This is a genomic window from Streptomyces sp. NPDC001410 (assembly GCF_042895235.1).
Lineage (GTDB): Bacteria > Actinomycetota > Actinomycetes > Streptomycetales > Streptomycetaceae > Streptomyces.
Genome location: NZ_JBIAWE010000016.1, coordinates 1 through 198,614, shown reverse-complemented (window position 1 = coordinate 198,614; position 198,614 = coordinate 1). Strand labels below are relative to the sequence as shown.

The following is a 198,614-nucleotide window of genomic DNA, read 5'->3' as shown; positions in this document are numbered from 1 at the left end:
GCAGCTCCGACAAGGGTTCCCACGACGGCAGCGACGACGGCTCCGACAAGGGTTCCCACGACGGCAGCGACGACGGCTCCGACAAGGGTTCCCACGACGGCAGCGACGACGGCTCCGACAAGGGTTCCCACGACGGCAGCTCCGACAACGGCTCCGACAAGGGTTCCCACGACGGCAGCGACGACGGCTCCGACAAGGGTTCCCACGACGGCTCCCACGACGGCAGCTCCGACAGCTCCGACAACGGCTCCCACGACAGAAGTCAGGAAGTCAGCACCTCCGACGGAGTCAGGAAACAAGACGACGCGTCCAGCGACGGCGACAACCGTGGTTCTGGGGACAGCTCCCGCAGCGCTGACAAGGGCGAGTCCCACCATGGCAGCACCGACGACGGTACTGACCAGGGCAGTGATCGGAGCTCCGACGAGAGCCCCGATCGCGTTGGCGATGGTGGTTCCGACAAGAGCCAGGACGACCGCTCTGATGAGGGTGGTGCGAGCAAGGACGACGGCGGCGATGACAATGGGGAATGCGACGACGGATCTGGCGATGACTAGAGACTGAATAGTTCTTGAGTTGGGCCGTTCCGTGGTCGCGGGACGGCCCTTGCTGGTGTGACCACCGGCCACTTTTTCTACCTGCTCAACAACGGAATCGCCGTCAACTTCGTGCACGGCATCAGTGCCAGCCGGTTCATCCACCTGGTCCAGGCTGAAATCCTGGCCGGTGTAGCGGCGGTGGCCCGCGGTCCCCTCACGCCCGTTCTGCACGAGGTCAGTCCCACCGACCGGGCCACCATCGCCGCCATCTCGCTTGACTACTTGAACCGCTGAGCCTGACTCTGTCCGGGGTCTTGGAGTTTCCCGGTGCGTCGGCGTGATCAGCGGGCATGCTCGGGGCTGTTTCGAAAACCGATGCAGTTGTCGAGGTGTTCGTTGTCGCTCCGCTCCCGTTCCGGTGAGCAAGTCCCGTCTCTGACCGCGCAGATCGCGCAGGCGAGCAATCAGGGCGGTACGACGGCGATATGGGTGAGAGACCGGCTTGACAGGCTGTGGCACGACGAGGACTTCGCGGGCTGGTACCCGCGTGACGGACGCCCCGGCCTCTCGCCCGCCCAACTGGCCACTGTCTGTGTGCTGCAGTTTCTGCTTGGTCTGTCGGACCGGCAGGCGGCGGAGGCCGTCCGCCTGCCGCATCGACTTCAAATACGCGTTGGCCCTGGAGCTGGACGATCCAGGGTGCCACCCGACGGAGGGTGCACAGCCCGCGAGGGCTTCCGGTTTCGAGCACGAGCGCAGATCAATTGGGTACGGTTACCTACTCCTCACCGGGTAACCGAACCCATCCGCCGCGCTGCCCCGTCGGCATACCGTCCCCGTATGCCCGAGGAGACCGCACCGGCCAACGCCACCACCGCCCCGACCGAGCCCGGGTCCCGCTCGTCGGTCCTCAGGGGCCTCGGATGCGGCTGCGTCACGCTCATCGCCCTACCTGCTCTGGCCGTACTCGTTCTGGTTGCCGCTCTCGCCTGGGACTCACTGGGGTCGACGGATTCCCCCCACGTTGCACCAGATGAAATGGCGAGCCGCGCTTTCCAGCGCTCCCAGGAGCCGTACGACGTCCTGGGGTTCAAGCGCACCGTAGAGCCGGGAGTTGAGGACATCGGCGTCAGCACGGAGAACACTTTCAGCTCCGGCTACTGCTACGACGAGGGCCTGCTGGGGCTGGAGGACAAGACCGTCGACGGCGCCTACCGGATGAGCCACAGCTGGGCGCTGGACCACGTGCCGGCGAGCCAGGCCGTTTCCGGCCTGCGCCGACTGCACCAGCATTTGAAGGACAACGGCTGGGAGGTCACCTCTTATCGTGAGGGCGGGAAGGGCAAGGACTGGGAGCTGTACCTCCAGCGGGACGACGGGGACGAGCTGATGTCCTTCACCTGGTACCCGGACCGGGAGTACTTCACCGGCAACGCCACCGTGCCCTGCGCCTACGACCCTGGGTGGGAGGAAGGCGACACCGGCCCGGCCGGGGACAACCAGAGGCCACCTGCCTTTGGGCCCTCACGGCGGGACTAGCGGGCTCGTTAGGCTGCCGCTCCATCGACCTTCCTACCCAGGAAGTGATCGAACTCGCCCGCCTGCACGCCGAGTACGAAGGCGCTCCACTTGCGGCGGTCGGTCGTGACGACAGTGTCCGCGGAGCGGAGGTAGACGGGGGCGTTGTCACTGTTGCCCCGGCTGGTGGGGGCTGGCTCCTTCTTGAGTGCGGTGAGGAGGGCGCCGAAGGCTGCGGGGGTGGTGGTGAGGATTGTTTTGTTGGGGTCGGCAGATTCGGTGAGGTGGATGGTGCCGGGGGTGGCGGCTATGTGGATGCAGGAGTTGCCTTCCGGGCAGTAAGAGGACTTCTGCCAGGTGAGCGGGGTCATTGAGGGTTCCATCACAGGTCCTTGAGCATGTCGTGGATGAAGTGCTGCGACTCCTCGGGGGTCAGGGCCGCCGCCTCCATGCGGTCGAGCAGGACGCGGTACTTGTCGAGCTGGGCCTCGGCGTCGAGGAACACGGGGCCGTGGGACTGATCGAGGTTGACCGTGTCGAGTGCCGGTACCGGGCCCTCGGCGTAGTAGATCGACTGCCCCGAGCCGGGGAAGACCAAGGAGTCGAACGGCAGGACGTGGATCGCGATGTTGTCGCGGTCGTTCAAGTCGAGCAGATGTCTGAGCTGGTCTCGGGTTACCCGCGGGCCGCCGAAGCGCATACGCAGGGCAGCCTCATGGATGATCACCTGGTGGGGGGTCGGTGGGTCCCGGAAGAGTACGGCCTGCCGCTTCACCCGGAACGACACCCTGTGCTCGACGTCCGGCGGTGGGAGCTGGGGTACTGCCTGACGGAAGATCTCGCGCGCGTACTCGGCCGTCTGGAACAGGCCTGGGACGTGTACGACAACGGCGGTGCGCAAGCGGGTGGCGTGGTGCTCCAGCTCAGCCAGGTCCACTAGTGCGGCGGGCAGGATCTCGCGGTACTCCTCCCACCAGCCGCGTGACCGCTCGCCTGCCATGTCACACAGTGCCTGGATGAGGTCGGTGCCGGAGCAGTCGTAGTGGCAGGCCAGCGTGCGCACCCGCTCAGGACTCACACCCGCACGGGCTGCCTCGACGTTGCTGATCTGATTCTGCTGAACGCCGAGCAGTTGACTTGCCTGGGTGGACGTCAGCCCGGCTCGCTCGCGCAGTTTGCGCAGCTCGGCTCCCAAACGGAGTTGCCGCCCCGTCGGGTTGCTTCTCACGGGTGTCCCACCCTCCTTGTCACCCATATGGATGGCAAATCAGCTCTTTCACGAGAACCGTCTAAGAACTTTTATATTCGGCGCTACTTTATTGCTCGGGCCCCGCTCAGAAGTGCCCCGCTCGACGGAGCGGCGACGGTCACTGGGCAACCGAACATCGCACCTCAACCCCCATCACCGAACGGAGACTTCCATGCCCACCGTATCCCCGCCCTGGACCTACACCCTCCAACTCCCGCACGATCCACGCGCACCGGGGATCGCCCGAGCAACCCTCCGTACCGTCCTCGCCGCACACGACCTCTCTGCCCTCACCCCGACCGCGGAACTCCTGGCCGCCGAACTCCTCACCAACGCACACCTGCACACCACCGGCCCCTACGCCCTCCGCCTCCTCGGCAGCGAGCAGGGTCGGCTGCGTATCGCCGTGTGGGACACCGACCCCGGGGTACCGCCAGGCTTCACCGAGGACAAAGGCGAGGCCGCCTCCACCGCCGTAGCCCCGGACGACGCCGAATCTGGACGCGGCCTGCACCTCGTGCGTGCCTGCGCCGATTCGTGGGGAGCCTCGGTGCTGCGGCAGCTGGGCGCGTCGAAGGGCGGGAAGCTGCTGTGGGCGGAGTGCAGGGGAGATGACCGGGCGTGACGAGTGAGGAGGCGGGAGCGGAAGCCCCACAGCGACGGTGGATGTGACGTCCAGCGGGACGCGGGGGGACGGAGGCGGCGAGCCGTGTCCGTGTCACCGGCCATCGGTCTCACCTGCGTCCCCGCCAGGGGAACCTGGCCCCTGCACATCCGCCCGGCTGGCTGGTTCCGGCGCCACGTGCCCAGGGGCGCGGGGAACTGCGCGCGACCAGCCCCCACGCACCCGCAGGTCTCCTACAACCCCTGCGCGTAAGAGAAGAACCTCTCCGGGTCGTACTGCTTCTTCACCTTGCCGAGGCGGGTCGACGCGTCGCCGTAGTACGCCTTGCGCCAGTTCGTCAGTGTCGGGTCGGTGTAGTTCTGGTACGCCGCGCCGGAGGCGTACGGCTTCATCGCGTTGTGGGCCGACGTGAGCCACGACTGGGCCGAGCTGCCGGAGGCACCCGCGCCCCAGGAGGCTATGTACTGGGCCAGCATGCGGGAGCGGCGGTGGACGAAGGCCGTCGCCGTGGGGCTGACCCGGTTGACCGCGCCGCCGAGGGCCGTGAAGGCGATGCTGCCCCCGCCGCCGCGGACGGAACCGATCTGCTTCAGCAGGGTCTGGATGCCCGCCGAGGACAGGGAGCGGTCGAAGAAGTCGGAGCGGGCCGCGTAGGTCTCCCGGCCCAGGCGGCCCTGGGGCGAGCGGCCGGGGGTGGAGCCCGGGAGGTGGCACTGGGCGTCCGTGGAGAAGGAGGAACAGCCGGCGTAGATCTCCATCGCCTCCTCGTAGCCACGGCGGCGCAGGGAGACGGTCCGGGCGTTTGCCCCTGCCTTGTGTGCGAGGCGGTCCACCGCGTTCTGGAGTTCGCCGTAGGTGCCGAGGGAGAAGCAGGCCACGGAGATCGTCGGCGTGCCGCCCGGGGTGTTCGACAGGTGGAGGGAGGACCAGATCTCGTCCGGCTGGCTCGGCCCCCACTCCTGCCAGGCCTTGATCACCGCTGCTGCCTTGGACCAGGACCACGTCATGTACGCGGTCACCGCCTGGGGCGCCGCGTGGGTCTTGAACTGCAGCTCGGTGACGACACCGAAGTTGCCGTTGCCCGCGCCGCGCAGCGCCCAGAAGAGGTCGGAGTGGGAGGTGGCGTTCGCGGTGACCTGGGTGCCGTCCGCCGTGATCACCGTCGCCTGGGTGAGGCTGTCGCAGGTCAGGCCGTAGGCGCGGGAGGCGACCCCGTGGCCGCCGCCGAGGACAAGGCCGGAGACGCCGACCGTGGGGCAGGAGCCCGCGGGTATGGTCACGCCCTTCGCGCCCAGCGCCCGGTAGACGTCGATCAGCTTGGAGCCGGCGCCGACCACCGCCGTCCCGCCGCTCACCCGGACGCGGTTCAGCTTGGACACGTCGAGGATCAGCCGGTTGTCGCCCGAGGAGTAGCCGGCGTAGGAGTGGCCGCCGTTGCGTATCGACACGCGTATCCCGTGGGACTGGGCGTACGACAGGGTCGTGCGGATGTCGTCGGCGTGGGCGACATAGGCGACCGCGGCCGGCTTCAGGCCGTCGAAGCGCGTGTTGTACAGCTGGTGGGCCGTCTTCCAGGTCGCGTCCCCGGGGCGCACCAGGGGTCCGTCGAGGTCACGGGCGAGGGCCGCCCAGTTCGCCGCGGCCGCCTGACTGGTGGTCTTCAGCGCCGTACCGGAGGATGTGAGCGTGTGCGCCGAGGATCTGGCGGAGGTGCCTGAGCCAGTACTGCACCCGGCCAGCGCGGTCGCCGCCAGAGCGGCCGCGCCGCCCGAGATGAACGTACGCCGTTCCATGTGTTCGTCGCCTTTCCTCGGCTCTCCTGGAACGAGACGACGCCATGCGCACAGGGGTTCCAGCAGACAGCGGAACGAGTCTCGAATCTCCGTCCGGTTAACCTCGTAGTCGGAACCTATGCGTGCCCTCCCCGTAAGCATTCCGTGACCTCACCGCACCGACGGCAGGGGTTCACCCGCCGTTCACTTATGGCCATCGGCCGCTTCACCTGATCTGCCTAATTTCGGCCTTACCCGGTGCGAGGGCGGTTCAGGAATGCGCTCGCGCACGAAGTACTTCGCACGCCGCCGACTGCCTGCGGCGGCTCCTGGAAGGAACTCCCGAAAGTGATGCTTCAGCGCAAGAACCGGCTGCGCGCCCTGTCTCTCGGTGCTCTCGCCGTCTCCGGCGCCCTGGCCCTCACGGCGTGCGGCTCCGACGACAACGGCAACAACGACGCCACGGGCAAGCCGTCGACCTCGGCCGGCGCGGGCGCCATCAAGTGCGACGACGCCAAGGGCCAGCTCCTCGCCGACGGCTCCTCCGCGCAGAAGAACGCGATCGACGCCTGGGTGAAGAACTTCTCGCAGGCCTGTGGCGTGCAGATCAACTACAAGGGTGGCGGCTCCGGTGCCGGTGTCACCGCGTTCACCCAGGGCCAGGTTGCCTTCGCCGGTTCCGACTCGGCGCTGAAGCCCGAAGAGGTCACCGCCTCCAAGAAGATCTGCTCCGGCGGCCAGGGCATCGACCTGCCGATGGTCGGCGGCCCGATCGCCCTCGGCTACAACGTCCCGGGTGTCGACAACCTGGTCCTGGACGCCCCGACGCTCGCCAAGATCTTCGACAGCAAGATCACCAACTGGAACGACAAGGCGATCGCCAAGCTCAACCCGGGCGTCAAGCTGCCCAACCTCAAGATCCAGGCGTTCCACCGCTCGGACGAGTCCGGCACCACGGACAACTTCACCAAGTACCTGATCGCCACCACCCCGGACAACTGGAAGTACTCCGGCGGCAAGGCCTGGCAGGCGAAGGGCGGCCAGTCCGCTCCGCAGTCCGCCGGTGTGGCCCAGCAGGTCAAGCAGACCTCCGGCGCCATCGGCTACTTCGAGCTGTCCTACGTCAAGGACGGCATCAAGGCCGTGTCCATCAACACGGGTGCCAGCAAGCCGGTCGCCCCCAGCACCGAGAGCGCCACCGCCGACATCGCCGCCGCGAAGGTCGTCGGCACCGGCAAGGACCTCTCGCTCCAGCTGGACTACAAGACCAAGGCCGAGGGCGCCTACCCGATCACCCTGGTCACCTACGAGATCGTCTGTGACAAGGGCAACAAGGCGGACACCCTGCCCGCCACCAAGGCGTTCCTGCGCTACATCGCCAGCGAGGACGGCCAGAAGATCCTCTCCACGATCGACTACGCCCCCGTCCCCGACGAGATCATCGCCAAGGTCCGCACGACCGTCGACGGCCTGAGCTGACCTGATCCGAGAGTGCGGCCCGGTTCTCACCGACCCGGGCCGCACCGTCCGGTGCACCGCCGCCCGGAGCCGCGCCCCGTACCGTTGGGGTAGCGGCTCCATGGAGCCGCCGCCCACCGCGCGGCTCCGCAGACCGGAGAACCCGATGGACATATCGACCCAGACAACAGACGCATCTCCCCCCGCTCCCCAGCCGAAAGCGGCCCAGCACAAGAGCAAGTCCCGCGCCGCGACCCGTGCCGGTGACCGCATCTTCCTGGGCCTGTCGCGCGGCTCGGGCATTTTGCTGCTGGCGATCATGGCCGCGATCGCGGTCTTCCTCGCCTACCGTGCCTCCCTCGCGATCAGCAAGGACCACGGCAACTTCCTGACCACCTTCGAGTGGAACACCAACCTCATCCCGCCGACCTTCGGCATCGCGGTGCTGGCCTTCGGCACGATCGTCTCCTCGATCATCGCCATGGCCCTCGCGGTCCCGGTCGCGGTTGCCATCGCGCTGTTCATCACGCACTACGCGCCGCGCCGGATGGCCGGCCCCGTCGCGTACGTGATCGACCTGCTCGCCGCCGTGCCGTCCATCGTGTACGGCCTGTGGGGTGCGCTGATCCTCGTACCGCACATGAACGGCCTCTACGGCTGGCTCAACGACTTCTTCGGCTGGACCGGCCTCTTCTCCTGGGACCAGGGCGCCCCGCGCTCGATGCTCACGGTCGGCATCCTGCTCGCGATCATGATCCTGCCGATCATCACCAACGTGAGCCGTGAGGTCTTCCGCCAGGTCCCGAGGATGCACGAGGAGGCGGCCCTGGCCCTCGGCGCCACGCGCTGGGAGGTCATCCGCATGGCCGTGCTGCCCTTCGGCCGCTCCGGTGTGATCTCCGCGTCGATGCTCGGCCTCGGCCGCGCGCTCGGCGAGACGATGGCCGTGGCCACCGTGCTCTCCCCCTCCTTCGACATCCAGGCCAGCCTGCTCAACCCGGGCGGCGGCACCTTCGCCCAGAACATCGCCAGCAAGTTCAGCGAGGCGAACGAGTTCGGCCGGGACGCGCTCATCGCGTCCGGTCTCGTCCTGTTCGTCATCACGCTGCTGGTCAACGGCGCGGCCCGGCTGATCATCGCCCGGCGCGCGGAGTACTCGGGGGCCAACGCATGAGCACCGCAGCCGTCACCGACAAGCGTCCCAGCACGCTGCGCGCCGCCAGCCTGCCCAAGTGGTCCCCGTGGGCGATCGCCGCGGGCTCCATCGCCCTGGGCATCGGCATCTCGCTGGCCGCCGGTCTCGACAGCAAGATCCAGTGGGGTCTGATCGCCGCGGTCCTGTTCGTCCTCGGCACGTACGTGATCGCCGCGAGCGTCGAGGGCCGCCGGCAGGCCAAGGACCGCATCGCGACCAGCCTGGTCTGGGTCGCCTTCGTGGTCGCCGTGGTGCCTCTGGTCTCCCTGATCTGGGTGACCGTCGCGCGCGGTGTGAAGGTCCTGAACGTCTACTTCCTGACCCACTCGATGGGCGTCGTCGCCGACACCGAGCCCGGCGGCGGCATCTACCACGCCATCATCGGCAGCCTGGAGCAGGTCGGCCTCGCCCTCCTGATCGGCGCCCCGATCGGCGTTATGACCGCCATCTACCTCGTGGAGTACGGGCGAGGCAGGCTCGCCAAGTCGGTCACCTTCTTCGTCGACGTCATGACGGGTATCCCGTCGATCGTCGCGGGTCTGTTCATCCTCAGCCTGATGCTCATCTTCAAGATGCAGCCGTTCGGCTTCGCCGGTTCGCTGGCCCTGGCCATCCTGATGATGCCGGTCGTCGTCCGGTCCACCGAGGAGATGCTCAAGCTCGTTCCGAACGAGCTGCGCGAGGCGTCCCTGGCGCTCGGCGTGCCGAAGTGGCGCACCATCCTGAAGGTGGTCCTGCCGACCTCCATCGGCGGCATCACCACCGGCATCATGCTGGCGGTCGCCCGTATCGCCGGTGAGACCGCGCCGGTGCTGCTGCTGGTGTTCGGCAACCCGTTCATCAACAACAACCCCTTCGAGGGTGCGCAGGCTTCGCTGCCGCTGTACATCTACCAGCAGTTCGCGAACAGCGCGGGTTCCGGAGCGGCGTACGACAGGGCTTGGGCGGCATCGCTCACGCTGATCGCCTTCGTGATGATCCTCAACCTGGTGGCCCGGGCGATCGCCCGCTGGAAGGCCCCGAAGACCGGTCGCTGACGCGGCCATACAGCGACCGAGCCTGAAATTCTGGAAGTGAAGTAGACATGGCCAAGCGAATCGACGTAAGCGGACTCACCGCCTACTACGGCTCCCACAAGGCGATCGAAGACATCTCGATGACCGTCGAGCCCCGCTCGGTGACGGCGTTCATCGGCCCCTCCGGCTGCGGCAAGTCGACGTTCCTGCGCACGCTGAACCGTATGCACGAGGTCACGCCCGGTGGCCGCGTCGAGGGCAAGGTACTGCTCGACGACGAGGACCTGTACGGCGCCGGCGTCGACCCGGTGTCGGTGCGCCGCGAGGTCGGCATGGTCTTCCAGCGCCCGAACCCGTTCCCGACGATGTCGATCTTCGAGAACGTGGCGGCGGGGCTGCGGCTGAACGGCAGCTACAAGAAGTCCGAGCTGAACGAGATCGTCGAGAAGTCCCTCAAGGGCGCGAACCTCTGGAACGAGGTGAAGGACCGCCTGAGCAAGCCGGGCTCCGGTCTGTCCGGTGGTCAGCAGCAGCGGCTCTGCATCGCCCGTGCGATCGCGGTCGAGCCGAAGGTGCTGCTCATGGACGAGCCGTGCTCGGCGCTGGACCCGATCTCGACGCTCGCGATCGAGGACCTGATCGGTGAGCTGAAGGAACGATTCACGATCGTCATCGTGACGCACAACATGCAGCAGGCTGCGCGTGTGTCCGACCGTACGGCGTTCTTCAACCTCGCCGCGGTCGGTCAGCCGGGCCGGCTGATCGAGATCGACGACACCGAGCGGATCTTCTCGAACCCCTCGGTCCAGGCTACGGAGGACTACATCTCGGGCCGCTTCGGCTGAGCCTCCCCAGTCCCCTCGCGGTGCTGCATGGCGGTGCCACCGCGAGGATGCAAGAGGGCCCGCCCCTGGCTCCCGGGGGCGGGCCCACTGCGTTCGGCTTCGGCCGTTGGTCCGGGGGCTCCGCCCCCAACCCCGCCGGGGCTTCGCCCCTGGCCCCCGGTTTCCCGCCCGCCCGTCTCGGTCGGCTGAGATGCGAGGCAGAGGGGGTGGGGGGCTCGGTTGGCCGAAAGCCGCTGTCGGGGGCTTCGCCCCTGGCCCCCGGTTTCCCGCCCGCCCGTCTCGGTTGGCCGAGAAGCGGGGAAAGCGAACACCCACCCCCTCTGTCCGGCTTTTCAGCGGACCGAGACGGGTGGGTGTGGTGGGCGGGTCTGTGGGTTACAGGATCGTCAGGTTCAGGAGGCCGAAGGACAGGGCCGCTACCAGGGCCGCTGCCGGCATCGTGATGAACCAGCCCATGACGATGTTCTTGGCCACGCCCCAGCGGACGGCGTTCACCCGCTTCGTCGCGCCGACGCCCATGATCGCGGACGTGATCACGTGGGTGGTCGAGATCGGCGCCTTGAAGAGGAACGCGGTGGTGAACATGATCGACGCGCCGGTGGTCTCCGCCGCGAAGCCCTGCGGGGGGTCGAGTTCGATGATCTTGCGGCCCAGCGTGCGCATGATCCGCCAGCCGCCGGCGTACGTACCGAGGGACAGCATGACGGCGCAGACGATCTTCACCCAGACCGGGATCGGGTCGCCGTACGTCTCATGGCCGGAAATCACCAGTGCCATCACCACGACACCCATCGTCTTCTGGGCGTCCTGGAGACCGTGACCGAGGGCCATACCGGCCGCCGAGACGGTCTGGGCTATCCGGAAGCCCCGCTTGGCCTTGTGCGGGTTGGACCTGCGGAACAGCCACAGGATCGCCGTCATGACCAGGTAGCCGACGAGCAGACCGACGATCGGCGACAGGAACATCGGGATGACGACCTTGTCCAGGACGCCGTTCCAGAGCACCTCCGTGCCGCCCGCCAGCGCCGCCCCCACCAGACCGCCGAAGAGGGCGTGGGAGGAAGAGGAGGGCAGGCCGAAGTACCAGGTGACGAGGTTCCAGACGATCGCGCCGAGCAGGGCCGCGAAGAGGATTCCCATACCGCGCGAGCCGTGGGGCGTCTCGATCAGGCCCTCGCTGACCGTCTTGGCGACCCCGGAGCCCAGGAAGGCACCCCAGAGGTTCATCACCGCAGCCATGGCGAGAGCCGCCCGCGGGGTCAGCGCCCGCGTCGACACCGACGTCGCGATCGCGTTCGCGGAGTCGTGGAAACCGTTCGTGTACGTGAAGAAGAGCGCGACCGCGATGGTCACGATGAGAGCGAGGGTGTCCATCGACGCCTCAGGACTCCTTGACGGCGATGGTCTCCACCGTGTTCGCCACGTGCTCGAACGCGTCCGCGGCCTCTTCCAGGACGTCCACGATCTGCTTGAGCTTGAGCACCTCGATCGCGTCGTACTTGCCGTTGAAGAGGTGGGCCAGCAGCTTGCGGTGGATCTGGTCCGCCTGGTTCTCCAGACGGTTCACCTCGATCCAGTACTCGGTGAGGTTGTCCATCGTGCGCAGGTTGGGCATCGCTTCGGCCGTCAGTTCGGCAGCGCGCGCCAGCACCTCGATCTGCTGCTCGACGCCCTTCGGCAGCTCTTCGACGTTGTAGAGGACGACGAGGTCGACTGCCTCCTCCATGAAGTCCATGATGTCGTCCAGGGACCCGGCGAGGGAGTAGATGTCCTCGCGGTCGAACGGCGTGATGAACGAGGAGTTCAGCTGGTGGAAGATCGCGTGCGTGGCGTCGTCACCTGCGTGTTCCGCGGCCCGCATACGCTCTGCGATCTCGGCCCGGGCAGACGCGTCCGCCCCGAGCAGTTCCATCAGGAGTTTCGAGCCGGTGACGATGTTGTCCGCGGATGCGGCGAACATGTCGTAGAAGCTCGTCTCCCTGGGGGTCAGACGAAAGCGCACGTGTGGTCCTCGGGGTGCTTCGGTTTCGGTCAGGCTGATGCTAGGCGCAACATCCGGCCACGGCTATCGGGTCGTCCTCCAGTGTCACCCATCGGGCATGGTGATCAGCACGGGGGCGTACCAAGGGCCCTTTACCCAGCAAAATTCGTTACCATATACCCACCAGGGGTATATTTCCTCAGTTCGTCCCGAGATGGAGGCCTGTGATGACGACGACCGAGGCCGGCGCCACGCACGGTTACCACAAGCAGAAGGACGAGCACCTCAAGCGGCTGCGCCGGATCGAGGGGCAGATCCGCGGTCTGCAGCGCATGGTCGACGAGGACACCTACTGCATCGACATACTCACCCAGGTGTCCGCCTCCACCAAGGCCCTGCAGTCCTTCGCCCTCCAGCTGCTGGAGGAGCACCTGCGGCACTGTGTCGCGGACGCGGCAGTCAAGGGCGGCGACGAGATCGACGCGAAGGTGGACGAGGCCACGAAGGCGATCGGCCGGCTCCTGCGCACCTGATCGGAGCCGGCGGGGCGTGATCAGGGCCGGCAGGGCCTGATCAGACCTCGGCGGATTCCCGTTCCTCGGCCACCCGCAGCACCTCGTCGATGCTCTCCAGGCTCAGCCGGTCCTCGGCGGCCGAGGCGGCGATGATCAGCTCTCCGCACAGCTCGATCTCGGCGAGGGCCACGTGGTCCTGAACTGCCGTACCGCCGACCGGAGCCACGTGCATCACCTCTTCTCAACCGTCACCGACTTCCTAGAGTAGGGAGCGGTCTACACACCGCGCATGGCACGGACGGGCTAGTTCGCGGGTGGCGATCCGGACTAGTGCGCCGACTGGTTTTCGGCCCCGCTGTAGGCGATCCGGCCCGCGTAGATGTCCTTCGGGCTGGGCAGGCGCACGTCCACGGGGGCGCCGAAGTCGTACAGCAGGGTCGTCGAGGCGACCGCCACGGCGGTCTTCTCGCGGCCGTTGACGAAGCTGAAGTGCTGACGCAGCTTGCGGATGCGGCCCTCGTCGTCCAGATAGGCGTCGAACGGAACCTCGGCCGTGGCGAACCCTTTCGCTGCCGCTGCCAGGGACGCCCGGTCGGCGGCCGAGGCACGCCTCGACGCGTGGGACAGATCGGCCGTCCCGCGGTAGTGCCGCACCTGTGTGCCGCCGACCTTCGTCCGCCCCATGTACGCCGCCGTACGCGTCCCGCGCAGCACCTCCGCGGCGGCGTACGGGTCCGTCGCGCCGCCCGTGACGAGGTTGCCGTCGGACAGGCTCGCGGTCTCCACCCGCACCCACTTGTCGGCGGGCACCCCCGCACCCCGGTTCTTCATGAACAGGGCGCCGGGGGCGAGGAGTTCGGTGATGGGCCGGTGCTCGGAGGTGCCCGCGGGGTCCTCCGGCAGGATCACGGTCAGCTGTCCGAGCCGGCGCCGGTAGTCGTAGACGCCCTTGCCGCGGATGGTGACCCGGGTGCCGCCGGTCGCCATCTCCATGGACGTGGTGGCCTTGGAGCTGCCCGCGCCGCGCAGGGTGTCGGCGGCGCGCTGCAGGGCGGTCACGGGGTCGCCGCCCGCGCCGTTCACGCCCTGGGCCGCGGCACCGCTGCTGGAACACCCCGTGGCACCCACGCCGAGCCCGACCATCATCCCCACCGCGACGACCGTCCTGCCCGCGCGCCTCTGCTGCCGCCGATCCATCGCCTGCCTACCCCCAGCCGGTACGTCCGTCACGGGCCCCCTGTCGTTCCGGTTAACGACGAGTAGGGGGTGCCGTCACGCACTGCCGAAGGCTGGGAAAGGGCATACAAACGCTTTAACCGGGGTGTCGGTAACGTTGTCGGCGTGGCGCAGGAGGACGGGCCGGAGCGACTCCGGCAGGGGCAGGAGCACCTCACGACGACGACCGAGCAGGGGCGCTTCTGTGTCGCCCGCTGCACCTGCGGCTGGCGCGGCCCGGCCCGCCGGGCGCGCAGCCAGGCCAGAACGGACGCGGCGGGCCACTCGGCGGCCCTGTGAGGGCCCCGGCCGCCCCCGCCGCTACCTGTGCTCGAACTCCCGCACGAGGGTGTCCACGAGGTCGCGGTCGCGGGGCTGGGTCAGCCGGCCCCGGGCCGCGGTGGGGGAGAGCCACAGGATGCGGTCCACCTCGTTGTTCGGGGTGAACCGGCCGGAGACCGCCTCGGCCGCCCAGTAACGCACCTGCTTGGGGCGGCCGTTGGCCAGGTAGTGCAGGGCCGGCAGCTCGTTGCCGGGCTCGGCGGTGTAGCCCGTCTCCTCGGCGACCTCGCGCAGGGCACCCGCGAGCGGGTCCTCACCCCGTTTGAGCTTGCCCTTGGGGTGGGACCAGTCGTCGTACTTCGGCCGGTGGACCAGACAGACCTCCAGCTCGTCGTCCACCGGCGAGCGGCGCCACAGCACGCAGCCCGCCGCCAGGACCAGGGTGTCGTTCACACCGCCTCCTCGGGAGGGTTCAGGGTGCGTTGACCGTCTGCTTCTGCCACGCCTGCTGGAAGGCGAACCGGGCCGCCTCCACCTCGTGCCGCTGGTCGGCGTGGAGCACGCCGAGCGCGTACGCCGTCGCCGGTGCGATGCGGGGCGTGCGAGCCGCCTGGGCGGCCGCGGCCGCTGCCTCCGAAGCGTCGCGGTGCCGGTTCAGGGCCTGGCTCGCCGCCAGCAGGCGTACGTCCACGGGGGTGCTGCCTCCGCACAGCACCTCCAGGGCGTAGCGGTGCAGGCGCAGCAGCAGACGGACCTGGTGCCAGGGGCCGTCCTGGGGGTGCGGGGACGGGTCCGGGGACAGGCCGTGGACCAGGGCCTCCGCGTTGTACGGGTGGCCTGCAGTGAGCAGGGGAAGGGCGGTGATGGCGTCCGTGAGGCGTTCCTCGGCGGCGGCCGCGAGGGGGCGCAGGTCGGTGGTGGGGGCGGCCGGGGTGAGGGGGACCTCGCTCGCGAGCACGGCGACCTTGTCGGCGACGGCGTGGAAGCGGCTCGATCCCAGGGCCTGGAGAGCCGTGGAATGGGCTCGGGTCCGGGCGAGGGTGAGCTGGCGTTCGAGTAGGGCGCCTGCTTTTGCTGCGCCTACCGTGAGGTTGCCGCGCTCCGGGGTGGCCGTCGGGTGGGCAGGGCCACTGGCGTTGGAAGGTGTCCCTGCGCCCACCCTCCCCCGAGCTCTCGACTCCGCTCGAGCAGGGGGGTCCCCCATCGCCTCAGCGGCACGACTGCCCGCAGCTACGGCGGCTGACGCGCCGGCTGCGTCGGCCGAGGGAGCGGCCGCGCCCGCAGCCCCGCTACGGCGGCCCGCCGCGTCGCTCACCGCCTGTCCCGGGAACACCGCCGCCCCCGACAACCGGTGCAACGCCAGCAACAGCCGTTCCAGGCGGGACTCGTAGGCGTGTTCAAGGCCCAACGTGCCGGACAGCCAGGCCAGTTCCGGGCGCATCTCCTCCGACCAGTCCGTGTCGAGCAGAGGGCGGAACGTGTGCAGGCTGCCGCTGATGCGGCGGGCCGAGCGGCGCAGCGCCCGGGCCGCATCGACGGCCTCCTCCGTTTTGTTCGCCGCGCCGCCGTTCGCCGTACCGCCGCCGTTCTCCCGGTGCAGGCGCAGCGCGCGGAGGAACTCCGTGGCCTGGGCGCGCAGGTAGCCCGCCAGGGCGTCCCCCGTCACCTCCGTGGCCGTGGGGTCCGTCGGGTCAAGGTGTTGCTGTGCCACGCCGGCGCCTCCGGGCGTCTATGAGCATCTCCTGAACGTTGCGCAGGGGCTGTCCGTCCGCGTCCGTCGCGTGCCGGGTCCACTCGCCGTCGGGGCCGAGGTGCCAGGAGGCCGTGGTGTCGGACATGCCGGTGTCGAGCAGCCGGTTCAGGGCTGCCCGGTGGCCGGGGTCGGTGACCCGGACCAGGGCCTCTATCCGGCGGTCGAGGTTGCGGTGCATCATGTCGGCGCTGCCGATCCACACCTCGGGCTCGCCGCCGTTGCCGAAGGCGAACACCCGGGAGTGTTCGAGGAACCGGCCGAGGATCGAGCGGACCCGGATGTTCTCCGACAGACCCGCGACGCCCGGACGGACGGCGCAGATGCCTCGCACCCAGATGTCGACCGGCACGCCCGCCTGGGACGCCCGGTAGCAGGCGTCGATGAGCGCCTCGTCGACTATCGAGTTGACCTTGATGCGGACGAAGGCCGGGCGGCCCGCACGGTGGTGCTGGATCTCCTTGTTTATCCGCGAGATCAGGCCGTCCCGCAGGGACTTGGGAGCGACCAGGAGCCGGCGGTAGGTCTCGCGGCGGGAGTAGCCGGACAGCCGGTTGAAGAGGTCGGACAGGTCGGCGCCGACCTGCGGGTCGGCGGTGAGCAGGCCGAGGTCCTCGTACAGGCGTGCCGTCTTCGGGTGGTAGTTGCCCGTGCCGACATGGCTGTAGCGCCGCAGCGTCTCGCCCTCCTGGCGGACCACCAGGGACAGCTTGCAGTGGGTCTTCAGGCCGACCAGGCCGTACACGACGTGGCAGCCGGCCTCCTCAAGACGCTTCGCCCACTTGATGTTGGCGTGCTCGTCGAAACGGGCCTTGATCTCGACCAGGACCAGGACCTGCTTGCCGGCCTCGGCGGCGTCGATGAGCGCGTTGACGATCGGGGAGTCACCGGAGGTCCGGTACAGGGTCTGCTTGATCGCGAGGACGTCCGGGTCCTCGGCCGCCTGCTCGACGAAGGCCTGCACGGACGTCGAGAAGGAGTCGTACGGGTGGTGCAGCAGGACGTCCCGGCTGCGCAGGGCCGCGAAGATGTCGGGCGCGGACGCCGACTCGACCTCGGCGAGGTCGCGGTGGGTGCCCGCGATGAACTTCGGGTACTTCAGCTCGGGACGGTCGATGCCGGCGATGCGGAAGAGACCGGTGAGGTCCAGGGGACCCGGCAGCGGGTACACCTCGGCCTCGCCGATCTTCAGCTCGCGCACCAGCAGGTCGAGCACCTCGCGGTCGATGGACTCCTCGACCTCCAGGCGCACCGGCGGCCCGAAGCGGCGCCGCATGAGCTCCTTCTCCAGGGCCTGGAGCAGGTTCTCGGCGTCGTCCTCCTCGACCTCCAGGTCCTCGTTCCTGGTCAGCCGGAAGGCGTGGTGCTCCACCACCTCCATGCCCGGGAACAGCTCCTCCAGATGCGCGGCGATGACGTCCTCCAGCGGGACGTACCGGCCGGGCGCGGCCTCCAGGAAGCGGGACAGCAGCGGCGGCACCTTCACCCGGGCGAAGTGCTTGTGGCCGCTGACCGGGTTGCGTACGACGACGGCCAGGTTCAGGGAGAGGCCGGAGATGTACGGGAACGGGTGCGCGGGGTCCACGGCCAGCGGGGTGAGGACCGGGAAGATCTGGTGCCTGAAGAGCGTGAAGAGGCGCGCCTGCTCCTTCTCGGTCAGCTCGTTCCAGCGGACCAGGTGGATGCCCTCCTCCGCGAGCGCGGGGGCGACGTCCTCGTGGTAGCAGGCGGCGTGCCGGGCCATCAGCTCGCGGGAGCGGGCCCAGATCATCTCCAGGACCTCGCGCGGCTGCAGGCCGGAGGCCGAACGGGTGGCGACGCCCGTCGCGATCCGGCGCTTCAGACCGGCCACCCGGACCATGAAGAACTCGTCCAGGTTGCTGGCGAAGATCGCCAGGAAGTTGGCGCGCTCCAGCAGGGGCGTGTTCGGGTCCTCGGCCAGCTCCAGTACGCGCTCGTTGAACGCGAGCCAGCTGCGCTCCCGGTCGAGGAAACGCCCCTGCGGCAGCGGTGCCCCCTCACCCTGCGCCTCCTCGTACGCGTCGAGGTCCGCATCGATGTCGGGCTCGAGGTCGGAAACGTTCGCCGACACGGTGTGCGGCCGGTGCGCGGCGATGGAGCCCACGGAGGGCTGGACGTGCTGGACCTCTGCCTGGGTGTCTTGCTGACTCATGAACCCATTCTTCCGCGCCAAGGGCGAGACAGGCGCGTCGGAACGTGCGGGAGGGAGCCTTACGGTCCCGTTTCCCGCGAGCCCCTCGGGGGGCGGCGAAGGCTCTGGCACGGCGGGGTTCATTGGCTGAGCGTCGCAAGACCGTCTGAATCGATGGTTACGGAGACATGACGTGCGGGATATCGGGGGGCGGCCCGAAGGGGTCCGCGGTGCTCGTGTGACGATCCGGTACGCCCGGAAGTGACGTTCCCGTACCCGCGAAAGTGACGTTCTCGTACCCGCGAAAACGACGGTCCCGTACGTCACTCCCCCCGTGGAAGGGACGTACGGGACCGAAGGGGCGTACGGAGCCTCGGCTCGCCTCGGTGTCAGGCCGCCCGGCGGCGCAGTACCGCGTACGCGGCGGCGGTGGTCAGCGCCGCCACGGCCAGGACGATGCCGGTCTCCACCCACTGGAGTGCCCAGAAGTGGGACGCGGGGTGGTAGACGGCGAAATAGCCGTCGGCGTTCCGTCCCCAGTTCACGCGCCAGACGTCGTAGGCCAGGTCCGGCTCGCTGGGCGAGGTGCGGGTGACCGCCGGCCACAGGTCGGCGCGGTAGCGGGTGAGCAGGAAGTTGAGCAGCCACATCGCGGCGAAGGCGGCGCCGAGCCCGGCCAGGGTGCGGCGCAGCAGCAGCGCGGCGAGCGCGCCGACGGCGAGGGCGCACAGGCCGTACGCCACCGTGAGCGGGCCGCGGGCCACGATGATGTCGCTCTGGTACCAGTTGGTGATGGGGATCAGGTCCTCGTTGGCCGACCAGCTCCAGCGGAACACGAGGACCAGGGCCAGTCCCCCGGCGGCGACGGCCACGGCCGACAGGGCCAGCTTGGCGGTCAGCCAGCGCACCGGGGTGACGCCCTGCGTCCAGGCCAGCCGCGCCGTACCCGATTCCAGTTCGCGGCCGACGAGCGCGCCGCCCGCGAAGACGGCGACGGCGAGGAAGGTGTAGCAGATGAGGGTGCCGACCCAGCCGACCGTGTTGCCGTAGTCGAAGCTGTCGAAGGCGTCGATGCACACGTCCGCGTGGGCGCAGGCCTGTACCGCCCTGCGGGTGGCGGGCGCGGTGACCTCGTTCAGGTACACCAGCCAGCCGATCAGCCCGGTGACGACGGCGGCCCAGAGCAGCAGGGCGGTTCGGTGCAGCCGCAGCACGGTGCGGGGCAGGCCCTGGACGGCGGCGCTCATGCGGTGGCTCCCTTGGGGAGACGGAGGGCGCCGGTGAGGCGGCGGAGCACGAGGAACGCGGCCACCGTGAACAGTCCGGCCAGGGCCAGGACCAGGGCGCTGGTGGTCAGCTGGAGCGGCCAGTAGTGCGCGTCGGGGTGGTAGGTCTGGTAGAAGCCGACGGCACCCCGCTTCTCGAACAGCCGCTGGCAGCCCGCCCAAGTGTCCGCGTAGCAGCGGGGCTCGGGGATGTGGCCGCCGGTGCGCGTGACCAGGCCCTGGTCGACGCTCAGGCTGGGGGAGGAGTCTCCGAAGGTGTGCCCGAATCTCGTCACGTGGGTGACGGTCGGCCACAGGTGCGGCATGAGCCACTGCGCGAGGCCCCACAGGCCCCCGGTGGCGACGACGGCGGTGGCCAGCGCGGGCAGGGCGCGGCGCAGGGCCAGGCCCGCGAGGGCGCCCGCGGTCAAGGCGGCCAGGGCCAGGGCGACGGTGGTGGGGCCGTTGGTCTGGAAGGTCCACATGTCCCACTGGCTCTTGGCGGTGTCGACGCGGCCGCGAGCAGCCACCCACGCCCGGTGGTGCAGGAACACCAGCAGGCTCGTTCCCGCGGTGACCGCGGCGGCCGGCAGGGCCAGCCTGGTCGCCAGCCAGCGGGCCGGGGTGACGCCCTGTGCCCAGGCCAGCTGTGCCGTGCCGGATTCCATCTCGCGGCCGGTGAGGGCGGCGCCCGCCCAGGCGGCGATCAGGAGCGGCAGCGCGGCGAGGGGGAGCGTGAGGTAGTTGTACGTGTCCTTGTAGCGCAGGATCGCGTCCTGGTCGTAGGCGCACTTCTCGGACCAGTGGCAGGCCTTGTACTGCCGCCAGCCGTCCGCCGCCGCGTCGGTGAGCGGTCCCCCGAGCCACAGCAGCAGGGCGGCGCCGAGGAGAACCAGGCCCGCCCAGACGAGCAGCTCCGGCCGGTGCAGGCGCAGGACCCAGCGGGTGAGGTGCGGGCGGCGGACGGCTGCCGGCGTCGTCACGGCGGTCACGCGGCACTCTCCTGGGCCACGGCCGGAGCGGCGCCCAGCGCCGGGGCCTCGGGGTTGCGCAGGTGGGCGAGGACCAGTTCCTCCAGCGAGGGCGCCGAGGTGCGCAGGTCGCCGGGGAGCGGTCCGGCCGGGCGGACCAGCGCGGTCAGCTGACGGCCGGTGACCCGGGACTCGACCACGGTGTGCCTGCTCAGATCGGTGGACTCGGCGGCCCCGCTGACCCTCAGGTGGGCGGCGAGCAGGTCGTCGATCTCGCCGGCGAGGCGGATCCGGCCGCCGCCGGCCAGCAGCAGGTGGTCGCAGGAGTCCTCCAGCTCGGCCACCACGTGCGAGGACATGACAATGGTGGTGCCGTACTGCGCGGCGTCGGCCATCAGGGTGCCCATCAGCTCGTGCCGGGCCAGCGGGTCGAGGTCGGCCATCGGCTCGTCCAGCAGCAGTAGTTCGGGCCGCTTGCCGAGCGCGAGGGCGAGGGCGACGCGGGTGCGCTGTCCGCCGGACAGGGACCGTATGCGGGACCTCGGGTTCAGGTCGCCGCCGGTCACGACCTGCTCGGCGGTGGCCGCGTCCCAGCGCTCGGGGTTGAGGTCGGCGCCCATCCGCAGCGTCTCGGCGACGGTGAGCTGCGGGTACAGCGGCTTGTCCTGGGCGACGAAGCCGACCCGGGCGCGGGCCTCGGCGGGCGTCCTGCCGAGCACCGACAGCCGGCCCTCGGTGGGCGGGAGCAGCCCGGCGGCGAGCGCGAGCAGCGTCGACTTGCCGGCGCCGTTGGGCCCGACGAGGGCGCACACCCGCCCGGCGGGCAGCCGGAACGCGAAGTCCCGCAGTGCCCAGCGTCCCCGACGCCCGAAGCGCTTGCCGAGGCCGGTGGCCTCGAGAGCCGTGTCGCTCATGAACGTTCTCCCTGGAAGTGCTTGTCGAGTACGGCGGTGAAGAGGGCCGCCACGTCGTCCCGGTCCAGCCCCGCCTCGACGGCCCGCGCCGCCCACTCCTCCAGCTCCGCCCGCAGGGGGGAGTCGGCCGGGGCGCCGCCCAGGGACCGTCGGACGAAGGTGCCGAGCCCGCGCCGCGCCTCGACCAGGCCCTCCCGCTCCAGTTCGCGGTAGGCCTTGAGGACGGTGTTGGGGTTGATGGCGGTGGCCTCGACGACCTCGCGGGCCGTCGGCAGCCGGTCGCCGGGCTGCAGCAGGCCCAGGCGGAGGGCCTGTTTGGTCTGCTGGACGATCTGGACGTAGGTGGCGACACCGCTGTGCCGGTCGATACGGAATTCGACCACGCGCTGAACCACCCTTTCACTAATTGAGTAGTGAAAGGGTGGTGCAAGAGAGGGGCAGCCGTCAAGGCGGCCGCCCCTCGCATGGGGTCATGTCACGTTTCGGTGCGGTACATCAGGTCGGTCTCGTGCGTGCCGAACCCCAGCCGCTCGTACACCGACACCGCCGCCGTGTTGTCCGCGTCGACATACAGCATCGCCGTCGGCAGTCCCTGGGCGGCCAGGTGGCGCAGGCCGATCGTGGTCAGGGCCTTGCCGAGGCCGCCGCCCTGCTCGCCCGGGCGGACCCCGAGCACGTACACCTCGCCGAGCCCCTCCTCGGCGTGCACCTTGGTCCAGTGGAAGCCGGCCAGCTCCCCGGCCCGCTCGGCGAGGAAGAACCCGGCCGGGTCGAACCACGGTTCGGCCTTGCGGTCGTCCAGGTCACGCTGGGTGAGTGAGCCCTGCTCCGGGTGGTGTGCGAAGGCGGCCGCGTTGACGGCGAGCCAGGCCGCGTCGTCCTTGCCGGGCTCGAAGGTGCGCACGGTCACGCCCTGCGGCAGTACCGGCTCGGGCAGCTCCAGATCGGTCAACGACCGCCGCATCTGGCGCAGTTCGCGGAACAGGGTCAGCCCCAGCACCTGGGCGAGGTGCCGGGCGGCGGAGTGCCCGCCGTGCGCCCACACCCGCAGCCGCTTGCCCGAGGCGGCGAGCAGCGCCGAGCCCAGCGCCCGCCCGTGCCCGTGCCCGCGGTGCGCGGGGTGGACGACCAGCTCGGCGGCCGGCGCCTCCACCGGGTCGGTGTCCTCCAGTTGGGCGTAGCCGACGAGTTCGTCCCCGACGGTCAGCAGCAGATGCGACACGCCGGGGCGAGCGCCCCCGCGCAGCTGCAACCGGCCCTGCTCGGACACCGACTGCTGCCCGTCGACGCGGGCGGCTTCGGCGAGCAGCCCGAGCACGGCCTCGGCCCGGTCCGGGTCGAGCGCGGAGAAGGTCTCGATGGAGCGGGAGGGGAAGGGCCGTACGGCGTCGTCGCTGCTCATGCGTACGAGGGTACGGGGCGGGCGGGTCGAAGTGCCGACACCGCAGCACTTAAAGGAATCACCAAAGGGAAACCAGGAAGTAACCTCGAACCCCCTGTCGCGCTACGCGCGTTGACCCTAGGCTGCGCCGGAAACGGCCACTCGCCACAGCCGACCCACAGGGGGGTCCCATGCCAGCCGCGCCCCGGCGCACCAGACGTCGTACCTACGCCTTCCTCGGCGCGACCGCAGCTCTCGCCACGGCCGCCGCCCTGGCCGCCGCGCTGCCCGCGCAGGCCCACGCGGACAAGGGCCACCACCCGCTGCCGAGCCGCTACCAGGACGTCCAGCTCCTGTCCTTCAACGACCTGCACGGCAACCTCGAACCCCCGTCGGGCTCCTCCGGCCGGGTCAGCGAACTCCAGCCGGACGGCACGACGAAGACGATCGACGCGGGGGGCGTCGAATACCTCGCCACGCACCTGCGCAAGGCCCGCGCGGGCCACCCGTACTCCATCACCGCGGCCGGCGGCGACATGGTCGGCGCCTCCCCGCTGCTGTCCGGTCTCTTCCACGACGAGCCCACCATCGAGGCGCTCAACAAGCTGGACCTGGACGTCACCTCGGTCGGCAACCACGAGTTCGACGAGGGCGCACGGGAACTGGCCCGCCTGCAGAACGGTGGCTGCCACCCCACGGACGGCTGCTACAACGACGAGGAGTTCGAGGGCGCGGACTTCCCGTACCTGGCCGCGAACGTCCAGGACGAGAAGACCGGCAAGCCGATCCTGAAGCCGTACTGGGTCTGGAAGAAGCGGGACGTACGGATCGGCTTCATCGGCGTCACGCTGGAGGGCACCCCGGGCATCGTCTCCGCCGACGGCGTCAAGGGACTGGCCTTCAAGGACGAGGTCGAGACGATCAACAAGTACGCCAAGGTGCTGCAGCGCCAGGGCGTCCAGTCGATCGTGGCCCTCATCCACGAGGGCGGCTTCCCGGCCTCCGGCGCGTACAACTACAACTGTGACTCCCCGGGTGCGGGCTCCGGCATCTCGGGCCCGATCGTCGACATCGCGAAGAACGTGACCCCGGCGGTCGACGCCCTGGTCACCGGCCACACCCACCAGGCCTACGTCTGCACGGTCCCCGACCCGTCGGGCAAGCCCCGCATGGTCACCTCGGCGGCCTCCTTCGGCCGTCTGTACACCGACACCACGCTGACGTACGACCGCTTCACCGGCGACATCGCGCGTACGGCCGTGAAGTCCGCGAACCACGTGGTCACCCGGGACGTCCCGAAGGCCCCGGACATGACGGACCTGATCTCCCGCTGGAACACCCTGGCGGCCCCCATCGGCAACCGTGCCATCGGCTACATCTCGGCCGACATCAACAACACCGGTACCGAGTCCCCGATGGGCGACCTGATCGCCGACGCGCAGCTCGCCCACGGCCGGGAACTGGACCCGAAGACCAGCCTCGCCCTGATGAACCCGGGCGGCGTGCGCGCGGGTCTGACCTACCAGGCCAAGGGCGCCGAGGGCGACGGGGTCGTCACCTACGCCGAGGGCTTCACGGTCCAGCCCTTCGCCAACACCGTGAACCTCCAGGACTTCACCGGCGCCCAGCTGATCCAGGTGCTCAAGGAGCAGGTGAGCGGGGTCAACGCGGCGGCCCCGAAGATCCTGCAGCCGTCGGCGGGTCTGACGTACACGCTGGACATGACGAAGACCGGCGCCGACCGCGTGGTCACCGACTCCATCCGGCTGAACGGCGCGCCGATCGACCCGGCGGCCACCTACCGCGTCGCCACCAACAGCTTCCTGGCGGGCGGCGGCGACGGCTTCCCGACCCTCGGCCAGGGCACCGGCGACCTGGTCGGCGGGGACGACCTGGCCGCACTGGAGAAGTACCTGACGGCACACTCGTCGGCCGCCTCACCGCTCGCGCCTTCGGCGGCGGACCGGATCACCGTCGTGCAGTAGAGCCTGTGTGAATAGCGCTGCGGTTCCGAAATAGCCCTGAGAATTCCTCTCAGGGCTATTTCATTGAGGCTCATCGGAATTGGCCTTTTCCTGCTTTCGGGTCCCGCGATGTTTTCCGTGTCGAAACCGAACGGCACCGAAAGCAAGCGTCGGCCGGTCAGGGCTGTTGCAGCGCCTTGGGAACCTGGGACTCCCAGCGCCAGTGCAGCAGCGCGGCGAGCAGCGCGAACGTGCCCAGCGGAAGCCACAGCAACAGCAGGAACGTGGGCGGGTGGTCCGAGGTGAACAGGAGCACCACCCACAGCAGGAAGCCGCAGCCCAGGGCGATGAGGCCACCGGTGACCGCCCGCTCCCACGCCTTGCGGTGTCCGGCCCGGCGCCGTATCCGGGCCTCCACCTCCGGCCGCCGGTCCCACCCCATGCCGCGGTGCCTTGCGGCGGCCTCCCGCAGGCGGGCGACCTCGGTCGACGGGTCGTCCAGCTGCCGGCCGTCCATGTGCGGCAGGACGAACCGGCGGCCGTCGGTGTCGTACAGGTACGTGATCCACTTGTCCGCGTACGCGTTGGCGTTCGGTAGCCGCTCGGCCCGGATGTCGTAGATGTCGTGCCAGGCACGGCTGCGTTCGGTCACGGCCCACCGGGCGGTGATCCCGCGGGCCCCGACGAGCGTGCGGGCGCGCCGCATGTAGAGCGCCATGTGCGCGAGCAGCACGATGTAGAGCGCAGCGAGTGACGCCGGAACCCAGCGGGGCAGGTGGTGGCTCTGCATCGCGTGGTAGACACCGTTCAGACCCAGCAGCCCTATGCCGAGGGTCATGCGGAGCGGTGCCTTTCTCTGTTTGCGGTACTCGCGCTCGATCCCGCCGCCGTACGTGTCCACGCCCCGCCCGCCTCCGTGTGCTGCCTCAGGTCCTCTTCCGCCGGTCGAACCAGATCGTGGCCGCCGTCGGCACCAGCCCCGCCCAGAAGATGATCTGCGGAAAGGCCCGGTCCGTCCATGGCACCTGGGTGAGAAGCAGGGCACAGAGCATCGCCCAGGCGGCCTGGCCCAGGACGATGCGGGGCCAGCGGCGGCGGTTGATCAGGGAACGGAGGTTGTAGCGGACTCCCATGCGCAGCCGGCGGTAGCGCAGCAGGGCACCCACGGCCCAGATGGCAGTCATGGGGACGAGGTCCCACAGCCGTTGGCCCAGGGGAAGAGGCAGGGCGCGCTGGGTGTGGCCGTCGGTGGTGAACAGGTCGAGTCCGGCGGCGGCGAGGCCGACGCACAGCACGGCGAGCCAGCGCACTCCGCGCAGCAGCCGGTACGAGGCGTCGTCCAGGCCCTGTTGCATCGTCGCCGAGTCCGGGGCGACGGCGAGGGCGTCGGCGTAGAGCGTGGCGGCCTCGGCGGCCTTGACGCCGGGTGTGTCGGCGTTCTTCTTGGTCTGCCGGGCCAGGGCCTGCGGGTGGTTCGGGTCGAGACGGAGGATGGCCTGGTCCATCTGGTCGGCGACGGTCCGGTTGCCGCCCATGTCGGCGATCAGCCACGCCACCTCGTAGCCGAACACCTCCTCGGGCGCCAGGCGGATGGCCTGCTGGGCCAGTTCGGCCGACTCCTGGAGGAAGCGGTCCATGGCCTCCCGGGTGACCTGTCCGCCGTTGGCCTGCCCGAACTTGATGGCCCTGATGCGGAACAGCCAGTTGGCGAGCATCGCGTATCCCACCCAGTACTCCGGGTCGAGACGGATGACCTCACGCAGGACGCCCTCGGTCTCCGGAAAGCGGCCGCCCACGGCCTGCAGGGCGTAGGCGCGCTGGATGAGCGCCGGTATGTCCTCGGGGGCGAGCGCGAGCGCCCGTTCGGTTGCCTCCAGCGCCTGGTCCGCCTCGTTCTCCAGGCGGAGATGGCACCGGGCGAGCCTGACCCAGGCCCGGACGTCCTCCGGATCCTCCGCGAGCCGCTGCCCGAGCACCGTCTTGGCCTCGTCGTACCGCCGCAGTTCGTAGAGCGCGTCGGCCCGCTCCAGGGCCGGATGCACGGTCGTCACAGCTTGCGCCTCTTCTTCAGATAGGCGATCAGGTCGTCGTACACGCCGCCCTCGTTGGCGAACATCGCCACGTTCCGGGCGGAGGCGAACCACGGGTCGGCCGACGGGCTGACCTCCTTGGCCGCGCCGAGCAGATCCTTCATGCCGATCATGCGGACGGTGCCGGTGCGGGCCGAGTCGAGCAGCGCGCGCTCGGCGGCCGCCTCGCACAGATGGGCCAGGTCGGCGCCGGACAGGCCGTCGGTGACCTTGGCCAGCTTGGCCAGGTCGACGTTCTCGATGGGGCGTTCGCGCAGGTGGTAGCGGAGGATCGCCTCGCGGGCCGGGGCGTCCGGCGGCAGCACGAGCAGGGTGCGGTCCAGCCGGCCGGGGCGGCGCAGCGCGTTGTCCACGTCCCAGGGGACGTTGGTGGCCGCGAGCACGAACACACCCTCGTTGGCGGCGGAGTCGATGCCGTCCAGCTCGGTGAGCAGCTGGTTGACGGTGTTGCGCATCCCGCTGTGCCCGGTACGGCTGCGCTTGGCGCCGAGCGCGTCCAGCTCGTCCAGGAAGACCACGCAGGGGGCCTGCCGGCGGGCCGTCTGGAAGATCTCGTGCATGTTGCGCTCGGAGTTGCCCATCCACATGTCGAGCACGTCGTTGACCGACACGGACAGGAAACCGGCGCCGAGTTCACCGGCGATCGCCCGCGCGATGAACGTCTTCCCGCAGCCGGGCGGACCGTACAGCAGCAGCCCGCCGCGCAGGCTCTTTCCGTACAGCTTGCGCAGCTCGGGGTTGCGCAGCGGTGCGAGGAAGGCGGCCTCCAGCCGGTCCTTGACCTCCTGCATCCCGCCGACGTCGGCGAGCCGTACCCCACCGGGCCGCTCGACGTCCCACGCCTCGGCGTCCCCGGGGTCGTCGTCGCCGTCGGCCCGGGCCGGGGCCTCGGTGAAGCGGGGCGGTACGGCATCCCCGACCTGCTGCTCGGCGGCCCGCCAGTCGAACCCGCCCTGGGCCCCGGAGGCAGGGGCGTCCGGGGCAGGTGCGGCAGGCGGTGCCGCCGCGGGTGCCGGCCCCGGCTCGGCGGGCGGGGCCGGCTGCTGCGGTACTCCCATGGCGCGGGCCATGAGCTGCCGCGCGTGTGCGTCCCCCGGCGCGTGCTGCAACGCGAACGCCACCTCGGCGATGGCGGCGTCCGGCCGGCCGTCGTTCAGCAGCAGCTCGGCGAGGTGCAGTCGCAGGGGTACGTCGGTGGGCGTGGCGGCAACTGCCGTACGCAGGCTCTGAATCAGCGGGGAGTCTTCCGGCATGGGCCATACCCTACGGACCCTCACGGCCCCGCCTTCGGTCAGGAGGCGGCCGGTGACCAGTCACGGGTCGGTGGCCGTCGCGTACTTCTCAAGATCCGCAAGGGTCTTCACGATGACGATCCGGCCGCCGCGCCCGCCGTACGTCCCCTTCTGCCCCAGGGCGTCGACGGAGGCGAACCCGTCGGCGGTGGCGGTGGCCCAGGCGGGCACGGCTGTGGCGGCGGTGGCGGCGGAGGCCTTCGGCTGGGTACCGGCACCGAAGAGGCCGTAGGCCAGGGACCCGGCCGCGATCAGCGCGAGAGGCAGCCCGACGGCGAGGGCCTTGCGGCGCCGGCGGTGGCGGGGGGTGCGGGGGCTCATGGGCGACTCCAGTCCCGATGGTCGTGTGGGGTGAACTGGAGTTGCCGCGGGGGCGGGAAAGGTTGCCGACCTGGGCTGAACGGTGGGTTGGCCGGTGTGCACACGTTCGGGTGATCGCTGGCAGGTGTGCCGCTTCGGGGGCTGTGCCTCGGCCATCGTGGGTCTTGCGGCCGAGGGGGCGGCCGGGTCACGAACTCCTGATGGCAAAGGTGCAAGGCGGTTATGGTCGTAGACACGGCGCGTCGAAGGAGGACATCGGTCATGGCTGCTCACGCTGCGGAATCCGAGTCGGTCGTCCCTCCCATGCCCGAGCGGACGCCGAAGGCGCTGCGCGAGGCCATCGCCCAGCACACGCCTGAGCTGCTCCCTGACTTCGACAGGCACTGGAAGAGGGCGAGTGCCGACGCATACAACGTAGGCCCTGTGCCCGCGTTCGTGGCCTTCTGGTGGGGCGAGTACGCCATGGCCCGGGATCCCGAGCTGGACGCACACGTGCACGATCTCGAACTCCGGGCCGCAGAGTCCACCGACAACGCCGAAGCGATCGCCCTCCTCGAAGAGGCGGCGAAGATTCGCCACCGGGTGCAAGGACTGGAGCCCGGCGAGTGACCGACGGGTTTACGGGGCCGCCTTGGCAGATGGACTGGCGGCTCGATGCTCTTGCTGCCCTCGAAGCTCTACCTGCGCATGCACAGCAAATGGTTTACGCTGCGCGCGCCGAACTGGTCACAGCGAAGGATCCGTATTTCCGAGGCATCGAGACTGATGCCTGCCTTCCCGACGGAATGCAGGTCATGCCTGTCCGATCCAGTAAGCCGAAGGGCGCTCGTGCCCTCTTCTTCGACAACGAAAACGGCTGGCTGAAGTACACCTTCGTACCCCGCACCGAAGATCCGCAGATTGTGGTGGAAGAGATCTTCTGGCTCGGAACCGAACCCCCTACGGAACCTCCGGCGGAGCAGTAGCCGCCCCCAGCAGCCGTACCGTCGCCACCGTGCCGCCGCCGTCCGCGTGGGCGAGGGTGACCTCGCCGCCCGCCTGCTGGACCGTGCGGGCCACGATGGACAGGCCCAGGCCCGAGCCCGGCAACGCTCGTGCCGAAGGGGAGCGCCAGAACCGGTCGAAGACGTGCGGGAGTTCGTCGGCGGGGATGCCGGGGCCGTGGTCCCGTACCGTCAGCACGCCGTCGGTCAGCTGCACCTCGATCGTGCCGCCCTCGGGGCTGAACTTCACCGCGTTGTCGAGGATGTTGACGATCGCCCGCTCCAGGGCGGAGGGCTCCGCGCGTACGAACCAGGGCTTCAGGTCCGCCGTGATCGTCAGCTCCGGTCCGCGCAGCCGGGCCCGGTGCAGGGCGGCCTCGACCGTGTCCTGGAAGGCGACGACCTGGACACGTTCGCCGCGCTGGCCCTCCGAGCGGGACAGCTCCTGAAGGTCGCCGATCAGGGAGGCCAGCTCCGTCATCTGCGCCTTCACCGAGGCGAGGAGCGCCTTGCGGTCCTCCGGGGGGATCGGGCGGCCCGTCTCCTCGCTTCGGGTGAGCAGCTCGATGTTGGTGCGGAGGGAAGTGAGGGGGGTACGGAGTTCATGGCCGGCGTCCGCGATGAGCTGCTGCTGCAGGTCGCGGGAGCCGGCCAGGGCTGTGGTCATCGAGTTGAAGGAGCGGGAGAGCCGGGCGACCTCGTCCTCGCTGTCGTCCGCCACGGGGATGCGGACACTCAGGTCCTCGGTCCGTGCGACGTGCTCGACGGCCTCGGTGAGCTTGTCGACCGGCCGCAGTCCCGCACGGGCCACCGCGAGGCCCGCCGCACCGGCCCCGACGACGCCGATACCGGAGACGATGAGGAGGATCAGCGCGAGGTCGTTGAGCGTCTTCTGGGTGTTCTTCAGCGGTATCGCGACCTGGAGAGCCGCGTCCGGAACCAGCTGCGGCGGAGTGCCCGGAGTACCGGTGACGGTCAGGGGCTGGGTCAGCACGCGTACGGCGTTGCCCTCGGAGTCGGTGCCGTTGCGCCTGAGGAACTTCATGTGCAGTACGCCGTCGCGGGCGGCCGCGTCGGCGATGACGGCGATGTCGGAGTCGGTGGTCTTCACCCGGCCCTCGGAGTTCGCGAACACACAGGCGGTGCCGTCCCGCTTCATGAGCTGGTAGTAGCTGCTGTGGATGTGGAAGCCGCCGAGGTCGGACCCGCTCGGCTTCTGCGGGCACGACTCCAGCGTGGACATCGCGTCACCGTACCGCTGGGGCGAGGAGGCCTTCTGCAGATCGTTGTCGAGCTGGTCGTACAGCTTCCGCTCCACGATGAACCAGCAGGTGACCGAGACCGCGGCCACCGCGAACGCCACCGCCGACGCCACCAGCATCGCCAGTCGCGCCCGGATCGGCAGGGTCCGGTAGCTGCGGACCAGCCTGTTCATTCCGCGCCGCCCTGGCGAAGGACGTATCCCACGCCCCGGACCGTGTGCACGAGCCGCGGCTCGCCGCCGGCCTCCGTCTTGCGGCGCAGGTACATGACATAGACGTCCAGGGAGTTGGACGACGGCTCGAAGTCGAAGCCCCACACCGCCTTGAGGATCTGCTCACGGGTGAGGACCTGGCGCGGGTGGGCCATGAACATCTCCAGCAGGGTGAACTCCGTGCGGGTCAGTTCTACCGGGCGGCCACCCCGGGTGACCTCGCGCGTCGCGAGGTCCATGCGCAGGTCGGCGAAGGTCAGCGCCTCGTCCTCCAGGGCCTCGGCGGACACGGCCGACGCATAGGTGCTGCGGCGGAGCAGGGCGCGGATACGGGCGAAGAGTTCGTCCAGCTCGAAGGGCTTGACCAGGTAGTCGTCGGCCCCGGCGTCCAGGCCCGTCACCCGGTCGCCGACCGTGTCGCGGGCCGTGAGCATGAGGATCGGGGTCGTGTCGCCGGCGCCCCGGATGCGGCGGGCGGCGGTCAGGCCGTCCATGCGGGGCATCTGGATGTCCAGGACGACCAGGTCGGGCTTGTAGGCCTGGGCCTTGTCCAGCGCGTCCGCGCCGTCGACGGCGACCTGCGTGTCGTACCCCTCGAACGCGAGGCTTCGCTGGAGCGCCTCGCGGACGGCGGGCTCGTCGTCGACGATCAGGATGCGCTGGGGGTCACGGTCGCCTTCGGCGGGGCTCATCGCTCGCGTTCCTCGGGGTGCGGTGGGTCGTGGACGGGTGTCTCTCAGCCTCGCACGAGTCGAGGCCGCCGGGCACGTGTGCCGGGCTCAGGCGCCCAGCGTGGTCAGCTCGCGGAACGCGGAGAGACGGTGCAGCGGCACCTTGCGGCGGTGCGGGCGGCCGGCGGGGGTGCGCAGGCCCATCAACTGGGGGACCGGCGGCACCTCCGGGGCGCGCGGGACCGGCGCGTGCAGTGCGTGCGCGACCGAGAGGGCCAGGGTGAGGTCGGCCGGACCGGTGCCGGAGGCCTGGTGCGAAACGTGCTTGATCATGACGTACTCCCTCGTGCCTCGCGGGGGGTCAGCTGGTGGAGCCCGCCCGCAGCTTGGCCAGGTCGGACTTGACGGTGTTGACGGGGATCGCGAAGCCCAGGCCGATGCTGCCCGCGTCCGACGAGGACGAGGACTGCGAACTCGACGAGTACATCGCGGAGTTGATGCCGATGATGTTGCCGTTCGCGTCGATCAGCGCGCCGCCGGAGTTGCCGGGGTTGAGCGAGGCGTCCGTCTGGATCGCCTTGTAGGTGGTCGTGGACGAGCCGGTGTCGCCGTTGAACTCGCGGCCGCCGAACTGGAACGGCCACTGTCCGTCGCCGCCCTGGTTCTGGCCCTGGTTCTCGTCCGTGGAGACGGTCACGTCGCGGTCGAGCGCGGAGACGATGCCGCTGGTGACGGTGCCGGTCAGGCCCTCGGGGGAGCCGATCGCCACGACCGAGTCGCCGACCTGGACGTTCGAGGAGTTGCCGAGCGCGGCGGCCTTCAGACCGGAGGCGCCCTTCAGCTTGATCAGCGCGAGGTCCTTGGAGCTGTCGGTGCCGACGATCTCGGCGGTGTAGCTCTTGCCGTCGCTGGTGCGCACCTTGACGGAGGTGGCGCCGGAGACGACGTGGTTGTTGGTGACGATCTCGCCGTCACCGGTGATGATCACGCCGGAGCCGGTGGACGAGCCGCTGCCGAGCGTCGCCTGGATCTCGACCACGCTCGGGCTGACCGCGGCGGCGATCGCTGCGACGTCGCCCTTCTTGCTGGAGGGGACCACCGTGGTGGTCGTACCGGTGGAGTCGACCGTGTCCTTGCCGGTCAGCTCCTGGAAGGCGTAGGCCGTGCCGCCGCCGACCGCGGCCGCGACGATGGCCACCGCCGCGAGCAGCCCTATCGGGCCGCGGGTGCGCCCCCGCCTGGGCGCGGGGCCCGGCTCGGGGGCCGGCATCGTGGCCGTCGGGGGCTCGTACGGCGGCGGGGGCGGCCACTCGGGGTTCACGGGAGCGGAGTAGCTGTGCGGCTGAGGGCTGTATGCGCCCTGGCTCTCGGTCATGAAAGGAGGATGTCCCGGAACCATGAGAGCTTCCTGAGTGCTCCCTGAGAAGCCCGGCAGAACCTCGTTTGCCCGATATAAAGAGGCTTCCCGCGCCTCGGGCCGGGCTCTCACGAACCTTTCATGAAGCGCTCGGCCTCGTGCAGGGCTCGGCCTCGTGCAGGGCTCAGACGCAGCCGCAGCTCGTGCGGACCACGAGCCGGGACGGGAAGATCCTCAGCCGCTCGCGCCGCGAGCCCGCCACCCTGAGCCCGTCGTCCAGGACGAGGTCCACCGCGGCCCGGGCCATCGCCGAGCGGTCCGAGGCGATCGTCGTCAGCGGCGGGTCGGCGAGTGCCGCCTCCTTGATGTCGTCGAACCCGGCCACCGCCAGCTCGCCCGGCACGTCGAGGCGCAGCTCGCGCGCGGCCCGCAGTACGCCGATCGCCTGGTCGTCGGTGGAGCAGAAGACGGCAGGCGGCCGGTTCGGACCGGACAGGAGGTCCAGGGCCACGCGGTAGGCGTCGTAGCGGTTGTACGGTGCCTCGAACAGGCGGCCCTCGGTGGAGATGCCCGCCTCGGCCATGGCCCGCTTCCAGCCCTCGACGTGGTCGGAGACCGGGTCGCCCACGGCCGGCGTCTCGGCCGTACCGCCCATACAGGCGACGTACTCGTAGCCGTGCTCCAGCAGGTGGCGTACGGCGAGCTGGGCGCCGCCCAGGTCGTCGGTGACGACGGCGACGTCGTCGATGGCCTCCGGGCGCTCGTGCAGCAGCACCACCCGGGCGTCCCAGGCCTCGATCTCGGCGGCCGCGAGGTCGTTCAGCGCGTGGCTGACCAGGATCAGGCCCGACACCCGCATACCGAGGAACGCGCGCAGGTAGTGCACCTCGCGTTCGCCGATGTAATCGGTGTTGCCGACGAGCACCATCTTTCCGCGCTCGGACGCGGCCTGCTCGACCGCGTGGGCCATCTCGCCGAAGAAGGGCTGGCGGGCGTCCGGGATGATCAGGCCTATGAGGTCGGTGCGCCGGGACGCCATCGCCTGGGCGACCCGGTCGGGCCGGTACCCCAGCTCCTTGATCGCAGCGAGGACACGCTCGCGCGTGGCCGGGGCGACCGGCCGGGGTCCGTTGTTGATGACATAACTGACAACGGCGGTGGAGGTCCCAGCCAGCCGTGCCACATCATCCCGAGTCACCTTGGCCACGCGCGGAGTCTACGCGGATGGACCCGCTCTGGGCAGGGCGTATCGCATGCCGACTGTGCGGTAGCAATGCCCCGCACAAGCGGGTCCCATGCCTCCGCTATGCGTCCGCGTGGACCTCGGAGTCGTCCAGGACGGCCGATGCGCCCGTATCTTCCGCCTTTGCCGGGTCCGCCTTGGCCTTGGAGCCGTCACCGGACCGGTCGCCTTTTTCGGGCGTAACGAATCGATAACCGACGTTCCGGACGGTCCCGATCAGCGACTCGTGCTCGGGGCCGAGCTTGGCGCGCAGCCGCCGTACGTGCACGTCGACGGTCCGGGTGCCACCGAAGTAGTCGTAGCCCCACACCTCCTGCAGCAGCTGGGCGCGGGTGAAGACGCGGCCCGGGTGCTGGGCGAGGTACTTGAGGAGTTCGAACTCCTTGAAGGTGAGGTCCAGGACCCGGCCCTTGAGCTTGGCCGAGTAGGTCGCCTCGTCCACGGACAGGTCGCCGTTGCGGATCTCCATCGGGGAGTCGTCGTTGACGATCTGCTGCCGGCCCATCGCGAGCCGGAGCCGGGCCTCGACCTCGGCCGGGCCCGCGGTGTCGAGCAGGACGTCGTCGATGCCCCAGTCGGCGGTGACGGCGGCCAGGCCGCCCTCGGTGACGACGAGGAGAAGGGGGCAGCCGGGGCCGGTCGAGCGCAGCAGCTGACAGAGGCTGCGCACCTGCGGCAGGTCGCGGCGGCCGTCGATGAGGATGACGTCGGCGCCCGGGGTGTCGACCAGGGCGGGGCCTTCGGCCGGGGCGACCCGCACGCTGTGCAGGAGCAGGCCGAGCGCGGGCAGCACCTCCGTCGACGGCTGGAGGGCGTTGGTCAGGAGCAGCAGAGAACTCATACGTCTGGTTCCTCCTCGGTCCCTGCGAGGACGTGTGCGGTGCGGCACTGCTCTGCGATCCCGAAGGCCCCGTACACCCGCGGTCACCGGAGGTTTCCCGCTTCGTATACAACGCTTCCGAAAGCACAAAAGGACCCGGGGGCTACGCTGCCCGAGTCCTCTGCCCAGCAGAATAGCCCACATGAGCAACCGTCCGGCAGGTCATGCGGCACGTTCCACCGTTCGTCCGAATCCCGAGACAGGCAGACGGGGCCCTAACAGGACGTTTCTGTGCACGGCCGACGGAGTTCCGGTCGATTCCGTATACAACCCGGCAGCGGTCGTATACGAAGCGGCGCCGGACACCTCACGTCCACCCTCCCGCGACCTGGTGTTCGTGATCGCCCACGGCTTCACCGGGGACGTGGACCGGCCGCATGTACGAAGGGCGGCGGGCGTCCTCGCCCGTTACGGCGCCGTCGTCACCTTCTCCTTCCGGGGCCACGGGGCCTCGGGCGGCCGGTCCACGGTCGGCGACAAGGAGGTGCTGGACCTGGCCGCCGCGGTGGAGTGGGCGCGCGGCTTCGGGCACGCGCGCGTGGTGACCGTCGGCTTCTCCATGGGCGGCTCGGTGGTGCTGCGGCACGCGGCCCTGTACCCGGGCACGGTCGACGCGGTGGTCTCGGTCAGCGCCCCCGCGCGCTGGTACTACCGGGGCACGGCCCCCATGCGCCGACTGCACTGGCTGGTCACCCGCCCCGAGGGCCGCCTGGTCGGCCGCTACGGCCTGCGCACCCGTATCCACCACCGCGAGTGGAACCCGGTGCCGCTCTCCCCGGTGCAGGCGGTCCCGAGGATCGCCCCCACCCCGCTGCTCATCGTGCACGGCGACCGCGACGGCTACTTCCCCCTCGACCACCCCCGGATGCTCGCCGAGGCGGCCGGTGACCACGCCGAACTCTGGCTGGAGCCCGGCATGGGCCATGCCGAGCACGCGGCGGACGAGGCCCTGCTGGCCCGGATCGGCGACTGGGGCGACGGGCACGCGCGTTCCAGCGCCGCCGGGGTGCCTTAGCCTGACACCGTCCGTACCTAGTCTCTTGTCACTTCTCTTGTCGTCGATTGAGGAACCAGATGCCCAAGGTCACGGTCCGCTACTGGGCCGCTGCCAAGGCCGCGGCCCAGGTCGCCGAGGAGCCGTACGACGCGGCCACCCTCGCCGACGCGCTCGCCGCGGTGCGTGAGCGACACCCCGGTGAACTCACGCGCGTCCTGCAGCGATGCTCCTTCATCGTCGACGGTCACCCCGTGGGGACCCGCGCGCATGAGACGGTACGGCTGGCCGAGGGCGGCACGGTCGAGGTGCTCCCGCCGTTCGCAGGAGGATGAGGCGTTGAGCGACCAGCCGTATCAGGGCGGGCCGTACGAGGGGTACGAGGGGTACGAGGGTTACGACCCGTACGGACAGCACCAGCACCAGCACCAGCCCCAGCAACAACAGCATCAGCACCAGGCTGCGCCACAGGCCTGGCCCGGGCAGCAGCCCCAGGCCGGGTACGACCAGTACGCCGACGCGTACCCGCACACGGGGTACGACCCGCAGCACACCCAGCAGTGGCAGGGCCAGACCTGGGAGACGCAGACGCACGGGCATGTGCACGCGGCGGAGACGGCGTACCTGCCGGCGCAGGAGCCGTTCGCCCCGCAGGCACCGGCCCCCGAGCCGCAGCAGTACCCGCAGCCGCAGCCCGCGCAGCAGCAGTACCGGCAGCCGCAGCCCGCGCCCGCGCCTGCACCCGAGGGCGATTCCGAGGCAGATCCCGCCTACGGCCCCGCCACCCTCTCCGGCAACTCCCGCATCACCGACGCACAGCGGGCCCGCCTGGAAGGCCGCTCCCCGATCATCGAGCCCGGCATGCAGCCGGCCCTGCTCACCGCCGGGCTGGGCCTGCTCCTCGCCGCGGCGGCCCCCGTCGCCTCGTACGCCCTCGTCGTACCGCTGGTGCTGCTCCAGGCCGTGACGGCGGCGGGCTGGTTCCGGCTGAACGGCATGTGGCCCGCCCGCCAGGGCATCGCGCTGGCCTTCCTGGGCGCGCTCACCGCGGACGTGGCGGTCCTGGCCGCGGGCCGCGACAACGCGCCGGCCGCGATCCTCGGCCCGCTCGGCGTCTGGGTCCTGCTGTCCCTGGTCCTCCAGCTGCGCTCGCACGCCTCGCCGGACGAGCGGATGTACGGCCTGATGGCGACGGTCGCCTCCTCGGCCCTCGCGGTCCTGGCGACGGGTTACCTGGCCGCCGACCCGCACGCGGTCTCGGTGGGCGCGGCGGCGGTGGCCGTGGCGATCCTGGCCCGCGCGCTGCCGCTGCCGACCCCGGCGTCGGTCGTGGTCTCGGTGCTGGCCGCCGCCGGCGCGGGCATCGCCGTGGGCGGCATGACCGGCCTCGGCGCGAAGGGCTCAGTCCTGGGAGCGGCCGCTGCGGTCTGCGCCCTGATCGGCCACCGGGTCGCCAGCTACGACTACCCGTCCCGTTTCGTCCACTTCACGGCGGGCGTGGCCCTTCCCCTGTCGGCTGCGGCGCCGGTGGTGTGGGTACTGGGGCGTGCCCTGGGCTAGGCGCGGTTGGGTCTGGGGAGCGTCCCCGGCTGCGGGTACGTGGAACTGCGCGACCAGCCACAACGCACCTGTACCCGGCGTCGAACCCGGACTCCCACGGCGCAACCCCGCCCCCGCCCCCGCCCCCGCCCACGGCGCCCTGTCACAAGTGATCCACAATCCAGACCCGCCGAGCCCCGCAGGGTTACCGTGGCGTAGCTGGACACCGTCGTCGACCCGGGGGAACCACCACATGCGCGCCCTGCGAATAATCCTGATCCTCGTCGTGATCCTGGGCGGGCTCTTCGTGATCGCCGATCGCGTCGCCGTGCACTTCGCCGAGGGCGAGGCCGCGGACAAGCTGAGGGCGACCGAGAACCTGGCGTCGACCCCGGACGTGGACATCAAGGGCTTTCCCTTCCTCACCCAGGTCGCGGGCGGCTCCCTGGACGACGTCGAGGTCGGCATCAAGGACTACGAGGCGGCCACCGGCACCGACGGCAAGACCATCCGCATCGACGACCTCCAGGCCGACATGAAGGGCGTGGACTTCTCCGGCGACTACAGCTCCGCCACCGCGGCGTCCGCCACCGGTACCGCGACGATCTCGTACGACGAGCTGCTGAAGACCGCCAAGTCCGAGCCCACCGAGGTCGCCCCGGGGATCACCGCCCGGGTCGTCGGCCTCTCCGACGGCGGCAACGGCAAGATCAAGGTCATGGTGGAGGGGACCGTCGCGTCGGTCGGGCTCAAGCAGACGGTGCCCGTCCTCAGCTCGGTGACCGTCGAGAACGACAGGGTCCGGGTGCACGCGGACAGCCTGCCCAAGCTGGGCGCCGCCGCGATCGCCGAGAACCGCATCCGCCAGATCACCGACTTCCAGCAGGCCATCGACCAGCTCCCCGGCGGCATCAAGCTGGACAAGGTGCAGGCGGCCAAGGACGGCGTGGAGATCAGCGTGAAGGGTTCGAACGTCCGGCTTGCGGGGTAGTACGACAGCCGACTGAACGGCGAGTGTCCGATAGGCGAGACGCTCCCGTCCGTACCGCAGAAGCACTGACTGGCGCAAGCGCCCGGAGGCCGTCCCGCGACGCCCCGGGCGCTTTCTTGTCCCAATATTCGGACGATCTCGTCTCACACTCCGACACGCCGGTGACACGCCCGCCCGGACGTCCCTACGATCGGGGCCATGAAGCGACAGGCGGATCTCACGAAGCGGCGGGCAGTCGACCTGTGCCGCGTTGCCGCCATGCTCTGTCGCCCCTTCTGAGCGAAAGTCCCCGACTTCCGCATCTCACCCCCCGCCCTGATGGAAGGGCACCCGTGCGCCTCCGGACGAACCGGAGCCGTACCCGTACGCACTCGCACGCCTCGCCGTAACTGCCCCGGAGGAGAGAAGAGCATGAGCCGCAGCGACGTCCTCGTCGACGCCGACTGGGTCCAGGACAACCTGGACAACCCCAGCATCGCGATCGTGGAGGTGGACGAGGACACGTCCGCCTACGAGAAGAACCACATCAAGAACGCGATCCGCATCGACTGGACCAAGGACCTGCAGGACCCGGTCCGCCGCGACTTCGTCGACCAGGAGGGCTTCGAGAAGCTCCTGTCGAAGAAGGGCATCGCCAACGACACGCTGGTGATCCTCTACGGCGGCAACAACAACTGGTTCGCGTCGTACGCCTACTGGTACTTCAAGCTCTACGGCCACGAGAACGTCAAGCTCCTCGACGGCGGCCGCAAGAAGTGGGAGCTGGACGCCCGCGAGCTGGTCGACGGCGCCGACGTGCCCGAGCGCGCCGCGACCGACTACAAGGCCAAGGCCCAGGACACCTCGATCCGCGCCTTCCGCGACGAGGTCGTGGCGGCCATCGGCTCGCAGAACCTCGTCGACGTCCGCTCGCCCGACGAGTTCTCCGGCAAGCTGCTCGCCCCGGCCCACCTCCCGCAGGAGCAGTCGCAGCGTCCGGGCCACGTCCCGACCGCCCGCAACATCCCGTGGTCGAAGAACGCCAACGACGACGGCACCTTCAAGTCGGACGACGCGCTCAAGGAGCTGTACGCCGACGAGAAGGTGGACCTCGCCAAGGACACGATCGCCTACTGCCGCATCGGTGAGCGCTCGGCCCTGACCTGGTTCGTGCTGCACGAGCTGCTGGGCGTCCAGAACGTCAAGAACTACGACGGCTCCTGGACCGAGTACGGCTCCCTCGTCGGCGTGCCGATCGAGCTCGGCGCCAACAAGTAACCCTTCCCGACCCGACCTTCTGGTCAGACCCCTCTGGAGAAAGACATGTGTGGAGCGAAGGCCGGCGGCCCCGACGCCTCGACGATCAAGCCCGGTGAGACCACGATCCAGGGTCAGGTGACCCGCGACGGCGAGCCGGTGACCGGCTACGTCCGTCTGCTGGACTCGACCGGCGAGTTCACCGCGGAGGTCCCCACCTCCGCCACGGGACAGTTCCGCTTCTACGCGGCCGAGGGCACCTGGACCCTCCGCGCCCTCGTCCCCGGCGCCACCGCCGACCGCACGGTCGTGGCCCAGAAGGGCGGCCTCGCGGAGGTCGCGATCGCGGTCTGAGCAACCTCAGAACCGGCCGAAGGGCCGCACCCCCCGGGTTGGACGCCTGGGGTGCGGCCCTTCGGCCTGCCCGGACCTACCCTGGAGTTGTGCTCTCAAGGCGACGTCATGTGTACCTCGCCATGATGGGGACCTGCATCGGTCTCTTCGTCCTGGCCTGGGCAGTCGTGCGTCTCTGGTCGATCCCCGCGGCGGTCGGCATGTGCGTGGTCGCCATGATCATCCCGCCGGTCGCCGCGATGATCGCGAACCGGCGTGGGCCCGACGACCGCTGGTGGGACGACCCCTCGGGGGACCCGCAGTCCGACGAGTGGTGGGACGAGCTGGACGGGAAGAAGCGGCCCAGGTCGTGAGACGGGCTGCTCAGTAAACGAGCGCCTGCGTCTCGTCCCCCAGGGCCTCCTGTACGAAGACCTGCGCGCCCGCGATGCGTACGCCCTCCAGGACGTCCTTCTCGGTGATCTCGCGCCGGGCGGCGCACTGCGTGCACAGCGTGATGCGGCCGGCCGCGAGGATCGAGTCGATCAGGTCCGGCAGCGGCGCGGCGTGCGGCAGTTCGAACTCGGCGGCCCGCCCCGGCAGTGCGAACCAGGACGACTCCCCGGTCAGCCACAGCGAGACCTCGACCCCGCTGGCCACGGCCACCGCCGCCACCGTGAACGCCTGTGAGCAGCGCTCGGGTGCGTCGGCCCCGGCGGTCACCTTGATCACGAGCTTCTTCGCCATGGCCGAATCGTAATCCTTTCCCTTACAACTCCATGCACATGCCATGAGTCTCCTGTGCGCGCGGATGACGGAATCCACGCTTCCCGTGATCAGGGAGACGTCTTGGAAGTAACAGAAGAGAGGTCCGACGCGCCGGACGCGCCGGACGCATCGGTTGTGCCGGATGCGCCCGCCCCGTCCCGGCCCCGCCGGCGCGGCCGTACGCCCCGGCTGATCGGCGCCGCCGCCCTGCTCGGCCTGGTCGCCGGCGCCTGTGCCGGGTACCTCGTCCAGGCCGACCGCGAGCCCACGAAGCTGCCGTCGCTCTCCCAGCCGGTGATCGAGCAGGCCAAGGGCGAGGTCGAACCGCTCTCGGCCGCGCAGGACCGCAAGGTCAGGACCGACGGCGACCTGCGCAAGCTGCTGCTGGCGAAGCCGCGCGGCGCGCGGGAGCTGGACTGGGTGCCCAAGGACGGCTGGATGGACCTGGCCGCGTACGCCGACGAGTACACCGACCCGGGCGACAAGTTCAGCTCGCTCGTGACGGACCAGTTCCGCCGGGCGGCCGTCGTCGGCTGGAAGGTCGGCACCGCGTACACCGTGCAGATCCGGCTGGTCCAGTACCGGCAGGAGGACTCCATGGCAGCCTCCGACGCCACCCACAACCTCCAGGACGGCGCGGAGTCCGCGCGCCCGACCGACAGCTGGAGCATCCGCGGAACCGGGGACGGCAGGGCGTACGTGGACAATCGCGCACCGTTCTACAGCGCCGAGGCGCACGCCTGGCGCGGGGACATCGCGATGGAGATCTGGATCTACGGCACCAAGCCGATCGCCAAGAAGACGATCACGGGCCTGGCCGAGCGGCAGATGGAGCGGCTGTGACCGAGAACCAGAACGAGCCCCGCCGCCGGGGCCGCCGTGTCGCCGCCGTCGTCGGTTCCGTGCTGCTGGCCGGGGCCGTCGTCGCCGGGGTGGGCTACACCGTCGTGACCGTGCAGGGCGCCGACCGCGACGCGGGCGCTCCCGGGTGGAAGTTCCCGAAGGCCAAGGCCGACAAGGACCGGGCCAAGTCGCGCATGGGGCTCGCCGGCATGCTCGTGCCGTACGGGACCGACACCTGGAGCCGCGGCCCCGACATCGGACAGTTCGGTTCCGACGCTCAGCTCGACGGAGCCCAGGCCACAGCCCTGCGGAAGGAGTCGGTGAGCGGCTTTCCCCGCTCGCTGCGCAGGCGACTGGAGCAGCAGATCGACCGGCAGCACATCACGGGCATGGCGATGCGCAGCTACTTCAGCGCGAAGTCGGAGGCCTACCTGTGGAACGAGAACATCTACTCGGTGAACGTGGTGCTGTCCCGGATGGAGGACCGGGATGCGGTCCGCAGGACGGCCACGTCCATGAACCAGGTGCTCCAGGGTCTCAGCGGCCTGCGCGCGGGCCCGGAGATCAAGGGCCACGAGGACGCCAAGTGCTTCCGCTCGCCCAAGGGCTCCGATGAGGACCTCGGCATGATGCTCTGCTCCGGCTATGTCGGCGACATCCTGGTCACCGCCACCGCGGACGGCCCGAAGTCGCTCGACGCCGACGGAGTCGCGAAGCTCATGACCACTCAACTCGACCGCATCGCCGAACCGGGGAAGGCCGTATGAGCGAGCAGGAGACGGCACCGGAGACGGCACCCGAGACGGCACTTGAGACGGCGCCGGAGATGACGACCGCGACCGTCCCGCAGCAGCCCGTGGCACCGGCCCTTTCCGAAGCCGAAGCCGAAGCCGAAGCCGAAGCTGAAGCAGGAGCCGAGGCCGAGACCCAGGCCCCGGCCCCCGGCAAGGACCGCCGCGCCCTGCGGGCCGTCCTGCGCTGGACCGCGGCCGTCGTGGTCTTCGCGGTGGCCGGGGCGGGGACGGCGTACGGGATCACCCGGATGGACCGGACGGACGTCCCCGGGCTGGCCACCGCCTCGGATGGCCGCTGGGACTACCCGGAGCTGACCAGGCCGCCGCTGCCCTCCGGCAGCCCCGGGCCGTTCGCCGACGCGAACCCGGCCGGCGCCCACTACGCCGACCTGCGCGCCCTGCTCCTGCCCGCGCCCGCGGGCGCGAAGGAGGACAAGGCGCTGCGCGGCGCGGACGGCTGGCTGGCGACGAAGGACTACCTGGCGGAGTACGCCGTCAAGGAGGAGCGGGACGAGCTGCGGCAGAAGCTCGTCGACAACGGCCTGCGGCACATCGCGGCCCGCGGCTGGACCACCCCGGACGGCACCCGGACCCGCATCTACCTGCTGCAGTTCGGCACGGCGAACGTCGTGGACAACCAGTTCGCGAGCGACAACGTCGCCTACAGCACCCCGGCCTACCAGGTACGCGGCTCCGGCGAGGCCGTCTACGACGAGGGCTTTCCCGAGCGGGCCGCCGTCTCCGGGGTCGAGCGCACCGCCTACGTCGAGTCGAAGCCGTACGGCGCCGAGCAGGTCCGGCAGGCCTACGTCGCCGCGGGGGACGTCTTCGCGGTGATCCTGCAGTCCCGGAAGGGGACCGCACCCGCCGTCCCCTTCCAGCAGACCGTCGTCCTGCAGAGCCAGCTGCTCGGCTGATCCCGGGGGGACGCCCGAGGGCATACCTGACCGGGAGCCCCGGGCCCCGGCCGCGTAAGCTGGGGCCCGGCTCTGTCGTACGCCCACCCTCGCTCAAGGAGCACCCGTGGAGATCTTCTTCGAAACCCTGCTGGTCCTGGTCTGCGTCGGCGTCCTCGCCTTCGCCGGGCTGACCGTGAAGAAGCTGTACCAGGGCCAGCGCTGACCCCCACCTAGGAACTGCCGCTCATGATCGAGATCCCGTCCGACCTCCACAAGGACCTGGTCCCCCTCGCCTTCCTGCTCGGTAACTGGGCCGGCGCGGGCGTCCACGACTTCCCCGGCTCGGAGAAGTGCAACTTCGGGCAGGAGGTCACCTTCACCCACGACGGCCGGGACTTCCTGGAGTACCACTCCCACACCTGGGTGCTGGACAACGACGGGAACAAGGTCCGTGCGCTGGAGTCGGAGTCCGGCTTCTGGCGGATCGACGCGGGCCGCAAGGTCGAGGTCACGATGACCCGCGACGACGGCGTCATCGAGATCTGGTACGGCGAGCTGGCTGACAAGAAGCCGCAGATCGACCTGGTCACGGACGCCGTGGCGCGCACGGCCGTCTCCCGGCCCTACAGCGGCGGCAAGCGCCTGTACGGCTACGTGAAGAGCGACCTCATGTGGGTCGGCGAGAAGCAGACCCCCGAGGTCGAGCTGCGCCCCTACATGTCGGCCCACCTGAAGAAGGTCGTCACCCCGGAGGAGGTCGAGCGCTGGGCCAAGGCCCTCCCGGACGACCTGCCCGACGACGGCATCGCCTTCTTCAAGTAGGCCTTCCGCCGGGTGGCTCTAGACTTTCCAGTGTGGTGAGCACCGACTGGAAGAGCGACCTCAGGCAGCGCGGCTACCGGCTGACGCCGCAGCGGCAACTCGTGCTCGAAGCCGTGGACACCCTTGAGCACGCGACCCCCGACGCCATCCTCGGTGAAGTGAGGAAGACCGCGTCGGGGGTCAACATTTCCACCGTGTACCGCACGCTGGAGCTGCTGGAGGAGCTGGGCCTGGTCAGCCACGCCCACCTCGGCCACGGTGCGCCCACCTACCACCTCGCCGACCGCCACCACCATCTGCACCTGGTGTGCCGCGACTGCGAGAACGTGATCGAGGCCGACGTGGACGTGGCCGCGGAGTTCACGGCCAAGCTGCGGGGGCAGTTCGGCTTCGACACCGACATGAAGCACTTCGCGATCTTCGGCCGCTGCCAGGACTGTTCGCTCAAGGGTTCAAGTACCAAGTCGTAGGCTTACCCGTATGAAGAGCCCTCTGCTGTCCCTGCCCGGCGCCGTCCCCGCCGAGGGTGTGGACGAAGGCGTCGCCGCCCACTACGGCGACCTGTTCCGCGAGCAGCGCGCCCTCGCCGACGGCACCGGATTCGTCGACCTCTCCCACCGCGGGGTGGTCACCGTGTCCGGCGAGGACCGCCTCAGCTGGCTGCATCTGCTGCTCACCCAGCACGTCAGCGAACTGCCCGCGGGCGAGGCCACCGAGGCACTGATCCTCTCCGCGCACGGCCACATCGAGCACGCGCTGTACCTGGTGGACGACGGGACGACGGTCTGGGCCCATGTGGAGCCCGGCACCCAGGAGGCGCTGCTCGCGTACCTGGAGTCGATGAAGTTCTTCTACCGGGTCGAGGTCGCCGACCGCACCGCCGACTTCGCGGTCGTCAGCCTGCCGGCCGGCTCGATCGCCGAGGTGCCCAAGGGCGTCGTCGTACGCGAGACGCCGTACGGCCGTGATCTCTTCCTGCCCCGTGCCGACCTGGAGTCCTTCGCTGCCGAGTCCGGCCCCGCGGCGGGCCTGCTCGCCCACGAGGCGCTGCGTGTCGAGCACCACCGGCCCCGCGTCGGCTTCGAGACCGACCACCGCACGATCCCGCACGAGCTGGGCTGGATCGGCACCGCGGTCCACCTCCAGAAGGGCTGCTACCGCGGCCAGGAGACGGTGGCCCGGGTGCAGAACCTGGGAAAGCCGCCGCGCCGCCTGGTCTTCCTGCACCTGGACGGCAGCGAGGTCCACCTGCCGGTCCACGGCACCGAGATCCGCCTCGCGGACGAGGGCCCCGACGGCCGCAAGATCGGCTTCGTGACGACGTCGGTGCGCCATCACGAACTGGGCCCGATCGCCCTGGCCCTGGTGAAGCGCAACGTCCCGACCGACGCGAGGCTCCTGGCCGGAGACACGGCCGCCGCGCAGGAGGTCGTGGTCGAGCCGTAGCTCAGCGAGGCAGCGCCGTCGGCTTTCGCGGCGCTAGATCTCCAGCAGCACCGTGAACGGCCCGTCATTCGTCAGCGACACCCGCATCTGGGCCCCGAACCGGCCCGTGGCCACCGTCGCGCCCAGGGCGCGCAGCTGGGCGACGACCTCGTCGACCAGGGGCTCGGCGACATCGCCGGGGGCCGCCGCGTTCCAGGTGGGGCGGCGGCCCTTGCGGGCGTCGCCGTAGAGGGTGAACTGGCTGATGACGAGCAGCGGGGCGTCGATGTCCGAGCAGGACTTCTCGTCGTCCAGCATGCGGATCGACCAGAGCTTGCGGGCCAGTTGGGCCGCCTTCTCCTTGGTGTCCTCGTGGGTCACCCCCACCAGGACGCACAGGCCCTCGCCCTCGATCGCGCCCACCGTCTCGCCGTCCACGACGACACTCGCGCCGTCCACTCTCTGCACCACCGCACGCATGCCGACCATCATGCCGGGTGCCCCCGGCCGTGGTCACAGGCGGTCCATTATTGCTCCTTAAGCCCCCATCTGGGGCCGTTCGGGGGCACTCGGTCACATAGCTGCCACTTGGGGTGGCACGATGCTTCCACACGCCGGTCGAGGGGACGGTCACACGCACATGAGCACACCGATTTCCGGGCGGCTGGAGACGTTCCGGCCGCCCGCGCAGCGCGGCGACGGCCCGTCCGGCCCGTCGCTGCCCGCGGAGCCGCCCGAGCACGACCTGGCCCGGCTGAGTCTGCCCGAACTGCGCGTCCTGCGCCGTGACGCGCAGCGCGACGAGGCGGACCTCAGCTATGTGCGGCGGCTGCTGCAGGGCCGGATCGACATCCTGCGCGCGGAACTGGCCCGGCGCGGCCGGGCGTCCGTGCCGGCGCCCGCCGACGCCTCCGTGGTGGAGCGGCTCCCGGAGATCCTCACCGACGCCCCGGCCCGGCAGCGCTCCTCGGCCCGTCATGTCACGCTCGGCACCCCGCACAACGAGGAGTACCGGCTGCTGGCCGCGGAGATGCTCGGCGAGGTCGAGCTGTCGGACCTCAAGGCCCGCACCGACCTGGAACTGACCACCGCCATGGGCCGCCTGGTCCGCTACGAGCAGGAGGTCTCCCGGCGCCGCCAGCGGCTGCAGCGCATCACCGACGACTGCAGCGGGGAGATCGCCCGCCGTTACCGGGTGGGCGAGGCACAGGTGGACGATCTGCTGATGTGAGGGATGGCGGGCTGAAATTGGGGCGACACGCCGTCCGGAGGGTGCCTACGGTGGCTCCATGACCGACGTACGCACCGTCTCCGAGGCCGACTTCGAGGGCTGGCTGCGCGCCCTGAACACCGGGTTCCTCCGAGAACCGGGGCCGAACGAGGACCAGATCGAGGCCCACCGGCGGCAGTGCGTGTCCTCCCGCGTGCTCGGTGCGTTCGACGGCGACCGCTGCGTGGCGACCTTCCGTTCCTTCGCCCAGGAACTCACCGCGGTGGGTGGTGCGCTCGTCCCCGCGAACGCCATCTCCAACGTCACGGTCACCCCCACCCACCGCCGCCGCGGCCTGCTGACCCGCATGATGAGCCGGGACCTCGCGGCGGCGAAGGAGCGCGGTGACGTCATCGCCACCCTGATCGCGGCGGAGTACCCGATCTACGGCCGCTACGGTTTCGGTCCGGCGACCTGGACGACCCAGTGGACCGTCGAGGTGCCCCGGGCGGGTCTCGACCCGCGCTGGTCCGGCCCCGAGGACGGCGGCCGGATCGACCTGGTGGACGGCGAGGACCTCCGCAAGCTCGGCCCGGAGCTGCACGAGCGGGTCCGCCGTGCCCAGCCCGGTGCGGTGAGCCGGGACGAGCTGTGGTGGCAGAAGATCACCGGCACCGTGCTCTTCATCAAGGACTGGACCGAGCCGTTCTTCGCCGTGTACCGCTCCGCCTCCGGTGAGGTCGAGGGCCTGGTGTCGTACCGGTCGGACGACAACTGGCACGACAAGCAGCCGCACAACACCGCCGACGTCAGCTGGCTGCTCGCCACGACCCCCGCGGCCGAGCGCGCCCTGTGGCGGTACCTGTGCTCGATCGACTGGATCACCAAGGTCAAGAGCGGCTGGCGCGGCCCGGACGACCTGCTGCCGTTCTTCCTGCCCGACCCGCGCGCCGCCCGGGTCACCGACCACGCGGACTGGCTGTGGGTGCGGATCCTGGACGTCGTACGGGCCCTGGAGGCGCGGACGTACGAGGGGACGGGCTCGCTGGTGCTGGAGGTCGTGGACGCGGGCGGACTGGCCGGGGGCCGGTTCCGTCTTGAAGCCTCGCCGGAGGGTGCGTCCTGCACTCCGGCGGGCGGCGCCGCCGTCGATCTCACGCTGCCGGTGGGCGAGTTGGCCGCGGTCTGGCTAGGGGACGAGTCCCTGGTGCGGCTCGCGGCGCTCGGCCGGGTCCGGGAAGAACGAGAGGGCGCCGCCCGGAAGGCCGACGCCCTGTTTCGCACGTCCGGGCGACCGTGGTGCCCGGACATCTTCTGAGGCTCCCCTCGTCCGGCCGGCGCTGACTGTGCATCCGTAGCTGGCTGTTCAGTTGTGGCTGTGCCATGACCGTGTTCAGTTGTGGCTGTGCCGGCTGTTCAGTTGTGACTGTGCGCTCCGGTGGCCGCCCCCTGCCCGGGCTCCCGGCTCCCCTCCGGAAGGGAGCCCGATCGGCCAACCACTGGGGAAGCTCGACCATGTTGTTCAAGTTGGCGACCAACTTCACTGTACTTATCTCCGCTTGGATGCGGCTCATAACCACCTTTCCGTGAACTGCCGGAAGATGGCGAGAAGTTGTAGTGTTTGTTCGTGGACCCGGAACACGCCTCCGCCAGTGAACGGAAGAGGCCACAGCGGTCACGCACGTCACATCGCGAGGTGGCCGACGAACTGCGCGCCCGGATCCGTTCCGGTGTGCTGCGACCGGGTCAGCGCATGCCCACCCAGGCCAAGCTGGCCGACGAGTTCGGCGTGGAGCGCGGTGCCGTACGGGAGGCCCTGCGGATCCTGCAGTCGGAGCGCCTGCTCACCAACGTGTCCAAGGGCAGCCCCGCCACCGTGGCCGCGCCCGAGGAGCACGCCCGCCCCGTGACCGTCCCGGCGGTGCCGCAGCCCACCATGGTGGGCCTCGCCCCGCGCATCGCGGCCGCCTTCGCCGCCCCGCACGTCGAGATAGACGCCCTCTGTCTGACCTCGGTCTCGCTCACGCTGGCTCTGGGTGTCGCGCTGCGCCAGATCCACGCCGGGCAGTTGAAACCGGCCAAGATCGACGTCCGGGTGCTGCTGCCCAGCCGGGACATCGATCTCGCCTTCCCCGCCCCGGTGGACGCCTCCGACGGCGGCCTGCTGCACCGGCGCTGGCTGGCCCAGCGCAACGCCCAGGGCCAGGTGCTGCGGCACAACCTGGAGGCGCTGCGCACCACGCACCGCATCGATGTGCGCGTCTCCTTCCGTGCGCTGCCGTTCACGCCGCCGGTCAAGCTGTATCTGCTCAACGGGTCCGAGGCGCTGTTCGCGTACTACACGCTCAGCCGCCGCGAGCGGGAGATCGATCACGAGCAGCTGCAGCTGTACGACGCCGAGGGCACGCGGTCGCTGCTGTTCGCCTTCGAACAGGGCGGCGACCTGCGTGACACCACGTTCGTGGAGCAGTCCCACCTGTGGTTCAACGCACTGTGGGAGACGATCAGTTCGGAGCTGGTGCTGACGTAGCGAAGGCCCGGGATCAGAGGGCGGGGCCCGCGAGGAGCACCGCGAGCAGCACGGCCCCGGCGGAGCTGACCGCCGGGCTCTTGGCCTTGATGCCGACGGAGAGCAGGAGCAGGCCGACGATGCCGGCGGCGCCGTACTTCCACTGGACGAGCTGCTCGAAGCCGACGACGAAGACGGCGCAGAGGAGTGCGAGGACGGGCATGGTGGTTCCCCCTTTCGGCCTGCCAACTTGACCAAGTTGGCAACCAACTCTAATTAGGTTGTCCCCACTTGGTCGCTACTCGCAAACAACTTCGGAACAACTCCCTTTAGATGGATCAGGGTTGTAGCGTTTGGTTGTGACCCAGGAGAACGTGGCAGTGAACGGCAGCAGAAGGCTCACGCCCCAGGAGATCGCCGACATCCTGCGGGAACGCATCCGCACCGGCGCCCTGAAGGCGGGCGAGCGCCTGCCCACCCAGGCCGAGCTGGCCGAGGAGTTCGGGGTGGAGCGCGGTGCCGTACGCCAGGCCATCCGGGCACTCGCGGACGCCGGCCTGCTCAGCAACGTCAGCAAGGGCAGCCCCCCGCGCATCGCCGAGATGGCCCCCGCCCACGACGAGCCCCAGCCGACGATGGTGGGCCTCGCCCCCCGGCTGACCGAGGCGTTCTCCGCGCCGCACGTGCGCATCGACGCGGCCTGCCTGACCGCGCAGTCCCTGATCCCCGCCCTGGGCGAGCCGCTGCGCCTGATCCACGAGGGCCGGCTGCGCCCCGACCGGATCGACGTCCGCATCCTGCTGCCGTCCCGGGCCATCAACCTCGCCTTCCCGGTCTCGGTCGACGCCCGCCCCGACGACGACACCGTGCACCAGCGCTGGCTGGCGATGCGCAACGCCCAGGGGCAGGTCCTGCAGTACAACCTCCAGGCCCTGCGCTCCACCCACGACATCGACGTACACGTCACCTTCCGGGCCCTGCCGTTCACCCCGCCGGCCAAGCTGTACCTGCTCAACGGGTCCGAGGCGCTGTACGCGTACTACATGATCACGCGCCGCGAGGAGCCGACCGACGGCGGAACGCTGGAGATGTACGACACCGTCGGCTCCGAGTCCCTCCTCTTCTCCTTCGAGAAGCGGGCCGGTCAGCGGGACGCGGCGTTCGTCGAGCAATCCCAGAAGTGGTTCGACGCCCTCTGGGAAACCATCACGACGGACCTGACACTCTCCTAGTGACTTCTGATGCGACTCCTGATGCGAACGAGATCGAGAAGCTACGAGAACTGATCACAGCTGCGCGGGTCGTCCTCTGGGACTTCGACGGGCCGATCTGCCGCCTGTTCGCCAGGCACAAGGCGGCGCGCGTGGCTGCCGAGCTGGTGGAGTGGCTCGAGCTGCAGGGCCTGCGCGGGCTGCTCACCGACACCGAGCGGGACACGCTGGACCCGCAGGTCGTGCTGCGTGCCGTGGACCGCCGGCACCCGGGCAGCGACCTCGTCGCCGAAGTGGAGGAACGGCTCACCCAGGAGGAGCTGCGGGCCGCCGCCTCCGCCCTGCCGACCGCCTACGCCGACCCCCTGATCCGCACCTGGACGGCCGTCGGATCCCGCCTGGCCATCACCACCAACAACTCCCCCCGGGTGGTCCGCGCCTACCTGGAGCAGCGCGGCCTCGACGCCTGCTTCGCCCCCCATGTCTACGGCCGCACCCAGGACCTGCACCTGCTCAAGCCGGACCCGCACTGCCTCAACCGCGCCCTGAACGGGACGGGCGCCCCGCCCGCCAAGGCCCTGATGATCGGCGACACCCCCTCCGACCTGCTGGCGGCCCGTGAGGCGGGGGTTCCGTTCCTGGGTTACGCGCGTAACGAAGGGAAGGAGAAACTCCTGAGGGCGGCGGGGGCCGAGCGCGTCGTGCGGTCGCTGGAGCCGTTGCTGCAGTTGCTCCGGAGCGTGCGGTCCGTGCGCTAGCATGCCGAACCATCTGTGGGGAGTTAGCGTTTCCCCGACCCGTTCGTCCCCCTCCAGCACAGCGCGACCGAACCCCGGAGCGGCCCGTGGGCGCACCACCCGTCCCCCGCGACATGACCGGGAGGCGCGCCGACCGAGTTCTGCCCCGCGCCGTGTGCCAGGAGTTTCTGGCGCGGGCCACCGCGACCGGACTGGCGAGCGGAGGTTTCCACCACCAGAACTACGTGCTGCAGCTGGACGAGCCGATGGCCCGGCTGATCGGCCGTCAGCCGGGCACCATCGTGACCGTGCGGGTACGGCGCGCGGGCGCCCTGCCCGTGGTGATCCGGACCTGGCAGAACGAGGCGGCGGTCCTGAGGGCCGTCAGGGGTGTCCTGCCCGGCGTGCCCGAGTGCCTGGCCGAGGGAGACGGCTTCGCCGTCCACAGCCATGTGGACGGAAGTCCGCTCTCCAGCGTCTGCGGCGACGGGAAGCCCGTCGACGGCCTGCTGGTCAGGGCCCTGGCGGGCCTGCTCGCCGAGACGGCCCAGGTGCGCAGCTGCGCCGCGCTGCCGCCCCTGCCCGCCCTGTGGCCCCGGAACTTCACCGACAGCCAGGGCTTTCTGCGGACCCTGGCCCACATGGCCGACCTGCAGATCCGGCAGCCCAACCGGGCCTGCTTCGGCGGCCTGTTCGCCGCCCTGGGCATCCCCGAGGACGCCTTGGTCCGGCTGGCCGAACGGGTCCCGGTCATGACCCGCCGACCCTACAGCCTGCTCCACGCCGACCTGCACCGCGACAACGTGATCATGCCCCGCGACGGCACCTCGCCCCTGGTCCGTGTCGACTGGGAGCTGGCGAGTTACGGCGACCCGCTGCACGACCTCGCCACCCACCTGGTCCGGATGCGCTACCCGGACCACCAGCGGGACGAGGTCGTCGAGGCGTGGGCGCGCGCCATGCGCGAGGTCCGCCCCGCGGCCGTCAACGGCGTGACCAGGGACCTGCGTCACTACATCGCCTTCGAGCAGGCCCAGTCGGTGTACCCGGACGTGATGCGGGCCGCGACGTCCCTGGACGAGTCCTTCGACCAGAAGAGCCTGGACGAGGCGACGGCCCGGGTCCGGCGCGCCCTGGAGGCGGCGGCCGCGCCGCTGCGCCTCGCCCATGTGCCCGGGGAGCGGGAGATCGAGCGGATCCTGTTCCGCTGGCGGGCGTCCGTGCGGCCCGGCGTGCGGACGGGGACCGGTGGCGGGGCGCTGGGCGTGCCCGCGGTCCGGGCGATCGACTGGACGCCGGACCGGCGCGTCCCCGAGCACCCCGACTTCCCCCACTGGGCCGTCGCCGACGCCCTGTTGCTGGAGGGCGCGGCCCCGGCCGACCGGGTCTTCAAGGGCACCGCGCACCTCAACACGGTGCTCCGGGTGCCCGGCACCCCGTTCCCCGTCGTGGTCCGCCGCAAGGCCGTGAACGTGACCCGGCGCGAACGCAGCTTCCTCAGCGAGCACGCCGTGCTCAGGGCGATCGAGCGGTCCGGGGCGGCGGTGGCCGCGCCCCGGGTGCTGGCGCTGGGCGAGAGCCACTCGATGGACCGCTCCGGCATCCGGACGTACTCCGGGGACCGCTTCGCCATCCACACCTACGAGGGCCCGGGCGACATCGGCCGGGGGCCCGTCCACCCGGTGGGCGGCCTGCGCCCGCACGAGGCGGACGATCTCGTCGACCAGCTGGCCGCGCTCACCGCGGTCGACTACACCGAGATCGACCCGGTCGCGGGCCGGGGCGGCTTCTACGGCTGGCTCAGCGAGCAGCTCGTGGCGCTGGTCGCCGGCCTGCCCAAGGGGTCCCAGCAGCTGGCCCGTTTCCTCGGCCTGCCCGACGCGCCGAGGCTGCGCGAGATCCTCGCCCGGCACCAGGTCACCTCCCGCGCCCCGGCCCTGCTGCACGGCGACCTCAATCCCTGGAACCTGGTGCGCCGTGACGACCGCCCGGCCCTGACCGTCATCGACTGGGAGATGGCCCTGGTCGGCGACCCGCTGTACGAGCTGGTCCGGCACATGCACCTCACCCCCACCCGGCCGGAGATCCGGGACCGCATGTTCCGCCGCTGGGAGACCCGCCTGCCCGCGCGGTACACCCACGACTGGCGCCAGGACTGGCGGGTGTACCGGTGGGTCGAGATCGTCCGCTCGGCCTACGTCGACCTCGACCGCCTGGTCACCGGCGCGAGCCTGGACGCCCCCAACGTCCGCCGCGCGGTGGAGTCGTACGCGATGACCCTGGCGGCGGCCACCGCCTCCCTGGGCCTGTCGTCCCGGTACCGGACCAGCCCCTACTTCACCGGCGCCCTGGCCTGGCCGACCCTCCCGGACGGTGCTGCGTAGGCTCGGTCCCATGGAAGAGATGGGCCTGCGTGAGCGCAAGAAGCGGCGGATGTACCAGAACGTGTCGGACACCGCCGTGGCGCTGTTCCTGGAGCGCGGCTTCGACGCCGTGTCGGTCGCGGAGGTGGCCGCCGCGGCCGGGATCTCCAAGCCGACTCTCTTCCGGTACTTCCCGGCCAAGGAGGACTTGGTCCTGCACCGGATCGCGGACCACGAGACGGAGGCCGCGCGGGTGGTCGCCGGGACGGCCGACCCGCTGGACGCGCTGCGCCGCAGCTTCCTGGACGGGCTGGAGCGCTCCGATCCGGTCACGGGCCTGAACGACCATCCCGCGGTGCTCGCCTTCCACCGGCTGCTGTACGGGACGCCCGCCCTGGTGGCGCGGGTGTACGGCTATCAGGAGCGGTCGGAGGCGGCGCTCGCCGAGGCGCTCGGGGGCGGTCTGGACGCCCGGCTCGCCGCCGGGCAGATCATCGCCGTCCAGCGGATCCTCGCGCTGGAGAACTGGCGGCGGATCGCGGCGGGGGAGGGCGTGGAGCAGGTGCGGCCGGACGCGGTACGGGCTGCCGAGCGGGCCTTCGAGCGGCTGGCGGCGGGGCTGCCCGGGCTGACCGCCCAACCCAGTGAGACTCGGTCACATATTTAACCCGGTTACATTTTCTGGGTACGGTGGAGCCATGACGTCACTCCACCCCGCCCCCGAGGACATCGAGGCCGCCCTCCACCCCGCCCCCGAGGACATCGAGGCCGCCCTCCACCGCGAACGCGCCTACCACGACACCTGCCGCGCCGCCCTCGCCGCCATGGTCGACGGCGCCGCCGAACAGGTCGTCATCGGCGAGGACGTCTCCGCCTCCGGCGCCGACGCCGAGGTCCTCGGCTACCAGCTGCGCAGCCAGGCCAAGGCGCTGCGCGAACTGCCCCGGGGCCCGCTCTTCTTCGGCCGGCTGGACTTCGCCGCGACCGACCCCGAGCACGGCGGGCAGAACTACCACGTGGGCCGGCTGCGGATCACCGAGCACCCGGCCGCCCCACCCCTCGTCGTCGACTGGCGGGCCCCCGTCTCCCGCGCCTTCTACCAGGCCGGCGCGCGCGATCCGCAGGGCGTCGAGGTCCGCCGCCGGTTCGGCTGGGCGCCGGGCAGCCAGGGCGAGGCCGCCGACCTCACCGGGTTCGAGGACGAGTACCTCGGCCGGGGCGAGACGCAGGTCAGCGACATCGTGGCGCGGGAGATCGAGCGGCCCCGGGTCGGCCCGATGCGGGACATCGTCGCCACCATCCAGCCCGAGCAGGACGACCTGGTGCGCGGCGACCTCACCGCCTCCGTGTGCGTCCAGGGCGCTCCGGGCACCGGCAAGACCGCCGTCGGCCTGCACCGCGCCGCCTACCTGCTCTACACCCACGCCAAGCGCGTCCAGCGCTCCGGCCTGCTGATCCTCGGCCCCAACCGCACCTTCCTCGCCTACATCGCCGAGGTGCTGCCCGCCCTCGGCGAGAGCGGGGTGCGCCAGGCCACCCTCCAGGACGAGATCGCCCGCCACCCGGCCACCGGCACCGACCCCACCCCCACGGCCGCGCTCAAGCACGACCCCCGTATGGCCGAGGTGCTGCGCCGGGCGCTGTACGCGCGGGTGTCGGCCGAGGGGGTGACCGACCTGGCCGTACGGGACGGCTCCTACTGGCTGCGGGTCACCGCCGGGCAGCTGGTCGGCGTAGTCCACGAGGTGCGCGCGGAGGAGCCGCCGTACGCGATCGGGCGCGAGCGGGTCCGCGCCCGGGTGGTACGCCTGCTGCTGGAGCAGGTGGAGCGGCGCTCGGGGCCGCCGCCGAACGCCTGGCTGCGCCAGGTCGAGCGGATGCGGCCGCTCACCGCCCGGCTCGACGCGGTGTGGCCGAAGGTCCGGCCCGAGGAGGTCCTCGCCGGGCTGCTGACCGACGGCGAGGCGCTGGCGGCGGCCGCCGCCGGGCTGCTGGACCCCGACGAGCAGGCGGCACTGCTGTGGCCGCGCCCGCCGCGCTCGTACAAGTCCGCCCGCTGGTCGGCCGCCGACCTGGTTCTCCTGGACGAGCTGGCGGGGCTGATCGAGCACCCCGAGGGGTACGGCCACATCGTCGTGGACGAGGCGCAGGACCTCTCGCCGATGGAGTGCCGGGCGATCGCCCGCCGGGCCGCCTTCGGCTCGCTGACCGTCCTCGGCGACCTGGCCCAGGGCACCACCCCGTGGGCGGCCCGCGACTGGGACGTCCAGCTGCGTCACCTCGGCAAGCCGGACGCCGTCGTGGTGCCGCTGACCACCGGGTTCCGGGTGCCCGCCGCCGTCGTCGAGCTGGCCAACCGGCTGCTGGACCGGCTGGACGTGGCCGTGCCCGCCGCACGGTCGCTGCGCGCGGACGGCGAGTTGACCCTCCGGCCGACCGACGACGTGCCCGGCACGACCGTGACGGCCGTACGCGAGGCCCTTGCCCACGCGGGATCTGTCGGTGTCGTCGCGGCGGACACGGACGTGACCGGCCTGTGCGCCGCGCTCACCGAGGCCGGCATCGACGCGGCCGGACCCGACGAACTCGGCGCCCGGGTGACCGTGGTGCCCGCGAGCCTGGTCAAGGGCCTGGAGTACGACCACGTCGTCGCCGTCGAACCGGCCGCCGTCACCGAGGCGGAGGAGCGCGGCGCACACCGGCTGTACGTCGTGCTCACGCGGGCGGTGTCCCGGCTCGACGTCGTACACGCGCGGCCGCTGCCGTTCTAGCGCCCCGCCTGTTGGCGCACTAGCCGCCCAGTGCGGGCACCAACTGCTCCTCCTCGTAAGCCAGATGCGCCTCCAGCGCGGCCGTCAGCCGGTCCACCTCGGCGCGGGCCGCGGCCGGGTCGGGATGCTCGCCGGAGACCGCGCGGCGCAACTGCTCCACGAGGTCCGCGATGTGCACGTGCTCCTGCTCCAGCCGCTCCAGGGTGGGCGCGAGGTGCGGATGGCGGTCGGCGAGGAACGGGAACAGGGCCGTGTCCTCGCCGGTGTGGTGGTTGTGCAGCCCCGCGCACAGGGTGAGGCAGTTGACGCGGAGCTGGGCGCCGAGCAGGGTGCCTTCGCCCGCGGCCATCTCCTTCCGGATCAGGTCGAGTTCACGCCGGAACATGTCGTGGACGAGCCGCATCGCCTCGCCGGGCGAGTCCGCGGCGATGTTCGGCGGTCCGCCCTGTGCGATCTCGTACAGCGCGACGACGGGTATCACCCGGTCACCCGCCTTCTCCTGGTACGCCTGCCAGCCCGGCTCGGCCTCCACCGCCCGCGCGAAGGCCCGGTCGCGCTCCTCGCCGGTGAGCACCTCGGCACGGGCCCGATAGGTGAACACCCCGCTCTCGACGGTCGCTTCGGGGTGGGCGAGCAGGTTGCGGTACCAGCCGGGGTGCCGGGGCGAGCCCCCGGCCGAGGCGATGACGAGAATCCGCTCGCCGCCGTCGGCGAGGTAGCCGACCGGGGTGGTGTGTGGGGTGCCGGTGCGGGCACCGGTGGTGGTGAGCAGGATGAGCCGGGCGCCTTCGAAGTAGCCGCTCATGCGGCCGTGGTGGGCGCGGAACTCATCGATGATGTTCTGGTTGAAAGGGTTGGGCACTCGGATTTCCTTCTCTGCGGCTGATGAACTGGTCTCAGTGCGCAGAGAAAGCGGCGGGCTCCTGGCCCGCGCGGACCTCACTCAGAGGCCGGGCACCCAACTCGCTCACGGCACAAGGCCGACCCGGCAGTCATGTCAGGGACGCTACCGTCCCTGACATGACTGACGCCACCGAGTTCCAGGACATCCCCACCACGACCCTGGCCGATCTGCTCGGCCGTGACCAGGTCATGGACATCGGCATACGGTCGCTGTGGGCCCCGGTGCCGCGGATCGCCGGACCGGCGTTCACCGTGAGCTGCCCGCCCGGCGACAACCTGATGCTGCACGCCGCGATTCACCGCGCCGAGCCCGGCTCGGTGATCGTCGTGGAGTCCGGGGACCTGGACTGGGCGCTGGCCGGCGGAAACGTCTGCGCGGTGGCCCGGCGGCGCGGGGTCGCGGCCTTCGTCGCCGACGGTCTGATCCGCGACCTCGCCGAGGTGCGCGAGCTGGGCTTCCCGGTCTTCGCCCGGGGCGTGATCCCGATCCCGGGTGCCAAGCAGGCCGTGCGGCCGCTGAACGAGCCCGTGCGCTGCGGGGGCGTACGGATCGAGGCCGGGGACGTGGTCGTGGCCGACGAGGAGGGCGTGGTCGCCGTACCGGCCGCCCGCCGGGCGGAGATCCTTCAGGCCGCGCGGGCCAAGCTGGCCAAGGAGGCGGCGGAGAGCCTGGACGACTGGGAGAAGGCGCACCGCGCCCGGATCGACGCCCTTCTCGCAGAGCGGGGCTTCGAGGGCTGATCCTGTCGGTGATGCTGCTCTTCCTCGACGTCGACGGTCCGCTCATCCCGTTCGGGGCGGCGGGCCGCGCCTACCCGGTGTACGAGAGCGGCCGGTCCCTGCCGCCGGACGCCGCCGGGCATCCGCTGCTGAGCCGTGTCGACCCCGCGCTCGGCGGCCGGCTCGCGGGGCTGGGCTGCGAGCTGGTGTGGGCCACGACCTGGATGGACGACGCCAACACCTGCCTGGCCCCCTGGCTGGGCCTGCCCCCGCTGCCGGTCGTGGAGTGGCCCGACGAGGACGAGCCACCGGACCTGCTGCACTGGAAGACCCGCCCCCTGGTCGCCTGGGCGGCCGGCCGCCCCTTCGTCTGGATCGACGACGAACTCACCGAGGCCGACCGCTCCTGGGTCGCCGTCCATCACCCCGGTCCGGCCCTCCTCCACCGCGTCGACCACCGCTACGGCCTGACGGAGGCCGACTTCGAGGCGGTACGGAAGTGGCTCGGCAGCAGCTGAAGGTCCATCAGTGGTTCTGGCTCGGCTCGGCAGTGCCGCCTGAGAGCGTTTCAGGTTTCGTGAGCAGGACCTCGCGGGCCTGCTCCGCGGCACGGATCATGGTTTCGCCGATGAAGTCGACGAAGCGGGCGATGTTCTCCAGGCGGGTGGCGGCCGGGGTGTCGGGGCCGAGGATGGCGACGCCCTGCCGTGCGGTCTCGGCGAGTTGGGCGTTGGAGCGGGCGGCGGCGAGCGTCCCCTGGTACCAGAGTTCGTTGTCGACGACGTAGCGGTCCCGGCGGCGTTCGTCGCGTACCCGGCGCAGGAGGTCCTGGCCTTCGAGGAACGTGACCGCTTTGGAGATGGAAGCCGGGCTCACCTGGAGGCGCTGGGCGAGTTCGGCCGCGGTGAGGCTGCCTGCGTCGCTGGTGTAGAGGCAGGTCAGGACCCGGGACATCATCTTGGGCAGGCCTTGCTGCATGAGGAGGGTGGTGAATGCCTCCTCGTACTCGCGTACCGCTTCGGGATCGCGTCCGTGGGTCTGCGGGGGCGTCGTCGAGTCCCGGGGCGCGGCCTGCCTGCGGCGGTGGGCGCGGCGTTCGGTGGCGCGGTGGGCGAGGTCGGCGCGGTAGGCGGTGGGGCCGCCGTTGCGCATCACCTCGCGCGTGACGGTCGAGGTGGGGCGGTCGAGGCGGCGGGCGATCTCCGCGTAGGCGAGGCCGTCGGCCAGTCCCAGCGCGATCTGCTGGCGTTCCGACTGAGTGAGTCTGCCTCCCGGCATCGCGGTCTCCTTCGCGGACTTTCCTTGTTCCTTGCGTCTCCAGCATAGCGTTCACTCCAAATCCATTGCAACGGAGGCGGTGAGAGTTGTTGCGTTAGATTCAAAGTCGTTGCAACGATTTCTCGGCTTTGACCTGCAGAGATGGCGGGCGTGCGCAATGAAAGTGTTGCTAGATCTATGAATGCAACGTAGCTTTTCCGTTGTCGGAAACAATGAGTCGAAGGAGAGCACGATGCAGAAGTTCATCACCGCCGCCCCGGTCCTGGCCGTCCTCGACATCCCCGCGGGACGCATCCAGCTCATCGCCGCCGACCGGGCCGACACCACGGTCGAGGTCCTCCCGGAGAACGCCGCCAAGAGCCGCGACGTGAAGGCGGCGGAGGAGATCGAGGTCTCCTACGACGACGGCGTCCTGCGGATCGAGGCCCCCAACGCCAAGAACCGGATCCTCGGACACTCCGGATCCGTCGAGGTCACCGTCCAGCTGCCGGCCGGCTCCCGTGTCGAGGCGAAGGCGGCCCTCGCCGAACTCCGGGGCGTCGGACGGCTCGGCGACGTCGCCTTCGAGGGCGCCCAGGCCACGGTCAAGCTCGACGAGACCGACGGTGCGCGCCTCACCCTGCAGGCGGGCGACATCTCGGTCGGTCGCCTGGGCGGCCCCGCGGAGATCAGCACCCAGAAGGGCGACCTGCGCATCATCGAGGCCGTGCGCGGCACGGTCACCCTGCGCACCGAGCACGGCGGGATCGAGGTCGGCGCCGCCCGCGGGGTCTCCGCCTCCCTGGACGCCGGCACCTCTTACGGCCGGATCCACAACGCGCTCAAGAACACCGACGGCGCCGCCGCCGGCCTGAACATCCACGCGACCACCAACTACGGCGACATCACCGCCCGCAGCCTGTAGAACGCCAGCCACTAATGAGTGTCCCGGGCTCCAACTCCGCTGTTAGCGTGAGCCCGTGCCGGAAACAGACAGGGTGCGCCGTCGCTGAGAGCGACGGCGCACAACCCCAGTTCTCGCCGTCGCTCCTGACCCCTTGGCCAGGAGCGCCTTCGTGGCGCTCGGATCTCCCTGTTCCGGAGCGCACTTCATGTTCCCCTTGTCTGTTCGTCAGCGTCGGCGTGTCCTCATGGCCGACCTCGTCTCCACGGCCGTGTTCCCCCTCGCCATCACCGGGGCGACGGCCGCTGTCCCCGATGTGACGGCCCAACTGCCGGGTGGCGCAGCCCTGGGTCCGTGGCTCGTCCTCGCCTACAACGGGCTCTTCGCCGCGGCCCTGTTGCTGGCGGGAGCAGCGGCGGATCGCAGCGCCCGCACCCGCTTCTTCGCCGTCGGCAACCTCGTCGTCGCGGCCACCGGGCTCCTCTCCGCCCTCGCTCCCGACCTGCCGTCCCTGGTGGCACTGCGCGCGGTCGGCGGCGTCGGGGCGGCGATGTGTGCCGCCGGCGGATCGTCGATGGTCCTGGCCGTGTACCCGCCCGAGGAACGGCGTCGGGTGTACGGCTGTGCGGGCGCCGTGCTGGGCAGCAGCCTGGCGTTGGGGCCGGTCGTCGCCCAGGCCCTCATGGCCGTCGGAGGCTGGCGGCTCGTCTTCGTCGTGCCGGGCGCTGTCGCCGCCGTCGCGGCCCTGGCCACGCTCGGACTGCCGGGCCTGCGCGACCCCGAGCCGAACGAGAGCTTCGACCGGGCCGGTGCCGTCCTGTTCGGGGTGACCGTCGCCGCCGCGGTGACCGCGCTCGGGCTGGGCTTCGGGTCCGGCGTCCCGTGGTGGGGGCCGGCCCTGCTCGTCCTCGTCGCGGCGGCCTGCGCCACCGGACTCGTCCGCGTGGAACGGCGCGCCTGCGATCCCGCGATACCCGTGGACCTGCTGCGGATCCCCGCCTATCGCGCGTACGCCGTGGCGACGGGCGCCTTCATGGGGATGCTCGTGGTGGGACTGACCGTGCTCCCCCGGCTCGGCTCCGCCCAGGGCATGGGCCGGGGCGAGGCAGCGGTCATGCTCAGTCTGCTGACCGTGCCGTCGACGGTCCTTCCGCTGCTCGCCGCGCGGCTCGCGCGCCGACTGGCCCGGTCGCTGGTGACCACCGCCCTGTTCGCCTGCACGGTCACCGCGGTCGTCCTCCAGGCGACCGACCGTCCCGCGGTTCTTCTCGTCGCGGCCGCAGTGGTCGGTCTGTGCCTCGGGCTGACCGAGGGCGTCCCGGACGGGCAGGCACTCAGGTACGTGCCTGCCCGGCGCGGAGGGGCCGGCGCCGCGCTGTTCAGCACGACGCGGATGAGCCTGGAGACCCTCACCCTGGCGGCAGCCAATGGGGTGATGGCGGCTCTCGGCCCCGCGTCCGGCATGGCGGTCGCCGGAGCCGTGTGCCTGACCGCCGCCCTCGTCGTCCGCAAGTCCGTCCCCTCGCGAGGCGACGGTGCCTCGGTCAGCGCAGAGTCAGCGGGGTCTCGGACTCGACGCGGGTCAGCTTCTCCGGGTTGCGCACGTAGTAGAGGCCGGTGATACGGGCGTCCTCCACGCGGATCGCCATGACACCGTCGATCTCGCCGTCCAGCCGGAGGACGAGTGCCGGGCTGCCGTTGACCACCGTGAGCTCAGTGGTGATCGTGGCCGTGTGCTTGCCGGCGCCGCCGACGATGAAGCGGGCCACCTTGTCCGCGCCGACGATCGGTCGCACCGCGGCCTGCTTGATGCCGCCGCCGTCGCTCATCAGGACGACCTCGGGGGCGAGCACGTCGAGGAAACCTTGCAGGTCCCCGGTGTCGAGCGCGCGGCGGAACGACTCCAGAGCCGCCCGGGTCCGGCTCGCGGAGACCACCTCGCGCGGGCGGCGGGCGTCGACGTGCCGGCGGGCGCGGTGCGCGATCTGGCGGACGGCTGCGGGGCTCTTGTCGACGGCGGCCGCGATCTCGTCGTAGCCGACGTCGAAGACCTCGCGCAGCACGAACACGGCGCGTTCCGTCGGCGACAGGGTCTCCAGGACGAGCATCAGCGCCATCGACACGCTCTCGGCCAGCTCGACGTCCTGGGCCACGTCGGGCGCGGTGAGCAGCGGCTCGGGCAACCAGGGGCCGACGTACGCCTCCTTGCGGCGCGACATGGTGCGCAGCCGGTTGAGCGACAGCCGGGTCGTGATCCGGACCAGGTAGGCGCGCTGGTCGCGCACCTGCTCCAGGTCGACCCCGACCCAGCGCAGCCAGGTCTCCTGGAGGACGTCCTCCGCGTCGGCCGCCGATCCGAGCATCTCGTAGGCGACGGTGAAGAGCAGGTTGCGGTGGGCGGCGAAAGCCTCGGTCGCCGGGTCCGTGGTGTGGTCGCTCATGTCTCGATCCCCCTCCTTCGCGGCCGGCCCTGGCCGCCGGCGGCTTCCAAGCGTGCACGACGACAAGGTCGCCCCGTCGGCTGTCGATCCGGACCGGCCGCGGAACGCCGGGCTAGGCCGTCTGTTCGGCGACGGCCGGAGCCTCGCCGCGCCTGGCCTGCAGCAGCTGCCGGCGCTCGGCATCCTTGCTCCACCACGTGCGCACCCCGGGCTTGCGCGCCTCGTACGCCAGCTGCCACACGGTGCTCCAGCACACGAGCTGCTTGAGCCTCGCGCCCGCGCGCCCGCTGACTTGGAGCCGTATCGCGGTGTCGTTCCGGCGGGAGAACTGGAAGACGCCGGCGCGACGCCCCAGGCTGATGCACTGGCCGGCGAAGCCCACGTCGACGGACCTGGGCTGCTCGCCCGCGATCCGGCTGAGCACGGTCTCGGCGGCCTGCGGGCCCAGCTGGACCGCGGACTGGCAGCCCATCCGGAACGGCAGGTCCGACGGCGCCGCCGAGTCCCCGGCCGCGACGATGCGTACGTCGTCCACGCTCGTCAGGGTCTCGTCGGTGCGCAGTCGGCCCAGCGCGTCGGTGCTCAGCCCGCTGCGCGCGGCCAGGTCCGGCACGCCGAATCCGGCGGTCCAGATGGTCACCTCGCTCGGCACCGCGCGGCCGTCGGCGAGTCGTACGGCGTCGCGTGTCACGACCGTCACCTCGCTGTCGGGGCCTTCGAGCACGGTCACACCGAGTGCGGCCAGCCCCTTGGCGACCACGCGCCGGCCCCGCGGGTGCAGGTAGGGGCCGAGCGCTCCGCCGCAGACCAGGGTCACCCGGCGGCCCCGCTCCGCCAGTTCGGCGGCTGTCTCGATGCCGCCCGGACCGGCTCCGACCACGGTCACCGAAGCCGCCTCGGACGCGGCGTCGAGGACCGGCCGCAGCCGCTGCACCTCCTCCAGGCTCGCGATGGGGTAGGCGAACTCGGCCGCTCCGGGCACGCGCGGATCGGCGCTGCCGCTGCCCACGGCGTAGACCAGGTAGTCGTAGCCGACCGTGCCGCCGGTCGCCAGCGTCACGCGGCGCCCGACCGCGTCGATCCCTGTCACGGTGTCGACCACCAGCCGGACGCCCTCGGCCAGGACCTTGCTGTAGTCGACGACCGCGTCGTGGGACCCGCCCACCCGCTGGTGCAGGCGGATCCGCTCGACGAAGGACGGGCGCGGGTTGACCAGGGTGACGGTCACGTCGGCGCGCTGCGTCAGGCGGTTGGCCGCCATGACTCCGGCGTAACCGCCGCCGATCACGAGCACTTCGGTGTTCTCGGGCATGGCCTCTTCCTCACGTTCCGGGAGTTCGACCTCAAGACACCGCGGGTCGGATCGCCGTGACAGGGTGTGATCCAGTTCACTTCACGGGAGGGGTGCGGCCCTCCCGTGCTGTCCCGTCTCGCTGAAGGTGAACCATTCTGAGGCACTGACCAGCAGTGGTTCATCTTGAGCGAGACGCGGTGCGGTCCGGCGTCTCAGTCATTCTGAGGTCTGTGAGCGCTGCGATGTCTCGCGCTCGGCGACGAACTCATCAAGCAGCTCGAACAGAACCTTGATCGCGCGCTGTTCATCCTCAGGTGGAAGGTTCCAGATGTTGTCCCATCCCTTCGGGAGGGCGATGTGGAGGACCTGGCCGGGCCAGGCATGGTTGCAGTCGCGTCCGCGCCGGGCGACGAGCCAGTCGTGCCAGCCGGTGAGCCCGTGCCCACCGTGTCGGAGAGCATGCTGGTCATAGCCGGTCAGGAACGCGGTCAGCAGGTGAAAGGACGTCTTGCCGACGAACATGCCGGGACGTTGGCCCACGCTGGCGAAGTATTCGCGTTCAGTCATCTCCGAGAGTGGCTTCATGCGTCCGCACTCTCATCGTCGCCGGCACTGTCGTCCGGGGCTGGACGAAGCCTGCGGCGGGCCGCGTCCAGACGTTCGGCATAGTCCGCGGCAAAGATCCCCGGTAGCGACTTGTCGAGCGTTCCCGCAATGCGGTGAAGGGGCGCCCAGACCGCCGCATCGTCGACGAGACGACTGAGGTCTGTCATCTGCACCTGCTCCAGCCAGTCCGACAGAACCAGCGCCTCATCCGGGGTGAGTCGGATGATGATCTCCGGATTCTCCACCGCTCGAACATAGTCCGTCGCCCATGCGTTGTCAGAGGTGCCTGACAGAGTGCCGCCGTGGACATTGATTCCTTCTGGGAGCTCATCGAGGAGTGCCGACGACAGGCGCGTGGCCCGGACGAACGGCTCGCTTGGCTCCGTGGCGAACTGTTGCGAAGGTCGCTGGCTGAGGTTGTGCAGTTCCAGGTGCGCTTGGACGAGGTGACACACGAAGCGTTCACGTGGGATCTGTGGGCAGCAGCGGACCGGGTATTGGGTGGTTGGTGTTCGGACGACGGGTTCTGCTACTTCGGCCTGTGGATGGTGGGACTCGGCCGGGAGGCATTCTCCCGGGCAGTGGTCGATCCTGATGCACTGGCCGATGCTCTGGAAGTCCAGCGCCTGGTGGGCCGCCCGCGGGAAATGTGGAACGACGACTGGCCCGGGTGGGAGTCTCTCGACTATGTCGCGATGGAGGCATACGGGATCCTGACCAGCGACGACGATGATTGTGGCGACGAGTTTTATGAGGCCGTCGAGGCCGCTGAACAGCATGGTGAACTCGCTAGGCCCGGGCCGCTCGGTGACCGGTGGGATGTGCGACGCGAGGACGAGGCAGCACGCAAGTTGCCGAGACTCAGCGCGATGTTTCCCCTGCGGTCGCTCACTTGAGAACGCCGGGGCGCGGTCCCTTGTGGAGCCGCCTCGATCGCATGCGCGATGACGCGGAGCTGGTGGATGAACCAGGGCGGGCAAGCCGGGGGTGCGCTTGCCGAGCCGTCGGTCACGTTCCCTAGCCGGCTTCTGGTGCGGCGTAGGAGAACTTGTACCCGGTGAAGTCGGCGGCGTGGACGTATCCGATGCGCTGGTAGAGGGCGTTGCTGGTGGGGTTGGCCGGGTCCGCGAACAGGACGACGTCCGTGGCGCCCGCGGTCAGCGCGGCCCGGCTCACCTCGACCGTCACGGCGCCTGCGTAGCCGCGACCCCGGAGGTGGGCCGGGGTGTAGACGGGGTCCACCCGGATCATGCCGCCGACGATCGAGGTCACGGCCGCCATGGAGACGGTGGTGCCGTCCGGGATCTCCCAAAACGTGAAGTGTCTGTCGCCGAAGCGCGAGTCGGCCCAGGAGCCGGAGTCGATCAGGTCGATAGAGGGCTGCTCCCCGACTTCGACGCAGAACTCACGGCACCAGCGCACGACTTGCTCACGGTCCTTATAGCCCGTGATGCGACCCTGGCCCTCTGGGCGCGGCTGCGGTGGGGTGAGCGCGCCGAGACGGTAAAGATGCGTCCGCCAGAAAGGTACCGGCGCGGCGCCAGTGTGCTGCTGCCATGACTCGGCGAAAGCACTGGCGGTGTCGTGGTCCGCGATGACGTTGGAGGGGGAGCGGCCGACGCCGGCCAGGTGCGCAGCGAGCGTGTCGGTCTGCTCGATAGAGAGGGGGGTGAGGCCCAGGCGGCCGCGCGGAGTGAGATAGAAGATCGCGCGGACCTTGCCTTCTGACTCCAGTCGGCCGAAGACGGTGGCTTCGGCGTCGTGTTCGGCCGCGCTGCCTATGCGCAGTTTCTCGATGTCCGTCAGCGGCGTGTTGTGCAGGGCAGGCCGCGAGCGCAGGAAGTCTCCGGCTCGGGCGAGGAAGTCGTCGACGTCGTTGGTGAGTTGCCAGTCATCCGGGCGCATGCTTCATGATCCCGGATGGAGTCGACTCGGCGGGAACACTTGCCCAGAGAAGTGAGGCCCCTCTCCGTGTGGCGCTTCACCGTGCGTGAGACGGGGTGCCCCGTAGGAGTCTGCGCATGATGAGCGGAGGCCACCACTCTGGGGTGCCTGGTGCGGCGGAAGCGATCCGCATCAGTTGACGATCCTGTTCGTCCATCCGTTCATTGATTCTCTCCGCGACCAGCGTGGCTTCGCGTCTGAACCATGGGATGGCGGTCGTCCTCAGTTGTCGTTCCGGTGACAACCGCCGCTCGAACTCTCGGTGAAAGAGCTGAACATCGCGGGGACTGCCGAGAGCTCGGTGGCGCCAGACCGGAGATGTGTAGAGCCCCAGGACTTCGACGAGGTCTGGCAGGAGAGCGGCCTCGCGCTTTGCGTAACTTCGATGAGCGATGGGCTCGTCGGGAGCGATGAGGTCGAGAAGGCGTTCGGTCCTGTTGACGGCATATCCGTGCTTGGCCAGCTCACGCCAGAAGTCGACGCATTCCTGGTAGGCAGCGAGAACCCTTCGGGCTGTCCGCCGCCGAAAGAGCCGATGGAGTCTCCGCTGCGCGTGGATGATCTCAGGGGCCCGGTTGAGGCTGAACTGACCGTCGATGGGGCCGGCGAAGTTGGCCATGTAGTGCCCGTGATGGGTGCCCGTCCATCGGCGGTGTTTGACACAGAGGTGATGGTGTCCACTGATCACCCAGATTTCGACCTTCCAGTCGTCCCGTCCGGTGCGGGCCGCAACGCACGGATGGCAGGCCCAGCTGCGGGCGAGACCTTCGTACTGCTCGTGGGGCCAGGGGCCTGGAGCGGCCAGCTCAGGCAATTTCCGCATCAGCAGAGGAGGGGCCTGCCCGCTGCGCGTAGCCAGGAGTTCCACGTCGTGCAGGGGCGATTCTGCTGTGTAGAAGCGGCGGAGTACGCGTTCGGGCGGAATCCTGTTGAGCAGGGCGAGCCGTGCAATGTAGGACCGCAGGGTCTCGTTCGGGAAGGGGACGGTGGTGAGGGGGAGCGGCCAGACTGGTCCGTAGAGATCCGCGGAGGGGGTCATGCCGATGTCCGGTAGGCGCTCTCACTGGCGTGGTCGACGTGAATGGTGTGTAGCTGGCGGCGGGTGATCCGCTCACTGCCGTCGAGGATTGCCGAGATGGCGGCGGCCCGGATCAGGTGAGAGAGGCTGCCGATCATGCCGCCGGTGCGTTGGTGGAGGTAGGCGTGCAGCTTGGCCAGGGTTCCTGGAGTGTGGTGATGCAGGCGGAGGGTGTCCTCCATGGTCGCCACCAGCCCTTCCCATTCGGCTCCGGGCGGGAAGGGGCCGGTGTGCAGGAGTGTGCAGCGGCCAGCGATCTGGCCGCCCCGGATTCCGGTGAATAGCCCGGAATGCTCGACGTCGATGCCCGCATAGACAAATGTGGCGGGCAGGTGCTCGGTGAAGTACTTCAGGTGGTCGGACAACTCCTCACCCGCGATGGTGGCGAGGTTCATCAGGTGGATCTCGTCGACCAGGACGAGATCGGTGCGGGCCTCGGTGAGTACTTGACAGACGGAGCTGGTGATGTCGGCGGTGTTGTGCCTGGGGGAAATGGTCGGGAGCTTGAGGAATCGGGCGAACTCCAGCGCGAGCTTGCGGGCCGAACCCTTGGGCGGGGCCGTCACATAGACCACCGGGATGCGCCGGCTGTCTCCGTAACGCTGCCGGATGCGAAGCTCGTGTAGTCGGCCGAGTTGCCGCAGCGCGGTGGTCTTCCCGGTGGTGCGCTCCCCGGAGATGATCAGGCCGCGTCGGGCGCCGTGCTCGCGCCGGTTCAGCAAGGTCAAAAGGCGTCCTTGGTGGGCGACTTCTTTGACGGTGGCCGTGCGCACGACCTGGAGTTCGGAGTGGTAATCGATGCGAGCCTCGTCGTAGTCGGCACGCGCTTCGTCGTCCATAGCCTCCCACTGCTTGGGCGGGGCGAGATCGAAGATTGCGGGGTCCTTCTCGACGAAGCGGCGCCAGCCGCTCAGGGAAGTGGGCGGTTCGATCCGTTCGTCGTCGCCCGCCGGCGGTTCGGGTTCGCCGGGGGTCTTCACCACCATCGTTTTGCCTCCTCACGGGCGTCGAAGATGCCCAGCGGCACCACCTTGGCCACCTCCTCGTTCTCCTCGGCTGCTTCGGGATCCGGGTCTGGTTCGGGCGGGAGTGCCCGGTTGGTCGACGGCGGTTCGGGACGGGGCCAGGTAGGGGTGCTGGTGGCACGGGTGCGGGCGGCGACCTTGCGGTCGCGCCGATCGACCGCCCGGCGCCTTCCCTTGCTCTGAACTGTGGACTGCTCGGCTCCGCCTTCGGGACCGCCGGCGGCGCGGTCCAGCAGATTAGCGGCGGCCTGTGCGATTTCCTCCTCGTGCGGTCGGCGTCGTTCGCGTTCGGTCAGTACCTGGTGGGCTCGGTCGAAGACCAGCTCGCCCATCGGGACTGGAGAAGTGCGCAGGTGGCGCCAGGTCGCGGTGATCCACCCTTGGCTGCGGTGGTTGCGTACCCAGACGCAGGAGATGTCGTAGGGGTCGTAGTGGACTTCCCATCTCTTGCCGTCCGGCCCTGCCCCCGAGGGCTGTCTCCGATAGGGGCTGAGTTCGTGGGCGTCGTAGGTGCGGTTGTTGATCCGCACCCCGCTGAGGCCGATGACGCGCCATTCGCGCGGCATGAGCTGGATGTACTCCTCCTGGCTGAGCGCGACTGGGACGTATCCGGCCGCCGACACCAGTGCGGCGTACTTCTCGTTCGGACTGAGCGGACGGCGCGGCATCAGAGGGTCGCGCAGTCCGTCATGGGGCCTGGTCTGCCAGATGGCGACGGCCCATTCCTGCAAGAGTTCTTGGAGTTCGTGGATGGACCAGGCTGCCTGCGCGGCCGGGTCTTTGCCGCGCATTTCCGCGCTGCGGCCGGTGTAGCCGGCCACGTACTGGGCGAACATCGTCGCCACCGAGCCCAGCGTCCGCTCGACGTGTGGTTTGTCGGTCGGGGTGTCCGGGTGCGCGGGCTGGAACGAAATCCCCAGGTGGCGGCAGGCGTTGCGGAAGTTGTCCGAGATGTATGCCTTGCCGTGGTCGCTGACCACCGTCTCCGGGACGATCACTGGTTTCGCGGCGGCCTGGGCCAGCCGCTCGTCCAGCGGCAGAAGCGAAGCGTAGGGCAGCACCGAGCGCGACATGCGCAGGGCGTCCGACCAGCCCGGCCGCATCGGTTCAGGTGTCATCGCGCGCTAGCAGGAGCGCAGCGTCCACTGCCTTCGTCGACGGCCGCAGCAACACCGCCGCCAGCGTCCTGGTCGCCAGGTCGACCAGCCCGGTCAGCTCGCAGCGGTCCACCGTCCCGTCATCGTGAACGACCATCACGTCCAGCGGCGTGGAGTCGATCTCCATCACCTCACCCGGCCGGGCCGCGGTCAACTGCCCGAACATCCGCTTCGGTTGCTTGCCCGCCGACCGGCGCGTGCGAGCCGATCCCAACAAGTACCGCCCCGTGGAAACCGCCTCCAGCAGCCGGTAGAACGTCGCCCTGGAGGGCATCGGGACCTCACCGGCGCCGTGCTCGTCCGCCAGGAGGCGCTCGACCTGGCGCCGCAGCACCTGCGCGGACACCGTCGCCTCGTTGGTGCGGCTGTTCACGACCTGCTCGATCGCGGCCACCACCCGCGGATCGGCCCGGCCCGTGCCTGTGGCCGGCTTGCGCTGCCGCCCGTCCACCAAACCCGCCACCCCCTCACGCTCGAAGCGGGACCGCATCCGGCGCATTGTGCTCAGCCCCACTTGCTCACCGGCCTGGCGCAGTTCGGCGAGCTTTGCCAGCTCCCTCTGACGCACCGAGTGCACCTCCGGGTCGTACTCGGTCCTCACGGGGGTGTGCGGATCACCGTCCGGGCGGCCCGTCATCAGCTCGGTCAGATGCCGTTGCCACCAGCGGGCCCGCTCCGCCACTTCCTCCGGCAGCCCGTCCAGCACCCCCTCCTCCGGCAGCGGTGGACGGGCCGGGCCGGTGCTGAGTACGGCGAAGCCCTCCGAGGCCAGCAGGTGTCCAAGCAGCACGACGCTCGCCGCCTGCGCGTCGTCGACCAGGCGGACCGATGTGCCGTGCAGGGCGGCGACGGTGTGCTCACGCCTGTCGTAGCGGACCCGGTCACCCAGCGACAGCAGCCTCGGGCGCGTCGGCATCCCAGCCCACCTCCCTCACGACAGGGGGCGCCAGTCGCACCAGTGACGCCGCTGACAAGCGCTCTGTCCGCAGTTCCGCCGCCAACTCGTGTCGCCAGAGCAGGTGGTAGAGCACAGGCAGCACCGTGAGCGGGTCCCCGACCGCCCGAGCCCCCGCCAGCAGCCCCAGCGGCTCACTGAACACCGCCAGCAGAGCGTCGGCCACCGGCTCCCGCCGAACCCTGGGATGCCGGTAGCCCGACAGCCACCGCAGATTCGCCACCAACACCGGATCGAGCACTCCGACCCGTTCATAGCCCCAGCCGACCCGGGCGCAGGCCACGGCCGTGGCCGCGAACTTCGCCGCGTCCTCCGGCTCGATCCGCTCGTCCGGGCGCACGTCCAGCACGACGGCAGTACCGTCCCGGCGGCGTACGAAGTAGTCCGGCGTGTGCCGGGTCCGCCGGCCCCGGCCGCCGAACCGCCAGGACAGTCGGAATGGCTGCGAGACCACCGCCACCACATCCGGGTCGGCATCCAGCCGCATCAGATGCCCGAGTTCCACCCACGACTCGTAACCCACAAGGTCAGCGCAGGTCGCGGCCCAGTACCAGCCCGCGAAGTTGCGCTGCCCCCGGTACGACGGGAACGCACGTACCTGCCCGGCTGTCTCGAACCGGGCCCGCCACATCACCTCAAGCGGCCCACCATGCGACTCGCCCTGGGCGTCGACGTGCTCCAGCCAGAAGTCCTCCGCCTCCACCAGGCACCCCCACTCGGCGCTGACCAGGTGGGACGACCGTAGGCAGCAGGACGCAGCGGTGGGTCAGAAAGAGCGAGACAGATCAGCAGATGGCCAAGGTTGACTGAGACGCGCGACCAGATGGTTCAGATAGACCGAGACTGGCTCACCTTCAGCGAGAAGCGTCACGTGCGGCGACCGGGTGAAGTCCGGGCGTGGCGTGGCGCACTATTGCAAGCAGGTGCTTGCAATAGTTAGCGCGACTGGTGCAAGGTGGGGGTATGGCATCGCTCAACGTCGGCAATCTCGGTGAGTACCTGCGCGAGCAGCGGCGCAACGCCCAGCTCTCGCTGCGGCAGCTCGCCGACGCCGCCGGGGTGTCCAATCCGTACCTGAGCCAGATCGAGCGCGGGCTGCGCAAGCCCAGCGCGGAGGTGCTCCAGCAGGTCGCCAAGGCGCTGCGCATCTCCGCCGAGACGCTGTACGTCCGCGCCGGCATCCTCGACGCCGAACGGGACCGGGACGACGTGGAGACCCGCGCCGTCATCCTCGCCGATCCCTCGCTCAACGAGCGGCAGAAGCAGGTGCTGCTCCAGATCTACGAGTCCTTCCGCAAGGAGAACGGATTCGGGGTCGGCGAATCGGTGGAGGACCTCGGTGAAGGGGCGGCGGATGAAGTGCCCAGCGACACCGATGACCCGAGCGACACCGCCGTACGCGGCACCCGCACGGCCGGCGGCAGTGATGCCGGTCCGCGGCGGACGGCCGGATAGAGCCGGACCAGGGCGTCCGGCCGCCACACCGCGGACCACACCAACCCTCAGCCGAACGCGAATCCGGGAGGACCATCACCATGGCCATCACCGACGACCTGCGCAAGACCCTCAGCGACCCGACCCCGCTCTACTTCGCCGCCGGCACCGCCGACCTCGCCCTCCAGCAGGCCAAGAAGGTGCCCGGCCTGGTCGAGCAGCTGCGTGCCGAGGCCCCGGCCCGGATCGACGCCGTGCGCAACACCGACCCGAAGGCCGTGCAGGAGAAGGCCGCCGCCCGGGCCAAGGAGGCGCAGGCGACCCTGCAGACCAAGGTCAACGAGTTCATCGGCACCCTCGACGGCGACCTCAAGAAGTTCGGAGAGAGTGCCCAGGACCTCGCCCTGCGCGGTGTCGGCGTCGCCGCCGAGTACGCCGTCAAGGCCCGCGAGACCTACGAGCGGGTCGCCGAGCACGGCGAGCAGGCCGTGAAGAGCTGGCGTGGCGAGGCCGCCGAGGAGATCGAGGAGCTGGCCATCGCCGTCGAGGGCAAGCCCGAGCCGGCCGTGGCCGAGGAGGAGCCGAAGCCGGCCGAGGCCAAGACCGAGCCCGCTGCGGCGAAGAAGCCCGCGGCCCGGAAGACCCCGGCCCCCCGCAAGGCCGCCCCCGCGAAGAAGACGACCCCGCCGGCGAAGTGAGCGTGACCGACGAGGCGTGAACGGGCCGGGCACCATTGGGGTGTCCGGCCCGTTCTATGGGTACGGTGGCGAGGTACGGATCGGGAGACGGCGGGCGGTGGACGGCATGCTGATGTTGGGCTTCGCGGGGTTCATGGGGATCTTGAAGATCATCCTGATGGCCCTCGCCGCGTTCGGGCTCGTCGACGCCGCGCTCCGGCGCGAGGACGCCTTCCGCGCGGCCGACAAGCAGAACAAGGTCTTCTGGCTGATCATCCTCGGCATCGCGCTCGTGGTCAGCTACCTGTTCTCGATCCTCGGTATTCTGCCGATCGTCGGCCTGGTGGCCAGCATCGTCTACATCGTCGACGTACGCCCCGCGCTCAAGCAGGTCTCCGGCGGCAGCGGCCCGGGCCGCCGCCGCGGCGGAAGCAGCAGCGACGGCCCGTACGGGCCGTACAACGGCGGCCGCTGAGCCCCCCGGCGGGCGGCTTACGGCGTGCGGTCCAGCAGGACCACTGCCACGTCGTCCGTCAGCTCCCCGCCGTTGAGGTCGCGGACCTCGCTCACCGCCGCCCGCAGCAGCCCTTCGCCCTGTCGGCCCTCGGAGAGCTGGCGGCGGATCATCTCCACCATCCCGTCCTGGCCCAGGCGTTCTCCGCCCCTGCCCACCCGGCCCTCGATCAGACCGTCGGTGTAGAGCATCAGGCTCCACTCGGCACCCAGCTCCACCTGCAGTCGCGGCCAGCGGGCGCTGGGGAGCAGGCCGAGGGCGGGGCCGTTCTTGTCGTACGGCAGCAGCTTCGCGGTGTGGCCGGGGCGGGCGAGCAGTGGGGACGGATGTCCGGCCAGGCACAGGCCCGCCGAGCGGCCGTCCGGGGCGATGTCCACCGTGCACACCGTCGCGAAGATCTCCTCGTCCGCGCGCTCGTGCTCCAGCACCTGCTGGAGGGTGCCCAGCAGCTCGTCGCCGGACAGCCCGGCCAGCGTCAGCGCCCGCCAGGCGATGCGCAGCTCCACGCCGAGCGCGGCCTCGTCCGGGCCGTGGCCGCAGACGTCGCCGATCATGGCGTGCACGGTGCCGTCCGGGGTGCGGACGGCGTCGTAGAAGTCGCCGCCGAGCAGGGCCCGGGAGCGGCCGGGGCGGTAGCGTGCGGCGAACCGCAGCGAGGAGCCGTCCAGCAGTGGCGTGGGCAGCAGCCCGCGCTCCAGCCGGCGGTTCTCCTGAGCGCGCAGGCGTCCCTCCGCCAGGCGGCGTTCTGCCGTGTCGGAACGCTTCCGCTCCACCGCGTAACGGATGGCGCGGCTGAGCAGGCGGCCGTCCAGTTCATCCCGGAACAGGTAGTCCTGGGCGCCGACGCGTACGGCCTCGGCGGCGCGCTCGGCGTCGCCGGAGGCGGTCAGCGCGAGCACGGCGTGCCGGGGTGCCAGCTCCAGCACGTGCTTGAGCACGGCCAGCTCGTCGGCGTCCTCGTTGTGGGCCCGGCCGGGCGCCGGAAGTGCGAGGTCCAGCAGGATGCAGTGGACGTCGTCGGTGAGCAGCCGCCCGGCCTCGGTGAGGTTGCGGGCGGTACGGACGCGGATCGGCTTGCCGGAGGCGTCCAGCAGTTCGGGCACGATCGGCGAGCCTGCCGGATCGTCCTCGATCAGCAGCAGCGTGAGAGGGGCGCCGGTGGCGCCGCCGGCCGTGGCGCTGCGCTGAGCCTCTTCCTTGAGGGGACCGCCATGGGCGGCGGCCTGCGCCTGACCACTCTCCGCGGCCGGGATCGCTCTCTGCCGCGGTACGGGTACGGGCATCTTCTTTGTTTCCTTCCCTCCCCCCGAGGGCAGGCGGGGCGAGGGACCTCGACCCACCGTCGGGTGACCATAGCGGTACTGCCCGCCCCGATGGAATGGTGTGAGCCGCGCCGCTCGGGCGCAGTCCGCTGTCATATGCCGCGATCCGTATCGCAGTTGGACAGGACGGTCGGCGAGCTGGGATGACGAAGCTCACGTATCGCCCGGGTTTGGGCGGGCGTTGGGCGTGTGGTGGGTCACACGGGAGGTCGCACGCGGGGGGTGCGGGGCGGGTGGGGGCCGTCACATGACCTGGCTCACGCGTCCGGTCGTACGACTCCCAGGATCGGCATCGAACCCGCGCCCGCGACCGTCACCGTGCGTCCGGGCCGCGGGGCGTGGATGATCGCGCCGTCGCCGACGTACATCGCGACATGGCTGGCGTCGTCGAAGTAGATGATGAGGTCGCCGGGGCGCATGTCCTTGACGTCCACATGCTTGAGCTGTTTCCACTGCTCCTGCGAGGTGCGCGGGATGGGGTCACCGGCGTTCAGCCAGGCCTGGGAGGTCAGGCCCGAGCAGTCGTAGGACTTGGGGCCCTCGGCGCCCCACACGTACGGCTTGCCCAGCTGGGCGGTGGCGAACTTGACCGCTTTCTTGCCCTGCGCGGAGGCCTTGCCGTTGATCTCGTCGAGGATGCCGGTGTCCAGCCACTTGGTCTGGGCCTGGGAGGCGGCCTGCTGCTCCAGCTCGGCGAGTCGTTCCTGCTCCTTCTTCTCCAGCCGGGACTCCAGCTGCTCCGCCTCGGAGATCTGCTGCTTGATCTTCTTCTTGGCGGCCGCCTTGGCCTTGCGGTTGGCCTCCAGCTTCTGCCACTGGGCGGAGGCGTCGTCGGCGTAGCTCCGCAAGTCCTTCTGGGTGCGGGTCATTTCCGCGATCAGTTTGTTGGTCGCCCGCTGGCCGTTCAGCACCGTGCCGGCCCCGTCGATGAACTCCTGTGGGTCGTCGCTGAGCAGGAACTGGGCGGTGGGCGGCAGTCCGCCGGTGCGGTACTGGGCGCGGGCCGCCGCGCCGGCCTGGTTCTTGAGCCGCTCCAGCTTCTGCTGTCCCTCGACGATCTTCTTCGCCAGCTCGACGATGCGGGCGGACTGCTCCTTCGTCCGCTCCTCGGCCGCGTTGTAGGCGTCGGTGGCGACGGCGGCGTCGTGGTAGAGCTTGTCGAGCTTCTCGCGGACCTTCTCAAGGTCCTTGCTCGGCGGGGGAGTCGGTGACGCGCTCGGGGACGCGCTCGTGCTCGGTGTGGGGGTCGGGGCGGCGAATGCCGTGCCGGGTACCGCCAGTACGGTCACCGCGCAGACCACCGTCACGGCGGCCGTGAGCAGACCGCGCTTGCCCGTGCCCATGTGCTCCCCCAAACTGATTTACCGTCAGTAACTTACGGTCGCCCGACGGATCGTGCCACGGCGACGCGCAAAACGACAGAGGTCGCGGGAAGTCGGATTTTCGCCCCGCCCATCCGCGCACTTCCCCCTGTCCACGCCGATTACGACGATCGGCGCGCCGATGTGACGCATGACGCACGGAGATCGTTCCCGAGGGTGCTCAGCGCCCGCGCGGCGCCAACGCTCCCCAGGCCACCGTCACTTCCCCCTGGCGCCAGCGCGCCGGTGAGTCGGTTATGGGCCAATCGGTGCGCAGGTCCCGGACTGTACGGATCCAGCGCTGGCGGGCGCCGTAGGAGGCGTAGGGGGCGGCGGTCGCCCAGGCGCGGTCGAAGTCGCGCAGGAAGGCGTGCACGGGCTCGCCGGGCACATTGCGGTGGATCAGGGCCTTCGGCAGCCGCTCGGCGAGGTCCGAGGGGCGCTCCAGGGAGCCGAGCCGGGTCGCGAAGGTCACCGTCCGCGGGCCCTCGGGGCCGAGCGCCACCCACACGTGCCGGCGCCCGATCTCGTCACAGGTCCCCTCGACCAGCAGTCCGCCCCGCGAGCCCCCGCCCGCCGGTGCGAGCCGCGCGCACAGCCGCTCCCACACGGCGGCGACCTGGCCCTCGTCGTACTGGCGCAGCACGTTGGCGGCCCGCACGAGCACCGGCCGTCCGGACACCGGGACCTCGAAGCCGCCGTGCCGGAAGGCCAGGCCCTCCCGCTCGTACGGCTTCGCCGCCGCGACCCGCTCCGGCTCTATCTCGACGCCGACCACGCGCGCGCGGGGTGCGGCGGTCCGCAGCCGGCCGAGCAGCTCGACCGCGGTCCACGGCGCCGCCCCGTACCCGAGGTCGACCGCCACCGGATCCGGGGCACGCCGCAGCTCGGCGCCGTGCGTGGCCGCTATCCAGCGGTCCATGCGCCGCAACCGGTTGGGGTTGGTCGTCCCGCGCGTCACCGTTCCCACGATGGGGGTCCCCCCGCTCGAGCGGAGCCGAGAGTGGGGGAGGGTCGTCGCGCGGGCTGTCATGCATACGAGGGTAGGCGGACCCCGGGAGGTCGGATGCCGACGCGACACTTGTCGAACGGTTGAGCGAGTGACAGTAATGATTCAGTAAAGGCTGCCGCAGGGGAATTCGAGCCGCCCCCGCCGCTGTTGCACCCCCTTGGAGGGCGAGGTCGGTCCTCCGGCAGGCATGCCCGCAGCAAGGAGGAAGCCCACGTGAGCCAGTACGTCAGCAGGCTCGGGCGTCGCTCCCCGGCGGCCCCCTCGCGGCTCAGGCTCCACCGCAGGCCCCGCCGCGTCGCCATGCTCTCCGTGCACACCTCACCGCTCCACCAGCCCGGCACCGGCGACGCCGGCGGCATGAACGTCTACATCGTGGAGCTGGCCCAGCGCCTCGCCGCGATCAACATCGAGGTCGAGATCTTCACCCGGGCCACGGCCGGCGACCTCGAGCCCACGGTCCAGCTCGCGCCCGGCGTCCTCGTCCGGCACGTCGACGCCGGCCCCTACGAGGGCCTGGCCAAGGAGGACCTGCCCGCCCAGCTGTGCGCATTCACGCACGGTGTGATGCAGGCCTGGGCCGGCCACCGCCCCGGCTACTACGACCTCGTCCACTCCCACTACTGGCTCTCCGGCCACGTCGGCTGGCTCGCCGCCCAGCGCTGGGGCGTCCCCCTGGTGCACGCCATGCACACCATGGCCAAGGTCAAGAACGCCAACCTGGCCGACGGCGACACCCCCGAGCCCGCCGCCCGGGTCATCGGCGAGACCCAGATCGTCGCCGCCGCCGACCGGCTCATCGCCAACACCGCCGAGGAGGCCGACGAGCTGGTGCGGCACTACGCCGCCGACCCGGCGAAGGTCGCCGTCGTGCACCCCGGCGTCAACCTCGACCGTTTCCGCCCCGCCGACGGCCGGGCCGCCGCCCGCGCCCGCCTCGGCCTGCCCCAGGACGCGCTGGTCCCGCTCTTCGCGGGCCGCATACAGCCGCTGAAGGCCCCCGACGTGCTGCTCCGGGCGGTCGCCGTCCTGCTGGAGGAGCGCCCGGAGCTGCGCTCCCGGCTCGTCGTACCCGTCGTGGGCGGCCCCAGCGGCAGTGGTCTGGCCAAGCCCGAGGGGCTGCAGAAGCTCGCCGCCCGGCTTGGCATCGCCGACGTCGTACGGTTCCGCCCGCCGGTCGGCCAGGAGCAACTCGCGGACTGGTTCCGGGCCGCCTCCGTCCTCGTCATGCCGTCCTACAGCGAGTCCTTCGGCCTGGTCGCGATAGAGGCACAGGCCGCCGGCACCCCGGTGCTCGCGGCCGCGGTCGGCGGCCTCCCGGTGGCCGTGCGCGACGGCGTCACCGGTTTCCTGGTCACGGGTCATCATCCGGCCGAGTACGCGCGCGTGCTGGGCCGTTTCGCCGACGAGCCGTCCCTGTCCGCCGAGATGGGCGCGGCGGCCGCCCGGCACGCGCAGTCCTTCGGCTGGGACACCGCCGCGGCCGCAACCGCCGACGTCTACATGGCCGCGACCCAGTCCCACCGCCGTCGCGTACGCTCCCAGCATGGGTGATGTGGAGAAGGCAGCGCAGGTCATCGAGGGGGTCCTGAAGGACGCCGAACTGGAGTGGGAGAGCCCGGAGCCCGGCACCTACGTCGTCAAGCTCCCCGGCACCCGCAAGCTCTCCACCACCGTCTCCCTCCTGGTGGGCCGCCACACCCTCTCCCTCAACGCCTTCGTCGTCCGCCACCCCGACGAGAACGAGGCGGGCGTCCACCGCTGGCTGCTGGAGCGCAACCTCAAGCTGTACGGCGTGAGTTACGCCGTCGACCGGCTCGGCGACGTCTACGTCACCGCCCGCCTGCCCCTGACCGCCGTCACCGCCGAGGAGATCGACCGCCTCCTCGGCCAGGTCCTGGAGGCGGCGGACGGCGCCTTCAACACCCTGCTGGAGCTGGGCTTCGCCTCCGCGATCCGCCGGGAGTACGCGTGGCGGGTGTCCCGCGGCGAGCCGACGCGGAACCTGGACGCGTTCAAGCATCTGATCGAGCGCCAGGCCGACTGACCGCCCCCAGGTAGAAGCTCACCCGATCTCGGTCGAGGCTCTCCCGTTACGCCCCCTTCCCCGCGCCGGGGCTCCGTGGCATGCTCACCGCCAACGCATTCCTGAACGTCGTTCATATCCATGAATATGAAGGGGTGGCCGGACATGAACCACGGGCACGTCAGCAGACGGACACTCCTCGCCGGCGCCACCGCCGTGGCCCTGGCCGCGGCAACCGGCACGGCGACCGCCGCACCGACACAGGTCCCCGCCCTCTGGCGGGAGTTCAGCCGCACCCCGTTCACTCACCCCCAGATCCCGTACGTCGGCCGGGCGGGCCACCGCGCCGGATCGCGCCGCTTCCCCCGCCCCCGCACCTTCGCCGAGGTCACCGACTACGGCGCCGTACCCGACGGCACCACGGACTGCGCCCCCGCGATCAACCGTGCCCTCGCCGCCGCCGGAAGGGCCGGCGGGGGCACGGTCACCATCCCGCCCGGCACCTTCCGCATCGACGACGTGATCCGCGTCGCCGACCCGAACGTGGTCCTGCGCGGCGCCGGCAGCGCCCGTACGACCCTGTATGCCACGAAGAACCTCACCGAACTGATCGGCGTCTACGGCTCCCGCTACGGCGGCGACAAGTCGTCCTGGTCCTGGGCGGGAGGCTTGATCTGGTTGGCCCCGAGGGCCCGTTGGGACTCCCTGGTGGCGGCGATCCGGGCCCGGGCCTGGCCCTTCGAGGGCTGGACCGACAACAGGCGGGACGAGTGGACGACCCTCACGACGGTCGAACCGGCCCTCCGGGGCTCATGGACGGTGACCGTGGCCGACACGGACCACCTGGCGCCGGGGCAGCTGGTCCTGCTCCGTCTGGCCGACGACCCTGCCCACACCCTCCTGCAGCACATGGCGGGCGGCGGCCCGGGCCCTGCCGCCTACACCTGGGACGACAAGACCAAGCTGACCTCCTACGTTCCCTACGAATGGCCCGTCCGCATCACCCGCGTGCACGGCCGCCGCATCACCCTCGAACGCCCGCTCCCGCTCGATCTGCGCCCGGAGTGGGACCCCCGACTGACCACGCACGTCCAGGAGTTGACCGGCTCGGGTGTGGCGGGCCTGACCCTGGAGGCGATGCAGACCCCGCAGTCCCCGCACCTCCTCGACAAGGGATACAACGGGGTCGTCCTCCAGTGCGCCTACGACTGCTTCGTGGACGACGTCACGGTCCGGCACGTGGACAACGGCTTCGGCCTGGTCGCGGCCTCGGCCTGCACCCTGCGCCGTACCCGGGTCGCGGGCCGCGGCTCCCACCACCCCTACTTCTGCCGCGAGGGCTCCCACGACAACCTGATCGAGGACTTCACGATCGAGCAGCGGACCGTGCCCGCGCCCGCCGGCACCCAGCTCCACGGCATCAACGTCGAGGGCCTGTCCTCCCACAACGTCTGGTCGCGCGGGGACATGCGGATGGGCACCTTCGACTCGCACCGCGGCCTGCCCTTCGCCGACGTGCGCACCGACATCACCGTGAACAACAACGGCCGTCACGGCGGCGACGCCAGCGCCGGCCCGCTCTTCGGCGCCCGCTTCGCCCACTGGAACATCCGGGTCACCAACGGCCGCGCGGGCCTGATGAAGATCGACGGCCTGGCACCGTACTCGGCGACGGTCGGCCTCGGCACCGTCACGGAGTTCGACCAGATCGACGTCCCCGACTTCACCGGCGACCTGCACTCCCGCCTGGAGCTGTACGGCACCACGGACGCGGTGCGCCCGCGCAACCTGTACGAGGCTCAGCGGGAACTGAGCCGGTAACGCCCCGGGGTGACCCCCACCAGCTTCTTGAAGTGCCGGGTGAGATGGGCCTGATCACAGAACCCGGTCGCCGCCGCCACCTCGCCCGGCGCCAGCCCGTCCAGCAGCAGCCGGCGGGCGCGGCCGACGCGGCGGGACATCAGGTACTGGTGTGGGGGGATGCCGTAAGCGGTGCTGAACGCCCGTACGAGGTGGGCGGGATGGGCGTGCAGCAGCCGCGCGGCCCCGGCGAGGGCGAGCCCCTCGACGACGTGCTCGTCGAGCAGCTCCCGCAGTGAACGGGCGAGGGCGGGGTCGGGACGGGCGGCGCCGCTCTCCCGCCGCCGCAGATGGTCCCGCAACCGCTCGCCGACGAGCGCCAGCCTGCTCTCCGCCTCCAGCTCGTCACCGGGCCGCCCGAGCGCGCCGTGCAACTGCCCGACCCGCAGCCGCAGCCCGGGATCCCTCAGATCGGGCCCGTCGACGGCCGCACCGATCAGCTCGTCCCCGAGATGGCGCCCGTCCAGGTAGAGAACCCGCTTGCGGAAGCCGTGCGGGGTGGCCGGGGAACCGTTGTGCGGAACGTGCGGCGGCAGCAGCGAGACGGTGTCGTGCGGGGTCCCGTGCTCATGCCGGTCGAGGTCGTACCGCACGGCTCCGTCGTCCACGATGAGCAGCGTCCAGGCGTCGTGGACGTGCATCGGGTAGGCGTACTCGGTGAAGTGGGCGTGGAAGACCTCCACGACACCCGGGATGCGGGGGCGCCAGGCGGAGACCTCGGACTGGGCTGCGGCGACCACGCAAAAAACGTACAAGACGGTGCCGTACGACGGTCGGCAGTCTCACCCCATGAACACCGAGAACACCGAGAACACCGAACAGCGTCCCGACGCCCCCGCCGAGCCGGTCCGCTTCGAGACGAAGATCGCCGTGCTGCTCCGCGCGGACCTGGAGCCCTGGCAGCGCCTGAACGTCACCGCGTTCCTGGTCAGCGGCCTGGGCAGCCAGGTCCCCGAGGTGATCGGGGACCCGTACGAGGACGCGGACGGCGCGTCGTACCTGCCGATGTTCCGCCAGCCGGTGCTGGTCTTCGAGGGCACCAAGGAGACCCTGCGGGAGGCGCACACCCGGGCCCTCGCGCGCGCCCTGCCGTGCGCGGTGTTCACGGCCGACCTCTTCACGACGGGCAACGACCGCGACAACCGCGCGGCGGTACGGGCCGTGCGGACCGCGGATCTGGACCTGGTCGGCCTGGCGGTGTACGGACCGCGGAACGGGGTGGACAAGGTGCTGAAGGGGGCGCGGATGCACCTGTGAGGGCGAGGGCCGCGCCCCCTTCACGACTTGGACGCCGGCCGGGAGGGGTGTGTGGAGTGCCGGGGCCTGCTCCTGGACGAGATCTGGCCGACGAGTTCCCAGAAGCACACCAGAGCGGTGACCGGCGGAATTCCGAAGATGACCAATGAGAGCAGCGCGTGCGACGAGTGACTGACACACAGCGCCATGGCCATCGCGGAGGAGGCCACCACGACGCACCAGGACCGCCGCGCACTGCGCCGTTGAGCGGTGGCCCGAATCACCGAAAGAGCTGCCACGAACCACGGCCCGTACACCGTCAGCGGCCAGCATTGCGCCAGTCCCGTCGGCAGCATCGACGAGGCGATCCCGCGCAGTTGGTCGTAGGAATAGCAGACGGACCAGGCCAGCATGGCCACCGCGCACAGCGAGACCGTCGCGATCAGGAACGAGATGTGGGTGACGCGCCGACCGCCGTCGAGGAAATGGGATTCGTGGCGGGGGCGCCGACGGCTGCTCCGGCGCGGGGACGGGATGTTCAGCGGGGTGCTGGGAACGGTGGGCATGCTGGCCGTCGTGGACAGCATCTGGGCCAGCTCCTCGACCGGGTCCCAGTCGGTCGCTGCGATGTCCGGCTCCGGGACGCTCCAGGCGTCGCCGTAGAGACCGGCTTGGTCGTGAATCCTGTCCATCGGTAATCCTCCGGCCCCCGCCTCAGGCTCCGTACAGATCCGCCATCGCCCGCAGATATTCGGTTTCCATTCTGTTGATATTGTTCAGGAAATCATCGAGCAGGTCCGAGCACGACTTGAGGCCCCCGTCGCCGTCCCAGCGGAGCATGGTCGTCGGATGATCTTCACTTGCGTACCAGTTGAATCGCGTCACGGTCACCTAACGACAGTCACTGGAGGTGAGGTTGTGAGGCGTTCGGGGGATGCGGGTCCCCCGAAAGGGGAGTTTTTGAGCGCCTGCCAATATATGGTTGTTGGAAAAGTGAATACCCAGGCAATTACATTCCCTGAGTACTGGAATTAAAATGGTCGGTCCCGGCCGGGGGCTTGCCAGGGGGAGTGAAGGTGGCCTACGCGCGCGCCCCCTCCGGCAGAGCTGCCGGAGGGGGCGCGGCTGTTCGTCAGGCGCTGGTCGTTCAGCCGAACATGCCGGGCTCGTAGTCGCCCGCGGGCTGCTGGACGACGACGTTCAGACGGTTGTAGGCGTTGATCAGGGCGATGAGGGAGACCAGGGCGGCCAGCTGGTCCTCGTCGTAGTGCTTGGCGGCGTCGGCCCAGGCCTCGTCCGTGACGCCACCGGCCGCGTCGGCGATCCGGGTGCCCTGCTCGACCAGCTCCAGGGCGGCGCGCTCGGCGTCGGTGAAGACCTTGGCCTCCCGCCAGGCCGCGACCAGGTGGAGGCGCTGTGCGGTCTCCCCGGCGTGCGCGGCGTCCTTGGTGTGCATGTCGGTGCAGAAGCCGCAGCCGTTGATCTGGCTGGCGCGGATCTTCACCAGCTCCTGGGTGGCGGCCGGCAGGGTCGAGTCCGAGATCGCCTTGCCCGCCGAGTTGATGTACCGCATGAACTTGCCGGCGACCGGGTTGGCGAAGAGGTTCAGGCGAGCTTCCATCGTGGGCTCCTGTGTCGTTGCTGTTGGCTACACCTGCTTGACGGATCGACTCGACGAGATGTGACAGGGCTGAATGTGACCTGCATCACTCGATCGCCAGGGGTCAGGCGGTAGGGGTCAGACCGCCTGCTCGGACACCTGCGGCCGCTGCTGCCGCCCGGGCGCCGCAGCGTCCCCCTCCGTGTCCCCCTCCATGTCCCCTTCCGCGTTCTCCTCCTCGGGAAGCCGTCGCATGAGCACGCCGTACCCCACCCCCGCCACCGTCCCGACGGCCGCGCACATGGCCCACAGCCACTCCGCGCCGAACCGGTCGATGACGGCGCCGGACATGAGCGGCGCGATCAGGGCGGCGACGGACCACGAGAGCGTGTACATGCCCTGGTAGCGCCCGCGTCCGTGCGCGGGCGACAGCCGGACGACGAGCCCGGTCTGGGTCGGCGCGCTGACGATCTCGGCGAGCGTCCACACGCACACGGTGAGCGCGAAGACCCCGACCGACCCGGCGAAGGCGGTGAGCCCGAAGCCGTACCCGGCGAGGACCGAGGAGACGATCAGCAGCGTGCGCGGATCCCGGTGCTCGATGAAGCGGGTGACCGGGATCTGCAGGGCGACGATCAGCACGCCGTTGACGGCGATGGCCAGGCCGTAGTCGGCGGGCGAGAACCCGGCCCGCCCCATGGCCACAGGCAGTCCGACCGAGCCCTGCTGGAAGACGAGGGCGACGAGGAAGGACAGCCCGACGACGGCCATGTACCGCCCGTCGCGCAGCACCGTCATGAGGCTGACGTCGGCGTCGGCCTGCCTGGCCGTGGCGGTGGGCCGGGACTCGGGCACCTTCAGGAACACGACGAGCGCGCACGCCAGGGTCATCCCGGCCTCGATCAGGAACCCGGCGAGATAGCTGAACTCGGCGATGAACCCCGCGCCCATGGAGGAGACGGCGAAGCCGAGGTTGATGGCCCAGTAGTTGAGCGAGAAGGCCCGTACCCGGTCCTCGGGCCGCACGATGTCGGCCATCATCGCCTGCACCGCGGGCCGGGAGGCGTTGGAGGCCATGCCGACGAGGAAGGCGACGGCGGCGATGGCGACGGGGTCCCGCATGAACCCGAGCAGCGCGACGGACCCGGCGGTGGCGGTCTGCGCGATCAGCAGCGTGGGCCGTCTGCCGATCCGGTCGGCCATCACCCCGCCGCCCAGCGAGGAGACGACCCCGCCGAGCCCGTGCAACGAGGCCACGAGACCGGCGTACGAGGCCGAGTACCCGCGGTCGAGGGTCAGGTAGAGCGCCATGAAGGTGGCGACGAAGGCGCCCAGCCGGTTGACGAGGGTGCTGGTCCACAGCCACCAGAACTCGCGGGGGAGCCCGGAGACGGTCTCCCGGGCGGCTCGTCTCAGACGGGCGACGGACATGAAGAAACCCCCACGATGCACGCTGATGTAAGTACCTACAACCAAAAGCGCAACTTACATCCGGCGGCTGAATCCCGGCCACTCAATTAACGGATGCCGTCAACTGTCCGGCTGCTGGGCGCGGGCCCTGGCAGGGCTAATGCGTGGATTACGCTCTGAGGCATGGCCGACGCACCGTACAAGCTGATCCTCCTCCGCCACGGCGAGAGCGAGTGGAACGCGAAGAACCTGTTCACCGGCTGGGTGGACGTCAACCTCAACGAGAAGGGCGAGAAGGAGGCGGTCCGCGGCGGTGAGCTGCTCAAGGACGCCGGCCTGCTCCCCGACGTGGTCCACACGTCCCTCCAGAAGCGCGCGATCCGCACCGCGCAGCTGGCCCTCGAGGCCGCCGACCGCCACTGGATCCCGGTCCACCGCACCTGGCGCCTGAACGAGCGCCACTACGGCGCCCTGCAGGGCAAGGACAAGGCGGCCACGCTCGCCGAGTTCGGCGAGGAGCAGTTCATGCTCTGGCGCCGCTCGTACGACACCCCGCCGCCCGCGCTCTCGGACGACTCCGAGTTCTCCCAGGCGAACGACGCGCGCTACGCCTCCATCCCGCCGGAGCTGCGCCCGAAGACGGAGTGCCTGAAGGACGTCGTCGTCCGCATGCTCCCGTACTGGTACGACGGCATCGTCCCCGATCTGCTCGACGGCCACACCGTCCTGGTCGCGGCCCACGGCAACAGCCTCCGCGCCCTGGTCAAGCACCTGGACGGCATCTCGGACGCGGACATCGCGGGCCTGAACATCCCGACCGGCATCCCCCTCTTCTACGAGCTGGACGCCGACTTCAACCCGGTGACCCCGGGCGGCAGGTACCTCGACCCCGAGGCGGCCGCGGCGGCGATCGAGGCGGTCAAGAACCAGGGCAAGAAGAAGTAGCCTTTGTGATCATGCCCCCGACCTGCGCATATGGCGCGAGTCGGGGGCGTTTTCACGGCCTGGGCCCACTGTGGGCCCTCAGCGCCCCGGATCTTGCGGCCGGAGCGCGCGGCCGAGAGCCTTCCGGGCGCGGTCCCGACTACTGGGCATGAGGTGCGCGTACACCTTCAGAGTCAGGCCCGGGTCGGAGTGCCCCAGGTACTCGCTGACGGCTTTGATGCTCTCGCCGGCATCCAGGAGAACGGACGCGTAGAAGTGCCGGAGCGCGTGCATGCCGTGCTCGCGAGCGGCCTCGTGCTCGCGGCTTTTGGCCTTCGGGATGACGCCCACCTTCGCAAGGGCGGGCTTCCAGTGGTCCTCGTTCAGCGACGTACGCCAGACGTGCCCGCCGCGCGGCCCGCTGAAGATCAGGCGCTTGGTCACGGGCTGGCCGTTCGCGCGCATCCACGGCAACGTGACCTCGACCGGCGGGAAGCGCTTGATGTGCTCCTGGAGAGCTTCTGCCACGGGATCGGGCAGAGGCACGTCACGGAGCTTTCCGCCCTTCGGGGGCGCGAACACGGGCTTGCTCAGGCTGAGCTTGAGTTGCTGCACCACGTGCAGGGTGCCGCTGTCGAAGTCCAGCTCATCGACGCACAGTCCGAGGATCTCGCCCTGTCGTAGGCCGCACCCGGCGCCTACGTCGACCATGGTCCGGAAGCGCTCAACCATGACGGTACGGACGGCGAAGACGCGTTCCGGCTGCCAGGGGACGACACGGCGCATGCCCATCTCGGGGAGCGTCACCGTCCGCGAATTGCAGGGGTTCCGGCGAAGGTAGCCGTCCTCCACGGCTGCGGAGAGGACGGCACGGACGTTGGAAAAGATCACGCGAGCGTACGCGCCGGACATGCCGGAGGCTTCGAGCTGGGTCACGAACTCGCGGATGTGGCTCGGCTGGAACGACCCGAGCGGACGCGACCCGATGCGGGGGAAGGCGTGCAGGCTGAGCTGAGACTGCATCGACGCCCGTGTGTTCGGGTCGCCGCTCTGGCTCGCCAGCCACCCTTCCGCGAACTCCTGGAAGGACGTCCGGGATGCGTTCGGGTCGATGTAGTCGCCCCGTGCGACGTCCGCAGCCATCTTGGCCAGCCACTGCTCAGCGAGGCGCTTCTGTCCGTCGGCGAAAGACTTGCTCTTGCGCTTGCCGTCGGGCGCGAAGTAGCGAGCCCTGTAGCGCAGGCCGGTGCCGTGGCGCTCGGTCTTGACGCGGACGGTCTTGCCGTTGGCGTCGGTCTCGGTCCTGAACCAACGGTCTTGAATGCTTCCTGCCATGAGAGGCGGAGTCCTTTCCCAGCATGGAGCAGGGGCGGCCGTTCAACGGCCACCCCTGACGGTGTGCGAGGCTGCGTCAGGCCGCGACGCGGTCGACGTTCTTGAGCTGAGTGACGTAGGCCCCCACTTCGGCGGGGTCGTAGCGAACGTGCTTACCGACGCGGAAGCCGGGAGGACCGGTGCGCTTCCTGCGCCACTGGTAGACGGTTTCGAGGGGGACGCCGAAGATCTCGGCGATGTCGTCGGGAGTGAGGTACCGGTCGGGGAGACCGCTGCGGAGGGTGGCGCGGGGGTCGGACTGAGCGGAACGGGTTCGGCTCATGGGGTCCTCAAAGGTTGAGTCGCGTTGGCTTCGGGGGTTTCTCGGACTCCGCGTGTGTCCGAGGTGTGGATTTCTGCGTCACCTGCGTCATCTGCGTCATTCGCGGCGCTGACCTGCGGTTTCTCGGTGACGCAGCAAGGTGGGGGTGCGTCACCGGTGACGCATGCCTCCGTCATCAGGTGACGCAGGTGACGCAGGTGACGCAGGTGACGCAGGTGACGCAGGATGACGCAGGAATCGGCTGTCTGCGTCACCCGTCTTTGGGCAGGTCACCGGCCGTTTTTGGGGTCCGGGTGACGCAGGTGACGCAGCGTCTCTCTGCTTCGGACAAAGAGGGGGGTGTCTGTTGTGGTGCGCGGCTCAGAGAGTGAAGAAGGAGCCGCTGCGCGGCGCGACCCTCGCAGGGCGGCGCCGCCGCCGAACAGCAAGAGGAGCACGCGGGGGCGGGTGCTCCTCTTGCTTGTCCGAGCGGTCGTGGTGCCGCTCGGTCAGAAGGCCGCTTCCTGCTCCGGCGAAGGCGGCGCGGCGGCCGGCCGCGCGATCTCGATGTAGCGGGATGTCTTGGTGCGTCCCCAGTCGATGAGGACGCCCCGGGCGGCGAGGGTGGGCTGAAGGCGCTTGAGGCGGTCTGAGAGCACCTTGCCTGTGGTCGGCCACCCTTTAGGCAGGGGACGGAAGTCCTCGCCCGTGTAGAGGCCCGTGAGGCAGTGCAGCCATTCGGCAGACGTCATCCGCTGCTCCGTGCCCGGCTCGACGCCGGCGGCGTGCTTGAGCACCGTCTGTGCCAACAGGTCGCCCTCGATGACGTCGTCGTTGAGGTCGTCCAGGCTGGCCCGGTAGGCGGCGAGCGCTCCCAGACCGGTGGCCGCGTCGAGCTGCGCGCACAGGTGCGCGAAGTCGGCCATGCGCAGGTCGGTCGGGATGTCCGCCTCCGCTGCCCGCACCTGCACTGTGAGGTCCAGGAGAGAGCCGAGGATGACGGGCAGCACCTGGGCGAAGTCCGACCACAGTTCTGCCTCGGTGCGCCGAACCCGGGGGCGTTCCAGCCGGAGCGGCAGGAGCCGTTCTGCGAGGTCGGGCCGGATCACGCCTACGTCGATGCCGGTCAGGAGCAGGGGGCGGCGGTAGCCGATGCGGAAGACGTCCCCGTCGGTGAACAGGGCGCGCTTGACGTTCTCGGCGCCGGTGACGATGCAGCACATCGCGTCGGACAGCTCCGGGGTCATGTGGGAGAGGTTGTCCAGGGCGGTGACCCAGCCGGCCGCCACCGCCGTGATCAGGTTTTCCTCATCCTTCGGCGCCCGGCGCAGGTCCCCGGTCATGCCCTCGATGATCCGCACGAGCATGCGCCCACCGGTGGACTTGCCGGCGCCCTGCGGGCCGGTGAGGAACGGGGCCGGGACGGGCACGGTCGGCCCCAGGCATCCGATGAGCCACGCGATGGCCAGGCACTCGGTCTCGGCGGTGGCGAAGTTGCACAGCCGCATCAGCAGATCGATGCCCTTGCCGTCGGTGTCCTTGACCGGCAGGGGCAGTTCCCCCGTGAGCTGGGTGCGACGCCAGCAGACTTCCTGCGGGTCCGGGGTGCGGATGTCCCATCCGGTGGGGTGGATGCGGACGGACTGCCCGTCGCTGCGTCCCAGGTCCAGCCACGTCGCCCCGTCGTACCCGGGGGCGACGCGGATGTGGACGGGCTGTACGTCCTCGGTCAGCGCCAACGCTTCGATCAGGTCGAGTGCTTCCTTCATGGCGGTGCCGTTGAACACGCCGATGCCGTCCTTGAACAGGCCGACCATGAGTTCCTGCCGGTGGCTTCCGGTGGTGCCCTGGGAGCGGATCGGGCGCGCCACGGGATGGCCGTTGCGCTGCGCGTACACGGTGCCGTCGGCGGTGCGGAAGTACCGGAAGTGCGCTTGCGCGTAGTCGGTGATGATCTCGCGGGCGGGGGTCTTTTCGTCGTCGGACATGGTCACAGTCCCAACGTGGTGCGGGCGTTGGTCCACGCGTCCGTGCAGTGCCGCGGGCTCTCGCCCTTGGCCTGCGCGGCGGTGAACAGCCGTGCGACATGGGCGTCGGTGAGGCAGCCGCACCGGCCGTGCGTCGACAGCACCGCGAGGAACGTGCGGTACACGGTCGCGTGGATGGCGCTACGGGCCTCGCTGATGCGCTGCACGGCCATAGAGATGCCACGGTCCAAATAGGCGGGCGTGCGGTGGCGGCAGTCCCCCTGCCCGCCCCTGAGGGGCGCTGTGGGCGTCTGTGGCGCCATGCGAGCCGTGGTGGGCTCCTTTACTGCCAGCGCGCGCACAGCGTCCGGGAGAGCGACTGTGGAGCCGGTGCCGGGACCGAGCCAACGGGCGTAAGCCATCGTGGACTTGATGTCGACGCCGGGGCGGACGGCGTTCACGGACCGCATGGCGCCCTGGTAGATCCAGTGCTCCCCCCGCGTTGTCGGCACAGTGCGTGTGGTCGGCAGGGTGGCGCGCGCCCAGGCGACGGCCGCCGCGTCGTCCAGGTCGACGACGGTCACGCCGGCGCCACCGGGGTGGTAGGCGACGGCGGCGGCCCGACGCCACGCCGTCCCCCATGCCGAGGAGGTGAGGACGTCCGGATCGGTGGTGGCGGCAGCCCACGCGTGGCAGACGCCGGGGCACCGGCAGGGGCCGGGGTTCTTCATGTTCGGCCGTCCCCCGCACGCGTTGCCGGTACAGGCGGGACAGTTGCCGAACGGCACCTTCCCCGCCCGCAGGGGCAGGGGCGGGATGCCGTGTGCGGCGAGCATGAGCGCGGTGTCGAGCAGGGTCGGGGCGGCGGTCACGCGGCGACCTCCAGCGTCGGGGCGTGGGCGGCGAGGAACGCGCGGCCGATCCACTCGGTGTAGGCGGGCGGGAGTGCCTCGCGCAGCCGAAGGTGGTCGGTGGACCAGTCGATGCCCTTGGCGTCGCGGATCTCGGCGACGGTGGCCTTTCCCCCGCCAGCGCCGTACGCGGCGACGTACGGGCCGTCACGCCACTCGCCGTGGCGCCACCCGCGCACGTAGCCCCGGTGCCGAGGGTGCGAGGGCTGCACCGTCGTCCAGCCGCCCAGCTCGAAGTAGCGGTGCATGAGCACGGCGAGGCCGAACTGTTCCCCGCACAGTCGGATGTCCTTGCGGACCTCGGAGCCGGGAACGTTCTCGATCACGTACGGCCGTCCGGTGGCCTCCAGGGCGGCGCGGGTGGGGACGATGAGCCGGGGGTAGGTGCGGCCGATCCTCGCGTTGCGGGCGGCGTTCGTGCCCTTGGTCGGGGCGCCCTCACCCTGGCACGGGGGTGAGGCGTGGATGAAGTCGAACTCATGGCCGTGCTCGCGGATGAACTCGACCGCGTCGCCCTGATGGAACGCGTCCCCGCAGTAGTCCGGTTGGGCTTCCTTGTCCACGCCGGTGATGTGGCAGTTCCTGAACGCGCGCCGGTAGCCCTCGGTGGAGCCCCCGATGCACGAGTAGGCGTCCAGCACCCGAACGGGCTCGATCCGGGAGAGTAAGGCGAGGGCTCGCCCGATGGTGGTGAGTTGCGTCATGCTGGATGACCTCCAACAGGTCTGTTGAGGACGGTTGGACAAGGGCGACCCCGGTTCTTGGCGGAATGGGGGGTCGCCCTTGGCGTAGCTACTGGTAGAAGCGGTTGCGCTTGATCACGGCCTTGCGGATGTTGACCGTCGTGCCGCCCTTGCTGTGGTCGCGTCCGCTGAAGACCTGGACGGCGATCCAGCCGCCGAAGACGACGGCGGCCAGGGTGATGAGCTGGGTGATGAGCGCGGTCAGGGCTGTGATGAACGAGGTGAGCAGGAGCAGCCCGCCGCACACCGCGAGGAACCCGACGCCCCCGAGGGCGACGTTCACCGCTGCGCGGGACACGGGCGGCTTGGCCGCGACGGGTTCGGGCTGCATGGGGTTGATGGCGTAGCCGGTGATGACGCGGCCGTCGGGCAGGACGATGCTCGCGACCGCCGGGACGCTGCCCGGCTGCACGGCGACGATGGGCGTCGGCATGACGGCGGCCGCGGTGACGGGTGCGGGCTGGTGGACGTCGACGGCCCGGCCGGCGGGCGCGTTGCGGGTCTGTTCGGGGTGCATGCGGAATCCCTTCGAGTGATGGTTTGGGGAGGCGGAGACACACCCTTCGGTGTGCCGCGTACAGGGGGTTTCAGGGGCGCTGACCTGCGCACCTCCCTGCCTCCCCGAAGGGGTGTTTTCGCTGATCAAAGCAAGGGAGGCGGCCCGGGGAGGGGTTTGGGGAGATCTCCCCGCCTCCCCGGGCCGGGTGGGTGTGCCTCCCCGCGATCAGGCGGTGGAAGCGGAACCCTCGTCGTCGCGGTTGGCGAGCGCCCGAAGGACGTCGTCGCGGCGGACGACCATGCGGCCGTTGGACTTCTTCGGCTCCTCGCCGTGGGCCTCCAGCACCCGCTTGAGGTCACCAGGCGTCCAGTCGCCGTAGGCGTCCTCGTTCAGCACGGACAGCCGCTTGAGCACGTCCTGGGTGAACAGGCGCGGGCTGTCGCCGAGGGCGGCGGCGATGTCGGCGAGCGGGTCCCGCTCCTCCTCGTCGCGCTCGATGGCATGCAGGGTGGTGATCCCGTTGCGCATGGCCTTGGCGCGGTCGGCGATGACGACGGCCTCGTCGTCGTCGATGAAGTGGGTGCGCACGGTGATGGACGTCTGCCCGGCGGGGATGGCGATGCCGCCGGAGGAGACGACGAGGGTGCCCTTGTCCAGGTCCTGCCGGAGCAGGTGGGGTGCGGCGCCGCCGTTGACGGCCTTGTCTCCCAGTGCCATGCGGGCCTGAGATTCGGTGCCGACGACGAGGGAGGCGCGGGTGTGTGCGCCCTCGCGCACGAGCTTGGGCAGGTTCTGGTCGGTGGGGTCCTGCGTGCCCTGATAGAGCAGCACGTCCACCGCACGACCCTGGTTGTTGATCTTGCGGACGGCCATGAAGTACCGGGAGAGCTGGCTGCTGCCGCCGTACGGCCGCTTGTCCTCGTCCTTGACCGGGCACATGAACGCCACCTGCGCTTCGTCCACGATGCCGATCAGCGGCGGGAACTCGGTACCGGGCGGCGCCTGGAGACGGCGGTTCATCTCCTCGACCATGGCCTCGGCCATCTCGGTGGCCTGGATGACGTGGTCATCGGTGGGCCCCTGGATGAGGATGTCGGCGAGACCGTCGAACATGGCCCAGTCGCCGACGCCCTTGAGGTCCGCGATCCAGAACTGCACGGACTTGTCCAGGGCCAGCCACAGCGCGAGCGAGCGCAGGGCTGCGGTCTTTCCCTGGTTGGACAGGCCGGTGATGAGCAGGTGCCGTTGATACAGGCTCAGCGCCGCCGCATCGCCGCGCAGGTCCTGGCCCCAGGGGGCTTTGCCGGTCTTGTAGTTGGCGGTCAGGGACTCGTCGGTGACCAGCGGGGACGGGCCGATCGGTTCGTCCAGGGCGCCGGAGTCGGCGACCCACAGCCGGACCGTGCGGGCCGCCTGCGGGATGGTGATGAACAGCTCGTGCTCGTGCCGTCCCAGGTTCTCGGCGAGCTTGCGCCGCTTGCCCTGTACCTCGTTCGTCGACACCCCCGAGGGGAGGGTGACGTCGACTTCCACGCCGCATCCGGCGATGACGATCGGGGACAGCATCGAGGCGCCGGCATCGCCCATCTCCCGGATGGCCTTGCGCAGGGCCGGAATCCCGAGGTCGCGCAGGGCCTTGACCACGATCGACGGGGTGATCGGCTCACCCTCGCTGTTACGGACGTTGGCCGGGAGCGCCCACTGGGGGGCTGCTTGCTGGTGGGCGCCGACCGACCACAGCGCGAGCAGGGCCAGGAACGGGCCGATCGTCAGGGCCGGTCCCCACACCACGCGCACGATGGTGATCATCAGGTTGATGAACTTGATGACCGCCATCAGCGGGGTGACGACGTCGGTCGCGTCCTTGGTGGCTACGGCCATGGCGATGCCGAGCAGGACCAGTCCGCCGATGCCCATACCGGTGGTGATGGCCGCGCCTTTGGCTGCGTCGACGGGTGAGTGCAGGAGGTCCATGCGGCGGCGGTGGCGGGCCTCGCGGTAGCGCTGCCCGCGCTCCTCCCACTCGGCCGCAGCCTCGAAGTTCCCCACGGCTTCCGCAGTGCGCATGTAGCGCTCGTAGCGGGCGGCGGTGCGGCCGTCGCACGCCCGGCGGGCCACGATCCGGGCCCCACCTGCCACGTAGAGGGAGTGCCGGGCGACCGTGCGGGCGGTCGTCTTCGTCTTGTCGTGGGTGACGGCGGTCTTGATGGCGCGGCCGGAGCGCACCCACAGCGGCACGGGCGGCGCGGTGGGCGGGTCGGGGACCACGGTCAGCGTGGTCACGGCGGATGCTTCGGCCGGGGGGTCGGTGTCCTTGTGCAGGTGAACGACGTTGCCGCTCATGGCGGTAAGGCTCCTGACTGCCCCTGGCAGGGGCGGGAAGTTGAGGGGCGGCCACCCCGCCCGGCACCAGTGCGGGCGGGGCTTACGCGGGCTCAGCGGCCGTGCCGGGCGCGGTTCTCGGCGTGGCTGAGCTGGGACGGCTCGGTGCGCGGGCCGTCGAGCCAGCAGAACGGGCGGATGCCGTCGGCGGCCTTGAACACCCGCAGGGCGGCGCCGGCCGGGGCGTCCGGCAGGGCGTAGACGCGTCCGCCGTCGAGGGAGGCCAGCAGCCGGGCGGCGTGGTGCTCGCAGCCGTTGGCCCCGGCGTTATGGGCGTCGAGCACGGTCACGGCCACGGGGCCGGTGCAGGGGGTCGGGTCGTCCGGGTGGGCGGCAGGACAGCGGTTGTCCATGCTCACCACCAGCCGGAGGACTTCTTCGCGGCCCGCTCGGCGGCGGCCTCGCGCACGACGCGCAGCCGCTCGCTTCGCAGGGCGGCGAGTTCCGTGATGAGCCGGGTCTCGGCCGACTGCCACGCGGTGTCCAGCCTCTGTTCCGCGCGGGCGGGGCTGTTGCCCCGGACGATGCGGTAGGAGCCGGAGGCCAGCGCGGACAGCACCGCGCGCCGCTCCCTGCCGTCCAGCGGCCACGTCTCGCGGTTCCTGACCGCCTCCAGCTTGCGGTTGGTCCGTTCTATGTCCTTGTCCAGGCGGCGGGTGTCGGGCTTGCCCATGTCAGTCCTTCTGTCAGGCGGCCGTGCGGGTGGGATCGCAGGGCTCGCAGGTACCGAGGGAAGTGCGGATAGCCGGACATCAGGCGGCCCGCTCGGCGAGCAGCGCGTCGCGGAGCTTGCGCGCGTTGACCGGGGAGACGTGCAGGGCGCGGCGGATGCCCTCACCGGTGATGTTCGCGTCCGGCCAGTCGGCCGTAGCGGTGCGCGCTTCGGTCAGGAGCTGTTCCGGTGTGCGTCGCACACGGGGTGTCTTCGCGGCCGCCGGCACCCGGTACGTCGCCCGGGGCGATCGGGCCGACTCGGCCGCCACCGCCCGCTGTGCCGTCGACGGGGTCGGGGTCGACTCGATCGGGGCTGTGATGGCCGGGAGGGGCTTGAGCGGGGGACTCGACTTTCCCGCGTCGGCCGGGATGGGATCGGGCACTGGGAGCCGGGTCAGGGTGACCGTGGCGGGGGCCGATTCGTGCAGGTCAGCCGTAGACCGAATCATCTTGGTCTGAGTTGATTCCTCCGCATTCGTGGCTGCGGTGTCGATCGGGGTGGGGCGGTGGTGCAGGACCTTGGCCACCAGGTCCGATCCGAAGTAGATCGAGCCGACCGGAAGCGACGTGGCGAGCAGCACCAGGGCCCAGTTGGCGGGGTCCCAGTCGGCGAGGCGGCCCCAGTCGACCGCGCGGCCGTGCAGTTCGGGGACCAGCCCGTGCACGTAGTTCAGCACCAGCGAGGCGAGGGTGTAGGTGCCCAGCACCCGCAGGGCGAACGTGCGGTCGTGGCTGGCCAGTACCAGCGTGGCGACCAGTGCCAGCGCCATTAGGCCGTCGACCACGAACGGGTACAGGGTGGCGGCGGTGGTGTCGGCGCCGATGGCGTTGGCGATGTCGCGCAGCGCGTTCCACGAGACCCGGAACGCCATGCCGACCACGGCGACCAGTGCGGCCACGAGCAGGATGCGGCCCTTGCGGTTCATCGGCCGGCCTCCCCGTCGTACTCGTCCCAGTCGCCGGGCTCCCAGATGAACCGCTCACCCATCCATTCGTGGTCGTCGCCGTAGTCCGGCACGATCGTGAGCGGGACGGACGGCGGCGCAGGGAAGAGGCGGACGAGAAGGCGCCGCAGGGCGCGGCGAATGCGTGTCATGCGGCACCGCCCGGCAGGCTCGCGGCGGCGGTGCGGTTGGCCAGCGTCGCCCGCTCGGCGAGCACCCGGGCCAGCGCGCGGCGCGTGCGGCGGGTGTCCAGTTCGGTCGGCGTGCGGTCCAGGGTGAGGATCTGTGCGTCGAGGAGGTCGACCTCCGCCAGGATCAGCGGCATCTCGTCCTCGATCGCGTCCAGCTCCGCGTCCGTCGGCTCCATGAAGTCGGCGAACGCGGTAACAGCGTTCTGAACAGTGACGATGTGGCTCATTGGGTCGTGTTCCTCTCACAGGTGGAACGGCCCGAACAGCGGCTCCCGGGTGGCACCCCGGGAGCCGCGCGCCGTTGGAGTCGGGTGATCCGGCTCCCCGCGTCTCGCCCGTACAGCCGCTGCACGCAGCAGGGCCGGACGGGCGAGGGAGGCAACCGGCCGCAGCTGTAGGCGCTGCGAGGCCAGGAAGAGACGGACCGGGGAACTGCACGGGCGCCGCCGGCCGGTCCACCGCGGCGGCGCCCTCGTATGTCGTCGGTACACACCGACCTCCCGCAGAGCGCAGGGATACGGCTTCACCAGCGCACCGTTGCCACGGAGCACCGGTCCCGAGCCGGGAACATCGGGTGCGTCATCGTCACTGCTCTGACGCCAGCAGGGCAGCGTGCATCAGGTGGCACCCGAGCGGTTGACATCCCGAAAGGAAGGGATGATCCGCGCGAGCGTTCTCCAGAGCTGACACACAGGGCAGGACACGCTCACCTGCCACTAAGTGGCTGCCAACGGCCATCACACCGGCCGTTGCGGGGGCGGGGACACACCCCACCAAATCAACACCCTGTTGAGTTCTCAACCAACTGACGCTTCCTCCGTACTCACCCCTGCGGGGCTTTCCTTTGGGCGCTCACGACCGTCTGGCACCTCTGGTATTGCTGGTACCAACCAGTTGCCTGACATGATGCTGCACCCGCCGGTGTGAGCTGTCAAGCAGTTTGGTCCTACTCGTACCAACCAGTGGGCCTAGTGGGGCATCATGGGGCTATGGCGACGCGCTCCGAACCCCTGTACGTGCAGTTGGCGACCAGCCTGCGGGCGAAGATTCAAAGCGGGGAGTACCCGCCAGGCAGCAAGTTGCCGAGCGAGCGGAAGCTCATGGAGGTCTATGACGCTTCCCGCAACACTGTGCGCCTTGGGCTACAGCGGCTCGTGGCGGAGGGGCTCGTCTTTGCCAGCCAAGGGCGGGCTTATATGGTCCATCGGCAGGACGTCTTGGTCTACAACTCGTCCCGCTCGGAAGACCACAACAGGCGTTTGGCCGCAGGCGTGGACGCGTGGGTGCAGGACATCCAAGAGCAAGGGCGAACGCCCAGCCAGGAAATTTCAGTCAGCATCGAGAATGCCGGTCCGAGCATTGCGCAAAGCCTTGAAATGGAGCCGGGTGAACTCGTTCTGGTGCGACGGCGGCTGCGCTTCGTGGATGACCAGCCATGGTCGACCGAAGACTCTTACTACCCTCACGAGCTTGTCAAAAACACGCCAATCGCCGAACCGGCGGATATCCCCGAAGGGGTCATCGCCTACATGGCCTCGCTTGGGCATAAGCAGACTCGCTACGTTGACGACGTCACAGCGGTGATGCCCAACCCTAAGCAGGCTGCCGAACTCGCCGTCGAGGCAGGGATTCCACTACTGGTCAGGACTCGCGTCGGCTACACGGAAACAGGGCCGGTTCGGGTGACCATCACAGCAATGCCGACCGATCGCAATGTCCTCCGCTATGAGTTGGGAACAGGGGAAAACGATGGATGACCGCGTCACCATTCGGCCTGCCGATCGAAATGAAGCTGACGCTATCGCTTCCATGTGGGCAGAGGCTGGTAGGTGGCTGAAGTCAAAAATGATTGATCAGTGGCAATACCCCGCTAACCAGGAGAAGCTTTCTCGCGACATTGAGCAAGGGCATGCGTATGTGATGACCAATGGGTCCGAATACTTGGGGACAATCACGGTGGATGGGTTCGCCGACCCCGAATTCTGGCTCCCGGGTGATTTGCCCGACAGTGCTTTGTATGCGCACCGAATTATCGTCCGGCCGAACGTAAGTGGTAGCTCATTGGGTGTCTCAATGCTCGATTGGGCGTCCCAGAAAGCCGCGAAGTTGGGTAAGTCGTGGCTTCGGGTTGACGCCTGGAAGACGAACTCTGATCTTGGACGGTACTACGAGTCGCAGGGCTTTACCCACGTCAGGACCGTGGATCTCCCCCATCGACGCTCCGGCGCCCTGTATCAGCGGCCGGCAGGGGTGACCGTAGGTGCCGGGCCTCGGTACTTGGGGCTGGAAGCCTGGAAGGTGGATGAGAACGGCAACCCGGAGTGGGGTTGGACAACGGGCCTGTAGCGGCAGACATCCCCGATGAACTGGTTGAGTTGGAGCTAGCCGCAGTGGAAGAGCGCGCCCGCCGACGGGTCTGGCCGACGGCCGGGCACGGCGCTGGCTCGTTCCCTGCCGCTACTGATGGCGGCAGATCGAGCGCGTGACTTGACCGTCTATGGGCCGTCACTGCACCGGCAGCGAGGGCGCGTTGAGCCGTGTCCGGCGATTCCGTGGTCTTCGATGTGATCAAGGGCGTATCTCGCTACGCTCAGGCCATGGAGCCACCAAGCCATCTCGCACATGAAATAGCTCGTGAGGCTCTCCGCCTCGAAGCCCTCCTGGCAGGGAAGACCATCAGGCTCACTCCAGCAGCCATGGAAGACCTTCGAGCTTCGCTCAGGGACATCCGGGAGCAGCTCTCTCATTACAATCGCCAGTTGGCTACCAGATATTTCGATCCGGATCTAAATCCGATTTACGTGCAGGTTGTGGTCCGGCCATATCAGGCTGAGCGCATCGTCCCCCTGGGGAACGGTGGATTCTTGGCCTTCGCGGAAGCTGTCGAGGACAGGCTTGACCTGCCTCGATCGGGTGGCGACGAGGCAGGTTCCACTAGTAACGAGATTCCGGTTTCCGTCTATATTGCCTCGGACGATGAGGGTGAGATTTCCAGGATTATTCAAAGCGTCCAGGAACTCGCCAACGCCTTGGGGTATGAGGAGGTCGGGGAGCCAGAGGTGCGGCGTGGCTCCATTTTTAGGAGGTCGCGCGCCGCTGCCCAAGTAGGCATGGATGAACTAAAGAGTCGCCTCTCTAAAGTAGAGCGCGGCCTTGAGCTGGCACACCTCGAACTGCGACAGGCTGAAGTTAACACCAAAGAGAGTGAAGCCGTATCCAACCTTCTAACCGCGCTGGAGGGAACCGAGCGTGCCTGTGTGCAGATAGGCTCAGTATTTCTCGTCAAGTACGTCGCGAACGGCCGTCAGGTGGTTCTGGTGCGCAATCTCACGCAACTTGAGATGCACGCCCTGACGACTTACCCCGAAATCTTGACCCGTCCAGAAGCGGCATTGCAAGCACTCGCCACCGCTATGTCTTCCTTGCCGGATATGGAAGGAAATGGCGATGGTGACACGCTCACACGCGGCACTATCTGAGCCTTATGGGCATGCGGAAGCTCCCTACTCAGAGCCCCAATCTGCTGATCGTGAGCCTTGAGTGATCCAGAGCGGACGGTGCATGCGCCTACGGATCAGAAGGTTGCGGTTCGAATCCTGCCGAGTGCACAAAGACAGTCCCGGAGAGATCCGGGGCTGCTCGCGTTTCCAGCGGGCGAGGGGGAAGGCGGTGCCAGCAAGCCGGGTGGGAGGCTGCTCCTCTTCGTGAGGATCCGGGGCGACACCCGCCGGGCCCTCTCTGGGCCCTCCGAGGGCGACAAGCAATGCTCAACAACGACCAACCATGACCGCCCGATCGCAGGTCAGCGAGAGTTTGTGTCCCGCTGACCTGGCCAAAAACGCAGGCCCGCCAGACCCAGGGCAAGAAGAAGTAAGCTCCACTGATCAAGCCCCCCACCTGCAGGTTCTCTGCGGGTGGGGGGCTTGTTGCTGTGCTGGGGCCGTCTCTGGGCCTTGGGGGCGGGCGGCTTCAGCTGGTGAAGGTGAAGTACTTCCAGGAGCCGTGCGTGGTCGAGTTCACGGTGTCGCCCGAGGAGTCGTTGACGTAGGACGACCGCACGCGCATCGAGTAGCCGGTCTGGTGCGTGCCGCCCAGTTCCACCACCGACTTGCCCGTGGAGTCGAGCTTGAAGTACTGGGACCCCGCCGACCGCCAGGCGCCGTCGTAGTAGATCTGGAACTGCAGCCTCTGCGAGCGGCCGGGGTAGGCCGTCATCGTGGTCGTGAGGAGCGGATTGGTCGTCTTCCGGAAGTAGTACTTGGTGTGCCCGTTGACCGTGCCCGTCTTGTAGTAGCGGCTCAGGCTCAGCGACACCCTGACCTTCGCGCCGACCCAGCTCTCGGCCGTCTTCGGGGCGGTCCGCGCGTCGCCGGAGAAGGACGCGCTCACCGTGGTGTCGCGCTTCAGGGGCAAGGTGACCGACAGGTTGCCCTCGCTGTTGACCGTGCCGGTCTTGACCAGGTACTTGCCCTTGCCGTCGCCCGCGGTGTCCGCGTAGAGCGAGAGCGTCCGGTTCTTGTACGTCGTGCCGAGGTGGGCGGTGAACGTCACGTTACTGGCGTAGGCGTAGACGTTGCCGTTCTTGTTCACTGTCAGGGTCGCAGAGCTCCGGGAGACCTCGACCGCGTCGGAGGCGGAGGCAGTCGTGCGATCGGCGTCGCCGGCATAGGAGACCTTGTACGTGACCTTGCCGCCCGCGGGCGGGGTGTCGGTGAAGGAGAAGGTCCCGTCCGCCTTCACTGTCGCGGCCGGGAGCGCCTTGCCGTTCGGGGACTCCAGGTCCGTTCGGGTGACCGCGACGGTGGTCCCCGCGGGCAGCCCGAGCGTGTTCGTGACCTTGCCGGAGACGGTCAGCGACTTGGCACGGTCGGCCGTCGCCGGGGCGTTCACCGTGATGGTGGTGACGGCCTTGCTGGGGTCGGTGACGACGCGCAGGCGGTACCTGTTGAGGAGGTCGTGTGTGACCGCGAAGAGCCGGCTGCTGTCGGGCGCGAAAGCGAGGTCGCCGTGGTCGAGCAGGGTCTCTTGGGCGACTCCGTTCTGGTAGTCGGTGAAGTTGGCGGTCCGCCTCGGGGCACTGCTACCCGGCTTGTAGATGGACACATGGGGGAGGCCGAAGGAGGCGTAAGTGTCGGTGCCCACCGCGACGAGGCCGTCCGGCGCGACATCAACCGACCGTTGTTCCCAGTAGCTGCTCGGATACCTGATGGTCTCTGACAGGTCTGAGGTCCGAAAGACCTGCTGGAAGGCGCCTGCTGTGGTGGCCACCACGAGCTCTGTGCCGTCCGGGGTGAGCGCCAGGTCCTCCGCGGTGTTGCCGATGGCCGCGTCCTGCCCGCCGAGGAACGCGGTCCGGCTGGCCGTGCCGGACGACACGTCATAGATGCCGAGGGTGAAGTAGTACTGGCGCGAGCCGGCCGCCAGGGTGTTGGGAGCGCCGGGTGCCGCGTCCAGCAGGGGAGCGTCGTTCCACGTTCCGTCGGCCTCCTGGGCGAGCGACACCTGCGTCTGCCCGCCGGACAGGTCGAGAGAGCCGATGTTGCCGTGACCGACGCTGCCATAGCCGAACCAAAGTTTGCCGCCCGCGAGCGCCAGGTGCTGCGGATCTGTGCCGTCACCCGTCGCGTACCGCCCAGTCTCGGTGACCGTCGCCGTGTCGATGGCCACGATCTCATCGGTTCCCGGCACGGCGACGTAGACCGTTGCCGAGTCGGCGGAAAGCTCCAGGCCGTCAGCCTGCGGCAGCGAGGTGATCGTCCCGATGACGGTGCCGTTGTAGTTGGTGGCAACGACCTTGCCTCCCGACGGGTCACTGATGAAGACCCGCTGGTGAACGCCGTCCACGATGATGTCGCCGCTGGACGTGATGGGCAGCGTGGCGCTGCTGTCGGCGACAGCAGGGCCCGCGGCCGACCCGATCAGGGCGCCAGAACTGAGAGCGACCGCCAGCGCCGTCACGGCCGAAATGCTGCGCACACGCACAGTGATGCAACCCCCACTAGGAAGACAAGACTGCCCACAAGACACCTGGAGCCCCTTCAGGGTTGTACGGCACAACTGCGCGAGTCTCCGCAGGTCCCACTGGATGCCGCCCAGGAGCCGAGCACCTTCTATGGCAGGCGCGCACTCGGTACGGCTCGGTCCAACGGTGGTGAGTGTCCAACTGCGTGACAACGCTGGCGAACAGCCCCAGACAAGCGCGGACGGCGGCTGCCATCGCAGCAGGCCAGCGGCACACTCGCCCCTACTTGAGCCCCCTCCAGGCGGCCTGTTTGACGCGTGCATCCTGGGAGCACGACGAATCCCGGCGGCCCGTACGTCAAGGTGCACTTCCGGCTTGAGACAGAGGACGACTGGCCTCCGGCCTCGGTGGAGAGCCTGTGGGCCATCGACCAAGGTGATGGCACCGTGCGGGCCACTTCCGTCGGCTGACGCCGGTCATGTGGGCCATGGCTGGGCCGTCCCTGGGCCGTCTCCGCGCCGTGAGCTGCCTGGCCGGGCCGTCGGGCGAGTCGGGTGCCAGGACCGACGGAGTGCGATCAGGTCTGCTGCCTCACCTCTGCCTGTGCGCCCACATCGCGGAGCGCCGCGACAGCGATCTCGGCGGCCTCCTCTGGAATGCCGTCGAGGATCACAACCGGGGCTTGATCCACCAGAACCTTGCTACGCCAGAGGCTCAGTCCTGCCAGTCGGCGTACGACCTGGGCCACGTCGAGTGGACAGGCACCCAGGTGGACGAGCACCACGTCGTTGGGCACGTCGGCACAGACCAACGTGAAGTATTCGACCGCCATCCCTGGTTCCCTCCCGTTCTGATCAGGAGCGTAGGTGCCTGAGCCATCTCAGACACCGGGCATTGCGCTGCCGAAGACGGCGACCACGGCCCTGCGGGCAAGTAGGACGGGCGGGAAGGCAGAACCGGCCGGATTCGAACCGGCGTCCTCGCGATTTTGGAGACCGCGCGCGACGACCTCTGCGCTACGGCCCCGCCCCGTCCGTCATCCTATGGACTCCCGCTGCTGCCAAAGGGCCCGTGCCCCTGCCGTGCCCGATCGGACAACTCGCGCCACGACGGTTTTCAAGGTTGCGTGTGGCACTCGGCTCTGCGACGCAACCCCCACGCCCTGAACCGGCCGCTCGCGAAGACGCCGACTCCGATGGACAGCACGATCAACAAAGTCGACGGCACGACGTCGAGGGTCACGTGGTGGCCCCCGGCTGCCAACGACCCCAGAAAACCGATCGCCGTGAGGGTCGCGGCGGCCACGGCAAGGCAGACTGCCGTCTCGGCCCACCACATCGCCCGCGTCGGTTGAGTCGTCATGGCGATGTTGTACATCGCGCATCTGGCTGCTGTACAGCAGGGAAGTACACCAACCCCCACGCCCAGGACCGACCGCTGCCAACCTCAAGCAACCAGCGCCGTACGCCCGGCCGGCCGTCTGCCCGCTGAAAAGCGGGCCTCGACCCCGGTGGGCTCAGCCAGTGCAGCCAGGAACGCTGTTCGGTGGGGCGCAGTTGTTCGGCTTGTTGCGTTTGACCGCGGTGTTGTTCAGCGTGACCGTGCCGGAGTTTTTGAAGATGCCGCCCCCGTCGCCGGCTCTGTTCTCGGTGACGGTGCTGTCGTCCAGGGTCGTGGTGCCGATGGCGTGGAAGATGCCGCCGCCCTGGGCGGTGCCGCCCTTCGGAGCCTCGGCGGTGTTCTTGCTGATCGAGGAGGACTGCTCGGCCTTCACCGTGCCGCCGAGGAGGTTGCTGATGCCCCCGCCCCGCGCGGTGCCGCCGCTTGCGCTGGCCGTGTTGCCGAGCACTTGGCTGTCGCGCAGGGTGAGCTTGCCGACAGGACCGACGCTGATCGCGCCGCCCGTGACGGTGCCCCCGTTCGGTGCGGTGGCGTGATTGCGGACGACGAGAGATCTGGTCATCGTGAGGTCGCCTCCGTTCCCGACCGCGCCTCCATTGACGGTGCCGCCCGGGGCGCTGGCGGTGTTGTCGCGGATGACGCTGTCCGTCATGGTGACCGTGGAGGCGTTGTTCAGCGCGCCGCGCGCGACACCGCCCCGGGCGCTGGAGCGGTTGTCGCTGATGACGCTGTGCTCGATCGTCACCGGGGCGAAGATGCCCAGGGCGCCGAGCGCGAAGCTGCCGGTGTTCGGTGTGACGGTGACGGTGTTGTGGTGCACGTGGCTGTACCTGAGCGTCAGCGGGCCGTCGTTGGCGATCCCGCCGCCCGCGGCACCGTTCACTTCGGTGCCGGTGTACTCGGCGATGTTGCCGCTGACGTCGGTGTCGTACAGGGTCGCCGTGCCGTCGTTGTCGATGCCACCGCCCTCGGCGAAGACACTGGACGTTGCGATGTTGTCGATGACCTGGCTGTGATTCACCGTCAGGGTGCCCTGGTTGTTGATGCCGCCACCGCAGACCTGCCCAGGAGGGAAGGGAGGGACGGGGGCTCCGGGGCAGTCTGTCGCCCTGCCGCCCTTGATGGTGGTCTTGTTGAGCGTCAGAGTGCCCGTGCCGGCCACGAAGAGGATGCGGAAGGCCGGGGCAGATTTGGCGCGTGTGATTCTCGCACCGTTGCCGTCGATGGTGATCTCGCTGGTGATGGCGGGCAGGCCATTGGCGGGATTGGTCGCGTCCGGAGACGTCAGCTTGTAGGTGCATTTGCGGGCCAGCCGGAGGGTGTCGGCGCCCGGTGAGCCGTTGGCCGTGTTGATCGCCTCGACCAGATCCCGGACCGAGCACCGTACGTCCACGGTGGCGGCATGAGCGAACGGGACCGGAAGGACCATCACGGCACAGGCCGCCAGGCCGGCCGTGGCCAGGAGCCGGCCTGGACGCGATCGTCGGACACCGTGTTCCGGCCCCTGCGCTCGGAATCGGAAGCACTGCCAGGACATGAGGGTTCCTCCTTCCGCACCAGGAGGCACCCCGACGGGTGCGCTTCGACCAGCGGCCCGGTCCGTCCTGGCGCAGGTCGTCGACGTGGGATGCCGGAATCAGCCGACCACGTTCTCCCGCCGCGGGCGGCCTGACTTCGCCCGCTTGTCACCCGTCGGCTCGGCACTTTCCCCAAGTCGGGCCAACATCCCGTGCGCTCTGGCCCTGACGGGTCCTGAGATGGGACCTACGGTCCGGTTTCGCCTCATCAGGTCTCGAAACCCCAGGTCAGGGGCATGAAGCGGGTGTTCCCGTGTGGATCTGTGCTGACGGCCACAGTAAACGGGACACACGTAGGCCCATACTGAACCATGACGAAGCCTGCTGCGCCGAAGCGCCATCTGCCTACGAGTCCCTTCAAGGCCCCGGTTCCACCGGCTCCCAAGCACTTCGCCGTGGGAGATCAGGTCACCCACGACATGTACGGCCTCGGCCGAGTGGTCGGCATCGAGGACGGAATCGCGGCGCTCGTGGATTTCGGCTCGGCGCAAATGCGGATCTTGAGCCCGTACGCCAAGATGACCAAGCTGTAGGACCGAAGGAAAGAGAGTCCTCCCATCGATACGACGTCGCTGTTCTCCGCCCTGGAAGGGCAACCCCGCCGCTCCACCGCGGCATCGCCGCCTCCGGCGACCAACCCCTTCCAGGCCCCCGACTTCGGGGAAGACGAGACCTTGCCGCTGGAGGACGCACAGGAGCCCGCCTCGGGCGTTCGTGCGGCGCGACCCAAGGCGGCTTAGCAAGAACCAAGATCAAGGCCCGGGCCGTGACCCGGGCCTTCTTGCTGCCGAGTGAGTTGTTCGTCCTTCCGTGTGGTCCCGGGCCGGCCGGCCGCTACCCGACGATGACGATCACGACGGATCCGTTGCCGAAGCGGTTGTCGAAGTGGTGGTGGCCGAAGCAGAACCCGGGGTGGTTGAAGCAGAAGCCGCGGTGATCGAAGCGGAATCCGTGGTCGAAGCGGAATCCACCGCGGTCGAAGCAGCGCCCGTTGTCGTGGCCGAAGCACGAGTCGGTGGTCACTTGGGTGTGCACAGCGGGGGCTGCCGCTGAGGCCGTGCCCGCCGTGCCGATCGCGGCGCCGCCGGCCAGCAGAACGCCGGCCGCGGACACCGCGAGCAGACGCCCCGCGTCGTGTGCTCGCATGATGGATGCACTCTTCCTTCCGGAACGAGCCGACCAGGGACGTACCCCCAGATTGCGGCCCTACTTCCCATACGTCCGAGGCGCCTTTTCGGATTGCCGCCCGGCCCGTACGACGTGTCGTGCACTAGCTCCGCGCAACCGGGGAACCCGGCAGGCACGGGACCCGCTCACCGCACGCCGTGCCGGGGGTGATGACCATGCAGTCCGGGCAGTCCCAGCAGTCGGCCTCGCGGGTCGGCGCGGCGCTCGCCGCAGCCGCGCGGGGGGCCGGGGATCCGCGGCGGGTTCCCGACGCGCTCTGCACGGCCTGCGTACGGCTGCTGCCCGTCACCGGCGCCTCCGTGTCGCTGTCCGGCGGGCGCGGGATCCGGGTGACCTGGTGCGCCAGCGACCGCGTCGCCGCACGGCTCGCCGAGCTGCAGTACACCGTGGGGGAGGGGCCCTGCCAGACCGCCCTCGATCAAGGCGTTCCGGTCTTCGCGGCCGACCTCGCCGGGCGGCGCGACACCTGCCGCTGGCCGATCTTCGCGCACGAGGCCGTCGGGCTCGGCGTGGCCGCCGTGTTCTCCGTGCCGCTCGGCGTCACCGGCACCGCCATCGGCACCCTCGACCTGTACTGCGACCGGCCCGGCGGACTGGCCGAGCCGGATCTGCGGACCGCGCTGCGGGTGCGGGACGCCCTGACGGACGCCCTGACGGATCTGCGGCCCAGGGGAGAGGAGAGGGGAGAGGAGGGGGAGGCGGCGTCCTGGGTGTGCGCCTCGCAGGCCGATCACACCGAGGTGCAGCAGGCCGTCGGCATGGTGATGGTCCAGCTCGACCTGGACCCCGAGCAGGCCCTGGACCGGATACGCGCCCGCGCCTTCGCCGAGGGCCGTACGGTCAGCCAGGCCGCCCGGAGGGTCCTGGCCCGCAGACTCAGCTTCCAGTAGCCGGTGCCCGGTGGACGAAGTGAGGGGCCCCGGAGTCACCGGGGCCCCTCACAGGTCGTACGCCGTCAGCCGCACTGGCAGGGAGCGCCCGACTGGCAGCCGCAGCCGCAGCCGGAACCGCAGCCGCACGCGGCCACGAGCGGCAGGCTCCTCATCTCGGCGGGCTGGTCGGTCTCGCGCTCCTGGGTGGGGTCGGGCGTGGTGCTGGGGGATTCGGCCATGGGTCCCTCCTCGACACTGGGGCCAGATGCCCTCGCCCATTCCATGCCCGTTTCTCCGGGCGCATCAACGGCGCACAGAGGCGTCCGCGCGCCCTGCCCGATGGCCTTCGAGCCCCCGGGGCAGCGCCGGTGTCAGGCTTCGTCGACCCCGGTGACGGGCTGGATGTCGGGCTGCAGCTCGTCCGCGTGCTCACCCGTGACCAGGAAGACGACGCGCTTGGCGACGGCCACCGCGTGGTCGGCGTACCGCTCGTAGTAGCGGCCCAGCAGGGTCACGTCGACGGCCGTCTCGATGCCGTGCTTCCAGCGCTCGTCGATCAGGTGCTGGAAGAGGGTGCGGTGCAGCTGGTCCATCTCGTCGTCGTCCTGCTCCAGCTGGAGGGCGAGGTCGACGTCCTTCGTCACGATCACCTCGGCCGCCTTGGCCATCAGGCGCTGCGCGAGCTGGCCCATCTCCAGGATGGTGGCGTGCAGGTCGTGCGGGACGGCGCGCTCGGGGAAGCGCAGCCGGGCCAGCTTCGCCACGTGCTGGGCGAGGTCGCCGGAGCGCTCCAGGTCGGCGGACATGCGCAGCGACGTGACGACGATCCGCAGGTCGGTCGCCACCGGCTGCTGGCGGGCGAGCAGGGCTATCGCCCGCGCCTCCAGGTCGTGCTGGAGCTCGTCCACCTTCTTGTCGGCCTCGATGACGCTCTCGGCCAGCTTCAGGTCGGCGTCGAGGATCGCCGTCGTGGCGCGCCCGATGGCCGACCCGACCAGCCGGGCCATCTCCACCAGACCGTCGCCGATCGAGTCAAGTTCCTCGTGGTACGCGTCCCGCATCAGGGTTCCCTCTCGTATGTTCTCTTTCGGGGCTTCCGGGGGCCGTGACACCAGGCGCCCCGTGGCGAAACCGGCGGTGCGAACCCCACGCTCCCACGTTCTGCCTCGCACGCGTCCGTTTCTGCCACCCCAAATGAACCACTACTGGCTCCAAGGTGAACTCTGGGCGACGAGTGTCCGAGGTCGCACCTCGACGGCTGTGGGTATGTCGTACCCCATGCCTAACCTGGATGCATGGACGTGAACGCGGCGGTCGCCGCAGCGGCAGCGATCGCCGGGGTGCTCACCGGCGTCATCGCCATGCTGGCGTTCCGCTGGAGCGAACGCGACCAGAAGCGACCGACCAGGACTTCTTTGCACACCGATCCCGTACTCCCGCCCGGCGTGGACACCGTGCTGTCCGTGCTCCGCTCCTCGGCCGTCGTCCTCGACGAGGCCGACGCCGTCGTCAAGGCAAGCTCCGCCGCGTACGCCCTCGGGCTGGTCCGCGGCGGCAAGCTCGCCGTCGAGCCCATGCTCCAGATGGCCCGGGACACCCGCCGGGACGGGGAGATACGCCAGGTCGAGCTGGACCTGCCCCGGCGTGGCACCGGACGGGGCGAGGCCCTCGCCGTCTCCGCGCGCGTGGCCCCGCTCGGCTCCCGCCTGGTCCTGCTGCTGGTCGAGGACCTCACCGAGGCCCGCCGGATCGAGGCCGTACGACGCGACTTCGTGGCCAACGTGAGCCACGAGCTGAAGACGCCCGTCGGCGCGCTCTCCCTGCTCTCCGAGGCCGTCATGGACGCCTCGGACGACCCCGAGGCCGTACAGCGCTTCGCGGGCCGCATGCAGATCGAGGCGACCCGGCTGACCAACCTGGTCCAGGAGCTGATCGACCTCTCGCGGGTCCAGAACGACGATCCACTGGAGGACGCCGAGCCCGTCCGCGTGGACGACCTCGTCGCCGAAGCCATCGACCGCTGCCGCCACCAGGCGGGCACCAAGCAGATCACGATGGCCGCCGGCGGCACCGCCGACCTGCACGTCTGGGGCAACCGCGGCCAGCTCGCCGCCGCCCTCGGCAACCTCGTCGAGAACGCCGTCAACTACTCCCCGGCCCGCACCCGCGTCGGCATAGCCGCCCGCCGGGTCAACGCCCCGGGCGGCGACATGATCGAACTCGCCGTCACGGACCAGGGCATCGGCATCTCCGACAAGGACAAGGAGCGCATCTTCGAGCGCTTCTACCGCGTCGACCCGGCCCGCTCCCGGCAGACCGGAGGCACCGGCCTGGGTCTCGCGATCGTGAAGCACGTGGTCGCCTCGCACGGCGGGGAGGTCACGGTCTGGAGCGCCGAGAACCAGGGCTCCACCTTCACCCTCAGGCTGCCGGAGGCGGGTGCCGCCCGCGACCGTGCACAGCAGCACCCCGACCTCGACGAAGAGGCCGGCGGCACCGCCGACTCAACCCCGTACGAACCGCTTCCCGCCCCGGAGGTCCTTCCGTGACCCGAGTGCTCGTCGTCGAGGACGAGGAGTCCTTCTCCGACGCCCTGTCGTACATGCTCCGCAAGGAGGGCTTCGAGGTGGCCGTGGCGGCCACCGGCCCCGACGGACTCGACGAGTTCGAGCGCAACGGCGCCGACCTCGTTCTCCTCGACCTGATGCTGCCGGGTCTGCCCGGCACGGAGGTCTGCCGCCAGCTGCGCGGCCGCTCCAACGTCCCCGTGATCATGGTCACCGCCAAGGACAGCGAGATCGACAAGGTCGTGGGTCTCGAAATAGGAGCCGACGACTACGTCACCAAGCCGTTCTCCTCGCGCGAGCTGGTGGCCCGCATCCGCGCCGTGCTGCGCCGCCGCGGCGAGCCGGAGGAGGTCACCCCGGCCGCCCTGGAGGCGGGCCCGGTCCGCATGGACGTCGACCGCCACGTGGTGACGGTGTCGGGCTCGAAGGTCGACCTCCCGCTGAAGGAGTTCGACCTCCTGGAGATGCTCCTGCGCAACGCCGGCCGCGTCCTGACCCGCATGCAGCTGATCGACCGGGTCTGGGGTGCCGACTACGTCGGCGACACCAAGACTCTCGACGTCCACGTCAAGCGCCTCCGCGCCAAGATCGAGCCGGACCCGGGGGCGCCGCGGTACCTGGTGACGGTCCGCGGCCTGGGCTACAAGTTCGAGCCGTAAGCCGTAAGCCGGCGCGCACATACGAAGGGCGGCACCCCACTGCGGGGTGCCGCCCTTCGTATGTGCCGGCGTATGTGCCGGCTGTTGCTCAGTGGCTCGTGGCCGACTGCGACGCCGAGTCGCTCGGGGTCGCGCCCGTGGTCGCGGTCTCGGTGGCGGTGTCCGTGGCGGTCGCCGACGGGCTGGTCTTGCCGCCCTTGCCCGGCTTGCCGCTGCCGGACGCGGTCGAGCCCGGCGCGGCGGTGGCGGTCGCCGAGGCGGTCGGGATCTCGCTCGGGCCCCAGCCGCTGAAGTAGCTGGCGGCGGGGACCACGAACGCGCGCAGGCTCACCGGACCGGTCTTGCTGAAGGTGAAGGTCACCTTCTGCGCGTTGCCGTCCTGGACCGCCTCACGGCCGCTGGCGATCACGGCGGACGCGTTGTCCTTGCCGCCGATGACGAGCGAGCCGTGCGCCGGGACGGTCAGGCTCTGGCCCTTGGCGGCGGACAGCTTGACCGGCTCGCCGCTGCCCTCGACGGAGATCGACTGCAGGGTCTGGTTCGTGTTGCCCCTGTTGAAGAGGGTCGCGGAGACGACGGCCGGACCGGTCGCCTTCAGGTCGGGCTGCGTGATGACCGTGGCGTTCTGGATCATGATGTCGCCGACGCTGGTCGCCGCGTTGTCCGGCTTGATCTGCAGGGTCTGCGAGTTGTTTCCGGCGCCACAGGCGGCGAGCGAGGCGATCGAGAAGGCGATGGCGGATGCGGCGAGGGCGCCGCGTCGAAGGCTGCTGCTCACGGCGGCGGCAACTCCTTGAACGCAGGGGCGGCTCCCCTTATAAAGCCGCCCTAAGTGTCTGTCAGCGGCCTTAGGTTACCGAGCCGTTCCCGCGCGGCCGCACCCGACCCTCCCCCAAGCACCAGGCTTCCCTCCGGGTGGGGGTACCTCGCCGCCCACAAGTGACTCACGAGTCACTTTGCCGAGGCGCTCGTCCGCCATTCACATAACCCACCCGCAAGACCGCAGTCCACATCCCCGCAACACGGTCCCCAAATTTTCCGTGAAGGAATGCATGGCCACCTCGGATATTGATCATCCGGTGCCCATCCGGCCTCCCGTGATCAATTCCGGATTCGTCTCGTACCCGGCTCCTGCGGCCGAACGGAGTAGCGGAAGTCGTACGCTTGGAAGTGGACAAATCGGGATGTTCAACCTCTTGGGCGAGACTCCGCGAGGTTGTGACGTACGTGTTTCGCCTCGCCCGGAGAACTGCCCCGACCTGCGAATACCTGTTGCATCTCGGCCCGGCGAGTGCTCGCGAAGCACGTTCCTGTTGCTGTTGTCAAGCCCCGAGATATGCCCTGACCTGCGAAAACGCCATTCAGAACACGCCGTATCCGTGTTACCCTTGATAGCCACGGAAGGGGTACCTGTCACATGACGTTCAAGGTTGGCGACACCGTGGTCTATCCCCATCACGGGGCCGCGCTGATCGAGGCCATCGAAACTCGCCAGATCAAAGGCGTGGACAAGACCTACTTGGTGCTGAAGGTCGCCCAGGGTGACCTGACGGTGCGTGTGCCAGCGGACAATGCTGAGTTCGTGGGCGTGCGTGATGTGGTCGGTCAGGACGGGCTGGACCGGGTCTTCGAGGTGCTGCGTGCGCCGTATGCCGAGGAGCCCACGAACTGGTCTCGTCGCTACAAGGCAAACCTGGAGAAGCTCGCCTCCGGCGATGTCATCAAGGTCGCGGAAGTCGTGCGTGACCTGTGGCGTCGTGAGCGCGAGCGCGGTCTCTCCGCCGGTGAGAAGCGCATGCTCGCCAAGGCTCGCCAGATCCTGGTGAGCGAACTCGCCCTCGCGGAGAACACGAACGAGGACAAGGCCGAGGCCCTGCTCGACGAGGTGCTCGCCTCCTGACGTGCCACCGGCGGCTTCCGCTGCCCGCAGCCCGTTCAGCACAGTGAAATGCCGCGGTGCCCGATGACACTGATCCTGTCGCCGGGCGCTGCGGCATGTTCGTCCCCGGAATGTTCCGGCCGCCGTGAGACCGCCGGACCACCTGTCGTTCATCTCGGGGGAAGTCCCCCGATACTTGGTGTGCCGGGCCCGGGCAGATGGCTCGACCAGGGTCACGGAAGGGTCCGGTCAAGGCTTCGCGCCCGGCACTCCTCCAGGCCATACCCACCTAGGTCGAGCACACAAACCTGACAGGAACCGATGTCTGACGATTCGCGCCCCGCACCCGCGCAGATCCCCGTCGCCGCCGTGATTCCCGCGGCCGGCCGGGGCGTACGGCTCGGCCCGGGCGCCCCCAAGGCGCTCCGCGCGCTGAACGGCACGCCGATGCTGATCCACGCGGTCCACGCCCTCGCCGCGTCCCGCCATGTCTCCCTGGTGATCGTCGTCGCCCCGCCCGACGGCGCCGCCGAGGTCAAGTCCCTGCTCGACGTGCACGCGCTGCCCGAGCGCACCGACTTCCTCGTCGTCCCCGGAGGGGACAGCCGCCAGGAGTCGGTCCGGCTCGGCCTCGACGCCCTGCCGCCCGAGTACGGCGTCGTCCTCGTCCACGACGCGGCCCGCCCGCTCGTCCCTGTCGACACCGTCGACGCGGTCATCGAGGCCGTGCGCGACGGCGCCCCCGCCGTGGTCCCGGCGCTGCCGCTCGCCGACACCGTCAAGGAGGTCGAGCCCGCGGCCGTCGCCGGTGACCCCGAGCCGGTCGTGGCCACGCCCGAGCGGGCCCGGCTGCGGGCCGTGCAGACGCCCCAGGGCTTCGACCGGGAGACCCTGGTCCGCGCCCACGAGACCGTCACCGAGGACGTCACCGACGACGCGAGCATGGTCGAGCAGCTCGGCCTCAGGGTCGTCACCGTCCCCGGTCACGAGGAGGCCTTCAAGGTCACCCGCCCCCTCGACCTCGTCCTCGCCGAGGCGGTCCTGGCCCGCAGGAGGCTGAACGATGGCTTCTGAAGCATCTGATCTGCGGCCGCAGGGCGGGCTGCCCGTGCTCCCCCAGGTCGGCATCGGCACCGACATCCACGCCTTCGAGGAAGGCCGCGAGCTGTGGTGCGCCGGCCTGAAGTGGGAGGGCGAGGGTCCCGGTCTGGCCGGGCACTCCGACGCCGACGTCGTCGCCCACGCCGCCTGCAACGCGCTCTTCTCCGCCGCCGGGCTCGGCGACCTCGGCCAGCACTTCGGCACCGGCCGGCCCGAGTGGTCCGGCGCCTCCGGCATCACCCTGCTGACCGAGGCCGCCCGGATCGTCCGCGAGGCCGGGTTCGCTATCGGCAACATCGCCGTCCAGGTCGTCGGCCCCCGCCCGAAGATCGGCAAGCGCCGCGACGAGGCCCAGAAGATCCTCTCCGAGGCGGCGGGCGCACCGGTGTCGGTGTCCGGCGCGACGACGGACGGCCTCGGCTTCCCCGGCCGCGAGGAGGGGCTGATGGCGGTGGCCACGGCGCTCGTGGTGCGGGTGGACTGACGGCGTGCGAGGGTGCCTGCAGAGCGACCAGTGACCCGCCCCCAGGTCCCGGAGGTACCCCCATGCCCGCCGCCCTCTCCGACCAGCTCAAGTCCCTGCTCGACGGCCCCGTCTTCATCATCGTCGGCACGGTCCAGCCCGACGGCAGCCCCCAGATGTCCCCGGTGTGGGTGAAGCGGGACGGCGACCAGATCCTGTTCTCCACGACCGTCGACCGCCGCAAGAAGAAGAACCTCGACCGCGACCCCCGGGTGAGCGTCGTCGTCCAGGACCCCAAGATGCCCTACGTCTACGGCGAGATCCGGGGCACCGCGGAGATGACCACACAGGGCGGCCCGGAACTGATCGACGAACTGTCGATGAAGTACACCGGCAAGAATTACGCGGAGTTCAATCCGGCTTCGGCCGAGGACGCGGAGCGGGTGGTCGTGCGGATCACTCCGCGGAAGGTCGTCGGGTTGATGTGAGGCAACCGGCACGAGGCATCACTTCCGGCCCACTACCCTGGAGTGGTGACTATTCGCCTGTACGACACCAGCGCCCGGCAGATCCGTGACTTCACCCCGCTCAAGCCGGGTTGTGTCTCGATCTACCTGTGTGGCGCCACCGTGCAGGCGGCACCGCACATCGGGCACGTCCGCTCGTACCTCAACTTCGACATCATGCGCCGCTGGTTCCAGTACCGCGGCTACGACGTGACGTTCATCAGGAACGTCACGGACATCGACGACAAGATCATCGCCAAGGGCGCCGACCAGGACCGCCCCTGGTGGTCGATCGGGTACGAGAACGAGCGCGCCTTCAACGACGGCTACGACGCCCTCGGCTGCCTCCCCCCGACCTACGAGCCGCGTGCCACCGGGCACGTGACCGAGATGGTCGAGATGATGCGCACCCTCATCGAGCGCGGCCACGCCTACGAGGCCGACGGCAGCGTCTACTTCGACGTCCGCTCCTGGCCCTCCTACCTGGAGCTGTCCAAGCAAGACCTGGACGAGATGCGGCAGCCCGCCGAGGAGGGCATCACCGGCAAGCGCGACCCGCGCGACTTCGCCATGTGGAAGGCGTCCAAGCCGGGCGAGCCCGACTGGGAGACGCCGTGGGGCCGTGGGCGCCCCGGCTGGCACCTGGAGTGCTCCGCCATGGCCCACAAGTACCTCGGCTCCGCCTTCGACATCCACGGCGGCGGCCTCGACCTGATCTTCCCGCACCACGAGAACGAGATCGCCCAGGCCAAGGCCTACGGCGACGACTTCGCCACCTACTGGGTGCACAACGCCTGGGTCACCATGAGCGGCGAGAAGATGTCGAAGTCGCTCGGCAACTCGGTCCTCGTGAGCGAGATGGTCAAGCACTGGCGCCCGATCGTCCTGCGCTACTACCTCGGCACCCCGCACTACCGCTCGATGATCGAGTACAGCGAGGAGGCGCTGCGCGAGGCCGAGTCGGCGTTCGCGCGGATCGAGGGCTTCGTGCAGCGGGTCATCGAGCTGGCCGGGAAGACGGTCGAGCCGGCCGCCGAGGTCCCGCCCGCCTTCGCCGAGGCGATGGACGACGACCTGGGCGTCCCGCAGGCCCTGGCGATCGTGCACACCACCGTCCGGCAGGGCAACAGCGCGCTGGCCGCCGACGACAAGGAAGCGGCCGTGGCCCGGCTGGCCGAGGTGCGGGCCATGCTCGGCGTCCTCGGCCTCGACCCGCTGGACGCGCAGTGGGCCGGCGAGGGCACCGACCGGGGCCAGGACCTGCACGGCGTGGTCGACAGCCTCGTCCGGCTCGTCCTCGACCAGCGCGAGTCCGCCCGCGCCCGCAAGGACTGGGCCACCGCCGACGCCATCCGCGACCAGCTGGGCCAGGCCGGTCTGGTCATCGAGGACAGCCCGCAGGGCCCGCGCTGGAGCCTCGGCCCGCGCTAGCCCCCGCTTGATCGATTGTGCCGCCCGGCCCTCCGGGCGGCACACTGCATAAGACGTACGTACGAAGCTCACGAAGACAGGTAGGTCATGGCCGCGAACAACCGCCGCATGTCCGGCAAGAAGGGCGCGCAGGTCGGCAGTGGCGGCCAGCGGCGCCGGGGCCTGGAGGGCAAGGGTCCGACCCCGCCCGCCGAGATGCGCAAGGGGCACAAGAAGAACCGCATCGCCAACGCCAAGGCCAAGCAGGCCGTGCGCCGCCCGGTGCCCAGGGGCCGGGGCGGCAAGTCGTCCTCCGAGCTGGTCGTCGGCCGCAACCCGGTCGTCGAGGCGCTGCGCGAGGGCGTGCCCGCGAACACCCTCTACGTCCAGCAGTTCATCGACAACGACGAGCGCGTCCGTGAGGCCCTCCAGCTCGCCGCCGAGCGCGGTGGCATCAACCTCATGGAGGCCCCGCGCCCCGAGCTGGACCGCATGACGAACGGCCTGAACCACCAGGGTCTGGTCCTGCAGGTCCCGCCGTACGAGTACGCGCACCCGGAGGACCTCACCGCGGCCGCCTACGACGAGGGCGAGGACCCGCTGATCGTGGCGCTCGACGGCGTCACCGACCCGCGCAACCTCGGCGCGGTCGTCCGCTCCGTCTCCGCCTTCGGCGGCCACGGCGTCGTCGTCCCCGAGCGTCGCTCGGCCGGCATGACCGCCGGCGCCTGGAAGACCTCCGCCGGTACGGCCGCCCGCACGCCGGTCGCCCGCGCCACCAACCTGACCCGCGCCCTGGAGGCCTACAAGAAGGCCGGCATCACGGTCGTCGGCCTGGCCGCCGACGGCGAGGTCGAACTCGGTGCGCTTCAGGCCCTCGACGGCCCGGTCGTGATCGTGGTCGGCAGCGAGGGCAAGGGCCTGTCCCGCCTGGTCGGCGAGACCTGCGACTTCCGTGTGCGGATTCCGATGCCGGGTGGTGCGGAGTCGCTCAACGCGGGTGTGGCGGCGGGAATCGTCCTGTACGAGACGGCTCGCCGACGCGGCTGAACAAGCGTCCGCCGTCTCACCCGTGCGGGGTAATTCAGGCGTCCATATGGCGTTCCGGGCCGCTTTGACGCGGTCCGGACACATCCGCCCGATCAAAGCAGTGTCCTAACTCCACGTCACTCGGTTAGATGAGTGTGGACACCAGAACACCCCGCACACCCACGGGGGACCGCTCGTCGGGATTCGACGACGCTCCCGCGCTGAGCATGGTGAAGGTGCCGAGCGATCCGGCGCAGGTCATCGTCAATCACGCCAGCTTCCGCGTGCAGCTGGGCGCGTCGGCGAGACGCAGCCAATCCTCGTGGATCGCCGGGCACCTGAGCGCCACCCAGAACAACGCCCGTATGCCGGTCGTGGGCACGGCGGGCCGGGCCGGCGCCGCGGCCGGCCGCCGCCGCCCCGTCGTGTGGAGCGGCAGGTCCGCCCCCGACGACACCGGCGCCCACCGGCTGCTCCAGGCCGTGCGGGGCAGCAGCGTCCGCCACGCCGACGAACCCGTCGAGGCCGGCGCCACCCAGGTCATCCCGCGCGTCGGGACCGGCTACGACGGCGGCTACGACGGCGGCTACGCCCGCGGCTACGACGGGTTCGACCAGACCGTCGAGACCCCCGTCGTCGGCCACCAGCGCACCGCCCCCGAGGACGGCACCCGGCTCCTGCCCCATATGCGCACGGTCGGCAGTGCCTACGACGAACCCGCCTACGACGAACCCGCCTACGACGACGAGTTCGACCACTACGAGGAGAGCGCCGGGGCGGGTGACCGCCCCGCCAAGCGCCACGGCGACGACTCGGCCCGGCACGCCTACTACCCCGGCCGCCGGATGAACCTCGGCGTGGTCCTGCTCCCCCTGCGCATCTTCCTCGGCTTCATCTCCATCTACGCCGGCATGGGCAAGCTGTGCGACCCCGTCTACTTCGACGGCGGCAAGCGCGGCTCCATGGTCAAGTGGCTCAACACCCTGCACCCCTGGGAAGTCGCCGAGCCCCTGCGCCAGTTCGCCCTGCACCACCCGGTCGGCTCCGGCCTGGTCATCGCCTTCCTCCAGGTGGTCGTGGGCGTCCTGACCATCCTCGGCTGCTGGCAGCGCGTCGCCGCCGTGGTCGGCGCCCTGCTCTCCGCCGCCCTGATCGTCACCGTCAGCTGGAAGACGGTCCCCGCCTACGACACCCCCGACATCATCTACCTCGCCGCCTGGTCCCCGCTGATCATCGCCGGCGCCCCCGTCTACTCCGTCGACGGCCGCCTCGCCGGCAGCGCCTGGCGCCGGCTCGGCCCCCGCTCCGACATCTGGGAGCTGCGCCGCTACGTCCTGCGCCGCGGCTCGCTCATCACGGCCGTCACCGTCGGTCTCACCCTGCTCGCCGGCTCCATGCTGGGCGGCGCCGTACGCGACTCCAGCCGCGTGGTCGTCCCCGGCCCCGGCGACGCCCCGCGCAACAACCTGCCGGGCTCCGCGCTGCCCGAGGAGCCCAGTCAGCGGCAGCGGACGAGCCCGTCGGCCTCCGCCTCACCCACGGGCGGCGCCACGGCCGGTGCGAGCCCCTCCGGGGCGGCCACGACCCCGGGCGCCAGCCACAGCGCCGGCGCGACCACCACGACGCCCACCCAGACCCAGGGCACCACGGGCCAGGTCCCGCCCCGCCAGTCCTCCCCGACGGGCGGCGCCCCCAGCACCACGGCGGGCCCGACCACCACGGGCGGCACCTCAACGGGCGGCAGCACCTCCACAGGCGGCACCGGCACCTCGGGCGGCACCACGTCCTCCGGCCAGCCGGGCTTGGTGGGCGGCATCCTGGGCTAGCCGTACGAGACAACAAAGGGCCCCGTACCGCGAAGGTACGGGGCCCCTTTGCGTTCCCGCGTATCTGTCAGCGACCTAGCGCAGCCAATTCCTTGGCCGCCTCAGTCAGGTCCTTAGCCGTATCGATAGCCCGCCAGTAAGCCCCCTGCGGAATGGGGAACCCAAAAAGCTTCCGCTCCCGGGCCAGCCGAGGAAACGTCGTCCGCTCGTGATCCCCCCGCTCGGGCAGCAGCTCCACGAACTCGGGCGAGAACACGTACACACCCGCGTTGATCTCGAACGGCGACGGCGGTGCCTCGATGAAGTCGGTGATGTGCCCGAACCCGTCGGTCTTCACCGCACCCCAGGGAATCCGGGGCCGGGCCAGCGCCAGCGTGGCGACGGCGTCCCGCTCGGTGTGGAAGTCGGCCATGTCCCGCAGGCAGAAGCGGGTCCAGATGTCGCCGTTGGTGGCGTACCAGGGCCGGTCGGGGTGGGGGAGGTGCGTTGCGGCGTACTTGAGGCCGCCGCCACGGCCGAGGGGCTCCGTCTCGACGACGGTGGTGACGGAGACGGGCAGGTCGGCCGTGTCCAGCCACTTCTGTAGGACCTCGGCGAGGTGGCCGCAGGAGACCACCACGTCCGTCACGCCCTCCTCGGCGAGCCAGGCCAGTTGGTGGCCGATGATCGGAGTGCCCGTACCGGGGATCTCGACCATCGGCTTGGGCCGGTCGTCGGTGTAGGGACGCAGCCGTGAGCCCTGGCCACCGGCCAGGACGACGGCTTGAGTGGGGCGCAACGCGGCGCTCGGATGGGTCATGCCCCGAACTGTACGTGGCGCCCCGGCCGGAATTCCGACCGCAACCTGCTCCTTAAGGAGCCGTTACCGAGTTCCGAACCGGCACTCAGCTGTGCGCGGCCAGGACCCCGGTGGCGAAGGCGGTGTCGCAGACCGGGCGGGCGTAGGACTGGGCGCGCGAGGCGCCGTAGATGCGCACCGCCGCCCTGCCCAGGGCGCGGGCGATGGAGGTGCAGTGCTTCGCCAGCGCCGGGTGCCCGTTGACCGCCTGCTGGAGGTGGGTGAGAACCACGCCCGGGTTCTTGTCCTGCAGCTCGGTCATCAGCTGGTCGCGGAGCACGTCCTGCGGGGCGTGGGAGACCGCCTTCGGGGCGACCTCCGCCGAGGAGACGTCCGAGGCGGTGAGCACCGAGCTGGAGGGGCTTCCCGTCCAGTTGACGCGGGTGACCGCGAGGGTTCCGGAGAGCACCAGGACGACGGGCAGGACGAGGGCGAGAGTGCGGCCGATCCGGTGGGCAGGGCCGCCCCGATGGCCGCGTCGCGTCTGAGGGTTGGTGGAGTGCTTCACGCGTGTGAGGGTAGCGCCCGGTAATGATTTGGCGACATTTGGTCACCCTTATGGGGGATGAAGTGGCGCAATTTTCTGGGTAGAGCGTTGACGCACGGTGCCCGAAATGATTGCTGTGCTGGGGTATTTCGCGGCAATGAGCAGGGCCCCGCGGGGGTCCGCGGGGCCCTGCTCGTCAACCTGCGTGAAAACGCCCTGCTCAGGCCGTCAGTCGGAGAGACGCTCGCCCGTCGAGGTCGAGAACACGTGGGTCTCGCCCGGACGCGGCACGACGTGCAGGGTGGCGCCCTTCTCCGGCACCTGGCGGCCGCCCACGCGGACGACCAGGTCCTTGACCTCACCGCCGACCTCGGCGGTGCCGTAGACGTAGCCGTCGGCGCCCAGCTCCTCGACGACGTTCACGGAGACGGCGAGACCGGCCGGGGCGTCCTCGGTGTCCTTGGACAGGGAGGCGGCGGCACCGCCGCCCAGCTCGACCACCTCGAAGTGCTCGGGCCGGACACCGACGGTCACCGTGCGGTCACCCTTGTCGGCGGCGGCCTTCAGGGCGTCCCGGTTGACGGGGACGACGCTGTTGCCGAACTTCACGCCGCCGTCGGTGATCGGGACCTCGACCAGGTTCATGGCGGGGGAGCCGATGAAGCCGGCGACGAAGAGGTTCGCGGGCTTGTCGTACATGTTGCGCGGCGAGTCGACCTGCTGGAGGAGGCCGTCCTTGAGCACGGCCACCCGGTCGCCCATCGTCATGGCCTCGACCTGGTCGTGGGTGACGTAGACGGTGGTGATGCCGAGGCGGCGCTGCAGGGACGCGATCTGCGTACGGGTCGAGACGCGGAGCTTGGCGTCCAGGTTGGACAGCGGCTCGTCCATGAGGAAGACCTGCGGCTCACGGACGATGGCGCGGCCCATGGCAACACGCTGGCGCTGACCGCCGGACAGGGCCTTCGGCTTGCGGTCCAGGTACTCGGTGAGGTCGAGGATCTTCGCGGCCTCCTCGACCTTCTGCCGGATCTCCGCCTTGTTGACGCCGGCGATCTTGAGCGCGAAGCCCATGTTGTCGGCGACCGTCATGTGCGGGTAGAGCGCGTAGTTCTGGAACACCATGGCGATGTCCCGGTCCTTGGGCGGCAGGTGCGTGACGTCGCGGTCACCGATGCGGATGGCGCCGCCGTTGACGTCCTCCAGGCCCGCGAGCATCCGCAGGGAGGTGGACTTTCCGCAACCGGACGGGCCGACCAGGACGAGGAACTCGCCGTCCTCGATCGCGATGTCGAGCTGGTCGACGGCGGGCTTGGTGGAACCCGGGTAGATCCGGGTCGCCTTGTCGAACGTGACAGTGGCCATGGTGAATGGGCCCCCTTCTACCGGCAGGAACGTGCCGGACGATCCGTTGTAGGAAGGTGGTTGGTGTAGTCCACGCGAGTGAACTGGCTCAGGACGGTACCTGGCGTTCACTCGTCTGTCAGTACCCGGGCGACTGTGAACTTCGCGGAAATTTTCGACAAGGGCCACCCCGGACCTGGGTACACTGCACGGGCGCGCAGGCGCACGCCTCCTTAGCTCAGCTGGTCAGAGCGCCGCTCTTGTAAAGCGAAGGTCGTCGGTTCGAATCCGACAGGGGGCTCGGCAGGGCGAAGGCCACCCGCACTTCACGGTGCGGGTGGCCTTCGTCGTCTGTGCAGGTCAGGCCGTCTGGAGCAGGTTTCGCAGGACCTTTCGCAGCTCCGCCTCCGGATCCGGGACTGCGCCCGTCGCCCGCCACGCCACGAATCCGTCCGGCCGGACCAGGACGGCGCCGTCGGCGCTGGTGCCGTGGGCCTGGGCCCAGTCGGTGCCCTCGGCGTCGTACGTCAGGTCCGCGTCGGCGCCCGGGCCGATCCGGTACGCGTCGAGCCGTACTCCGTCCGTGTCGGCGATACGGCGGGCCGCCGCGTGCCAGCCCGCGTCGTCCGGGGCGTCGGAGAGCAGGACCAGGGAGCGTTCGTACAGGTCGAGGGTGGACAGCCGGGTGCCTGCGCGGCGCAGCCAGAGGTGGGGGGCGCGGGTGCCGGGTCGGCCGGTCAGGTCCAGGGCGTCGGGGACGACCGGCCGCTCGGGGTCGGTGCCGAGGGCGGCGCCGTGCGGGTAGTGGTAGCCGAGGACGACGTTGAGGATGCCGCCGCGCTTGGCGCCGCCGACACCGGGGGCGGGGGCGAAGCCGGGGTGGCTGTGCTCGACCGAGCGGGCGGAGGCGCGGGCGCTGGTGGCGAGGGCGACCGGGCGGCGCTCGGTGTCGTACGAGTCGAGCAGGCCGGGGCCGGCCCAGCCGGCCAGGACGGCGGCCAGCTTCCACGCCAGGTTGTGGGCGTCCTGGATGCCGGTGTTGGAGCCGAAGGCGCCGGTCGGGGACATCTCGTGGGCAGAGTCGCCGGCGAGGAAGACCCGGCCGAAGGAGTACTGGTCGGCGACCCGTTCGGCGGCACGCCAGGACGCCTTTCCGGTGATTTCCACGTCGAGGTCGGGCACGCCCACCGCCCCCCGGATGTGGCGCCGCAGGCGTTCCTCGGTGAACTCCTCCAGCGTTTCGCCGTACTCGGGGTGCCAGGGGGCGTGGAAGACCCAGTGTTCCTTGTTGTCGACGGGCAGGAGGGCGCCGTCGGCGTCCGGGTGGGTGAGGTAGCAGCAGATGAAGCGGCGGTCGCCGACCACCTCGGCCAGACTCGCGGAGCGGAAGGTGACGCTGACGTTCGCGAAGAGGTCGCCGGGGCCCGTCTGGCCGATGCCCAGCGCGGTGCGGATCGGGCTGCGCTGGCCGTCGGCGGCGATCAGGTAGTCGGCGTGGACGGTGTAGCGCTCCTCGGTGGCGCGGTCGCGGATCACCGCCGTCACCCCGTAGGCGTCCTGCTCGAAGGACTCCATCTGGTGGTGGTAGCGCAGGTCGCCGCCGAGTTCCCGGGCGCTGTCCACGAGGACGGGTTCGAGGTCGTTCTGGCTGCACAGGCACCAGCTGGTGGGGCTGAGCTTCGCGAGTCCGCCGCCCGGGTCGATGTGCTTGAACAGCCATTCGCCGGCGTCCCCGACGAGGGTCGGCGTCTGCAGGATGCCGTGGTTGTCGGCGAGGAGTGAGGCCGCCGCCGTGATGTCCGGCTCGATGCCGGCCACCCGGAACAGTTCCATCGTCCGCACGTTGTTGCCGCGTCCGCGCGGGTGGATCGAGGTCCCGGAGTGTCGCTCGACGAGCATGTGCCGCACACCGAGACGGCCCAGGAACACGGACATGGACAGGCCCACCAGAGAGCCGCCCACGATGAGGACGGGGACCCGGTGGTCGGCTTTTTGATGCATCGAAGCCTCCAGAGGCAGGGGTGGGCGTGTGGGGCGCCCTGTGAGTTCTCATGCCCGGTGGCGCCCGCTCCGCGTGCCCAATCACCCACGTGGTTCATACGAGTCGCGGGGTGGTGGGGACCGGCACAGGATCAAGGAACGCTGCCGTCGCGTCACTCGCGGCCGGCGATGCCTCTGCCCCGCGAAGGAGATGTGTGCAGGATGACCACGACGTCTGAACGTCTTTCAGAAAAGCTGACACGCGAGGCCTCGAAGCGTGTCTCCCAGTCCGTGTTCGACGGTTCCCGGCTCCGGGTCGTCCTCCTGGTCGACGTCTACGACGGCGCACAGCAGCAGTTCCTCGAGGCGTACGAGAAGCTGTGCAAGCAGGTTGCGTCGGTGCCCGGGCATGTCAGCGACCAGCTGTGCCAGTCCATCGAGAATCCCTCCCAATGGCTCATCACGAGTGAGTGGGAGAGTGCCCCGCCGTTCCTCACCTGGGTGAACAGCGAGGAGCACGTGCGGATGGTGCAGCCGCTGCACAGCTGTGTCCGGGACACCCGGTCGCTGCGCTTCCACATCGTGCGGGAGACCGGCGGCGCCGAGCAGACGCAGTCGGCGGAGCGCCGGCTGCAGGCTCACCCGCGCATCGGCGACGGCGTGATCCGGCACGCGCTGACCTTCACGGTCAAGCCGGGCAGCGAGAAGAAGGTCGCGAAGATCCTCGCCGGCTACGCCTCGCCCGAGGCCCAGGTGGACGAAAAGACGCGGCTGTGCCGGACCTCGCTGTTCATGCACGGCAACCGGGTGGTGCGGGCCATCGAGGTGCGCGGTGACCTGCTCGCGGCGCTGCGGCACGTGGCCCAGCAGCCGGAGGTGCGGGCCGTCGAGGAGGCGATCAACCCGTACCTGGAGCAGGACCGGGACCTGGGCGACCCGGAGTCGGCCCGGATGTTCTTCACCCGGGCGGCGCTGCCGGCCGTGCACCACGTGAACACGGAGGACCGGTCGGAGGGCAGGCGACAGGCCCTGTACTACCCGGCCCGGCCCGGCTGCGGACTGCGGCTGGCCGAGCTGATCGCACAGGCCGACTCGGCGGCCGCGGACGATGCGGCGAGCCCTCTGCTGCGCAGCACGGTCTTCCAGCGGGACGACGTGGTCGTGCGCCTGGTCGACATGCGCGGCGACCAGGAGGCCGAGGTGGTGCCGCGGGAGTCCCGGGTGGCCGCCGAGGTGCGGGAGCTGCTCGACGCCGAGGTCGCCCGTATGGACCTGATCACCGACCGCCGCTCGCCGGGCGCCTGATCCGGCGGCCGGGTCCCCCCACCGCCAAGCGCCGACGCAGCGCACATCCAACGGAGGAAACGTTGTCCATCAAACCCCGTCCGAAAATCGTGGACCTCAGTGAGGTCGAGCCCAACGTCCGGCGAGGTGGCGATCTGCGCGCCATGCTCACCCCTGCCACGGTCGGCTCCACCAGCGGCTTCATGGGCGTGGCCATCGTGCAGCCCGGTGACCGCATCGGGGAGCACTACCACCCGTACTCCGAGGAGTTCGTCTACGTCGTCTGCGGGCAGCTGGAGGTGGACCTGGACGGTGAGCCGCACGCGCTGAGGCCCGAGCAGGGTCTGATGATCCCGGCCCACATGCGGCACCGTTTCCGCAACACCGGCAAGGTGGAGGCGCGGATCGTCTTCCACCTCGGTCCGCTGGCCCCGAGGCCGCAGCTGGGCCATGTCGACACCGAGGAGACGGAGGTCATCGGGGCTGCCGCGGTGATCACCGAGGCGGGTGCCGCGCACGCGGCCGACCGGGGTCGGGTTCGGTCATGACCCGGCGCGTGGCGGTCACTGGCATAGGCATCGTTGCTCCGGGCGGCATCGGCGTACCGGCATTCTGGGATCTGCTTGCCGACGGCCGGACCGCGACGCGGGGCATAACCTTCTTCGACCCCTCGGGGCTCAGGTCGCGGATCGCGGCGGAGTGCGACTTCGACCCGGCGGCGCACGGCCTGGACGCGGACCAGGCCGCCCGGGCGGACCGGTACATCCAGTTCGCCCTGGTCGCCGGGGAGGAGGCGGTCCGGGACTCGGGTCTCGACATGGCCCGGGAGGATCCCTGGCGGGTCGCGGTCTCGGTGGGCACCGCGGTCGGCGGCACCACCCGCCTGGAGCACGACTACGTCCTGGTCAGCAACCGCGGGCAGCGCTGGGACGTCGACGACCGCGAGGCGGAGCCGCATCTGCACCGGGCGTTCTCGCCCAGTACGGTGGCCTCCGCGGTGGCGGAACGTTTCGGCGCCCAGGGTCCGGTGCAGACCGTCTCCACCGGCTGCACCTCCGGCCTGGACGCGGTCGGGTACGCCTTCCACACCGTCGAGGAGGGCCGGGCCGACATCTGCATAGCTGGCGCGTCGGACTCGCCGATCTCCCCGATCACCATGGCGTGCTTCGACGCGATCAAGGCCACGTCCCCGAACAACGACGACCCGGCACACGCCTCCCGGCCCTTCGACAACAACCGTGACGGGTTCGTCATGGGCGAGGGCGGTGCGGTGCTCGTCCTGGAGGAGCTGGAACACGCACGGGCCCGTGGCGCGCACGTGTACTGCGAGCTGGGCGGCTACGCCACCTTCGGCAACGCCTACCACATGACCGGACTGACCAGCGAGGGCCTGGAGATGGCCCGGGCGATAGACACCGCGCTCGACCACGCCCGGCTCGACCCCACGGCGATCGACTACGTCAACGCGCACGGCTCCGGCACCCGGCAGAACGACCGCCACGAGACGGCGGCCGTGAAGCGGGCGCTCGGCCACCACGCCTACGACACCCCCATGAGCTCCATCAAGTCGATGGTGGGGCACTCCCTCGGGGCGATCGGGGCGATCGAGGTGGTCGCGTGTGTGCTGGCCCTGGCCAAGCAGGTCGTACCCCCTACCGCGAACTACGAGACCCCCGACCCCGAGTGCGACCTGGACTACGTCCCGCGCGTCGCCCGCGAACGGAAGCTGACCAGCGTCCTGTCCGTGGGCAGCGGGTTCGGAGGTTTCCAGTCCGCGGTGGTCCTGACCCGGACGAGGGACCGGACTAGGGAGAGGACAAGATGAGCGAACCGCATGACCGGCGCGCGGCCGTCACCGGCATCGGGGTGGTCGCGCCCAACGGCACCAGCACCGACACCTTCTGGAAGGCCACCCAGGGAGGTCTCAGCGTCCTCGACCGCATCACCCGCGAGGGCTGTGAGCACCTTCCGCTGAGGGTGGCCGGCGAGGTCCGCGCCTTCGATCCGGCGGTGACGATCGAGGAGCGGTTCCTCGTCCAGACCGACCGGTTCACGCACTTCGCCATGGCCGCGGCCGACTTCGCGCTGGACGACGCCCGGCTCGGGCAGGCCGACACCTCCGGGGAGCCGTACTCCATCGGTGTGGTCACCGCCGCCGGGTCCGGCGGCGGTGCGTTCGGCCAGCGCGAGCTGCAGCAGCTGTGGGGCAAGGGCAGCCGGTTCGTCGGCCCGTACCAGTCCATCGCCTGGTTCTACGCCGCGAGCACGGGACAGATCTCCATCCGCCGCAAGTTCAAGGGCCCCTGCTCGGTCGTCGCCTCCGACGAGGCCGGCGGTCTGGACGCCCTCGCGCACGCGGCGCGGGCGGTGCGGCGTGGCACCGATGTGATCGTGGCCGGCTCCACCGAGGCGCCGCTGGCGCCGTACTCGATGGTCTGCCAGCTCGGTTACGAGGAGCTGAGCCGTGAGGAGGACCCGACCCGCGCCTACCGCCCTTTCACGGACGCCGCCTGCGGCTTCGTGCCGGCGGAGGGCGGCGCCATGCTCGTGGTCGAGGCGGAGCGGTCCGCCCGCGAGCGCGGTGCGGACATCCGGGCCTTCGTCGCCGGGCATGCGGCCACCTTCACCGGTGCCTCCCGCTGGGCCGACTCCCAAGGCGGCCTGGCCCACGCCATCCAGCAGGCCCTGGACGAGGCCGGCTGCGCGCCCGAGGAGGTCGACGTCGTGTTCGCCGACGCCCTCGGGGTGCCGGAGGCGGACCGGGCCGAGGCTCTCGCGCTCGCCGACGCCCTCGGCGCGCACGGCACCCGGGTGCCGGTCACGGCGCCGAAGACCGGCATCGGCCGGGGCTACTGCGCGGCGCCCGTGCTGGACACCGCGGCGGCCGTGCTCGCGATGGAGCACGGGCTGATCCCGCCGACACCGAACGTCTTCGACGTCTGCCACGACCTCGACCTCGTGACCGGCCGCGCCCGCGTCGCCGAGCTGCGTACGGCGCTGGTGCTCAGCCGGGGACTCATGGGGTCGAACTCGGCGCTCGTGCTCCGGCACGGCGCCGTGAACGCCTAGCAGTACAGGAGGGAATCGCATGACCGCACAGATCACCGTGGAAGAACTGGCCGCGCTGATGAAGAAGGCCGCCGGGGTCACCGTGCCCCCGGACCTGCTGCTGGAGCAGGGCGAGTCGGGCTTCGACGCCCTCGGCGTCGACTCGCTCGGCCTGCTCGGCATCGTCGGCGAGCTGGAGAACACGCACGGCACCCCGATGCCGCCCGACGCGGAGCGCTGCAAGACGCCCCGGCAGTTCCTCGACCTGGTCAACAGCACTTTGATGGCAGGAGCCTGACATGGCAGGACACACACAGAACGAGATCACCATCGCCGCGCCGCTGGACCTGGTCTGGGACATGACCAACGACCTGGAGCGCTGGCCCCAGCTGTTCAGCGAGTACGCGTCCGTCGACGTCCTCTCCCGGGAGGGGAAGAAGACGACGTTCCGACTGACCATGCACCCGGACGACAACGGCGTCGTCTGGAGCTGGGTCTCCGAGCGCGAGCCCGACCGCGACACCCTCACCGTGCAGGCCCGCCGCGTCGAGACCGGCCCCTTCGCCCACATGGACATCCACTGGCGGTACGAGGAGGTCCCGGCCGGCACCCGGATGGTCTGGACGCAGGACTTCGCGATGAAGCCCGACGCCCCGGTCGACGACGAATGGATGACCGACAACATCAACCGGAACTCCAAGGTCCAGATGGCCCTCATCCGGGACAAGATCGAGAAGGCCGCCGCCGGACACCGGCCCGCACCGGCCCTGGCCGACTGAACCGGAAGAAGGAGCAGGCCCCATGCACCAGGCCCTGATCGTCGCCCGGATGGCCCCGGGCTCCGCACCCGGCATCGCGAAGGTGTTCGAGGAGTCCGACCGCGGAGAGCTGCCCCACCTCGTCGGTGTGGTGCGGCGCAGTCTCTTCCAGTTCGGCGACGTGTACATGCACCTCATCGAGTCCGAGCGCGAGCCGGGACCGGCCATCGCCAAGGTGACGAACCACCCCGAGTTCCGTGACATCAGCGAGCGCCTGCAGGCGTACGTCAGCGCGTACGACCCGGAGACCTGGAGGTCCCCCAAGGACGCGATGGCACACCGCTTCTACGTCTGGGAGCGCGACTGAGCCGTACGGCCCGTCCGGACGGCCACCGGCCGCCGGGCCCGCAGCGTCGCGGGCCCGGCGGCCGGTGCTCTGTACTTCTTCGTGTCACCCGGGCACGTGGCAGTCGAACGCGTGCAGATACGGGTTGACCGGCCGGATGTCCTCCACCTTGAGGCCCGCCGAGGTCAGCCTGCTCACCATGGAGTCGGTGGTGTGCTTGGCCCCGCCGACGTTGAGGAGCAGCAGCAGGTCCATGCCGGTGCTGAAGCGCATCGAGGGGGTGTCGTCCACCAGGTTCTCGATGACGACGACCCGGGTGCCGGGGCCGCCCGCCTCGACGACGTTGCGCAGCGTCCGGGCCGTGCTCTCGTCGTCCCACTCCAGGATGTTCTTGATGATGTAGACGTCGGCCTGGACCGGGATCGCCTCCCGGACGTCGCCGGGCACGATCCGCGCGCGGTGTGCGAGATCGCCGCCCTCGCGCAGCCGCGGCAGGGCGTTGTCCACCACCCGGGGCAGGTCGAGCAGACTGCCCCGCATCTCCGGGTACTTGTCCAGCAGGCACGCCACCACGTGCCCCTGGCCGCCGCCGACGTCCGCGACGGACCTGCTGCCGGACAGGTCCAGCAGGGCAGCCACCTCCCGTGCCGACTGCTCGCTGGAACGGGTCATTGCGCGGTTGAAGACGTCCGCGGACTCGGGGGCGTCCTCGTTGAGGTAGGTGAAGAACTCCTTGCCGTAGAGGTCCTCCACGACGTTCCTGCCGGTGCGCACCGCCTCGTCCAGCTTGGGCCAGGCGTCCCAGGTCCACGGCTCGGTGCACCACAGGGCGATGGCGCGCAGGCTGTTCGGGTCGTCCTCGCGCAGCAGCCGGGAGGTCTCGGTGTGCACGAAGGTGCCGTCCGGCTGTTCGGCGAAGACGCCGTAGCAGGACAGGGCGCGCAGCAGCCGGCGCAGCGGCTTCGGTTCGGTCTTCACCGCAGCCGCGAGGTCCTCGACGGCCATCGGCGCGTTGTCGAGGGCGTCGGCGACGCCCAGCCGGGCCGCCGCCCGGACGGCGGCGGCACAGGCCGCGCCGAACACGAGTTCGCGCAGCCGCATGGGTGGCGGTGGGGCTGTTTCAGCGGACGTCATGTGCCGCCCTCTCTTTCTTCGGCGTTCGTCGGTTCAGCAGGGGCGGTGCGAGTGCGGTCAGCACAGGCCCGCGGGCTTGGAGGCCCGGCAGGAGTTGTGCTGGAAGGCGTTGCTCTTGCCGGTCTCGGTGTTGACCAGGTCCGCCGGGGAGTTGTTCGCGAGCATGTTGTCGCTGACCCGGTTCTTGTCGCCGGTGGCGCCCACGAAGCTCTTGAACAGCACGATGCCGCCCGACAGCGGGGACGTGCCCGAGTGGTCGGTGACCAGGTTCCCGGTGACCGTGACCTGCTCGGTGCCGGTCAGGACGATGCCGGAGCCCTGGAGGGCGGGCAGCCGTTCGGTCTTCGGGCAGGACTTGTTGTTCTTGACGACGCGGTTGGCGGCCACTTCCAGGGCGCCGGCCTTGGGCTTGTTCTCGTCCCCGACGACGAGCACCCCGGCGCAGTTGCCGGTGACGTAGTTCTCCGCAACGGCGAGGTTGCGCAGCCTGCGCACGGTGACGCCGATCCGGTTGCCCTCCAGGCGGTTGCGCGCGACCAGCGTCTGCCCGGCGTCGTAGGCGCCCGCCTCCTCGTTGATGGTGTTGGCGAGGAACAGGCCCGCGTCGCCGTTGTCGTGCGCGTAGTTGTGCAGGAGCTGCCCGTGCACGGACCGCTCCTGGGCGATGCCCCACACGCCGTTCTTGTAGGCGTGCACCCGGCGGACGGTCATGGTGTCCGTCGCCATGCCGAACACACCGGTCTTGCTGAAGCCGGTCACGGCCAGGTCCTCGACGGTGACACCCTCGATGTTCTCGGTCTTGGTGCCCAGCACGCAGATGCCGGTGCCGTGCTCGGCGCAGCTGTTGGCCGCCTTGTCCGAGGTCTTCTTGTTGACGGGCTTGATCACCGTCCCGGGGCCCACGCCTCGCAGGGTCAGCCCGGGCGTCATGATCTTGACACTCTCGTGGTAGGTGCCGCCGAGCACGAGCACGGTGTCTCCGGACCGCGCGGCGTCCACCGCCTTCTGGATGGACTCACCCGGGCGGACCAGCAGGGTCTGGTGTGCGGCCGCGGCGGGAGCCGCGCCCGGTCCCGCGCCCACGAGGGCCGCGGTACAGGCGAGATATGCGACGTGACATCTCTTCATATCGCGTACCGTATGACCGTTTAATCCGGTAGTGCCCGGATAGTCCATCCGGCGGCGTGTCAGCCGCCGCGCAGCTCCTGCCCGATCGCCGGCTGCACGCCTCCTCAGCTCATCCGGTCATACTGACGTGCGTGAACCGGGTCATCCGATTTCGGCGTGGGCTCCGGGCGGTCGCGGCCTATGTCCGCAGGGCCCCGGGCGTCACGGCCTACGTCCGCAGCGCCCCGGGCACCTATGTCTGGCTGCTGATCCTGTTCGTCACCACCGTCGCCCTGCACCACATGTCGCCGGAGTTCGAGGAGGACTTCCTGCGGCAGCGGTCGACCAACATCCACGAGCTGTCGCAGAACCCGGTACGGGTGCTGATCACCAGCGCGATGTGGATCGACAGCGGGCACTGGCTGCCGTACGCCGTCCTGTACACCGTCTTCCACGCCCAGGCCGAACGCTGGCTCGGCACCCTGCGCTGGCTCGCGGTGTGCGTGGCCGCGCACGTGCTCGCCACGCTGATCAGCGAGCTGGCCCTGCTGAAGGCGATCCACGACGGCATGGCCCCGCACTCCGCGGTCAACACCCTGGACATCGGCGTGAGTTACGCCCTGGCGGGCGTGGCGGCGGTGCTCACCTACCGGATCGCGGCGCCCTGGCGGTACCTGTACCTGGTGGTCCTGTTCGCGATCTACACGGTCCCGCTCGCCACCAGCCGCACCTTCACCGACTTCGGGCACTTCCTGTCCGTACTGATCGGCCTGGCGTGCTATCCGCTGGCCAGAGGCCGCGGCAGAGCATGGGACCCGAAGGAGACCCTGGCCGCGCTGCGGCGCATCACGACCGCCTCGTCGAGCGGCGGACCGACCGGCTGACGCGGTGGAGCCGCCCCTCACCCCGGCGCCGCGGACGCCGGGTTGCCCTGGTGGGTGAACGCGGCCCAGTGGTGCAGACGGTGGAGGTCGGGGCGGGTGGCCTCGCGGCGCAGGAGGCCGTCGAGGGTGTGCGGGACCTTGCGGTGCGGGTTGAGCATCCACAGCTGGGCGGCGCGCAGGGCGTCGGGCGGGGCCAGCCCGCCGACGGTGAGGTGATGGTGGAAGACGGCCATCATCACGGCGGTGGCACTGTCGTGCACGGCCCAGCGGGACCCCACGACGTCGGCGGCGCCACCCGTGACCAGCGCGGTGGCGAGGGTCAGCGCCTCGTCGTGGTGGCGCGTGCTCAGGTCGGTCTCGCAGGCGCTGAGTACGACCAGCGGGCCCGCGGTGTCCGGCCGGCGGCCGTACGCGCCGTCGAGGATGCCGGCCACGGTGAGCCGGCCGGCGTCCTCGCCCGCGCCGGGCGGACCGGCCAGCCACAGCGCGGAGTCGGTGGGGCGCGGCGCGGCGACGGCGTGGCAGGACAGGTGCACCACGGACGCCGGTGATGCGCCGCCGGGCAGCGCCGCGAGCAGCTCCTCCGGCGTGCCCGCGGCGTCCGGCAACTCGTCCGTGGTGACGAACTCGCCGTAGCGGAGCGCGTCGGGGTAGCAGCCGGCCCGCAGCGCGGCCGTCTCCACCTCGGCCCACGGCAGGGTCAGCTCCGGGTCGGCGACGAGCACCTGCTGGCCGGCGGTGGGAGGCATGCGGCGACGGGCGGCTGCGGCCAGGAAGTGGGCGCCGGAGGAGGCGTAGCTGAGAACGGCCGCCTCGCACGCGTACCGGTGGCCGCGCTCGCCGTCGTCCGGGAAGCGTGCAGCGTGCCACGGCACGATACCGAGTTCGCCGCAGGGCACCAGTACGATCCGCGCCGGCCGGACCGCCGGCTCCACGCCTACGGCCACGAGCACCGGGCCCATCACCGCCTTCCAGGCCCAGTCGCACAGGTCGCCCAGCGCGGCCTGCCAGTGCCCCTCCCAGGCGGCCCGCCACGAAGAGTGCAGGTCCGGGTCGGCGAGCGCCCGGGAGCGGCCCGCCGCGGCGTCGAGGTAGCGCTCCAGCGGCGGGCTGCCCGGGGCCTCCATCTCCGGCAGGGGAAGGATGAGGGGAGCGGCGCCCGGGCGCAGGATCAGCGCGTGGCCGAGCCGTGGGTCGTTGGACAGGGGAGCACCGGGCACCAGGTAGACCAGCGCGTCCGTGCCCGTGGCGGCGAGCCCGTCCGTCAACTGGGCCACGTCCGCCGCGCCCACCAACTGCCGGGCGGCCGACCCCTCCCCGGCACCGGGGTGGATGCCCAGCGCGGACAGTGCCCTGCGTCGCAGCGCGCCCGGGATCGGCGGGCCGTCGGCCGACGAGGGCGGTGCGTCGCCGGTCCGGGTCCGCAGCGGGTCCGTGGGGACCTGGGCGCGCCACTGCCGGGCCAGCGCGTGCCGGCCGGCGTCGTCGAGCAGCTCGGGGATGCTCCGGGCGGCGGAGGCGGCCTGCAGCACCAGGGCACGCCCCATCTCCAGATCGGCCACCGCGTCGGCCGGCCGGCCGAGCCGGAAGTCGACGAACGCCAGCCGCCGCGTCAGCTGGGCCCCGTTGAGGGCCGCCGACAGGCCGTGGTCGGCGCCGAGTTGGAGCAGGACGCCGGCGGCCAGTTCGGCCAGCGCCTCACGGGTGATCCGTACGAACGCCAGCAAGTCCTCGGCGACCTGCGGGCCGCGTCGGGCGGTGCGAATGATGTGGGCCTCGGCCAGAATCCTCAGGAGGTCCACGCGCCGATGTGTGCCACGCCCTTCGGCGAGCAGTGCGCGGACGCGGGTCAGCTCGGTGATGGCTTCGTCCAGCAGCGCCGGGTCCTTCTCACCACGCACAACGGCGAGTTGCAGCCGTAGGCCGAGCTGGGCGCGCAGGTCGTACTCCTGCCCGTGATAGGCCTCCGGTCCGTCGAGCCGCCGGCGGATCTCGGCGACGTCGCGTTCCAGGGCCGCTCGCTCCTCGGCGGGGTCTGCCGCCTCGGCCGCTCCGGGCGCCTCGCGCTCGGTGTCCGGCTGTGCGTCCGCGCGCAGCTTGTCGAGCCGGTCCAACCGCTTCGCCACCTGGTCGCGCCACTCGCTGTCCGCCGGCAGGGCGGCGTGCCGGCCTCGGAGCTCCTCGCTCAGGCGCGGCAGCGCCTCGTGGTCTCCGGTGCGTTCCGCGCGCCGCAGCTCGCCGTCGGCGAGGGAGAGCGTGAAGTCGAGGGCCAGCGGTGCGTCGGGTGGCAGAGAGCCCTCGCGTTCCAGGGCGGCGCCCAGCCAGCGCATGGCGGCCAGGGAGACGTCGGCGTCGTGGAGGATGTCGCCGTGCGAGGCGGCTGCCTCCACGATCTCGGCCAGCTCCACCCGCAGGGCCGTGGCCCACCACGAGTCCGCGGGGCTCGCGTCGAGCGCCTCCTTGAGCAGGGTGGCGGCGTCCTCCAGGTAGCCGGGATCGCCGGTTCGTTGAGCCAGGAAATGGTCGTTCATGGCCGCGGAGCGCCGCTCGCGAATGCCGAGGTGGGAGACGAAGTCCTGTAGATGGCTGTCGAGATAGTCGAAGAAGCCGGGCTCCACGGGGAAGCTAATCGGCCACTCGTCGAGGCGGTCGCCGCCGTCGTCCGGTTCCGGCACGGGCCGCTCCACCGTGCCGAAGTCGACCGAACCGGGCTCCCTGAACTCCACTATGACGAGCAGGTAGGCGTGGAGCCTGGCGACCCGGGCCCGCTCGGGTGCGTCCGGCGGCAACGCGCGCAGCGCACGCAGCACCAGGTCGGCGGCGCGGCGGATGCCGTCGGTGCCGGCTGCCCTGCCGGCGCCGGCCTTGCGCAGCAGCGCCGCGGCTTCCGGGTCCACCAGGTCCTCGCCGAAACCGGTTCGCCCGTCGTCCTTGGGATGCAACTTGGTGTTCAGCCAGACCAGGACGCGGGTGAACTGCGGCGTGCTGCGTGAGCCGGCCAGGGCCACCAGGCCGCGGACGGCGTCGAGCAGCGCGTCCTCGGGGGCGATGGCCTCATCGGGGGCGTCGGTGTCCTGGGCGCTGTCGGGCGCGGCGGCCGCACCCGTGGCGGCTGCTTCGATGGCCGCCCCTGCCCTCTCCGCCGCTGCCGTCTCCGCTGTCGCCCCGGGGGAAGCCCCGCCGGGGGTGAGCATCAGCTCGAGGTCCCGCTTGACGCACGCGGTCTGCTTCTGGAGCTCCGGGTCGAGCGGGGCCGCGGCGATGCGGTCGACCACCTCCAGGGCCTCCGTGATGTCCCGGCGCAACGACTCGGTCAGCACCCGTTCGTCGGCGGCGGAGAGCAGCGCCTCCTGAAGGGCGGTGCGGGTGCCGTCGGCGCGGGGCAGGGCAAAGGGCACGAGGAGGAAGATCAGCATCATGCGGGCCTGCACCACGAGCAGGCTGTCCAGCGGCCCCCTGCGGTCCGCCCACCGCAGGCGCCGTAGCGCCTCCGTTCGCTCGCTGGAACCGGACGACGCGGTTTCTTCCCTGCTCAGGCAACACGCGCCGAGCACGAGGCCCAGGTGGATGATGACGAAAGGTAGGAATTCCTCCTCGTTCCGTTCGGTCAGCGCGACCTCCGCGCTGACGAGCCGCTCGCCCACCGGCGTCAACGTCTCGGCGGGCGGCCAGTGCTCCGCGAGGTCCAGCAGCCGTCGGGCCTCCCGGACGGCGTCCTCCGCCTCCCTCCGCAATTCCGCCAACCCGGTGCCGTCGTCGTCCGGTCGAACCTCGCTGCCCATCGGCTCCCCCGCCGTGCGCGTGCCTCGCCCCGTAGGACCCACTTCCTCTCAGTCTCCAGGAACGGTTAACGTCCGCGCATGACAAGCACGCCAAGCGGTGTCGTCAACGGCGGCATCTCCTTCTGGTACGCGGACGACGGTCTTCCGGCGGTGCGGGAGCCGCTTCCCGGGGACGCGTCCGCCGACGTCGTCATCGTCGGCGGCGGCTACACGGGGCTGTGGACCGCGTACTACCTCAAGAAGGCCGCCCCCTTCCTCCGGATCACCGTTCTGGAGCAGAAGTTCTGCGGCTACGGCGCCTCCGGCCGCAACGGCGGCTGGCTGTACAACGGCATCGCGGGCCGCGACCGGTACGCGAAGCTGCACGGTCACGAGGCCGCCGTACGGCTGCAGAAGGCGATGAACGACACCGTGGCCGAGGTCGTCGCGGTCGCCGAGGCCGAGTGCATCGACGCCGACGTGCACCGCGGCGGGGTGCTGGAAGTGGCGACCACGCCCGCCCAGCTGGCCCGGCTGAAGGCATTCCACGAGCACGAACTGTCGTACGGCGAGAAGGACCGCGAGCTGTACGGCGCCCGGCAGACCGCCGAGCGGATCAGGGTGGCCGGCGCGGTCGGCTCGACCTGGACCCCGCACGGGGCCCGGCTGCACCCCGTGAAGCTGGTGAAGGGCCTCGCGGCGGCCGTCGAGGCGCTCGGCGTCACCATCCACGAGTCGACCCCGGTCACCGAGATCCGCCCCAAGCACGCCGTGACCCCCTACGGCACGGTCCGCGCCCCCTACATCCTGCGCTGCACGGAGGGCTTCACCGCCTCCCTGAAGGGCCAGCGGCGCACCTGGCTGCCGATGAACTCCTCGATGATCGCCACCGAGCCGCTCACCGACGAGCAGTGGTCGGCCGTCGGCTGGGACGGCCGGGAGACGCTGGGCGACATGGCGCACGCCTACATGTACGCGCAGCGCACGGCCGACGGGCGGATCGCGCTCGGCGGGCGCGGGGTGCCGTACCGCTTCGGTTCGCGCACCGACAACGACGGCCGCACCCAGCCGGAGACGATCGAGGCCCTGCGGGAGATCCTGACCCGCTTCTTCCCCGCCCTCGCGGGCGTGCGCGTCGAGTACGCGTGGTCCGGTGTCCTCGGTGTCCCGCGCGACTGGTGCGCCACGGTCACCCTCGACCGGGCCACCGGCCTCGGCTGGGCGGGCGGCTACGTCGGCTCGGGCGTCGCCACCACCAACCTCGCCGCCCGCACCCTGCGCGACCTCGTCCAGCAGGACTCCGGCCAGGCCGGCCGCACCGAGCTGACCGACCTGCCCTGGGTGAACCACAAGGTCCGCAAGTGGGAGCCGGAACCCTTCCGCTGGCTCGGCGTCCAGGGCATGTACGCCACCTACCGCGCGGCCGACCGGCGTGAACTCCTCCACCCGGGCACGCAGTCCTCCCGCCTGGCACAGGTTGCGGACCGGGTGGCGGGGCGCCACTGAGGTATCCGGGGCTGACCCGCGCCGCACGGACCACGGGTGAGGGGGAGGGCGGCCGTCGGCCACCCTCCCCCTCGACGGTTGCGGCGCGAGGCGCGGCGGGTCAGGCCGCCGGCTCCGCCACCCGCGCCCCGGCCCGTGCGCCGTGCCCGGGTGCCTTGGCCGTGACCAGCAGGCCCGCGACCAGGCCGGCGAGGAGCATGATGCCGGCGGCCCACCAGATGGCGACCGTGTAGCCGTGCACCACGCCCTCCGGGACCACGGTGGCCTTGTCGGCCGGGCTGTGCAGATGGGCTGCGAGGTAGGCGGTGGTGCTGGTGGTGGCGATGGTGTTGAGCAGGGCCGTACCGATCGAGCCGCCCACCTGCTGGGCGGTGTTGACGGTGGCCGAGGTGACGCCGGAGTCGCGCTCGGGGACGCCGGCGGTGGCGGTGGCGAACACCGGCATGAAGGTCAGGCCCATGCCGAGGCCCATCAGGAGCAGCGAGGGCAGGATCTCGGTGGTGTAGGAGGAGGCGACGGTCATCCGGGTCAGCAGGAGCAGGCCGGAGGCGGCGATGAGCGTGCCGGGCACCATGAGCACGCGCGGGGCCACCCGGTGCAGCAGGCGGGCCGATATCTGGGTCGAGCCGGTGATCACCGCCGCGGTCAGCGGGAGGAAGGCCAGGCCCGCCTTCATCGGCGAGTAGCCGAGGATGACCTGCAGGTAGTAGGTCATGAACAGGAACAGCCCGAACATGCCGATCACCGCGAGCATCATGGTCAGGAAGCAGCCCGCGCGGTTGCGGTCCTTGACGATGCGCAGCGGGAGCAGCGGGCTCGGGGCGCGGTTCTGCCACCAGACGAACGCGATGAGCAGGACGACACCGCCCGCGAACAGGCCGAGCACCAGCGGGTCGGTCCAGCCGCGCGGCTCGGCCTCGCTGAAGCCGTAGACGATCGCGACGAGTCCGCCGCAGCCGAGCAGGACGCCGGGTACGTCGAGGCGGGCGTCGGTGCGGCCGGGGCGGTCGTGCAGCAGGGCGAAGGCGCCGAGGACCGCGGCGATGGCGATGGGCACGTTGACGTACAGGCACCAGCGCCAGTTCAGGTACTCGGTGAGCAGACCGCCGACGATGAACCCGATCGCCGAGCCGCTGCCGGCCAGGGCGCCGTAGATGCCGAAGGCCTTGCTGCGTTCGCGCGGGTCGGTGAACGTCGTGGTCAGCAGGCTCAGCGCGGAGGGCGCGAGGACGGCGGCGAAGACACCTTGCAGGGCGCGGGCGCCGAAGAGCATGCCGGGGCCGGTGGCCGCTCCGCCCAGCGCGGAGGCGGCCGCGAAGCCGACGAGCCCGATGACGAAGGTCCGCTTGCGGCCGACGAGGTCCGCGATCCGGCCGCCGAGCAGCAGGAGTCCGCCGAAGGCCAGGGTGTAGGCGGTGATCACCCACTGCCGGTTGCCGTCGGTCATCCCCAGGTCGTGCTGTGCCGAGGGCAGTGCGATGTTCACGATCGTCGCGTCCAGCACCACCATCAGCTGGGCGAGAGCGATGACGACCAGGCCCCACCAGCGGTGGGGACCGGCTCCTTCGGCTCCGGCCGGCGCCGACGGGGCGTCACCCGTTCGGCCGATACCCATCTCGTCAGAAGACCACGAATCAGGGCGTATCGCATCCGCGTGCAGGGCCTTGCCGTGCTTGGGCCTCATGGCTCCAGCACCACCTTTCCGATCGTGCCGCGGTTCTCCAGCGCCCGGTGTGCCGCGGCCGCCTCGCAGAGGGGGAAACGGGTGACGGCCGGGCGCAGGCGGCCCTGGCCGGCCTCGGTGAGGGCGCGCAGTTCGAGGGCGCGCAGACCGCCGGCCTTCTGCAGCATCGCCGGGCCGAGGACCGACTCGGAGAGCCCGTCGACGAAGTGGCCCCGGGCGCCCTCCCCGATGCCCTCCGCCGACCAGCCGAAGACGAGATGCCGGCCGCTGGGCCCGAGCAGCGCCACGGCCTCCCGGGCGACCGCGCCGCCGACGCCGTCGTAGACGATCGAAGCGGGCCGGCCGGCGAGATGGGCGCGGACCCTGGCCGGCCAGGCGGTGTCGTTGTAGTCGACGGCGAGGTCGGCGCCGTCGGCCCGCACGTGGGCGGTCTTCTCCGGCCCGCCCGCGAGGCCGATCACCGTCGCTCCGGCGTTCTTGGCGTACTGCACGAGCAGGGTGCCGATGCCGCCGGCGGCCGCCGGTACGACGACCACGTCGTCCGGGCCCGGCTCGGCGAACTGCGCGATCCCCAGCGCCGTACGCCCCGTACCGATCATGGCGACGGCCTCGGCGAAGCCCAGTCCTTCCGGGATCTCGTGCAGGCGTTCGGCGGCGGTGACGGCGAGTTCGGCGTACCCTCCGGGCGCGAAGCCCAGGTGGGCGACCACCCGCCGGCCGAGCCACGTCTTCTCCACACCGTCGCCGACGGCGTCCACGACCCCCGCGACCTCACGGCCGGGGACGGTCGGCAGCGCGAGCGGTTCGGGCAGCGGACCCTGCTGACCCTCGCGCAGGGCCGTGTCGAGGAGGTGCACCCCGGCCGCCGCGACGGCGATCCGCACCTCGCCGGGCCCCGGGACCGGGTCCGCGGCCTCTTCATAGGTCAGGTTCTCGGCCGGTCCGAAGGCGTACAGGCGCACGGCGTGCATGGGACCCCCCAGTGATCGTGTCTCCGTCTCCGGAGGCCACTTTTCAACCTCAAGCATGCTTGAGGTCAAGGACGGTCCGGCCGAGGATCAGCGACACCGCGGTGACCGCGCTGTTGAAGGACACCTCCGACAGCACGCCCGGCGCCGCCACCTGGTCGCCGGCCAGGTAGACGCCGTCGCCGCGGTCCACCGAGGGCCGGTCCCGCCAGCTGGTCCCCGGCAGGTCCACGGCCCCCGTACGGCCCTCCGCCACGGACTCCCGGCGCCAGGTGACCCGCTCCCGCCAGCCCTCGAAGGCCAGGTCGAGCAGCTCCTCGGCGCGGGCGAGACCGCCGGCGCGCGGCTCGCCGGGCCCGATCGGGATCTGCCCCTGGATCAGCTGCTCGCCGGCCGGGGCGAGGGTCCGGTCCTGCGCGGTGAACCGCTCGATCCAGCCGGGCGCGTCCAGGTCGGAGACGGCGAAGGCGTCCCCGCGCCGGGTGCGCAGGGCGAGGTCGAGCAGGACGGTACGGCCGCCGGGCCAGGTCAGCGAGTCGTCGCCGAGCAGCCGCCGGGCGGCGGACAGGGAGGTGGCGACGACCACGGGGGTGTCGGTCGGCAGGGTGTCGACGCGGGACAGCGTCTCGATCCGCACGCCGAGGTTCCAGGCCCGCGCGGCCATCCGGTCGATGAGGCTCGCCCAGCCGCCGCGTGGATAGTGCGCCTCGGGTGGCAGCTTGGTGGCCCGGCGCAGCCGCTCCTGCACGAAGGCGGCGGACAGGGCGCCCGGGTCGTGGTGGAAGAGGGCGACGGCGGAGTAGTTCGCCGCCGCCCGGGCGCCCTCCTCACCGGCTATGCCGGTCGCCCAGCTGAGGAAGTCGCTGTCGACGGGGGCCTGGCGGACGCTGGGGCGCAGCAGCTTGAGCAGCGCGAAGGGCGGGGTGCGGCGCAGGACGCCGTGGTGACGCAGCCGCAGCCGGGCCGCCTCCAGGGGCGGGAGCGGGGCGAGCGGCCCGATCAGGTCCCGCTGTTTGAGCCAGGTCCAGTGCGGGCCGCCGTTGTAGAGGGCGTGCGGGCCCTCGTTCGTCCGGTACGGCGCCTCGGCGGTGCGAGCCCGGCCGCCCAGGGTGTGGTGGGCCTCGTACACGGTGACCTCGGCGCCTGCCTCGGCGGCCGTGATGGCGGCGGTGAGCCCCGCGAAGCCGCCGCCGACGACGGTGATGCGATGCATGGGGTGCGCTCTCCCTCGGGTCGGTTCACCTTCCGCATATACGACCGAACAGGACCCGGAAATGTGACATCGGCCCGGCGCGGATCCGAAGTCCGCAGCTCAGGCGGGTTGTCAGTGGCGGGGTGCAGCATGGGGCCATGGCGAGGAGAGCGACGGGCACGAACAGGGCGGGGGTCAAGGGCGCACGGCGGCCGGAGCTGCGGCTGCCGCCCCTGGAACCCTGGACGGACGGGGAGTTGGCGCCGGACGGTGACTACGACGGGCTGGAGTTCCGAGAGGCGGACCTGGCCGGGCAGGACGGCGCGGGCGCCCGCTTCCTGGACTGCGCGCTGACGGGCTGCGCGGTGGACGAGACGGCACTGGGCCGGGCCCGTTTCCTGGACTCGGTCCTCACCGGCCTGCGGGGCGTCGGCACCCACCTCGCCGAGTCCACGCTCCGCGACGTCGAGCTGATCGACCCCCGCCTCGGCGGCACTCAGCTCCACGGCGCCGTCCTGGAGCGGGTCGTGATCCGCGGCGGCAAGATCGACTACCTCAACCTGCGCGAGGCCCGCCTCAAGGACGTGGTCTTCGACTCCTGCGTCCTGGTCGAGCCGGACTTCGCGGGCGCCCGCCTGGAGCGGGTCGAGTTCCTCGACTGCGCCCTGAAGGAGGCCGACTTCAGCGGTGCGACCCTGAAGGACGTGGACCTGCGCGGGGCCGCTCCGCTGGAGATCGTCCGGGGCCTGGACCGGCTGAAGGGGGCGGTGATCAGCACCGGGCAGCTGCTCGATCTGGCGCCGGTGCTGGCGGGGGAGCTGGGGATCCGGGTGGAGGACTGAGCGCTCAGGGCAGGCGAGGGAAACGCGACTGGAGGGTCCAGATCGCCGGGTTCTCCGCCAGGTCCTCGTGAAGGTCGGTCAGGTCGGCGAGGAGGTCGTGCAGGAAGTCTCGTGCCTCGCGGCGCAGTTCGGTGTGGGAGAAGGTGAGCGGGGGCTCCTCGGCCGGCATCCAGTCGGCCTCGACGTCCACCCAGCCGAAGCGGCGCTCGAACAGCATGCGGTCGGTGGACTCGGTGAAGTCCAGCTCCGCGTGCTGCGGCCGGGAGGCGCGGGAGCCCATGGGATCCCGGTCCAGCTGCTCCACGATGTCGCACAGCGCCCACGCGAAGTCCAGCACCGGCACCCATCCCCAGGCTGTGGACAGCTCCCGGTCCGACTTGGTGTCCGCGAGATAGACGTCCCCGCAGAACAGGTCGTGCCGCAGCGCGTGGACGTCCGCGCGGCGGTAGTCGGTCTGCGGCGGGTCCGGGAAGCGGTTGGAGAGGGCGTAGCCGATGTCGAGCACGGAAGAGATGGTGTCACGCCCACCGCCCCACCCCTGCTCCCGTCTGCTCCGCCAGCCTAAGATCACTGACATGTCCAGATCCGCGCGCCTTGTCCCGGCGGTCGCCACCCTGCTCGCTCTCGCCCTCACCGGCACCGCGTGCGACGGCGGGGTCCACGGCACCCCAGGGGGCTCCGGCCTGCGCGATCCGTACTTCCCGAAGGCGGGCAACGGCGGCTACGACGTCACCCACTACGCCCTCACCCTCGACTACACCCCCGGCACCCGCCACCTCACCGGCAAGGCCGTCATCACCGCCCGCGCCACGAAGGACCTGTCCGCCTTCGACCTCGATCTCGCCGGACTGGACGTCGACTCGGTCACCGTCGAGGGCAGGCGCGCCCGCTGGAACCGCGCCGGCCAGGAACTCACCGTCCGGCCCCACGACGACCTCGACAAGGGCGAGACGTTCAGCACGACCGTCCGCTACGCGGGCAGACCGAAGACCCTCACCGACGCCGACGGCTCCGAGGAGGGCTGGCTGCGCACCGCGGACGGCGCCCTCGCGCTCGGCGAGCCCGTCGGCGCCATGGCCTGGTTCCCCGGCAACAACCACCCCTCGGACAAGGCGACGTACGACATCACGGTCACCGTCCCGAAGGGCCTCCAGGCCGTCTCCAACGGAGAGTTGACCAGCCAGCGCACCAAGGGCGGCCGGACCACCTTCGCCTGGCACTCCGCCCAGCCCATGGCCAGCTATCTCGCCACGGTCGCCATCGGGCACTACGACATCACCCGCACCACGGGCCCGCACGGCCTGCCCGTCCTCACCGCGGTCGACCCCACCCAGGCCGAGGACAGCGCGAAGGTGCTCGCGAAGATCCCCGAGATCATCGACTGGGAGGAGACCAACTTCGGGCCGTACCCGTTCTCCTCCACCGGCGCGATCGTCGACCGCCCGAAAGACGTCGGCTACGCCCTGGAGACCCAGACCCGGCCCGTCTTCCCCGCCGACCAGTTCGACACCAGCACGCTCGTGCACGAACTCGCCCACCAGTGGTACGGCGACTCGGTCACCCCGAAGAGCTGGCGGGACATGTGGCTCAACGAGGGCTTCGCGACCTACGCGGAGTGGCTGTACGAGGAGGACTTCGGCGACAAGAGCGCCCAGGAGACCTTCGACGAGCTGTACAAGGACGACGACGAGGCCCTGTGGGCCTTCCCGCCGGCCAAGCCCTCAAGCGCCGCGCACATCTCCGACAGACCGGTCTACGACCGCGGCGCGATGGTCCTGCAGAAGATCCGCCAGAAGGTCGGCGACGACACCTTCTACGACATCATCCAGGGCTGGGCCGCCACCCACCGCTACGGCACCGCCGACACGGCCGACTTCACCGCGTACGTGGAGAAGAAGGCCCCGGACAAGGACTTCCGCGAGATCTGGAAGGACTGGCTGTACGGCGACGGAAAGCCGGACCACCCATGACAGGCGGCCCGGCCTTCACTCACCTGCGAGCTAGTTGACGTTCACGGCCTTCCAGGCCGCCGCCACCGCGTTGTACTCCGCGCTGCCCGAGCCGTACAGGTCCGCCGCGGCCTGCAGGGTGCCGGTGCGGGCGCCCGCGTAGTTGGTCGTCGACGTGAAGTACGTGGTCAGGGCCTTGTACCAGATCTGGTCGGCCTTGGCCCGGCCGATGCCGGTGACCGTGGAGCCGTCGTAGGTCGGGGAGTTGTAGGAGACCCCGTTGATCGTCTTCGCGCCGCTGCCCTCGCTCAGCAGGTAGAAGAAGTGGTTGGCGACGCCCGACGAGTAGTGCACGTTGAGGCGGCCGACGGTCTTCGACCAGTAGTCGGCGGAGCTGCCGTCCTTGCTGGGCTTGTCCATGTAGCGCAGCGGGGTGCCGTTGCCGTTGATGTCGATCTTCTCGCCGATGAGGTAGTCACCGGGGTCGGAGGCGTTGTTCGCGAAGAACTCCACCGAGGTGCCGAAGATGTCCGAGGTGGCCTCGTTCAGACCGCCGGACTCGCTCCGGTAGTTGAGCTTCGCCGTGGCCGCGGTCAGGCCGTGGCTCATCTCGTGACCGGCCACGTCGAGCGAGGTCAACGGGTCGTTGTTGTTCGCGCCGTCGCCGTACGTCATGCAGAAGCAGCTGTCGTCCCAGAAGGCGTTGACGTAGGCGTTGCCGTAGTGGACCCGCGAGTAGGCGGCCTTGCCGTCGCCCGCGATGCCGTTGCGGTTGAACGCGGACTTGTAGAAGTCCCAGGTGACGGCGGCGCCGTAGGCGGCGTCGGCGGCGGCGGTCTGGCGGTTGCTGTTCGTGCCGTCGCCCCAGACGTCGTCGGCGTCGTGGAAGAGGGTGCCGGTGCCGGACGTGCCGCCGTTCAGGTCGTACGTCTTGTGGCCACCGCGGCCGCCGTCGATCAGGTCGAAGCCGCCGGAGGCCGACGGGGTGGTGCCGAGCGTGACGGTGCCGCTGTACCGGCTGTTGCCCGTGCCGGTGTCGATGCCCTCGTAGGAGTAGAGCTTCTTGCCGCTCTGCGCGTCGGTGATGACGTGCAGCTCGCTCGGGGTGCCGTCGTGCTGGAGGCCCTTGACGACGGACTCGTAGGCGAGGACCGGCTTGGCACCGGCCGCCCAGACGACCTTGCGGGAGGTCGACGTGGTGGCCTTGGCGGTGTCGGCGGCCTTGAGAGCGGTCTTCTTCGCGCTCGCGGGGGAGACGGCCGCGGTGGTGGTCGGCACGGATATCCGGGCCTTGACCGCCTTGTTGACACCCTTCAGCGAACCGTTCTTCGCGACGTGGGTGACCAGGTCGCCGCCGAGGACGGGAAGCCCGGCGTACGTCCGCTCGTAACGGGTGTGGACGGTACCGTCCACGTCCTTCATCACGTCCCGGACGACCAGCTTCTCCTTGGCGCCGAGGCCGAGTTCCCGGGCCGCTGCACCGGCGTGCTGCTGGGCCGACTCGATGGCGGCGGCGCGGGCCGTGGCGCCGAGCGGGAGGGCGGTGGCGCCGGGGGTGTGCGTGGGGGCGGCGGTGGCGGCGCCGTTCTGCAGCGCGAGGACGACCATCGCGGCCGAGCCGACCAGGGCGGCGGCGCGCACGGCGGTCTTGCGGGGAGCGTGGGGCTGCTGTCTCACTCGATCTCCTTCAGGCCGGTCTCCGTGGGGTGGAGACGCAGGCAGGACACAGGGGATGCACAGAACTGCGGCGGCGAGGAGAGAGTGACATCAAGAACGGCCTGTTTGACAGGTCGCCGACAAGACTTTACGTGTTTGTATCCGGAAGATGCGGTCTGACATCCGATATGCGGACATGGGGGGCGAGGAAACAACTCCCCTTAGATCCAGCGCGTTTGACGCCCGCGGTGTCACACCTCGCGCGCGTCAGCCTTCCCACTCGTCCAGCAGCCGCGCGAGGTCCGGCGGCCACACCGGCTCGGCCTCCTCGGCCAGTTCCCGCCTGTTCCACCAGCGCCAGGTGAGGATGCCGTCAGCGGTGTGGGCGGCGGTCAGGTCGGGGCCGGTCGGTTCGCGGTGGGGGCCGTGGACGACATAGATGTGCTCGTGCTGGTGGACGGGGATGCCCGAATGCGTGAAGTCGTGCTCCCAGGTGCACAGGAGAGGGCCGGGCGGCAGGTCGGTCCAGCCGGTCTCCTCGGCCAGCTCCCGCAGGGCGCCTTCGACGGGCCCCTCGCCCGGCTCCAGGCCACCGCCGGGCAGGGTCCAGTGGACGCCGACCTCGACGTTGTCGTAGCGGAAGAGGAGCACCGCGCCCTCGGGGTCCACGACGGCAACGCGGGCCGCCCGCCGAGGCGTCCGCAGGACCTTGCGCAGCACGGCGCACGGGCGGCCGTGGGCGCGGTCGGGGCGGTGGTCGATGATCTCGTAGCCGAGGGCGGTCCAGAACGCCAGCCCGCCCGCGTTGTTGTCCAGGACGGCGAGCCGGACGGCCCGGCGCCCGGCGGCGCGGAAGCGCTCCTCGACCAGCGTGGCGACCCGCCGGCCGTACCCCTTCCCCTGCTCGGCCGCGTCCACCATCAGCAGCCCGATCCACGGGTCCGGGTCGGCCGGGTCGGGGTGCCGCGCGAGTGTGATCACGATGCCGACCACACGCCCCGCGCTGCGGGCGAGCAGCACCTCGGCGTCCGGATGTGCCAACTCGTCGGCCAGCGCGGCTGCCACCTGATCGGGCCGTACGTCGTCCGGGTCGGGGAAGTCGCCGCTGAGCGCGTGGAACTCGTGGTTGGAGGCGTACAGGGCGGTCAGCTCGGTGAGCAGCTCAGCCGGGAGGGAGCCGTCGGTCGACGAGAGCTGTTCGAGGAGCATGACGGGACCCTATCCACTGACCGGCCGCTTTTCTGGGGCGCCGCGGTGCTGGATAGATTTCCGCAGGAGCCACACCATGTTCGGGGAGACGGAAGACGATGACGACCCAGCCACCGCCGTACGGCAACCAGCCTTCTTACGGCCAGCAGCCACCGCCACCACTCCCGCCGGCCACCGCCCAGCCCGGCTTCGGCCCGCCGCCCCAGTACACCTACGCCCCGACCGCACCCCCACCGCAGGCCAGTGGCCCGGAGTTCATGGCGGTCGACCGCCACAACTCGATCGTGGTCGACACCCAGGGTGTGGCCTTCGAGGACCACGGCATGTCCGTCGACTTCCCCTGGCAGGAGATCCGCAGCGTCCACTACAAGGCGAATCCGTCCGGCAAGGCCCTGATGGTGGCGGTGGTCCTCCCCGACGGCCGGTTCTACGAGTGCGTCGTCGAGGCGAAGCCGAGGGCACGGCTGGGGGAGTGGTTCGCCCAACTGTCCGCCGTGCTGGGGTATTACCGGCCGGCGGGCTCGTAGGGCTGCTACACGGCACCGAATGCGGGGACCCCCGGCCGAAGCCGGGGGTCCCCGCACAGCGCGGCGTCCGTCAGACGTTCACGCCGAAGTCCTGGGCGATGCCCACCAGGCCCGAGGCGTAGCCCTGGCCGACGGCGCGGAACTTCCACTCCGCGCCGTTGCGGTACAGCTCGCCGAAGACCATGGCCGTCTCGGTGGCGGCGTCCTCGGAGAGGTCGTAGCGGGCGATCTCGGCGCCGCCGGCCTGGTTGATGATGCGGATGTAGGCGTTGCGGACCTGGCCGAAGTTCTGGCCGCGGTTCTCGGCGTCGTAGATGGAGACCGGGAAGACGATCTTGTCGACGTCGGCCGGGAGGGCCGCGAGGTTGACGTTGATCGCCTCGTCGTCGCCCGCGCCCTCGCCGGTGCGGTTGTCACCCGTGTGGACGATGGAGTTGTCCGGGGTCTGCTTGTTGTTGAAGAACACGAAGTGGGCGTCGGAGTAGACCTTGCCCTGCGTGTTCACCGCGATGGCGGAGGCGTCCAGGTCGAAGTCCGTGCCGGTGGTGGTGCGGACGTCCCAGCCGAGGCCCACGGTGACGGCGGTCAGGCCCGGAGCCTCCTTGGTGAGCGAGACGTTGCCACCCTTGGACAGGCTTACAGCCATGATTGGGAGTCCCTTCCCTTTTAGGTTTCTGTGCCGACGAAGCTACCGTCACCGGGGAGAACGTCGAGGGGGGTCCCGATGGTTCCGGATCCCTTTACCTTTTTTACCAATGCCGAAAACCGGATGACGCGAGGCGGGCCGGACCGGGAACATGGGATGCATGTCCGGGCCTTACCTCATCCGTGGCTCCGTCTCGCTTCCCGAGGCCGAGCTGACGTGGCGTTTCTCCAGATCCTCCGGGCCCGGCGGGCAGCATGTGAACACCAGCGACTCACAGGTGGAGCTGCGCTTCGACCTCGCGGCCACGGAGGCGCTTCCCGAGGTGTGGAAGGAGCGGGCGCTGCAGCGGCTGGCCGGGCGACTGGTCGACGGGGTCGTGGTCGTACGCTCCTCCGAGCACCGCTCCCAGTGGCGCAACCGCGAGACCGCCGCCGTGCGCCTCGCCGCCCTCCTCGCCGAGGCGACGGCCCCACCGCCCAAGCCGCGCCGGCCGACCCGGATACCGCGGGGCATCAACGAGCGGCGGCTGCGGGAGAAGAAGCAGCGCTCGGACACCAAGCGGGGCCGCTCGGGCCGGGACTGGGGCTAGCCGCCCGGCAGTCGCCCCACATCGCCGTCATCGAGATCGTGACCGACCCGGCGCGGCCGGTCACGCTCGTCGTCGAGCCCTTCTAGGCCAGGTTGAGCACGCCGACCGTCTGGTCTCCGCTCGTCTCGCCGTTCTTGCGGAAGCCGAGGCGGAGGTAGAACTCCTCAGGGCCGTCCGGGCCGGGATGCCAGGTGACGTACATCTCCTTGGCGCCCCGGCGGCGGAGTTCCGCGGCGACGGAGTCGACGGCGAAGCGGCCGTACCCCTTGCCCTGTTCCTCGGCGGCGATGTTCAGCCGCCACAGGCCGGAGCGGATCGCGCTGCCGTCGTCGTGCCAGTCGATGTCGAGGAAGGCCATCAGGAAGCCGACCGGGCGGTCGCCGTCCACGATCAGCCGGGGCCAGGCGAGGCCGGCCCGGTGGACATACGCCTCGGCGAGGGAGTGGGCGACCGGTTCGACCGCGTGTTCCTGGTCGGGGCGGATGCGAATGGCGAGAGCGGCTTCGACATTCCGGGGCGTTATCTCTTCCAGATGAGCAGTCATCCGCGCACATTAAGCAGATCGCCGACGGCACAGCCATGGAATTCCCGGGCGCCCGATTACCCCAACTGCCGGTAGCGGCCCCGGAAATACATCAGCGGGCCGCCCTCGGCGCTCGGCACTCGGGCGGTCAGCACCCGGCCGATGACGAGGGTGTGGTCCCCGGCCACCACCCGCTGCTCGGTGCGGCACTCCAGGGTGGCCAGCGCGCCGCCCACCAGCGGGGCGCCGGAGACCTCCCCGCGGAGATAGGGGAGGTCCTCGAAGAGCAGACGGTCGCTGATCCGGCCCTTCATGGCGAAGCGGCCGGCGATGTGACGCTGGCTCTCGGCGAGGACCGAGACCGCCCACAGCGGCTGCTCGTCGAGCAGGTCGTCCATGCGGGCGCCCGTGCGCAGGCTGACCAGCACCAGCGGCGGGTCCAGAGAGACGGACATGAACGCCGTGGCGGTCATGCCGACGTCCTCGCCGCCCGGCGCGGTCGGGTCGTCCGGATCCAGCGGCGGCTCCTGCGCGGTCACCAGGACCACGCCCGCGGCCAGCCGGGACATAGCCGCCCGGAACTCGTCGTTGCTCACCCCCTCAGCATGCCCGGGTGGGGGTCCCCCCTGCTCGAGCGAAGCCGAGAGCTTGGGGGAAGCTGTGGCGGTGAGTGAGGGAGTGTTCAGCACGCCGGAGACGCTAATCTCCGCTCCGTGCGCGCCGCATCGGGCCCTGGACCGAACCGGGTCCTAGGACCCGGGGACCAGTAAACACACACAGGGAAAACGCAGAAACTCCACCCAATTGTTCACGTTCCTCTGTGACTTGAGTCACAAGGGGCAGGAATTGTTGACCCTGTGTACCGAGTGGGCAGCGCGCTGTGATTCAGTGGCGGGAAGCTAAGAGCACGACAAGAACCACCGGGGTAAGGAAGCGCCGAAGACAACCCTTGATTCGCTGCGAGGTCTCGGGGGGAGGGCGAGCATGGAGACCGAGTCGGAGCCGTATGTCCGTCTTGCGTCCCTGCGGCAGCTGCACCAGGTCATGGCCGACATGAACACGGCACGCAGCCTGGCGGACACACTGCAGACCGTCTCCGACGGCGCGGTGAACGCCCTCGGGTACGAGATGGCGTGTGTCAACCTCGTACGCCCCGACGGCGACCTCGTCGTCGCCGCCTTCTCCGGCAACCCCGCCGCCGAGGCCCTGATCACCGGCCGGGTCGGCTCCCGCGACTCCTGGCTGCGCCGGCTGAACATGGGCGAGCAGTGGGGCGACCTGATCTTCATCCCGCACACCGAGGGCTGGGTGCTGGACGACGACGACGTCCCGCAGTGGTACACCGACGGGCCCGCGCCCCGCTTCGAGGACGAGTGGCACCCCTCCGACCGGCTCTTCGCACCGATGTACACGCCCGGCGTGCAGGGCGGCTCCTCCGGTGAGCTGCTCGGCGTCATATCCGTCGACCGGCCGCGCAACGGCCGCCACCCCGGCGCCTGGGGCCGCGAGGCCCTCCAGATGTACGCCTTCCAGGCCGCCATCGCGATCAGCAACGCGCGTCTACGTGCCAATATGCAGCGCGCCCTGGTCCGCCTGGAGCGCGAGCAGCAGGCCCTCAGGGCCAGCGAGGAAAGCTTCAGGCAGGCCTTCGAGTACGCCCCCTCCGGCATGGCGATCGCCGAGATGGGCGGCGACCAGCACGGCCGGATCCTGCGCACCAACGACGCCCTGTGCCGCCTGCTGGGCCGCCCCGCCTCCGCGATGCGCCGCTACTCCTTCTCCGACCTCGTCCACCCCGAGGACATCGGGACCCTGCTCAGGACCTCCGCCGAGGGCGGCCGCGCGGAACTGCGCCTCGGCCGCCGCGACGGCTCGTACGTGTGGGTGTCGCTGCGCAACTCGGTCGTCGCGGACGCCGCCGATGGCCCCCGCTTCCTGCTCACCCACGTCGAGGACATCGAGGAGCGCAAGCGCCGCGAGCTGCAGCTCGCCCACCGCGCCTCCCACGACTCCCTCACCGGGCTGCCGAACTCCGCCGAGCTGCGCTCCCGGCTGTCGGCACGCCTCTGTCAGCGCCCGACCCACGCCGGCGCCCTGGAGTCCCTCGACGCGGCCTACGGCCACCCCGCCTTCGACGCCCCCGCCGGGCACGGCTTCGACTTCGCGTCGGGCGCGGAGGCGTACGACGGGTTCGACCACCACGTCCACACCGTCGCCCCCGAGGACGACCACGACGACGGCACCAAGGGCCTCGCGGTCCTCTTCTGCGACCTGGACGGCTTCAAGTCGATCAACGACCGCTTCGGGCACAACGCGGGCGACGCGGTCCTGATCGAGGTCGCCCGCAGGCTCTCCCGGGGCGTCCGCGACGGCGACACCGTGGCGCGCCTCGGCGGCGACGAGTTCGTGATCCTCGCCGACGGCCTCGGCAAGGCCGACGCCCAGGACCTCGCCGTACGCCTGCGCAACGAGATCATCCAGCCCATCCGCGCCGAGGGACGGGCCGTCCGGGTGGGCGCCAGTTTCGGCATCGGCTGGGCACACTGCGGCATGACTGCGGACGAAGTGTTGAAGTCAGCCGACGAACGGATGTACGTAGAGAAACGATCTCGTCCCAAACAGCACCGGCGCGCCGGATGATCCGCAGGTCAGTGAGTTGATGCGGTCCGAGTCACCCGTTTGGGTCAGCCAGAGCGGGTAGGCTCGCCATTCCAGACCTGTACCGCATCCACCCGCACCTGCTGAGGAGACCAAGGGATGACGCCCGGCGAAAACAGCCCGAGCACGCCCGAGGACGACGACCCGTTCGGCTATCTGTACGCCGACGGTCAGGCCAGAGGGGCCCAGCCGCCGTCCGGCGGGTACGGCTACCCGAACTCGGTCAGCAGGGTGCGTTCGGTCGGCGAGCGCACGTACGGCGGGCAGCAGGCGCAGCCCGGCGTCTCGCAGCAGCAGGGCACGTACGGTCAGCCGAACGCCCACTACCAGGCCCCGGAGACGCTCCCCGGCGGCGCCCCGACGAGCAGCCGGCCCGCGCCGACCCCGGCCCGCGGCGGCCCGAACACCAAGGGCCTGCTGATCGGCGCGATCGCCGTGGTCGCCGCCGTGGTGATCGGCATCAGCATCGCGATGCTCAACGACAACGGGGACGACAACAAGTCCGGCAACCAGGCGGGCGCCTCCCCGACTCAGTCCCAGACCGGCAAGCCGAGCCCGTCGAGCAGCAGCTCGGCGGCTCCGGGGGAGCTGCCCAAGTCCGACGCGAACGCCCTCCAGCTGGCCGGCGGGGCGACCAAGCTGTCGGACGTCAAGGGCGCGCAGGCGGCGGGCGGCGTCTATGTGGGCGGCCTGAACACGGTCGGGTCCTCGGTGACCTGGACGTTCAACAACATCCCCGAGGACGGCGCCTACACCCTCTTCGCGCACTTCAGCGTGCCGGGCCAAGACCAGGAGATGACGGTCACCGTCAACGGCAAGCCGTTCGGCTCGAAGCTGCCCTTGAAGAACTACGCGCATGCCAAGGACGGGGACTTGGTCAACGGCTGGACCACGACCTACGTGTGGCCCACCCTCAACAAGGGCCCCAACACGATCTCCATCTCCTGCCAGCCCGGCGACAAGTGCAACGCCCTTCTGGACCAGCTGTGGATCAAGAAGGGCCAGGTCAAACGTTGAGGCAGCCCTAGGCCGCGCTGACCGCCCCGGTCACCGCCACCCGCCCCACCAGCTCCTCGTACGCCGCCAGGTCGAACTCCCCCGCCGCCGGGGCCCGTACAGTCGCCGCCGACAGCGCGACCGCCCGGGCCAGTCGCTCCGGCCACGGCAGGTGTTCCACCAGGCCCGACAGCAGGCCCGCGACCGCCGAGTCGCCCGCGCCGGTCGGGTTGCCGTGGACGCGGGCGGGTGGGGTGGTGCGCCAGTGGCCCTCGGGGATCACGGCGAGCAGGCCCTCTGCGTCCAGCGAGGTCACCACCACCTGGGCACCAGGCTGGCACGCCGCTGAAGGGACGCCGGTACGGCCGTTGCCACGCCAGGCGCCCCTCGTCATACATCGGCCATCGGCGCCTACGACTTCGCAGCGCGGGCCCGCGCCTCGTGCACAGCCTTGCGCAGCGGCACCGCCTCGGCACACTCCTCACCCAGGCTGATCCGACACCCTGCGGTGCACTTCCTCACGTGGGTGGCCCAGGCAAGCCACTCCTGCTCGTCCACGAGGTGCAGTACCGGAATGTCGTCGTCAATCATGATTCGCCCCATCGCTCAGGGCGACGAACACGTACGCACGCACCGGGTGCTCTACTGCCTCCCACCGCCCCCAGTCGGGCGGCTCGGAGCGACTCCCATTCCTGGGCCCGGTGGGCCTCCGACCGCCCCAACACGCCTCCTCCGGCAGCAGGGGCAGCCCTTGCCCACTCCACCGCAGCCGCTCGGCCTGCCTCGCCCAGCGCATCCAACGGGCCGCGTTGGGGTTGGGGCGCCAGTACCGGGGCGCCTCCGGGGCAGAACTCGACGGTGGTACGCAGCCGTTGGCTGCTGTTGTGGGCCTGCCTCGCGTACGCGACTGGGGCGGCCTTGTCCGTAAGACACCCAGGATTCCGAGCACCCAGGCGATAGGGTTACGCATGTTGATAGCTCCTTGGCTGGCTGTTGACACTCCGCCCCGCAACGGCCCGGCAGCCGTTGTGGGGCACTTTTGTTCACTTGCAGTCGTTCCCAGCGCCGAATTCCTTCTCGGCCCACACGGTTTTCCCGGCACCCTCCGGCCGCACGCCCCACTTGTCGGACAGGGACTCGACCAACAGAAGTCCCCTTCCCCCGCCTCCCAGCCCATTGGGCTCGCCCAGCACAGGCATCCCATTGCGCTGGGTGTCCCGCACTTCAATTCGGTAGACGTTGCCGGCCTTTTCGATGGACATTCCGATCTGCCGACCGGAAGTACCCGGCACTCGTCCGTGAGTTACGGCGTTCGTCATTAACTCACTGACAACAAGCGCGAGATCACTTGCGAATCCGGTCTCACGGCCGATACCACAGGAGCTGAGGAAGGCGAGGCTGTCCGCACGGGCACGGGCTACTGATCGTGGGGTGGTGGGATACTGACAGCGAGCAAACGGTTCGGGCATGACAGATAACCCCCTGGGGCATGGCAGCTGACAGTGAGCGATCGACTACGAACAGGGCGACATTTGTAAGCTTGCACGCGGACCGGCAAGTTGCAAGCTTACAAACGACGTTCACTGCATCGAGTGCACGCCCAGGCGATCGAAGTCGACGCCGTGCACCGCTTGACACCCCAGGTCAGCAGAGAGGGAGAGGCGTCTGTGAGCGCCCGCCGCATCGATCAACCGACAGCCCGTCAGGTTCGGCTCGGGTCCATCCTCCGCAAGCTGCGAGAGGACGGCAGGCGCGGCACGCAGGACGCTGCAGCGCGCTCGTTGGGGTGGGTGCCTGCCAAGTTGAACCGCATCGAGACCGGGCGCGTCGGAGTCTCCGAGCGTGACCTGAATCAGCTCTTCAGTCTCTACGGTGTTACGGACGAGGGGCTACGGACGTACGTTCTTGACCTGCGCGCCCGGGGCAACGTGCGCGGGTGGGACAGTGACATTCGCAGCGTGGTGAGTGCCGTCTACGCCGACTACATCGGCTACGAGAGCGACGCGGTCGAGGCGTACAACGCCGAAACGAACCTGATTCCGGGCCTGTTGCAAACACACGCCTATGCGGGTGCGGTGCTCGACATGCACTTGCCTGACATCTCGGAAGAAGAAAGGTGTGAGCGGCTCGCCATTCGCGACAAACGGCAAGAGGTTTTCAAGCGACCGAACCCCCTGATTTTCTGGGGCGTCGTATCCGAATCAGCCTTTGAGCATGTTGTCGGCGGCCCGGACGTCATGGTCGAGCAACTCGAACATCTGTTGAACCTGTCCAAGGAATACCCGCATACGGTTAACCTCTACGTACTGCCGAAACAATCCCCATGGCACGCCGTCATGTGCGGATCATTCATGATTCTCAGCTTTCAGCGGAGCTGGGAACCAGATATTGTCTACCTCGACGGATTGACGTCAAATCGGTTCCTGGAAGAGGAATGGGAGGTTGCTACGTACAGTAGGCTGTTCCGGCGCCTTACAATGGAAGGATCCTATCGAGGGCCGAAATCCCTGGCGATAATTCAATATTACCTCAATGAACACCGCAAAGGCAGGTAATGTGTCTGCTCATGTAATTGACGATGCATCCACTCTGGGTGTGGAATGGAAGAAGTCATCCGTGTCCACCGGCGACGGCAACTGTGTGGAGTTCGCTGCCATCGGAGATGGTGTCGCCATCCGACACAGCAAAGCCCCCGGCGGTCCGGCTCTCCTTTACACGCGCTCGGAAATAGCCGCCATGATCGAAGGCGTCAAGGCCGGCGAGTTCGACTATCTCGCAGAGTGCTAGCGCAGGTTCTGGAGCCGTCAGGGCGCCCCTTCCAATAATGCAGCGATATGTAGACAGGGGCGGGCAATAATGCCACACCAGGGTGCCGCGAAGCCGCGCTCTCATCCAGCTTGTCCCTTGCTGCTTCTCGCCAATCCGTCGCCCCCTGGGTCGGTGTCGCGATCCAGTAAATTGCCGCGCCGCTCGCCCGGATCTGACCAGCTCAGGCTCCGGATGGGAAGTTTTCATCCCAGGTCGGATGAAAAGAGCCGCTGGGCCGTCGGGGTGTCAGCCCCGGCGGCCCAGCGGCTGGCGCCTGTAGTGACCAGTGGTCACCGGTGTTGGTCAGCCGACGCGTCCAACTTCGACGCACATTGCGGCTACCCAACCCGTCTTGCCGCGCCACTTCACCTTGTACCAGTCATTGTCGGACGGCCCTCCTGACCAACACTTGTAGGAGCCCCCGTTGTTCTGGCGGTTGCACGAGATTGTGAGGCAGGGAACTCTGGCGTTGGGATCAGTGATCGTCTGCTGAATGCTGGACGAGGTGCTGGGGCTGTTGTGGATGTTGAAGTAGTGGCCATCCATCATCCATACGCCCGCGACATCTGCTGACGCTGGTGAACTCATCGAGACGATGAGTCCCATCGTGGCTATGCCGAGAGCGGTTAGCTGCCCGATGGTCGACGACTTGCGCACGTGTTTCCCCCACGGAGAAGTGGATCTTTGGTCGCCGTCGAGTGTACGTTCTAAAAACTGCGGCGTGGCGATGTTCATTGGCCATAGTCCGTAGGATTCAGGCCCCGGTTACCTCGCCTGTCGCTGCCACTCGCGTCAGCAGTGCCTCGTACGCCCCCCAGTCGAACTCTCCCGCCGCAGCCGCCCGTACGGTCGCCGCCGACAGGGCGACCGCGCGGGCCAGCCGCTCCGGCCAGGAGAGCCGCTCCACCAGCCCCGACAGCAGGCCCGCGACCGCTGAGTCGCCCGCGCCGGTCGGGTTGCCGTGGAGGTGGGCCGGAGGGGCGGCGCGCCAGCGGCCTTCGGGGGTTGCCGCGAGCAGGCCTTCCGGGCCGAGGGAGGCGACCACCGCGTGGGCGCCGCGGCGGCGGGCGTCCTGGGTGGCGCGCAGCGGCTCGTGGGAGCCGGTGAGTTCGGCCAGTTCCTCGGTGTTGGGCTTGATGATGTCGGGGCGGGCCGCGACCCCACGGCGCAGGGGCTCGCCGCTGGTGTCCAGGAGTACGGGGACGCCGGCGGCGCGGGCGGCGCGGATCAGGCCCGCGTACGCGCCCACCGGTACCCCCGGTGGCAGGCTGCCGGAGAGGGCCACCGCAGAGGCGGGGACCAGCAACTCCTCGTAGCGGTCCAGGAAGACGCCCCACTCGGTGGGGGATATCTGCGGGCCAGGCTCGTTCAACTGGGTCGTGTCGCCGTACAGTTCGTCGACGATGGCGATCGTGCGGCGGGTCGGACCGGCGACCGGGACGAAGGCGTCCGTCACGCCTGGCGTGGCCGTCAAGTGCTCGCGCAGCACCTGGCCGGTGGCGCCGCCCGCGAAACCGGTGGCCGTCACCTCGTGTCCGAGGGCCGCCAGCACCCGCGCCACGTTCACACCCTTGCCGCCCGGCCGCTCGATGACGTCCGAGACGCGGTGCGAGGCGTGCGGCCGCAGGGACCGTACGCGATAGGTGATGTCGAGAGCGGTGTTCAGTGTGACCGTGAGGATCACCCGGGCCGACCTCCCTCGAAGTCCGCGTGCCATCGGTTCCGGGGCCCCGATCATGCCAAAGAGACGGCGGCCGGCCCAGTGCGAGGATCGGCCGCCGACTGGCGAAGCGGGGAACGGATCAGGGCAGTTGGGGCGCCACCACCCATTCACCCCTGCGCATCACGCCCTTCAGGTCGAATTTGGCGTCCAGCAGCACCAGGTCGGCGTCCTTGCCGGGCTCCAGGGAACCGATGCGCTCGGAGAGGCCCAGGAGACGGGCCGGGTTGGCCGAAAGAGCGGCGACCGCGTCCTCCACCGAAAGCTTGTCGACCGTCACCGCCCGCTTGAACGCGCGGTCCAGGGTGAGCGTGGAGCCCGCGATCGAGCCGCCCTCCACCAGACGGGCCACACCCTCGCTGACCTCGACCTCCAGCGGGCCGAGCATGTAGCGGCCGTCGCCGATGCCGGCCGCGTCCATCGCGTCGGTGATGAACGCGACCCGGGAGGCCCCCGCGTGATGGAACGCCAGCTCCAGCGCGGCGGGGTGGAGATGGGTGCCGTCGTTGATCAGCTCGACCGTCACCCGCTCGTCCTCCAGCAGGGCGGCGATCGGGCCGGGGGAGCGGTGGCCGAGCGTCGGCATGGCGTTGAAGAGGTGGGTGGCGACCGTGGCGCCCGCGTCGATGGCCTCGACCGTCTGCTCGTAGGTGGCGTCCGTGTGCCCGATCGCCGCGATCACGCCGTGCTCCGCGAGCAGCCGTACGGAGTCGATGCCGCCCGGCAGCTCGGTGGCGAGGGTGACCATCTTCGCCTTGCCGCGCCCCGCGTCGATCAGCTTGCGCACCTCGGAGGGGTCCGGGTCGCGCAGCAGCTCCTCGGAGTGCGCGCCCTTGCGGCACGGCGAGATGAACGGCCCCTCGAAGTGGATACCCGCGATGTCGCCCTGCTCGGCCAGCTCGCTCAGCAGCCCCGCCTGCTGCACCAGCAGATCCATCTCGTCGGTGACGGTGGAGGCGACCAGGGTGGTGGTGCCGTGCAGGCGGTGCGTGCGGATGGCTTTCAGCACGTCGTCCACCGTGCCCGAGAAGGAGGCTCCGCCGCCGCCGTGGTTGTGGATGTCGACGAAGCCGGGGACTACCCAGTGGTCGGTTACGTCGATCACCTGAGCGTTCGCCGGGGCCGTACCGGTGATGTGCCGGCCATCGACTGCCACCTGCCCGCTCTCCACGGTTCCGGTGGGGAGGACCACCTTCGCGCCGGTGAGCACCTGCGGGCCGGTGGGGGCTGATCGCGCCCACGCGGCGGAGCCGCATGTCGAGGCGTCCCGCGCCCCTGGGTCGGCTGCCATCAGTGGGTTACCTCCGTAGGGTCGGTGTGGTTGAGGAGATCCCGGGCGAGAAGTCCCGCGCCCAGGCAGCCGGCCGTGTCGCCGAGGGCGGCGGGGACGATGGACGGGAGTTTCTGGAAGGTGACCCGTCGCCGGACGGCGTCCCGCAGCGGTTGGAACAACACTTCCCCCGCCTCGGCCAGGCCGCCACCGATGATCAGCGTGCGCGGGTCCAGCAGGGTGAGCGCGGTGACCAGCCCGTCGGCCAGCGCGTCCACCGCCTCCTGCCAGACCCGGACAGCGTTCGGGTCACCGGACGCGACGGCCTTCGCGCAGTCGGCCGCGTCCGCTTCCGGGTCCCCGCAGGCCGCCGCCCACGCCTCGCTGACAGCGGAGGCGGAGGCGTACCGCTCCAGGCAGCCGCGCTGCCCGCAGGGGCACGGGGTCCCGCCGGGCCGTACGACGACATGGCCGATCTCGCCGGCGAAGCCGTGCGCTCCCGCCTCCACCCGCCCGTCGACGCCGATGGCGCCGGCGATGCCGGTGCCCAGCGGCACGAACAGGAACCGGTCGGCACCCTTGCCCGCGCCGATCCGGCCCTCGGCGAGCCCGCCGGTGCGCACGTCGTGGCCGAGCGCCACGGGTACGCCGAGCCGGTCGGCGAGCAGGGCGCGCAGGGGTACGTCCCGCCAGCCGAGGTTGGCCGCGTAGACGGCGACGCCGTGCTCCTCGTCGACGATGCCGGGGACCGCGAGGCCGGCCGCGGCGGCCGGTTCGCCGTAGTGCTCCACGCCGTACGCGCGTAGCTCCGTGGCGAAGTCGAGGATGGTCTCGACCACCGCGTCGGGCCCGCGCTCGCGGCCGGTCGCGCGGCGGGCGCGGTGCAGCAGTGCGCCGTCGTCTCCGACGAGGGCCGCCTTCATCCCGGTACCGCCCACGTCCAGGGCGATGACATGTCTCACGGGGGACAGTGTGGCCCGCGGACCCGCAAGAGGTCTAGTCCACTCGCGTGGTGTAGACCTTATGTGTCCACATATTGAACGGTCAGACAGCAGGGTTGGGGCTTTGAGGGTGCGTCGGCGTACGGCAGGAACGATCGCGGTGGTGTCCGCACTGGGCATGACGGCGGTCCTCGGCGGCTGCGGGAGTACGGGCTCCTCCGACGTGACCCTCAGACTGGTCGCGGCCGACTACGGCGACTCCTCGGCGAACAGCTCGAAGAGGTACTGGGACAAGCTGGCCGAGGCGTACGAGTCCCAGCACTCCGGTGTGAAGGTCGAAATCAGCGTCTACTCCTGGAACGACGTCGACCGCAAGGTCAAGGAGATGGTCGACGCCGGGGACGCTCCCGACCTGGCCCAGATCGGCGCCTACGCCGACTACGCGGCCGCGGGCAAGCTCTACCAGGTCTCCGACCTGCTCTCGATCCGCACCCAGGCCGACTTCCTCTCCCAGCTCTCCGACGCGGGCGAGTGGAAGCACGTGCAGTACGGCATCCCGTTCGCCGCCTCCACCCGGGTGCTCTTCTACAACAAGACCCTCTTCGCCAAGGCCGGCATCACCCCGCCCACCACCTGGAGCGAGCTGGCCGCCGACGCGCAGGCCCTCAAGGACAAGGGGGTGAAGTACCCCTACGCGCTGCCGCTCGGCTCCGAGGAGGCGCAGGCCGAGACCATGCAGTGGCTGCTGAGCGGCGGTGCCGGCTACACCGACGACGTCGGCACCTACACCATCGACTCGGCGCAGAACGTCGAGACCTTCACCTGGCTCAAGGACGACCTGGTCGGCAAGGGCCTGACCGGTCCGGTCGCCCCCGGCAAGCTCAACCGCGCGGACGCCTTCGCCGCCTTCGCCGACGGGCAGGTCGGCATGCTCAACGGGCATCCCACGCTGATCCAGCAGGCCGCCAAGAAGGGTGTGCAGTTCGGCATGGTCCCGATGCCGGGCCGCACCGGCAAGGCCAAGGCCGCGATGGGTGTCGCCGACTGGATGATGGGCTTCAAGCAGCACGGGCACGCCGAGCAGATAGGCGACTTCCTCGACTTCGTCTACAAGGAGAAGAACGTCCTGGCCTTCTCCCGCGAGTACGGACTCCTCCCGGTCACAGGCTCCGCGTCCAACACCATGACCGAGTCGGACTCCGCCCCCGACAAGGACCTGCGCCCCTTCCTCGACCAGCTTCCGATCTCCGAGCTGTACCCCGCAGGCAAGACCTCCTGGGCGACGGTCAGCGCGTCCGTGAAGAAGGAGATCGGCCAGGCGGTCACCCCCGGCGGCAGCCCCGCCGGAGTCCTGTCCCGCCTCCAGGCGACGGCGACCGAGGCGGACAGCAGCGACACGAACTGACCGGGCTGTCACTGCCCGGCATTACGGTGGCCCCATGGAACTGGGCACCCGCGAAAAGGCCATCCTCGCGCTGGAGCGCCGGACCTTCCCCGGCCCCGGCGCAAAGGAACGAGCCATCCGCGAGGAACTGGGCCTGCCCCCGGTCCGCTACTACCAACTCCTCAACGCCCTCCTTGACGACGAGCGGGCCCTGTCCCTGGACCCGGTGACGGTAAACCGCCTACGCCGGGTCCGGGCGGCACGCCGGTCCGAACGCTGAGGTTCTGCTGCCAGGAGTGACCACGGTCCGCCCTGGATACTGTCGCCGTATGGACCTTCTGCCGACCCCGGTGACCCAGGCCGGCCGGGATGGACTTGCCGCGCTGCTCGAAAAGCCCCGCACCGCAGTGATCGGCCTGGACTTCGACGGCACCCTGGCCCCCATCGTCGAAGACCCCGAGCAGGCCCGAGCCCACCCCGACGCCGTCCCCGCACTGGCCACCCTCGCCCCCAAGGTCGCCTCGGTCGCCGTGGTCACCGGCAGACCCGCCGAGGTGGCGGTCCAGCACGGCGGCTTCGCGGGCACCCCCGGCCTGGAACACCTCGTCGTCCTCGGCCACTACGGCGCCGAACGCTGGGACGCCGCGACGAACACGGTCACCGCACCCCCGCCCCACCCCGGCGTGGCCGCGGTCCGAGCCGAGCTGCCGGGTCTCCTGGACCGCGTCGGCGCCGGCCACGGCACCTGGATCGAGGAGAAGGGGCGCGCCGTCGCCGTCCACACCCGCCGCGCCGACGACCCGCAGGCCGCGTTCGAGGCCCTGCGCGACCCCCTGGCCGACCTCGCCACCCGGCACGGCCTGATCGTCGAGCCCGGCCGGCTGGTCCTCGAACTCCGCCCGCCGGGCATGGACAAGGGCGTCGCCCTCCTGGAGCACATCCGCGCCACCGGCGCCCAGTCCGTCCTCTACGCCGGCGACGACCTCGGCGACCTCCCCGCCTACGCGGCCGTCGACAAACTCCGCTCCGACGGCATCCCCGGCCTCCTGGTCTGCAGCGGCAGCACCGAGGTCACGGAACTGGCGGAACGGGCGGACGTGGTGGTGGACGGCCCGGCGGGAGTCGTAGCACTGCTGCGGGCGCTGGCAGCACACATGGCGTGATCAGCGCCTGCCAGGTGCCCGGAAATCACCGCTCAAGTGCACCAAGTTGATCCAGGAACCACTGAGCCGGAGGCAACGCAGTAGCTGCAGCAGCCAGCCTCTTGGACCGCTCCGCCCGCTCACCCGCCGGCAGGCTCAGCGCCTCGTGCAACGCGCTCGCCGTGCCCCCGATGTCGTACGGGTTCACCACGATCGCGTCCTCGCCCAGCTCCTCGTACGCCCCCGCCTCCCGCGACAGCACCAGCGCGCACCCCTCGTCGGAGACCACCGGCACCTCCTTGGCGACCAGGTTCATGCCGTCCCGGATCGGGTTGACCAGCGCCACGTCCGCGAGCCGGTACGCGGCCAGGGAACGGGCGAAGTCGTCCTTGACGTGCAGCACGACCGGCGTCCAACCCGGGGTCCCGTATACGGAGTTGATCGTCTCCGCCACCCGCTGCACCTCGGCCGTGTACTCCCGGTAGACGCTGAGGTCCTGCCGGGACGGGTAGGCGAAGGCGAGGTGGACCACCCGTTCGCGCCACTCGGGGTGGTCCTCCAGCAGCTGCCGGTACGCCAGCAGCCCGCGCACGATGTTCTTGGACAGCTCGGTGCGGTCCACCCGGACGATCGTCCGGCGCCCCTCGCCGATCTCCTCCCGCAGCCTGGCCATCCGCTCGTCCACGTCCGTCCGGTGCGCCCGCTCACGCAGGAAGTCCGCGTCCGCGCCGAGCCCGTGCACACCGATCCGGGTCCCGGACGGGATGCCGGGGCCCAGCACCGCGTGACAGCAGTCGGTGAACGCGTCCGCCCACCGCCGGGTCAGGAACGCGGCCCGGTCCGCGCCCAGGATGCCGGTCAGCAGCTCGGCCGCGATGTCGTCGGGCAGCAGGCGGAAGTAGTCCGGCGGGGCCCACGGGGTGTGCGAGAAGTGGCCGATGCGCAGGTCGGGGCGGAGCCGGCGGAGCATCCGGGGGGCGAGGGCCAGGTGGTAGTCCTGGATGAGCACCGCGGCGCCGTCCGCCGCCTCCTCGGCCAGCGCCTCGGCGAAGGCGCGGTTGTACGCCTCGTACGACGCCCACTGCTGCCGGAACTCCGCGTCGAAGATCGGCTCCAGCGGGGTCTGGTACAGCATGTGGTGGACGAACCACAGCACCGAGTTGGCGATGCCGTTGTACGCGTCGGTGAACACGGTCGCGTCGATGTCGAGCATCCGCACCCGCTGCCCGCCGGTCTCCTCGGCCGGCAGCAGCCCGCCGTCCGCGCGCCGTACCGCCTCGCGGTCACCGCCGCCCAGCGCGGCGCACACCCACACCGCATTGTGGTTCGGCCCGATGGCCGACAGCCCCGAGACCAGCCCGCCGCCGCCCCGCTTGGCGAGCAGCGAGCCGTCCTCGTGCACCTCGTACGAAACCGGGCCGCGGTTGGACGCGACCAGCACATCAGCAGTGTGCGCGGAAGCCATGGTCCTCAACCTAGCCCGGCCCGGAAACGCTCAAACGTACGGTCTGCCCCGGAAGGGGGCTGTATACAGCCGTTCTCGTGCGCCCCTCACGCCACCCGGCGCGCCGCGTACTCCGCGATCTCCGCCATGGGTGGCCGTTCCTCGGTGTCCACCGAGTAGGTGCGCGGCTCGAACCCGTCCTCGCCCCGCTCGAACTGGGTGAGGGACGGCCGGACGAGGTGTCCCCGGGCGAGCCTGAGCTGGGCCGTGCGGTAGATCGCCGCGGCCATCCGGCCCAGTGCCTGGCCGTCCTGGTGGCGGTGCTTGCGCACGCCGACATCGACCTGGGCGAGGGCGTCCAGGCCCACCAGGTGCAGGGCGTCGACCAGCATGCCCAGCTCGACGCCGTAGCCGACGGGGAAGGGGAGCTGTTCGAGCAGCGAGCGGCGGGCCGCGTACTCGCCGCCGAGCGGCTGCACGAAACCGGCCAGCTGCGGCCAGTGCATGTTCAGCAGCGGACGGGCCATGAGTTCGGTGACCCGGCCGCCCTGCCCCGTTGCGCCCCCGAGCGGGCGGTCGTACATCGCCTTGACCAGGTCGACGTCCGGTTCGGTGAGCAGCGGGCCGACGATGCCGGAGACGAAGTCGGAGGAGAACTCCTTCAGGTCGGCGTCGATGAAGCAGATGATGTCCCCGCTGGTCACCAGCAGCGAGCGCCACAGCACCTCGCCCTTGCCGGGGACGGCCGGGATGCGCGGGAGGATCTCGTCGCGGTGGACGACCCGGGCGCCCGCCGAGGCGGCCACCTCGGAGGTGCGGTCGGTGGACCCGGAGTCGACGACGACGATCTCGTCGACGAGGGGGACCTGCTGCATGAGGTCGTGACGGATGATCGCGACGATGTCGCCGACCGTCTCCTCCTCGTTCAGCGCGGGCAGGACGACGGAGACGGACTGACCGGTGCGCTGCTTGGCGGCGAGTATCCGGTGGAGCGGACGATCGGTCACGGACCAGGAGCGGGTGGCCAGCCAGCGCTCGACTTCTTCCAGCACGGTCTGCGGCTCCTCACTGTCGTGATCACATGGCGTGACCGTGTGATCCATCTCGCGGTTCGGACGACTATCTCAACTGTCCTGGCCTTCGGTTACAGTCTTGAACAACGCCGGTGACCATCGCATGTCAGGGTCAACGAGCGTTGACAACCGCATACAGCTCATCCAGAGGGGCAGAGGGAAACGGCCCGATGAAGCCCCGGCAACCCTCCAGTCGGTTCTCGTTCTCCAGCGAGGCTCCCGGCTAGGGAAGGTGCCAAATCCGTCTCACGGCGAGATGCGTCGTGAGGAAGATGAGGAGAAAGGGCCTCGCCTCCATGGCTGTGCAGACAGTTGCAAGCACCAGCAATCCCACCGTAGACCTCGGCCCCGCCGCGGCGCTGAGCTGTCGCGAGTGCGGTCACCGGGTGCCCCTCGGGCCGGTGTTCGCCTGCGAGGAGTGTTTCGGTCCGCTGGAGATCGCCTACGACTTCTCCGCCTACGACACCGAAGAGCTGCGCAAGCGGATCGAGTCCGGTCCCGCGAACATCTGGCGCTACGCGCCGCTGCTGCCCGTCCCCGCCGACGTGGCCGACAAGCCCAACATCAACCCGGGCTGGACCAAGCTCGTCAAGGCCGACAACCTGGCCCGCGAGCTGGGCGTCACCGGCGGACTGTATGTGAAGGACGACTCCGGCAACCCGACGCACTCCTTCAAGGACCGCGTGGTGGCCCAGGCCCTGGAGGCCGCGCGCGCCTTCGGCTTCACCACGCTCTCCTGCTCCTCGACCGGCAACCTCGCCGGTGCCGTCGGCGCCGCCGCCGCCCGCGCGGGCCTGCGCTCCTGCGTGTTCATCCCGCACGACCTGGAGCAGGGCAAGGTCGTCATGGCCGCGGTCTACGGCGGCGAGCTGGTCGGCATCGAGGGCAACTACGACGATGTGAACCGGTTCTGCTCCGAGCTGATCGGTGACCCGGCCGGCGAGGGCTGGGGCTTCGTCAACGTCAATCTGCGGCCGTACTACGCGGAGGGCTCGAAGACCCTGGCGTACGAGGTCTGCGAGCAGCTCGGCTGGCGGCTCCCGGACCAGATCGTGGTCCCGATCGCCTCCGGCTCCCAGCTGACGAAGGTCGACAAGGGTCTGCAGGAGCTGATCAAGCTCGGGCTCGTCGAGGACAGGCCGTACAAGATCTTCGGTGCGCAGGCCGAGGGCTGCTCGCCGGTGTCCACCGCCTTCAAGGCCGGTCACGACGTGGTCCGCCCGCAGAAGCCGAACACCATCGCCAAGTCGCTGGCGATCGGTAACCCGGCCGACGGCCCGTACGTCCTCGACATCGCCCGCCGTACCGGTGGCGCGGTGGAGGATGTGACGGACGAGCAGGTCGTGGACGCGATCAAGCTGCTGGCCCGGACCGAGGGCATCTTCGCGGAGACCGCCGGCGGTGTGACGGTCGGCGTGACGAAGAAGCTGATCGAGGCCGGCGTGCTGGACCCGACCCTGACGACGGTCGTCCTCAACACCGGTGACGGCCTCAAGACCCTCGACGCGGTGGCCGGCACGGGTCTCACCGCCACCATCCGTCCGACCCTGGACTCCTTCCGAGAGGCTGGCCTCGCATGAGCGTGACCGTTCGCATCCCCACCATCCTGCGCACCTACACCGGTGGCCGGGCCGAGGTCGCCGCCGAGGGCGGGACCCTCGCCGAGGTCATCCAGGACCTGGAGAAGAACCACACGGGCATCGCGGCCCGCGTGCTGGACGACCAGGGCAAGCTGCGCCGCTTCGTCAACGTGTACGTCAACGACGACGACGTCCGCTTCGAGCAGGGGCTGGAGACGGCGACCCCGGACGGCGCCGGTGTCTCCATCATTCCCGCGGTCGCCGGCGGCTGATCAAAAGCGACCATTACCTACGGTAACCGCGGTTACTGAATGTTCATCGAATGGCCTCCTCCGTGAGAGAAGCGGAGGGGGCCATTCTGCGTGATTGAGCGCGGTACAGTTGGGGAACGCGCGCCGGGTCTGCGGGTCGCAAGCCCCGGAATCATGCCTTACGCCCGGTGAGAAGCAGCCAAAGTGCACGGGCTGTATGCGCCTTTTGCGCCTTTTCTGGAGCCCGACTTGCCCTGAATTCGGACGAATTCTCGGCAGATTCCGGATCGGGCTCGTCCAGAATTCTCGTCCGATTGACCTGTTGCAGAGGGCAGTTGGACAGATACATTCAGCCGCGGTCGACGCGTTCCGGCGCACGCCCCCGACCAATGGGGGGTGAGGTCTGACCCGGGTCCGCGAAGTGTGGATCTGTGCAAGGGCCAGTAATAGGGGAGTTAGGCATGGCTCAGGGCACCGTCAAGTGGTTCAACGCGGAGAAGGGGTACGGCTTCATCGCGGTCGACGGTGGTGCGGATGTTTTCGTCCACTACAGCGCGATCCAGATGGACGGTTACCGCACCCTGGAAGAGGGGCAGCGGGTCGACTTCGAGATCTCGCAGGGCCAGAAGGGCCCGCAGGCGGACATGGTCCGGCTGGCGACCAGCTGAAGCACGCGTCGACTGACACCGACGTTCTTCTGTTTCATCTTCGAAGGGCCCGCACCTCCCGGGGTGCGGGCCCTTCGTCATGCCCGGCGCTCCCCTGTTCGCGCGCGGCTGAGCGCACCCCCGGCACCCCCGAGGCGCTTGCACTCGGGGGTGCCGAGTGCTAATCATTGGCGTTAGCACTCTGAAGGTGAGAGTGACAAAGAAGGACCGGGTCGGTGAGGCCCGCAGGCCAGGTGGGGCAAGGAACCACAGGTCGGCGAGCCGTCCGTCGCGGGCGCGGGCGCGGTCCGAAGGAATCACCCCCAGTCCTGGAGGGACCACTTCACATGGCCAAGATCATCGCGTTCGACGAGGAGGCGCGGCGCGGCCTCGAGCGCGGCATGAACCAGCTCGCGGACGCCGTCAAGGTGACGCTCGGCCCCAAGGGTCGCAACGTCGTCCTCGAGAAGAAGTGGGGCGCCCCCACGATCACCAACGATGGTGTCTCCATCGCCAAGGAGATCGAGCTCGAGGACCCGTTCGAGAAGATCGGCGCCGAGCTGGTCAAGGAAGTCGCGAAGAAGACGGACGACGTGGCCGGTGACGGCACGACGACCGCGACCGTCCTGGCCCAGGCCCTGGTCAAGGAAGGCCTCCGCAACGTCGCCGCCGGCGCCAACCCGATGGCCCTCAAGCGCGGTATCGAGAAGGCCGTAGAGGCCGTCTCCGCCGCACTCCTCGAGCAGGCGAAGGACGTCGAGACCAAGGAGCAGATCGCCTCCACCGCGTCCATCTCCGCCGCCGACACCCAGATCGGCGAGCTGATCGCCGAGGCCATGGACAAGGTCGGCAAGGAAGGCGTCATCACCGTCGAGGAGAGCAACACCTTCGGTCTGGAGCTTGAGCTCACCGAGGGCATGCGCTTCGACAAGGGTTACATCTCCGCCTACTTCGCGACCGACATGGAGCGCATGGAGGCGTCGCTCGAGGACCCGTACATCCTCATCGCCAACTCCAAGATCGGCTCGGTCAAGGACCTGCTCCCGCTGCTGGAGAAGGTCATGCAGTCGGGCAAGCCGCTGCTGATCATCGCCGAGGACGTCGAGGGCGAGGCCCTGTCGACCCTGGTCGTCAACAAGATCCGTGGCACCTTCAAGTCCGTCGCCGTCAAGGCTCCGGGCTTCGGTGACCGCCGCAAGGCCATGCTCGGCGACATCGCCATCCTCACGGGCGGCGAGGTCATCTCCGAGGAGGTCGGCCTCAAGCTGGAGAACGCGACCCTGGACCTCCTGGGCCGCGCCCGCAAGGTCGTCATCACCAAGGACGAGACCACCATCGTCGACGGTGCCGGCTCCTCGGAGCAGGTCGGCGGCCGGGTCAACCAGATCCGCGCCGAGATCGAGAACAGCGACTCCGACTACGACCGCGAGAAGCTGCAGGAGCGCCTGGCGAAGCTCGCCGGCGGTGTCGCGGTCATCAAGGCCGGTGCCGCCACCGAGGTGGAGCTCAAGGAGCGCAAGCACCGCATCGAGGACGCCGTCCGCAACGCGAAGGCCGCCGTCGAGGAGGGCATCGTCGCCGGTGGTGGCGTGGCCCTGCTGCAGACCTCGGGCGTCTTCGAGAAGCTGGACCTGGAGGGTGACGAGGCGACCGGCGCCAACGCCGTGAAGCTCGCCCTGGAGGCCCCGCTGAAGCAGATCGCCGTCAACGGTGGTCTTGAGGGTGGCGTCGTCGTGGAGAAGGTGCGCAACCTGGCCGTCGGCCACGGTCTGAACGCCGCCACGGGCGAGTACGTCGACATGATCGCCGAGGGCATCATCGACCCGGCGAAGGTGACCCGCTCTGCCCTGCAGAACGCCGCCTCCATCGCCGCGCTGTTCCTCACCACCGAGGCCGTCATCGCCGACAAGCCGGAGAAGGCCGCCGCGGCCGCTCCGGGCGGCATGCCGGGCGGTGACATGGACTTCTGATCGACCTGACGGTTGATCGCCTGTCCTTCGGACCGAGGGCGGTACGTCCAGCTTCTGGCTGGGGGTGCCGCCCTCGGGCGTGTTCAGGGCTCAGCCGACGCGGGTCTCCGCGTAATAGGAACCCACTGCGGGCTGACCCGTGTAGTTCGGCCCGGCGGAGGGATCGGCGCCGACGTAGCGGAACGGCGGTCGGATGTCGCGGGCGCCATCGAGGGTGAGGCGGTGGTGCCGGGAGCTGTAGCGGAACCCGGCGGCGCGGAGGGCGGAAAGAACGGCCCGCCCGGCAGGTGAGCCATCGACCCAGCGGATGGAGTCGGGGTCGAAGTGGGCGATGAACAGCCCGTCGGGAGCGAGCCAGGAGGCGGCCCGGCAGACGAGCCCCAGCTGATCGCCGATGTAGTGGAGACCGTGTACGCAGGTGATGAGGTCGTACGTCCGTGAGGGCGCCCAAGAGGAAACGGAGGCGACGATCTCCTCCAGGACGGGCGGTGTCGGCGCCCCGGGCGCGAGCGGCCCCACGAGATCCACGGCGGTGAGCACAGCGTCCCTCGACAGGGCACCGGCCGCCTCCCGCAGGGCCCGGCCCTCACCACTGCACAGGTCCAGCCAGGAGGGAGCGGGACGACCGGCCAGCCGGGCAACGGGATCGAAGCCCAACTCGCGGGCGTAGCTGTTGACTCCGGTGAGCCCGCGTTCCCGGTTCATGGAGTTGTTGGCTACGACGGAGGACCGCTCCAGCTCGTCGCTCGCGGAGATCAGTGGGGGTTTCGGCATACGGTCAGTCTGCGTAGTGAAGTCAACTCGCAGGGCGGGGATGCGAGGCCTGAGCCTCGGGAGTTGGCCAGTGACCGTCGGGCCGCCCGCTGCTCGGCGATTGTCGTGCTTCCACGGCCCGCGTCGAGGGCGCTGCGCGTCGCCTTCGGCGATGGGCCTGCGGCCCACCCTTGACCCGGTCCGCTCCAGCACGGGGAAGAAGCGAGCGGGCGGCCGGGGAGCAGTGGCCCGTTGGCGGGGTTGGCCCTTGGGCGTGCTGCGCTTGTGCCGTTGGCGGAGGGGCGCGTTCGCGCCTCGCCTGCACGCCGGGCTGGCATAGCGGCTGGCCGCCGGTGGGTGGGGCGCGAACGCTGGGTTGGGGCAGGCCGGGCCGGGTTGGCGGCTTGCGGCCGGTGGGCGGGGCGATGCACCTGTTCTCCGAGTCCCGCCCGTCACACAGGCCCCTTCAGCCTCGCTTCACCGAGTGATTGGTGCATTCGGGCCACCAGCCCCGGCAAATGCCCTGGTCAGGCAGGTCAGACGAGGCAGAGGTCGGCCCATTCGCACCACTCAGGTCCATCGGCCGGTTTCCTTCCCCCACTCGCCCGCAGGCCGCCAAGCCGGCCCGGCGTGCTGGCGAGGCGCGACCGCGCCCGTCAGCCGAGGGTCCCCTCGCAGCCGACCGTTGCTCGCGAACCCCGGCCGGGACCCGGCCCCAACGGTCACTTGAGAGAAGAGGTGAAGGCAGCCCAGGTGACCGAGCTGAAGAAGAGCTTCGGTCCTTGGGGGTTCTTCGAGTCTCGGATGGGGATGAGGGCGGGGTGGCCGACCGCAACTTCGAGGCAGTTGTCGCCGCCGCCACCGCTGTAACTCGATTTGATCCATGCGGCCGTGCTCAGGTCGTAGTCAGGGATGTTCCTCATGGGCGTAATCCTCCGCCAACGCCTCGACTAGGGCCAGGGACTGCTCTTGCGAGAGCGCGGAGGCCACGAGGAGGTCGTACACGAACCTCAGCTGGGTGACGGTGGCCGGGTCGTCCTCCAGTCGCCAAGTGCGTACCCCCTCGAAGTAGACCAGTGGAGGGGCGTCCGCGAACTCCATCAGCTTCAGGGCGCCCTGCATCGCCGAGTGTGCACCCGCGCTGAACGGCAGCACCTGCATGATGATCCGGCTCCGCCGAGCCAGCCCGGCCACGTGGCGCAGAGCCTCCGCCATCACCGCCCGACCACCGGTCTCCCGGCGCAACGCGGCCTCGTCAAGCACCGCCCACAACACTGGCTTTGTTGGGTGGTCGAGCATACGGGTCCGCGCCATCCGGCCTTCCAACCACTCCTCGATGGTCTCGTCCGGTGTCGTCGGGTCGTATGCGCGGTTCACGGCCCGCGCGTACGCGGGCGTCTGGAGCAGCCCGGGGATCAGCAGCGGCGTGTACTCCCTGATCGTCGTGGCCTGAGTCTCCGACTCCACCACTACCTCAAAGTGCTCCGGATACTTCGACTTGGCCGCCGCCTTGCAGTTCCTGGCGAAGAAGCCACCCGTCCCCAGCACTTCGTCCAGCATCCGCGCGAACTCCGGCTGCATCCGCCGAGTCCCCGCCTCCAACTGCCCGATGAACGACCCGCTCACGAACAGCCGTTGGCCCAACTGCTCCTGACTCAGCCCCTTCCGCTCGCGAGCATGCCGTAACTCGGCACCCAGCAAAGCGCGCGGCGACGACGACGGATCGAGGTCCTTCGGTCCTGCCATGGCAACTCCCGGTCTGACAGCAGAGGTTGTTGGGGCGCCCTATCTGGCCAGGTTAGAGTGCTGTCGGCCACGCTGTGTAGCGAACGTGAATACCCACCGTGGAGGAATTGGCGCAATGGATGCGAAGGAAATGACGGCGGACGACCGACCCGCCCGCTCCGCAGCGGAAGCCGTAGAGCGACTGCGCACGGCCCTGCACGACGTGGGGATCATCCTCCCCTCGCTGCGGATCGACCCGGTCACCGGCGCCCACGGTCACCCCTACGCCCTCGTCGACCTGGGCCGCTGCAACCTGGGTGTGGCCTCGCGGCTGGCGGCGGTGCTGCGGCGGTCGGGCGGGGATGCGTGACCGGGGAGATCGGGACGTACGCCGTCGATGTACGGAGCGGGCGGATCGGCGAGGTAATGGCGCGCGTAGGAGGTTATGTGCAGCTTCGGCCCGTGGGCGGCGGCCGGGAGTGGGACTGTCCCCCCCGAGGAGCTGGGGGAGGTGGCGCCGGACGAGGTGCTGCGCGAAAAGGTGCGGCGACTGAACCAGGACGCCCGCTCACGCCCGGCGGCCGAGCTGCCCTGACGACCGGCGGGTGTGGCCGGGATCACAACGAGGGCAGCCCGGATTCGGAATGTGCCGCACCGCATAGGGGGTTCTTTGAGGAGGTGCAACAATGCGTGTGCACATACCATCTGGTCAGACCGAGCAACACCCGAGGAGCCCCCACGTGACCGACACGACGCTTCCCGCCTCCCGCGCGGCCCAGATCCTCTCCCGCCCGATCAGCCTCAACGGGCTCACGGTCCCCAACCGGATCGTGATGGCGCCGATGACCCGCATGTTCTCCCCGGGCGGCATCCCTGGCGAGGACGTGCGGTCGTACTACGCGCGCCGTGCCGCCGCCGGTGTCGGTCTCATCGTCACCGAGGGGACGTACGTCGGGCACGAGTCGGCCGGGCAGAGCGACCGTGTGCCCCGGTTCCACGGCGAGGAGCAGCTGGCCGGCTGGGCGAAGGTCGCTGAGGACGTGCACGCGGCGGGCGGGACGATCGTGCCGCAGCTGTGGCACATCGGCATGGTCCGCAAGGCGGGCGAGCCGCCGTTCGCGGACGCCCCCGCGGTCGGCCCGTCCGGCCTGGTCACCGAGGGCGCCGAGCCCACCGGCAAGGCCATGACCCAGCAGGACCTGGACGACGTCGTCGCCGCGTTCGCCCAGGCCGCCGCCGACGCCGAGCGCATCGGCTTCGACGGCGTCGAGCTGCACGGCGCCCACGGCTACCTCCTCGACCAGTTCCTGTGGGCCGGCACCAACCGCCGCACCGACGCGTACGGCGGCGACCCGGTGGCCCGCACCAAGTTCTCGGCGGAGATCGTCGCGGCGGTCCGCGAGGCCGTCTCCCCCGAGTTCCCGATCCTCTTCCGCTACTCGCAGTGGAAGCAGCAGGACTACGGCGCCCGCCTCGCCGAGACCCCCGAGGAGCTGGAGGCGATCCTCACCCCGCTGGCCGCCGCCGGCGTAGACGTCTTCCACGCCTCCACCCGCCGCTACTGGCTGCCCGAGTTCGACGGCTCCGACCTGAACCTGGCGGGCTGGACGAAGAAGCTCACCGGCAAGCAGGTCATCAGCGTCGGCTCGGTCGGCCTCGACGGCGACTTCATCAACGCCTTCCAGGGCGAGGGCTCCCCGGTCAAGGGCATCGACAACCTGCTCGACCGCCTGGAGGCCGACGAGTTCGACATGGTCGCCGTCGGCCGTGCGCTGCTCCAGGACCCGGAGTGGGCGGCGAAGGTGCTCGCGGACCGCTTCGACGAGCTGAAGCCGTACGACGCGGCCGCGCTGAAGACCCTCAGCTGACCTCAGCTGACCTCGGCCGACCTGGGTTGAAGTAGCCCAGTTCGCCGGGCACTTGTGATCGCTCCCGTCCGTTCCCCTGATGACCAGTGAGGAGCGAGCATGACGACGAGCGAGTCCGGGGCCCGGGCGGCGGAGACCGCCGGACCTGTGGTGCGCACCGCCTCCGGCGCGGTGCGCGGCCGCCACGAGGACGGTCTGGCGGTCTTCCGAGGCATCCCCTTCGCAGAACCCCCGGTCGGCGAGGCCAGGTTCCAGGCCCCGCGCCCGGCCCGGTCCTGGCACGGCACCCGGGAGGCGTACGCCTTCGGACCCCCGCCTCCGCAGGACTTGGGAGTCCAGGGGGGTGGGATGACCGGCCCCATTGGTGACGACTGGCTGACCGTGAACGTGTGGACGCCCGGCCCGGACTCGTCCGCCGGCCGCCCGGTCATGGTGTGGATCCACGGCGGCGCGTACAAGATGGGCCACACCGGCCAGCCCGGCTACGACGCACAGCGCATCGCCCGGGACGGCGACGTCGTCGTGGTCACCTTCAACTACCGGGTGGGCATGGAGGGCTTCGCCCTTCTGGAGGGCGCGCCGCCGAACCGGGGCCTGCTGGACCAGGTGGCGGCCCTGGAGTGGGTGCGGGAGAACATCGCGGCGTTCGGCGGCGACCCCGGCCAGGTCACGGTCTTCGGCGAGTCGGCCGGAGCGGGCTCGGTGGCCTCGCTGCTGGCGATGCCGAGAGCCCGAGGACTGTTCCGGCGGGCGGTGGCACAGAGCCTGCCGGGCACGTTCTTCTCCGCCGAGCTGGCGCGTGACATGGCCGGGGCGCTGGCGGCGGAGGCGGGGCGGCAGCCGACGGCGGCGGATCTGGCCGCGGTGGACCCCCGTGAACTCGTCGGTGCCGGACAGGCGTTGGGCGCCAAGATGCTCCAGTACACGGACCGATGGGGTCAGGCGGCACCGACGGCCACGCCGTTCTCCCCGGTCGTCGACGGCGACATCCTGCCCAGCACCCCCTGGCAGGCTCTGGCGGCGGGCGCGGCGAGGGACGTCGATCTCCTGGTGGGCCACAACCGGGACGAGTTCCGTCTGTTCCTGGCCATGGGCGGCATGCTCGGCAAGATCACGGAGGACCGGGCGACAGCGGCGCTGCGGATGCTCGCCCCGGGCGGCGAAGCGGGCGAACAGGCCTACCGCTCGGCCTTCCCGGACGCCTCGCCGAACGAGCTGTTCGAACGGGTCCAGACGGACTGGCTGTTCGGGATGCCGAGCCTGCATCTCGCCGAGGCCCAGCTGGCGGGCGGCGGCAGGGCCCACGTCTACGAACTGACCTGGGAGGCGCCGGGCAGCGGCGGTGTCCTGGGCGCGTGCCACGTCCTGGACGTAGCCCTGCTCTTCGGCACGTACCGCGACTTCCTCGGCGGGCTGCTCTTCCCCGGGACGGACATACCGGACGAGGCGAAGGAGCTGTCCACCCGCTTCCGCCGCGCGTGGACGTCGTTCGCCCGCACCGGAGACCCGGGCTGGCCGGCGTACGACACAGAGGCCCGCCCGGTGCAGATCCTGGACGCCGAGCCGACGGTCGCCGCCTACCCGGAGGAGCGCAGCAGGCGCCTCTGGGAGGGCTACGACTTCCTGCCCCTGCCGCTGCTGGGCTAGAGGTTCCCCAGGGGTTCGATGTCGACGTGCACCGGCGTACCCCAGATCCGCAGCACCTCGTAGTCGGTGAACTCGTGCACGAGCCGGTACGCCATGGCGGGCCGGGAGCCGCGTCGCTGGGCGGCCAGATACGCCTCGGCCTCGCGGCGGTCCCGCCGGGGTGTCCCGCACAGCTCCCACTCGCGCCCGTTCCAGGCCTCCGGCAGCCACCGCTGCTGGGGCTGGGGGCGGTCGGCCCGGACGCCGTAACGGGAGGGGGCGGTGGCGATGGGCTCGGCCGCGCTGGGCCTGCCCTGGAACTCCGAGCGCCGGGCGGCCCGGCGCCGGGTCTCGCAGAGCAGGCACAGATCGGGGGCGCTCTCGTCGACGGGCCCGTGCGGATGCTCGGGGCACCGGGTCGAGGGGGCACCGGCCCCGACGCTCTCCTCCAGCAGGTCGAGGGCCCGCCGTAGATCGGCCTTGACCTCGTACAACCGGGCATCCGGGGTGTCCCCGGTGAGCGCCTCCCCGTGCTCCCCGAGCAGCCGCAGGGCCCGGCCGAGGGCGGTGAGCTGGGCGTGGTTCATGGTGTCGACGGTAGCGCGGGACGGCTCGGGCGGGGCCCAGCAGGGCGTCGCGCGCCGGTGGCCTGGGCTTCTCGTCGAGTCAGCGGGTCGGAGTTGTTCGGCGACTGGAGGCGACCGGAAGCCTGACCGGCTCTGGAGTTCAGGCCGTCAGGCTTCCGGTGTGCACGCGTTCAGTGGGCGTCCGGACTCGCTGCGAGCCGCCACAGCGATGTCACCTCGGCCTTCCGTGCGGCGTGGAGCGGATCGGCGGGGTCGTGGGCGCGAGGGTGACGCGGCCGTGCGTCGATACGCCCCACCACTCTCAGGCCGGCCGCGGCGAACAGCTCGGACAACTCGGTTCGTGAGCGGAGTCCGAGGCGCTCGGCGAGGTCGGAGATGATGAGCCAGCCCTCACCGCCCGGGGCCAGATGCGCCGAAAGCCCGTCGACGAAGCCGCGAAGCATACGGCTTCCCGGGTCGTAGACGGCGTGTTCGAGTGAGGTCCGGGCCCGTCCGGGAAGCCACGGAGGGTTGCAGACGATCAGGGATGCCCGGGCGGCGGAGGACGGAGTGGCGGGGAACAGATCTGCCTGCTGAATGTCCACGACGGGGGACAGTCCTAAGCGGCTGATGTTCTCTCGCGCGCAGGCAAGCGCACGCGCATCGCAGTCCGTGGCCACCACGCGCCGGACACCGCGCCGGGCCAGAACGGCAGCGAGCACGCCCGTACCCGTGCCGATGTCGAAGGCCGTGCCCTGCGGCGGCAGCGGTGCTTCGGCCACCAGATCGACGTATTCGCCCCGCACCGGGGCGAACACGCCGAAGTGCGGCGTGATCGGCTCCCCCAGCGCTGGTACGTGGACCCCCCTCTTGCGCCATTCACCGGCCCCGACCACCCCCTGCAGCTCGCGCAGTGACACCACATAGGGCTCGTGACCCTGTCCGTACGCCTGCTCGCAGGCCAGCCGCACGTCCGGAGCCCGTCGCAGCGAGATGACATGTCCCTCCGCGACCGGCAACAGCAGCATGCCGAGGATCCGTGCACGCCGCGACTGCGCCTGACGGTACAGGTGGAAGCTCTGCCCAGGTGACGTGCCCGGCTTGGGCCGCTTCCGGTCGGCGCGGCGGGCCATCGCCAGCAGCAGTTGACGCGCATTGCGGAAGTCGCCGCGCCATAACAGCGAGGTTCCTTCGCACGCTAAGCGGAACGCGGTGTCCGCGTTCATGTCGTCATCGGCTGTCACCACCCGTTTCGGCGGCGGTGCACCGCTCTCCGATCGCCACAGGGCGCAGCGCTCCTCTCCCGAACTCTCCAGCCAGCGAACAGTCTGATCTGTACTCACCTCTTCATCTTCCCCTGCGGGAGGACGCCAAAGGCCGGCCGAGTGACCGGTGCCGTTCCGTCAGCCGCCGTTGCGGATGAGGCTTTCCTTGCCGCAGGCGGGGGCGGCGTCGGTCAGGGGCAGGGGCGAGACGGCCTTGGCCGCCGGGGCCACGACGAGGTCACTGGCGCACAGGGCGGTCGCGGTGGCGGTCCAGTGGTCGTCGGCGTGGGCGGGGGTGGCCAGGGCGGCGCCGCAGGCGGTCAGGGCGGCGGTGGCCAGAAGCTTGTTCATCATGCCCGGGGCAACGACCGGTCCCGACGGTGCGTCACGCCGATGCGGCGGCACGGGAGCCGCGGGGAAGACCGAAGAAGTACGTTGCTGCGAACCCCACCGCGTAACCGGTGAGCAGTCCGCCCCCGTAGACGGCGGCCGTCATCCCCGGACTCCTGTTCCCCGCCAGCAGCGGGAACAGGGCCCAGCCCGACGGGCCGATGGCCGTCGCCCCCACCTTGTCCCCGAGCATCGCGAAGAACCCGATGAAGGCCCCGCCGGCCGCGCCGCCCGCGCACGCCGTCACGAACGGGCGGCCCAGTGGCAGGGACACCCCGTAGATCAGCGGCTCGCCCACGCCCAGCAGTCCCGCCGGGAGCGCGGACCTGATCGTCGTACGCAGGGAGACGTCGTGGCGCAGGCGGACGTACACCGCCAGCGCCGCGCCCACCTGGCCGGCGCCCGCCATGGCCAGCAGCGGGAGCAGGACGGTGTAGCCCTGCTGCTCGATGAGGGTGGCGTGGATGGGGATCAGCGCCTGGTGCAGACCCAGCATGACGAGGGGCAGGAACAGGCCGCCGAGGACGAGTCCGGCCAGGGCTCCGGTCGTGGCCAGCAGCCAGTTCGCCGCCGTACCGATCGCCGAGGCGACCACGCCGGCCGCGTACATCAGGCCGTACAGCGTGACCAGGCCGGAGACGAGGACGGTCACGGTCGGGGTCAGCAGCACGTCCAGCGCACCCGGTACCCGGCCCCGGCACCACTTCTCCACCCGGGTCGCCAGCAGCGCCGCCGCGAGTGCGCCGAGCACCCCGCCCTGGCCGGGCGCCAGCTGCACCCCGAACGCCGTCACCTTCGCCACGCCCGGGTAGACGACCACGGCGGCCACGGCCCCGCCCAGCACCGGCGTGCCGCCGAACTCCTTCGCGGTGTTGTACCCGACGAACACCGCGATCAGCGCCATGAACGCGGAGGCGACGGCGGCCAGGGCGGGGGTCAGCCCGGGCAGCCATCCGGCGTTCACCAGCAGCCCGTTGATCCCGGCGAGGATGCCGCAGCCGATCAGGGCGGGGATGAGCGGCACGAAGACGGCGGCGACGCGGCGCAGAGCGGTCTTGAACGGGGTGGCATTGCGCTGCCGGAGCTGCTCCTTCAACTCGCGGCCGGCCGCATCGACCGGTAGATCACTGACCGGTTGACCACTGGCTGGTTGATCACCGACCGGTTGATCGCCGACCTGGGGCTTCGCAGCCGCCGTGCTCTCGCCGACCCGCGTCTGCGCGGTCGCGGCACCCGAGGTCGCGGCCGTTGCGGTGACCGCATCGACCTCGGCGACCTCGTCGACCTGGATCTGCACGGCCGCCGTGACCTCGACGACCACCCCCGGCCCCAGCACGACCTGCAAGGACGACTCCCCGTCCGCGACGACCCCCAGCACTCCGGGCAGCCCCCGCAGCCCTTCCCCGTCCACCGCCGCCGGATCGGCGACGCCCAGCCGGAGCCGGGTCATGCAGTGGGCGACGGACGTGACGTTCGCGGGGCCGCCGACCCGGGCGAGGACGGCGGCTGCGATGGAGGCGGGGTCGTTGCGCACGCCCCGAGCGTGCGGCTCAGGTGCCCGTGACCGCCAGCGCGGCACGCAGATGACCGCCGGACTCCTCCAGAAGGCGGGCGGCCGTCGGGCCGTCGACGCCGGCGAGGATGGTCAGGACGGCGTTCTTCACCTCGCCGCCCGACTCGGTGAGCGCCTTCTCGATCTCCTCCGCCGAGGCTCCCGTGGCCAGCGCGACGATACGGCGGGAACGGGCCCGGAGCTTGTCGTTGGAGGCGCGGACGTCGACCATCAGGTTCCCGTAGGTCTTGCCCAGACGGATCATCGTGATCGTCGACAGCATGTTGAGCACCAGTTTCTGGGCCGTGCCCGCCTTCAGCCGCGTCGAGCCGGTGATCAGTTCGGGCCCGACGACGACCTCGATGCCGTGCTCGGCGGCGGCCGCGAGCGCACTGTGCTCGTTGCAGGCCAGCCCGATGGTCAGCGCGCCGAGCGCGCGGGCGTGCTCGACGGCGCCGATGGCGTACGGGGTGCGGCCGGAGGCCGAGATGCCGACGACGGTGTCGTCCGCACCGACCTTCAGCGCGTCCAGGTCGCTGCGGGCCAGCTCCTTGGAGTCCTCGGCGCCCTCGATCGAGGTGACCAGGGCCTCGGGGCCGCCCGCGATCAGGCCGACGACCTGGGCGGGGTCGGTGTTGAAGGTGGGCGGGCACTCGGAGGCGTCCAGCACGCCGAGGCGTCCGGCGGTGCCCGCGCCGGCGTAGAGCAGACGTCCGCCCCGGGCCATCCGCTCGGACACGGCGTCGACGGCGGCGGCGATCTCCGGCAGCCGCGCACCGACGGCGTCGGGCACGCCGGTGTCCTCGCGGTTCATCAGGCGGGCGATGTCGAGGGTGGGCAACCGGTCGATCTCGGCGAGTTCCGGCCGGAAGGCTTCGGTGGTGAGGGACTCCAGCTCGTTGCGCAGGTCATGGGAGGTCATGGGGGGTGGCTCTCTCCGATTCGCGTGCTCTTCACTCACCTGGGATGGGTGCGGTGCCGGTGCGCCAACGCCTCGTAGGAGGCGGCCAGCGCGGGCGCCGCACTCTCGTACGTCCGCTGTGCCACCCCCACGAACAGGCAGTCCACCACCAGCAGTTGACTCGTCCGCGAGGACATCGCGGCCGGCCGCAGCTCGGTCTCCCGGGAGGTCGACGTGGTCAGGACGTGGTCGGCGTACTGGGTGACCGGCGAGTCCGGGCGGCCGGTGATGGCCACCGTCGTCGCCCCGTGCTCGAAGGCGACCCGGAGCGGTTCGATGACGTCCCCGGTCGACCCGGAGTGCGTGATCGCGATCGCCACGTCCCCGGCCCGGAGCTGCACCGCGTTGGTCACCGCGAGATGCGGATCGCTGTGCGCGTGGGCTATGAGCCCGATCCGCAGCAGCTTCTGCGTGAGGTCCTGGGCGACCAGGCCGGACGCGCCTATGCCGTACACGTCGGTGCGGCGGGCGCCGGCGAGCGCGGTGACGGCCGCGCCCAGCTGGGCGGTGTCGAGTCCGGCGGCGGTGTCGGCGAGGGTCTGCTGCTCCTCGTAGGCGAGCTTGGTGACGACGTCGGCGATGGGGTCGTCCACTGCAATGTCCGTCGTGATCGCGGGCGCCCGGCCGGACTGCTGCTGTGCGGCCAGCCCGGCCAGGGCGAGGCGCAGATCGCGGTATCCGGGATACCCGAGCAGCCGGGCGGTGCGTACGACCGTCGCCTCGCTGGTGCCGGTCAGTTCGGCCAGGCCGGTGACCGTGAGGGCCGCGCACCCGGCCGGGTCGCCCGCGACCGCCTCGGCGACGCGCTGCATGGACCGGGTCATGGAAGGGGCGAGGGTGCGCACCTTGGCGGCGAGGGAGCCGCCCGGACTTCCGAAAATTTCCTTCACGTCCTGGGTCACCAATGAAAGATATTTTCGGTTCGGTCTCGCGGTCAAGAGTGCGCACAATGGGACCATGGAGTCCCTATCCCCGCTTGAGCAGGCGCTGCACGCCGCCCGCGCGCTGGTGCTCGCCGATCTGGTCGCGGGCGATGTCGCCGAGGCCGACGTGGTCTCCCTGGTCGAGGACTCCGTCACACAGCGCCGCTGGTGGGTCGAGCAGTGGCCGGACGGCGTCGAGTACGTGGCCGGGCTGGTCGCGCAGGACGTCCAGGACGCGCTCCTGGAGCGCTACGGCCGCTGGCCGCTGTGCCCGGTGTGCGGCTCGGGCGACCCGCACGCGCTGGACGTGGAGCCGGAACTGGGGCCCGACCCGCACTGGGTGTGCAGCAAGGCGGGCGTGAAGGTGGCCGCGGTGGGCTCGCTGGGGTGGGTCACGGGCGGGATGCAGTCCTCGTGAGGCTCCCGTGACGGTGTACATCGACCCGCCGTCCTGGCCCGGCCACGGACGCATGTGGTCACACCTGGTGAGCGATGTGTCCTTCGACGAACTGCACGCGTTCGCGGCGGAGTTGGGCGTACCCCGCCGCGCCTTCGAACGCGACCACTACGACATCCCGTCCCACCACTACGCGGACGCGGTGGCCGCCGGGGCGGTGGAGATCGGCTCCAAGGAACTGGTCCGCAGGCTCACGGAGGCGGGGTTGCGACGGCCCAAGGGCCGCCCGGCTCCTTCGGTGCGGGACTGAACCGGACCAGTGGGCACGCGGGCCGTTCGGGGACGCGAGTGGTGTTCACCGCCGCCGGATGTGGAGCTGCAGCTCGCCGTCCGCGCCGTTCTCCTCCTGTGCCGTCCGCTCCTCCTCCACGGTGGCCCGGGTGAACCCCGCCCGGGACACCACGCGCTGCGAGGGGAGGTTGTCCGCCTCGATGGTCGCGAACACCGTGTCGACGTCGTCCCGGGCCAGCGCCCACTCCGTCAGCGCGCGCAGGGCCTCGGTCGCGTAGCCCTGGCCGCGGGCGCCCTCGACCAGGTCGTAGCCGACCTCCACCCGGCCCTCCTCGTCCGGGACGCCGTGGAAGCCGATGCCGCCGATGGCGCGGCCGTCCTCCTGGCGTACGAGGGCGAAGACGCCGAACTCGGGCCGGTGCACGCCCGATTCATACGCCTTCACCATGTAGGTCGCGGCCTCCCGCGTGCCCTCGAAGGGCCCGCCCTCGATCCACTCGAAGCCGCCGTCGCCGCCGAGGCGGAGGTCGCGGGCGGCGGCCGGGCGGACCCCGACCAGGGTGAGGCGCTCGGTGGGGATGACCAGGTTGTTCCGCCAGCGCCACTCGGTGACCGGGGCGCGGCCGGGCAGCTCGCCGCGTCCGGTCGCCCACAGCAGGGTCGGCCAGGGCGCCGGGCCGGGCTGGACGTGCGGGAAGAGCCAGGTCAGGACGGCCTCGGCGAGTTCCTCGGCCGGCTCGTAGGCGATCCCGAGTCCCTCGGCGATGTCATGCGTGTGCAGCAGCACCTCGGTGACACCCATGGCGGCGAAGCCTTCGCGGTCGGCGCTGCCGAAGGGGAAGGCGTGGACGGCGCGGACGTCGCGCGGGGTGGTGCGGACGGCGGCGGCGAGCAGGGCGCCGGTCGACCGGATCACGTCCAGCACACCGGCGTTCGGGGCGTCCTCGTCCACGGTGACGTCGAAGAGGAGCCAGTCCTGGGCGCCTACGACCAACCGGCTCGCGTAGCCCATGAAGGCGGTCACGAGGTGGTCGGCCGTCTCCCGGCAACTCCACTCAAGACGCCCGGCCCTGACACCCTTCCAGTCCCGCTCCACTGCCGTGCCGAGCACCGCCACGCTGCCCTCGACGGCAGCGATCACATCGTCCCCGTTTATCGATCGCATGGGGCGAACCCTAGGGTGCGGGGTCCCTCAGGTCGACAGCATTTCCAGCTCGCCCGCCAGGTTGTAACGCGCCGTCGCCTCCCAGTGCTCCCGCCCGTACGGCGTGCGGAACAGGCTGGGCAGATCGAGGAGTTGGCGCAGGATTCCTGAACGTCCCTCGCGAAAGGCCTCGTTGGGGACGAAGTGGTACTCCTCGCGGACCTCGGCGGTGTAGGTGGCGTACGCCGACGGGGGTGCGGCGAGGATGGCGAGGTCGGCGTCGCTGAGGACCTGGCCGTTGCGGTCGTCGTCGGTGGGGTCGTGGGTGACGGTGAGGCGGACGAGGCGTGCCACCTCGGCTGTCTTCGCCTCCGGTACCCCCGCTTCGCGCAGGGCGCGCTCGGCCAGGTGCGCGGAGCGCTCCTCGTTCTCGGAGCGGTCCGGGAGGTAGACCGCGTCGTGGAACCAGGCGGCCAGGCGGACCACGTCCGGGTCGGCCGCGTGTTTCTCCAGTACGTCGATGTGGTCCAGGACCGCTGTGAGGTGGGCGAGCGTGTGGTAGTGGCGCTGGGGTTCCTGCCAGCGGGTGAGGAGGCTGTCGGCGTAGGGGGTGGGGTCGGGGCCGTCGCCGGGGGCGCGGGCTCCCTCCAGGGCGTGGGTGAAACGCAGGCGCAGGGCGTCGAGGTCGGCCATGTGCTCATTCTTCCGTGACGCGCGGCGGACGGCGCTCCTAGCGTGGGCCCATGACTCACGTAGAGGAAGCACGGGATCCTGAACTGCCCGGTCGGCTGTTGGAGGTCGAGCGGGATGCCCTGATACCGCTGCTGCGTTCGCGTGCGGACGCCGACTTCGCGCTGCCGACCGTTGCGTGTCCGGGGTGGACGGTGCGGGATGTGCTGGCGCACTGTTCCGCCACGCTGATGCGGGTCGTGGAGAGCCGGTTCGAGAAGGGGGTGTTCTCGCCCGAGTCGAACGACCGGGACGTCGCCGAGCGCGCGCAGTGGACGAACGCGCAGGTCGTGGACGAGCTGGAGCGCGGGATGACCGAGGCGGGGCCGGTGATCGCCAAGGCGGGCGGGGTGCTGGACATGATCGCGCTAGGGGAGTGGGTGCATGCGGGTGATGTGCGGGACGTCCTCGGGGTGCCGGGGGCGTACGCGGGGGCCGGTCTGCCGGACGCGCTGACGCTGCTGGTCCGTGTCACCCGGGAGAAGAAGCACCTGCCGCTGCACGCCGACCTCGACGACGTGGACGAGCCGCTGCGGCTGGGGGACCCGGCGGCGGGGGCTCCGCCCGCCCGGTACATCGGCTCGGCCGCCACGCTCGTACGGCTGTACGCGGGGCGGCCGCTGGACGGAGCCGCGTACGAGCTGGCGGGCGTGGCGGAGGGGGATCTGAACATCTTCGGATGAGGGGCGGCCCGGGCGGGTACGGAACCGGCGTAGTCTTGAATTGGACTAGACCTGTAGCCGCCGATGAATGGGGTGCCATGAGCAAGCGTGCAGTCCTGGAGGTGATCGCCCTCGACGTCGAGGACGCGGTCATCGCCCAGGCCGGAGGCGCGGATCGTCTGGAGCTGGTCACCGAGATGGCGGCCGACGGGCTCACCCCGTCGGCGGCCACCGTCGCCGGGATCCGGGCCGCCGTCGACATCGACCTGCGCGTGATGCTGCGGCTGGCGGACGGGTTCGCGGCCGGAGACCCCGAGGACGTCGAGCGTCTGGTCCGGGTGGCGGGCGAGCTGCGGGAGGCCGGCGCCGATCAGTTCGTGCTCGGGTTCCTCGACGCGGACGGGGGCGTCGATCTGGACGCGGTGGAGCGGGTCGTCGCCGCGCTGGGCGGCTGCAGCTGGACCTTCCACCGGGCCATCGACCGCGCCGCCGACCGCGACGCCCTGCGCAAGCAGCTCGCCGACCTGCCCGGCCTGGACACCTACCTCACCGCCGGCTCCGCCTCCGGCGTCGACGAGGGCCTGCCGACCCTGGTCGCCGAGGTGCGCCGACGGGGCGAGCCCGGCTACGACCAGACGATCCTCGTCGGCGGCGGCCTCCGCCTGGACCACGTCCCCGCCCTCCGCCACGCCGGCATCGACGCCTTCCACATCGGGGGCGCGGCTCGCTCCGCGGGGTGGGCGGGGCCGGTTTCCGAGGACGCTGTGCGGGAGTGGCGAAGGGTGTTGGACGCGGAGTAGCGCCGTTCAGGGGTGGGCCGAGCGCCGGGTGCGGGTGCGTTGTGGCTGGTTGTGTCCGCGTGGCGGGGCTGCACGTCGGTACGGCTCCGCGTCCCTTCGGGGGCGCCCCGCGGGCGCGGGGGAGGGAAACCCGCCCCGCACGGTCACGGTCAGGCCAACTGTGCGGGCAGCGGTGCCGCGTGCGTCACGATCAGGCCCGACACCGCTCGGGTCAGGGCCACGTACAGGCGCCGCAGGCCCGTGCGTTCGTCCGGCTCGCCGTCGACCACGGCCTGGGGCTCGTCGAGCACCACGTAGTCGTACTCCAGACCCTTGGCGAGGGAGGCCGGGACCAGGGTCAGCCGGGTCTCGCGGGTGGTCTCCTCGCCCGGGGCCAGGTAGGTGATCCCGGCCGCGGTCAGGGCCTCGGCGAGAGCTGGGATGCGCGCGTCGGCCGCGATCAGGCCGGTCGAGCCCTCGTTGCCCAGCAACTCCGCGCAGGCGGCGATCACTTCGGTCGTCGCTGTCGCGGTGCGGACCTCGAAGAAGCCGGGGTTCTCACGGACCGAGGCGACCGGGGTGAGGCCGGGGGCGATGTGGGGGAGGAGGCGGGAGGCGTAGGTGATGACGTCCGTGGGGACGCGGAAACCCGCCGTCAGCTCCTCGATGACCCCCTCCCGCTTGCCGAGGTGGGACAGCGCTTCGTCCCAACTCCGGGTCGCCCAGGGGGTTGTGCCCTGCGCCAGGTCGCCCAGAACGGTCGCGCTGCCGGTGGTGCAGCGGCGGCCGACGGCCCGGTACTGCATGGGGGACAGGTCCTGCGCCTCGTCCAGGACGACGTGCCCGAGCGAGTGCGTGCGCTGGGTCAGGTCGGCCGCCTCGTCGATCAGCACCGCGTCCGCCGCCGACCACTTGGCCGACTTCACGCTGCGCACGGGCTTCGCCCACAGGATCGTCTTCTGCTCGTCCTCGTCCAGGACGCCCTCGGCGTGCTCGGCGAGGAAGTCGGCCTCCGTCAGCAGGCGCAGGACCAGTTTCGCCGGGTCCACGGCCGGCCAGACCGTCTTCACGGCCGCCTTCACCGCGCTGTTGCGGGCGACCGCGTCCTGCACCCGGTCGTCCGGCGCCTCCCCGGCCCGCTCCATCTGTACCAGCACCGCGTGCGCGATCCGCTGCGGCAGGGCCTCGCGGGCGGCGCCGTAGCGGATGTCCCGGTCCAGCAACTCGCGGACCAGCTCCTCCAGTTCGTACGCCGGAACCCGCCAGCGCCGCGAGCCGCGTACGACGACGACCGGCTCGGTGGGCATGGTCACGTGGGAGTACAGGGCCCGGCGCAGCACCTCGGCCATCCGGGCGTCGCCCTTGACGACGGCGGCGGCCGCCTCGTCCGTGCCGCGTACCTCCACATGGGCGACCAGGTCGTCCACGGTCGCCTGCTGCACGGTCAGCTCGCCGAGCGCCGGGAGGACCTGCTCGATGTAGTGCAGGAAGGACTTGTTCGGGCCGATGACGAGCGTGCCGGTGCGGGCGAGCCGCTCCCGGTGGGCGTAGAGGAGGTAGGCGACGCGGTGCAGACCGACGGCGGTCTTTCCGGTGCCCGGGCCTCCCTGTACGCACACGGTCCCGCCCAGCCCGCTGCGGACGATCTCGTCCTGCTCGGGCTGGATGGTCGCCACGATGTCCCGCATGGGGCCGACGCGCGGCCGCTCGATCTCCTGCTGGAGCAGCTTGCTGGTGGTGGCCGCCTCGGCCGGGTCGGACAGGTGCTCGTCCTCGTACGCGGTCAGGTCGCCGCCGGTGTAGCCGAAGCGGCGGCGCAGCCCGATGTCCATCGGGTCCTTCTTGGACGCGCGGTAGAACGGCTGCGAGACCGGGGCGCGCCAGTCGATGACCATGGGGTCGCCGTCGCCGTCGTGCACATGCCGCCGCCCGATGTAGAACCTTTCGCCCTCGGCCCCTTCCGCCTGGTCGGCGCGCGGGGCGTGCAGATAGTCGAGCCGCCCGAAGAAGAGGGGGGTGTCGCTGAGGTCGGCGAGCGCCTTGATGCGCTCGTCGATCTGGCGGGCGAGCACCTCGGCGTTGACCCAGTTCGCAGTGACGTCGCTGATGTCCAGCGCCTCGACGTCCTCGCGCATGGCGCGCAGCGCGGACCGGGAGGAGGCGAGGTGGCTGCGCTCCCGGGCGAGTGGGTCGTCGAGCGGTTCGTGGGCGGGCGTGGACAAGGGGGTGCCTCCGGATCTGCTCGTGGCATGACTGGGGGCCGCCCGGTTTCCGTGCGGGCGGCGGCGCTCCGTAGGGAGGCGGGCAAGAGCGGAGATTGTAGGTGGGGTGGCCGGGAGGAGGCCAATGAATTTCCGCGCGGGGTCCTCCGGAGGTCGTGTCCCCTAGGGGACAGGGGCCGTCCGGCGTAGGGGTGGGGGTCCACCCGGAGACCTACGCGGACGCCTTGGGGATTGGCTCTGGAGACCGATGCGTGACCTGGGTGCGAAGTTCCACCATGGAGACATGAGCGCAGCAACCATCCACCCAGCCTCTGTCCGCCCCCCGTCCGGTGCCACGGCCATGGACGGCCCCCATCACCACCCCCTGGGCAACGCCCTGCGCGCCGTCAAGGTGTTCGTCGAGGCCGCGTTCAGCGTGGTGATCCTCGGCGAGTACGGCGAGGAAGCGGGCATACGCCGTAAGTAGCGGCATAGGGTCACCTCCGTGCCGAAACGGACGGTGGCGTCCCGCCCTGCCCTGTTGTCCCTGCTCCTGCTCGCGGTCTCCGTCTGCTCCTTCACCGCCCTGTGCGTCCTGCAGCGGGCCCCGATGGCCGACCTGCTGGTCTACCGGGCCGAGGGCGCTGCCGCGTCCCACGGCGGCGACCTGTACGGCTTCACGGTCACCGAGTGGCGGCTCCCGGCGACCTACCCGCCCTTCGCGGCGATCCTCTTCGTCCCGGCCACCTGGCTCCCCGTCCCGGCGCTGAAGGCGGCCTTCCTGGCGGGCAACGCGCTCCTGCTCGCCGGCCTGGTCACCCTCTCGGCCCGCCTGGCCGCCCGCCCCCTGCCCCCGCCCCTCCTCTGCACGTGCGCGGCCCTGGCCCTCTGGCTGGAGCCGGTCTTCCAGACGCTCCTGTTCGGCCAGGTCAACCTCGCCGTGGCCTGCCTCGTCCTGTGGGACCTCACCCGGCCTCCGGGCGCCCGCGCCAAGGGCCTCGCCCTCGGCCTCGCGACCGGCGTGAAGCTCACGCCCGCCGTGTTCGTGGTCCATCTGTTCCTGCGCGGACGCAAACGCGAGGCGGCCATGGCGGTGACCGGCTTCGCGGCCACGGCCCTGCTCGGGTTCCTGCTGCTGCCCGCCGCGAGCGCCGACTTCTGGAGCCGGCGCCTGTACGAGACCGGCCGGGTGGGCAAGGCGTGGATCGTGGACAACCAGTCCTTACGGGGGCTGGTCGCGCGGGCCCTGGGCGACCCGGCGCCGGGCCTCGCCTGGGCGCTCCCGGCGGCGCTGGTGGCGGTGATCGTCCTGCTGCTGGCCGCCCGTGCCTGCCAGGAGAGCCACGGCATCCTGCTGGCCGCCTGCGCGGCCCTGCTGGTCTGCCCGATCAGCTGGTCGCACCACTGGGTGTGGTGCGTGCCGCTCCTCGCGGTGCTCCTGGCCGAGGGCCGCACGCTCACCGCCGGGCTCGTGGCCCTCGTCTTCACCGCCCGCACGATGTGGCTGGTGCCCCACGAGGGCGCCCTGGACCTCGAACTTCCTTGGTGGCAGCAGCTGTTGGCGGCCCCTTACTCGATCCTGGCGCTCGGGCTGGCCGGGGCGTGTGCCAACATGATCAGCCGTTGTCCGATCCATTCGACCGAGCAAACGGGGAAACAGGCATGCCCTTCTCGAAGCTTCCGTTCCGCAGGGCGGTGAGCGGACTGACCGCCGCCACCGCGCTCGCCGTCGGCGCCACCCTCATGGCCGCTCCCACCGCCTCGGCGGTCGGCTCCTCCGGCTGCACCAAGAACATCAGGGACACGACCTACACGGTCGTCCAGTACGACCACGCCGACATGCACACCGGCCCCGGCAACAACTACCGGGTCAAGAAGTCCGTGTACATGGGCAACAAGGTCCGCGTGTACTGCACCGCCAAGGGCGGCTCCTGGTACTACGGCAAGTTCGGCTCGACCTACGGCTGGATGGAGGAGCACGCCTTCTTCTAGGCCGTACCCCTCCACGCCCCAGGTTCTTCGCCGCCCCGCCTAGCTCTCCGCCAGGATCTCGTCCGCGTCCACGATCCGGTACGCGTACCCCTGCTCCGCCAGGAAGCGCTGGCGGTGGGCGGCGAAGTCCTGGTCGATGGTGTCGCGGGCGACGACCGAGTAGAAGTGGGCCTGGTGGCCGTCGGCCTTGGGGCGCAGCACGCGGCCCAGGCGCTGGGCCTCCTCCTGGCGGGAGCCGAAGGTGCCGGACACCTGGACGGCGACCGTGGCCTCGGGCAGGTCGATGGAGAAGTTGGCGACCTTCGACACCACGAGCACGCTGATCTCCCCCTCGCGGAACGCGTCGAAGAGCTTCTCGCGCTGCGCGTTGGACGTCTCGCCCTTGATCACCGGGGCGTTCAGGTGCTCGCCCAGCTCGTCCAGCTGGTCGATGTACTGGCCGATGACGAGGATCTGCTGCCCCTCAAACCGGCGGACGATCGCCTCCGTGACCTTCCGCTTGGTCTCGGTGGTCGCGCAGAAGCGGTACTTCTCCTCGGTCTCGGCGGTGGCGTACGCGAGCCGCTCGGAGTCGGTGAGGTTCACCCGGACCTCGACACAGTCGGCGGGCGCGATGTAGCCCTGCGCCTCGATCTCCTTCCAGGGCGCGTCGAACCGCTTCGGCCCGATGAGGGAGAAGACGTCGGACTCGCGGCCGTCCTCGCGCACCAGGGTCGCGGTCAGACCGAGGCGGCGGCGCGCCTGGAGGTCGGCGGTGAACTTGAAGACCGGCGCGGGCAGCAGGTGCACCTCGTCGTAGACGATCAGACCCCAGTCGCGGGAGTCGAACAGCTCCAGGTGCGGGTAGACGCCCTTCCGCTTGGTCGTCAGCACCTGGTAGGTGGCGATGGTGACCGGGCGGATCTCCTTCCGGGTCCCGCTGTACTCGCCGATCTCGTCCTCGGTCAGCGTGGTCCGCTTCACCAGCTCGTGCTTCCACTGCCGGGCCGAGACGGTGTTGGTGACGAGGATGAGGGTGGTGGACTTCGCCTGCGCCATCGACCCGGCGCCGACCAGCGTCTTTCCGGCCCCGCAGGGCAGCACGACCACGCCGCTGCCACCGTGCCAGAAGTTCTCCACGGCCTGCTTCTGGTACGCACGCAGCGCCCAGCCGTCCTCCAGCAGCTCGATCGGATGCGCCTCGCCGTCCACGTACCCGGCGAGGTCCTCGGCCGGCCAGCCCAGCTTCAGCAGCATCTGCTTGATCTGCCCGCGCTCGGAGGGGTGCACGACCACGGTGTCCGGGTCGATGCGCGCCCCGACCAGCGGGGCGATCCGCTTGGACTTCAGCACCTCCTCCAGCACCGGCCGGTCGGTGGTGGTGAGGACGAGTCCGTGCGCGGGGTGCTTGCTCAGGGTGAGCCGCCCGTACCGGTCCATCGTCTCGGCGATGTCCACGAGCAGCGCGTGCGGCACCGGGTAGCGGCTGTACTGCACCAGCGCGTCCACGACCTGCTCGGCGTCGTGCCCGGCGGCCCGCGCGTTCCACAGGCCGAGCGGGGTGACCCGGTAGGTGTGGATGTGCTCCGGCGCCCGCTCCAGCTCGGCGAAGGGCGCGATGGCACGCCGGCAGTCGTCGGCCCGCTCATGGTCGACTTCCAGGAGCAGGGTCTTGTCCGACTGGACGATCAGCGGTCCGTTCACCGACGCACTTCCCTTCCGCGTGGCCAAACGTCCAGTGTGCCCTATCAGCGGATGATCGCGGCGGGGCGCCGCAACCATGGGCACCCGACACGGGTCTTCCTACCGCGGGACCGGCGCGGGGGCGCGGTCCGGGGAGGAGCGGGGCGCGATGTCGGTACGCAGGTGGGTGACCGGCCTGGGGGCCACGGCGGTACTGCTGGCGGCAGGGGTGTGGGCGGTGTGGCCGCCGGGTGTCGATCGGCACCTGTGGGGCGAGGTGCGGCCGGTGATCGAGGCGCGGCTGGTGGCGGACTCGAAGGGCAGCGGGTACGGGGAGACGCAGCCCGGTCTGCGGGCGCAGTGGTTCTGCCGGGCCGAGGCACGGGACCTCGACGAGCACGACGGCGTCGTCCGGGCGGGCGTGACCACGTTGTGCATGGAGTACGGGGTGCGGAAAGGCGCTCTGGTGGAGTGCTCCGGAGCCGATGTCCCGCAGGTGGTGCGCCTGAAGCGGGACGCGGGCGCGCACGGCGGCTTTCGCGTGACGTCGCGGGAGGAGGGGCCGGACGGCGCGGGCAGCGGGAAGTGGGTGGAGGACCACTTCAGCTTCTTCCACGAGCCCGGCCCCGAGGGCACGGGCGGGTCCGACGGCCTGGAGGCCGCCGCCCGCAAGCACTTCGGCCTGCCCGCGGACGCTCCGGTCAAGGACTGCTGACAGGCTCTAGTCCTCCGCCAGCTCCGCGACCCCCGTGACCCGGTGCAGCGGATACGTCCGCACCTCGTCGGCCGTGTGGTCGTACGCCGTCACGAAACCGCCCTCGACCCGGATCGGGGCGATGACGCGCTGGCTGGCGGTGCCCTCGGCGTTGACGTAGCCGATCCACAGCGACTCGCCGGTCAGGACGGCGGCCTGCATGGTGGCCAGGGTCTCGGCGGAGCTGGTGCGGGGCAGTTCGCCGCCCGTGAGTGCGCCGCCCGACGGCTTGCGCGGCGCGGTGGCGGCCAGGTCGCCCGCCCGGATCGCGCGGATCGCGGCCGCCAGCAGCGTGGCGTCGGGCGGCGGCGGTCCGTCCGGCACCGGCTCGGGCGCGGTGCGCGGCGGGGTGCGGTGGGCGTCGGCGCGGGTGATCAGGACGTCGCCCTCGGCGGACTCGGCGGCGGGCGCGTAGCCCATCGCGCGCAGGCCGTCCAGCAGTGTGGCCGGGTCCGTCGGGGCGGCCAGGACGGTCGGGGCCAGGCGGCGCAGGCGCAGGGCGGCCGCCCGCTTGTCGGCGAGGATCTCGTTCAGCAGGGCGTCGTCGTCGCAGCGGACGTATGCCGAGGCCGCGCCGACCCGCAGATGGCCGTGCTTGCGTGCCACGTCGTCGATCAGATACGCCAGCGGCTGTGGGACCGGCGTGCGGGAGTGCGCGGTGAGGAAGGCGTGCAGGTCGGCGGCGGCCCGGCCGGCGTCCAGGGCGCGCCGGACCGAGGCCGGTGTGAAGCGGTAGACGGTCGCCCCGCCCTTGGACTCGACGTCCGCGAGGATCCCGAGCATGTCGGCGAGCGGACGCCGCAGCGGGCCGGGGGCCACCGCCGTGAGGTCCGCCTGGAGCAGGACGTGGTCCAGGGGTTCGGGCAGCAGGGGTGCGAGGAGCCGGGCCGCGGCGGCCGTGGCGACGGTCTGCTCGGTGGGGGAGAGGGGTTCCAGGAGGGCGCCCGGGCGGTGGTGGACGGGGAGTTTGTCGCCGGGCCCGGAGGGTTCCGCGGCGACCGAGGGGTGCGCGGCCGCGGGCGCGCCGAGCAGCGCCCGACCGTGTGCCGACAGCGCCCCGCGCCCGGTGACGCCGAGCAGCTCCGCCTCCGAGAGGGTCCAGCGGGCGAGCCGGGAGCGCAGGTCGTCGGCCCCGTCGACATCACGCCGGGGACCACGCAGCGGCCGCTCCCAGAGCAGCCGGGCCAGCACCGACTCGGCGCCGGGGGCGGCGCCCTGCGGGAGCCCGGCCAGCAGGGTCAGCACCCGCTGCCGTACCTCGGGCGCGGCCGACCGGTCGAGTCCCGGCCCCAGCGCGGACAACGTACGGTCCTTCGCGTCCCGCCCGCCGACCAGCCCCGGTGTCCGGGTGGCCGTCAGCCAGGCCTCGGCGAGCCGGGCCCAGCGCTCGGCGGGCGGCCGCTCCAGCCACTCGTCGTAGGCGGGGGTGGCCGCGTACCGCTCGTCGGCCTCGCCGTCGGAGGCGAGCAGGCCGGCCGCGTACGCCAGCTCGACCCAGAAGGCGGCGACCGGCTCGGGCACGTCGAGGGCGACGGCGGTCCGCTTCAGGTCCCGCACGCTCAGCCCGCCGGCCCGCAGCACGGCCGGGCCGCCCTCGTCCCAGTCCTTCAGCAGCTCCTCGACGGTGGCCAGCGCGGTGTACGCCTGGCCGGCCGCGGTGGCGTCCACGATCTGCGGACCGTGGGTGGCGGCCGGTTCGACGGCGGGCGGCAGCGGTTCGGGTGCCCGGTGCGCGCGGCCCTCGCGCAGATGCAGGGCGACCTCGCGGGGCAGGACGACCGTGCCGGGCGCGGTGGGCAGCAGCAGGCCGCGGTCCAGCAGCCAGCGCAGATGGGCGGCCGGGTCGGCGGTGACCTGCCCGTACGGCGGCCCCCACACAAGCCGGGACAGCACCTCGCGGGCGGCCTCCGGCGCCTTCGCGAGCAGGGCCGCCATCTTCTTGCGGTGGGTGAACAGGGCGGTGAGCGCGGCCGCTGCGGAGACCGAGTCGTGCGTCGAGGCCAGCCCGGCGGCGCCGACGATCTCCTGGATCCGCCCCGGGGACATGCCCGCCGTGGCCTCCTGCACGCTCGGGCCGAGACCGGTCGGGGAGGGGTGCTGCGCGGACGGCGCGAGCAGCTCCCGTGCGGTCCGCACCAGCCGCAGCCGTTCGTCGTCGCCCCACACCAGGGCCTGTTCGCGCAGGGTGGCCACCGCGCGGGGCAGCGCGGCGGCGACGGTCTCGTCCCGGGCGTACCCGGCCATCAGGCCGAGCAGAATCTCGTACGACGCCGGTTCCGGGGCCACGGCGAGGGCCTCGGCGGTCTGCAGCGCGAACCGGTCCAGCCGCTCCAGGGCACGCAGGACCGAGGCGCGGGTGCCGGCGCGGGTGGCGAGCTGCGTGAGGTCGGTGGGAACCGGCGTGATGAGATCGGGCCGGCTGCGCAGGAGCGCGGCCAGGGAAGCGTCGTCTCGCGCGCGGAGCGCTTCCGCGAGGGAGCGTGGAGCCGACGGGGGCGTGTGGGCGCTCATCCCGCCCACGGTACCCGGATGGCGGCCGGACGCAGCGGTGCAGGACGGGGTCCGCCGTTACGCGGTCAGCGCAGACCCGTGTCGCACCTGACCGTGATCTTCGTGTACGCGTCGGGGCGGACGGTGACCTCCACCGGGGCGCAGTGCGCGGTACCGGAGGTCCGGGCCCGCACCTCGTACGCGCCGGCCCGCAGCGGCACCCGGAACCGGCCGTCCGGACCGGTGTGCACGGTCGCCACCTCGGTGTCCGAGGACCGGTCGCGGACCCGCACGGTCGCCTCGGCGGGGCTGCTGCAGTCCTGGCTCTCGGGAGCGCCCTCCACGGGGCAGGTCGGCCACCGGACGACGACGCCCCGCACCCCGGACCGGACGTCCGCCGGGGCGCCGCCCGACCCGCTCGGGGCCGCTTCGGAGCACGCGGCGAGCGCCACCGGCACGGTCAGCGCCACGAGCGCGAGAAGCAGGCCGGCCGGCGGCCGCCGGGCGATGCGGCGGCGTTGCGGGAGCACGTTTCCACTGTAGGCAGCGGGGCGTGGGCACGGACAGCGCGAAAGGGCGGAGGGGGTGGCACGATGGCCACCACCTCCGCCCCGGGGTGTGTCACGGTGTCCGGTCCCGCCGGCTAGCAGAAGCCGAGCTTTCCGATGCGTGAGCCCCACGAGGTGGTGCTGTTCTGGCGCTCGTTCACGACGTAGGCACGGTTGCCGGCGGCGCAGGCGCCGGCCGCGGAGGGGTCGACGGTGACGGCGGAGTAGTCGCCCCAGCGCTCGACGACGTCAGTGGACGGGTTGTAGAACGTCGAGGCCTGGGAGTGGTTGTTGCCTCCGACGACGTTGACCGGGTCGGTGGCGAGGCGGCCGCCGCTCATGACCCGCACCTGGTGGGCGACGCCGGCCGTGACGTTGGTCGAGGACCAGGTGAAGAACATCCGGCCGATCGGGTTCGTCGGGGTGGCGCCCTGGGCCGAGCCGGCCACGGACGCGTTGAAGTCGTCGGAGTTACCGGACTCGGTCACACTTCCGGTCTGACCGGCGGGCACCGTGCTGTTGGCAGTGTTGATCTGCAACCAGACCGGCGTCGGGCGTCCGCCGACACTGACGGTGTGGATGTTGAGCAGCTGGTTGCCGATCTGCGTGCTGTTCTGCGAGAACCGGGAGTCCGAGCTGTCCAGCCGGTCGGTCGTACCGGGCTGGCGGGCGTCCGGTGGCACGGTGTAGGCGGTCACCGGCACGTTGGGCTGCTGCACGATCGTGGCGTTGCTGCGGCCCAGGCCGGTGGCCTTGAACAGGGTCAGTTTGCTGTCCGCCGGGGCGGCTCCCACCAGGAAGGCGCTCGCGTTGTTGTCCTCCACGAGGGGAGGCGCGACGGTGCCCGGCGTGCCCAGGCTGAAGTACAGGAACCTGGGGCCGAAGCCGTTGTACACGTCGGCCTTGGCCATGCCGTAGGCACGCGTGCGGACGTAGTGGTCCGAGGAGTCGAAGATGTTCGCCGTGACGATCACGGCGTCCTGGTCGAGCCCCAGCTGCGGGAAGTCGTAGAAGTCACCGGAGTTCTCCGGCGGGTCGAACGTGTAGACGTAGAACGAGCCGGTGGCGTCCGAGCCGGTGGACACCGCCCAGAACACCCTCTGGACCGTGCTGCTCTCCGGGAACGCCTCGGCCGAGATGACCCAGCGGTTCCACTTCTTGTCGTAGACGACACGGGGGTCGAAGATCGACTGCGCGGTGTAGCTGAAGAAGCTTGCGAACGACACGCTCTTGACCAGGGCGCCGTCCGAATTCCGGAACACGCCGAAGCCGGCGCCGTTCACGGTCTGAACGAACTGGGTCTTGCCGACGGCGCCGGTCGTGTCCGGCGGCCGGACGCAGCAGGGCTGGCTGAGTCCCTCGAAGCCGCCCTGATTCGGCGGCGGCGCCAGCTTCCCGGCCTTGTTCCCGCCGGTCTGTCCGGGCCGCTGCTTCGCCCGGTGCTTCGCGGCGGCGGCCTTCAGCTCGGCGAGCTTCTTGCGGGAAACGGTGGGCAGCGGGCCCTGGCCCCTGCGGACCTTCGGCTGGGCGTGTCCGCTCGGGTTGACCAACTTCGGTTTGGACACGTGAACCATGCGGGGCGCCGGGAGCGGCTTCCCCTCCGCCTGGGGGTGAGCGGATGCCCCGGACGCCTGAGCCATGCCCAGGCTCAGCGCGAGCGCGGCCAGCAGGGCCGGCACCACGCGGCGCACCCTCCGTCTGGTCGTCAAGACAGACTTCCTCTCCTCGCCTTCGCGGCCTGGGTGGCCGGCTGAAAGGTCGTCCTCAGCATGTTGGAAAGTGCATTCGGAAACTTGGCGACCTAGCGAACATTTCACCTAAATCAACCTGAACGGCCGTTGGAGCGGTTCCGGTTCCGCCGGCTAGCAGAAGCCCAGCCTGCCGATGCGCGAACCCCATGAATCGGTGCTGATCTGACGCTCGTTCACGACGTAGGCACGGCTGCCGGCGACGCAGGTGCCGGTCTCGGAGGGGTTGATCGTGACGGCGGAGTAGCCGCCCCAGGGCTGGATCCGGTTATCGCCCGACGGGGCGTAGAACGTCGAGGCCGTGCTGTGCGTGTTGCCCCCGAGGATGTTCGGGTCGTCGGTGACGAGGCGGCCGCCGCTCTTGACCCGCACCTGGTGGGGGGTGCTCAGCGCGTTCGTCGAGGACCACGTGAAGAACATCCGGCCGATCGGGCTGTCCAAGGTGCCGCCCACGGGCGAGCCGGCCACCGAGGGGTTGAAGTCGTCCGAGTCGGGAGACTCGAACACCGTGCCGGTGGCGGAGACCGCGCTGGTGTCGGTGTTGATCTGGTACCACCTCGGGGTCGGGAACCCCCCGTCATCGACGGTGTGGACGTTGAGCAGTTGGTTGCCGATCTGCGTGCTGTTGTTCTGGAACCGGGCGTCCAGGGTGTCCAGCACGGCGTTGGTACCGGGCTGGCGGGCGCTCGGCGGCACGGTGTAGGCGGTCACCGGCACGCTGGGCTGCTGCACGATGGTGGCGTCGCTGCGGCCGAGGCCGGTGGCCTTGAACAGGCTCAGACGGTCGGCCGCGGGGTGGGCCGCCACCAGGAAGGCGCTGGAGTTGTCGTCCTCCACGACGGGCGGCGCGACCGTGCCGGACAGGCCCAGGTCGAAGTACCGGAAGTCGGTGGAGCGGCCGTTGTACAGGTCGGCCTTGGCCATGCCGAAGGCGCGGGAGCCGATGTAGTCGTACCCGGGTTCCGTGGGGCGGAAGATGTTCGCCGTGACGATCACGGCGTCCTGGCCCAGCCCCAGTTGCGGGTAGTCGTAGAAGTCGCCGGTGCCGGGCTCCTCCGGCGGGTCGAACATGTAGACGTACCACGAGCCGAGCGGGTCCGGGCCGGTGGACACCGCGTAGAACACCTTCTGGACGTCCTGGCCCTCCTGGAACGCCTCGGCCGAGATGACCCAGCGGTTCCACGTCCTGTCGTAGACGACCCGGGGGCCGAAGATCTCCTGGGCGGTGTAGCCGAAGAAGCCGGCGAGCGACACGCTCTTCTGCAGGCTGCCGTTCGACGTGTCGTACACGCCGACGCCGGTGCCGCTCGTGACCTCGACGAAGTAGCCCTTGCCGGCGGCGCCGTGCGTGTCCGGCGGCGTGAGGCAGCAGGGCCGGCTGAGCCCGTCGAAGCTGCCCTGGCTCGGTGGCGGCGCCGGCTTCCCGGCCCTGTTCCCGCCGGTCTGTCCGGGCCGCCGCTTCGCCGGATGCTTCGCGGCCTCGGCCTTCAGTTCGGCGAGCTTCTCACCGGGGATGGTGGGCAGCGGCCCCTGGCTCTTTCGCACCCTCGGCCGAGCGTGCCCGGTGGGGTCGACCACCTTCGGTTCGGACAGGTGAACCTTGTGGGGCGCCGGGAGCGGCCCGCCCTCCGCCCGGGGCCGAGCGGCCGCCCCGGGCGCCTGTGGCAGAACCACACCCAGGCTCAGCGCGAGCGCGGCCAGCAGGGCCGGCACGGCGCGGCGCGCTCTCCGTCTGGTCGTCAAGACAGGTTTCCCCTCTTCGCTTCAAGCCTCCGTGGCCGGTGAGCAGGTCATGCTCAGGATGAGAGGTGATGGCGTCGGGCACCCGCACCCACGCGGTACCGTCGTCCAACGGGGTGTCATCGCCGTTGCCCCGGAGGGGTTTTCCGTGGGGATCGAAAGCGATCAGGTCGTCTACGAGTATCTGAGCCGCGTCGGAGACATCGCTCAGCAGCGGCAGTTGCCGTCGTCCGCGCGGATGCGGCTGGTGTCGGAGCTGCGCAACGAGATCGACCGGCACCGGGCCAGTGCGACGGCGGACAGCCCCGCCGCCGTGCGCCGCATCCTGGAGCGGCTGGGCACCCCGGACGAGGTGGTCGAGGCCGCGGGCGGCAGCGCGGGGGTGCCGCGGTCGGCGCCCGCCGCCGTGCCCGTACAGCCGGAGCCGGAGCCGAAGGAACGGCCCAAGGGGCTGCGCAGGGTCGTACCCCGGCCGCGTGCCGCCGAGCCGGAGTCGAAGCCGCGCGACGCCCCGTCCCCGCCGCATCTCGCCGCCCCGGACGAGCTGGGGGACAGCGCGACGCACCCCGACTGGTGGCGGGTGGAGGGCAGCCCGTTCGGTACGCCCGCCGGTGACGTCGTCCCGGGGTTCGTGGGCGGGGTGGAGATCCCCGATCTGCTCAAACGCCCGCAGAAGGAGACGGAGGAGAAGGAGCCGGAGCCCCGGCAGGCAGAGCCGCCGGAGGCGACGGAACAGGCGGCCGCGCCGCGCCGCCGCCTGTTCGCCCGCAAGGCGCCCGCGCCCGCGGCGGCCGCCCGCCGCCTGCTGCCGGGCCCCGCCGCCGGCTGGAGCAACCCCCTCCTCCTGCTGGCCGCCGCCGCACTGGTCGCCGGAGCCGTGCTCGGCAACTGGTTCGCGCTCCTGCTCGGCTGGCTGATCGCCTACGGCTCCCGCCGCCTCACCCCCGCGGAGACCAAGTGGGCCGTACTGGGCGCCCCCGGCCTGGCCCTCGCGTCCGGGCTGCTCTGGCTGTGGGGCCGTGACACCGGCCGCTGGGGTGCCCCCATCGCCCAGGGGCACATGAACGACGCCGTGGCGGAGACGTGGCCCTGGGTGGTGCGGGGCGCGGCCGTGGCCTCGGCCCTGTTCCTGGTGTGGCGCTCCCAGCGCAGGCGCTAGCTGTATTGATCACGAGCGTTGTTAACGCGGGCCGGTCTTGATCGTGGCGAAGGCCTCCGTGTGTGGTGGAGGTGTCGAATCTTCACCGCACGGAGG

The 198,614-nt window shown here is 70.5% G+C and carries 206 protein-coding genes, 2 tRNA genes, 4 pseudogenes and 1 riboswitch; of the genes and pseudogenes, 101 read left to right on the top strand and 111 right to left on the bottom strand.

What is annotated here, in order from left to right:
- The 4 genes and pseudogenes from ACFY3C_RS32120 to ACFY3C_RS32105 form a co-directional block, all read left to right on the top strand.
- Nucleotides 1–557 (top strand): annotated as a pseudogene (locus ACFY3C_RS32120) (hypothetical protein); the annotation flags it as partial.
- Nucleotides 558–614: 57 nt separating this feature from the next.
- Entirely contained in the window at nucleotides 615–833 is a 219-nt protein-coding gene (locus ACFY3C_RS32115; RefSeq protein ID WP_390773261.1) for a hypothetical protein, read from the top strand.
- 81 nt (nucleotides 834–914) lie between these two features.
- Nucleotides 915–1,145, top strand: a pseudogene (locus tag ACFY3C_RS32110) (IS1182 family transposase); the annotation flags it as partial.
- 234 nt (nucleotides 1,146–1,379) lie between these two features.
- A complete protein-coding gene (locus tag ACFY3C_RS32105; RefSeq protein WP_390773294.1) occupies nucleotides 1,380–2,078 on the top strand; it encodes a hypothetical protein in 699 nt (232 codons plus the stop codon).
- A gap of 8 nt (nucleotides 2,079–2,086) precedes the next feature.
- Here the strand turns inward: ACFY3C_RS32105 and ACFY3C_RS32100 are convergent, their stop codons facing one another.
- Nucleotides 2,087–2,440, bottom strand: coding sequence for a DUF397 domain-containing protein (locus ACFY3C_RS32100; RefSeq protein ID WP_390773260.1), 354 nt, complete (start codon nucleotides 2,438–2,440; stop codon nucleotides 2,087–2,089).
- A complete protein-coding gene (locus ACFY3C_RS32095; protein WP_390773259.1) occupies nucleotides 2,440–3,285 on the bottom strand; it encodes a helix-turn-helix domain-containing protein in 846 nt (281 codons plus the stop codon). Before ACFY3C_RS32095 ends, ACFY3C_RS32100 begins: the two co-directional genes overlap by 1 nt.
- 193 nt (nucleotides 3,286–3,478) lie before the next feature.
- Here ACFY3C_RS32095 and ACFY3C_RS32090 point away from each other — a divergent pair, with 193 nt between their 5' ends.
- Nucleotides 3,479–3,931 (top strand): ATP-binding protein, encoded by a 453-nt coding sequence (locus ACFY3C_RS32090; protein WP_390773258.1) that lies wholly within the window; start codon nucleotides 3,479–3,481, stop codon nucleotides 3,929–3,931.
- 233 nt (nucleotides 3,932–4,164) lie between these two features.
- Here ACFY3C_RS32090 and ACFY3C_RS32085 read toward each other — a convergent pair whose 3' ends face one another.
- Nucleotides 4,165–5,724: an FAD-binding oxidoreductase gene (locus ACFY3C_RS32085; RefSeq protein ID WP_390773257.1), complete on the bottom strand. Its 1,560-nt coding sequence runs from the start codon at nucleotides 5,722–5,724 to the stop codon at nucleotides 4,165–4,167.
- Between the two features lie 327 nt (nucleotides 5,725–6,051).
- On the opposite strand from ACFY3C_RS32085, the gene pstS reads away from it, so the two are divergent.
- From pstS to pstB, 4 genes are all read left to right on the top strand, one after another.
- A complete protein-coding gene (gene pstS, locus ACFY3C_RS32080) occupies nucleotides 6,052–7,182 on the top strand; it encodes a phosphate ABC transporter substrate-binding protein PstS (RefSeq protein WP_390773256.1) in 1,131 nt (376 codons plus the stop codon).
- A gap of 145 nt (nucleotides 7,183–7,327) precedes the next feature.
- A complete protein-coding gene (pstC, locus tag ACFY3C_RS32075; RefSeq protein ID WP_390773255.1) occupies nucleotides 7,328–8,335 on the top strand; it encodes a phosphate ABC transporter permease subunit PstC in 1,008 nt (335 codons plus the stop codon).
- Nucleotides 8,332–9,393, top strand: a complete 1,062-nt coding sequence (gene pstA / locus ACFY3C_RS32070; RefSeq protein ID WP_390773254.1) for a phosphate ABC transporter permease PstA — start codon at nucleotides 8,332–8,334, stop codon at nucleotides 9,391–9,393. The genes pstC and pstA overlap by 4 nt, the downstream gene beginning before the upstream one ends.
- A 47-nt stretch (nucleotides 9,394–9,440) precedes the next feature.
- Nucleotides 9,441–10,217 (top strand): phosphate ABC transporter ATP-binding protein PstB, encoded by a 777-nt coding sequence (gene pstB / locus ACFY3C_RS32065; RefSeq protein ID WP_386573817.1) that lies wholly within the window; start codon nucleotides 9,441–9,443, stop codon nucleotides 10,215–10,217.
- Nucleotides 10,218–10,592: 375 nt separating this feature from the next.
- Here the strand turns inward: pstB and ACFY3C_RS32060 are convergent, their stop codons facing one another.
- Together ACFY3C_RS32060 and ACFY3C_RS32055 are read right to left on the bottom strand one after the other, a co-directional pair.
- Complete coding sequence (locus ACFY3C_RS32060; RefSeq protein ID WP_390773253.1) at nucleotides 10,593–11,591, bottom strand: anion permease; 999 nt, start codon at nucleotides 11,589–11,591, stop codon at nucleotides 10,593–10,595.
- A 7-nt stretch (nucleotides 11,592–11,598) separates the two neighbouring features.
- Nucleotides 11,599–12,219 (bottom strand): DUF47 domain-containing protein, encoded by a 621-nt coding sequence (locus ACFY3C_RS32055; protein ID WP_094216994.1) that lies wholly within the window; start codon nucleotides 12,217–12,219, stop codon nucleotides 11,599–11,601.
- Between the two features lie 206 nt (nucleotides 12,220–12,425).
- Between ACFY3C_RS32055 and ACFY3C_RS32050 the strand changes: the two genes are divergently transcribed.
- Nucleotides 12,426–12,731, top strand: coding sequence for a metal-sensitive transcriptional regulator (locus ACFY3C_RS32050; protein WP_345059085.1), 306 nt, complete (start codon nucleotides 12,426–12,428; stop codon nucleotides 12,729–12,731).
- Nucleotides 12,732–12,771: 40 nt separating this feature from the next.
- Here ACFY3C_RS32050 and ACFY3C_RS32045 read toward each other — a convergent pair whose 3' ends face one another.
- Together ACFY3C_RS32045 and ACFY3C_RS32040 are read right to left on the bottom strand one after the other, a co-directional pair.
- A complete protein-coding gene (locus tag ACFY3C_RS32045; RefSeq protein WP_386573815.1) occupies nucleotides 12,772–12,945 on the bottom strand; it encodes a hypothetical protein in 174 nt (57 codons plus the stop codon).
- 95 nt (nucleotides 12,946–13,040) lie between these two features.
- Nucleotides 13,041–13,910, bottom strand: a complete 870-nt coding sequence (locus ACFY3C_RS32040; RefSeq protein WP_390773252.1) for a hypothetical protein — start codon at nucleotides 13,908–13,910, stop codon at nucleotides 13,041–13,043.
- A 144-nt stretch (nucleotides 13,911–14,054) separates the two neighbouring features.
- Between ACFY3C_RS32040 and ACFY3C_RS32035 the strand changes: the two genes are divergently transcribed.
- Entirely contained in the window at nucleotides 14,055–14,228 is a 174-nt protein-coding gene (locus tag ACFY3C_RS32035) for a hypothetical protein (protein WP_390773251.1), read from the top strand.
- A 21-nt stretch (nucleotides 14,229–14,249) separates the two neighbouring features.
- Here the strand turns inward: ACFY3C_RS32035 and ACFY3C_RS32030 are convergent, their stop codons facing one another.
- From ACFY3C_RS32030 to mshD, 8 genes are all read right to left on the bottom strand, one after another.
- Nucleotides 14,250–14,663 carry an NUDIX hydrolase gene (locus ACFY3C_RS32030; protein WP_386573812.1) on the bottom strand — a complete coding sequence of 138 codons (414 nt, stop codon included), beginning with the start codon at nucleotides 14,661–14,663 and terminating at the stop codon, nucleotides 14,250–14,252.
- Between the two features lie 19 nt (nucleotides 14,664–14,682).
- The gene (locus ACFY3C_RS32025; RefSeq protein WP_390773250.1) at nucleotides 14,683–15,921 is read right to left on the bottom strand and encodes a CHAD domain-containing protein; all 1,239 of its coding nucleotides are present in this window, start codon (nucleotides 15,919–15,921) and stop codon (nucleotides 14,683–14,685) included.
- Nucleotides 15,902–18,256 carry an RNA degradosome polyphosphate kinase gene (locus ACFY3C_RS32020; protein ID WP_386573810.1) on the bottom strand — a complete coding sequence of 785 codons (2,355 nt, stop codon included), beginning with the start codon at nucleotides 18,254–18,256 and terminating at the stop codon, nucleotides 15,902–15,904. The genes ACFY3C_RS32025 and ACFY3C_RS32020 overlap by 20 nt, the downstream gene beginning before the upstream one ends.
- A gap of 245 nt (nucleotides 18,257–18,501) precedes the next feature.
- Nucleotides 18,502–19,359 (bottom strand): hypothetical protein, encoded by an 858-nt coding sequence (locus ACFY3C_RS32015; protein ID WP_390773249.1) that lies wholly within the window; start codon nucleotides 19,357–19,359, stop codon nucleotides 18,502–18,504.
- On the bottom strand, nucleotides 19,356–20,369 hold the full coding sequence (locus tag ACFY3C_RS32010) for an ABC transporter permease (protein WP_390773248.1): 1,014 nt from the start codon (nucleotides 20,367–20,369) through the stop codon (nucleotides 19,356–19,358). Before ACFY3C_RS32010 ends, ACFY3C_RS32015 begins: the two co-directional genes overlap by 4 nt.
- Nucleotides 20,366–21,262 (bottom strand): ABC transporter ATP-binding protein, encoded by an 897-nt coding sequence (locus ACFY3C_RS32005; protein ID WP_390773247.1) that lies wholly within the window; start codon nucleotides 21,260–21,262, stop codon nucleotides 20,366–20,368. The genes ACFY3C_RS32010 and ACFY3C_RS32005 overlap by 4 nt, the downstream gene beginning before the upstream one ends.
- On the bottom strand, nucleotides 21,259–21,645 hold the full coding sequence (locus ACFY3C_RS32000) for a GntR family transcriptional regulator (protein ID WP_390773246.1): 387 nt from the start codon (nucleotides 21,643–21,645) through the stop codon (nucleotides 21,259–21,261). The genes ACFY3C_RS32005 and ACFY3C_RS32000 overlap by 4 nt, the downstream gene beginning before the upstream one ends.
- A gap of 92 nt (nucleotides 21,646–21,737) precedes the next feature.
- Complete coding sequence (mshD, locus tag ACFY3C_RS31995) at nucleotides 21,738–22,664, bottom strand: mycothiol synthase (RefSeq protein WP_386573804.1); 927 nt, start codon at nucleotides 22,662–22,664, stop codon at nucleotides 21,738–21,740.
- Nucleotides 22,665–22,834: 170 nt separating this feature from the next.
- Between mshD and ACFY3C_RS31990 the strand changes: the two genes are divergently transcribed.
- Nucleotides 22,835–24,628: a bifunctional metallophosphatase/5'-nucleotidase gene (locus tag ACFY3C_RS31990; RefSeq protein ID WP_390773245.1), complete on the top strand. Its 1,794-nt coding sequence runs from the start codon at nucleotides 22,835–22,837 to the stop codon at nucleotides 24,626–24,628.
- A gap of 157 nt (nucleotides 24,629–24,785) precedes the next feature.
- On the opposite strand, the gene ACFY3C_RS31985 is transcribed toward ACFY3C_RS31990, so the two are convergent.
- The 4 genes and pseudogenes from ACFY3C_RS31985 to ACFY3C_RS31970 form a co-directional block, all read right to left on the bottom strand.
- Nucleotides 24,786–25,508 (bottom strand): PH domain-containing protein, encoded by a 723-nt coding sequence (locus ACFY3C_RS31985; protein ID WP_390773244.1) that lies wholly within the window; start codon nucleotides 25,506–25,508, stop codon nucleotides 24,786–24,788.
- 25 nt (nucleotides 25,509–25,533) lie between these two features.
- Nucleotides 25,534–26,658 (bottom strand): tetratricopeptide repeat protein, encoded by a 1,125-nt coding sequence (locus tag ACFY3C_RS31980; protein WP_390773243.1) that lies wholly within the window; start codon nucleotides 26,656–26,658, stop codon nucleotides 25,534–25,536.
- Nucleotides 26,655–27,950, bottom strand: coding sequence for an ATP-binding protein (locus tag ACFY3C_RS31975; RefSeq protein ID WP_390773242.1), 1,296 nt, complete (start codon nucleotides 27,948–27,950; stop codon nucleotides 26,655–26,657). The genes ACFY3C_RS31980 and ACFY3C_RS31975 overlap by 4 nt, the downstream gene beginning before the upstream one ends.
- A 63-nt stretch (nucleotides 27,951–28,013) precedes the next feature.
- Nucleotides 28,014–28,310, bottom strand: a pseudogene (locus ACFY3C_RS31970) (pectate lyase); the annotation flags it as partial.
- Between the two features lie 261 nt (nucleotides 28,311–28,571).
- Between ACFY3C_RS31970 and ACFY3C_RS31965 the strand changes: the two are divergent.
- Both ACFY3C_RS31965 and ACFY3C_RS31960 read left to right on the top strand, forming a co-directional pair.
- Nucleotides 28,572–28,919, top strand: a complete 348-nt coding sequence (locus ACFY3C_RS31965) for a DUF6247 family protein (RefSeq protein ID WP_390773241.1) — start codon at nucleotides 28,572–28,574, stop codon at nucleotides 28,917–28,919.
- Nucleotides 28,916–29,275, top strand: a complete 360-nt coding sequence (locus tag ACFY3C_RS31960) for a hypothetical protein (RefSeq protein WP_390773240.1) — start codon at nucleotides 28,916–28,918, stop codon at nucleotides 29,273–29,275. Before ACFY3C_RS31965 ends, ACFY3C_RS31960 begins: the two co-directional genes overlap by 4 nt.
- On the opposite strand, the gene ACFY3C_RS31955 is transcribed toward ACFY3C_RS31960, so the two are convergent.
- From ACFY3C_RS31955 to ACFY3C_RS31930, 6 genes are all read right to left on the bottom strand, one after another.
- Nucleotides 29,250–30,728: a sensor histidine kinase gene (locus ACFY3C_RS31955; protein ID WP_390773239.1), complete on the bottom strand. Its 1,479-nt coding sequence runs from the start codon at nucleotides 30,726–30,728 to the stop codon at nucleotides 29,250–29,252. The two genes, ACFY3C_RS31960 and ACFY3C_RS31955, sit on opposite strands and share 26 nt — an antisense overlap.
- Nucleotides 30,725–31,459, bottom strand: coding sequence for a response regulator transcription factor (locus ACFY3C_RS31950; protein WP_390773238.1), 735 nt, complete (start codon nucleotides 31,457–31,459; stop codon nucleotides 30,725–30,727). The genes ACFY3C_RS31955 and ACFY3C_RS31950 overlap by 4 nt, the downstream gene beginning before the upstream one ends.
- 87 nt (nucleotides 31,460–31,546) lie before the next feature.
- Complete coding sequence (locus ACFY3C_RS31945; RefSeq protein WP_386573783.1) at nucleotides 31,547–31,771, bottom strand: hypothetical protein; 225 nt, start codon at nucleotides 31,769–31,771, stop codon at nucleotides 31,547–31,549.
- A gap of 28 nt (nucleotides 31,772–31,799) precedes the next feature.
- The gene (locus ACFY3C_RS31940) at nucleotides 31,800–32,813 is read right to left on the bottom strand and encodes a S1C family serine protease (protein ID WP_390773237.1); all 1,014 of its coding nucleotides are present in this window, start codon (nucleotides 32,811–32,813) and stop codon (nucleotides 31,800–31,802) included.
- A gap of 166 nt (nucleotides 32,814–32,979) precedes the next feature.
- Nucleotides 32,980–34,002 carry a LacI family DNA-binding transcriptional regulator gene (locus ACFY3C_RS31935; protein ID WP_386573781.1) on the bottom strand — a complete coding sequence of 341 codons (1,023 nt, stop codon included), beginning with the start codon at nucleotides 34,000–34,002 and terminating at the stop codon, nucleotides 32,980–32,982.
- A 97-nt stretch (nucleotides 34,003–34,099) separates the two neighbouring features.
- Nucleotides 34,100–34,879, bottom strand: coding sequence for a winged-helix domain-containing protein (locus ACFY3C_RS31930; RefSeq protein ID WP_386573780.1), 780 nt, complete (start codon nucleotides 34,877–34,879; stop codon nucleotides 34,100–34,102).
- Between the two features lie 181 nt (nucleotides 34,880–35,060).
- On the opposite strand from ACFY3C_RS31930, the gene ACFY3C_RS31925 reads away from it, so the two are divergent.
- The 8 genes from ACFY3C_RS31925 to ACFY3C_RS31890 all read left to right on the top strand — a co-directional run bounded on the left by ACFY3C_RS31925 (nucleotide 35,061) and on the right by ACFY3C_RS31890 (nucleotide 40,385).
- The gene (locus ACFY3C_RS31925; protein WP_390773236.1) at nucleotides 35,061–35,933 is read left to right on the top strand and encodes an alpha/beta hydrolase; all 873 of its coding nucleotides are present in this window, start codon (nucleotides 35,061–35,063) and stop codon (nucleotides 35,931–35,933) included.
- Between the two features lie 59 nt (nucleotides 35,934–35,992).
- Nucleotides 35,993–36,247 carry a MoaD/ThiS family protein gene (locus ACFY3C_RS31920; protein WP_094217022.1) on the top strand — a complete coding sequence of 85 codons (255 nt, stop codon included), beginning with the start codon at nucleotides 35,993–35,995 and terminating at the stop codon, nucleotides 36,245–36,247.
- A gap of 4 nt (nucleotides 36,248–36,251) precedes the next feature.
- Nucleotides 36,252–37,472, top strand: a complete 1,221-nt coding sequence (locus ACFY3C_RS31915; RefSeq protein WP_390773235.1) for a hypothetical protein — start codon at nucleotides 36,252–36,254, stop codon at nucleotides 37,470–37,472.
- Nucleotides 37,473–37,704: 232 nt separating this feature from the next.
- Entirely contained in the window at nucleotides 37,705–38,442 is a 738-nt protein-coding gene (locus ACFY3C_RS31910; protein ID WP_390773234.1) for a DUF2993 domain-containing protein, read from the top strand.
- Between the two features lie 198 nt (nucleotides 38,443–38,640).
- Nucleotides 38,641–38,721, top strand: coding sequence for an Ms5788A family Cys-rich leader peptide (locus ACFY3C_RS31905; protein ID WP_350751515.1), 81 nt, complete (start codon nucleotides 38,641–38,643; stop codon nucleotides 38,719–38,721).
- A 132-nt stretch (nucleotides 38,722–38,853) separates the two neighbouring features.
- On the top strand, nucleotides 38,854–39,699 hold the full coding sequence (locus tag ACFY3C_RS31900; protein ID WP_390773233.1) for a sulfurtransferase: 846 nt from the start codon (nucleotides 38,854–38,856) through the stop codon (nucleotides 39,697–39,699).
- A gap of 45 nt (nucleotides 39,700–39,744) precedes the next feature.
- On the top strand, nucleotides 39,745–40,032 hold the full coding sequence (locus ACFY3C_RS31895; protein WP_145875861.1) for a DUF1416 domain-containing protein: 288 nt from the start codon (nucleotides 39,745–39,747) through the stop codon (nucleotides 40,030–40,032).
- An 89-nt stretch (nucleotides 40,033–40,121) separates the two neighbouring features.
- Nucleotides 40,122–40,385, top strand: coding sequence for a DUF3099 domain-containing protein (locus tag ACFY3C_RS31890; RefSeq protein ID WP_386573761.1), 264 nt, complete (start codon nucleotides 40,122–40,124; stop codon nucleotides 40,383–40,385).
- A 10-nt stretch (nucleotides 40,386–40,395) separates the two neighbouring features.
- Here ACFY3C_RS31890 and ACFY3C_RS31885 read toward each other — a convergent pair whose 3' ends face one another.
- Nucleotides 40,396–40,758: a DsrE family protein gene (locus ACFY3C_RS31885; RefSeq protein WP_094217032.1), complete on the bottom strand. Its 363-nt coding sequence runs from the start codon at nucleotides 40,756–40,758 to the stop codon at nucleotides 40,396–40,398.
- A gap of 102 nt (nucleotides 40,759–40,860) precedes the next feature.
- Between ACFY3C_RS31885 and ACFY3C_RS31880 the strand changes: the two genes are divergently transcribed.
- From ACFY3C_RS31880 to ACFY3C_RS31855, 6 genes are all read left to right on the top strand, one after another.
- A complete protein-coding gene (locus tag ACFY3C_RS31880; RefSeq protein ID WP_390773232.1) occupies nucleotides 40,861–41,622 on the top strand; it encodes a hypothetical protein in 762 nt (253 codons plus the stop codon).
- Nucleotides 41,619–42,389, top strand: coding sequence for a hypothetical protein (locus ACFY3C_RS31875; RefSeq protein ID WP_386573759.1), 771 nt, complete (start codon nucleotides 41,619–41,621; stop codon nucleotides 42,387–42,389). Before ACFY3C_RS31880 ends, ACFY3C_RS31875 begins: the two co-directional genes overlap by 4 nt.
- Nucleotides 42,386–43,333, top strand: a complete 948-nt coding sequence (locus ACFY3C_RS31870; RefSeq protein WP_390773231.1) for a hypothetical protein — start codon at nucleotides 42,386–42,388, stop codon at nucleotides 43,331–43,333. Before ACFY3C_RS31875 ends, ACFY3C_RS31870 begins: the two co-directional genes overlap by 4 nt.
- Before the next feature lie 228 nt (nucleotides 43,334–43,561).
- Nucleotides 43,562–44,137: an FABP family protein gene (locus tag ACFY3C_RS31865; protein WP_390773230.1), complete on the top strand. Its 576-nt coding sequence runs from the start codon at nucleotides 43,562–43,564 to the stop codon at nucleotides 44,135–44,137.
- Between the two features lie 32 nt (nucleotides 44,138–44,169).
- A complete protein-coding gene (locus tag ACFY3C_RS31860; RefSeq protein ID WP_386573755.1) occupies nucleotides 44,170–44,607 on the top strand; it encodes a Fur family transcriptional regulator in 438 nt (145 codons plus the stop codon).
- Nucleotides 44,608–44,617: 10 nt separating this feature from the next.
- Nucleotides 44,618–45,583 carry a YgfZ/GcvT domain-containing protein gene (locus ACFY3C_RS31855; protein WP_386573754.1) on the top strand — a complete coding sequence of 322 codons (966 nt, stop codon included), beginning with the start codon at nucleotides 44,618–44,620 and terminating at the stop codon, nucleotides 45,581–45,583.
- Between the two features lie 33 nt (nucleotides 45,584–45,616).
- Here ACFY3C_RS31855 and dtd read toward each other — a convergent pair whose 3' ends face one another.
- Nucleotides 45,617–46,042: a D-aminoacyl-tRNA deacylase gene (gene dtd, locus ACFY3C_RS31850; RefSeq protein ID WP_386573753.1), complete on the bottom strand. Its 426-nt coding sequence runs from the start codon at nucleotides 46,040–46,042 to the stop codon at nucleotides 45,617–45,619.
- 160 nt (nucleotides 46,043–46,202) lie between these two features.
- On the opposite strand from dtd, the gene ACFY3C_RS31845 reads away from it, so the two are divergent.
- The 3 genes from ACFY3C_RS31845 (at nucleotide 46,203) to ACFY3C_RS31835 (ending at nucleotide 49,302) form a co-directional block, all read left to right on the top strand.
- A complete protein-coding gene (locus tag ACFY3C_RS31845; protein ID WP_386573752.1) occupies nucleotides 46,203–46,793 on the top strand; it encodes an aerial mycelium formation protein in 591 nt (196 codons plus the stop codon).
- Between the two features lie 58 nt (nucleotides 46,794–46,851).
- Nucleotides 46,852–48,090: a GNAT family N-acetyltransferase gene (locus tag ACFY3C_RS31840; RefSeq protein ID WP_390773229.1), complete on the top strand. Its 1,239-nt coding sequence runs from the start codon at nucleotides 46,852–46,854 to the stop codon at nucleotides 48,088–48,090.
- Between the two features lie 303 nt (nucleotides 48,091–48,393).
- A complete protein-coding gene (locus tag ACFY3C_RS31835; protein WP_386573748.1) occupies nucleotides 48,394–49,302 on the top strand; it encodes a FadR/GntR family transcriptional regulator in 909 nt (302 codons plus the stop codon).
- A gap of 13 nt (nucleotides 49,303–49,315) precedes the next feature.
- Here the strand turns inward: ACFY3C_RS31835 and ACFY3C_RS31830 are convergent, their stop codons facing one another.
- On the bottom strand, nucleotides 49,316–49,504 hold the full coding sequence (locus ACFY3C_RS31830; protein ID WP_390773228.1) for a hypothetical protein: 189 nt from the start codon (nucleotides 49,502–49,504) through the stop codon (nucleotides 49,316–49,318).
- Between the two features lie 130 nt (nucleotides 49,505–49,634).
- Between ACFY3C_RS31830 and ACFY3C_RS31825 the strand changes: the two genes are divergently transcribed.
- From ACFY3C_RS31825 to ACFY3C_RS31805, 5 genes are all read left to right on the top strand, one after another.
- Nucleotides 49,635–50,513 carry a winged helix-turn-helix domain-containing protein gene (locus ACFY3C_RS31825; RefSeq protein ID WP_390773227.1) on the top strand — a complete coding sequence of 293 codons (879 nt, stop codon included), beginning with the start codon at nucleotides 49,635–49,637 and terminating at the stop codon, nucleotides 50,511–50,513.
- On the top strand, nucleotides 50,513–51,250 hold the full coding sequence (locus tag ACFY3C_RS31820; protein ID WP_386573745.1) for an HAD family hydrolase: 738 nt from the start codon (nucleotides 50,513–50,515) through the stop codon (nucleotides 51,248–51,250). The genes ACFY3C_RS31825 and ACFY3C_RS31820 overlap by 1 nt, the downstream gene beginning before the upstream one ends.
- Nucleotides 51,251–51,336: 86 nt before the next feature.
- The gene (locus tag ACFY3C_RS31815) at nucleotides 51,337–53,613 is read left to right on the top strand and encodes a phosphotransferase family protein (RefSeq protein WP_390773226.1); all 2,277 of its coding nucleotides are present in this window, start codon (nucleotides 51,337–51,339) and stop codon (nucleotides 53,611–53,613) included.
- Between the two features lie 10 nt (nucleotides 53,614–53,623).
- Nucleotides 53,624–54,259 (top strand): TetR family transcriptional regulator, encoded by a 636-nt coding sequence (locus ACFY3C_RS31810; protein WP_390773225.1) that lies wholly within the window; start codon nucleotides 53,624–53,626, stop codon nucleotides 54,257–54,259.
- A gap of 31 nt (nucleotides 54,260–54,290) precedes the next feature.
- The gene (locus ACFY3C_RS31805) at nucleotides 54,291–56,363 is read left to right on the top strand and encodes a HelD family protein (protein ID WP_390773224.1); all 2,073 of its coding nucleotides are present in this window, start codon (nucleotides 54,291–54,293) and stop codon (nucleotides 56,361–56,363) included.
- Nucleotides 56,364–56,382: 19 nt separating this feature from the next.
- Here the strand turns inward: ACFY3C_RS31805 and ACFY3C_RS31800 are convergent, their stop codons facing one another.
- Nucleotides 56,383–57,225 (bottom strand): nitroreductase/quinone reductase family protein, encoded by an 843-nt coding sequence (locus ACFY3C_RS31800; protein ID WP_390773223.1) that lies wholly within the window; start codon nucleotides 57,223–57,225, stop codon nucleotides 56,383–56,385.
- A gap of 158 nt (nucleotides 57,226–57,383) precedes the next feature.
- Here ACFY3C_RS31800 and ACFY3C_RS31795 point away from each other — a divergent pair, with 158 nt between their 5' ends.
- Nucleotides 57,384–58,007, top strand: coding sequence for an RraA family protein (locus ACFY3C_RS31795; RefSeq protein WP_390773222.1), 624 nt, complete (start codon nucleotides 57,384–57,386; stop codon nucleotides 58,005–58,007).
- An 11-nt stretch (nucleotides 58,008–58,018) separates the two neighbouring features.
- Nucleotides 58,019–58,504, top strand: a complete 486-nt coding sequence (locus ACFY3C_RS31790) for an HAD domain-containing protein (protein ID WP_390773221.1) — start codon at nucleotides 58,019–58,021, stop codon at nucleotides 58,502–58,504.
- A gap of 7 nt (nucleotides 58,505–58,511) precedes the next feature.
- Here the strand turns inward: ACFY3C_RS31790 and ACFY3C_RS31785 are convergent, their stop codons facing one another.
- Entirely contained in the window at nucleotides 58,512–59,264 is a 753-nt protein-coding gene (locus ACFY3C_RS31785) for a helix-turn-helix domain-containing protein (protein WP_390773220.1), read from the bottom strand.
- 232 nt (nucleotides 59,265–59,496) lie between these two features.
- Between ACFY3C_RS31785 and ACFY3C_RS31780 the strand changes: the two genes are divergently transcribed.
- Both ACFY3C_RS31780 and ACFY3C_RS31775 read left to right on the top strand, forming a co-directional pair.
- Nucleotides 59,497–60,168 (top strand): DUF4097 family beta strand repeat-containing protein, encoded by a 672-nt coding sequence (locus tag ACFY3C_RS31780; protein WP_390773219.1) that lies wholly within the window; start codon nucleotides 59,497–59,499, stop codon nucleotides 60,166–60,168.
- Between the two features lie 226 nt (nucleotides 60,169–60,394).
- Nucleotides 60,395–61,768, top strand: a complete 1,374-nt coding sequence (locus ACFY3C_RS31775; protein WP_390773218.1) for an MFS transporter — start codon at nucleotides 60,395–60,397, stop codon at nucleotides 61,766–61,768.
- On the opposite strand, the gene ACFY3C_RS31770 is transcribed toward ACFY3C_RS31775, so the two are convergent.
- The 4 genes from ACFY3C_RS31770 to ACFY3C_RS31755 all read right to left on the bottom strand — a co-directional run bounded on the left by ACFY3C_RS31770 (nucleotide 61,692) and on the right by ACFY3C_RS31755 (nucleotide 64,733).
- Nucleotides 61,692–62,588: an RNA polymerase sigma-70 factor gene (locus ACFY3C_RS31770; protein ID WP_390773217.1), complete on the bottom strand. Its 897-nt coding sequence runs from the start codon at nucleotides 62,586–62,588 to the stop codon at nucleotides 61,692–61,694. The genes ACFY3C_RS31775 and ACFY3C_RS31770 overlap by 77 nt on opposite strands.
- 112 nt (nucleotides 62,589–62,700) lie before the next feature.
- Nucleotides 62,701–63,900: an NAD(P)/FAD-dependent oxidoreductase gene (locus ACFY3C_RS31765; protein ID WP_390773216.1), complete on the bottom strand. Its 1,200-nt coding sequence runs from the start codon at nucleotides 63,898–63,900 to the stop codon at nucleotides 62,701–62,703.
- 198 nt (nucleotides 63,901–64,098) lie between these two features.
- A complete protein-coding gene (locus tag ACFY3C_RS31760; protein WP_390773215.1) occupies nucleotides 64,099–64,449 on the bottom strand; it encodes a hypothetical protein in 351 nt (116 codons plus the stop codon).
- Between the two features lie 14 nt (nucleotides 64,450–64,463).
- Nucleotides 64,464–64,733: a hypothetical protein gene (locus tag ACFY3C_RS31755; RefSeq protein ID WP_390773214.1), complete on the bottom strand. Its 270-nt coding sequence runs from the start codon at nucleotides 64,731–64,733 to the stop codon at nucleotides 64,464–64,466.
- Nucleotides 64,734–64,790: 57 nt separating this feature from the next.
- Here ACFY3C_RS31755 and ACFY3C_RS31750 point away from each other — a divergent pair, with 57 nt between their 5' ends.
- Entirely contained in the window at nucleotides 64,791–65,384 is a 594-nt protein-coding gene (locus ACFY3C_RS31750) for a DUF4240 domain-containing protein (protein WP_390773213.1), read from the top strand.
- 121 nt (nucleotides 65,385–65,505) lie between these two features.
- Here the strand turns inward: ACFY3C_RS31750 and ACFY3C_RS31745 are convergent, their stop codons facing one another.
- The 6 genes from ACFY3C_RS31745 to ACFY3C_RS31720 all read right to left on the bottom strand — a co-directional run bounded on the left by ACFY3C_RS31745 (nucleotide 65,506) and on the right by ACFY3C_RS31720 (nucleotide 71,350).
- On the bottom strand, nucleotides 65,506–66,393 hold the full coding sequence (locus tag ACFY3C_RS31745; protein ID WP_390773212.1) for a GNAT family N-acetyltransferase: 888 nt from the start codon (nucleotides 66,391–66,393) through the stop codon (nucleotides 65,506–65,508).
- Between the two features lie 76 nt (nucleotides 66,394–66,469).
- Complete coding sequence (locus ACFY3C_RS31740) at nucleotides 66,470–67,471, bottom strand: hypothetical protein (RefSeq protein WP_390773211.1); 1,002 nt, start codon at nucleotides 67,469–67,471, stop codon at nucleotides 66,470–66,472.
- Nucleotides 67,468–68,496 carry a TniB family NTP-binding protein gene (locus ACFY3C_RS31735; protein WP_390773210.1) on the bottom strand — a complete coding sequence of 343 codons (1,029 nt, stop codon included), beginning with the start codon at nucleotides 68,494–68,496 and terminating at the stop codon, nucleotides 67,468–67,470. Before ACFY3C_RS31735 ends, ACFY3C_RS31740 begins: the two co-directional genes overlap by 4 nt.
- Entirely contained in the window at nucleotides 68,487–69,653 is a 1,167-nt protein-coding gene (locus ACFY3C_RS31730) for a Mu transposase C-terminal domain-containing protein (protein WP_390773209.1), read from the bottom strand. Before ACFY3C_RS31730 ends, ACFY3C_RS31735 begins: the two co-directional genes overlap by 10 nt.
- Complete coding sequence (locus tag ACFY3C_RS31725) at nucleotides 69,643–70,608, bottom strand: hypothetical protein (RefSeq protein WP_390773208.1); 966 nt, start codon at nucleotides 70,606–70,608, stop codon at nucleotides 69,643–69,645. Before ACFY3C_RS31725 ends, ACFY3C_RS31730 begins: the two co-directional genes overlap by 11 nt.
- Nucleotides 70,574–71,350: a TnsA-like heteromeric transposase endonuclease subunit gene (locus ACFY3C_RS31720; RefSeq protein ID WP_390773207.1), complete on the bottom strand. Its 777-nt coding sequence runs from the start codon at nucleotides 71,348–71,350 to the stop codon at nucleotides 70,574–70,576. The genes ACFY3C_RS31725 and ACFY3C_RS31720 overlap by 35 nt, the downstream gene beginning before the upstream one ends.
- A 260-nt stretch (nucleotides 71,351–71,610) precedes the next feature.
- On the opposite strand from ACFY3C_RS31720, the gene ACFY3C_RS31715 reads away from it, so the two are divergent.
- The 3 genes from ACFY3C_RS31715 to ACFY3C_RS31705 all read left to right on the top strand — a co-directional run bounded on the left by ACFY3C_RS31715 (nucleotide 71,611) and on the right by ACFY3C_RS31705 (nucleotide 73,233).
- The gene (locus ACFY3C_RS31715; protein ID WP_390773206.1) at nucleotides 71,611–72,102 is read left to right on the top strand and encodes a helix-turn-helix domain-containing protein; all 492 of its coding nucleotides are present in this window, start codon (nucleotides 71,611–71,613) and stop codon (nucleotides 72,100–72,102) included.
- A gap of 80 nt (nucleotides 72,103–72,182) precedes the next feature.
- Nucleotides 72,183–72,779 carry a hypothetical protein gene (locus ACFY3C_RS31710; RefSeq protein WP_386573727.1) on the top strand — a complete coding sequence of 199 codons (597 nt, stop codon included), beginning with the start codon at nucleotides 72,183–72,185 and terminating at the stop codon, nucleotides 72,777–72,779.
- Between the two features lie 106 nt (nucleotides 72,780–72,885).
- On the top strand, nucleotides 72,886–73,233 hold the full coding sequence (locus ACFY3C_RS31705) for a DUF2516 family protein (RefSeq protein ID WP_386573871.1): 348 nt from the start codon (nucleotides 72,886–72,888) through the stop codon (nucleotides 73,231–73,233).
- A gap of 17 nt (nucleotides 73,234–73,250) precedes the next feature.
- Here ACFY3C_RS31705 and ACFY3C_RS31700 read toward each other — a convergent pair whose 3' ends face one another.
- The 3 genes from ACFY3C_RS31700 to ACFY3C_RS31690 all read right to left on the bottom strand — a co-directional run bounded on the left by ACFY3C_RS31700 (nucleotide 73,251) and on the right by ACFY3C_RS31690 (nucleotide 76,925).
- Entirely contained in the window at nucleotides 73,251–74,555 is a 1,305-nt protein-coding gene (locus ACFY3C_RS31700) for a PP2C family protein-serine/threonine phosphatase (RefSeq protein WP_386573726.1), read from the bottom strand.
- 296 nt (nucleotides 74,556–74,851) lie between these two features.
- On the bottom strand, nucleotides 74,852–75,937 hold the full coding sequence (locus ACFY3C_RS31695; protein ID WP_386573725.1) for an NlpC/P60 family protein: 1,086 nt from the start codon (nucleotides 75,935–75,937) through the stop codon (nucleotides 74,852–74,854).
- Nucleotides 75,938–76,136: 199 nt separating this feature from the next.
- Nucleotides 76,137–76,925: a class I SAM-dependent methyltransferase gene (locus ACFY3C_RS31690; RefSeq protein WP_390773205.1), complete on the bottom strand. Its 789-nt coding sequence runs from the start codon at nucleotides 76,923–76,925 to the stop codon at nucleotides 76,137–76,139.
- 255 nt (nucleotides 76,926–77,180) lie between these two features.
- On the opposite strand from ACFY3C_RS31690, the gene mshA reads away from it, so the two are divergent.
- From mshA to ACFY3C_RS31675, 3 genes are all read left to right on the top strand, one after another.
- A complete protein-coding gene (gene mshA / locus ACFY3C_RS31685; RefSeq protein ID WP_386573723.1) occupies nucleotides 77,181–78,518 on the top strand; it encodes a D-inositol-3-phosphate glycosyltransferase in 1,338 nt (445 codons plus the stop codon).
- A complete protein-coding gene (locus ACFY3C_RS31680) occupies nucleotides 78,511–79,011 on the top strand; it encodes a YbjN domain-containing protein (RefSeq protein WP_386573722.1) in 501 nt (166 codons plus the stop codon). Before mshA ends, ACFY3C_RS31680 begins: the two co-directional genes overlap by 8 nt.
- Before the next feature lie 144 nt (nucleotides 79,012–79,155).
- Nucleotides 79,156–80,811, top strand: coding sequence for a glycosyl hydrolase family 28-related protein (locus ACFY3C_RS31675; protein WP_390773204.1), 1,656 nt, complete (start codon nucleotides 79,156–79,158; stop codon nucleotides 80,809–80,811).
- On the opposite strand, the gene ACFY3C_RS31670 is transcribed toward ACFY3C_RS31675, so the two are convergent.
- Nucleotides 80,790–81,590, bottom strand: a complete 801-nt coding sequence (locus ACFY3C_RS31670) for an AraC family transcriptional regulator (RefSeq protein ID WP_390773203.1) — start codon at nucleotides 81,588–81,590, stop codon at nucleotides 80,790–80,792. The genes ACFY3C_RS31675 and ACFY3C_RS31670 overlap by 22 nt on opposite strands.
- 49 nt (nucleotides 81,591–81,639) lie before the next feature.
- On the opposite strand from ACFY3C_RS31670, the gene ACFY3C_RS31665 reads away from it, so the two are divergent.
- Entirely contained in the window at nucleotides 81,640–82,107 is a 468-nt protein-coding gene (locus ACFY3C_RS31665) for a DUF2000 family protein (RefSeq protein ID WP_390773202.1), read from the top strand.
- 20 nt (nucleotides 82,108–82,127) lie between these two features.
- On the opposite strand, the gene ACFY3C_RS31660 is transcribed toward ACFY3C_RS31665, so the two are convergent.
- The 4 genes from ACFY3C_RS31660 to ACFY3C_RS31645 form a co-directional block, all read right to left on the bottom strand.
- Nucleotides 82,128–82,778, bottom strand: a complete 651-nt coding sequence (locus tag ACFY3C_RS31660; RefSeq protein WP_390773201.1) for a DUF2637 domain-containing protein — start codon at nucleotides 82,776–82,778, stop codon at nucleotides 82,128–82,130.
- A gap of 22 nt (nucleotides 82,779–82,800) precedes the next feature.
- A complete protein-coding gene (locus ACFY3C_RS31655; protein WP_390773200.1) occupies nucleotides 82,801–82,977 on the bottom strand; it encodes a hypothetical protein in 177 nt (58 codons plus the stop codon).
- A 256-nt stretch (nucleotides 82,978–83,233) separates the two neighbouring features.
- Nucleotides 83,234–83,707, bottom strand: coding sequence for a carboxymuconolactone decarboxylase family protein (locus ACFY3C_RS31650; protein WP_145875930.1), 474 nt, complete (start codon nucleotides 83,705–83,707; stop codon nucleotides 83,234–83,236).
- 117 nt (nucleotides 83,708–83,824) lie between these two features.
- Nucleotides 83,825–85,117, bottom strand: a complete 1,293-nt coding sequence (locus ACFY3C_RS31645) for an MDR family MFS transporter (RefSeq protein ID WP_390773199.1) — start codon at nucleotides 85,115–85,117, stop codon at nucleotides 83,825–83,827.
- Nucleotides 85,118–85,279: 162 nt separating this feature from the next.
- On the opposite strand from ACFY3C_RS31645, the gene ACFY3C_RS31640 reads away from it, so the two are divergent.
- Entirely contained in the window at nucleotides 85,280–86,041 is a 762-nt protein-coding gene (locus tag ACFY3C_RS31640; protein WP_390773198.1) for a phosphoglyceromutase, read from the top strand.
- Nucleotides 86,042–86,119: 78 nt separating this feature from the next.
- On the opposite strand, the gene ACFY3C_RS31635 is transcribed toward ACFY3C_RS31640, so the two are convergent.
- The 12 genes from ACFY3C_RS31635 to ACFY3C_RS31580 all read right to left on the bottom strand — a co-directional run bounded on the left by ACFY3C_RS31635 (nucleotide 86,120) and on the right by ACFY3C_RS31580 (nucleotide 96,234).
- The gene (locus ACFY3C_RS31635; RefSeq protein WP_390773197.1) at nucleotides 86,120–87,355 is read right to left on the bottom strand and encodes a tyrosine-type recombinase/integrase; all 1,236 of its coding nucleotides are present in this window, start codon (nucleotides 87,353–87,355) and stop codon (nucleotides 86,120–86,122) included.
- A 76-nt stretch (nucleotides 87,356–87,431) separates the two neighbouring features.
- Nucleotides 87,432–87,677, bottom strand: a complete 246-nt coding sequence (locus ACFY3C_RS31630; protein WP_390773196.1) for a helix-turn-helix domain-containing protein — start codon at nucleotides 87,675–87,677, stop codon at nucleotides 87,432–87,434.
- 488 nt (nucleotides 87,678–88,165) lie between these two features.
- Nucleotides 88,166–89,644, bottom strand: coding sequence for an ATP-binding protein (locus ACFY3C_RS31625; protein ID WP_390773195.1), 1,479 nt, complete (start codon nucleotides 89,642–89,644; stop codon nucleotides 88,166–88,168).
- A 2-nt stretch (nucleotides 89,645–89,646) separates the two neighbouring features.
- The gene (locus ACFY3C_RS31620) at nucleotides 89,647–90,459 is read right to left on the bottom strand and encodes a DNA primase (protein WP_390773293.1); all 813 of its coding nucleotides are present in this window, start codon (nucleotides 90,457–90,459) and stop codon (nucleotides 89,647–89,649) included.
- A gap of 32 nt (nucleotides 90,460–90,491) precedes the next feature.
- Entirely contained in the window at nucleotides 90,492–91,238 is a 747-nt protein-coding gene (locus ACFY3C_RS31615; RefSeq protein ID WP_390773194.1) for a DNA methylase, read from the bottom strand.
- A gap of 88 nt (nucleotides 91,239–91,326) precedes the next feature.
- The gene (locus ACFY3C_RS31610; RefSeq protein ID WP_390773193.1) at nucleotides 91,327–91,794 is read right to left on the bottom strand and encodes a hypothetical protein; all 468 of its coding nucleotides are present in this window, start codon (nucleotides 91,792–91,794) and stop codon (nucleotides 91,327–91,329) included.
- A 207-nt stretch (nucleotides 91,795–92,001) separates the two neighbouring features.
- Nucleotides 92,002–94,119 carry an FtsK/SpoIIIE domain-containing protein gene (locus ACFY3C_RS31605; RefSeq protein WP_390773192.1) on the bottom strand — a complete coding sequence of 706 codons (2,118 nt, stop codon included), beginning with the start codon at nucleotides 94,117–94,119 and terminating at the stop codon, nucleotides 92,002–92,004.
- Between the two features lie 92 nt (nucleotides 94,120–94,211).
- A complete protein-coding gene (locus tag ACFY3C_RS31600) occupies nucleotides 94,212–94,517 on the bottom strand; it encodes a hypothetical protein (RefSeq protein WP_390773191.1) in 306 nt (101 codons plus the stop codon).
- Nucleotides 94,514–94,831 (bottom strand): hypothetical protein, encoded by a 318-nt coding sequence (locus ACFY3C_RS31595; protein ID WP_390773190.1) that lies wholly within the window; start codon nucleotides 94,829–94,831, stop codon nucleotides 94,514–94,516. Before ACFY3C_RS31595 ends, ACFY3C_RS31600 begins: the two co-directional genes overlap by 4 nt.
- Nucleotides 94,832–94,910: 79 nt before the next feature.
- Entirely contained in the window at nucleotides 94,911–95,798 is an 888-nt protein-coding gene (locus tag ACFY3C_RS31590) for a DUF2637 domain-containing protein (protein ID WP_390773189.1), read from the bottom strand.
- Entirely contained in the window at nucleotides 95,795–95,968 is a 174-nt protein-coding gene (locus tag ACFY3C_RS31585; protein ID WP_390773188.1) for a hypothetical protein, read from the bottom strand. Before ACFY3C_RS31585 ends, ACFY3C_RS31590 begins: the two co-directional genes overlap by 4 nt.
- A complete protein-coding gene (locus ACFY3C_RS31580; protein WP_390773187.1) occupies nucleotides 95,965–96,234 on the bottom strand; it encodes a DUF6284 family protein in 270 nt (89 codons plus the stop codon). Before ACFY3C_RS31580 ends, ACFY3C_RS31585 begins: the two co-directional genes overlap by 4 nt.
- 762 nt (nucleotides 96,235–96,996) lie before the next feature.
- On the opposite strand from ACFY3C_RS31580, the gene ACFY3C_RS31575 reads away from it, so the two are divergent.
- The 3 genes from ACFY3C_RS31575 (at nucleotide 96,997) to ACFY3C_RS31565 (ending at nucleotide 99,486) form a co-directional block, all read left to right on the top strand.
- The gene (locus ACFY3C_RS31575) at nucleotides 96,997–97,764 is read left to right on the top strand and encodes a GntR family transcriptional regulator (RefSeq protein WP_390773186.1); all 768 of its coding nucleotides are present in this window, start codon (nucleotides 96,997–96,999) and stop codon (nucleotides 97,762–97,764) included.
- On the top strand, nucleotides 97,757–98,353 hold the full coding sequence (locus ACFY3C_RS31570; RefSeq protein WP_390773185.1) for a GNAT family N-acetyltransferase: 597 nt from the start codon (nucleotides 97,757–97,759) through the stop codon (nucleotides 98,351–98,353). Before ACFY3C_RS31575 ends, ACFY3C_RS31570 begins: the two co-directional genes overlap by 8 nt.
- A 191-nt stretch (nucleotides 98,354–98,544) precedes the next feature.
- The gene (locus ACFY3C_RS31565; protein ID WP_390773184.1) at nucleotides 98,545–99,486 is read left to right on the top strand and encodes a hypothetical protein; all 942 of its coding nucleotides are present in this window, start codon (nucleotides 98,545–98,547) and stop codon (nucleotides 99,484–99,486) included.
- A gap of 490 nt (nucleotides 99,487–99,976) precedes the next feature.
- On the opposite strand, the gene ACFY3C_RS31560 is transcribed toward ACFY3C_RS31565, so the two are convergent.
- From ACFY3C_RS31560 to ACFY3C_RS31540, 5 genes are all read right to left on the bottom strand, one after another.
- A complete protein-coding gene (locus tag ACFY3C_RS31560) occupies nucleotides 99,977–101,983 on the bottom strand; it encodes a YncE family protein (protein WP_390773183.1) in 2,007 nt (668 codons plus the stop codon).
- 563 nt (nucleotides 101,984–102,546) lie between these two features.
- Entirely contained in the window at nucleotides 102,547–102,801 is a 255-nt protein-coding gene (locus ACFY3C_RS31555) for a ribosomal protein L7/L12 (RefSeq protein WP_390773182.1), read from the bottom strand.
- A 119-nt stretch (nucleotides 102,802–102,920) separates the two neighbouring features.
- Nucleotides 102,921–102,995, bottom strand: a tRNA-Trp gene (locus tag ACFY3C_RS31550).
- A gap of 90 nt (nucleotides 102,996–103,085) precedes the next feature.
- On the bottom strand, nucleotides 103,086–103,346 hold the full coding sequence (locus tag ACFY3C_RS31545) for a hypothetical protein (protein ID WP_390773181.1): 261 nt from the start codon (nucleotides 103,344–103,346) through the stop codon (nucleotides 103,086–103,088).
- 139 nt (nucleotides 103,347–103,485) lie between these two features.
- The gene (locus tag ACFY3C_RS31540) at nucleotides 103,486–104,799 is read right to left on the bottom strand and encodes a hypothetical protein (RefSeq protein ID WP_390773180.1); all 1,314 of its coding nucleotides are present in this window, start codon (nucleotides 104,797–104,799) and stop codon (nucleotides 103,486–103,488) included.
- Between the two features lie 459 nt (nucleotides 104,800–105,258).
- On the opposite strand from ACFY3C_RS31540, the gene ACFY3C_RS31535 reads away from it, so the two are divergent.
- Nucleotides 105,259–105,480 carry a CarD family transcriptional regulator gene (locus ACFY3C_RS31535; RefSeq protein WP_386573710.1) on the top strand — a complete coding sequence of 74 codons (222 nt, stop codon included), beginning with the start codon at nucleotides 105,259–105,261 and terminating at the stop codon, nucleotides 105,478–105,480.
- A gap of 301 nt (nucleotides 105,481–105,781) precedes the next feature.
- Here the strand turns inward: ACFY3C_RS31535 and ACFY3C_RS31530 are convergent, their stop codons facing one another.
- Nucleotides 105,782–106,093 carry a hypothetical protein gene (locus ACFY3C_RS31530; RefSeq protein ID WP_386573709.1) on the bottom strand — a complete coding sequence of 104 codons (312 nt, stop codon included), beginning with the start codon at nucleotides 106,091–106,093 and terminating at the stop codon, nucleotides 105,782–105,784.
- Nucleotides 106,094–106,290: 197 nt separating this feature from the next.
- On the opposite strand from ACFY3C_RS31530, the gene ACFY3C_RS31525 reads away from it, so the two are divergent.
- Complete coding sequence (locus ACFY3C_RS31525) at nucleotides 106,291–107,025, top strand: GAF and ANTAR domain-containing protein (RefSeq protein ID WP_390773179.1); 735 nt, start codon at nucleotides 106,291–106,293, stop codon at nucleotides 107,023–107,025.
- A 65-nt stretch (nucleotides 107,026–107,090) separates the two neighbouring features.
- Here the strand turns inward: ACFY3C_RS31525 and ACFY3C_RS31520 are convergent, their stop codons facing one another.
- Both ACFY3C_RS31520 and phoU read right to left on the bottom strand, forming a co-directional pair.
- Entirely contained in the window at nucleotides 107,091–107,246 is a 156-nt protein-coding gene (locus tag ACFY3C_RS31520; protein ID WP_179851626.1) for a hypothetical protein, read from the bottom strand.
- 132 nt (nucleotides 107,247–107,378) lie between these two features.
- A complete protein-coding gene (phoU, locus tag ACFY3C_RS31515; protein WP_386573707.1) occupies nucleotides 107,379–108,068 on the bottom strand; it encodes a phosphate signaling complex protein PhoU in 690 nt (229 codons plus the stop codon).
- A gap of 234 nt (nucleotides 108,069–108,302) precedes the next feature.
- On the opposite strand from phoU, the gene ACFY3C_RS31510 reads away from it, so the two are divergent.
- Nucleotides 108,303–109,556: a sensor histidine kinase gene (locus ACFY3C_RS31510; protein WP_386573705.1), complete on the top strand. Its 1,254-nt coding sequence runs from the start codon at nucleotides 108,303–108,305 to the stop codon at nucleotides 109,554–109,556.
- Entirely contained in the window at nucleotides 109,553–110,233 is a 681-nt protein-coding gene (locus ACFY3C_RS31505) for a response regulator transcription factor (RefSeq protein WP_010358452.1), read from the top strand. Before ACFY3C_RS31510 ends, ACFY3C_RS31505 begins: the two co-directional genes overlap by 4 nt.
- An 88-nt stretch (nucleotides 110,234–110,321) precedes the next feature.
- On the opposite strand, the gene ACFY3C_RS31500 is transcribed toward ACFY3C_RS31505, so the two are convergent.
- Entirely contained in the window at nucleotides 110,322–111,011 is a 690-nt protein-coding gene (locus tag ACFY3C_RS31500) for a DUF461 domain-containing protein (protein WP_390773178.1), read from the bottom strand.
- Nucleotides 111,012–111,650: 639 nt separating this feature from the next.
- Between ACFY3C_RS31500 and ACFY3C_RS31495 the strand changes: the two genes are divergently transcribed.
- The 7 genes from ACFY3C_RS31495 to ACFY3C_RS31465 all read left to right on the top strand — a co-directional run bounded on the left by ACFY3C_RS31495 (nucleotide 111,651) and on the right by ACFY3C_RS31465 (nucleotide 118,447).
- Complete coding sequence (locus ACFY3C_RS31495; protein WP_003953493.1) at nucleotides 111,651–112,133, top strand: CarD family transcriptional regulator; 483 nt, start codon at nucleotides 111,651–111,653, stop codon at nucleotides 112,131–112,133.
- A 300-nt stretch (nucleotides 112,134–112,433) separates the two neighbouring features.
- Nucleotides 112,434–113,186, top strand: coding sequence for a 2-C-methyl-D-erythritol 4-phosphate cytidylyltransferase (gene ispD / locus ACFY3C_RS31490; protein ID WP_390773177.1), 753 nt, complete (start codon nucleotides 112,434–112,436; stop codon nucleotides 113,184–113,186).
- Entirely contained in the window at nucleotides 113,176–113,697 is a 522-nt protein-coding gene (ispF, locus tag ACFY3C_RS31485) for a 2-C-methyl-D-erythritol 2,4-cyclodiphosphate synthase (protein WP_390773176.1), read from the top strand. The genes ispD and ispF overlap by 11 nt, the downstream gene beginning before the upstream one ends.
- 62 nt (nucleotides 113,698–113,759) lie before the next feature.
- Nucleotides 113,760–114,164 carry a PPOX class F420-dependent oxidoreductase gene (locus tag ACFY3C_RS31480; protein ID WP_390773175.1) on the top strand — a complete coding sequence of 135 codons (405 nt, stop codon included), beginning with the start codon at nucleotides 113,760–113,762 and terminating at the stop codon, nucleotides 114,162–114,164.
- 45 nt (nucleotides 114,165–114,209) lie between these two features.
- Nucleotides 114,210–115,613 (top strand): cysteine--tRNA ligase, encoded by a 1,404-nt coding sequence (cysS, locus tag ACFY3C_RS31475; RefSeq protein ID WP_386573699.1) that lies wholly within the window; start codon nucleotides 114,210–114,212, stop codon nucleotides 115,611–115,613.
- A gap of 87 nt (nucleotides 115,614–115,700) precedes the next feature.
- On the top strand, nucleotides 115,701–116,642 hold the full coding sequence (gene rlmB / locus ACFY3C_RS31470; RefSeq protein WP_386573698.1) for a 23S rRNA (guanosine(2251)-2'-O)-methyltransferase RlmB: 942 nt from the start codon (nucleotides 115,701–115,703) through the stop codon (nucleotides 116,640–116,642).
- Nucleotides 116,643–116,770: 128 nt separating this feature from the next.
- A complete protein-coding gene (locus tag ACFY3C_RS31465; RefSeq protein ID WP_390773174.1) occupies nucleotides 116,771–118,447 on the top strand; it encodes a DoxX family protein in 1,677 nt (558 codons plus the stop codon).
- 67 nt (nucleotides 118,448–118,514) lie between these two features.
- On the opposite strand, the gene ACFY3C_RS31460 is transcribed toward ACFY3C_RS31465, so the two are convergent.
- The 3 genes from ACFY3C_RS31460 to ACFY3C_RS31450 all read right to left on the bottom strand — a co-directional run bounded on the left by ACFY3C_RS31460 (nucleotide 118,515) and on the right by ACFY3C_RS31450 (nucleotide 121,137).
- Nucleotides 118,515–119,246, bottom strand: a complete 732-nt coding sequence (locus ACFY3C_RS31460) for an NDP-sugar synthase (protein WP_390773173.1) — start codon at nucleotides 119,244–119,246, stop codon at nucleotides 118,515–118,517.
- Nucleotides 119,247–119,331: 85 nt separating this feature from the next.
- Nucleotides 119,332–119,793 (bottom strand): hypothetical protein, encoded by a 462-nt coding sequence (locus ACFY3C_RS31455; RefSeq protein WP_386573695.1) that lies wholly within the window; start codon nucleotides 119,791–119,793, stop codon nucleotides 119,332–119,334.
- Between the two features lie 207 nt (nucleotides 119,794–120,000).
- Entirely contained in the window at nucleotides 120,001–121,137 is a 1,137-nt protein-coding gene (locus tag ACFY3C_RS31450) for an ABC transporter ATP-binding protein (RefSeq protein WP_386573694.1), read from the bottom strand.
- A 206-nt stretch (nucleotides 121,138–121,343) separates the two neighbouring features.
- On the opposite strand from ACFY3C_RS31450, the gene ACFY3C_RS31445 reads away from it, so the two are divergent.
- Nucleotides 121,344–121,417, top strand: a tRNA-Thr gene (locus tag ACFY3C_RS31445).
- 59 nt (nucleotides 121,418–121,476) lie between these two features.
- Here the strand turns inward: ACFY3C_RS31445 and ACFY3C_RS31440 are convergent.
- Nucleotides 121,477–123,117, bottom strand: coding sequence for an FAD-dependent oxidoreductase (locus tag ACFY3C_RS31440; RefSeq protein ID WP_386573693.1), 1,641 nt, complete (start codon nucleotides 123,115–123,117; stop codon nucleotides 121,477–121,479).
- 201 nt (nucleotides 123,118–123,318) lie between these two features.
- Between ACFY3C_RS31440 and ACFY3C_RS31435 the strand changes: the two genes are divergently transcribed.
- The 7 genes from ACFY3C_RS31435 (at nucleotide 123,319) to ACFY3C_RS31405 (ending at nucleotide 128,553) form a co-directional block, all read left to right on the top strand.
- Nucleotides 123,319–124,401: a SchA/CurD-like domain-containing protein gene (locus ACFY3C_RS31435; protein WP_386573692.1), complete on the top strand. Its 1,083-nt coding sequence runs from the start codon at nucleotides 123,319–123,321 to the stop codon at nucleotides 124,399–124,401.
- A gap of 89 nt (nucleotides 124,402–124,490) precedes the next feature.
- Nucleotides 124,491–124,928 carry a cupin domain-containing protein gene (locus tag ACFY3C_RS31430; protein ID WP_386573870.1) on the top strand — a complete coding sequence of 146 codons (438 nt, stop codon included), beginning with the start codon at nucleotides 124,491–124,493 and terminating at the stop codon, nucleotides 124,926–124,928.
- Nucleotides 124,925–126,205 carry a beta-ketoacyl-[acyl-carrier-protein] synthase family protein gene (locus tag ACFY3C_RS31425; RefSeq protein WP_386573691.1) on the top strand — a complete coding sequence of 427 codons (1,281 nt, stop codon included), beginning with the start codon at nucleotides 124,925–124,927 and terminating at the stop codon, nucleotides 126,203–126,205. The genes ACFY3C_RS31430 and ACFY3C_RS31425 overlap by 4 nt, the downstream gene beginning before the upstream one ends.
- Nucleotides 126,202–127,449, top strand: coding sequence for a beta-ketoacyl synthase N-terminal-like domain-containing protein (locus tag ACFY3C_RS31420; protein ID WP_390773172.1), 1,248 nt, complete (start codon nucleotides 126,202–126,204; stop codon nucleotides 127,447–127,449). Before ACFY3C_RS31425 ends, ACFY3C_RS31420 begins: the two co-directional genes overlap by 4 nt.
- 19 nt (nucleotides 127,450–127,468) lie before the next feature.
- A complete protein-coding gene (locus tag ACFY3C_RS31415; protein ID WP_390773171.1) occupies nucleotides 127,469–127,726 on the top strand; it encodes an acyl carrier protein in 258 nt (85 codons plus the stop codon).
- Nucleotide 127,727: 1 nt separating this feature from the next.
- A complete protein-coding gene (locus ACFY3C_RS31410; RefSeq protein WP_390773170.1) occupies nucleotides 127,728–128,207 on the top strand; it encodes an SRPBCC family protein in 480 nt (159 codons plus the stop codon).
- A 22-nt stretch (nucleotides 128,208–128,229) separates the two neighbouring features.
- Nucleotides 128,230–128,553, top strand: coding sequence for a TcmI family type II polyketide cyclase (locus tag ACFY3C_RS31405; RefSeq protein ID WP_386573687.1), 324 nt, complete (start codon nucleotides 128,230–128,232; stop codon nucleotides 128,551–128,553).
- Nucleotides 128,554–128,637: 84 nt separating this feature from the next.
- On the opposite strand, the gene ACFY3C_RS31400 is transcribed toward ACFY3C_RS31405, so the two are convergent.
- Complete coding sequence (locus ACFY3C_RS31400; protein ID WP_386573685.1) at nucleotides 128,638–129,666, bottom strand: methyltransferase; 1,029 nt, start codon at nucleotides 129,664–129,666, stop codon at nucleotides 128,638–128,640.
- A 57-nt stretch (nucleotides 129,667–129,723) separates the two neighbouring features.
- Entirely contained in the window at nucleotides 129,724–130,794 is a 1,071-nt protein-coding gene (locus ACFY3C_RS31395; protein WP_386573683.1) for a nitrous oxide reductase family maturation protein NosD, read from the bottom strand.
- Nucleotides 130,795–130,937: 143 nt separating this feature from the next.
- Here ACFY3C_RS31395 and ACFY3C_RS31390 point away from each other — a divergent pair, with 143 nt between their 5' ends.
- A complete protein-coding gene (locus ACFY3C_RS31390) occupies nucleotides 130,938–131,657 on the top strand; it encodes a rhomboid-like protein (protein WP_390773292.1) in 720 nt (239 codons plus the stop codon).
- Between the two features lie 17 nt (nucleotides 131,658–131,674).
- Here ACFY3C_RS31390 and ACFY3C_RS31385 read toward each other — a convergent pair whose 3' ends face one another.
- Nucleotides 131,675–135,439 carry a CHAT domain-containing protein gene (locus ACFY3C_RS31385; protein ID WP_390773169.1) on the bottom strand — a complete coding sequence of 1,255 codons (3,765 nt, stop codon included), beginning with the start codon at nucleotides 135,437–135,439 and terminating at the stop codon, nucleotides 131,675–131,677.
- Between the two features lie 78 nt (nucleotides 135,440–135,517).
- On the opposite strand from ACFY3C_RS31385, the gene ACFY3C_RS31380 reads away from it, so the two are divergent.
- Nucleotides 135,518–136,924 (top strand): NAD(P)/FAD-dependent oxidoreductase, encoded by a 1,407-nt coding sequence (locus ACFY3C_RS31380; protein WP_390773168.1) that lies wholly within the window; start codon nucleotides 135,518–135,520, stop codon nucleotides 136,922–136,924.
- Between the two features lie 100 nt (nucleotides 136,925–137,024).
- Here the strand turns inward: ACFY3C_RS31380 and ACFY3C_RS31375 are convergent, their stop codons facing one another.
- The 3 genes from ACFY3C_RS31375 to ACFY3C_RS31365 all read right to left on the bottom strand — a co-directional run bounded on the left by ACFY3C_RS31375 (nucleotide 137,025) and on the right by ACFY3C_RS31365 (nucleotide 140,789).
- The gene (locus ACFY3C_RS31375; RefSeq protein ID WP_390773291.1) at nucleotides 137,025–138,539 is read right to left on the bottom strand and encodes an MFS transporter; all 1,515 of its coding nucleotides are present in this window, start codon (nucleotides 138,537–138,539) and stop codon (nucleotides 137,025–137,027) included.
- 65 nt (nucleotides 138,540–138,604) lie between these two features.
- A complete protein-coding gene (locus tag ACFY3C_RS31370; RefSeq protein WP_390773167.1) occupies nucleotides 138,605–139,579 on the bottom strand; it encodes a zinc-binding dehydrogenase in 975 nt (324 codons plus the stop codon).
- Between the two features lie 49 nt (nucleotides 139,580–139,628).
- Nucleotides 139,629–140,789 carry an NAD(P)-binding protein gene (locus ACFY3C_RS31365; RefSeq protein ID WP_386573679.1) on the bottom strand — a complete coding sequence of 387 codons (1,161 nt, stop codon included), beginning with the start codon at nucleotides 140,787–140,789 and terminating at the stop codon, nucleotides 139,629–139,631.
- A gap of 137 nt (nucleotides 140,790–140,926) precedes the next feature.
- On the opposite strand from ACFY3C_RS31365, the gene ACFY3C_RS31360 reads away from it, so the two are divergent.
- Entirely contained in the window at nucleotides 140,927–141,610 is a 684-nt protein-coding gene (locus ACFY3C_RS31360) for a pentapeptide repeat-containing protein (RefSeq protein ID WP_390773166.1), read from the top strand.
- Nucleotides 141,611–141,614: 4 nt separating this feature from the next.
- On the opposite strand, the gene ACFY3C_RS31355 is transcribed toward ACFY3C_RS31360, so the two are convergent.
- Complete coding sequence (locus ACFY3C_RS31355; protein ID WP_386573677.1) at nucleotides 141,615–142,115, bottom strand: hypothetical protein; 501 nt, start codon at nucleotides 142,113–142,115, stop codon at nucleotides 141,615–141,617.
- Between the two features lie 70 nt (nucleotides 142,116–142,185).
- Here ACFY3C_RS31355 and ACFY3C_RS31350 point away from each other — a divergent pair, with 70 nt between their 5' ends.
- Nucleotides 142,186–143,580: a M1 family metallopeptidase gene (locus ACFY3C_RS31350; protein ID WP_386573676.1), complete on the top strand. Its 1,395-nt coding sequence runs from the start codon at nucleotides 142,186–142,188 to the stop codon at nucleotides 143,578–143,580.
- 30 nt (nucleotides 143,581–143,610) lie between these two features.
- On the opposite strand, the gene ACFY3C_RS31345 is transcribed toward ACFY3C_RS31350, so the two are convergent.
- Entirely contained in the window at nucleotides 143,611–145,167 is a 1,557-nt protein-coding gene (locus ACFY3C_RS31345; protein ID WP_390773290.1) for a M4 family metallopeptidase, read from the bottom strand.
- 315 nt (nucleotides 145,168–145,482) lie between these two features.
- A complete protein-coding gene (locus ACFY3C_RS31340) occupies nucleotides 145,483–146,424 on the bottom strand; it encodes a GNAT family N-acetyltransferase (RefSeq protein WP_390773165.1) in 942 nt (313 codons plus the stop codon).
- Between the two features lie 98 nt (nucleotides 146,425–146,522).
- On the opposite strand from ACFY3C_RS31340, the gene ACFY3C_RS31335 reads away from it, so the two are divergent.
- The gene (locus ACFY3C_RS31335; protein ID WP_386573674.1) at nucleotides 146,523–146,951 is read left to right on the top strand and encodes a hypothetical protein; all 429 of its coding nucleotides are present in this window, start codon (nucleotides 146,523–146,525) and stop codon (nucleotides 146,949–146,951) included.
- 70 nt (nucleotides 146,952–147,021) lie between these two features.
- Here the strand turns inward: ACFY3C_RS31335 and ACFY3C_RS31330 are convergent, their stop codons facing one another.
- Nucleotides 147,022–147,597, bottom strand: a complete 576-nt coding sequence (locus tag ACFY3C_RS31330; protein WP_389176608.1) for a TerD family protein — start codon at nucleotides 147,595–147,597, stop codon at nucleotides 147,022–147,024.
- Nucleotides 147,598–147,748: 151 nt separating this feature from the next.
- Between ACFY3C_RS31330 and arfB the strand changes: the two genes are divergently transcribed.
- Nucleotides 147,749–148,186 carry an alternative ribosome rescue aminoacyl-tRNA hydrolase ArfB gene (arfB, locus tag ACFY3C_RS31325; RefSeq protein ID WP_116129476.1) on the top strand — a complete coding sequence of 146 codons (438 nt, stop codon included), beginning with the start codon at nucleotides 147,749–147,751 and terminating at the stop codon, nucleotides 148,184–148,186.
- 82 nt (nucleotides 148,187–148,268) lie between these two features.
- Here the strand turns inward: arfB and ACFY3C_RS31320 are convergent, their stop codons facing one another.
- Both ACFY3C_RS31320 and ACFY3C_RS31315 read right to left on the bottom strand, forming a co-directional pair.
- Nucleotides 148,269–148,730 carry a GNAT family N-acetyltransferase gene (locus ACFY3C_RS31320; protein ID WP_386573665.1) on the bottom strand — a complete coding sequence of 154 codons (462 nt, stop codon included), beginning with the start codon at nucleotides 148,728–148,730 and terminating at the stop codon, nucleotides 148,269–148,271.
- 56 nt (nucleotides 148,731–148,786) lie between these two features.
- A complete protein-coding gene (locus tag ACFY3C_RS31315) occupies nucleotides 148,787–149,398 on the bottom strand; it encodes a flavin reductase family protein (protein ID WP_390773164.1) in 612 nt (203 codons plus the stop codon).
- A gap of 295 nt (nucleotides 149,399–149,693) precedes the next feature.
- On the opposite strand from ACFY3C_RS31315, the gene cdgB reads away from it, so the two are divergent.
- The gene (cdgB, locus tag ACFY3C_RS31310; RefSeq protein WP_386573663.1) at nucleotides 149,694–151,349 is read left to right on the top strand and encodes a diguanylate cyclase CdgB; all 1,656 of its coding nucleotides are present in this window, start codon (nucleotides 149,694–149,696) and stop codon (nucleotides 151,347–151,349) included.
- 117 nt (nucleotides 151,350–151,466) lie between these two features.
- Nucleotides 151,467–152,384 carry a carbohydrate-binding protein gene (locus tag ACFY3C_RS31305; protein ID WP_390773163.1) on the top strand — a complete coding sequence of 306 codons (918 nt, stop codon included), beginning with the start codon at nucleotides 151,467–151,469 and terminating at the stop codon, nucleotides 152,382–152,384.
- A 7-nt stretch (nucleotides 152,385–152,391) separates the two neighbouring features.
- On the opposite strand, the pseudogene ACFY3C_RS31300 reads toward ACFY3C_RS31305, so the two are convergent.
- From ACFY3C_RS31300 to ACFY3C_RS31290, 3 genes and pseudogenes are all read right to left on the bottom strand, one after another.
- Nucleotides 152,392–152,694, bottom strand: a pseudogene (locus ACFY3C_RS31300) (PfkB family carbohydrate kinase); the annotation flags it as partial.
- Nucleotides 152,695–152,774: 80 nt separating this feature from the next.
- Complete coding sequence (locus tag ACFY3C_RS31295; protein ID WP_390773162.1) at nucleotides 152,775–152,954, bottom strand: hypothetical protein; 180 nt, start codon at nucleotides 152,952–152,954, stop codon at nucleotides 152,775–152,777.
- A 452-nt stretch (nucleotides 152,955–153,406) separates the two neighbouring features.
- Complete coding sequence (locus ACFY3C_RS31290) at nucleotides 153,407–153,832, bottom strand: ATP-binding protein (protein WP_390773161.1); 426 nt, start codon at nucleotides 153,830–153,832, stop codon at nucleotides 153,407–153,409.
- Between the two features lie 198 nt (nucleotides 153,833–154,030).
- Here ACFY3C_RS31290 and ACFY3C_RS31285 point away from each other — a divergent pair, with 198 nt between their 5' ends.
- Together ACFY3C_RS31285 and ACFY3C_RS31280 are read left to right on the top strand one after the other, a co-directional pair.
- The gene (locus ACFY3C_RS31285) at nucleotides 154,031–154,918 is read left to right on the top strand and encodes a helix-turn-helix domain-containing protein (protein ID WP_390773160.1); all 888 of its coding nucleotides are present in this window, start codon (nucleotides 154,031–154,033) and stop codon (nucleotides 154,916–154,918) included.
- Nucleotides 154,896–155,150: a DUF397 domain-containing protein gene (locus tag ACFY3C_RS31280; protein ID WP_390773159.1), complete on the top strand. Its 255-nt coding sequence runs from the start codon at nucleotides 154,896–154,898 to the stop codon at nucleotides 155,148–155,150. The genes ACFY3C_RS31285 and ACFY3C_RS31280 overlap by 23 nt, the downstream gene beginning before the upstream one ends.
- Before the next feature lie 324 nt (nucleotides 155,151–155,474).
- On the opposite strand, the gene ACFY3C_RS31275 is transcribed toward ACFY3C_RS31280, so the two are convergent.
- From ACFY3C_RS31275 to ACFY3C_RS31260, 4 genes are all read right to left on the bottom strand, one after another.
- A complete protein-coding gene (locus tag ACFY3C_RS31275) occupies nucleotides 155,475–155,906 on the bottom strand; it encodes a hypothetical protein (protein ID WP_390773158.1) in 432 nt (143 codons plus the stop codon).
- Between the two features lie 19 nt (nucleotides 155,907–155,925).
- On the bottom strand, nucleotides 155,926–156,855 hold the full coding sequence (locus ACFY3C_RS31270) for a 1-phosphofructokinase family hexose kinase (RefSeq protein WP_390773157.1): 930 nt from the start codon (nucleotides 156,853–156,855) through the stop codon (nucleotides 155,926–155,928).
- Nucleotides 156,856–156,973: 118 nt separating this feature from the next.
- Nucleotides 156,974–158,101 carry an N-acetylglucosamine-6-phosphate deacetylase gene (nagA, locus tag ACFY3C_RS31265; RefSeq protein WP_386573867.1) on the bottom strand — a complete coding sequence of 376 codons (1,128 nt, stop codon included), beginning with the start codon at nucleotides 158,099–158,101 and terminating at the stop codon, nucleotides 156,974–156,976.
- 80 nt (nucleotides 158,102–158,181) lie between these two features.
- Nucleotides 158,182–159,123, bottom strand: coding sequence for an ROK family protein (locus ACFY3C_RS31260; RefSeq protein ID WP_390773156.1), 942 nt, complete (start codon nucleotides 159,121–159,123; stop codon nucleotides 158,182–158,184).
- 139 nt (nucleotides 159,124–159,262) lie between these two features.
- Between ACFY3C_RS31260 and ACFY3C_RS31255 the strand changes: the two genes are divergently transcribed.
- The 3 genes from ACFY3C_RS31255 to otsB are packed head-to-tail and all read left to right on the top strand — an operon-like array spanning nucleotide 159,263 to nucleotide 161,649.
- Entirely contained in the window at nucleotides 159,263–160,507 is a 1,245-nt protein-coding gene (locus ACFY3C_RS31255) for an extracellular solute-binding protein (RefSeq protein ID WP_390773155.1), read from the top strand.
- A gap of 34 nt (nucleotides 160,508–160,541) precedes the next feature.
- On the top strand, nucleotides 160,542–160,766 hold the full coding sequence (locus tag ACFY3C_RS31250; protein ID WP_386573657.1) for a DUF3263 domain-containing protein: 225 nt from the start codon (nucleotides 160,542–160,544) through the stop codon (nucleotides 160,764–160,766).
- A 49-nt stretch (nucleotides 160,767–160,815) separates the two neighbouring features.
- A complete protein-coding gene (gene otsB / locus ACFY3C_RS31245) occupies nucleotides 160,816–161,649 on the top strand; it encodes a trehalose-phosphatase (protein WP_390773154.1) in 834 nt (277 codons plus the stop codon).
- 25 nt (nucleotides 161,650–161,674) lie between these two features.
- Here the strand turns inward: otsB and ACFY3C_RS31240 are convergent, their stop codons facing one another.
- Nucleotides 161,675–163,093, bottom strand: a complete 1,419-nt coding sequence (locus ACFY3C_RS31240; protein ID WP_390773153.1) for a trehalose-6-phosphate synthase — start codon at nucleotides 163,091–163,093, stop codon at nucleotides 161,675–161,677.
- 86 nt (nucleotides 163,094–163,179) lie between these two features.
- Entirely contained in the window at nucleotides 163,180–164,124 is a 945-nt protein-coding gene (locus ACFY3C_RS31235) for a glucosyl-3-phosphoglycerate synthase (RefSeq protein ID WP_386573652.1), read from the bottom strand.
- A 158-nt stretch (nucleotides 164,125–164,282) separates the two neighbouring features.
- Nucleotides 164,283–164,424, top strand: a riboswitch (SAM riboswitch).
- Between the two features lie 17 nt (nucleotides 164,425–164,441).
- Here ACFY3C_RS31235 and thrC point away from each other — a divergent pair.
- The 4 genes from thrC to groL all read left to right on the top strand — a co-directional run bounded on the left by thrC (nucleotide 164,442) and on the right by groL (nucleotide 168,593).
- Nucleotides 164,442–165,725, top strand: a complete 1,284-nt coding sequence (gene thrC, locus ACFY3C_RS31230) for a threonine synthase (RefSeq protein ID WP_386573651.1) — start codon at nucleotides 164,442–164,444, stop codon at nucleotides 165,723–165,725.
- Entirely contained in the window at nucleotides 165,722–165,997 is a 276-nt protein-coding gene (locus tag ACFY3C_RS31225; RefSeq protein WP_145876013.1) for a MoaD/ThiS family protein, read from the top strand. The genes thrC and ACFY3C_RS31225 overlap by 4 nt, the downstream gene beginning before the upstream one ends.
- Before the next feature lie 440 nt (nucleotides 165,998–166,437).
- Nucleotides 166,438–166,644 (top strand): cold-shock protein, encoded by a 207-nt coding sequence (locus ACFY3C_RS31220; RefSeq protein WP_019057200.1) that lies wholly within the window; start codon nucleotides 166,438–166,440, stop codon nucleotides 166,642–166,644.
- A gap of 326 nt (nucleotides 166,645–166,970) precedes the next feature.
- Nucleotides 166,971–168,593 (top strand): chaperonin GroEL, encoded by a 1,623-nt coding sequence (gene groL, locus ACFY3C_RS31215; protein WP_386573649.1) that lies wholly within the window; start codon nucleotides 166,971–166,973, stop codon nucleotides 168,591–168,593.
- Nucleotides 168,594–168,683: 90 nt separating this feature from the next.
- Here the strand turns inward: groL and ACFY3C_RS31210 are convergent, their stop codons facing one another.
- From ACFY3C_RS31210 to ACFY3C_RS31200, 3 genes are all read right to left on the bottom strand, one after another.
- Entirely contained in the window at nucleotides 168,684–169,367 is a 684-nt protein-coding gene (locus ACFY3C_RS31210; RefSeq protein ID WP_390773152.1) for a class I SAM-dependent methyltransferase, read from the bottom strand.
- A gap of 701 nt (nucleotides 169,368–170,068) precedes the next feature.
- Nucleotides 170,069–170,269: a DUF397 domain-containing protein gene (locus ACFY3C_RS31205; protein ID WP_386573647.1), complete on the bottom strand. Its 201-nt coding sequence runs from the start codon at nucleotides 170,267–170,269 to the stop codon at nucleotides 170,069–170,071.
- Nucleotides 170,253–171,092 (bottom strand): Scr1 family TA system antitoxin-like transcriptional regulator, encoded by an 840-nt coding sequence (locus tag ACFY3C_RS31200; RefSeq protein WP_390773151.1) that lies wholly within the window; start codon nucleotides 171,090–171,092, stop codon nucleotides 170,253–170,255. The genes ACFY3C_RS31205 and ACFY3C_RS31200 overlap by 17 nt, the downstream gene beginning before the upstream one ends.
- A gap of 115 nt (nucleotides 171,093–171,207) precedes the next feature.
- On the opposite strand from ACFY3C_RS31200, the gene ACFY3C_RS31195 reads away from it, so the two are divergent.
- The 4 genes from ACFY3C_RS31195 to ACFY3C_RS31180 all read left to right on the top strand — a co-directional run bounded on the left by ACFY3C_RS31195 (nucleotide 171,208) and on the right by ACFY3C_RS31180 (nucleotide 174,586).
- Nucleotides 171,208–171,441 (top strand): hypothetical protein, encoded by a 234-nt coding sequence (locus ACFY3C_RS31195; protein WP_386573645.1) that lies wholly within the window; start codon nucleotides 171,208–171,210, stop codon nucleotides 171,439–171,441.
- 75 nt (nucleotides 171,442–171,516) lie between these two features.
- Nucleotides 171,517–171,666 carry a hypothetical protein gene (locus tag ACFY3C_RS31190; protein ID WP_390773150.1) on the top strand — a complete coding sequence of 50 codons (150 nt, stop codon included), beginning with the start codon at nucleotides 171,517–171,519 and terminating at the stop codon, nucleotides 171,664–171,666.
- Nucleotides 171,667–171,811: 145 nt separating this feature from the next.
- A complete protein-coding gene (locus ACFY3C_RS31185) occupies nucleotides 171,812–172,939 on the top strand; it encodes an NADH:flavin oxidoreductase (protein WP_386573642.1) in 1,128 nt (375 codons plus the stop codon).
- 99 nt (nucleotides 172,940–173,038) lie between these two features.
- On the top strand, nucleotides 173,039–174,586 hold the full coding sequence (locus ACFY3C_RS31180) for a carboxylesterase/lipase family protein (protein ID WP_390773149.1): 1,548 nt from the start codon (nucleotides 173,039–173,041) through the stop codon (nucleotides 174,584–174,586).
- On the opposite strand, the gene ACFY3C_RS31175 is transcribed toward ACFY3C_RS31180, so the two are convergent.
- From ACFY3C_RS31175 to ACFY3C_RS31150, 6 genes are all read right to left on the bottom strand, one after another.
- On the bottom strand, nucleotides 174,583–175,152 hold the full coding sequence (locus ACFY3C_RS31175; RefSeq protein ID WP_386573640.1) for a hypothetical protein: 570 nt from the start codon (nucleotides 175,150–175,152) through the stop codon (nucleotides 174,583–174,585). The two genes, ACFY3C_RS31180 and ACFY3C_RS31175, sit on opposite strands and share 4 nt — an antisense overlap.
- Before the next feature lie 170 nt (nucleotides 175,153–175,322).
- On the bottom strand, nucleotides 175,323–176,474 hold the full coding sequence (locus ACFY3C_RS31170; RefSeq protein WP_390773148.1) for a methyltransferase: 1,152 nt from the start codon (nucleotides 176,472–176,474) through the stop codon (nucleotides 175,323–175,325).
- Nucleotides 176,475–176,534: 60 nt separating this feature from the next.
- Nucleotides 176,535–176,750: a hypothetical protein gene (locus ACFY3C_RS31165; protein WP_390773147.1), complete on the bottom strand. Its 216-nt coding sequence runs from the start codon at nucleotides 176,748–176,750 to the stop codon at nucleotides 176,535–176,537.
- A 31-nt stretch (nucleotides 176,751–176,781) separates the two neighbouring features.
- Complete coding sequence (locus tag ACFY3C_RS31160) at nucleotides 176,782–178,320, bottom strand: PTS transporter subunit EIIC (protein WP_390773146.1); 1,539 nt, start codon at nucleotides 178,318–178,320, stop codon at nucleotides 176,782–176,784.
- A gap of 16 nt (nucleotides 178,321–178,336) precedes the next feature.
- On the bottom strand, nucleotides 178,337–179,260 hold the full coding sequence (gene murQ / locus ACFY3C_RS31155) for an N-acetylmuramic acid 6-phosphate etherase (RefSeq protein ID WP_386573635.1): 924 nt from the start codon (nucleotides 179,258–179,260) through the stop codon (nucleotides 178,337–178,339).
- Between the two features lie 35 nt (nucleotides 179,261–179,295).
- On the bottom strand, nucleotides 179,296–180,201 hold the full coding sequence (locus tag ACFY3C_RS31150) for a MurR/RpiR family transcriptional regulator (protein ID WP_386573634.1): 906 nt from the start codon (nucleotides 180,199–180,201) through the stop codon (nucleotides 179,296–179,298).
- 55 nt (nucleotides 180,202–180,256) lie between these two features.
- On the opposite strand from ACFY3C_RS31150, the gene ACFY3C_RS31145 reads away from it, so the two are divergent.
- Both ACFY3C_RS31145 and ACFY3C_RS31140 read left to right on the top strand, forming a co-directional pair.
- On the top strand, nucleotides 180,257–180,640 hold the full coding sequence (locus ACFY3C_RS31145; RefSeq protein WP_390773145.1) for a hypothetical protein: 384 nt from the start codon (nucleotides 180,257–180,259) through the stop codon (nucleotides 180,638–180,640).
- Nucleotides 180,641–180,647: 7 nt separating this feature from the next.
- The gene (locus tag ACFY3C_RS31140) at nucleotides 180,648–180,929 is read left to right on the top strand and encodes a DUF4031 domain-containing protein (RefSeq protein WP_390773144.1); all 282 of its coding nucleotides are present in this window, start codon (nucleotides 180,648–180,650) and stop codon (nucleotides 180,927–180,929) included.
- A 45-nt stretch (nucleotides 180,930–180,974) separates the two neighbouring features.
- Here the strand turns inward: ACFY3C_RS31140 and ACFY3C_RS31135 are convergent, their stop codons facing one another.
- Nucleotides 180,975–182,051 carry a GNAT family N-acetyltransferase gene (locus ACFY3C_RS31135; RefSeq protein WP_390773289.1) on the bottom strand — a complete coding sequence of 359 codons (1,077 nt, stop codon included), beginning with the start codon at nucleotides 182,049–182,051 and terminating at the stop codon, nucleotides 180,975–180,977.
- A gap of 51 nt (nucleotides 182,052–182,102) precedes the next feature.
- Nucleotides 182,103–182,747, bottom strand: a complete 645-nt coding sequence (locus ACFY3C_RS31130; RefSeq protein ID WP_386573630.1) for a hypothetical protein — start codon at nucleotides 182,745–182,747, stop codon at nucleotides 182,103–182,105.
- Between the two features lie 50 nt (nucleotides 182,748–182,797).
- Between ACFY3C_RS31130 and ACFY3C_RS31125 the strand changes: the two genes are divergently transcribed.
- Entirely contained in the window at nucleotides 182,798–183,466 is a 669-nt protein-coding gene (locus tag ACFY3C_RS31125) for a maleylpyruvate isomerase family mycothiol-dependent enzyme (protein WP_390773143.1), read from the top strand.
- A gap of 77 nt (nucleotides 183,467–183,543) precedes the next feature.
- Entirely contained in the window at nucleotides 183,544–184,245 is a 702-nt protein-coding gene (locus ACFY3C_RS31120; RefSeq protein WP_390773142.1) for a copper homeostasis protein CutC, read from the top strand.
- A gap of 149 nt (nucleotides 184,246–184,394) precedes the next feature.
- On the opposite strand, the gene ACFY3C_RS31115 is transcribed toward ACFY3C_RS31120, so the two are convergent.
- Nucleotides 184,395–186,446, bottom strand: a complete 2,052-nt coding sequence (locus ACFY3C_RS31115) for a HelD family protein (protein WP_386573627.1) — start codon at nucleotides 186,444–186,446, stop codon at nucleotides 184,395–184,397.
- A gap of 283 nt (nucleotides 186,447–186,729) precedes the next feature.
- Here ACFY3C_RS31115 and ACFY3C_RS31110 point away from each other — a divergent pair, with 283 nt between their 5' ends.
- From ACFY3C_RS31110 to ACFY3C_RS31100, 3 genes are read left to right on the top strand one after another with little or no spacing between them, the layout of a single operon-like run.
- Nucleotides 186,730–186,912 (top strand): hypothetical protein, encoded by a 183-nt coding sequence (locus ACFY3C_RS31110; RefSeq protein WP_386573625.1) that lies wholly within the window; start codon nucleotides 186,730–186,732, stop codon nucleotides 186,910–186,912.
- Between the two features lie 18 nt (nucleotides 186,913–186,930).
- Entirely contained in the window at nucleotides 186,931–188,124 is a 1,194-nt protein-coding gene (locus ACFY3C_RS31105; RefSeq protein WP_390773141.1) for a glycosyltransferase 87 family protein, read from the top strand.
- The gene (locus tag ACFY3C_RS31100) at nucleotides 188,088–188,417 is read left to right on the top strand and encodes a hypothetical protein (RefSeq protein WP_386573621.1); all 330 of its coding nucleotides are present in this window, start codon (nucleotides 188,088–188,090) and stop codon (nucleotides 188,415–188,417) included. Before ACFY3C_RS31105 ends, ACFY3C_RS31100 begins: the two co-directional genes overlap by 37 nt.
- Nucleotides 188,418–188,456: 39 nt before the next feature.
- Here ACFY3C_RS31100 and ACFY3C_RS31095 read toward each other — a convergent pair whose 3' ends face one another.
- Nucleotides 188,457–190,100 (bottom strand): DNA repair helicase XPB, encoded by a 1,644-nt coding sequence (locus tag ACFY3C_RS31095; protein WP_390773140.1) that lies wholly within the window; start codon nucleotides 190,098–190,100, stop codon nucleotides 188,457–188,459.
- A gap of 148 nt (nucleotides 190,101–190,248) precedes the next feature.
- Here ACFY3C_RS31095 and ACFY3C_RS31090 point away from each other — a divergent pair, with 148 nt between their 5' ends.
- Entirely contained in the window at nucleotides 190,249–190,794 is a 546-nt protein-coding gene (locus ACFY3C_RS31090; protein WP_390773139.1) for a hypothetical protein, read from the top strand.
- Between the two features lie 6 nt (nucleotides 190,795–190,800).
- On the opposite strand, the gene ACFY3C_RS31085 is transcribed toward ACFY3C_RS31090, so the two are convergent.
- The 4 genes from ACFY3C_RS31085 to ACFY3C_RS31070 form a co-directional block, all read right to left on the bottom strand.
- The gene (locus ACFY3C_RS31085) at nucleotides 190,801–193,344 is read right to left on the bottom strand and encodes a helicase-associated domain-containing protein (RefSeq protein ID WP_390773138.1); all 2,544 of its coding nucleotides are present in this window, start codon (nucleotides 193,342–193,344) and stop codon (nucleotides 190,801–190,803) included.
- A 65-nt stretch (nucleotides 193,345–193,409) separates the two neighbouring features.
- Nucleotides 193,410–193,853, bottom strand: coding sequence for a carboxypeptidase-like regulatory domain-containing protein (locus ACFY3C_RS31080; protein ID WP_390773137.1), 444 nt, complete (start codon nucleotides 193,851–193,853; stop codon nucleotides 193,410–193,412).
- A gap of 113 nt (nucleotides 193,854–193,966) precedes the next feature.
- A complete protein-coding gene (locus tag ACFY3C_RS31075) occupies nucleotides 193,967–195,580 on the bottom strand; it encodes a hypothetical protein (protein ID WP_390773136.1) in 1,614 nt (537 codons plus the stop codon).
- A 153-nt stretch (nucleotides 195,581–195,733) separates the two neighbouring features.
- Nucleotides 195,734–197,362, bottom strand: coding sequence for a hypothetical protein (locus tag ACFY3C_RS31070; protein WP_390773135.1), 1,629 nt, complete (start codon nucleotides 197,360–197,362; stop codon nucleotides 195,734–195,736).
- Between the two features lie 145 nt (nucleotides 197,363–197,507).
- Between ACFY3C_RS31070 and ACFY3C_RS31065 the strand changes: the two genes are divergently transcribed.
- On the top strand, nucleotides 197,508–198,518 hold the full coding sequence (locus tag ACFY3C_RS31065) for a hypothetical protein (RefSeq protein ID WP_390773134.1): 1,011 nt from the start codon (nucleotides 197,508–197,510) through the stop codon (nucleotides 198,516–198,518).
- The last annotated feature ends 96 nt before the right edge of the window (nucleotides 198,519–198,614 follow it).

Excerpts from the sequence above, each read along its gene's own strand:
- ACFY3C_RS32105 (WP_390773294.1), top strand. The coding sequence starts at position 1,380 with ATGCCCGAGGAGACCGCACCGGCCAACGCCACCACCGCCCCGACCGAG.
- ACFY3C_RS32100 (WP_390773260.1), bottom strand. The coding sequence starts at position 2,440 with ATGGAACCCTCAATGACCCCGCTCACCTGGCAGAAGTCCTCTTACTGC.
- ACFY3C_RS32090 (WP_390773258.1), top strand. The coding sequence starts at position 3,479 with ATGCCCACCGTATCCCCGCCCTGGACCTACACCCTCCAACTCCCGCAC.
- ACFY3C_RS32085 (WP_390773257.1), bottom strand. The coding sequence starts at position 5,724 with ATGGAACGGCGTACGTTCATCTCGGGCGGCGCGGCCGCTCTGGCGGCG.
- pstC (WP_390773255.1), top strand. The coding sequence starts at position 7,328 with ATGGACATATCGACCCAGACAACAGACGCATCTCCCCCCGCTCCCCAG.
- pstA (WP_390773254.1), top strand. The coding sequence starts at position 8,332 with ATGAGCACCGCAGCCGTCACCGACAAGCGTCCCAGCACGCTGCGCGCC.
- pstB (WP_386573817.1), top strand. The coding sequence starts at position 9,441 with ATGGCCAAGCGAATCGACGTAAGCGGACTCACCGCCTACTACGGCTCC.
- ACFY3C_RS32060 (WP_390773253.1), bottom strand. The coding sequence starts at position 11,591 with ATGGACACCCTCGCTCTCATCGTGACCATCGCGGTCGCGCTCTTCTTC.
- ACFY3C_RS32050 (WP_345059085.1), top strand. The coding sequence starts at position 12,426 with ATGACGACGACCGAGGCCGGCGCCACGCACGGTTACCACAAGCAGAAG.
- ACFY3C_RS32045 (WP_386573815.1), bottom strand. The coding sequence starts at position 12,945 with ATGCACGTGGCTCCGGTCGGCGGTACGGCAGTTCAGGACCACGTGGCC.
- ACFY3C_RS32040 (WP_390773252.1), bottom strand. The coding sequence starts at position 13,910 with ATGGATCGGCGGCAGCAGAGGCGCGCGGGCAGGACGGTCGTCGCGGTG.
- ACFY3C_RS32020 (WP_386573810.1), bottom strand. The coding sequence starts at position 18,256 with ATGAACCCCGCCGTGCCAGAGCCTTCGCCGCCCCCCGAGGGGCTCGCG.
- ACFY3C_RS32015 (WP_390773249.1), bottom strand. The coding sequence starts at position 19,359 with ATGAGCGCCGCCGTCCAGGGCCTGCCCCGCACCGTGCTGCGGCTGCAC.
- ACFY3C_RS32005 (WP_390773247.1), bottom strand. The coding sequence starts at position 21,262 with ATGAGCGACACGGCTCTCGAGGCCACCGGCCTCGGCAAGCGCTTCGGG.
- mshD (WP_386573804.1), bottom strand. The coding sequence starts at position 22,664 with ATGAGCAGCGACGACGCCGTACGGCCCTTCCCCTCCCGCTCCATCGAG.
- ACFY3C_RS31990 (WP_390773245.1), top strand. The coding sequence starts at position 22,835 with ATGCCAGCCGCGCCCCGGCGCACCAGACGTCGTACCTACGCCTTCCTC.
- ACFY3C_RS31975 (WP_390773242.1), bottom strand. The coding sequence starts at position 27,950 with ATGCCGGAAGACTCCCCGCTGATTCAGAGCCTGCGTACGGCAGTTGCC.
- ACFY3C_RS31965 (WP_390773241.1), top strand. The coding sequence starts at position 28,572 with ATGGCTGCTCACGCTGCGGAATCCGAGTCGGTCGTCCCTCCCATGCCC.
- ACFY3C_RS31955 (WP_390773239.1), bottom strand. The coding sequence starts at position 30,728 with ATGAACAGGCTGGTCCGCAGCTACCGGACCCTGCCGATCCGGGCGCGA.
- ACFY3C_RS31950 (WP_390773238.1), bottom strand. The coding sequence starts at position 31,459 with ATGAGCCCCGCCGAAGGCGACCGTGACCCCCAGCGCATCCTGATCGTC.
- ACFY3C_RS31945 (WP_386573783.1), bottom strand. The coding sequence starts at position 31,771 with ATGATCAAGCACGTTTCGCACCAGGCCTCCGGCACCGGTCCGGCCGAC.
- ACFY3C_RS31940 (WP_390773237.1), bottom strand. The coding sequence starts at position 32,813 with ATGACCGAGAGCCAGGGCGCATACAGCCCTCAGCCGCACAGCTACTCC.
- ACFY3C_RS31930 (WP_386573780.1), bottom strand. The coding sequence starts at position 34,879 with ATGAGTTCTCTGCTGCTCCTGACCAACGCCCTCCAGCCGTCGACGGAG.
- ACFY3C_RS31925 (WP_390773236.1), top strand. The coding sequence starts at position 35,061 with ATGAGCAACCGTCCGGCAGGTCATGCGGCACGTTCCACCGTTCGTCCG.
- ACFY3C_RS31920 (WP_094217022.1), top strand. The coding sequence starts at position 35,993 with ATGCCCAAGGTCACGGTCCGCTACTGGGCCGCTGCCAAGGCCGCGGCC.
- ACFY3C_RS31910 (WP_390773234.1), top strand. The coding sequence starts at position 37,705 with ATGCGCGCCCTGCGAATAATCCTGATCCTCGTCGTGATCCTGGGCGGG.
- ACFY3C_RS31905 (WP_350751515.1), top strand. The coding sequence starts at position 38,641 with ATGAAGCGACAGGCGGATCTCACGAAGCGGCGGGCAGTCGACCTGTGC.
- ACFY3C_RS31900 (WP_390773233.1), top strand. The coding sequence starts at position 38,854 with ATGAGCCGCAGCGACGTCCTCGTCGACGCCGACTGGGTCCAGGACAAC.
- ACFY3C_RS31895 (WP_145875861.1), top strand. The coding sequence starts at position 39,745 with ATGTGTGGAGCGAAGGCCGGCGGCCCCGACGCCTCGACGATCAAGCCC.
- ACFY3C_RS31885 (WP_094217032.1), bottom strand. The coding sequence starts at position 40,758 with ATGGCGAAGAAGCTCGTGATCAAGGTGACCGCCGGGGCCGACGCACCC.
- ACFY3C_RS31870 (WP_390773231.1), top strand. The coding sequence starts at position 42,386 with ATGAGCGAGCAGGAGACGGCACCGGAGACGGCACCCGAGACGGCACTT.
- ACFY3C_RS31865 (WP_390773230.1), top strand. The coding sequence starts at position 43,562 with ATGATCGAGATCCCGTCCGACCTCCACAAGGACCTGGTCCCCCTCGCC.
- ACFY3C_RS31855 (WP_386573754.1), top strand. The coding sequence starts at position 44,618 with ATGAAGAGCCCTCTGCTGTCCCTGCCCGGCGCCGTCCCCGCCGAGGGT.
- dtd (WP_386573753.1), bottom strand. The coding sequence starts at position 46,042 with ATGCGTGCGGTGGTGCAGAGAGTGGACGGCGCGAGTGTCGTCGTGGAC.
- ACFY3C_RS31845 (WP_386573752.1), top strand. The coding sequence starts at position 46,203 with ATGAGCACACCGATTTCCGGGCGGCTGGAGACGTTCCGGCCGCCCGCG.
- ACFY3C_RS31840 (WP_390773229.1), top strand. The coding sequence starts at position 46,852 with ATGACCGACGTACGCACCGTCTCCGAGGCCGACTTCGAGGGCTGGCTG.
- ACFY3C_RS31830 (WP_390773228.1), bottom strand. The coding sequence starts at position 49,504 with ATGCCCGTCCTCGCACTCCTCTGCGCCGTCTTCGTCGTCGGCTTCGAG.
- ACFY3C_RS31810 (WP_390773225.1), top strand. The coding sequence starts at position 53,624 with ATGGAAGAGATGGGCCTGCGTGAGCGCAAGAAGCGGCGGATGTACCAG.
- ACFY3C_RS31805 (WP_390773224.1), top strand. The coding sequence starts at position 54,291 with ATGACGTCACTCCACCCCGCCCCCGAGGACATCGAGGCCGCCCTCCAC.
- ACFY3C_RS31795 (WP_390773222.1), top strand. The coding sequence starts at position 57,384 with ATGACTGACGCCACCGAGTTCCAGGACATCCCCACCACGACCCTGGCC.
- ACFY3C_RS31790 (WP_390773221.1), top strand. The coding sequence starts at position 58,019 with ATGCTGCTCTTCCTCGACGTCGACGGTCCGCTCATCCCGTTCGGGGCG.
- ACFY3C_RS31785 (WP_390773220.1), bottom strand. The coding sequence starts at position 59,264 with ATGCCGGGAGGCAGACTCACTCAGTCGGAACGCCAGCAGATCGCGCTG.
- ACFY3C_RS31780 (WP_390773219.1), top strand. The coding sequence starts at position 59,497 with ATGCAGAAGTTCATCACCGCCGCCCCGGTCCTGGCCGTCCTCGACATC.
- ACFY3C_RS31775 (WP_390773218.1), top strand. The coding sequence starts at position 60,395 with ATGGCCGACCTCGTCTCCACGGCCGTGTTCCCCCTCGCCATCACCGGG.
- ACFY3C_RS31770 (WP_390773217.1), bottom strand. The coding sequence starts at position 62,588 with ATGAGCGACCACACCACGGACCCGGCGACCGAGGCTTTCGCCGCCCAC.
- ACFY3C_RS31765 (WP_390773216.1), bottom strand. The coding sequence starts at position 63,900 with ATGCCCGAGAACACCGAAGTGCTCGTGATCGGCGGCGGTTACGCCGGA.
- ACFY3C_RS31760 (WP_390773215.1), bottom strand. The coding sequence starts at position 64,449 with ATGACTGAACGCGAATACTTCGCCAGCGTGGGCCAACGTCCCGGCATG.
- ACFY3C_RS31745 (WP_390773212.1), bottom strand. The coding sequence starts at position 66,393 with ATGCGCCCGGATGACTGGCAACTCACCAACGACGTCGACGACTTCCTC.
- ACFY3C_RS31740 (WP_390773211.1), bottom strand. The coding sequence starts at position 67,471 with ATGACCCCCTCCGCGGATCTCTACGGACCAGTCTGGCCGCTCCCCCTC.
- ACFY3C_RS31735 (WP_390773210.1), bottom strand. The coding sequence starts at position 68,496 with ATGGTGGTGAAGACCCCCGGCGAACCCGAACCGCCGGCGGGCGACGAC.
- ACFY3C_RS31730 (WP_390773209.1), bottom strand. The coding sequence starts at position 69,653 with ATGACACCTGAACCGATGCGGCCGGGCTGGTCGGACGCCCTGCGCATG.
- ACFY3C_RS31725 (WP_390773208.1), bottom strand. The coding sequence starts at position 70,608 with ATGCCGACGCGCCCGAGGCTGCTGTCGCTGGGTGACCGGGTCCGCTAC.
- ACFY3C_RS31715 (WP_390773206.1), top strand. The coding sequence starts at position 71,611 with ATGGCATCGCTCAACGTCGGCAATCTCGGTGAGTACCTGCGCGAGCAG.
- ACFY3C_RS31710 (WP_386573727.1), top strand. The coding sequence starts at position 72,183 with ATGGCCATCACCGACGACCTGCGCAAGACCCTCAGCGACCCGACCCCG.
- ACFY3C_RS31705 (WP_386573871.1), top strand. The coding sequence starts at position 72,886 with ATGCTGATGTTGGGCTTCGCGGGGTTCATGGGGATCTTGAAGATCATC.
- ACFY3C_RS31700 (WP_386573726.1), bottom strand. The coding sequence starts at position 74,555 with ATGCCCGTACCCGTACCGCGGCAGAGAGCGATCCCGGCCGCGGAGAGT.
- ACFY3C_RS31695 (WP_386573725.1), bottom strand. The coding sequence starts at position 75,937 with ATGGGCACGGGCAAGCGCGGTCTGCTCACGGCCGCCGTGACGGTGGTC.
- ACFY3C_RS31680 (WP_386573722.1), top strand. The coding sequence starts at position 78,511 with ATGGGTGATGTGGAGAAGGCAGCGCAGGTCATCGAGGGGGTCCTGAAG.
- ACFY3C_RS31675 (WP_390773204.1), top strand. The coding sequence starts at position 79,156 with ATGAACCACGGGCACGTCAGCAGACGGACACTCCTCGCCGGCGCCACC.
- ACFY3C_RS31665 (WP_390773202.1), top strand. The coding sequence starts at position 81,640 with ATGAACACCGAGAACACCGAGAACACCGAACAGCGTCCCGACGCCCCC.
- ACFY3C_RS31660 (WP_390773201.1), bottom strand. The coding sequence starts at position 82,778 with ATGGACAGGATTCACGACCAAGCCGGTCTCTACGGCGACGCCTGGAGC.
- ACFY3C_RS31650 (WP_145875930.1), bottom strand. The coding sequence starts at position 83,707 with ATGGAAGCTCGCCTGAACCTCTTCGCCAACCCGGTCGCCGGCAAGTTC.
- ACFY3C_RS31645 (WP_390773199.1), bottom strand. The coding sequence starts at position 85,117 with ATGTCCGTCGCCCGTCTGAGACGAGCCGCCCGGGAGACCGTCTCCGGG.
- ACFY3C_RS31640 (WP_390773198.1), top strand. The coding sequence starts at position 85,280 with ATGGCCGACGCACCGTACAAGCTGATCCTCCTCCGCCACGGCGAGAGC.
- ACFY3C_RS31635 (WP_390773197.1), bottom strand. The coding sequence starts at position 87,355 with ATGGCAGGAAGCATTCAAGACCGTTGGTTCAGGACCGAGACCGACGCC.
- ACFY3C_RS31630 (WP_390773196.1), bottom strand. The coding sequence starts at position 87,677 with ATGAGCCGAACCCGTTCCGCTCAGTCCGACCCCCGCGCCACCCTCCGC.
- ACFY3C_RS31625 (WP_390773195.1), bottom strand. The coding sequence starts at position 89,644 with ATGTCCGACGACGAAAAGACCCCCGCCCGCGAGATCATCACCGACTAC.
- ACFY3C_RS31620 (WP_390773293.1), bottom strand. The coding sequence starts at position 90,459 with ATGCTCGCCGCACACGGCATCCCGCCCCTGCCCCTGCGGGCGGGGAAG.
- ACFY3C_RS31615 (WP_390773194.1), bottom strand. The coding sequence starts at position 91,238 with ATGACGCAACTCACCACCATCGGGCGAGCCCTCGCCTTACTCTCCCGG.
- ACFY3C_RS31610 (WP_390773193.1), bottom strand. The coding sequence starts at position 91,794 with ATGCACCCCGAACAGACCCGCAACGCGCCCGCCGGCCGGGCCGTCGAC.
- ACFY3C_RS31605 (WP_390773192.1), bottom strand. The coding sequence starts at position 94,119 with ATGAGCGGCAACGTCGTTCACCTGCACAAGGACACCGACCCCCCGGCC.
- ACFY3C_RS31595 (WP_390773190.1), bottom strand. The coding sequence starts at position 94,831 with ATGGGCAAGCCCGACACCCGCCGCCTGGACAAGGACATAGAACGGACC.
- ACFY3C_RS31590 (WP_390773189.1), bottom strand. The coding sequence starts at position 95,798 with ATGAACCGCAAGGGCCGCATCCTGCTCGTGGCCGCACTGGTCGCCGTG.
- ACFY3C_RS31585 (WP_390773188.1), bottom strand. The coding sequence starts at position 95,968 with ATGACACGCATTCGCCGCGCCCTGCGGCGCCTTCTCGTCCGCCTCTTC.
- ACFY3C_RS31580 (WP_390773187.1), bottom strand. The coding sequence starts at position 96,234 with ATGAGCCACATCGTCACTGTTCAGAACGCTGTTACCGCGTTCGCCGAC.
- ACFY3C_RS31575 (WP_390773186.1), top strand. The coding sequence starts at position 96,997 with ATGGCGACGCGCTCCGAACCCCTGTACGTGCAGTTGGCGACCAGCCTG.
- ACFY3C_RS31570 (WP_390773185.1), top strand. The coding sequence starts at position 97,757 with ATGGATGACCGCGTCACCATTCGGCCTGCCGATCGAAATGAAGCTGAC.
- ACFY3C_RS31555 (WP_390773182.1), bottom strand. The coding sequence starts at position 102,801 with ATGGCGGTCGAATACTTCACGTTGGTCTGTGCCGACGTGCCCAACGAC.
- ACFY3C_RS31545 (WP_390773181.1), bottom strand. The coding sequence starts at position 103,346 with ATGTACAACATCGCCATGACGACTCAACCGACGCGGGCGATGTGGTGG.
- ACFY3C_RS31540 (WP_390773180.1), bottom strand. The coding sequence starts at position 104,799 with ATGGTCCTTCCGGTCCCGTTCGCTCATGCCGCCACCGTGGACGTACGG.
- ACFY3C_RS31535 (WP_386573710.1), top strand. The coding sequence starts at position 105,259 with ATGACGAAGCCTGCTGCGCCGAAGCGCCATCTGCCTACGAGTCCCTTC.
- ACFY3C_RS31530 (WP_386573709.1), bottom strand. The coding sequence starts at position 106,093 with ATGCGAGCACACGACGCGGGGCGTCTGCTCGCGGTGTCCGCGGCCGGC.
- ACFY3C_RS31525 (WP_390773179.1), top strand. The coding sequence starts at position 106,291 with ATGCAGTCCGGGCAGTCCCAGCAGTCGGCCTCGCGGGTCGGCGCGGCG.
- ACFY3C_RS31520 (WP_179851626.1), bottom strand. The coding sequence starts at position 107,246 with ATGGCCGAATCCCCCAGCACCACGCCCGACCCCACCCAGGAGCGCGAG.
- phoU (WP_386573707.1), bottom strand. The coding sequence starts at position 108,068 with ATGCGGGACGCGTACCACGAGGAACTTGACTCGATCGGCGACGGTCTG.
- ACFY3C_RS31510 (WP_386573705.1), top strand. The coding sequence starts at position 108,303 with ATGGACGTGAACGCGGCGGTCGCCGCAGCGGCAGCGATCGCCGGGGTG.
- ACFY3C_RS31495 (WP_003953493.1), top strand. The coding sequence starts at position 111,651 with ATGACGTTCAAGGTTGGCGACACCGTGGTCTATCCCCATCACGGGGCC.
- ispD (WP_390773177.1), top strand. The coding sequence starts at position 112,434 with ATGTCTGACGATTCGCGCCCCGCACCCGCGCAGATCCCCGTCGCCGCC.
- ispF (WP_390773176.1), top strand. The coding sequence starts at position 113,176 with ATGGCTTCTGAAGCATCTGATCTGCGGCCGCAGGGCGGGCTGCCCGTG.
- ACFY3C_RS31480 (WP_390773175.1), top strand. The coding sequence starts at position 113,760 with ATGCCCGCCGCCCTCTCCGACCAGCTCAAGTCCCTGCTCGACGGCCCC.
- rlmB (WP_386573698.1), top strand. The coding sequence starts at position 115,701 with ATGGCCGCGAACAACCGCCGCATGTCCGGCAAGAAGGGCGCGCAGGTC.
- ACFY3C_RS31465 (WP_390773174.1), top strand. The coding sequence starts at position 116,771 with ATGAGTGTGGACACCAGAACACCCCGCACACCCACGGGGGACCGCTCG.
- ACFY3C_RS31460 (WP_390773173.1), bottom strand. The coding sequence starts at position 119,246 with ATGACCCATCCGAGCGCCGCGTTGCGCCCCACTCAAGCCGTCGTCCTG.
- ACFY3C_RS31450 (WP_386573694.1), bottom strand. The coding sequence starts at position 121,137 with ATGGCCACTGTCACGTTCGACAAGGCGACCCGGATCTACCCGGGTTCC.
- ACFY3C_RS31440 (WP_386573693.1), bottom strand. The coding sequence starts at position 123,117 with ATGCATCAAAAAGCCGACCACCGGGTCCCCGTCCTCATCGTGGGCGGC.
- ACFY3C_RS31435 (WP_386573692.1), top strand. The coding sequence starts at position 123,319 with ATGACCACGACGTCTGAACGTCTTTCAGAAAAGCTGACACGCGAGGCC.
- ACFY3C_RS31425 (WP_386573691.1), top strand. The coding sequence starts at position 124,925 with ATGACCCGGCGCGTGGCGGTCACTGGCATAGGCATCGTTGCTCCGGGC.
- ACFY3C_RS31420 (WP_390773172.1), top strand. The coding sequence starts at position 126,202 with ATGAGCGAACCGCATGACCGGCGCGCGGCCGTCACCGGCATCGGGGTG.
- ACFY3C_RS31415 (WP_390773171.1), top strand. The coding sequence starts at position 127,469 with ATGACCGCACAGATCACCGTGGAAGAACTGGCCGCGCTGATGAAGAAG.
- ACFY3C_RS31410 (WP_390773170.1), top strand. The coding sequence starts at position 127,728 with ATGGCAGGACACACACAGAACGAGATCACCATCGCCGCGCCGCTGGAC.
- ACFY3C_RS31405 (WP_386573687.1), top strand. The coding sequence starts at position 128,230 with ATGCACCAGGCCCTGATCGTCGCCCGGATGGCCCCGGGCTCCGCACCC.
- ACFY3C_RS31400 (WP_386573685.1), bottom strand. The coding sequence starts at position 129,666 with ATGACGTCCGCTGAAACAGCCCCACCGCCACCCATGCGGCTGCGCGAA.
- ACFY3C_RS31395 (WP_386573683.1), bottom strand. The coding sequence starts at position 130,794 with ATGAAGAGATGTCACGTCGCATATCTCGCCTGTACCGCGGCCCTCGTG.
- ACFY3C_RS31385 (WP_390773169.1), bottom strand. The coding sequence starts at position 135,439 with ATGGGCAGCGAGGTTCGACCGGACGACGACGGCACCGGGTTGGCGGAA.
- ACFY3C_RS31380 (WP_390773168.1), top strand. The coding sequence starts at position 135,518 with ATGACAAGCACGCCAAGCGGTGTCGTCAACGGCGGCATCTCCTTCTGG.
- ACFY3C_RS31375 (WP_390773291.1), bottom strand. The coding sequence starts at position 138,539 with ATGGGTATCGGCCGAACGGGTGACGCCCCGTCGGCGCCGGCCGGAGCC.
- ACFY3C_RS31370 (WP_390773167.1), bottom strand. The coding sequence starts at position 139,579 with ATGCACGCCGTGCGCCTGTACGCCTTCGGACCGGCCGAGAACCTGACC.
- ACFY3C_RS31365 (WP_386573679.1), bottom strand. The coding sequence starts at position 140,789 with ATGCATCGCATCACCGTCGTCGGCGGCGGCTTCGCGGGGCTCACCGCC.
- ACFY3C_RS31360 (WP_390773166.1), top strand. The coding sequence starts at position 140,927 with ATGGCGAGGAGAGCGACGGGCACGAACAGGGCGGGGGTCAAGGGCGCA.
- ACFY3C_RS31350 (WP_386573676.1), top strand. The coding sequence starts at position 142,186 with ATGTCCAGATCCGCGCGCCTTGTCCCGGCGGTCGCCACCCTGCTCGCT.
- ACFY3C_RS31345 (WP_390773290.1), bottom strand. The coding sequence starts at position 145,167 with ATGGTCGTCCTCGCGCTGCAGAACGGCGCCGCCACCGCCGCCCCCACG.
- ACFY3C_RS31340 (WP_390773165.1), bottom strand. The coding sequence starts at position 146,424 with ATGCTCCTCGAACAGCTCTCGTCGACCGACGGCTCCCTCCCGGCTGAG.
- ACFY3C_RS31335 (WP_386573674.1), top strand. The coding sequence starts at position 146,523 with ATGACGACCCAGCCACCGCCGTACGGCAACCAGCCTTCTTACGGCCAG.
- ACFY3C_RS31330 (WP_389176608.1), bottom strand. The coding sequence starts at position 147,597 with ATGGCTGTAAGCCTGTCCAAGGGTGGCAACGTCTCGCTCACCAAGGAG.
- arfB (WP_116129476.1), top strand. The coding sequence starts at position 147,749 with ATGGGATGCATGTCCGGGCCTTACCTCATCCGTGGCTCCGTCTCGCTT.
- ACFY3C_RS31320 (WP_386573665.1), bottom strand. The coding sequence starts at position 148,730 with ATGACTGCTCATCTGGAAGAGATAACGCCCCGGAATGTCGAAGCCGCT.
- cdgB (WP_386573663.1), top strand. The coding sequence starts at position 149,694 with ATGGAGACCGAGTCGGAGCCGTATGTCCGTCTTGCGTCCCTGCGGCAG.
- ACFY3C_RS31305 (WP_390773163.1), top strand. The coding sequence starts at position 151,467 with ATGACGCCCGGCGAAAACAGCCCGAGCACGCCCGAGGACGACGACCCG.
- ACFY3C_RS31295 (WP_390773162.1), bottom strand. The coding sequence starts at position 152,954 with ATGATTGACGACGACATTCCGGTACTGCACCTCGTGGACGAGCAGGAG.
- ACFY3C_RS31290 (WP_390773161.1), bottom strand. The coding sequence starts at position 153,832 with ATGCCCGAACCGTTTGCTCGCTGTCAGTATCCCACCACCCCACGATCA.
- ACFY3C_RS31280 (WP_390773159.1), top strand. The coding sequence starts at position 154,896 with ATGAACACCGCAAAGGCAGGTAATGTGTCTGCTCATGTAATTGACGAT.
- ACFY3C_RS31275 (WP_390773158.1), bottom strand. The coding sequence starts at position 155,906 with ATGAACATCGCCACGCCGCAGTTTTTAGAACGTACACTCGACGGCGAC.
- ACFY3C_RS31250 (WP_386573657.1), top strand. The coding sequence starts at position 160,542 with ATGGAACTGGGCACCCGCGAAAAGGCCATCCTCGCGCTGGAGCGCCGG.
- otsB (WP_390773154.1), top strand. The coding sequence starts at position 160,816 with ATGGACCTTCTGCCGACCCCGGTGACCCAGGCCGGCCGGGATGGACTT.
- ACFY3C_RS31240 (WP_390773153.1), bottom strand. The coding sequence starts at position 163,093 with ATGGCTTCCGCGCACACTGCTGATGTGCTGGTCGCGTCCAACCGCGGC.
- thrC (WP_386573651.1), top strand. The coding sequence starts at position 164,442 with ATGGCTGTGCAGACAGTTGCAAGCACCAGCAATCCCACCGTAGACCTC.
- ACFY3C_RS31225 (WP_145876013.1), top strand. The coding sequence starts at position 165,722 with ATGAGCGTGACCGTTCGCATCCCCACCATCCTGCGCACCTACACCGGT.
- ACFY3C_RS31220 (WP_019057200.1), top strand. The coding sequence starts at position 166,438 with ATGGCTCAGGGCACCGTCAAGTGGTTCAACGCGGAGAAGGGGTACGGC.
- groL (WP_386573649.1), top strand. The coding sequence starts at position 166,971 with ATGGCCAAGATCATCGCGTTCGACGAGGAGGCGCGGCGCGGCCTCGAG.
- ACFY3C_RS31210 (WP_390773152.1), bottom strand. The coding sequence starts at position 169,367 with ATGCCGAAACCCCCACTGATCTCCGCGAGCGACGAGCTGGAGCGGTCC.
- ACFY3C_RS31205 (WP_386573647.1), bottom strand. The coding sequence starts at position 170,269 with ATGAGGAACATCCCTGACTACGACCTGAGCACGGCCGCATGGATCAAA.
- ACFY3C_RS31200 (WP_390773151.1), bottom strand. The coding sequence starts at position 171,092 with ATGGCAGGACCGAAGGACCTCGATCCGTCGTCGTCGCCGCGCGCTTTG.
- ACFY3C_RS31195 (WP_386573645.1), top strand. The coding sequence starts at position 171,208 with ATGGATGCGAAGGAAATGACGGCGGACGACCGACCCGCCCGCTCCGCA.
- ACFY3C_RS31190 (WP_390773150.1), top strand. The coding sequence starts at position 171,517 with ATGTGCAGCTTCGGCCCGTGGGCGGCGGCCGGGAGTGGGACTGTCCCC.
- ACFY3C_RS31180 (WP_390773149.1), top strand. The coding sequence starts at position 173,039 with ATGACGACGAGCGAGTCCGGGGCCCGGGCGGCGGAGACCGCCGGACCT.
- ACFY3C_RS31175 (WP_386573640.1), bottom strand. The coding sequence starts at position 175,152 with ATGAACCACGCCCAGCTCACCGCCCTCGGCCGGGCCCTGCGGCTGCTC.
- ACFY3C_RS31165 (WP_390773147.1), bottom strand. The coding sequence starts at position 176,750 with ATGATGAACAAGCTTCTGGCCACCGCCGCCCTGACCGCCTGCGGCGCC.
- murQ (WP_386573635.1), bottom strand. The coding sequence starts at position 179,260 with ATGACCTCCCATGACCTGCGCAACGAGCTGGAGTCCCTCACCACCGAA.
- ACFY3C_RS31145 (WP_390773145.1), top strand. The coding sequence starts at position 180,257 with ATGGAGTCCCTATCCCCGCTTGAGCAGGCGCTGCACGCCGCCCGCGCG.
- ACFY3C_RS31130 (WP_386573630.1), bottom strand. The coding sequence starts at position 182,747 with ATGGCCGACCTCGACGCCCTGCGCCTGCGTTTCACCCACGCCCTGGAG.
- ACFY3C_RS31125 (WP_390773143.1), top strand. The coding sequence starts at position 182,798 with ATGACTCACGTAGAGGAAGCACGGGATCCTGAACTGCCCGGTCGGCTG.
- ACFY3C_RS31120 (WP_390773142.1), top strand. The coding sequence starts at position 183,544 with ATGAGCAAGCGTGCAGTCCTGGAGGTGATCGCCCTCGACGTCGAGGAC.
- ACFY3C_RS31110 (WP_386573625.1), top strand. The coding sequence starts at position 186,730 with ATGAGCGCAGCAACCATCCACCCAGCCTCTGTCCGCCCCCCGTCCGGT.
- ACFY3C_RS31100 (WP_386573621.1), top strand. The coding sequence starts at position 188,088 with ATGCCCTTCTCGAAGCTTCCGTTCCGCAGGGCGGTGAGCGGACTGACC.
- ACFY3C_RS31090 (WP_390773139.1), top strand. The coding sequence starts at position 190,249 with ATGTCGGTACGCAGGTGGGTGACCGGCCTGGGGGCCACGGCGGTACTG.
- ACFY3C_RS31085 (WP_390773138.1), bottom strand. The coding sequence starts at position 193,344 with ATGAGCGCCCACACGCCCCCGTCGGCTCCACGCTCCCTCGCGGAAGCG.